The following is a 230686-nucleotide window of genomic DNA, read 5'->3' as shown; positions in this document are numbered from 1 at the left end:
GCGACTTCTGTCATTAATGGCAAAGCAATCAATGACTATGATGCAGATGGCAAGATTCATCAGCTTGATAGTCAGGCAGTACGTGCGCCTTGGAACCATGAAGTCATCGTCGGTGAAGTCGTTTATGCCAACGCTACTATCGCACAGCAAGCAATTGCGGCGGCAGTCGCTGGACAAGGCGAGTGGCAAGCTGTTTCCGCTGCTAAGCGTGCAGCGATACTGCGTAAAATGGCTGATTTGTATGAAGAAAACTATGCAGAGCTGATGGCATTATGCCAAGTTGAAGCCGGTAAAACCTTACAAGATAGCATTGATGAAATCAAAGAAGCGGTTGATTTTTGCCGTTTTTATGCTGATGAAGCAGAGCGTCTAGATGATGTGGTTTATGAGTTTATTGATTTGGCAGGCAAGCCGTCGCGTCAAGTTTATAAAGCACGTGGCACCTTTATTTGTATCAGTCCTTGGAACTTTCCATTGGCTATCTATACCGGTCAAGTGGTCGCTGCGCTGGCTGCAGGTAATACCGTGGTGGCAAAACCTGCTGAGCAAACCAGCCTGATTGCACATTTTGCCGCGCAGCTTATGTATCAAGCCGGCGTGCCAGTAGCAGCGTTGCAACTCGTGATTGGTGCTGGCGATGTTGGTGCTGCATTGACCGCAGCTGATAATATCGCTGGTGTTATCTTTACAGGCTCGACCCAAACCGCTCAGCGTATCAACCAAAGCCTAAACGCCCATGCCCAAGTCAGCGGTGAGCTGCCTGTCTTTATCGCGGAGACCGGTGGACAGAATGCTATGATTATGGACTCAACGGCATTGCCTGAGCAAGTGGTCAGAGATGCGGTATTATCTGCCTTTGGCTCAGCAGGTCAGCGCTGTTCAGCATGCCGTATATTGTGTGTACAAGAAGAGATGGCAGATGATGTGATTGAGCTGCTACAGGGCAATATGGCTGAATTAATCGTTGGCAATCCGCTATATGCGACCACAGATGTGGGTCCTGTGATTGATATCGATGCCAAGCGTGGACTTGAAGCGCATATCGAGCGTATGCGCGCTGAGCCAACTGCCACTATTTTGGCGCAGACACCGATGAGTGCTAGCTCAGAGGTCAGTCAAGATCAAGCAACGTTTGTATTGCCAACGGCGATAGAAGTAAAAAGTATCGACGTGATCGGTGGGGAGCATTTCGGTCCTATTTTGCATGTGCTGCGTTATGAAGCACGTGATTTAAATAAGCTGATTGATGCGATTAATGCGACAGGTTTTGGCTTGACCTTGGGCATCCATAGCCGTATCGAAAACACGGTGGAGCATATTGAGCGCCGTGCGTTTGTCGGCAATACTTACATCAACCGTAATCAAATCGGTGCGGTCGTAAATGTGCAGCCGTTCGGCGGCTGCGGTCTATCAGGCACTGGTCCTAAAGCAGGTGGTCCGCACTATGTCGCCCGTTTAATGACATTAACGACTGAGCAGTTAGCTCTTAAAAACAATACGACTGAAAACATTACTCAAACAACAATCGCATAAGGAGTAGCACTATGGCGACTGAATTCAAAAAAAATCATGGCCAAGTTTGTGAAACTTGGCGTTTACTCGGCGCAGTGAATCGCGCCACTTATCTGCAAGAAGCCGCACCAAGACTAGCGTTGCTGACCGGTGATGCCAATAAGGCAAAGCGTTTGTTCAACCATTTATTGAGCGCCGCACCGATGCTGGATGAAGAGCACCGTATGACTGGCGCGACGGGCGAGTCGAATGACTTGTACGTGACGGGTCGCGGTAAGACCATGGTTGTCGGCGGTGAATCTGCCCGCGCGATGGCAGTGCTCGGGCAATTGCTAGCAGCATTATTAACGGGTAATGAGGTGATATTGCATTGCCCAAGCCAAGATGAGATGTGCATTGAAGCAGCAAAAATACTCTATGAGAGTGGCATCAGTGATGATGTGCTGAGTGTGGCCAATGACTCGCAAACGGTCACGCTTTTATACATCGATCGCCTGGCGCAAGTGGCTGTCTCTGGTAATCGACAAGAGGTGCAAGCGGTCAGTCAAGAGCTTGCCAAGACCGATGGTATGTTGACGCAAGTTATTAGCGTCACCGATATGGACGGCTTATCAGAGATGCTAACGCCTGATTATCTCTACCGCTTTGTCACTGAGCGTGTAAAAACGATTAATACGACGGCAATTGGCGGAAATGCAAGCTTGTTAGAGCTTGGTACATAGTAGGCTTTGCATCTAATAATCTTATAAAATGACTTTTATTATGAAGTTTCTTAGCTGTCCAACTGAAATGATGTATTTTTTGAGTGGTAAGTTAAATAAAGATAGTGATAGTATAAGTTAACTGTTTAGTCAGCAACTGAACCGCCCCGACTATATCGGGGCGGTTCAGAAAGGTCAGCGCCTATTTATTAAGAGGTTAAAGTCTTAGTAAATAGACGCTGGTGATGCTTAATAGCCAATGTGCTGTATAGATTAATGAATAACTATGACGTTATTCAGGATAATTCAGCCACACCCAGCCATTTTCTAGCCATTCCATCACCTCGTCAGGATCAATCCCTTCCATATTATCAAGCGTCAATTGTGCGCCATCTGCTAAGCGTACCAATAGCTTGGTTGCCGTCTCATCAATATTGTCTAAGCGCTGCCCATTAACATATACAACAATGCTATTATAGGTTTTGGTATATAACAAACGATTGCTATAATCGGCTTGTAGCGTCGCGCCATTTGCCAATGCAGATATCATCTCATCAGTATTGAGCATTTCTTCCGGTACGAGTGCATCATATTGACGCTTGCTGACTACCTCTGACACTGCTTGGCGAATAATCGCGTCACCGTGCTCAGACTGTAGCATTTGCAACAATTGATTTTTGATCGCTTCGATACTGTCTGCCTTTAACTCACCTGATGCTTGCATGGCTTGTGGCAATAACATGGGTATAAATAAATCACTGTTATTGGTTGCCACATCGGCAAGGCTGTCAATAATTTGCATCAAGTTTGGACGACGACAGCCAAATGAGAAGGTCAGGCAATCATCTTGTGCCACGCCAAAATGCGCTAATTTTGGTGGTACATACAGCACATCACCGGCTTCTAGTATCTCATCAAAGATAATCTCACCCATATCATCAAATAGTCGTATCGGCTCATCGGCGACAAACGCTGTTTGTTCATCACAGAACTTACCCAACTGCCAACGTCTAGAGCCATAACCTTGCGCTAAAAATACATCATAATCATCATAATGCTTGCCAACCGAGCCGCCTTTTGGTGCATAAGAGACCATAATATCATCGCGCTGCCACTGCGGGATAAAATCAAGCGCCTGCCATAACGCGCCAAGTTCCGGCGACCATTGTTCAAGATTCTGCACCAATACCGACCATTGCTCAGGCAAGTTATCAAAATCCACTTCAGTTAGCGGGCTTTTTTTAAGGTGCCATTGCGCTTGACCCTCTTGCTTGCTGGCAGCTTGGGTCAGCAGGCGCGCTGTGGCATCTTCTTCTATGGCTAGACCAAGCATATCTTCTGGCTCAAACATGCCAATTAATTGTGGTAAACCTTGCTTAATCAGTAGCGGTTTTTTTTGCCAATAATCATTTAAAAATTGTTCAGGTGTGATGGAAGCTGGTAAACAAAGCGGTATAGAAGTCATGGATAAATCCGAATGGTTAAATGGTTAAATGGTTAAATGGGTATAAGATTAATAGCAAGGATAGCTTTATAGGCGGGGTTTATTGGTTTATGATTATTGCCTGTCTGATGACTGTTATCAGCGCCTCTAATGATTCTTAGGATATTTATGAAAAAACTGCATTTTATCGTCATTATCGCCAGCGTGTTTTTATTACAAGCTTGTGTGTACAAGCTCGTTACTGTACCTGCAAAAATCGCTTATAAAACTACTAAAGGCCTGGTCAAAGGTACGGTCGCTGTGGGTAAAGCCATCATACCGGGCGACAGTAATGATGAAGATCAAAACAGTAAAAAATAAACCTTACCCAAATTAGAGTAAGGTTTTTATCAAGGTATAAATGATTCTTCATTTATACCTTTTTTGCACTTTATAGATATGAGCTGGCTGCCAGTTAAATCTTAGCAATCCACTCTTTAATTGTGCGTGCTTGTTCAGCCGCATTACCCACATAAGTTGCTGGCGTCATTTCACGTAGGCGCACTTTATCAGTATCGCTCACCGCAGATAATTCATCACTTTCAACGAAAGTCAGCATTGCTTCACGGGTCATCGCGTTGCCACGCGTTAATGCCTTTAGCTTCTCATATGGGTTTTCAACTCGGTAACGGCGCATAACAGTTTGAATTGGTTCTGCTAAAACCTCTTGGGCGCTGTCCAAGTCATCATTTAAACGCTGCGCATTCAATTCAAGTTTGCTGACGCCTTTTAAACATGCATCAAAAGCAATCATGCTTTGCGCCAGACCAACACCGATATTACGTAATACGGTAGAGTCGGACAAATCGCGCTGCATCCGTGAAATCGGCAGCTTTTCGCCTAAATGAGCAAGCATCGCATTAGCAACGCCCAAGTTACCTTCCGAGTTTTCAAAGTCGATCGGGTTCACTTTATGCGGCATGGTAGAAGAGCCAACTTCACCCTCTTTTAGGCGCTGTTTAAAATAGCCTAAGCTAATATATTGCCAAATATCACGATTAAAATCGATTAGAATAGTGTTGAAACGTTTTACCGCATCGAACAATTCAGCGATATAATCATGCGGTTCAATTTGCGTGGTGTACGGGTTAAACGTCAATGCTAAGCTATCGTTGATAAATTGTTCAGCATGAACTTGCCAATCAACATCAGGATATGAGGCATAATGAGCGTTATAGTTACCAACTGCGCCATTGATTTTACCAAGTAGTTCAACCTGACCAACCTGCTTGATTTGACGGGCTAGACGATAAGCCACGTTTGCCATCTCTTTACCCAAAGTCGTTGGGCTAGCGGTTTGACCATGGGTACGTGATAACATCGGTTGGTCAGCATAGGTAATCGCTAAATCAACAATACTATCCGTCACTTCTTGCATTTTGGCAACGACGATTTCGCGGCTGTCTTTTAGCATTAATGCGTATGATAGGTTGTTAATATCTTCACTGGTACAAGCAAAATGAATAAATTCTAATGAATCTTCAAGCGCTGCCTGACCACGGAATTTGTCTTTAATAAAGTACTCAACTGCTTTTACATCATGATTGGTGGTTGCTTCTATGTCTTTAATCGCTTGGGCATCTGCTTCGCTAAAGTTATCAACGATAGCATTTAAAAACGCATTGGTATCGGTATCAAATGCTGCTAACTCACCAATGGCACTATTATCAGCCAATGACTGTAACCAGCGAATCTCAACGGTAACGCGCGCTTTAATCAGACCAAATTCAGATAAGTAAGGGCGCAAGCTATCGGCTTTGGACGCATAACGACCATCGATTGGGGATAGGGCGGTAAGTAAATTCATAAAGATGCCTTAAGTAGTGATAAGTAGTGACAAGTAGTGATCAGAAGGGTTAGAAATTAAAAATGACTACAAACTAACAAATAATACAATGTTTAATTTTTACAGAAAAATAGCTTTAAAACCCGCAAGGCGCATCAATTGACGCAATCACGCCGCCGCCTAAGCAAACCTCCTCAATATAAAATACCGCTGACTGACCCGGAGTAACAGCGCGTTGTGGTTCATCAAATATCACACGAACCTCACTGCCGTCAGCATTGACCGCAAATACACGGCAGGCTTGGTCGGGCTGACGATAGCGAGATTTTGCCATACAGCGTAAGCCCTCTAAGCTAAAAATATCTGTAGGTGGCAGACCATCTGTCCAATCTAGCTTATAAGCATGCAGCTCATTGCTCAGCATCATGGGGTGCTCATGACCTTGACCGACGATAAGACGATTGTTATCTAAATCTTTTGCCAATACAAACCATGGTTCTTCGGGACGATCTTTCACACCGCCAATACCGATACCACCGCGCTGACCTAATGTATAGTACATCAGACCATCATGCGTACCAATATTAATGCCATCGTCAGTGACGATATCGCCTTTTTGTGCCGGCAAGTACTGCTGTAAAAAGTCTTTAAAACGGCGCTCACCAATAAAGCAGATGCCAGTCGAGTCTTTTTTATTGGCAGTAATCAAGTCATGTTCTTCAGCGATTTGACGAACGACTGGTTTTTCAAGCTCACCAACTGGGAACAGGGTTTTGGCAAGCTTGTCACCGCCAACCGCATGTAAAAAGTAGCTTTGGTCTTTATTGTTATCGAGCCCACGTAGTAATTGCGCTACCTCAATACCGTCATTATTCTTATAGTTCACACTGCGGCGGGTATAGTGACCAGTAGCGATATAATCAGCGCCAAGGGTTAAGGCGTAATCCAAAAATGCTTTGAACTTAATTTCTTTATTGCATAGGATATCTGGATTGGGCGTGCGTCCGGCTTTGTATTCTGCTAAAAAATGCTCAAAAACGCGATCCCAGTATTCCATGGCAAAGTTTGCGGTATGCAATTTTATGCCAATTTTGTCGCACACCGCTTGCGCGTCTGCCAAATCGTCCATAGCCGTACAGTACTCAGTACCGTCGTCTTCTTCCCAATTTTTCATAAACAGCCCTTCAACTACAAAGCCTGCCTGCTGAAGCAATACGGCAGAGACAGAAGAGTCGACACCACCTGACATCCCGACAATTACATGTTTAGTACTAGGATTGTCAATATAGGTAAGCGTTAGAGGGCGATGGGCGTCAAAAGCAGCAGAAACGGATATGCTTGAGGTGTTTGGCATGGCTGACATAAAGCGGCTCAACTATTTATACTTTGTCCAAGATTTATAATGGCACTGAAGATGAATGCAATAGCTACAATAGTAAGCTGAGCAAGTTTACAGTGCCGGTTTGTCTTTTGGATTGGGTATTATGATAAAATAAGCGTCATATTATACCAGTTAATTGAAACTGGTGGCGAGCTATGGCATCTTACTGGCTATAAAACCGCTTTAAAAATTTAGATAATGGTTTTCAATTATTCTAATCACCATTAATTTACTTGGAATGATAATGATAAAAATTGGTCAAGGCATTGATGTTCATGCTTTTCATAATAATGGTCAGCAGCAGCAATATGTGGTGCTGGCGGGTGTGCCTATTGAGCATACGCACAGCTTACTTGCGCACTCTGATGGTGATGTGGTGTTGCATGCACTTGCTGACGCTTTGCTTGGCGCATTGGCACTCGGCGATATCGGGCAACACTTTCCAGATACCGATGCGGCAAATGCTGGTTTAGATTCACGCGTACTGCTTCGTTATGTGTATGGCAAAGTTTTGGCCGCAGGTTATATGTTGGGTAATGCTGATATTACCGTAATGTGTGAACGTCCAAAACTCGCAGTACATAATTTAGCCATGCGCGCTAATATCGCTAGTGATTTGCAGACCGATGTGAGTAATATCAGTGTTAAGGCAACCACCACTGAAAAATTGGGCTTTACCGGTCGGCAAGAGGGCATTATGGCCAATGCCGTGGTATTATTGGTGCCGAATACGTCAGGCGTTTAATTCTCAATAGCATATCATTGCATCTAATGACTACTGACAGCTATTAAGAGTGCTTGTAATATGGCAATGATTGCCCCATGAAGCAGCCATATGACAAATTTAATGTTACCTGTCTTTTTTATAAATAGTTTTAATTAATAGGAGTTTTTATGAGTGAGCAAACCCCAAATACTGCTGCCAACGATATTGAACAACTGATTCGTAACCAAATCAAAGACAACAAAGTTATTCTGTATATGAAAGGCTCACCGCAGTTCCCACAGTGTGGTTTTTCTGCTAAAGCGATTGAAGTATTGACGCAAATTGGTCGCCCATTTGCCTTTGTAAATATCTTAGAAAATCCAGAAATTCGTGCAACGTTACCACAAATTGCCAATTGGCCAACCTTTCCACAGCTGTGGATTGATGGCGAGTTGATGGGTGGTTCTGATATTATTTTACAAATGTATCAATCAGGCGAGCTTAAGCCTTTGGTTGAAGCAAACAGTCCAGCTGCTTAATATCGACTGCACTTTATATCGATGTTTGATGTTTGAATATCTGAGTGGCATTAAAATGTTGATATATAAGTGACGTTCGAGTCTAAGTACCCAAATCCGAGTCGCCTTATTAAAGGTTGCTCGGATTTTTATTATTCAATGTTTATTGCTCGTAAGCTTGATTGTTTTTGTCGGTTTTATCCCCATATAAGCCTTAATATCACAGCCAAATACGCTAAATCAATAATAAGAGAGTTCTATGACTAATGAATTAAAAAACAGCCAAGCCACTCAAATACAAGAAGCTGAGCAGGCAGCCATTGAAAAACGTCGCGGGCATCTGAAAAGTGAATCATTACGTATTATTGATATTGCAGCCAGCGAGCCCTATTCAGCGCTGAAATGTATTCATCAGTTGAGTGTGGCGGGCGGCGCAACTGAAGCGACGTATGTGGCGATTGAGCAGCGTATTGTCGCTGATCAAGATGCTGCCGGTGCTTATCATCTGGCGTTATTGGCTCAAAATACACCAGACTTACCTATCGATGCGCGTCAGCTTATTGAGCTGGTCGTCAATAAAGGCGATAATGCTCAGCGTTTGGCATTGCTAAAAAACTTACCCTTGCCGCCCGTTGAGACGATTAAAGCATATATATTGGCGAGCGATGATGGCGATGCGATCGGGCAGATGAATGCCTACTTACAGATTAATCCAGAAGGCTATGGCAGCCAACATATGCTAGCGAGTGGGCAGGCGGATCGTATTGTGCCGCTAAGCCCTAACAAATAAACGTTGGGAATAATCATCGGCAAATGCTATCAACGTTAATCAAAACTTCTTAATCATTAATCTCAATAGTTTTTTTGTATAACGTTTTTTAAATGACAAAAAATTGTTATAATTAATGGTTATCTGTTCAGCTAATAGCGGCGCGCGCTCTATTCTAGTCGCTATCTCTTTTTTAAATTCGACTGACACTTATCTACCCAGTTCATGTTATTGAATAATAGCCTGTCGCTAAGCATAGCGTGATCAGTCAAGTGAGGCATTACATGCAATACCCAAAAAATTACGACGTGGTAGTGATCGGTGGCGGCCATGCTGGCACAGAAGCTGCTTTGGCGGCCGCACGTATGGGCGCGCAAACCTTACTGTTGACGCATAATATTGAAACGCTGGGGCAGATGAGCTGTAACCCGGCGATTGGTGGCATTGGTAAATCACATCTGGTGCGCGAAATCGATGCGCTAGGCGGCGCGATGGCATTGGCGACGGACAAATCAGGTATTCAGTTTCGAGTACTTAACAGCCGTAAAGGCGCTGCGGTTCGAGCCACGCGTGCGCAAGCAGATCGCATTCTTTATAAAGCCGCTATTCGTCATACGTTAGAGAATCAGCCGAACCTTGATATCTTCCAACAAGCAGCCGATGACATTCTAGTTGAAAACGGTCGTGCGACGGCGGTTGTGACTGCTACTGGTATTATTTTTAATACGCAAACGGTAGTATTAACCTCAGGTACCTTTTTAGGCGGGGTTATTCATATTGGTCTTGAGAGCTCAAAAGGCGGTCGCGCAGGCGATCAGCCTTCTATTAAGCTTGCTGATCGTTTACGTGAGCTAAAACTACCTGTTGGTCGTCTAAAGACAGGTACGCCCGCGCGTATTGATGCGCGTAGTGTTGATTTTAGTGTGATGGCGGTACAGCCGGGTGATACTCCGCTACCGGTCATGAGTTATATGGGCGATGTGTCCATGCATCCTGAGCAGGTGAATTGCTACATCACCCATACCAATGCGCGCACCCATGACATTATTCGTGAAAATTTAGACCGCTCACCGATGTTCTCTGGCAAAATCGAAGGGGTCGGTCCGCGTTATTGTCCATCTATTGAAGACAAAATCCATCGCTTTGCCGATAAAGACAGCCATCAGATCTTTATTGAGCCAGAAGGCTTGACCACCCATGAGCTGTATCCGAATGGTATTTCAACCAGCTTGCCGTTTGATGTGCAGTTAGAGTTTATCCATAGTATGAAGGGTCTTGAGAATGCACACATCACCCGTCCAGGCTATGCGATTGAATATGATTATTTTGATCCGCAAAACCTAAAACCAACGCTTGAAACCAAATCGATTGATCGCTTGTACTTTGCCGGACAAATCAATGGTACGACCGGTTATGAAGAAGCCGGTGTGCAAGGTTTGCTGGCTGGCACCAATGCGGCACTGGTTACCTGTGAAAACAGTGAGTTTGACGTCTGGACGCCGCGCCGTGATGAAGCTTATCTTGGTGTGCTTGTCGATGATTTGATTACGCATGGTACGACCGAACCTTATCGCATGTTTACCAGTCGCGCCGAGTATCGTTTGCTTTTGCGTGAAGACAATGCTGACCAACGTTTGACTGAAACCGGTCGTAAGCTTGGCTTGGTTGATGATGTGCGTTGGCAAGCGTATGAAGAAAAAATGGAAGCCATTGCCTCCGAGACTTCGCGTCTCAAAGATATTTGGGCGACGCCTATCAATGCGTTAGGTGCACAAGTCACTGCGCAAACAGGAGAGGTACTGTCCAAAGAATCGACGGCTTATGATTTGCTTAAACGTCCGCAAATACATTTTAATGATATTGCAGCGATTACAGGCTCAGAGGTCGATAGTCAAGTGGGTGAACAGATTGAAATCTCTGTCAAATACGCAGGCTACATTGATCGTCAGCAAGAAGATATCGATCAGATGAAGCGTCTAGAGAATACAGCGCTACCAATGGATTTTGATTATAGTGTGGTATCTGGGCTGTCCAATGAGATTGTTCAAAAACTTGCGCAAGTCCGTCCGTCAACGTTGGCACAAGCTGGACGTATCAGTGGTGTCACACCGGCTGCTATCCAGCTACTGGCAATGACAGTCAAGAAACAGAAGAAAGTACAAGCAGCATTGAATGCGTCATAGTGTGAAAGATAAAAGCGACAAGGTAAGATGAAAAAATAACGTATCAAAAAATATCAAATTCAAGCCTAAAACGTATAAACAACCCATAATGAGAAATTATTATGGGTTTTTTTGCCAAAACATCATAGTCGTTAAAAGAAAGTGGCACACTGGCTTGTCTTGGTTGTTGTTTTTTATTTATACTGGCTCTACGAAATACAGCTCTACGAAATACAGCTCTACGAATTATCAACCCTATTGTTATTACCTACATCTGTTATTTCCTACATCGTTTTTACTAATTTACCACGCTATTGTCCATATTATGATGGGCTTGTCACCGAATTGAGCCTATTTATGATTGATGCCATTATTTTTGCTATGACCATCGTCTTGCCCAACCTTGCCTTAATGTGGTTGGGTTTTTTTATGAAAAGACGGGGTGAGGCGGATCAGGTGTTTGTCGATCAGGCCTCTAGTTTCGTTTTTAACTACTGTTTGCCATGTCTGCTATTTTTTAGTGTGGTCGATAGTGATGTTGATTATGCGAAGCAAGTGGTATTGATAGTCGCTGGTATTGTGGTGACCTTTATTTTGTTTATTGGCTCTGAGCTCTATGCCAAGCATTTTATCAGTGACCCTGCTAATCAAGGAGTTTTTGTACAAGGTATTTTTCGCAGCAATATGGCGATTATTGGACTTGCGACCGTTGCTAACGCTTATGGTACGAGCGGCTTGAGTATTGGCGCGGTATACATGGGCGTGGTCACGATACTGTTCAATATCCTAGCGGTGATTACGCTAAGCCGAGTATCTAAAAGTTCGGAAGATACTTGGCTCAGTCGTAGTACCATGATTATCAAAAAGCTATTCACAAATCCGCTTATCATTGCGCTCGTCGCAGCATTTACCTATAAAGCGTTGCCACTACCACCGCTTGCAGGTGTGATTCATATCACCGGTGGGTTATTGGCAGCAGTTGCTTTACCGCTTGCACTGATTTGTGCAGGTGCCAGTATTAATTTGAAGTCGATGTTGCATCCTTCTGGACTTTCTATGCAGGCAAGCATTGGACGCATTGTTATTGCACCATTGGTCGCTATAGCGGTTGGTTTTGCTTTTGGCTTAACGGGTGTACATATGGGCGTACTGTTTTTGATGGTTGCGTCGCCAACGGCAGCCGCAAGCTATGTGATGGCAAAAGCGATGGGTGGTAATGATATTTTAGCGGCCAATATTTTGGCATTTACCACGGTGGTTGGTATGTTTGGTATGGCGATTGGCGCCGCGATATTGCGCGCTATGGGGTTGATTTAAGAATATTATAAACGAATAAATGGGGTTCTTATAATGCAATGGTGAAATCAACAGACAGTTACTAAGAATTTATCAAACCCTGATCTAATAACCTCCCAATCTTAATAGAAGGGGAGGTTTTTCAATATTATGCAAGCGTTGCTGTTGGTTGTAAATCAAACAAATTAAGCTCAGAGACAAGCTCAAGCGAGCGCATACGTGCTGCTTGGTCATAAACGTTTGCTGTCACAATCAGCTCATCTGGCTGATAGGTAGCAAGAAACGTCGCAAGCTTTGGTTTGACGGTTTCAACAGAGCCGATAAAGGATACCGACAACGCACTATCCACCATCATTTTCTCAGCAGCGTTCCAGATACTATCCATATCATGAGTAGGCTTTGGCATTTGACCTGTTTCACCACGGCGTAAACGCACAAAACTCTGCTGGGCTGAAGTAAAGTGATACTGCGCCGTCGCATCATCATCAGCAAGCAATAAATTTGCCGCTAGCATGACATAAGGCTTATCTAAATAGGCCGATGGTCTAAATTGCTCACGATAAGCTGTAATGGCTTGTCCAAGCATTTGCGGTGCAAAGTGCGAGGCAAACACATATGGCAATCCTAAGTGCGCTGCTAAGGTCGCACCAAAAAGAGACGAACCTAATATCCAAATAGGAATGTTAGATTTTGCACCCGGAAATGCCTGTACTGGGCTATCATCTGTGCCATTCCCCAAAAAGTACATCAACTCTTGCACATCTTGTGGAAAGCGATCGGCATCTTGCATCTGACGACGTAATGCTTGAAAAGTTGCACCATCTGTACCGGGCGCACGACCCAACCCCAAATCTATGCGGTCGCCATATAATGCTTGCAAAGTACCAAACTGCTCTGCGATAACAAGCGGTGCATGATTGGGCAGCATGACGCCGCCTGCGCCAATACGTATACGCTTGGTCTGAGCACCAATATGCGACAGTAGTACCGACGTCGCTGCACTAGCGATACCGGGCATATTATGATGCTCTGCCATCCAGTAACGGTTTAAGCCAGATTTTTCAGCTTGCTGCGCGGTTTCAACCGTTTGGGCAATGCCTTCAGCAATAGTTTTACCCTCAGGAACAGGGGCTAAATCTAAGAAAGATAAGGGAATAGGGTTACTCATAAATCATCCAATAAAGTTATTAATTATTTTCTCTTGATATGCTCATTATTAATATCGATTTCAAGTCGCGTTACTGAGTAGTAATAATTCATAACAAATTAGCGTGAGCTGCTTTTAAGCACTCTAATGGATAAATAAACCGAGGTTGATTGTTGGTATTTCATAAAAAAAGCAGATGACATGGGTCGCCTGTTTTTTCGTTAAAAGTACCCCGTTTTAAAAAGCGCAACGCTTTTAAAACGAGGTAAGGTTAATAAAGCAAAAGCTAGGTATATAAACTGCTCTTATTCACTTAGCAAGCTTATAGGCCATGACATAATCACCAATGGTTGTACCCACTGAACCATGTCCACCAGCAACCAATACTACCATTTGCTCACCTTTAGAGTTCAAGTAAGTCATAGGCGTGGCTTGACCACCTGCTGGAATACGCACATTCCATAGTACATCACCATTTTTCAAATCATAAGCGCGGAAGTTGTTTTCGGTCGCCGCTGATAAGAGTGCGACGCCACCTTTAGTGATGATAGGTCCACCGATACCAGGGACACCTAACTCCAATTTTAATGGAATAGGAGATAAGTCTTGTACGGTACCATTTTTGCGTTGATAAGCAATCTCGCCTGTGGCCAAATCAGCACCTGCTATCGTGCCCCATGGTGGCTGCTGACAAGGTACGCCAAGCGGTGATAAAAACGGTCCCATTTCTACCGCATAATCTGCGCCTTCATTGGCATTCACACCTTGCTCACCTTTATTGGTTTCAACATCACCAAGTGTTTCTTTGGGAATGAGTTTTGAGGTAAAGGCAAGGTAAGTTGGCATACCAAACATCACGCCATTTTCAGGATCGACGGCGATTCCGCCCCAGTTAAAGGTACCAAAGTTACCAGGATAGACTATGCTGCCATTCGTTGATGGTGGTGTATAACGACCATCATAATTAAGCTGGTTAAATTCAATCCGGCACATCATCTGATCAATCAGGCTGGCACCCCACATGTCTTTTTCTTTCAACATTGGTGGCTCAAAACTCAAACCAGAATAAGGCTGAGTGGGTGCGGCGTGTTCACCTGCAATGAGATAGCCTTGCGGTGCATCACGTTCTTTGATTGGTACAATAGGCTCGCCTGTTGCGCGGTTCAAGACATAGACATCACCTTGTTTGGTCGGTACAACCAAAGCAGGTTGGACGCCATCAGCTGTATCTAAGTCAAGCAACGTTGGCTGAGCAGGTGTATCCATATCCCAAAGATCATGATGGACAAACTGCTGTACCCAGCGCGCTTCGCCTGTATTAATATCTAACGCGACAACAGAGGTTGCATATTTTTCTTCAGCAGCGTTTCGGTAGCTGCCCAGCTGATCTGGCGTGCGGTTACCCATAGGGAAGTAAACCAAACCAAGCTCTTCATCAGCACTAGCGATCGCCCATGAATTTGGCGAGCTGGTTTTGTACGTCTGAGTAGGATCATTGACATCAAAAGGCGCGGTGTTGTCAGGGTCGCCTGAATCCCAGTTCCACAATAGCTCACCAGTATTGACATCATAAGCACGGATAACACCAGAAGGTGAATTTACATCATAGTTGTCATTGACGGCCCCTGCCACAACAATCGTATTGCCTACCACTATCGGAGGCGACGTCGAATAGTAGTAGCCCGCCTGTGTAAATGGCATATTGTGCATCAAATCTAATGCGCCATCTTCACCAAAATCTTGACAGCGTTGCCCAGTATTTGGATCGAGTGCATATAGTTTGGCATCAGAAGTTGGGATAAATATCTTAGCATCGCATTGCTTAGATGCATTTTCAAAGGTATTACCAGCAATTTTTTGCACTATCATATCGCTGGTTGCAGCGGGTTGATTGCTGACAGCTGCATTGCTAATGGTACTGCTTGTCTCATTATTAGCCACTGGAGGAGTGCTATCCGTGCCAGACTGACCAGCATAGTAAGACACACCTCGACAGGTTTGGTGTTGGCGTTGTAGGTTTTTTTCTACTTTTGGATCAAACTTCCATAGTGTCTCACCAGAGTCAGCATCTAGTGCCATTACCCAGTTATGAGGCGTACATAAGTACAGCGCATTGCCGATTTTTAACGGCGTTGCCTGATAAGTGGTCTCGCCAACATCGTTAGGGCCTTTAACATCACCCGTTTGAATTTGCCAAGCCAGCTCTAAATCTTTGACATTATCAGTGGTGATTTGAGTCAAAGGAGAGTAGCGTTGGCCATAGTCAGTACGGCCATATGCGCTCCATTCGCCATCTGGTGTTTGTTCGCCAGTTGATAATGAATCGCCAAGATTTGTAGAGGTGTCTTTATCAGAGGCACTTAAATCAAGTTCACCTAACTTGTCCGTGGCGTTGTTTGCTAAGCTCCCAAAAGAAAGGAGTGCACCTACAACCACACTAGCGAGCAACCCCCAATAATAAAGAGGATTCTTTTTAACCGTGTTTGGAGTTATTGCACTATTAGCAGTGCTTGTCGCTACTTGAGCGCGCTGCCCGCGCATCTTATTAGATACCCACGGCAATAACATTAATAGACCAAAGATCAATGGGAAGCCAACACGAGGTGCCAGTGCCCACCAATAAAAGCCGGACTCCCAAAGAGCCCAAGCAATAGTCGCTACTATAAAAATAGCGTAGAGCCCGTAAGCACTCCAATGTTTTTTGAACAATAAAAATGCTGTCGCTAGCATGACAATGCCAGCAAAGAGATAGTATGGACTACCGCCTAAAGAGAGCAGATAAGCGCCACCGATAAGCAAGGGGGCGGCAAAAACTGCCATAATGATCGCTACGAATTTTTCCATGAGCGGTACCACCTGTTTACATAAGAGCAAATGAACATGCAGTGATCGACACCCAGTAATAATTAGATGTGTAGGCGTCCAGCAGTACATGCATTATAAAAAATAAATCAAACGTTGGATAACGTTTCAGACTCTATTCTATCACTTATGCATAATTTCGGTAAAGGTGGGGTAGGTTCAGATTAGCTGTTTGGTAGGGGTGTTTTAGTTGTTGAATTGTTTTTGACACAGCTCCATAAAGGCTCGACCATACTGACGAATTTCTGCGTCATCACGTACTGCCATCCAACTGGTAAAGCGCCCAAAATGGTCGACCGGAATGGCCGTTAGATTCTGATAATGGCTTGGCTCAAATGCCATTTCGGCAATAATGCCAATCCCCAAACCTAAGCCTACATAAGTACTAATCACATCGGCATCAAGAGCAGCCAGTACGATATCTGGCTCAAGACCGGCGTCACTAAAGGTTTTGTCAATGGCGCCGCGCCCCGTAAAGCCGCCGTGATAAGTCACAATTGGATAGCTAGCCAGGGTCGGTAAATCAATAGATTCCAGTCCTGCAAGTTCATGATCGCTTGGTACGATGACGCGATGCGTCCAGTCATAATAGCGGTAGCAGCGTAGATAGTTGTTATGTAGCAAGGACTCGGTGGCAATGCCAATATCGGCCTGCCCACGTATCACCATCTGTGCGATGGTTTCAGGATCTGCCTGTTGTAGGATGAGATTAACCTTAGGAAAGCGCTCTTTAAACTCTTTCACGACTTCTGGTAATACATAACGTGCCTGAGTATGAGTCGTGGCAATCGTCAATGTACCCACATTTGGATTGTTAAAGTCGAGGCTGAGATTTTCAATCGTACGAATTTCAGCAAAGATAGACTCAATATGCGGCATGAGCGCAGTGCCCATTGTCGTAAGTCCAGTTAATCGTTTGCCTTGGCGCACAAATACTTCAGTTTTGAGCTGATTCTCAAGCGCAGCAATATGCTTTGATAGACTTGATTGGCTGGTGTGCAGTACTGTGGCTGCCTGACTTAAGTTATAGCCGTTGATGACTGTATGCCACACTGTCTCTAACTGCTTAAGCTGAATTTGCAGATGCCGCTGATTGACCACTACGTCGATTGCCATAAGTTAATCCCATCATATAAAGAGTCAGTCGTCTTTATAAAAGTTAAAACGCCCAAAAAACATAACAAGGCTGTAGTGTAAAACAAAGCTATTATTCTTGTATATAATAAATAGGTATCTATTTATACATATATAGAATATAGATAAATCGTTCAGATAATAAGTCAAATAAAAATCTAATATGAATAAACCAAAAAAAGTAGAGGGTGGTTTATAGTTGAGAAAGGTTAAGATACATGAGATTACGAAGTTGGGATATGGGGTACAGTACCTATCTCCAATCAGGTGGTTATTGCAAAAATATCTAGTCAATTTGGGCGTTCTCAAGTACCATAATTTAATTTTGCAGCAAATGTCATTTTCTTTGTACAGAGCTAGGCGATTTTTTGTCCCTTTTTATCCTGATAGTCTCGATGGCATACTGCCAGTAGATAAGGTTTTTGGATAAAAGGTAGCGCACTGTCGTATTTTTTGTCTAAATTTTTGGTGAGTTGTTATGTCTGCTGTCCAACCTATTCCGCCCAATCCTCCCATTGCCAAGAAGTCATTTGGCGAATCTTTGCAGGCTTATCTTGATCGGCGTTCGATTATCATGCTGTTTCTAGGCTTTGTCGCCGGCATTCCTATTTTACTGATTTTCTCTAGCTTATCGTTATGGCTACGTGAGGCAGGGATTGATCGTAGCGTAGTGACGATGTTTAGCTGGGCTGCGCTTGGTTATGCCTTTAAGTTTATTTGGGCACCACTGATTGATGCGGTGCCATTGCCGATATTAACCAAGCTCTTAGGTCGGAGGCGTAGCTGGATATTGGTTTCACAGGTGATGATTATTGCGGCCATTTGTATTATGGCGAGTGTCAACCCAGCGAATGAAGGTAGCTTAGTTCTGATGGCAGTGGGTGCAGTACTGCTTGGCTTTTCATCAGCGACGCAAGATATCGTTATTGATGCGTATCGTATTGAGTTGGCACCGCCAAGTCTACAGGCGGTATTGTCTGCCATGTATGTGACCGGTTACCGCATCGGGATGATCGTCGCTGGTGCTGGGGCGTTATATTTAGCCGATTATTTTGGTTCTACCGAGAGCTTTTATAGCTATGAGGCTTGGCGCAATACTTACTGGATTATGGCAGCGGTCATGGGTATTGGGGTTATTACAACCTTAGTGATTCATGAGCCGATTAGACAACAAGTGGTCGTTGAGCGTAAAACGTCAGAATATACGCGTCTGGTATTGGTATTTGCTATATCAGTCATAGGTTTTGTATTGGTATTTGCTAATGCGGGCTTGGTCTTACCTGAGACAGAAAGTGTGTTCGCAGGCTTCTTAATCGAAGTGGTGCGTATGGTATCGAGCTTGGCAGCGGCTTTAGCTATCGGTTACGGCTTAGTAAAAGCCAACCTTGTAGAGCAAGAGTTTGCTAAGACCACATGGATTGAGCCTATTGCTGATTTTTTCCGCCGTTACGGTAAAAAGGCGTTATTATTATTAGCGCTGATTGGTCTTTACCGCATCTCCGATATTGTGGCAGGGGTTATCTCTAACGTCTTCTATCAAGACATGGCATTTACTAAAATTGACATTGCTAACGCCGTTAAACTGGTGGGCGTTGTTATGGCGATTGCCGGTGGCTTTTTAGGTGGCCTATTAGCACAAAAAATGCGTATCATGCGCGCAATGATGGTTGGAGCAGTCCTTGCTTGCGTGACCAACTTATTATTTATTCTGCTGACATACCATCCTGGGAGCTTGCCGTATATGTATTTGGCAGTAATCCTTGATAACCTTGCTGCTGGTCTTGCCAGTGCCGTATTTATTGCCTTTTTATCTGCCTTAACATCTATTCGCTTTACGGCCGTACAGTATTCGATATTTTCATCACTGATGACATTACTACCAAAAGTGGTGGGCGGTTACTCAGGCACTATCGTTGACAGCACCAGTTATCAGTTTTTCTTTATGTTCACCTTTTTGATTGGCATTCCTATTTTAGCGCTGATTTATTATGTTGATAAATATATCGTCATTGGTGACAACGATGATATTTACGATGATGGCAGTAATAGTGGCAGTAATAAAGGTGTCGAATTAACCAAAGCAAATTCTAATTTGGCCAACACTAATAAGCCACCGCGTGCGTCAGAATAGGGCGCAGGTTCTAAAAATAAAACAGATATAATTATTAAGAGTCAGTTATGACAGCGCAAAAAGCAGCAGACGTAACAGTATGGCAAATCAAACAGCAAGCGGAAAAAGCGGCTACAGATGCCGCTATTCCGCAGTTTTGGATAACTGATTGGCTGTTATATGTCATTGATAAACCCGCGCTATTTTTAATAACTGATGATAACTATCAGCTAAGTGATAGTGAGACTGAGCGATTTAATGCTGGTATGACTAAGATGCAGCAAGGTACACCATTGGCTTATTTAACGGGCACACAGGCGTTTTGGTCGCTTGATTTTACCGTTAATGAACATACCTTGATTCCCAGACCCGATACTGAAGTTTTGGTTGAAACAGTGTTAGATTGGATAAAAAGTCAACCATTTAGTACAACGCCAACGTTAAAGTCAATGCGATTGCTAGATTTGGGAACCGGTTCTGGTTGTATTGCCATTAGCCTGGCTCACGAGTTAAAGCTGGCTGATACGTTAAAACAAGTAAGCTGGCAAGTCGTTGCTGTTGATTTCTCGCTAGAGGCGCTAAAAATTGCGCAGCATAATGCTGTCAGTAATGCTGTTGAAGTGACGTTTGTCCATAGTAGCTGGTATGACGAATTGCCTACTCAAGATGAGCAGTTATTTGATGTGATTGTCTCTAACCCGCCTTACATTGATGAAGCGGATGAGCATTTAGCAGGTTTGTTAGCAGAGCCTATCAGTGCTTTGAGTGCCCCAAATCATGGCTTGGCTGATATTGAACATATTGTCTATTATGCACCACAATATCTAAAAGTAGGCGGGCTGCTAGCGATTGAGCATGGTTATGATCAAGGGCAGGCTGTGCGCCAATTATTTGCGGACAATCACTTCGATAATATACGAACGATTAAAGATTTTGGCGGAAACGATAGAATGACGCTTGGGCAGTTTAATAAACATTCGCTTTAATCTTAAGTAATGGTTATAAATATGAATGAGCTTGTAGAAACAGAGATGTTATTAGATGATGAGCTGCTGCGTTATGCAAGGCAGATATTGCTCGATGGCTGGGATATCGATGCGCAGCTACGTTTAAAATCATCACGTATCGTCATAATAGGCGCAGGGGGGCTTGGCTGTCCGGCTTCTGAAACCTTAGTGCGAGCAGGATTGGGGTACGTTCATCTGATTGATGACGATGAAATTGAAGCCAGTAACTTACAACGGCAAACACTATTTTTACCTGATGATATCGGTAAGCCTAAAGCGCTGACAGCGGCGCAAATGTTGATGCGTATCAATCCTTTGATAACGGCTCGCGGTACGGTGTCGCGTTTGAGCGAAGACAATGCTTATGAGTTACTTGATATGGCAACTGGCAAGCCTGACTTACTCTTAGACTGTACCGATAATTTTGCTACTCGTGATATTATCAATCGTATCAGTGTGCGTTATCAGATTCCATTATTATCGGCATCTGCTATTGCGATGCAAGGGCAATTGGCACTGTTTGAACCACAGCTAAGTACCGGCTGCTATCATTGTGTGTTTGGTTCAGTGGTACTTGATGCGGCGGCTGACGAGCGTACTTGTGCCAATTCGGGGGTGCTTGCCAGTACTACCGCTATTATGGGTAATCTACAAGCCAATGCCGCTCTGCAATATTTAGGTTTAACCAAAAATCCACTGAAGAATAAGCTGTTAATATGGGATGGTCGTCAGATGCAGCAGCGGCTGATGGGCTACCGAAAAGATACAGAGTGTCCTGTCTGCAATAGCCTTTCTTAATTTTATCGGTTGTCTTTTGAGCGTTATCATTACCCATCCTCACATATTCTTTATATAAGCACAGTTGTCTTTATGAAAATACATCGTCCGCATTTATTAAAGCATACCTTTAATGTCGTTAATCGTGTTCGTCAAACGGTGAGTATCGCTGGCCTGTCAGCGCTTAGAGTGGCAAAAGGCGAAAAACCTGATGCCATGCTACTAAAAGAAACATTTGAGCAATTGGGCACCACTTATATCAAAATAGGGCAGTTTATTGCCAGTACGCCGTCATTATTTCCCCGTGATTACGTGCAAGCGTTCCAGAGCTGTTTGGATCAAACCACACCGCTATCTTATGCTTATATTGAGCAAGTATTAAAAGAAGAGTTTGCGGTTAATGGTCTTACACTTGAAGAGACGTTTGCGTATATTGACTCACAGCCACTAGCGTCAGCCTCTATTGCCCAAGTCCATGCGGCGCGTTTGCATAATGGTGATGAAGTTGTGTTAAAAGTGCAGAAGCCTGATGTTGAGACCATCATGCAGACGGATTTAGGTGTATTGCATGGCGTGACTAAGTTGGTTGAGCTGTTGATGCCTTCGATGAGATTTGCCAGTATTGCGCCAATTATCGATGAGATTCGTCTGCGTATGCTTGCAGAGACAGACTTTATCGCTGAGGCGCAAAATATTCGCGATTTCCAGCAGTTTTTGGCGGTATCAGGCAATACACGCGTAGTAGCACCTAAGGTATATGAAGCGCACACTACCAAGCGTGTGTTGACCATGAGTCGCTTATACGGTGTCTCTATGGTAGATGAGTCTCTGATGCGTCAGTATTGTACTGATCCTGCGCAAGTAATGGCAGATACACTAAATACGTGGTTTGCAAGCCTTATGCTGTGTAATAGCTTCCATGCAGATTTGCATGCGGGTAATTTAATGCTATTAACCGATGGACGTATCGGATTTTTAGATTTTGGTATTGTCGGCAAATTAAAGGCTGAAAGCTGGCACGCTTGCATGGGCATGATGCAAGCGATGCAGGACAATGATTATTATGCGATGGCACGCCATATGATAGATATGGAGATGACCCATAGCAGCAATCAGGTTGATGTGGTGGCATTGGGTAATGATTTACAGCGTATGATGAAAACCATCATGGCAGAGGACAAAGCCTTTACCAGTGGTGTGCCTTTTAATACTAAAGAGCAGGCTGATGAGCTGAATACAATGATGTTAGAGATTGTTGAGGTCGGCAAGCGTCATGGTATTCATTTCCCGCGTGACTTTGCCTTATTAACCAAGCAGATGCTCTATTTTGACCGCTTTATGCGTACGCTTGCGCCTGATATGGATATGTTTAGTGATCAGCGCGTGCAGATGCTAGGAAAAGCTGAGATAAATGATCAAGAAAATCATCCAATACTCAATGTCCTATAGAATTAAATATAGTCGATTCCAAATAAAGTAGATACATCATGTTTTGACGCGGCACTGGTATAAATTTTTCTGGCGTGCTGTGCCTGCGCAGACAGAGGCTGCAAAAAATTCATTCCAGTCCCGCTGTATCGTTTTTATACTGGGCTTACTATACCAGACATAATGCTTTTTTAATCACTCGTTTATAATTACTTTTGACTGTTCTAACAAAAAGGATTTGTGTGCTTTTTGCCACAAAATGGCTCTGTCATGATGACTGCTCTCAAAAGCCGTGCTGCTATTATTATCACCAATGAAACGGCGATTGCGTTGATTGGTATGTATTGTCTGGCAGTGGTAATAGGGTTTGGGCGCTTCTTATTTACAGCCACTTTACCTGATATTATGCTGCAATTGTCGCTATCAACGACCATTGCAGGTTGGCTTGCTTCAATCAACTATATCGGCTATTTTATTGGCGCGCTTATCGCGATGTTTGTGCCGCAGCGTTTAACATGGCACATGCTAATCTTATGGACGATAGTCAGTGTCATTACTACCATGCTGTTGGTCGTGCCAAATATGTCATTAAATTTATGGTATGTTATTCGGCTGTTATCAGGTATCGCAAGTGGTGTGGCAATGATTTTAAGCTCATCTTTGGTGATTCAAAGCCTTAGTCATGAGCGCCGTTCGGTGCTATCGGCAGTACATTATGCGGGTATCGGTGTCGGTATCAGTGCCTCGGCCATACTGACGTGGTGGTTACTGACGCTTGGCTATCATTTCGATGTGATTTGGCTAGTCGCTGGAATGATTGGTTTGCCCGTTTTATGGCTGCTGTATGCCATACGCCCGTCTGCTATTAGTGCTTTGTCTGGCCCAACATCAGTAAGCTCAAAAACAGCGCAAAGCAATCAACACTCTTCACTATATCAAACCTATATTAATTTTAAGCACTCTTTATACGAGGCGCTGGCAGGTCATAGTAAGCCTATTGCCTTACTGTTGACCAGTTATGTGCTGGCAGGATTTGGTTATATCACGTCTGCGACTTTTTTGCCGGTGATGGTAGCTCAGCGCTTGACCACTCAAAATTCTGCTGGACTGTCTATTTGGTTGGTGGTAGGTATTTTTGCCATGCTCTCAAACCCGATTTGGGGCGCCCTTGCCAAGCGTATTGGTGAGGTTAAAACCTTAATGGGCTTGACATTATTGCAAGCGTTTGGCATGTATTTGCCTATAGGGATTGATGGCGCTATTGGCTTATATGGTAACGCCATGATTTTAGGATTGACCTTTGTCGGTATGGTCTCTATGACGCTGACACTTATTAAAAACATCAATCCCATTTATTCAAACCTACTCATGGGCCTGGCAACGTTGGCGTATGCGCTAGGGCAGTTCATAGGACCATTGGTGACGGTGGCGCTGGCTGGTAAAAATGATAATTTTAATGCAGGGTTATTGGCGGCGGCTATAGGACTGCTGATAGGACTGGTTTTGGTGTTCTTTTTCTGGCGTCAAACCACGCGGCTGCAACAAACAATCATTTAAGCGGATTACGTCACCATAATTACACCATACTTCGGCTAAATACTTCTCGCAGCTCAAAGCTGGTATGGACTTGTGCCACGCCTTCGATACGATTTAACCTATGTAATAAAAACTCCTCATAGTGTGCCATGTCACGTACGCGTACTTTAATTAAATAATCCTCCGTGCGACCAGTGACGATACTGCAGCTGATGACTTCATCAAAGCTTTTAACCTTCCGCTCAAACTGCTCAAAACGGTCAGCCGTGTGACGGTCCATACTGATAGCAATAAACACTGCCAAGGGATAGCCAAGTTTTTGGACATCGGTTTGGGTATGATAACCGGTGATAATACCCCTATCTTCTAAACGTTTAACACGGCGCGCGCAAGGGGTTGCCGACAGATTAACACGCTCAGCAAGCTCAGTAATACTCATACGAGCATCGGTCTGCAATAAGCGTAATAGTCGTTTATCAGTGTCATCAATATCTGCAGCTAATAGATAATTAGAATGAGTATGTTGCATAACGAGTGCTTTTATTAGTGAATTAAACCAATTATAGTGATTAATCTGGATTATTTCACTAATAATATGCAAATATACTTGTTATAAAGCCGATATTCACCTTGTAAACTTTGTTATTATAATGGCATAAGTTAGTATTATCTCGTATGATAAAGCAGGATTTTGGTATTGATTGCCTCACTATAAATATAAACCTAATGCCATCTAAGGATTGATTATGTCTGACCAAGCAACACGCCCTGTAGTGACTCCAGCTGCAAAGAGCACACCAAAAAAAGCCGCTTTCGATTTCCGTAAATATCGTCCTTTTGCGTTTGCGCCTTTGTTGCCAGATCGCACATGGCCGAGCAAAACGCTTGAGAAATCACCGATATGGGCAAGTGTGGATCTGCGTGATGGCAATCAGGCATTGATTGATCCGATGACTATCGAGCAAAAAATGCGTTTTTTTGAAACCTTAGTAGACGTGGGTTTTAAAGAGATTGAAATAGGTTTTCCCTCAGCGGCGCAAGTAGAGTTTGATTTTGCTCGTAAATTGATTGAAGAAAATCATGTGCCTGATGACGTGACTTTGCAAGTGTTAGTGCAGGCACGTGAACATTTGATTGCTCGTACTTTTGAGTCATTAAAAGGCGCAACGCGTGCCATTGTTCACATTTATAACTCAACGTGCCGCATCCAACGCGAAAAAGTATATGGCAAAGATAAAGATGAAATCAAAGAGATTGCTATTACTGGTGCTAAATTATTGGTGAAATATGCGGCAAAATATCCAGAAACAGAATGGATATTCCAGTATTCACCAGAGAGCTTTAGTCAAACTGAGACTGAATATGCAGTAGAAGTCTGTGATGCCGTTTGTGATGTTTGGCAGCCTGAAAATGGTCAAGAGGTAATATTAAACTTACCTGCGACTGTTGAAGCGTCAATGCCCAATGTATTCGCTGACCAAGTCGAGTATTTTTGTCGCAACCTTGCCAAGCGTGAGCATGTGACTATTAGCTTGCATACGCATAATGACCGTGGCTGCGCGGTTGCCGCTGCTGAGCTTGGTGTACTTGCTGGCGCAGATCGTATCGAGGGTACCTTACTTGGTAACGGCGAACGTACTGGCAATATGGATATTATGGTCATGGCGATGAACTTGTTTAGCCAAGGTATCGATCCAGAGCTTGATTTTAGTAACATGAGCGAGATTGTGCAAGTCGTTAGCGAATGTAATAACTTACCCTTACATCCACGTCATCCTTATGTGGGTGAGCTGGTGTTTACTGCCTTTAGTGGCTCACATCAAGACGCGATCAAAAAGTGCCTTGACTATAATGAGAAACATGTCGAGCAGACTGAAAACATCTGGGATGTAGCCTATTTGCCAATTGATCCGGCGCATATCGGTCGCAGTTATCAAGATGTGGTACGTATCAATAGTCAATCTGGCAAAGGTGGGGTTGCTTATATCTTGCAGCGCAATTATGGCTTTAACTTACCACGTTGGATGCAAATTGACTTTAGTGGTGTGGTACAAAAACAAGCTGAAACAGCGGCTCGTGAATTGCAAAATGATGAAATTTTACAAACCTTTGAAGATACCTATCTACAGCAAGGCAGTTTTGAGCTTTTAGATTATACGGTCAATAATAAAAGTGGCGAGGTCTACTTTGATGGTCAAGTGCAGATGAATGGCGACACCATTACTATTGAGGGTAAAGGTAATGGTCCATTATCTTCCTTTATCGATGGATTAGCGCAGCACACGGGCAAAGCAATACATGTCATCAACTACGCTGAGCACGTGATCAATCCGCAGCACAATAGTGGAAATGGTATCGACGATGATAATAATAGCGATAATAAAACCAATGCCAATGCGGCGGCTTATATCCAGCTAAATGTAGATGGTGAAGTATATTCAGGTATTGGTACTTGTAGCAGTACCGTATCAGCCATGCTGAAAGGCGCATTATCAGCTTTTGCTCAAGCAGTCAGTACCGCTGCTGCTTAATATATAAGTACTCCAGAAGTTTAAATATTTAGGCATATAAGTTTAATATTCTATAAATATAACGTCATGACTCATTGCGATAAGCAAATGAGAGCCATGGCGTTATTTTTTTAATGTTTAAAACTAAGTTGGCAATTTTACTGAAGTGTGCTTATCACTGAGGGGTTAAAGCTTAATCTTAATATAGTTGAAATACTTTAAAGTCGCTACCGTATTGCTGGTGTAAATTTTTTGCAGCCTCTGTCTGCGTAGGCACAGCAAGCAAGAAAAATTTGCACCAGTAGTAGGTGTTGTATCGATATTACTTTTCACCGACTATAGCATAATGTTACTTGTGTTTTCGGTGACTAAGACTTACGCTAATGTACATAGTATTCATTATTATTATTATAGTATAAATAACAAGGTTAATTATGGAACCTCTCTCATTTGCTTCATTTTCATTAGCTGCTATTTTGGCATCATTGCCAGTAAATGGCGAAGCAGTTAGTAAGCCGACCATTACCACACATATTAGTCCTGCGATTGCTGGACAGTGGGAGATTGATTTAAACAGTAGTATCACGATGACCAAAGAAGCTGAGGCTCGTCAAGCGGTGTTAAAAGATAAGAGTCAGGTTAAAAGTAACGAACCCAAAATAGACGCCGGTGCAGGGCTACTCACACAAAACGAAAAACGCCTCATTAATATTCAACCAGATACCAGTAAAAAACGCATTGCATCAGCAAAGAAGTCCGCTCAGTGCCGTGAGCTTTACAATTTTGCTGCTGATAATGAGATGTGGTCGGTCAGTGGTAAAGAGTGGACTTATGGACGTTATTTGATTACGCACCGTGAAGAGGGGCTACCTATCATTGCTATCAAAACCGTTTATGATAACAATGAAGTAGATTGCTCAGGCAGTCAGATAGATCAGAGCAATGAGGCGTTGATTGCATTTTTAAATCATGATGGCAATCAGATGCAGTGGTGTGCTGATCCTGATGGGACAGAGTGCTTTATGAATTTTAATAGAATCCTGCCATAGTAGTAGAATGCTCTTTAATTACCTTACTTTAGCTTTAATCGCAGTCATCATTAAAAAAACCGCTATCTGTGCAGATAGCGGTTTTTTTAATGATGACAAGCTCTGATGATAAAGGTATTTGATACCAATATTTAATCAGTTCACAAGTTAGCTTTTTCTTTATTAGCAGTTAACAGCTCTCTTTCGAGATAATGAATATTTTGTGCTTCATGGACAAAATTATCATCTGATAAAATCACATCACGATGCATAGGGATGTTAGTTTTGATACCTTCGATAACCAATTCATCAAGTGCCTGTAGCGTCTTAGAGATCGCTTGCTGACGCGTTTGACCATGACAGATAAGCTTACCAATCAAAGAATCATAGTAACTTGGAATCTCATAGCCAGGATAAAGATGCGAATCAAAGCGAACACCAGCCCCACTAGGTGAATACAGCTGAGTGACCGTACCAGGTGAAGGCATAAACGTCACTGGATCTTCAGCATTGATACGACATTCAATCGCATGACCTTGAATTTCAATCTCACTTTGACGATAAGATAAACCGTAGCCAGCTGCGATTTTTAATTGCTCAACGACCACATCAATGCCTGTAATCATCTCAGTAATGGTATGCTCAACTTGCACACGAGTGTTCATCTCAATAAAGAAATATTCATTATTTTCAAATAAAAACTCAAAAGTACCGGCACCGCGGTAGTTGACCAGCTTACATGCTTTTACGCAAGCATCTAAGATAGGTTGACGGACATCGTCAGGAATATCAGGGGCAGGTGCTTCTTCTAAAACTTTTTGATGACGGCGCTGTAATGAGCAATCTCTGTCATATAGATGAATGGCATTGCCATTACCGTCGCCGAGCACCTGTATTTCTACATGGCGTGGGTTTTGTAGATAACGTTCCATATAAACCGTGTCATCACCAAACCATAGCTCCGCTTCTTGCTTAGCCGCTTGTACTTGACCGATAATTTCTTCAAAACGCTCAACCACACGCATACCACGACCACCGCCACCCGATGCCGCTTTAATCAACAAAGGAAAGCCAATATTGCGTGCTTGCTCTTCAGCATTGTGTAGTGTCACAGCACCTACTGAACCTGGTACTGTCGGTACACCCGCTTTTTTCATGGCATTGATAGCGGAAACCTTATTGCCCATCAGACGAATATGATCTGCAGTAGGACCTACAAAGGTTAACCCAGCTTCTTCAACACGTTCAGCAAATTCAGCATTTTCAGCCAAAAAACCATAACCGGGGTGAATAGCATCAGCGCCAGTGATTTCAGCAGCGGTCAAAATAGTATTGATATTCAGGTAGCTTTGATTGGCATTGGGCTTTCCAATACAGATGGCTTCATCAACAAAGCGTAAGTGCATCAAATTGGCATCAGCCGTAGAGTAAACACCGACGGTTTCAATACCAAGGGCTTTACAGGCGCGAACGATACGTAGGGCAATCTCACCTCTATTGGCGATGAGCAGTTTTTTTATCATGGGGTCATCCTTGTTGAAGCGGCGTTTTTTAATGGAGTCGCTATATTGAGCAATATCAAACTTTATTATTAAGCCTAGTGATTATCTAACCTAGTGATTATCTAACGTTGATATCTTTAAGCTTAGATATGATCAAGTTAAGCTAAAATAGCCTAGGTAGTACTATAAAGTGATATTGCCTGATAAATAGCAGGCTCTCCATCATAACGAAGTAAAGGTTGGCAAATCTGGTTACGCTTTGTAGCGTACGATAGGCTGACCAAACTGTACAACTTCAGAATTAGTGACCAATATCTCGTCAATGACACCGCTTTGAGTCGCTTCAAGGGGGTTCATGATTTTCATTGCCTCGATGATACCAAGCGTATCACCAGCCTGTACTTTTTGTCCAACCTTTATAAATGGTGGGTCATTAGGACTAGGGGCTGAGTAATAAACGCCAACCATAGGCGACGTCTCAACACTGCCCGGTTTCATGGCAGGCTTCGCTTCAGTAGCAATAGGTGCAGCGCCAGCAGTAGGTGCCGCCATCATCGTTGGCGCCGGTGCATCATAGTGACGAGTCAAACTGATATGCTCGTCATCTGAGCTGATTTCCAAATTAACCAGTTCGCTTTCTTCCATGAGTGCAATGAGGGTGCGTATTTTTTCAATATCCATAATTGTATTTTTGCCTTGTAACAAATCCGAGAAAAATAGTGTAACTAAATATTGTGTAGATAATTGCTAATGATACCTATATTCACGGCAATGAGCAATCGATGTACAGTTGTTAACTAAATTTTTTTACATATTATGACGTAAGCACTCGTTTGAATAACCAATGCTCAAGAATTTATCATAGTCTATGTGACTTACGAGCGCCAGTTATGATTGTTAGAAGTGACATTTAGATAAACTTGTGTAAACCCAGTCCTATCGTTAGCTCCACATAGCCAATAAACGTTTTTGTTGGTAGCACAAACGTATGGTAAGTAGAATTGAAGATAAGAATAATCCGGTGATTAAAGCCATCCAAAAACCTTGCGCCCCAATATCGGTGAAGCGTACTAAATAAATACCAAGCGGTAGTGCCACTATCCAGTAGCAAAATAGGGTAACCCACATTGGTATCGTCGTGTCTTGCATGCCACGTAATATGCCAGCGACATTGACTTGCCAGCCATCAAAAAGCTGATAAGCAAGTGCAAAGATGAGCAGATGCATGGCTTGCGCTCGTACCACAGGGTTGTCAGTGAATGCCGCTGCCAATTGTGGTCTAAATAACCAAACCCCAATCATACAAGCCATGGCAATGAGCACAGTCCATATGAGACCCGTTGCTTGTACTTGACGTAGTGCCATCAGGTTTTTTTCACCAAAGTGGTTGGACACCATAATGGTCAGTGCCATAGCGACTGAGATGGGGATCATAAACAGCTGTGAGGTCACCGACAGGGCGACTTGATGCGATGCGGTTGCCAGCTCACCTAATGGACTGATGACCAGTGCGCCTAAACTAAATAAGCTGGCTTCAAAAAAGATAGAAACGCCGATCGGAATACCAAGCTTTAATAGTTTTTTTATTTGTGCCCGATTTGGACTGGCAAAGGCATAAAAAAAGCGCGTACTGGCAAATTGATGACGCTTAGTAAAGCTGGTATAAGCGGCTAATAATAAGACGTTAATCCACAAAACGATGGCAGTTGCCACCCCGCACCCTGCGCCGCCCATCTCAGGCATGCCAAACAAGCCGTGGATAAATATATAGTTGAGTGGGATATCTGCAAGCAGCCCTATAATACTAATAACGGTCACCGGCTCAGGTCGACCAAGCGCTTCACAGTAACTACGCAGCACCGCATAAACAGCAATCGCAGGGAAACCAAATGATACGCCATGCAAATACTGGGTTGCTATCGGTTGGATATTTTCAGGGACCCCCATGAGGGCGAGTACATTGGGTGCTAAATTTACAATAATAAAACCAAGGATACCAATGACAGCAGCCGTCCATAACGACTGCTGGGTGATATGCGGTACTTTATCAAGTTGTTTCTGACCGATGGCTTCACCGATCAGAGGCGTGGTCGCAATCAAAATGCCTGTTGCTAATAAAAATAAAGGCAGCCAAATACCTGAACCGACGGCGACGGCAGCCAAGTCAAGCGCCGAAACTTGACCTGCCATAATGGCATCGACAACACCAAGCGCCGCTTGACAAAACTGGGTGATTAAGATGGGAAGGGCAAGTACGCCTAAGCGTAAGCTGTAGCTTTTGAAATCTACAAAAGACAAGGGGAAAACCATAAGGAGCAACTTTTATTCTTTACGATAATTATGTTTGATAAACAGATTTTGTTAATGAAGAAATATGGTCATCAGTAAATCAATAACGAGACAGCACAACAGGAGGCGTGTGACGATAATACTCCGATAAATACTATGAGCAAGCCCATTCTTAATAACAATAGACAGGCAGAGTATAAAAGAATCCTCGAGCGCGGCTAAAAATTATAATAGTTACCCCACTCTCAACTATCATAATTTTTGGCGTAGGCTGTGGCTTTAGCCCAGCGTTTTTGGCAAATTGTTACGATTGACTGGGCTAAAAGCGCCAGCCTACGATAGCCCATATTAAGTTGAGAGTCGCGTATAGTTGGTCATTTATAACGATTTTGTATAATAATAGGGGTTTTCAGTTATTTTGCCTATGACCAAGAATGTTTAACTTGAACGTTTGTTACTGGTTTTGTTATTGATAGACTTTTCTTGAAGTTAGGCTTTTTTTTACCGTGCTTAGCCGTTATCCTAGCGGTATTTTCTGCTATTGATGGCAGTTACCTATTTATAGATAAGTCCGTTTATGTCAAATATCAAACCTAATCACCTGTTTCAGCAATCAAACCCTCTTCATGATGCTCATTCGAATGCAATAGAGGTGAAAGACATTCCATTGGCGTTATATATCCATATCCCGTGGTGTGTCAAAAAATGCCCCTATTGTGATTTTAATTCACATGAGCTACCAGTAGACGGTCAGCTGTCCATGTATGATGAGTATGTAGATGCACTGTTGCAAGATGCCGCCATGCAGCAGATATTGACCCAAGGGCGTGAGATTGGCTCTATATTTATCGGAGGTGGTACGCCGTCGTTGTTGCCCATTGCGCAGTATCAGCGATTGTTTGATGGTTTACAGAAATATTATGAATTTGCTAGTGACATCGAAATCACTATGGAGGCCAATCCAGGCACACTTGAGCATGCACCATTTGTTGAATACTTAGAGGTAGGCATCAATCGTCTATCGATTGGTGTGCAAAGCTTTTCTGCTGAGCAATTAACCACGCTTGGACGTATTCACAATCCTATACAAGCACTATCTGCGATTAAAGCCGCTCGAGCGGCTGGCTTTGAGCGCGTAAACGTGGATTTGATGCATGGATTGCCAGAGCAAACTAGGAGCGAGGCGTTAGACGATATACAAATGGCACACAATGCAGGTGCGACGCATATCTCTTGGTATCAGCTGACCATTGAGCCTAATACCGTCTTTTATCGCAGTCAGCCGGTTTTACCCGATGAGGATCGTCTGGCAGATATTGAAGAAGCAGGTCAAATATTATTACAGAATTTAGGCTATCACAATTATGAGGTATCCGCATGGTCTGGGGCAGCAGATAAACCTTGTCGTCACAATGTCAACTACTGGCAGTTTGGCGATTATCTGGCAATCGGAGCAGGGGCTCACGGCAAAGTAACGGTTAGGGAAGGGGTCATTGATAACAAAGTTAGCCATGAGATGACTGCTAACATATTGATCAATGATGAAGAGAACAAACAAGCAGGTATCTATCGCTTTAGTAAATCTCGTATGCCAAAAGACTATATGGAATATCAAGAGGCTCATCAGCCCGATAGGGCGTTAACACCAGCGCCAAAAATGATTGGCTGGCAAGCCATTGATCAGGATGAGTTGATTAGTGAGTTTATGCTCAATGCCTTACGTTTGCATGATGGTGTAACGTGGTCGTTATTTGAGACGCGTACAGGGCTAAGTTATGACAGCGTTACGATACAAGTCACTCAATTAATCGAGCAAGGTCTGCTGACGGACAGTCTTGAACAATTGCAGCCGACAGAGCTTGGAAAAAGGTACCTCAATCAAATATTAAGAGCATTTTTATAGCATGATATATTGATTAAGTGTTCAGAATTTAAGCTTAATAAAAAGGGCTTATCACATCAATGATAAACCCTTTACATAACCCAAACGTTTGACGCTTAGATTTTGTTTTGTACTTCTTGTGCAGTACCACTTACAGCACTACCAGCGCTTGATACGTCTTGACCTAGACCTTTAAAAGTATTACAACCAGTTAATACAAACATAGCAGCCAAAGATGCGATAACTAATTTTTTCATAGTATGTTCCTCAAAAAGACAGATAGAGATAAGTAGTGTAGTAACGGTGAAACCTAATATACATCCTAAATTTCACTGCCAGATGACAACAGACAATGACAATGTTTTTATATGATCCCCTTGTCCGTTACAGCCATCATAATCAAAGTTAAAATCAGTGCCCAGTATCAAAATGTAATTATTGGCAGTAAACTGTAACTTTTGATTACCTCTGATATATAAGCTTAAACAATAAACTTAGCACCAATTACGGAGAGAGTATGACCATTCATATCGTGCTGGTAGCGCCAAAAATGCCCAGTAACACGGGCAATATCATTCGTCTGTGTGCCAATAGTGGGGCGCAGCTGCATTTGGTCAAACCGTTAGGGTTTGAGCTGGATGATAAAAAATTGCGCCGTGCAGGATTGGATTATCATGAGTATGCCCATCTGCAAGTACACGATGATTGGTCGGTGGCAAAACAAGCATTGCAAGATGCTGATTGTCATACCATCACGGCATTGACGACCAAATTAAGCAAACCCTTTTATGATTATGATTTTGGCGGGCAAGAGACTGCAGAGTCGGGCAGTGAGTTTTCTGGAAATAACGTAGCCATGGTTTTTGGCTCAGAAACGGCGGGATTGGCAGATGATATTCGTGAAGATATTGGCGCTGATAACTGGCTGCGACTACCGATGCTGGCAGATTCGCGCAGTTTGAATCTCTCTAATAGCGTGGCAATATGCTTATATGAGGTGTGGCGACAACAAGGCTTTAGCGGTGATGAAGGTCGCAGTATCGGCTATGAGACACTGACTGTCTACGACCCTAAATAGTATTTCTACTATAGAAAAGTTATTGAAGGCCGATAAATAAAGTTATTTATCGGCCTTTTCATTTGAGGTTACTATCAGCAGTTAGGCGGTACTATAAGCAGTTAGGCGGTTTGGGTAAGCCAGCAAGGCGATTGACATGGCGAGCGACCAAACCGGTATTAAATAGCTGCTGCAACTTTTGATTGCTGATATCATAATCAGGCAAGGTTTGCTGCAGCCACTTAATCAGCGGACGCGTGGCCGGTGCGTGATTGAATCTTACAAAAAATGCGCGCACGTGCTGCAATACTGCTAAACGCTCAGTATCTAAATCGACATTCAGCGTATTGGCAAGCTGCTGCGCGATAGCAGGCGTCCAGATGGTGTGGTCGCATAAATGCCCATCTTGGTCTAACGCCGCATTGATTACGTTCGGCGATGATAAGGTGGAGTCAGTGGGAGTACTCATAAGGTAATCGTCACCACTTTATCAAAGCGACTGTCTTGGGTCATTGCCACCCATTCTGAATCGCTTAAAATAGCAGTGAGCTTCGCCGCCAGATTGAGTTTCGCGACTGTGTTTTCGTGCAACTGTGCCACATCATCGGCCAGGGCGTAAATACCGGCAATGGTTTCTATCTCCATGTTTTCGATATCAGCCAAATATGCATTGAGCCAATCTATATACGCGACGGTCGTACCCAATAAAAGGATACTGTCGCCCGCCTGCCACGACAATGCCATTTGTTCTGTGATGCGTCTGAGCGTATCCATGCTGCTATGTAATTGATATAAAGTTGCCATACTCGTGTCCAATCGTTTGCTAGAGTCGATTCTAAAGTGACTCAACTATATAGATATTTGAATAATAAAAAGGGATTTTACCATGGAAAGTATTGCGATTAAAAAGTCAGGATTTGCTCAAACGCTTGTAAATTCACTTCTTCTGGAATCAAGACCAGCTGTGTTGCCAAATCTGTCGGCAGCATGCCTGCTATCCAGCCACTAAACACATCATCAGGCAGCCAAGCTGGCGGTATATCATAAAGCTCAAGCGCTTGAATCATACCTTGCAAACGCGAGTTTGGCTGCATTAAAAACCCAAAAACTGGCGCATCCAAATACAGCTGCACCTCATGTCCAAAGGTCGCCAAAGTCAAAGCCAGCGCACAGCCTTCATAGCTTGCCATTTCAGTGGGCGTATGCAGCCGAATGAGTAGTTTCATGGGGTAGTCCTAGTCTTGTTTATCGCTATCTATTAGTATCAAACGGGCTATTGAGTGTAAGTTCTGGCTTTTATGACTGCTATATTTTTATTTCAATCATATTTATCAAAATTGCAATAAGTGGCAGTCGCTTTGCATCATCATAGCAAGCTCACTCAGACCCACCAGTTTAAAACCTGTCGCTAGATTCTCTGTCTCTAACTGATGGCGTGCGCTATTGTCCGCATCACTAATACCGCGACTGAGCGCTGTACTGACGCATACTGGTAGCACGAGCTGGTATTGTTCTGCAAGCACTTGCCACTCTTGGGTAATATTTGATTGATCGGCTGATTGCCACCGTAAACGGTTGGCAGTATGTGCCGCGTCTGCATAAAAAAAGATGTTTAATACAGGGTTTCCATGATGGGTGCTGTCACCAGATTTATGGTCTATAGAGGCGCTTTGTAGATAAGCGCGTGCATAGCGTAATGCCAGATGTGCCAGTGGATGGCTGGGATCGGCAGTGATGAGAAGGAGTGGCGTTAAGGTTGTCATAATCGCGGTATCACATATTATTGATAGATATTGAACAAATGAATATTGAAAAAGGACTGAGACCTTATGGCTTTATATTGTATCATCATTCAACGCTTTTTCGTTTTTTGCCAATCTGCCCGCGCTTAGCAGTGCAAATTTTTATTTATGTTACTATAAAAGCGTGATGAAAAAGCGTGATGACTGTCTTATTCATAGCAGTTGTGACCGTCCCGTAAGAAAAAACAATAAATTTATTCGCCCAGTTCACGTAGGCTTATGGCTCTATGCTGCAATGAGGTATCATCGTTATGCTATCTACCGCACCCAATGATAACGGCTATCAGCCCACATCAGAACAGCTACAAGTGCTGCAAACTGCCAGTGAGTTTGCTTATCAAATTTGGCAAAGTCGCACGGGCGCCTGCCAGACATTTTTACGTAGTTATCCTTTAGAGACAACCTTAACGCGCCAACAAATCGATGATCTTATTCAAGATTATACCTTAGATGAAAACTACCAGCTTGGTCATGAAACCAAAGTGATGAGTGGCTTACGTCATTTGCGTATGCTACTCATGATGCGTTGGGTATGGCAAGACGCCTTGGCAGTGATTGAGCTTGAACAGCTGACGGATGAATTGTCCGAATTCGCTGATGGCTGTATTTTATTTGCCAAAGACTATATTTATCAGCAGCTGATGACTCAATATGGTCAGCCAACCTTTATTAATGATAAAGGCAATGTGCAAGTCGATGATATGGCGATTATGGCGATGGGCAAGCTTGGCGCTCATGAACTGAATTTATCGAGTGATATTGATCTGGTTTTTATCCATCAAGCGCGCGGTGAAACTGATGGGGATAAAGCCAACGGCACGCGTAGTATCGACAATAAACGTTTTATGACTCGCCTCGGTCAAGGTATTATCAAGCTGCTCGATAACAATACAGCTGATGGCTTTGTATTTAGGGTGGATATGCGCTTGCGCCCATGGGGTGATGGTAGTGATTTGGCCATTCATCTGCCAGCATTACAAAAGTATTTTTCTCATCATGGACGAGCATGGGAGCGATTTGCTTGGCTAAAAGCACGCGTCGTTGGGCAGATAGAGCAGCCATTCCATGAGGACATTCAAGCACTTATTAAGCCGTTTGTCTTTCGATATTACGTCGATTATAGTGCTTTTTCGGCACTAAGAGAGATGAAGTCTCTCATTCAAAATCAAGTCGCGCAGCGTGAAGATTTGGATAATATTAAGCTTGGCGCTGGCGGTATCCGAGACATTGAGTTTATCGTCCAAGCCTTTCAGCTGATTTATGGTGGACGACATCCGCAGCTACAGGTCAAATCTTGTTTAAAGGCCCTGCAGGCGCTGTATGAGCTTAAATATCTAGAGCAGACTACCTATCAAGAACTGCAGAGTGCTTATCGATTTTTACGTCGGCTTGAGCATGGTATTCAAGCGATTAATGACCAACAGACCCAGCGTCTTCCTCATGATGCCCATTGGCAGCACAATCTTGCGCTCACGCTTGGGTTTGAAGACTGGAATGGATTGTTAAATACACTCAATCATCATCGAGATCATGTCAATGTGCCGTTTGAGCGTATAGTGACTGAACGACAAGTACCGGCTTACGATGATGATGAGCCAGAACCTGCTAACTTGGATGAGCAAGTTGCCCGTTTACATAACGTGTTGACTGAAGAGAACCGCACTCAATTGCAAAATTTTTGGCAATCGAAAATGGTTGCTAATTTAAGTGATGAAGCTCGTGAGCGCTTGGATGGGGCGTATCCAGTAATTGTGCATGCGCTACTTGCTCATCAAGATCAGCAGCAACTGGCAAATACCGCATTGCCGCGCTTGATTGCCTTGCTTGAAGCGATTTGTCGTCGTTCTATTTATCTGGTCATGATTGCAGAAAACCCAAATGCCACGGTTGAGCTGATACCGATGCTGTCCGCTAGCCCTTGGATTGCCAAAGAGTTGGCACAGTATCCGGTGTTGTTGGATACTTTTTTACAGCAGCGCTATCGGCATTTGCCAGACAAGTTTGAGTTGCGAGATATCCTGCGCCAGCAATTGTTGCGGGTGGAGCCTAATGATGAAGAAACGCTGCTCAGCGTATTACGATTATTTAAAAAGAACCAAGTATTGGCGGTCGCTGCCAGTGATGTGTTGGCTGAACGTCCAATCATGAAAGTATCGGACTCTTTAACCTATATTGCCGAGGTGGTACTAGAAGCGGCGCTTGAGCGTGCTTTTGCTGAAATCGTCAAACGTTATGGTTATCCTATCGGTCAAGATGGTGATCCAGTCACCGAAGCGGACTGCGGCTTTGCTATCATAGGCTACGGCAAGCTTGGTGGTCTTGAGTTGTCTTATTCATCAGATTTAGATTTGGTTTTTTTGCATAAAATAAAAGAGCAGGGCATGACCACCGGTGAGAAGTCGTTCAGTGGTATGAAGTTTGCGGCACGCTTAGCGCAAAAGCTGATGACCTATCTTAATACCCAAACCCGTGATGGGCGTGCTTATGAGGTGGACATGCGTCTGCGCCCCTCAGGCAATGCTGGCATGATGGTGGTTTCTTGTCATGCGTTTGAAACGTATCAGCTGCAAAAAGCATGGTCATGGGAACATCAAGCGCTGGTCAGGGCACGCGCAATTTGCGGTGACAAACGTGTTACCGCCCGTTTTTGTGATATTCGCCGTACGGTCTTAGCGTTACCGCGTACCATTGAGCAAGTTCGTATTGAAGTGACGAGTATGCGTCTCAAAATGCAAAAGCATCTGGGAACCAGTCAATGGCAACAGCAGGCAGGTAAGTTTCATCTCAAGCAAGATGCAGGTGGTATCGTGGATATCGAATTTTTGGCGCAATTTGCCGTATTGGCCTATTCGCATGAACATCCAACATTGACCAAATGGAGTGATAACGTCCGTATCTTTGAGGAGATGGCGACACTGGGTATTTGGGAGAGCGAGATCTGTCAAGATTTGACCGATGCTTATTTGCGCATACGCGCCGCGACGCATCAATTGGCGTTATCTGAGCAGGTGTTACTGGTTGATGAGTCACTTTGGACCGAAACCCGCGCACTCGTGCAAGCACAGTGGCAGCATCTGATGGGTGTGGAATCGACAGAATAATCTTACTAAAACAGCTGTATTGAAAGGACAGTGTTAAAACAGTCTGAGCACTGATATTGCACTTCATGTGTTAATCTAAGCTGTATAAATAAAAGCCATGCAGTGATAAACTAAAATATTGTATTTGCTTGGCGTGCCGGTGATATAATCATTTGCGCATTATGTTTATACCTGAAAAAATTTGTACCTGAAAAATAGACACTCAGTGTCAGTATAAAAATTTAATTTAAATATCCACTTAACACTCAACAAAAAAGTTAGACGTCAGCGCTAGCATAAGGACTATTAGATGAATATGGCAACGCAGGAAGGCAAGCTTTGGATGAATGGCACGATGATTGAACAGCCAGATGCCAAGGTTCATGTGCTTACGCATAGCATGCATTACGGTATCGCAGTCTTTGAAGGCGTCCGTGCTTATCAAACCGCTGATAACCGTACCGCGATTTTTCGCCTAAAAGAACATACCGAGCGTCTGCTAGGTTCCGCGAAGATTTTTCAGATGGATGTACCTTTTGATGCTGCCACTTTAGAGCAAGCACACAAGGATGTGGTCAAGCAAAACAACTTGGCAGAAGCTTATATTCGTCCGCTCATTTGGTTCGGTGCCGAAAAGCTAGGTCTGTCCTCACGCGATAATAGCGTCAATGCCATGGTAGCCGCTTGGCATTGGGGCGCATATCTTGGTGAAGAAGGTATTAAAAAAGGCATTCGTGTAAAAACGTCATCATATACCCATCACTTGCCAAACGTGACCATGTGTAAGGCAAAAGCCTCCAGCAATTATCCAGTATCTATCATGGCGAACCAAGAAGTGACCCGTAACGGTTATGACGAAGCCATCTTGATGGATCCACAGGGCTATGTCTGCCAGGGCGCCGGTGAAAACTTGTTCTTGGTCAAAGATGGCGTACTACATACCCCAGATTTAGCAGGCGGCGCACTTGACGGTATCACGCGTCGAACTATTGTTCAATTCGCTGAAGATTTGGGCATCAAGGTTATTGAGCGCCGTATCACTCGTGATGAGTTCTACTTGGCAGATGAAATCTTTATGACCGGTACTGCTGCGGAAGTGACGCCTATTCGTGAATACGATGATCGTACTATCGGTAATGGTGGTCGTGGTCCGTTGACTGAAAAGCTGCAAACCCTTTACTTTGATGTGGTCCATGGTCGTAATGAGAAATATATGGACTGGTTAAGCTTTATTGATTGATAGGCTATCTAGCACCGTAATATAAAATCAAAAAGCCAAGGCTATTTAATAGCCTTGGCTTTTTGATACTTGTAAGCAATACACACAAAAACTAAGCAAGGACTATCAATCGCTATTTTTCATGCTGATATTCGGTAGCGTAATATCCAATTTTAGACTTAATAGTTTATAAACTGGCCTAATAAAAAGAAGAATTGAGAAAATGAAAGACCATTGATGCTGCTTCTAGTTAAAAAGTATCACCTATCTCTATAGCTTGTGTGAAGGTAGCGCCTTGATGATCTTTTTCAGTTAATTTGAGTTCTAAACCTTCAACTGGCCAGTTAATATCTAAACTATCATCATTCCATAGAATAGTCCGTTCACTTTCTTTGTGATAATAGCTAGTGGTTTTATACAAAAACTGAGTGTTGTCTTCGAGTGCGATAAAACCATGTGCAAATCCTGCCGGTATCCAAAACTGACGATGATTGGTTGCTGTAAGCTCTATACCTACCCACTGTCCAAAAGTAGGTGAGTGCTGACGAATATCTACCGCCACATCCCAAGCCCGCCCTTGTACCACTCGCACTAGCTTGGCTTGAGCAAAAGGATTTAGCTGATAATGTAAGCCGCGCAGTGCTCCTTTTTGGGAGCTGGAATGATTATCTTGGACGAAGTTTGGTGCTTCAAACCCACGTTCGTTTAATAAAGTGGTGAAGCTTTTGTGATTAAAGCTTTCCATAAACCAGCCACGGTCATCTTCAAAAACGCGCGGCTCAAGGATTAATAGCTCTGGTATCTTGGTATCAATGATGTTCATAATGAATATACTAATGTGGTTATGAATTTAGTGTTGATGCTCTTGGTGTAGTTTTAGCAAATAATGCCCGTAACCTGTTTTTTTGAAAAAATTGGCACGTTCTAGCAATTGTGCGTCGTCAATCCAACCGTTGTGATAAGAGATTTCTTCAAGACAGGCTACTTTAAGGCCTTGACGATGCTCAATAGTTTGCACAAATTGTCCAGCCTCTAGTAATGAATCGTGAGTGCCCGTATCTAACCAAGCAAAACCACGCCCTAGAAGTTCTACATTAAGTTGCTGTTGTTCTAAGTAAGCATTGTTAATGTCAGTAATCTCTAATTCACCTCGATGGGAGGGTTGTACATTTTTAGCAATATCTACCACTTGATTGTCATAAAAATATAAACCCGTCACTGCATAATGTGACTTAGGATGATTTGGCTTCTCTTCAATACTTAGTGCTTTGCCATCTTGGTCAAACTCTACTACCCCAAAACGCTCAGGATCACTTACATAGTAACCGAATACTGTCGCTCCTGTTTCTTGTTCAGTCGCTCGAAGTAATTGCTGGCTAAAGCTTTGCCCGTAGAAGATGTTATCTCCTAATACTAAGCAAACATTATCGTCACCAATAAACTCTTCGCCCAATATGAATGCTTGAGCTAGGCCATCAGGTGAAGGCTGGACTTTATAAGATAGTTTTATCCCTAAATCATCGCCATTACCAAGTAGCTTTTCAAAGTTTGGTAAGTCTTCAGGAGTGGATATGATTAAAATTTCTCGAATACCTGCGAGCATCAGTACCGATAAAGGATAGTAAATCATGGGCTTATCATATATCGGAAGAAGCTGTTTCGATGTGCCTAGAGTGATAGGGTGCAATCGTGAACCGGAGCCCCCAGCAAGAATAATCCCTTTACGGTTAGTTTGAATCATAGCAATAGCTCTCCTAATACTTGAGCAACACCTTGTTGCCAATGTGGCAAGTGCAGTTGGAAGTGGGTTTGTAGTTTTTCAGTATTTAAACGTGAGTTGAGCGGACGTTTTGCAGGGGTAGGGTATTGTGATGTTGGAATAGGATTCAGCTGCTTTATGAGTAGTTCTGTACCGATATTTTTTTGTGCGGTCGCAAAGATAAACTCAGCATAATCAAACCATGAACATTCACCTTTTGCTGCTAAGTTATAGTGTCCATGTAGACTACTGGGTTGTTTGTTTAGTAAATAGTAACGTAGTGCTTGTGCAGTAATATCAGCAATCAAAGCGGCTCCAGTTGGCGCGCCAATTTGGTCAGCGATGATGTTAAGCTCTTCTTTGCTTTGAGCAAGCTTTAGCATGGTTTTAATAAAGTTATTACCATGGGTGCCATATACCCAACTGGTGCGAAAGTTAATAAATCTTGCACCACTTTTCTCTAAAGCCATTTCTCCATCATACTTAGTCCTGCCATAATTATTTATGGGCATTCTATCATCTGTTTCTGACCAAGGCGTGTCTAGCGTACCATCAAACACATAATCACTAGAGTAATTAATCAGCAAGCTATTAAAATGCTTAGACATATCAGCTAAATGTTTAACAGCTAAATGGTTTATTAAATCAGCCTGTTTATAATCACTTTCAGCTTTATCTACAGTGGTATAAGCGGCTGCGTTGATAACTACATCAGGCTCTATGGTAGCATAGAGCTGTTCTATAGCGGTAAAGTTGGTTATATCACCACACAACCCATTATCATTCATTTGACGATCTAGTGAAATAACGTGTCCTAACGGTTGCAGAGCACGCTGTAACTCCCAGCCAACTTGACCATTTTTACCCAGTAATACAATTTTCATAATCGTTTTGTCAGTCTTTTTATTGGTTTTATCTATTATTGATACTGCTGAGTTACCCAGTGTTGATACTCACCACTTTGCACATGCTCAACCCACTCTGAATTATTCAGATACCATAAGACAGTTTGGCGTAAACCTGAACTGAATGTTTCTTGTGGTGTCCATCCTAATGCTTGCTGAATTTTACTGGCGTCAATGGCATAACGCAAGTCATGTCCAGGGCGGTCTTTCACATAGGTAATAAGCTCAGCATAACTTGTAATACCGTGCGGTTTATTCGGTGCCAGTTCTTCTAATAACGCACAGATCGTTTGCACGACTTCAATATTGGTATGCTCGTTGTGTCCACCAATATTATAAGTTTCACCTGTTTTACCTTCGGTAGCGACCAAGTATAAGGCACGGGCATGATCTTCAACATATAACCAATCTCGAATCTGTTGCCCATTGCCGTATATAGGTAGAGGTTTACCTGCTAATGCGTTTAGAATGACTAAAGGTATTAGTTTTTCTGGGAAATGATAAGGACCGTAGTTATTAGAGCAATTGGTAATTACCACTGGTAAGCCGTAAGTTCGATCCCAAGCACGTACGAGATGGTCTGAGCTGGCCTTGCTGGCTGAGTAGGGGGAGCTTGGCGCGTAAGAGGTGGTTTCAGTAAATAAATCATCATCATTGTCTAAGTCGCCATAGACTTCATCAGTAGATATATGATGAAAACGGAAGTTGCTTTTTTTATCGCCGCTTAGCGTTTCATAGTAATGTCTAGCCACTTCTAATAAGGTATGCGTGCCAATAATATTGGTTTGCATGAAGGCAGCTGAACCAGTGATAGAACGGTCAACGTGCGATTCTGCTGCTAAGTGCATCACGATATCTGGTTGAAAGTCAGTAAAGTGTGCTTCGATAGCTGGTTGATCGCAAATATCTGTTTGGGAAAACTGATAGTGTGTGCTGTCTGATACGCTAGCCAACGACTCTAGATTGCCAGCATAGGTAAGCTTATCTATATTTAAAACGGTATCTGTGGTGTTAGTTATAATATGACGGATAACGGCTGAACCGATAAAGCCTGCGCCGCCTGTGATCAGTATGTTCATAGAAGTATCTACACTCATTGCTAAATTTTATTTGGTAATTTATTAGGGCGTGTTGAACATTGTGCATAAAATGTTGGCAAAAAAATAGCGAACGGTTAATCTTTAAGTTCTCACACCAAAAGACCTCATTCGCTATGCCTCGCACAATGCTCAAAGATGAACACTGGACCAGACTAAAACCTATCTTACTAGAACTCAATATCTATGACAAAGAAAATCTTCGATGTACGGTTGAAGGTATTCTTTATCGGATGCGGGTTGGTTGCCCTTGGCGTGACTTACCCGAGCATTTTGGTAAGACCAATAGACCCTAGTTATTGTAACATTTTAATAGCGGCCTCTAAAAAATATTGTTCATAGTAAGATAGACGGTGAGAACAAGCTATAGGTCTCTAAGCTATTTCATGGCAAGATAACCTATTAATGAAGATTAAGAAATTTGTTTCTGTTGAATTCGTAAACAGTGTTTTCTAGTGTATTAGACCTCTTTCAGAAGTACTGTTGTATTGATTTATTAACAACGAATTTTCAACAGCTAGCGCCAACTGATGTAAAAATTCTATTCTTATTTTTTAGATTAATAGCTAAAATTAATAATATTATTTATAATAACTTATTATTTAATGTTTTTAGGAAGTGATAAAAAAGTGAAAGCCTTACTATTAACTAACCATTTGATAAATTATGCCGGTTCAGAGATACAAATTCTAGAAGTTTATAATTTACTAAAAAATAAGAATTTTGATGTTCATGTGTTTGCAAATATTACTGGAGCACCAATTATTGATCAATTCTCAAAAAGCGATATTCTCTCATCACTTGACGGTATTTCACCCGCAGATTATCATCTTATTTGGTCGCAACATTCACTGTTTGCTCGTTTGTTTAAACAACCCTTCGAGGATTTTTCTACATTAATATTTTCTGTTCACTTATCACCATTCGAAATGCTTGAGCTTAGCTCCTTAGCTTACATGACATTGATTGGAGCATATTTTATCGCTAATAGTCCTGAAACTGCCGATAAGTTAAGTGAATTTGGTATCGATAGAAAATCCATTCATATTTCATACAATTGTTCCCCTTCTGATTTTTGCTGCCCATCACCTAAGGAAATACTACCACTCAAGAAAATTGTTATAGTATCTAATCACCCACCTAAAGAAGTACAGGCCGCTGCAAAATTGTTGCAAAGACGGTATAATGTTAATTTAATAGGTGATAAAAATCCCCAATTAGTTACGCCTGAAATATTACATGAGTTTGATTGTATCATTAGTATCGGAAAAACAGTGCAGTATGCTTTACTAGCTAATAAAGCAGTGTATTGCTACGATCATTTTGGGGGTCCAGGTTATCTAAATAATGATAATTATACTGATGCTCAATACAATAATTTCTCCGGACGTGGTTTTGGGAAAAAAACAGCTAAGAAAATTGTAAGAGAAGTAATATATGGTTATGAAGCCGAAAATAATTTTGTAAAGGAAATAAGAGATAAGTCTATTTACCAACTTGAGTTGTTTTTTGACAGATTGTTATTTCTACCACCTCAAATAATAGACGTAACTTTACAGAAGATAATTCATAAATCTTATCCAGTTGAAGAAAAAATAGCAGTTTTTTATAGAGGAAAACAAAAATTTTCTGCGAAGAGTATAAAATATAAGAAACAAAGAAATATTTTAACATTTCTTCTTTTACTATTGCTGTTCATTAATTTGTGGGCATTAATGAACTAATAGATATCTCGAAAAGTCATAGTGTAAATTAGAAACTTACCAAAATTGCAAATAATCTGATTCTTGAATCGCTATGCTAGCGAATATTATGAACGTCTAGTATTAATTTTTTTCTAATGCAAGATATAGTATGTTTTTATAAACCCTAGATTAACACACCAAGTGCAACGCTAAATAATATTATAGAACACCTGGTTTGGCGTTCTAAACCCTAAACGCTTTCTTGGTCGGTTGTTTATTCTATCCTCAATAGCCTGTACCTCATCATCAGATACCTGCCTAAAGTCACACCCTTTAGGCAGGTACTCTCTAATCAAGCCATTGGTATTTTCGTTTGTTCCTCGTTGCCATGAGGCATAAGTATTTAGGTCTTTTTTTCACCTGCTCTTTGATATTGCACTTCATGTGTTAATCTAAGTAATGTTAAATAGCAATATTTGCCTTTTAGGCTCGTCTATTTTCTTCTTATTTAGAATAAATCTAAAAATATTAAATTTTTCAAAAAATATGGATTTTAAGCTGCTTCTCTGAACTCTCTCATTATTGTTATAAACCAATATATCAGATCCATCATACAGTGGCTCTTTTTTAATATTAATAAATATTATTGGTTTTCATCAATACCTAACACTGAACTGTACCAAGTTTTGAATGAATATTTATTTAGTATCTTTGATGGAAGGATATAATATGGTTTATTTAAAAAATCTCTCAAAGAGTCAATGTCTATTTTTTCATTATCCCAAATATAAATATTATCTTCATGATATAGGTCATATTTAGAGACTTCAGTATTGTTAGTAATGAGTTTTTTTTGATAAAATATAGATTCAAAAATTCTAAACGATAAACCAGAATGCACATTATTCACAAAATCAATTAATATATCAGAATCTTTTACGTTATTTAGGTTTTCACTGTAATCAATGTTCTCATTAATAAAATTAATGCATTCGCTGTTATAAAGGGATTTATCGCGTATTTTTCTTTGCTTTAATCTAATTAAAAAATTTATTTGGAGGTTTAATTTATCTGCTGATTCGATGAATTTATTTATTGCAGAAACTCTTTGAGGGAGATGTGAACCTACAAAATATATTGTTTTTTTGGCTTCATTTTTTATTAAAATCGGGTTTTGATCTATATCAAAATAAAAATTGGTAGTAAGCTTTAAGTCATATTCAGGATGATTCAAAATGTCTTTTGGGTCAAAAACATAAAAATCATTAAAAACTTCAATTCTATCAAAAACATCTGGAAACCTATCAAGACCATCCCATTGATATCCAATAGTTTTGTTAACATAGCCTTTTATTTTTTTTATGAACTCAATAGAGAATGTATCGGGTCTGATAAATAAAGCATAATCAATTTTCATCTTTCTCTCCATGATATCATAATTCAGCTTCTCTAATGCTTCCTTGTCTTGTTGTCTGTTTTTATAACCTTTATCTCCAAAAATATTTTTTCTAAAGAAGTTAGCAATCTTCTCGGTGGGTCTTTTGTATTTGTATGGCTGACGACGATAGTAAATTACATCAAACCCATGATATTCAAAATTTTTTGCTATCAAGTTGCTAAGGCCAGCATCTTCAGGTAGTGCTAGAATTATCGATTTTTTATTATTCATTGATATCTATTCTATATAGTTTATAAAGTGGTTAAGGTTTGAAGTATTTTGGCAGAACTTCTAAATAATCAGATTTTCTTGAATACTTAGCTTGAATAAGACCTATGTTAATTTGAGCAACTAAACGTCTAAATTTAAATGCTAGTTTATTCGGCAGATTGTTTGGGCTGGGTTTAATATTATTGGCTGTAGAAATGCTGCTTTGACCAGCAGATTTTAGTTCTAGTTCAGGCATTCCGTAATACGTAGCCATATCCATTTGGATAGCGAGCGCGGGCACAGATTGCATACTTGTTAACCCTTTCGTATGACATAAAAGAGCGTCGGCTAAACCAGCTCCTTTCTTTGCGACACCATCAATGAGGATCTGCGCCCCATTAGGGGTTAGAAGATACGCAGCAGCACCTGTTTTATCATCTTGACATTAGGATAGTCAGTCTGCTTGCTGATTAATGCTAGGTTATCAGTAAATAAAACATAGTGTTTGTTACTATTGGGAAGTAAGTGTTTTTCAGCAGAGCGATAGAAGTACTCCCAAAAAACGGTATATCGCCCTGTGGCAATATACAGTATGGCTACAGATGGTTTGTTATCTTCCGTTATCACTTTCCCATTCCAAAATTATTATCATAATAAATTATTTGACGATTAAATATTCTATTTAAAAACTACTTCTGCTGCAAATATGGCTTTCTTAATCTTCATCCCAATCCTGTTAATTTCGCGCTTCGCTTTAAACATAGCAGGTTTTTTCTCTGACTTCATACGGCCTTGGCGATCTTTAATTAGCGCACTTGGGAGCGAGGGATTGCCTTTATTTAAAAGCATTTCTTGAATACATAGGGCAGGGGTCATTTGATAGACGGGTTCAGCGCCATGTTTGATAAAATCGTCAAACATTAACTCATCAAGCGGTCGCAGTTTGTTTTTTGAGATATAGTCCAAATATACTTGCGCACCACGCAATGACAAAATATAACCTGCGGTACCTAAATTTCTCCCTTTTAATTGGGCAATGCACCGCCTATCTGAGATAATTTTAGAGGAATTGGAAGACAAAAAGACTTTTTCAGAAAAGGCTTCTATTTTAATAATATGCCATTCAGGTTTTATCCAACTCGTGGTGGTTAATAGCGCTTCTGCATCTTCACCTAAATATACATCGTCTTCAAAAATAGCTAAATAAGGTATGTTTTGATCAATCATTTGTTGCCAAACGGAAGCATGGCTCATAAAACATGCCAATTCGCCACCAGTCAAAGCGATGTTTTCTAAATCAATGGGCAAAGTTTGAGCATAAGTATGAGCCAAGTCTGGTATTAAGGCATCAAAAAACTCAAAAGAGATGTTTTGCTTTGTAAATTCTTGAGTTATATGCTGACGACGATCAGTCGCGGTTGTTAGGCTAATGACATGGTTCTGCATTCAATCTTTTCCTTGGTTAAGCTGCCAAAGCATTATATATTTATCCATCGTGTAGCCAAGCGAGGCGAAAGCCAAAATATAACCATAAGCCCCGCCTAGTATGTCAGCGCGCATGATGTATTCACGGAAGAAAGAAAACCAAGAACGTAATAATACGCCTAAAAGTGTTATCTTTTTTCCTTTATGATGTTTTTCTCTTGCCCAATCATGACTGTAGCGCACATTTTTCATCAAAAAATGGTGTAAATTATCATTAGTGATGTGCAATAGATAACCCTGCAATACCTCACTTGGAACGCCTTTTTGATCTAACGATTCATGAACGTCTAAATCAGAGTATTTAAATAAGCCATTGGCATATAATCGTGCCAGTTTGTCTGTATACCACATACGTTTTTGTACTTCGACACCGCAAAACTGATTGACTCGAGCCACACTAAATACTTTATCAGTCTGTAGCGGCTCATTTAACAACCTGACAATAGAGTGTCTTAAATCATTCTCTAGACGCTCGTCTGCATCTAGTACTAAAACATAATCACAAGTAGCATAAGATTGTGCCAACTGTCGCTGTTTTCCAAACCCTTGCCACTCTTCATTGACATACCATTTAGCACCATACTGTCGGGCAATCGTTTCAGTGCCATCTGTGCTACCAGAATCCAAAATAATAATTTCATCGACGATATCTTGCACTGTTTTTAAACACGCTTCTAAATGCTTGGCTTCGTTCTTTACAATCATTACCAAAGACAAGCTGCTCTGCTTGTTTGATACGTTGACTGGCTGTAAGTCTTTAGATGTCTCTAAAGACTTTATAAATGCTTGTTCTGCTTGATTGTGGGTTAGATCATATAAAATGGCGTATTTATTAAAAGTATACTGGGTAAATAGCAGCGAGTATATCAGTCCATATTTGCCTTTCAAGAAGCGTCCATCTATTAGATACTGCTTAATAAATGCCCAAAGTGGATTTAAGATAACTTTATAAAAGCTAACTTTTTTACCTTTTGCATGGCGATCCTCAGCCCACGCCTTGGCATAATCTAAGCGTTTTTGTAGCCAAAACAATGGCGTCTCGGCAGTATGATGACGCATAAAGCCATCTAACGTTTCTGTATTGGCATTATTTAGCACGACAGATTCATGGACTAAATTATCATTATAAGAAAAATGACGGGGATATAAGCGCCAGTGTGCTTTTATCGCCCAATAGCTGGGATCAATTTCATGTCCAAAGATACAATCAATACGTTTGATACCGTATACTTTGTTCTCAGGTTTTTGATTGATAATTTTTAATATGCTCTCTTTAAGCTGAGGGGTGACCTCTTCATCAGCATCTAACGCAAAAATCCAATCACCGGTCGCGTACGACTGTGCCAATTGACGTTGTTTGCCAAATCCTTGCCAGTCTGTACTGACATACCATGTTCCGCCATATTGCTCTACGAGCTGACGGCTATTATCGGTGCTGCCCGAGTCTAATACAATAATTTCATCTGCCAATCCTTGCAACGAAGGTAAAGTGACGGCAAGATTTTTGGCTTCATTTTTAACTATCATTACTACTGATAAGCGGTATGACCTAATATTCTTTACATGATTCACACCTTATGCTCCTGTAGATAGTGATTTGTATTTGCATAAAAATAAGGACTAATATCCTAAAAAATAGTAGCCTATAGCTTAATTAGACAATAATAAATTTATTAACGAATGGATAAGAAAGTGTTTTAATAGATGCTAGTTCGTCATCTAAAAATAGAGGAAACTAGCATACAAATTTGCAGCCCTGCAATATCAAACAGTTTGTTTGCGACTATTACTTATACTGATTATAACAGGATATACATTACATATAGGAAGAACTGCCTACTATGACTCAGGCAATAAATAACCCTGATCAATTTATAGCGTCGTTAAATCAGTAGCTATTGCCAAAATATATAGCACAGTATTATTAGAATTCATACCCAATACTCCTTCAACCAAGGACTCGGTTTGACATGACGATACCATTTACCGCCGCCGCCATTGATAGCGTCTGGCGGATTAATCTCACCATGAAAAACGACGATTTTAGCACCATCTGGCAACGTAGGTGCCCGTACTAGATTAAATGGAATAGGCGCAATACATTGGTATTTAAAACTCACACACCAGTCTTTGTTCCAATACTCCAGATGATGATGCTCACGTAAATAATTAGACAAATACGCTTGCTCATGACGTACTTGAGTACGAATCGTCTCAAAGTTACGCTCAAAGTTTGCCAGCAAATCAGGATAAGTGCCCATGCCGATATTAAAGCGATAGACTGAGCTATTACCAATCATACGCCAAGGTTTTTTCCAATCACGAATAATAACCACGCTATCCTCGTGTTCAGCTTCATAAGTGAAAAAGCCATCGATATTGTCAACGATAACGATATCAATATCTAAAAACAAGGCGACGCCTTTGAGGTTATACAATTCAGGCTTAAAGGTTGTCAGCTTTTTCCAGCCACGTTCAGGTCCAGCAGGCAGATTGAGCTCAGGGATAGGGTGGCAGATAACGGCAGGATCGATACCAGTACTATCATCGGTTAAGCAAACCATCTGAAAATCTAAGGTCAGATGACGGCTGACCATATTATACAAGCGATTGACGTATTCAGGACCATATTTTTCGCCCCATTTCATACAAATGATATAACGCTGTTCAGCAACGTTAGCGTTGGTTTGCGTTGGGTTTATAGAGGGGAGCTTAGTTACATCAGATGTCATAATGCACTCATATTGAGGTAAATGAAGGACTAATAAAAAATAAAAGGATGCAGAATTCAGCCAATACTAGCATAACTGTGACTAATGATATGTCTAAATAGTTAAATGATAATTACTTATCATTATCGAGCTTAGCGTTATCACTGACATCGTTATCATAATTATAGCGACCAGAACCGATAGAATGGTGAGCTTGAATAAAAGCTTTTAAATCTGCTTTATCCTTTTGGTAAGGATTGCCTAAATTTGGTATATGCTTAAAACGTCGATAGCCCCACATATAATGACTATAATTATCCTCAATCATCTGTTGCATGGCTTGGTTAAGTGCCTGAGCAGCTGTTTCGGCATGGCGGTCATATAGCGCTGGGTCATCGAGTTTATAGCAATAAATATCAAAACCATGCCCGTCGTCACGGCGAATACATGCCAATCCGACCAGTGCGCATTTGGTTTTACTCGCCAGTTTTGAAGCAAGGGTGCTGGTTAACGTTTCAATGCCAAAAAAGGGCACAACCACACCGCCTGAAAGGTCAGGGACATGGTCTGGCAACACAATACTAAAGCCACCCTGTTTGAGTGTCTTGAATACCGCTTTTACACCGCTACCATCAGTAGGAACTAAAGTGGCATTGAGACGCGAACGACCTTGAAGGATAAACTCATTAGCGAACGTACCTTCAACTGGCTTATACATGATGGTTGGTGAGCCAAACTGATTGAGCCAAGCGTTCATCATCTCCCATGTACCGAGATGCGGTACGATTGCCAGCATGCCGTTAGGACTCGCCAGTCCTTCTAATAAAATGTCTTTATTATGGACGTCACGAATCTGAGCGATACTCCATTCAGGCGGCATGGCCCAGCTTTTGATTGACTCAATGCTGGTTAAGCATTGATGGTAGATAATCTCTTTGGTTAATGCTTGTTTTTGCAAATCAGATAACCTAGGCGCAATCAGCGCTATATTGATTTTGACCGTGCGCATGATACTAGCGCTTGGCATTCTTAAGATTATCCACGCAACAAAACGTGCCAGCATCTGCAAGACAGATAATGGCACGATTTTGAAAATATGATACGGATTCATGACCATTCACACAGTAATGAATCACATAACAGGCACTGTAAAAAATAGCTTCGCATGATCAGACTATTTATTCAGCAGGCTTGCTGGTGTCAGCTTGTACTTTTTCACGGACACGGATACCAAGCTCACGTAGCTGCTTAGTATTCACCTCAGCCGGTGCTTGTGTTAATGGACACTCAGCAGTTTTAGTTTTTGGGAAAGCAATCACGTCACGGATAGAGCTTGCGCCTACCATAAGCATGATTAAGCGATCCAAACCAAATGCCAAACCACCATGCGGCGGCGCGCCAAATTTTAACGCGTCAAGCAAGAAGCCAAATTTGTCTTCTGCTTCCTGATCATCGATACCCAATGCTTCAAACACGGCCGTTTGCATTTCAAGCGTATTGATACGTAAACTACCACCGCCAACTTCAGTACCGTTTAATACCATGTCATAAGCGATAGAAAGGGCAGATTCAGGATTGGTTTTTAATTCTTCAACTGAACCTTTTGGCTTAGTAAACGGATGATGCATTGATGTCCAGCGCCCATCTTCAGTTTCTTCAAACATCGGAAAGTCAGTTACCCAAAGTGGAGCCCACTCACAAGTGGTCATCTCTAGATCTAGACCAATCTTCTGACGTAATGCACCGATGGCATCATTCACCACACTGGCTTTATCCGCACCAAAGAAGATAATATCATTGCTTTCTGCACCAGTACGCTCAATCAGGCTTACCAATACATCATCAGTCATATTCTTAATGATAGGAGATTGTAGACCAGATTCTTTATCCACGCCGTTATTGATGTTGCTGGCATCGTTGACTTTAATATAAGCCAAACCACGTGCACCATAGATACCAACGAACTTGGTATAAGCATCGATTTGCTTACGACTTAATGAAGCGCCGCCTGGTATGCGTAGCGCAGCAACACGACCTTTAGGATCGTTAGCAGGACCGGCAAAGACTTTAAAATCAACGTCTTTCATCAAGTCAGCAACGTCAATCAATTTAAGCGGAATACGTAAATCAGGCTTGTCTGAGGCATAATCACGCATGGCTTCAGCATAAGTCATACGTGGGAATTTCTCAAACTCAACGTCCATCATCGTCTTAAAGACATGCTTAATCAGACCTTCGTTGATATTCATGATTTCTTCTTCATTTAAGAAAGAAGTCTCAATATCGACTTGGGTAAATTCAGGCTGACGATCAGCACGTAAATCTTCATCACGGAAGCACTTAGCGATTTGATAATAGCGGTCAAAACCTGCCACCATCAATAACTGTTTAAACAGCTGTGGCGACTGCGGTAAGGCAAAGAAGTTACCCGGACGTGTACGTGAAGGGACCAGATAATCACGCGCGCCTTCTGGCGTTGCACGAGTCAAGATAGGGGTTTCTACGTCTAAAAAGCCATGATCATCTAAATAACGACGAATCGCTGAGGTGGCTTTAGCACGGAATACCATGCGATCTTGCATTTGTGGACGGCGCATATCAAGATAGCGATATTTGAGACGCAAATCTTCTGATACCGTACTTTTCTCATCATTCAATGGGAACGGCGGAGTTTCAGACTTTGCCAGCACTTCAATTTCTTTGGCCAATAGCTCGATATGGCCACTGGTCATATTAGCGTTTTCAGTGCCTTCATAACGGCGACGAACACGACCTGTGATTTTTAGTACATATTCAGGACGTACCGCGTCAGCAGTAGCAAACGCTTCTGGGGTATCAGGATCGACAACGACCTGCAAGATACCAGCGCGGTCACGCATGTCTAAGAAAATTACGCCACCGTGATCGCGACGACGATGTACCCAGCCTACGACACTAATGGTTTGCTCAATTAAGCTCTCGGTTACGGCTCCGCAATATTCGTCTCGGTATTCGCTATGCGTCATAATATAATTATCCAGTTGTCAGCCCAATTCGAAATACAATAATGCAGCCATCGTTGCGCGATTGCAGTTATTAGCTAAATGAGTTATTAGCTAAAAGAAGCGCAAACAACGCGATTAAGACAAATAGTCATCACGTTGGCTACAGAAAATTTGCTGTAAACGCATATTATGCCTAATCCGCCTTTGTTATACAACCGAATCAGCCCAATCAAAGCTCAGTAAAGAGAGCTATAAGCCGTATTTATGCCGTAACAATTGCATTAGGTTAAATATTGTTCCTTTGCTTGAAAATATCAGCGAGCATGCACATATTAGCTTAACTTATAAAATCACACCTAGACTGTCTTAATTATTTAAGGAATCGTACTCATGCTTTTCAATCCTTCTAAAAACCCTGTCGAGTTAAGAGTTATACATCTGAATAAAAACCAAGAGCAGCGCCGTGAAGATCTGATGGAAGCGACTCAAGGTAAAGCTGCCCTCAAACAATTCAAAAAAACGCTGGCAAAGAAAGCAAAACAAGCCCTAAAAACCAAAAATAAGAAAAAAAATAGCGATAGTAAGCAACAAATTTTTGTACTCGACTTTGATGGCGATATCAAAGCAACTGCTGTCAAACATCTACGTGAAGAGATTAGCACGCTTATCAGCACGGCGAATAAAGGCGATGAAGTGGTGGTGCGTCTGGAGTCGGGCGGCGGCGTAGTACACGGTTATGGTTTAGCGGCAGCACAATTGGCTCGTTTAAAAGATGCCGGTTTGAAACTCACCGTATGCGTCGATAAGGTCGCAGCCAGTGGTGGCTATATGATGGCCTGTGTAGCGGACAATATTGTGGCGGCACCATTTGCAATTATTGGCTCTATTGGTGTGGTATCACAATTACCTAACTTCCATAAATGGCTCAAAAATCATGATGTCGACTATGAGATGTTTACCGCTGGTGATTATAAACGTACCGTGACCGTATTCGGTGAAAATGACGACAAAGATCGTGCCAAATATCAAGAAGAGCTAGAGCAAACGCACGAGTTATTTAAGCACTTCGTCAATCGTTACCGCGGTATGCTTGATGTAGATAAAGTCGCGACAGGCGAGCATTGGTATGGTGAAGATGCGCTGCATTTGAACTTGGTGGATAAATTACAAACATCAGACAGTTATCTGTTAGAGCGTATGGAAAACAGCGAAGTGTATGCATTGCATTCACGCCAAAAGCCAACACTTGCAGAAAAGCTAGGTCTGTCACAAGCGGCAGAAGCAACACTCAGTATGGCGATTGATAAACTACCAGATGCGCTAGCACGGTTTGACTTTAATAGTCGTTTAAATATTTTAAAATAGCTATATCTTGCCGCCGTTTGACGAATTTAATCATAAAGATGTTTTTAATACGCGACTCTCAACTTAATATGGGCTATCGTAGGCTGTGGCTTTAGCCCAGTCAATCGTAACAATTTGCCAAAAACGCTGGGCTAAAGCCACAGCCTACGCCAAAAATTATGATAATTGAGAGTGGGGTTTTTAATGGTAAATCTGCTTTAATAAGGTATAGTTGACTCGCTTTAAAAGTATAATAATTTATAGTGAATGACTTATTAACTTAGGCAGATAAATAGAGCGAGATAGATTTTTAATAAAATATTCACGCTATCTTGATAGCTTTATTGATACATAAAGGACCATCCATGCAAAATAAATTACTGAGCCTAATAGCAAAAACGGCTACCAAAAGTAAAAGTCAATTATTTAGTGCCATACAGCCAGCACGTTATTTAAAAGGTTTGAATAAACAGCAGGTTGGTCGCGGTAAAACGATTTTAATCACTGGTGCCAGCTCAGGATTGGGCGAGGGAATGGCGAGATTGTTTGCTAAGCTCGGATATAACCTTGCTATTTGTGCGCGTCGTATGGATCGTTTAGAGAGTCTACAAACAGAGCTGATGGCACAATATCCTGATATTCGTATCGAGTATCGAGTGCTAGATGTTAGTGATTATGATGCGATTTTTGAAGTGTTTGACGCTTTCGCTGCTGATTTCGGTCATATCGATCGTGTCGTGGTCAATGCGGGCATTGGTGAAAGTCGCCGTATTGGTAAAGGGCGTTTCGATACCAACCGCCGTACGGTTGAGATCAATTTTATCTCGGCGCTTGCGCAGTGTGAAGCAGCGATGAGTATCTTTCGTGAACAAGGTAGCGGTCATCTGGTCGTGATATCTAGTATGTCAGCGATGCGCGGATTACCTAAGCATTTGACTGCCTATGGTGCGAGTAAAGCAGGATTGGCGCATCTGGCAGAAGGTATCCGTGCTGATATGCTATTGACCAAACTGCCGATCAAAGTCTCTACTATTTATCCAGGTTATATCCGTACTGAAATCAATGAAAATGCTAAGCCTTTACCGTTTGAAGTGGATGCAGATACCGGCACCAAGGCAATTGTGGCAGCGATTGAAGCTGGCGTGGATGAAGCTTGTGTCCCAAGCTTACCCTGGTCAATTGTGGGTCAGGCAATGAAGCATTTACCATTACAAGTGGTTAATAAAGTAAGTTAGCATAAAAAACGTTGATGATATTAAGAAAAAAACGATTAAAAAAGCCCTCTGTATCAGTATATAGAGGGCTTTTTTAATCGTTGTAGCTCACTGACTATGGTTATAGAAAAAAATAGGTATTTATAAAAATACTTAAAAAGTTACTTATTATAGTCAGTGAAAAGTAATATCGATACAACACGTACTACTGGTGCAAATTTTTCTTGCTTGCTGTGCCTACGCAGACAGAGGCTGCAAAAAATTTACACCAGCAATACGGTAGCGACTTTAAAGTATTTCAACTATATGTTCTGCAATCGCTCGTTCAATGGCATCACGTAATTTTTGCGGCACACGAACAGGTCGCATGGGCGCAGTATTATTTGACGCATTATTGTCTATAGAATCTGGTGTAATTTGATTTTGTACACAGGCAACAACGATTTTGGTGCTGCTTAGTAAGACGGCTTTGGCATTGTTAGCAGTGTTATCTTGAGATTGCTGCCGATAAATGCTTTGATAAAATACAATGCTGGCAGGTTTTATCTCAACGTTATCAATGCGTACATTAATGACTTCATCTAATAAAATAGCGTGCTTATATTGCAAGTCTGCTTGAGTGACGACGAAATGCTGAATCTGACCATCATTGCTCTCCAAAAAATATCCATTTAAGCCCAACTGAGTAAACCAGTCGCGGCGGCAGTTTTCAAAGAACACTAAGTGGTTGGCATGATAGACTATACCGCCAGCATCGGTGTGATTGATATACACATTATAGTTGGTAGTAAATAACGGCGTAATTGTGTTAGGTTTTGATGTGGTCGTTGGGTTCTTGTCAGTCGCTTTTTTCATAATAATGCTCAATAGATATATTTAATAATATGGTGTGATAAGTTGATTAAATACCATTGCTCGATAAATAGTGTTTTATAAAAATAATGATAGATTGTAGTGAGGTAAATAAGCGTAGCTTGATAGCGTCATATGGTAAATAACCACTTTATATCAAGATATAAAAGGGCGCAACAGATAGCGATGTTTATGTCTGTTATCATAACCGTATTTGTTTTATTTAAAATTGGCAATATTTATTTATAGCCGCATTTGTTTATCAAAGCACTTACCCATAGCAGCAGTGTGCTTTCATTTATTAGACTAGGATAATTTATGACCCGTTTTGTTTGTTTTAATATTAATGGTATCCGTGCCCGTCAACATCAGCTAGAAGCGGTAAGAGATATCATTGATCCTGATGTCATGGGTCTGCAGGAAACCAAGGTACATGACGAGCAGTTTCCTCTTGAAAATGTAGAAGGTTTGGGCTATCACGTCGAGTACTTTGGACAAAAAGCGCATTACGGTGTGGCAATATTATCGAAAGTTGCGCCTATTTTTGTGCAAAAGGGCTTTCCTGGAGAAGATGCAGAGGCGCAAAAACGTTTTATTCATGCACGTTATGAGTTTGATGGGCGTGAGATTGATGTGCTCAACGGGTATTTTCCACAAGGCGAGAGCCAAGAACATCCGACCAAATTTCCGATGAAACGCGCTTATTATGCTGATTTAATGGCATATATCGATATTTTAAAAGCGGAAGGTCGCTCGCTGGTGGTTATGGGTGATATGAATATTGCCCCAGAAGATATCGACATTGGGATTGGTGAGGTTAATGCTAAGCGCTGGTTAAAAAATAGAAAAACATCTTTCTTACCAGAGGAGCGTGAGTGGTATAGCGCTCTTATGTCACGTGAGTTGACCGATACTTATCGTTTGCATTATCCAGAAAGCACAGAATTATACAGCTGGTTTGATTATCGCAGTCGTGGTTTTGATGATGACCCTAAGCGTGGATTGCGTATCGATCATATTTTATGTACGCCTGATTTGGTTGCGCATTGTGTTGATGCCGGCATCAGCTACGAGCTGCGTGCTATGGAAAAACCCTCTGATCATGCACCTATTTGGACAGCGTTTGATTTAAATAAAGTATAATATTTTTGTCATTATGACTCAAATTTTACAATCAAGAAAAACATACAAATATGAATAAATAAGGAGTGAGCTATGGCGGTTGGTAATGTTGCAGTACCTGAAACGATTTATCCTATTGAAGGCATTAAGTTAAGTGCTACCGCAGCAGGCGTACGCTATAAAGATCGCGATGACTTGGTAGTTATCGAGATTGCGACTGATGCAGCCACTGCAGTTGTGACGACCAAAAATGCATTTTGCGCCGCTCCTGTGCGCGTATTACGTGAGCACTTTGCTAAAGCTTCTCCGCGTTATTTGGTGACCAATACTGGTAATGCAAATGCTGGCACAGGCGCTGATGGCAAGCGTCGCGCGATAGATATTTGTGCGGCGTTGGCTGCTAAAGCTGGTGTGAATAATAATACTGTATTGCCGTTCTCGACTGGTGTTATTGGTGAGCCGCTAAACAGTGAGGCGATTATCGCTGGACTAGACAATGCACTAGCCAATCTAGCGCCTGATAACTGGCTTGCTGCCGCAAATGGTATTCGTACAACAGATACGATTCCAAAGCTCACCAGTAAAAAGGTTAATGTCGCGGGTAGCCATTATCATATTACTGGCATGTCAAAAGGCTCAGGCATGATACGTCCCAATATGGCGACCATGCTTGGCTATGTGGCAACCGATGCTAATATTGCTGCTGATTTATTGCAAGAGATGCTAAGTGCCATTAATGAGCAATCCTTTAACCGTATTACAGTCGATGGTGATACCTCGACGAATGACTGCTGCGTATTGATAGCGACAGGTGCTGCGAGCTCAGATATCATTGACAGCCCTGAGCATCCTCATTATCAGCCACTATTTGACGCGTTAGCTGAAGTCTTTATACGTTTAGCACAACTGATTGTACGTGATGGTGAAGGTGCCACTAAGTTTATGACTGTGAAAGTCACGGGTGGTAAAACCACGCAAGAATGTTGTGATGTGGCATATGCTGTTGCGCATTCACCCTTAGTCAAAACGGCATTTTTTGCCAGTGATGCCAACTGGGGGCGTATATTAGCAGCCGTCGGTTATGCAGGGGTTGAAGACCTGGATACTGAACAAGTCGATGTCTATTTGGACGAGGTTATGATTTGTCAAAACGGTGGTGTGGCGCCAACCTATACTGAAGAGGCTGGCAAGACAGTGATGAGTCGTCCTGAGATTACCATTCATATTGATCTTGCACGCGGTGAAGCCATCGACACGGTTTACACCTGCGATTTATCTTATGATTATGTCAAAATAAATGCGGACTATCGTAGCTAAATAATCTTTGTGCGTGTTGATACTAGACGCTCAGAATCTGATGATTCTGAGCGTCTTTTTCTTTAAGGCTTTAAAGTGATAAGCAAAAATAGGGCGCATTTTCCGATATTATCAAATATGCCTATTTACGATCGATTAACAACCGTTGCAAAAGCTGACGTTACGTTACAAAGCAGTTATAGAGGCGCAGTCACTTTGCGCCCTATACTGATTGAGTAGATGATAACGGGTATGGAAAAATACATCCATTCTAAAATCAATGAAGCGATTTCAAAAACACAATAACTATGAATACATTGAGGATTTTATAATGAAAAAATTAGCATTGGCAGCAGTGATGGCAACGTTTGTTTTATCAGGTTGTTCAACCATGGCGATAGATGATGAACGTATCATGGTAGTCGAAGGTCAACCGGCAATTGTAAAAGTCATCAACATTCCAAGCTTTAAAATAGAAATAGCACCGCTTAAAGCAGTCTGTGAGCTACAAGCCTCTAATGGTGCTATGATTGAATCAGAGTGCTTGCAATATCGCCAAACGTATCAGAAAAACTACACCCCTTTAAATGGTAATATTCAGGGCTTTACTTATGAGCCAAATTATCGTTATGTTTTGGACGTTCGCCAAAAAGCAATGATGGATGAAGTAACCAATGCCGTTAAACCAGTTTGGATTCTCAACGAAGTAGTGTCAAAAAAAGCGGAATAATTTCTCATTGATTGACCACTATAGTTAGTTTAAAACAAGATCTCTCATCATTAGAGGTCTTTTTTATAGCAATATTTTGTACCTTTCATTTAATTATAAAGTGCCAAATATAGTTGAAATACTTTAAAGTCGCTACCGTATTACTGGTGTAAATTTTTTGCAGCCTCTGTCTGCGTAGGCACAGCAAGCAAGAAAAATTTGCACCAGTAGTACGTGTTGTGTTGTATTGTATCGATATTACTTTTCACCGACTATAGTTAGCATTGGCTGTATTTTACGCTGACGCCATGAGTGGCAGTCGGTATACGATTATCGGCATATACTGCTAATCCACCACGAGAGGTTTCTTTATATTTATCCAGCATGTCAGCACCGGTGACTTTCATCGTTTCAATGACTTTGTCTAAAGATACAAAATGTTGACCGTTACCACGGCAGGCAAGTCGTGCTGCATTGACAGCTTTAACTGCACCCATGGCATTGCGCTCAATACAAGGCACTTGCACTAAGCCGCCAACAGGATCGCAGGTCAAACCTAAGTTATGCTCGATACCAATCTCAGCAGCATTAAGACATTTGGCAGGATCGCCGCCTAGGATTTCTGCCAGTGCAGAGGCTGCCATCGCGCAAGCTGAACCTACTTCGCCTTGACAGCCCACTTCGGCACCCGAGATTGAGGCGTTTTGTTTGATTAAGCTGCCGATCGCCGTGGCATTTAACAAAAATTTGCGTGCGCCATCAATACTGTAGTTTGATAAAAAATCACGATAATAATGCATGACTGCAGGAATGATACCTGCTGCGCCGTTGGTAGGTGCGGTGACGACATTGCCGCCATTGGCGTTTTCTTCATTGACCGCTAAAGCATATAAATCAATCCAATCCATCGCAACCAATTTGTCGTTTTGTGCAATCGGCTGGTCTTTTTCAGCACACAATTGCAAATATAGTGCTTGAGCACGGCGCTTTACATCTAAACCACCCGGTAAAATACCACTGTTTTGGCATCCACGAGTCACACAATCTTGCATCGACTCCCAAATAGAGTCTAAATACTCAAATACTTCTGCCTGCTCACGGTAATGGCATTCATTCGCCAGTATCAGCTCGCTCACGCTCAAATGGTGTTCACGGCATTGCTCTAACAGCTCTGCGGCGCTATTAAAAGGATAAGGAATCACATCGATAGTCGGTGTGGCATTATCTTCATCGGGATTAGTCGCATCTTCTTCATTGATAACAAAGCCCCCACCTACAGAATAATAAGTCTGCTGATAATGGTTGCCATCCGCCAAAGATACACGGATAGTCATGGCGTTCGGATGATAGGGTAGAACCGTTTCATCATACCAGTGAATATCACGCCCTGTATCAAAAGCAATAACGTGCTTGCCTGCGATATTGAGCTGATTGTCTGAAAAGATTGGTGCCAGATATTGACTGGTCAAACCCGTATCGATGGTGCTAGGAGCGTGACCAAGTAATCCCAGTAATATGGCGGTATCGGTTGCATGTCCTTTACCTGTCGCCGCGAGCGAGCCATATAATTCAATCTCTAAAGAATGGATGTCGCTCAGATTGGTTTGCTTTAGGAGTGACTGTACAAATAAGTTAGCTGCTATCATGGGACCGACAGTATGAGAGCTTGACGGGCCAACACCGATTTTAAATAAATCAAATACACTAATCATAATAAGTTACCAAAAAAAATAAGGGAAAGTCAGAAAAACCGCATGGCAAAGACCACCGCGCCCATATAAAATTATATATAGGCAACAATAGATAATAAGCATCGTTCATCGATAAATTTAGAGCATTGTCTATGAAAATATTTAAACGTGTTCGTTCGAGTGACGGGTGAATAATAGCTGTTGTTTATTATTAAATTCCGTTATGATGCTCGGCATCAACGCTTATGTAACATCTTGTAAGTTAGCTATCGCTATATAATACAGGCTGCGAGCAGCCAAAGCGGTGAATTTAGTAAAGCATATCTTAGTCAATAGAGCTAGCAAATACTGTTATTTATTACCTCTTTATTTATCCGATTTATTATTAGCTTAAGCCCATAGGACAATCGCGCATGATAACCCCTCCAGAAAACTCGTCTCAATCAACGCCGCACAGTCAAACAAAGCCATTAACGCCAACCGCACTAGATGCGGCAGGTATTGATATAGCAACTGATTCGGCAACCATGAGTTTACCGCACAATTCGGACTTTGAGAACGGGCGCTGGTTTCCAACATGGCGACCCTTTAAAGGGGATTTGGACCGCACACCAGTCGGCATCAATGAATATCTGCCACCATCAAAAAGCATGCTACTCGGTGTGCAGCATACCTTTGCTATGTTCGGCTCGACGGTACTTGCGCCTTTATTGATGGGGTTTGATCCAAACTTAGCTATTTTGATGTCCGGTATTTGTACGGTGATGTTCTTTATGATCACGGGCGGGCGTATGCCAAGCTATTTGGGCTCAAGCTTTGCTTTTATTGGTCCTGTGATTGCCGTGACGGCGTATGCTGGCGTAGGGTTTAATGCTAATTTGAATGTTGCTTTGGGCGGCATCATGGCTTGTGGCATCATTTATGCCTTGGTCGGTTTGCTGGTGATGAAAACCGGCACAGGCTGGATTGAGCGCTTGATGCCACCGATTGTCACCGGCGCTATCGTGATGATTATTGGTCTCAACTTAGCGCCAGTGACTATTCAAGGGGTGTCTGCCAATCAGTTTGATGCATGGATGGCGGCTTTAACCATTCTCTTAATCAGTGGTGTTGCGGTATTTACGCGTGGTATGCTGCGTCGCTTGCTATTATTGGTTGGCTTGATACTGTCTTATATCGCTTATTATGTGATGACCAATGTGTTGGGCTATGGTGTTCCCATTGATTTTAGTGGGGTGTCTACAGCTTCTTGGTTTGGCTTGCCAAGTGTTCATACACCAAAGTTTGAGATCAGTGCGATTATCTTGATTGCACCCGTTGCCTTTATTTTGATTGCCGAAAATCTAGGTCATTTTAAAGCAGTAGAAGGCATGACTAAAGCGCGCGTGACTCCTTACATGGGGCGTGCGTTCTTTGCTGATGGCTTGGCGACGACTTTTTCAGCAGGTTTTGGTGGCACAGGTGTGACCACTTATGCTGAAAATATCGGTGTCATGGCAGTAACCAAAGTATATAGCACGACTATTTTTGTCATCGCAGGTTTGGTTGCTATTATGCTAGGGTTGTCACCAAAATTTGGCGCGATTATTCAAACCATTCCACCAGCATTATTGGGCGGTGCTTCTATTGTAGTCTTTGGTTTGATTGCCATTGCTGGTGCGAAAATTTGGATAGACAGCCATATCGACTTTAGTAAAAACAGTAATCTCATCATCGCGGCGGTAACCGTTATTATGGGTACTGGTAACTTTAGCTTGCATTTAGGCGGTTTTGATTTGGGTGGTATCGGTACGGCTACCTTGACGGCAATTGTCCTCAATGCCTTGTTTAATCTGCGAAAGAATTAAAGATAAATAAGCTATATAAAAACTAAGATGCAGAATATTTTCTTAAGATTAAATATTAGCGAGATTGGACGACGATATTTGTTCTGCTTAGTACTTCTCCGTAAAATTGCAGCTTATTTAAAAAACTAATTTCCATAAGTCTACCGTTTATCTTGAAAAATATACCTCCTGTCGGATTTGCAGTTAATTAAGCAAGAATAAAGAACATTTTAGATACATATAGAGATATACTGGCAATCATTATCAATGACGAAACATAAAAGAGAGAGTTGCCAGTATGAACCATGTTTATCGTGTTGTTTTTAACCGTTCTCTAGGTGTCTATCAATGTGTATCTGAACTTGCCAAAACTTGTGGCAAATCTTCTGGGAAATCATCAAAAACCGCCGCAAAAAATGGCTTTACTTTACGTGCGTTATCAACTGCTCTATTTAGCGTACTCGGACTGAGTATAGCCAGTGTGACTCATGCCACTACCTATGACAATGGCGCAGTAAACATTGTGGATAATGGGTATACTATCGTTGACGATATCGTAAAAAATGATGGCACCATTCTGAAGAATAATGATGTGAATACCTATAATTATATGCAGATGAATGGTGATCAAGAGTTACCTTCACGTCTTCTTATTACAGACAAAGGAGCAGTGCAGACTAACCAGTTCATTATCTATAACAATGCATTAGTAGATATTGAAGCTGGAGGACGTTTAGAAGCTAACTCTATATATACGAGTAACTACTACGGCCCAAATAATCAACAAATAGCTAGTGATACTAAAATTAATGTCAATGGTTCAGGTTCATTACTGAAGGCACAAGATTGGCTCTCGATTCGTTCTCAAAATTCAGAAACCACGCTTACTGTAGAAAATGGTGGCACAGTCGAAGCCAACTATCTAAATATATATTCATATAGCTATTTTGATGAAAACAATCAATTAACACCTGCTGATACCAGTGTCAACGTTGATGGTTCAGGTTCATTACTGAAGGCACAAGGTTGGCTCTCGATTGGTTCTCGAAATTCAGAAACCACGCTTACTGTAGAAAATGGTGGCACAGTCGAAGCCAACTATCTAGATATATATTCATATAATTATTACAATCAAGATAATCAACCAATAACAACTAGCAAGACTAATGTCAACATTGATGGTTCAGGCTCATCCCTGAAGGTTCAAGAAGATGTGCGTATTTCCTCTGAAAATTCAGGAACAAGTACACTGACCGTAAAAAATGGTGGCACAGCCGAAGCAAACTCTCTAGGTATATACTCATATGGTTATTATTATCAAGATAATCAGCCAATAACAACTGGCGAGACTAGTGTCAACGTTGATGGTTTAAGTTCATCCCTAAAAATTCAAGAAGATGTGCGTATTAGCTCTCGAAATTCAGGGACGAGTACACTTACTATAGAAAATGGCGGTACGGCCGAAGCAAACAATCTATATATAGGCTCGGATGACTATAACAACTCTACCAGCACTGCTAGTAAGAGTGTCGTGAACGTCAGTGGTAATGGCTCATCACTAACTGTAAACAATCTATACGCTGGTATAGGAGGTAAAGGTCAAGTTGATGTTACCGATCAAGGCACACTAGAAGTGACTCGTCAGTTGCAGCTCGGTGGCTCTGATACTGAAGGCGCAAACGCAGTAGGTGAATTGACAGTAGATAATGCTACTTTGATTGCGCCCGCTACTGTCGTAGGTGCTTTTGGCAGCGGTACATTAAATATTGTTAATAATGGTGTCATAAAGACTCAAAGTATCGAAAGATTTGAGAACTCTGCAAAATCGGAAGTCAACTTTGATAACGGTACATTAAAATTAACAGGATCTCAGCCAGAATTATTCAGAAACTTCACGGGTGACAACCTCATTAATTTAGGTGCGGGCGGCGGTACGATTGATACTGCTGGATTTAGCGCGGGCTTATTTGAAGACACCACTCTAGCAGGTAATGGCGCAGTCATTACAGGTACTGGAGACTTCACCAAGACAGGTACTGGCTCTCTTACTATGGCCACTACTGCCAAACAGTGGACAGGTGCTACTAACGTTAAGCAAGGTACACTGCGCCTCGATGGCGACTACACCATGCGTGATGGTGAAATACTAGGTATTGGCCTAAATAGCCTTGATGACTATGGTCAGCTTGTCGTGAATGGTAGTGCTGATATCACAGAGGGTCAACTCAATGTCAATGCCTCAGAGGCTGTACAGAGGCTAAATGGTGCGACCGTTTGGAATGATATCGTAAGAACAAGCAATCTTATTGGTAATTTCGAAAGCGTTACTGATAACAGTCAGTTAGTTGGTTTTGTAGCAGACTATAGCACTCCTAATGCTGTCAACCTAATAATGGTGCGCCAAGACAAATTCGTTGACACTATTCAGAACCAAGCCAATCGTACAGGACTCAGTCTTGCTGGCGTTCTAGATCGGAGTATTGATATTCGATTAGCCAATAATACTAATGAGCTTGCCGATGCTCTCATTAGTAGTACTATAGGTTTCAATCAATCTCAGATTGCTGCTGCTGTTAATGAGCTACAACCCTTACTCATGGGTGCTAGCAATCGTATAATTACTGATGCCAACATCGTTATTAGCAATGCCATTACTGAGCATAGCTTGAGCTCTTCTAAGCGTGGACTTTGGGCACAAGCGCTTGGTAGCAACATTAATCACGAAGAAGAAAATGGTACTACAGGTTATGATGCTGATAGCTATGGTGGCATCGTTGGTATTGACACCCCGATTAACAGTAATTTAAATCTTGGTATGGCTGTCTCTTATAACGACAGTGATGTTGATAGTGATAGTCAAAACCTAAACCATAAAATGAGCGCAAAAAGTTGGCAGGTACTTGGTTATGGTAACTATGCCGTTAGTGATGCTACTCAGGTTAATTTCCATGCTGGGGCAGGTAGAAGTAATATCGAAGGCGAGCGTTACTTGAGCATTCTAACAGATGCTGTTGCTCAGTCTGATTATGATGTAGATACTCTTCAAGCGGGATTTGGTATTGGTCATCGAATTGGAACAGAAAATCGCAATATTACACCATTTGCACAAGTTAATTATGCCCAAGCAAAAAGTGATAGCTATCGTGAAACAGGTGCTGGGGTCTATAACTTCGAAGTTGATGAAAACACCTATGAATCTATGCGTTGGACAGCAGGTATAAAAATGTCGCAAGCATTAACACCGAAAATAGCGCTTACTGGTCAGCTGGCTGCCGCTATTGAGAATGGTGATCAACGCTCCGATATTACAGCAAGCTTTATCAGTATGCCAGAAGACAAGTTTACTACTGTCGGACAAGAAGTAGGTCAGGAGATAGGCATTGCTGGTATCGGTATACGTTATATGCCAACAGCTAATACAACCCTCTCAGCAGGTTATCGTGGTGAGTGGCGAGATAACTATGATGATCAAGGTGCAAACGTTGCATTGCAGATAACGTTTTAATCATTGATATAACTATCTAAAGTCTTAATAAACAAGAAAGCCTGATCTCAGAGTAACTGGGATCAGGCTTTCTTGTTTTGGTTTCATTTTGGAATGAGGATATCGGTTCAAAGTGAGGCACTATTTAAATTTCTATTTATAATCACGCTTATAAAATCGTGCAAAAAACCGATAACGGCGTAGGGCGCGTGGTTTAGGTTTTAGGGAACCTAAATAAATGGCAAACATAGTGAGTAGCGCACCACTCCACTGTAGGGTGTTGATAGGCTTATCAAGCCAAGTATAGTCAATCACCAATGCCGCAACGGGCTCGGTCAATAATAATAATCCAGTTAATGCCAAAGAGAGCTTGGGAATAGAGTAGGCGATAAGCCCCCATGCTAGGCACTGCATTACCGTACCGTAAATCAATATCCAGCCAATATCAGACCAAGTATTGGGCAGCATATTACCCATATCAAAGACAAACATCGGCACAATCATTGCCAGTACGCCCCCAATACTAATCAGCTGCATCAGCATGAATGTCGGCGTCGGCTCAGTATCATGGGTTTTACGGATAAAGGTCATTGATGCTGCGAGCATGGCCCCTGATACGATACCTGTAATAAACCCCCAAGTAGCAGCCTTGTTTTGTGCAAATTCAGGGCTACCAATCATTGCCACACCCAACATTGCCAAGACCAAGCTGACGAGCTGTAATATAGATTGGCGCTCATTAAAGTATAGAAAACCAATGGCTGCCAAAAAGAAAATCTGCAAGCTGTTGAGTAAGGTTGAAATGCCAGGCCCCACCGCATAGATACTCTCATGCCACAGCGCCAAATCCAAACCCAAAAATGCACCCGATAATAAGCCATAAAAAATGGCACGCTTTGAGCGAGGCAGCCGCTGTCCTGTCATTTTTGCTAATACCGCAAAGACCACACCTGAAATAGCCAAGCGCCAAAACGCCATCGCCCAGCCACCGATGTCAACGTGAGCGACGATTAAGCTACCCAAACCAAAGATCACACAGCCAATGAGCAAGCCAGTAGCAGCGGCGCGTGAAGAGGCAATAGCCATAAGGCGTCCTTATGTCATGATAGCATGACGATTTTCATTTCATTTATTATTTAATAAAGACGTCATCTTTACCGCAGGGTGTATTGTCGATGTTTTGAGTTAAAATTGAAATGCTTTGATATTGTTTATTTCTATTTTAGGATGATATTTTATGCGTGTATAGAATATACGCTGCACTGAAATGAATACTAAGCGGTGCTTAAAACGTGATATGAGTCTACAATATATAGTCGGTGAAAAGTAATATCGATACAACCAGTAGTACGGTAGCGACTTTAAAGTATTTCAACGATAGTAATATCCTTACAGGAATATCATTGGCGTCCTCGCTGCGATTTGTTACTCTCATTTCTGTTTTTATATTGTAATATCATCCGCTTAAAAAAACTAATATCCTTAAAGCACTTCACTTAAACCATCTCATTTAAATTGCCCTAACAGCCCTTATTACTTTTAGCTTAGGTTTGCTTATGCCCCAACGTACCTTATCAAAACGACCGCTGTCATTAACGAAATCTGAAGATCAGTCATCCATAATAAGGCACTGTGCTCTGATGATTGCCATATTAGCAACGGCGTTATTTGTCATGTCAAGTGCCCAAGCTGCCAGCTGTAAAATTCCTAAGAGCTATTATAAAAATGTCTCTTGTACTGCCAGTAGTGGTTATTTCTTAGCAGTGAAAGACTTTGGTGCACCCGTAGCACTTATCAATAAGCAAGGTAAAAGCCTCGTTGACTTATCGCGCTATCAAAAAGTGGATGCAGATAAAATATCAGCAGGTCTATTGCCTGTCATGCGTAATAGTCATGTCGGTTATCTGAATATGCAAGGTCGTGAAGTGATTCCTGTGATGTACGATGTGCTAAATGACGATCAAGGCTGGGCGCGCCCCGTATCTGAAGGTCGTATTGTGGTCAAACAGGGTGGTCATTATGGCGTCATCGACACTGCCAATAGGACTGTTGTACCATTTTCGGCAGCGATTGGTGATATTGATGATTACCGCGGCGGTATGGCTCGTGTGCGTAAAAACAAAATAATCAGCTGGCTTGATAAAGAGGGTAATACTAAGAACGCCAATACTCAAAATCATAATGCTAAAAAAGATGATGCTAAAAAAGATGATGCTAAAAAAGATGATGCTAAAAAAGATAATACTAAAAGTGATGGTGTTAAAAGCGCCGCAAACAGCCACGTAAATAATCGACCCGCTGCTAGTAAATCAGAAGCTAAGCCTAGCGCTCGCGCAAATAGCACACAGGAAAATCCCGCTTCTATAGCAGTTAATCGCTTTACTACGCTGCAGCCGCGTCAACAAGAGGGTAGATGGGGTTTCGTTGATGATAATAATGTGACTATGATTACATATTCTTTCGATGAAGTACGTCCATTCTTGGAAGGGCTGGCAGGCGTGCGTATCGATGCAGAATGGGGCTTTATTAATCTTGGCGGCGAGCTTGTGATTCCTTTTAGCTTTAATGATTTTGATGACTTTAATAATTCCGATCATAAGAGCCTCACTCTTGATAGCAGCTATAAAGACAAGCCTTCCTTTGTGTTTGTAGAGGGTAAGGCTTGGATTGGCAGCTTAGAAAATGGCAATAAGATGTGTATAGATAAAGAAGGTACGGCGGTCGCTTGTGATTAAATCCTAATAGTATGTTTTATTTTGACCAAGAAAAGAGCCTATAGCAATCATGATTGCTATAGGCTCTTTTCTTTAGGCGGAAAATTTCACAAGCTAACTTATTAAAACTATTTTTCTAATAAGTGATTGCTAATTAAATCAACCATATACGGCTGATAGTACTCAGGAATATCGTGCGCCATGCCTTCAATCAAATGAAATTTGGCATTAGGGATGGTCTTGGCAACGACTCGACCTTGTGAGGCAGGCAATAATCCATCTGCGCTACCGTGTAATACGATCGTCGGTGCTTTGACTTGCTTACTAAAGCGGCTGATAGAGCCTGAAGCCAAGATTGCATTGAGCTGTTGTACCGTACCAAGTGGATGGAAATTACGCTGATAACGTATCTTAGCAATGTCACGTACCATGCGTACATTTACATGACCTGGCGTGCCCACAGTCTTCATAAACCAAACGCTATGGCGCACGATATCGCGCTCAGAATGGCTCTCAGGGCGATTAATTAGCGTGTATAGCTGTCTAGGCTTTGGTGGTTTTAAAAAGGCACGGTTGGTTGTGGTAAACATCAACGCCATCCGCTGCACTAGGCTTGGATAACGTGCCGCTACGATTTGGGCAATCATACCACCCATAGAGGCGCCAAGCAGGTGTGTTTTGCTAAGTTGTAACGCCTTAATTAAACGTGCGGTATCTTCTGCCATATCGGTCAAATTGTAGGCAACCTGTGTGCCTTTATTAGACAGTCCCGTTTGCAATCGCATCATCATTTTAAGCTGGCTGATACGGGGTAGACCATCAATCTGTACTTTAGAGGACAAACCAATATCACGATTGTCAAAACGAATCACAAAAAAGCCGGCATCAATAAGGCGCTTAATAAAGTGGTTTGGCCAAAATATCATTTGCGAGCCAAGCCCCATAATCATAAGTAATGGTGGATTATTAGGATTACCACCAGCCTCAACACACAGCTCGATGCCGTCGCCGATATCTATCATGGCTTGATAAAGATGCTCACTAAGATCTGATGCGCCCCACTGGTGCTCACCAAATTTTTGCCATTCAGGCGTCGGGTAGCTCAAGCTGCTATCCGATGGTTCAGGCAAATTAGCAGCCTTATTAATGTCGTTTTTTTCTGTCATGAACGGTCCTATCTAAAAGGTCATCGGCTTAAAGTTCTAGCATCTCAAAATCAAGCTTGCCAACGCCGCATTCTGGGCACGTCCAATCATCGGGGATATCATCCCATTTGGTGCCCGGTGCGATACCTTCTTCGGGGCAACCGAGGGCTTCGTCATATATCCAGCCACAGACAATACATTCATAACGTTTCATAAAGAGTCCTATCGATTATTACCAGTGTTACCATACGTTTTTAAGGTGATATTAATGGCACATCAAGAATGATTACCGTCAATATTTAGACTGTAAAAACGCAGCTAGTTTAGCATATAACCGTTGTTTTCATAGTTAAGTTTACACTTGTATATTGAGATTGATCAGTGTTTATCAAGTCACTATGCCTGATTTTATTCACTCAAGCAGTGATGTCTTTCCTTATCTCAGCGCAATATTAAAGGCGATTATGCTATAGTCGGTGAAAAGTAATATCGATACAACACGTACTACTGGTGCAAATTTTTCTTGCTTGCTGTGCCTACGCAGACAGAGGCTGCAAAAAATTTACACCAGCAATACGGTAGCGACTTTAAAGTATTTCAACTATATAATAGCCGCCGCTAATTTTCCGATGCATATATTATTTGCTATGGTTACATCATTATCTAAGGTATAGACGTTAAGGGTTATTATGAGCGCAAACACCGCTGTTACGGCAGCTGATACTGCAACAGAGTCATCGAATACGCTCAATAGCGATCATCCATTTTGGCAAATCATTCGCACAGTACCAGACTTCCCCAAAATCGGCATTGATTTTTATGATATTACACCGTTACTACGCAGTCACATTAATGAAGTCATTGATGCGCTGCTTGCTGTATTACCTAAAGGCATAATGGACGAGGTAGATTGTCTGGGTGCTGTTGAAGCCCGCGGATTCGTGTTTGCAAGTTTGTTGGCAGGACGTTTGGGTAAAGGTATGATTTTACTACGCAAACCCGGCAAGCTACCGCCGCCTGTTGCCAATAAAGCCTATGTGTTAGAGTACGGTAAAGATACCCTTGAGATGCAAAACAATTTGCCACCAGAGCGCGTGCTATTGGTTGATGATATTTTGGCGACGGGCGGCACACTGACCACCGCTTATGAGCTATGTCAATCAGTCAATCATACGGTAGTGGGGGCATTGGTCTTATTGGATTTGGTGAATTTACATGGCGATTTTCCAGTGCCTGTTTATACGGTATTAAAGGCGTAAATGACCGGCAGTTTTACTTAAGTAAGGTGCGATCAAAGCCAGTTTTCTATGGCTTTGAAATGATATAGTTGAAATACTTTAAAGTCGCTACAGTACTACTGGTGTAAATTTTTTGCAGCCTCTGTCTGCGTAGGCACAGCAAGCAAGAAAAATTTGCACCAGTAGTACGTGTTGTATCGATAGTACTTTTTTAGCTTACTTGTACCTATTTTATTTGTGCTATTTGGCTTGCTCGTATTTTTTGCAAGCTTGTTCTACTAGTATACGGCTGATAGTTTTTGGAGCGGTAATTTTAAAGTCTTTGGTTGTCAGGATTGGTTTTTCTGATTGCCAAGACTTTATTACTTTGTCGTCAGCTGTATAATAAACGTATGCCCGTCTGTAATAGCTAGCATCCTTACAAGAGACAAGCCATTGCTGATCGCTATGATGAATGCCGCTTTCTTTACTGTCACTCGTTGTACTTTTTGGTGCAGGGTAGGTTCTACGAATGGAGACCGTAATATTGTCGACCTGCTTTTCATCAAGGATATTGATGTCTGAGCGTTCGATAGAATCCAAATCTAAGCGAAAAAAGGAACCGCTCTGACTTTCTGCTACTTTTGACCAGTTTACTGCATGAGCACTAATCGCAAGCGTACTGCTTGCTAATATCACTGCTAGCCGTTTCATAATTAAGCCTTGCTTCTAGTCATTTTAGGTCGCTCATAATAGCCAACTTACTATGAGCAGGCAAATCTCTTTTATTACCTGCTGCGTACACCCATGTAATATTTCCACTGTTTTATAGTGTTTTTAGTGAGTCATTTTCAAGCCAGATGGGCTTGGTCATACACTCATATTAATCATATATATAGCTTAGCTGCGCATACTTGCTAGCATATGGGCAAGCTCATCACGCGCACTGATAAAGCCGTCAATGCCTTTGGGTAATAGATCTTGAGTGATGGTATCCTGCTGATAGGCGTGACTGAATTCTTCAGCGCTCAAGCTAACTCGCGTCATATCTGTCATGTCCATCGACATACTTTCTGATAATTGACGTGTAACCTCGATATCCATTGCTGCCAGCTCATCAATTAGGTTGGGTGCAATGGTTAATAAATCACAGCCTGCCAGCGCCAATATCTGCTCAGTTGAGCGAAAACTTGCGCCCATCACCTGCGTTTTGTAGCCATGCTGCTTGTAGTATTGGTAAATGAGCTTGACCGATTGTACGCCCATGTCATCAGAGACTGGTATGTTTTGACGGTTTTGCTGGCGTTTTTGCCAATCCAAAATACGTCCAACAAAAGGTGAAATTAAGGTCACACCAGCATCGGCACAAGCGATGGCTTGATGCTGTCCAAATAGCAAGGTGAGATTGCAGTGAATGCCTTGAGTTTCGAGGTAGCGGGCAGCTTCAATACCTTGCCAGGTTGCTGCCATCTTAATCAACACGCGCTCTGAGTCGATACCGGATTTTTGATAGGCTTCCATAAACGCCAATGCCTTATCAATGGTCGCTTGTGTGTCATAGGACAAACGAGCATCGACCTCAGTTGAGACGCGCCCCTCGATTAAAGATAGAATATTGCAGCCGATTTGAATGGTCAGCTCGTCAATCACGGCGTCGATATCATTTCTATGGCGACTCATGGTTTCTGATAATACCGCTTCATTGTCAGGATGAATCAGTGCTTTGGTAATTAGGCTTGGATTGGTGGTCGCATCGATAGGTTTTAGACGCTCAATGGCGGCAAGATCGCCTGTGTCAGCGACAATGGTAGTCATAGTGCGAAGCTGTTGTAATGCGCTCATCAGATATCCTTGGTATTATTCATTAATGGTGTTATTTTTTATAGATGGTTGCGGTCTAATTATGTATGAAATCCTGTATACATTTAAACTGTAACATAGATTTGGGCACATGTTACTTGATAGTTTTAGCAGGCTGAGCTCATATATCGCCTAACTGTGCTAAGATTTATAGCGATTTGCCGCTTTACGCTCATTTACGAATGGGCACTGTCCGTAGTTTTTGTTATAGTAGAGCCGGTCAATGATTGAGCTTTGCAAATACTATGGACTTTATCATGAACATAGTAAATTCAAATTAAAAGACGATACGATACTATAATGTGCTAAAGCTATGGACTTTTAGTATAGTAATAGTAGTAGCCCGTTACTATAAATGAAGTATTTATAATTATCATTCACAAGTAGTTATACTTAACAGTAATAAAATTTAAAAAAGGATAGGCGGTAATGAGTGAGCAGTCACCAGAACAAAAAAATGATAATCTAAACCAAACCACCGCAAGCAACAGCGCTACAGCAACGGATAAAGAGTTTTTAAATACATTGCGAGGCAGTATCGATGCGGTAGACTGCGAAATTCAGACGCTGATTAACAATCGTGCCAAATTGGCTCAGCAAGTGGCGACCGTGAAAAAAAATCACATTGCCAATGATCCTGCTGCTGAAAATACCAACCCTATTTTTTATCGTCCAGAGCGTGAGGCGCAAGTTTTAAAAGCCGTCATGGAGCGTAATACCGGACCTATCGCCGATGAAAAAATGGCACGTTTGTTCCGTGAGATTATGTCGGTATGCCTTGATTTAGAAGCGCCGCAGCGCATTGCATTTTTGGGTCCAGTAGGTACTTTTACCCATGCCGCTGCATTAAAACACTTTGGCAAAGCTGCGGATACTGTACCGCTCAATACTATCACTGATGTCTTTCGTGAAGTCGAAGCGGGCACAGCAATGTATGGCGTCGTGCCCGTTGAAAACTCATCTGAGGGCGTCGTTAATCATACGTTAGATGGCTTTTTATCCTCTACTCTAAAAATAATCGGTGAAGTTGAGCTGCCGATTCATCAAAACTTTTTGGTCGCTGAGCATACCAAGATTGACGGGTTAAGCCGTATCTACTCGCACCAGCAATCGTTAGCACAGTGTCGTCACTGGCTTGATGTGAATTTCCCCAATGTCGAGCGTGTTGCGGTATCGAGTAATGGTGAAGCGGCACGTCGCTTGAAGAATGAGTGGCATTCAGCAGCGATTGCAGGTGACGTGGCGGCTGCAGAGTATGATTTGCATAAGCTGTATTCAAATATCGAAGACAATCCAAGTAATACTACTCGTTTCTTGATTATTGGTCACGAAGCGATAGAGCCATCAGGTCAAGACAAAACCTCGATTATGGTGTCAGCGCATGACAAAGCGGGTGCTCTGATCGAAATCTTAAAACCTTTATCGTATCATGGCGTGTCGATGACCAGTATTGAAACGCGTCCTGAGCGTCCTAATAAGTGGGCTTACGTTTTCTTTATCGATATTAATGGGCACATTGCAGACCCAAATGTGAGCGCCGCTATCGCTGATATCCGCCCATTGGTCAAAGATTTACGTGTATTGGGCTCTTATCCAAAAGCGGTACTATAAATTTGATGATTTCTGTTAGTCAGTGTTTTATTAGCATTAGCAGCAAACGCTTTATAAATTGCCTTATCATAAATAGCGGTCACTAGTGACAGTGATGGGCTTGGCCAATAATAGATGGGTTATCACATCCAAGGATCAATCATGCAGTCTACGCAATCGACAGAGTCAAACTTATTACCGCTCGTACCTGCTTATGACAGTATTTTGGCGTTGGCGCCGTATCAAACTGGCAAGCCTATTGAAGAATTAACGCGTGAGTATGGCGTCTCAGATGTGGTAAAACTTGCCAGTAATGAGAATCCGATAGGCTGCTCACCGCACGTCACGCTAGCGATTACTGAGCAGATAGGTCAGCTGTCACGTTATCCTGATGGCAATGGCTATTATCTAAAGCAAGCGTTGGCTGATTTTAATGACGTCAATGTTGATCAGATTACTTTGGGTAATGGCTCTGATGATTTGCTCGATATCTTGGCGCGTAGTTTTGTGGGTGCGGATGATGCAATCGTTTATAGTCAGTATGCCTTTGTGGTCTATTCGATGTTGGCAAAAATGCAAGGTGCTATGGATGTTGAAGTTCCTGCTCAGCGCTTTGGACACGACCTAAAAGCCATGAGTCAAGCGATTGAGAATAACTCCAATACCAAAATCGTCTTTATTGCCAATCCGAACAATCCAACCGGTACCCAGCTTGAACATGGTGAGCTGAGAGAGTTTGTTGCCAGTGTGCCAAGCTCGGTACTGGTGGTATTAGATGAGGCTTATATCGAATATAGTCCTGAGAGTAATAATCGGGCACTGTTAGATGAATTTGATAATGTGGTCATCGTCCGCACCTTTTCTAAAGCTTATGGGCTGGCAGGTCTGCGTGTCGGCTATGCGTTAAGCTCGGCAGCTGTGGCAGATTTACTCAATCGTATTCGTCAGCCATTTAATGTTAGTAGAGTAGCGCTCGCGGCAGCAGCAGCGGCACTTGCGGATCAAGACTTTATCGAAAAAACTCGGCTGATAAATGACGAGCAGATGCATTGGTTAGAAAAACAGTTTGATGCACTGGGATTGGGTTTCATTAAGTCACATGCCAACTTTATTATGGTCGAAATCGCAGTTGAAATGGAAGATACAAACGCTGCTGTTATTTATCAGGCCTTACTTGAGCAAGGCGTTATCGTGCGCCAGCTGGAGGTTTATGGCTTGTATAATTGGTTGCGAATTAGTGTAGGGGTCGCAGAAGACAATATGCGTTTGATTGATACTCTGCGTTCTATTTTGACCGATGATTAACGAAATTTTTGCTAAGTTTGTTTTGCTAAGTTTGTGATGAATCCGCCATTAAATTTTATAAGACTTATGTTGTTTTGATTGATTCAAACTAACATAAGTGTGTTTAACGAGATAAGCCGTGAGTAGCCAACAGAAAACCCAACAGTATAAAAATTTAGCCCTTTTAAATGCTCAGTCGCCACTATTTAATCAAGTTTGTGTGATTGGGCTTGGATTGATAGGGGCAAGTATTGCTCAAGCCATTAAAAACAATGGTTTGGCTGAACGTATCGTTGCAGTTGATAGACACGAGCCAAGTCTAAAGGAAGCTATCCAACACGGTTTGCTAGACGCTGGTAGTGTCGTCTTAAGTGAAATTGTATCTGGCAGTGACTTGATTATCATTGCGGTGCCAGCACAAGCGGTGCAAGCGGTATTTATAGATATCAAAAATGCAATGGACAGTGGTTTGCTTGCTACTGATTGCATTATTACCGATGTCTGCAGTACTAAAGTCAATATCATTGACGCTGCCAAAGCGGTGTTTGAGACATTGCCTGTAGGGCTTGTGCCTGCACATCCGATTGCCGGTGCTGAAAATTCGGGGTATCATGCACGCCGCGCCACATTGTTTGTTAATCATAGCGTTATTATCTGTGAGCTACCAACGACCAGTCATCTGGCAATTGCAAAGCTAAGCCAATTATGGGAAGCGGTAGGGGCTAGCGTCATGCCGATGGAGGCCGCGCATCACGATGCGATATTGGCACATACCAGTCATTTGCCGCATCTGTTGGCGTTCAATCTGGTTGAGCAACTGGCAAGTCATGATGATAATCTAGATATGTTCCGCTATGCCGCAGGTGGCTTTCGTGACTTTACGCGCATTGCTGCCAGCGACCCTAAAATGTGGCATGATATATTTTTTGCCAACCAAAGCGCGATTATAAGCGCCCTTGATGAGTACAGCGTTTATTTAAGCGATATACGTCAGCTTATCATTGATAAAAATTCAACCGCCCTGATGGGACTTTTGGGCCGCGCGCAAGCCGCACGGCGACATTTTGGCCATATGTTAGCCAGCACCCCTTATACGGATACTTCTGCCATGTCAGCTTCTTATAATATTACCCCAAGCAACACTGTCTCTGGCACTATTACCATTCCTGGTGATAAATCTATCTCCCATCGTAGTATTATGCTCGGTAGCCTTGCAACCGGTGTGACCCACGTCACTGGATTTTTGGAAGGGGAAGATGCTTTAGCTACTTTGCAGGCTTTTCGTGATATGGGCGTGATCATTGAAGGTCCTGACAATGGTAATTTAACCATTCATGGCGTTGGTATGAATGGCTTGAAGCCAAGCAAAACGCCACTATATATGGGCAATTCTGGTACCAGTATGCGTCTGCTAGCAGGTATTTTAGCCGCGCAAGCGTTTGATAGCGTACTGACAGGTGATACCAGCTTGAACAAACGCCCAATGGAGCGTATAGCAGCGCCATTACGTCAAATGGGTGCAGTCATTCAAAGTACGGGTCAAAAAGGCACTGCGCCGCTCAGTATCACTGGTCGAGATAGTGTAGGTACACCACTACAAGGTATAGAGTATGATATGCCGGTCGCTTCTGCACAGATTAAGTCGTGCTTGCTACTAGCAGGGTTGTGGGCTGAGGGCACGACGACTGTTACTCAACCTGAAGTTAGCCGAGACCATACTGAACGAATGTTATCGGCATTTGGCTATCCTGTGACTGTTGATGGCAATCGCATTAGTGTTGAAGGCGGCGGCACGCTAAAAGGCGGTGATATCGCGGTGCCTGCTGATATCTCTTCAGCGGCATTTTTTATGGTCGCTGCTGCAATCAGTCAAGATAGTGAATTGACTTTAAAACAGGTCGGCATCAATCCAACGCGTACCGGTATTATTGATATTCTAAAACTGATGCAAGCGGATATCAGCCTGAGTAATGAGACTCATGTTGGCGGCGAGCCAGTGGCAGATATTACCATTCGTGGCTCAAACTTGGTTGGTATTGAGATACCAGAGTATTTGGTACCGTTAGCCATTGACGAATTCCCGGTATTATTTATTGCTGCCAGCTGTGCCCAAGGTCGTACTATTTTAACCGGAGCAAAAGAGTTACGTGTCAAGGAATCAGATCGCATTGCGGTGATGGCGGAAGGCTTGCAGACATTAGGCGTTGATTGTACCGTTACTGAAGATGGTCTAATTATCGAAGGCAAAGGCACGCAAAGTCAAAATAGTGACATCAATAATAGTCAGCCGGTGTTTGGAGGCGGAGATATTGTCTCGCATCATGACCACCGTATCGCTATGAGCTTTGCCGTTGCAAGTTTACGTGCCTCGCAGCAAATTAGCATTGAAGGCATTGAAACCATCAATACCAGCTTCCCAGGATTTGCAGAGCTTGCCAATCAAATTGGTATGTCTATTGACGTTGTGAGTGCTTAAAGCGGTATCTTTATTCTATCTGTAGTAACCCTGTGTTCTTACCACCCAATTGTCATCCATGATGAGAATTGGGTGAGGGCACGCTTTGCTCTAAAAAGTTGTCCTATCTTATGACTACCCAAAATGTCATCAAAAAACCGGTTACTCCTATTAAAACGACCAGACACGGTATCGTCACCGCACTTATCGCCTTTTTTATCTGGGGCACTTTTCCTTTATACTTTAAGCAATTATCGGACTACAATGCCACCGAAATTATTGGTCACCGCATTGTTTGGACGTTTACCTGTCTACTGATTGTGCTGGTAGTGACTAAGCGTTGGCAGTGGATTGACACGCTAAAGAAAAATCCTAGATGGATTGCTTATACTTTTATCTCAGGTATTATCATTGCGATCAATTGGCTCACCTATGTATGGGCGGTCAACCATGATCAGATTTTAGAAGCCAGCTTGGGCTACTTTATTGGACCACTGGTTGGCGTGGGACTGTCAATGATTTTGTTCAAAGAGCGCCTGCGTACCTTACAATGGGTCGCCATTGGCTTTGCGCTATTATCAGTCGTCATTCAAGTAGTCATAATTGGTAGTTTGCCATGGATTTCATTGATCTTAGCATTTAGTTTTAGTACTTATGGCACCATACAACGTCAAACACCTCTGACAGCGGTCGATGCAATGTTTGTCGAAACGGCAATGTTACTGCCTATTTTTCTAGCATGGTTTTGGCAGTCTGATGTGGCGAGTAGTGATATTAGCTTTTGGTTTACGCCCTCGATTTGGTTACTCATGCTGGCAGGACCTATTACTTTGATACCGCTCTTAATGTTTAATAAATCCACCAAGCTTGTGGCTTACAGTCTCCTCAGCTTTATGAATTATCTGACACCAACCTTTATTTTCTTTTTGGCAGTGTTCTATTACAATGAGCCATTTGATTTACATCGTTTGGCAGTCTTTGGTTTAATTTGGCTGGGTCTGCTATTATTCAGTATTGATTTATGGCGTCATCGCCCAAGTAAGCAGCTAAAAGCGGCGCGACTGCGTGAAGAAGCATTATCTTCTAAATAAATCGCTAAGCTAAATCATCAAAAAAAATAGACAGTCAAAAAATACAATTATCAAGGATGCTTGCATGTTTCATACCCAGTCTGATGTCGTGTTTGTAAAAGCTTTAAAGGTAGAGGCAGTGATTGGTGTTTATGAATGGGAGCGCGCCATTACTCAGCCGTTATTGATTGATATCGTGCTTGAAACCGATATCAGCCGCGCTGCTGCTTCAGATGATGTAAACGATGCGCTAAATTATAAAGAAGTCTGTGATGATGTCAGTGCGTGGTGCCAAGATATTAAGGCGCAGTTGCTTGAATATCTGGCTGGGCAAATCGCTGATAAATTGCTCGAAAAATATCCCTGCCATAAAATTACCTTAAGTATTGCTAAGCCTACCGCTATTAAACAAGCAGATGCGGTTGGGGTGCAAATCACTCGCTATGCCCAAGCGTCATCTAACGTATCTGACAATCAAGCTGATAACAGCTTATCTGATGACGCATAAAGCCTTGGCTGATTTATTTGAGTCATTGACAAGCTGTGAGCCTGAAGGATTGCAAGCCCAGCCTATATCAGCGGTGCTACTGGCATTGGGTAGCAACCATGATGCGGACATTCACTTACCGCGTGTCCGAAAGTGTTTGGCGAATCTCGGTGATATAACGCTGTCGACAGCTTTTCAAAACCCTGACTTTACTGCCACCATGGAACTGCCAAAACCTGACTACACCAATCAGTGCGTTTATTTGTCTTTAGCGACACCCATAACCTTGCAGGAGCTGCAACAAACCTTTAAACAGTTTGAGTGTGAATGCGAGAGACAGCGTTTAACAGAACTACCGACAGGTATAAAACAAGTAACAATGGATATTGACATACTGCTTGTTAAACTGGCTAAAAAAAATAGCCTAAGCAAAAATAAAGAATTTGAATGGTCCAAATGGATAACAATGGCAGATCGCCATCCATTTAAGGCACATGAGAGAGCAGGGATAGAAGAGTTAAAAGCGGGGATAGATAGCGTATAACTGTAGAATGAACAATTTAGGCTGAGCTTAATGCTAAACCCAGCCGAAAAATAAAACCTATTGCGATTCAGCGCCTATCTCATTCATATCACTTCTGCCAATCACGTCCAAATCCTCTAAGCACAATTTGTCATATTCTTTTTTGCAAAAATTAGGATCGATTTTGCACATGGCAGTTTGTAGTTGATCTAAACGATTTTCTGATTGTTGAATGTGTTCAAGCATTTTAGCAAAGGCTTCAGCGACAGGATCTTGTGACATAGGATCAATGCCATAAGCTTGAAAAGTGGTTTCGCGCGCTGTGTGATTTGTCGGTTTTTTATCGGAAGGGTTCTCTGTAGAAGCGGCTGGCACCAATTTTTCTTGTTGTTTGGTGTCATTGACTTTGGTCGTGATAGGATTGCCTTTTTCGTCATGATGCTCTGAAATCATACGAGCGGCGCTACCGACCATAGTTGCACCTGCTGGCACCGCTTTTACCACCACCGCATTTGAGCCGATTTTAGCGCCTTTACCGACAGTGAATGGCCCTAATACTTTGGCACCGGCACCGACGATGACACCATCTTCCAAAGTAGGGTGGCGTTTGCCATTATTCCAAGACACACCGCCAAGCGTCACACCATGATAAAGGGTCACATCATTGCCAATCTCTGCCGTTTCACCAATGACGATACCCATGCCATGGTCAATAAAAAACCGACGACCGATTTTGGCAGCAGGATGAATCTCGATACCAGTGATGATGCGCGAGCCATAAGAAATCACTCGAGCAGCAAGCTTTTGCTCATTTTGCCAAAGACAATGCGCGCCGCGATGTAGAATAAGTGCGTGGATGCCAGGGTAGGTTAAGATTACCTCTAGACTGTTACGCGCGGCAGGGTCGCGATTGAATACCGCATCGATATCTTCTTTTAAGTCTTTTTTGATGCGGACAAGCGATTTGAATAAAGCAGTTGGCAATGACATAAATCGTCCTATCGTATTTTTGGTTACAATCTCTGTATTTATAGCAGCTTTGCAGCACAAAATATAGCGATGAGTGATAAATAAAAACAGACTACCTATAGATAAAACACCAATCATTGGCACTTTAATCATTGGCACTTTAATCATTGGCACTTTAATCATTGGCACTTTATCTATATTACTTATGACTTAGCTATCACTGGTAACGTATTTGAGCAGCTCAACAACCTGCTCAGGCGTTTGCGCCCATGCCCTTGCCGCCGCATCCACTTCTTTTAGCGGATGAATAATATCTTCAGCATGCAGCGTGATATACGGCTTGCCTAAGGCTGCGCAATAGCCGGCATCGAATGCGGCGTTCCACTGCTTGTATTTATCACCAAAACGAATGATAGCAATGTCACATTTTTGGATCATATTCTTAGTACGAATCGCATTAACTTTTGATGACTTATGGTCGCGCCAGAATCCATTTTCATCTTTACCAAGCACATCACCGGCGGCATCACTGGCTTCGTGCTCTGTCACTGCTGATGTAAATTTAATAGCAAGACCATGTTCTTTAGCGCCTTGCATGATTTTTTGACGCCAGTCGGTATGTATTTCTCCGGATAAGTAAACAGTCCAATTCATCGTAAATTCCTTTTTATTGTTAAATGATATAGTCGGTGAAAAGTAATATCGATACAACACGTACTACTGGTGCAAATTTTTCTTGCTTGCTGTGCCTACGCAGACAGAGGCTGCAAAAAATTTACACCAGTAGTACGGTAGCGACTTTAAAGTATTTCAACTATATAACTACTTGTACTACTAATAATGTTAATGCTGGCAAGCTTTAGTCTTTTGCGAGTTTGGCAATCAAGGCACTGATTAACTGATACTCTTTTTGATCCAGTTGAATACGTGAGCCGAGTCTAGATAGGCGTGATGGCAGCGATTTTAAGTTTTCACTGTCTGCCAGTTTGTGTTGAACCATCAATGCCGTGGTACGCTCAGTAAGCTGTTGCAATTGCTGTTGAGTAATTGCTGGCTCATCCCATTGCTGGCGCGTATAAGTATTGAGCATGGGTTGTCCAAGCGTCTCTAGGCTATCAGTCACCTCTAGTGGATTATTATTAGCTTCGCTATTAGCTTTAATATGTGTTTGTGCATAAGCAAAAATAAAGCTTGCAATCACTTGCACGGCTGAAGCGACATTGAGGACTGGATAAGCAGGATTGGCATCAATTTGGATATGATAATCTGCATAAGCCAATTCTTCATTGGTCAATCCGCGATCTTCACGACCAAATAAAATGGCGATATTGGGCGCTGTATTAACATCATTTCGCTCATTAATCGCACTTTGTTTATCAATAAAGTCCAGCATGATTTTGGCGGCCTGTGTCGGTGTGACCACAGGACGGGGCAAATGACGGCTACGACTACTGGCCGCAAATACCAACTGGCAATCAGCGATAGCAGCCTCTAGGGTAGGTGCGATGATTGCTGATGATAATAAATCGCTGCCACCAGCGGCATGAGAGACGCTGGTGGCATCAATGGGTAATTTTGGCTCAACGACCGTCAGTCTTGATAGCCCCATGGTGTGCATAGCACGTGCCGCTGAACCGATATTGGCAGGCAAGGTCGTATTAACCATCACCACTTGTATACTAGACAGGTAATCGCTCACAGTTGAAGGTTTTGTTATTACAGTTGTCGTTAAAGAGGAAGATGTGTCGTTACTCATTATTGTCCTAATCGCTGGTTGATGTCTTGTTCGGCATAATGCACTTGTTAGCCGTAGTGAAAGTGTAAATTATCTTCACTAATCATACTTTTTAGCTGCTGTAAATTGTCATCATTTGGATAAATGCGCCAATGCTCGGACAGTCCTACATTGGCAATGCCGTATTCTTCATAAATGCTGAGTCCAAGCGGCAGGCAATTATCTCTAATAGAGGCATCGGTGTTGCCCAAAGCGTTATTGGCATAGCTTTGGTTACTCATGCTTGGCTCAACACCGTTTGAATAAGCGTCTTGCGCCATATTATTCTCTAGTGCCAATAAATCATTGCCATCTTCGTCATATAAGCTGCCGCCTATTACGGCATTGTAACCGCCGAAACTATCAGTATTAGTAGTGCTGCTTTGCTCGTCCTGCTCATTGCCATAAGAAAGTTTGGGTGCTGGAATAATGCTGGCTTGTGCAGATTTTAGCAGTGGCTGCATACATGTCAGCAGATTAATATCACTGCCATGGACTTTGATGCTAATTTTTTTAAGCCAACGCAGGCGAGCATCAACCATGCTCATGGCATTATCAAGACGAGCAAACAGCCGGCCGTCACGCTCACGAATACTGCCTTTGATAATGACTACTTCATCGATTTTTAGCTGGTCTTTTACGCGGTTAAAGCGCTCAGCATAACAGCTGACCTCTAACCGTGAAGTCCCATCGTCTAAGGTAATAACGTTACGAGTGCCAAAGTTGGCTATGTCGATGATAAGACCGGCAAAATAACAGCTGCCGTTATAGCCAGTATCAGCCAATTTGTCGAGACGAGCACCTGAGGTATAACGTTTTAGCTCGTCACGATATTCATCGATAGGATGTCCGGTTAAATAAAGCCCTAAGGTGTTTTTCTCAGCTTTAAGACGATGCTTATCACCCCAAATCAGCTCTGGCGTCATGACCAGAGGAGGCGCGGCGACGACACCATCCATTTCACCAAACAAATCCATCATGCCGATTTCGCGATTTTGACGGTCTTGCTCAGCGGCTTGTACCGCACTGGGCAGCTGACTCATTAAAGCGCCGCGAATCTCATATGCTTCATCGCTTGGCAAGTCAGGTCTTAAGGTTGCAGCAAAGTCATCAAAACAGCCAGCGTTTATCAGTCCTTCAAGGGTACGCTTGTTGACCTTTTTGATATCAACGCGGCGGCAGAAGTCATATAAGTCTTTAAACGGGCCTTCACGGCGGCGTGCCTCAACGATAGATTCGACAGCACCTTCGCCAACGCCTTTAATCGCGCCCAAACCATAAATAATATTGGTCGGGGTATCAGCGACAAAGTGCCATTCACTGCGGTTTACTGATGGATTAACGACGGTTAAAGCAAAGTTTTCACGGCAATCATTGATAAAGAACACCACGTTATCCGTGTTATTCATATCTGATGTCAGTACGGCTGCCATAAACTCAGCAGGGTAGTATTGTTTTAGATAAGCGGTCTGATAAGCGAGCACGCCATAAGCCGCTGAGTGCGAGCGGTTAAAACCGTAACCGGCAAATTTTTCCATCAAATCAAAGACGCCGCCAGATGTCGCTTCATCAATGCCTTGCGCGGTTGCACCAGTCACGAAAATATCGCGCTGTTTTGCCATTTCTTCCGGTTTCTTTTTACCCATCGCACGGCGAAGCATATCCGCGCCGCCCAAGCTATATCCCGCCATGACCTGCGAAATTTGCATGACCTGTTCTTGATAAACAATAACGCCGTTGGTATTTTCTAAAATCGGTTCAAGATTGGGATGGTCATAAATCACTTCTTCACGACCATGTTTACGGTCGATATACATCTCTACCATACCAGCATCAAGCGGACCGGGACGATAGAGCGCACACATGGCGATAACGTCTTCGATATTGGTCGGTTGCAATTTTGCCAGATACTTTTTCATGCCCATACTTTCTAGCTGAAAGACGGCAGTGGTTTTGGCGTCTTGCAAGAGCTTATAGGCTTTAGCGTCATCAAGGGGCAAGTCTTCTAATACCAAAGCTTCTTTGCCTTCTTTAGCACGACGCTTATTAATATTTTCAACGGCCGCACTAATGACCGTTAAGTTACGTAGACCCAAGAAGTCAAATTTTACCAGCCCAACCGCTTCGACATCATCTTTATCAAATTGGCTGACACGATGACCTTCATCATCACAATAAATGGCGCTAAAATCAGTGATTTTGTGCGGCGCAATCAACACGCCGCCGGCATGTTTACCCACGTTGCGGCAAATGCCTTCAAGCTTAATGGCCATCTCCCATACTTCGATGGCATCTTCATAATCCATGTTATCAGGATTGGATATTAAGTCTTTGAGCTGTGGCTCTTGCTCAAGCGCTTGACTGAGTGTGATACCCGGTGTTTTGGGAATAAGTTTCGACATTTTACTGGCAAGAAAGTAGGATTTACTTTGCGCACGTGCCACATCTCGTACGACCGCTTTTGCTGCCATCGTACCAAAGGTAATGATTTGCGACACCGCTTCACGACCATAAGTTTGCGCCACATAATCAATGACCCGGTCGCGACCTTCAATACAAAAGTCAATATCGAAATCGGGCATGGACACACGCTCAGGGTTTAAAAAGCGCTCAAATAACAAATCATAATGAATAGGGTCAAGGTCGGTAATATTGAGCGCATAAGCAACGAGAGAGCCTGCCCCAGAACCACGACCAGGACCTACTGGTACGCCATTGGCTTTTGCCCAGCGGATAAAGTCCATAACGATAAGAAAGTAACCGGGGAAACCCATTGAGAGGATAACTTTGAGTTCATACTCTAAACGTTCATCGTATCTTTGGCGGATATCACTCCAATGATCACTGCGCGCGTCAACTGGGAAAAGTTTGTCTAAACGATTTTCAAGCCCGCGCTGCGATTCTAAGCGAAAAAATGATTCAGTCGTCTCACCCTCAGGCACTGGAAACTCTGGCAGGACGTTAATACCTAGCGTTAATGTCACATTACAGCGGGTTGCTAAGCGCAAAGTATTGTCAATAACCTGCGGAATATCAGCAAATAGCTGCTGCATTTGCGCTTGGGTTTTCAAGTACTGGGCATCAGAATAAGTCTGAGGACGATTTTGGTCTGCCAGTACATAAGAGCCTGCAATACAAACGCGCGCTTCATGTGCGTCAAAGTCGTCTTGCTCTAAAAACCGCACGTCATTATGGGCAATGATAGGAATATGATGTTTGGCGCCTGAGTGAATCGCTGCTTTAATAAAGGCATCTTCGCCAGTACGATTGGTGCGCTTAATCGCAAAATATAAGCGGTCGTCAAATGATGCTTGCCACTCTGTAATCAGCTCATCGGCTTTTTCTGGCATAGAGCCGACCAGCGCCTGACCAACATCAGATTTTTCAGTAAATAAAACAATGACACCTGCCCCATGTTCTAAAATATGACTGCGTTTAATGACAGGCGTACCATGGTTTACAGGATCAGCGCGACCTTCGGTAAATCCAAGCGACACGATACGGGTAATGTTTTGATAACCTTCGTTATCCATTGCTAATAGAGTGAGACGCGTGTCTTCATTCTCCATGATGACTTCACTACCGATGATGGGCTTAATACCAGCACCTAAGCAAGCACGGTAAAACTTCACGGTAGCATAAAGGTTGGATAAATCGGTCAAGGCAAGGGCACGCTGATTGTCCGCCGCCGCTGCCTTAACCAAAGGCTTGATACGCACGATAGAATCGGTAATGGAATATTCGCTGTGGATGCCAAGGTGTACAAATGCCATAGAAGACTCTTACGGATGCAAACAAAAGGAGAGGGTGCGGATGAGCGTTAAAGATAAAGGAAGCAAAAATAGGTGATAATTTATTTGATAAAATCTATTGTATCAATCGTTTGAACAATATTTTTAGTAAATTATCCTGTTAATAGCCACACTTTATACGCTGCATCTTAGCCGCTAATAATAGCATTGTTTGCTACATACAGCCACTCAACGCCGCGCAAAAATATAGATAACCACCCACACCATGCTAATTATACGGCTAATGGTTGAATGATCTTAGCTAAAACCCATAGTTATTAACTTCCTTTATTTGTTATATGCTATTCAATTATCGTAGCATTAGAAATACCCTCTACCATATATAGGGTAGAGGGCAAGAAAGTATAAGAAGCGAGTATTTGAAGGTGCTACTTGACGATTTTATTTAGATATTAAAATAGTACTATTTTAGTATCCAACCACCGCGGCATCGACAATACGCGGGTCAGAAGCCCCATAAATGCCATTTGGCGTAATCATAATTGATTGTGTCGAACCCATGGCTGACTGTGAACTGACCTTATGTCCCATGGACTCTAATTTTTTAATCGTATCTATATTTAGTGCTTTTTCGATACGAATCTCATCCGGTAGCCACTGGTCATGAATACGCGGTGCGTGTGTGGCTTCAGCAATATTCATATCATGGTCAATGACGTTTGAGATGACCTGCGTGACCGTAGTAATGATACGGCTACCACCCGGACTGCCCGTGACGATATAAGGTTTGCTGTCTTTAAATACGAGCGTTGGACTCATAGAGGACAAGGGACGCTTATTCGCCTCGATCGCATTGGCATCGCCACCGATTAAGCCATAACCATTTGGCACACCGGGCTTAGCAGAAAAATCGTCCATCTCGTTATTGAGCAGTATCCCCGTACCATCGGCGACAAGACCAGTGCCATAAGAGAAATTCAACGTATAAGTATTGGCCACCGCATTGCCATCTTTATCGACAATAGAAAAATGCGTGGTTTGATCACTCTCGTACGGTAGAGGGTTATTTGCCTTGATGGTTGCTGCTGGCGTGGCTTTATTTGGGTTGATTAAAGCGCGCAGCTTATCAGCATAAGGCTTAGCAGTTAAACCGCTAGCAGGGACGTCAATAAAATCAGAATCACCCAAATACTCAGAACGATCCGCATAAGCCAACTGCATTGCTTCAGCCATTAAATGAATGGTTTGCGCGCTGTTTTGACCATAGTCTCTTAGCGGATAACCTTCCAAGATATTTAAAATCTGCACAATATGAATACCGCCAGAAGACGGTGGTGGCATGGAGACAATCTCATAGCCACGATAATCGCCTTTAACAGGCGTACGGGCAATAGCTTGATAGTTAGCTAAGTCTTGCAAACTCATCTTTCCGCCCGCTTCATTAATCGCTTTGACAAGCTTTCGGGCAGTTTCACCCTTATAAAAACCATCAGCGCCTTTGGCGGCAATCAGCTTTAGCGAATGAGCAAGCTCCGGTTGTTTTAAGTGCTCACCCGGTTGATAAGCGCTGCCATCAGCTTTAAAGAATATCTTTTTGGTACTTGGCCATTTTTGTAAGCGATCGCTTAACGCTTCTAACGACTCTGACAACCCAGCAGTGACTTCAATACCATTTTCAGCCAGCGCAATCGCTGGTGCCATCACTTGTCCGCGGCTCATGGTGCCATGATCTTCTAATGCTTTGAGTAAGCCTGCTACCGTACCTGGCACACCAACTGCTAAACCATGATAACGAGATAAGTCACTGACGGCATTGCCATCCTTATCAAGATACATATCGCGCGAGGCGCTACTAGGGGCTTTTTCACGATAATCGAGCGCCACGGTTTTACCTTGTTTGGCATCATATACCATCATAAATCCACCACCGCCGATATTGCCTGCACGTGGTAACGTCACGGCTAGAGCAAAACCCACCGCCACAGCAGCATCAACGGCATTACCACCATCTTTCAAAATCTTTAAGCCGATATCAGAAGCAAGTGCTTCTTGGGTGGCGACCATGCCGTTTTTTGCCCAAACAGGGTGGTGGATAGCGTCCACAGAATAGATGGCTTGATCGGTTTTGGCTTGCGTGGTCTTAGGCGTGAGCGTATTGGTTTTCGCTCGTGTGATGCGCTTGGTTTCAGACAGTACGGTAGGGTTTTCTGTCATAACCGCTAGATTAATCGCACTGGTATTAATCGAGGTTGAATTAATGGTTTTTGGGGCGACAGCAGTGTTTGTGTCTACCGCATGGGCAGATACAGAGAGCAATAGCGTGCTGCTAATAACCAATGCGGCAGATTTTAAAGTTTTATAAGTGGGCGCTTGTGTCTGATGAGAATAAGAATATGGAGCTGACATCGCAAAGTCCTTTTTACGAGGATGAAAGAAATTGGGCTAAAACTACAGGATTAACCAATAAGCTTAACTGATAAGGTTAAATAGTAACGAATATTGCCAGTAGTAGAAAGGACTTTGATATTTTTTGAACCGCTCCAGTATTGTCGGAGACTCAACATTCTGAGAGAATACGACAATGAAAACACGGAACTACCCTCCCGAGATTAAAGAACTCTTTTTCGGCAGCTTGAAACAGGAGCGGGTTCACTGGCGCAATTATCGGACGCGATACGCAGCACAACAAGATGTCATAAATTACATCGGCTGGATGGAGAATAATTTACCTAAACTGTTTCATAATATGGGCTGTATCGATTTTATAAAGACTTAACTATATATAAAAAAGACAAAAAACGAACTAATGTTAGTTTATATAGAATAAATAAAATTTCTATAGGCAAATTTGAGCCAACCAGCTTGTTTTTTATGGGAAAGTTGCTAATATGCAGCATTGCATTTTATTATTGGTTTCGTATCAAACGCTTCATTGAGAAGTGGTTTGATTTTAATATGGAAGTTACTAGGAAAAAAGGTATGACATCACTGAATCATGAAGGTCGTGTACTTCACGACGGTCTAAGCAAAAAAATCATGTCTGCTGATCAAGCAGCAGCGTTCATCAAAAACGACATGAATGTCGGTATGAGTGGCTTTACCGGTGCAGGTTATCCAAAAGCGATACCAGCTGCGCTTGCCAAACATATAGAAGCGGCTCATGCTCGCGGTGAAGACTTTCAAATTGGTTTATTGACTGGTGCGTCTACTGCAACGGAATGTGATGGCGTATTGGCAGAAGCGAACGGCATCAAGTGGCGCACGCCGTATCAATCAGAGCCTGCACTACGTAAGCAAATCAATGCGGGTGAAGCGCATTATTTTGATGTGCATTTATCGCATGTGGCGCAGCAGAGCACCATTGGTTTTTATGGCAAGATGCATATGGCTGTCGTTGAGGTATCTGGTATTTTGCCAGATGGTCGCCTGATTCCATCGACCTCTATCGGTAACAACAATGCATGGCTAGAAAATGCAGACAAAATCATTTTAGAAGTGAACGCGCAGCAAAGCTTGATGTTAGAAGGTATGCATGATGTCTATAATGATATCGGTATGCCGCCAAATCGTAAGCCTATTCCACTTGTGACCCCAGGCGGACGTATTGGTGTGCCATATCTACATTGTGACTTGGATAAAGTGGTTGCCGTTGTCTTAACGAATTCGCCAGATCGCAACAGCAAGTTTGCAGACCCTGATGAATCTTCAAACAAAATCGCCAGTCATATCATTGATTTCTTCCATGATGAAGTCAAAAAAGGTCGCATGCCAGAAAGTTTATTGCCAATCCAATCTGGTGTGGGTAACGTAGCCAATGCAGTATTGGCAGGACTACAAAACAGCCCGTTTGAGAATTTGACAGGCTACACTGAAGTATTGCAAGACGGCATGTTAGACCTTATTATGTCTGGTAAAATGACCATGGCTTCGGCCACTGCACTGTCATTGAGCCCAGATGCGCTAGAACGATTTAATGCCAATATCGAAGATTTGCGTGCGCGTATCGTATTGCGCCCACAAGAAATCACCAACCATCCTGAAGTGGCGCGTCGCTTAGGCGTATTGGCAATTAATGCCATGATTGAGTGCGACTTATATGGTAACGTCAACTCAACCCACGTCATGGGCACCAATATGATGAATGGCTTGGGCGGTTCGGGTGATTTCGCTCGTAACGCTTATACTTCATTCTTTGTATCACCATCAGTGGCAAAAGATGGTGCTATCTCTTGTATCACGCCGATGGTATCGCATCATGACCATACTGAGCATGATGTGATGGTCATTGTCACAGAGCAAGGGTTGGCAGATTTGCGTGGTCTATCTCCGCGTCAACGTGCAAAAGCGATTATCGATAACTGCGCCCATCCTGACTATCGCCCAATGCTGCAAGATTATTTTGATCGTGCTTCAGACACTGCTGGTATGCAAACACCACATATCTTGGACGAAGCATTATCATGGCATCAGCGTTATGTTGAAACCGGTGATATGCGTATAAAAAAAGGCTGATTATAAACTTGCTGTTGTAAGACGATATATTGTGTAGGCGTATAAATAAGCTTCACATAAAAATGCCCCTTATTTAATACATAAGGGGCGTTTTTTTGGGCGATGTAGTGGCATACTATAGTCGGTGAAAAGTAATATCGATACAACACGTACTACTGGTGCAAATTTTTCTTGCTTGCTGTGCCTACGCAGACAGAGGCTGCAAAAAATTTACACCAGCAATACGGTAGCGACTTTAAAGTATTTCAACTATAGTTATCTTCTTTAGGTTCGTATAACCTCTGATCAGTTGTCCGAATTTATTATGCCACTACAATGCGACCATCTATGATGGAAAGTATGCACTAGCTAATGTAAAGATTGCTTTCAATACTATTCTTCATATGCAATAGACGAGGGGCTACATCTTCCTCTAATTTTGTACGGCTCAAAACGAAATTTGGCGCGCCACAATTGAAAGTCAGTAAACCCTCAGTAGGATGCATGAAAGCAGTGGCGACTGCATTGACATCTTTTTGCCATTCGCTAATTGAAAAACAATACCCATAATCTTCATAATCTTTAAAAGCTTTATCTAGCCCTCTTTTAATTTTTATCCAATCCTCTTGATACTTACTACGAATTGCATTAAGAATGAATTCTTGCTCAGCCTGCGGCATACTGGCTAAACAGGCTCTACCCATTGAACTTAAGTGAATGGGCAGGTATGAGCCGACATTACGGCGCATGGTAGTAGTGCCATCACCTTGCACAACATTCAAATATACCATCGTTAGTCGATCGCGAGTTGCCATGGCAACGGCACTATTGGCATAGTCTGCTAACTCTTCCATGTACGGTGTTACTAAGTTATTGATAGAGACGTTCGCCATCATCGTATAGCCAAATCTCAATACACCCGCAGACAGTTGATATTTACTACTGTTGGTCGATTGTTTTAAATAGCCGAGCTTGACTAAGGTATAAGTAAGACGAGTAATGGTTCCTTTAGACAAACCTGTCAGTTGACTTAAGTCTTGATTACCTAAATAAGGACGCTGCGGGGTAAAGCAGCGAAGTAACTCTAGCCCTCGAGCTAAAGCCGTAACAAACTGCCGATCATTCTTATCGCGCATCTCTGCAATCGGCTCTAACAATTCGATATGTGTTGTGTTGTTAGTGCCTTCATCTGCAAGGTTTTTAGTTGTCATATATTATTTTTATTCTCAATTAAGTTGTAGTTGGTTCAAAATAAAATCGATATGTTATTAAAGAGGTACGACTGGTATAAACTTCTCTTGCTTGCTGCTATCACAGAGGCTACGAAAAATTCATCCCAGTCGCACTGTATCGGTTTTACAGTGAATCTACTATAATACAAATATGATAGTAAACGCACTACTTACCGTACTTAACAATCAAAAAATTATTGTAAGCTAACAGTAGGTAGTATGACCTGGTCAACTGAATTTGGTCACCCTAGTTAAGTTCGTTAAGCCACTTTTTTTAACGGCCTCCCCATACGCTCAAACTCATTGGGACTTTGGTAATCAAGGTATGAATGCATTCGTTGGCTGTTGTACCACATTGTGATGTAATTCATGACATCTTGTTGTGCTGCGTATCGCGTCCGATAATTGTGCCAGTGAACCCGCTCCTGTTTCAATGAGCATGCGAACGGCGCATTCTTTAATCTCGGGAGTGTGGTTTCGTGTTTTCATTATCGTATTCTCTCAGAATGTTGAGTCTCCGACAATACCGGGGCGGTTCAATATGTCTTAACTGGGTTAGTCGTATCAATTAAACCACGTCAGTTTGCACCTCTAACAATACTATGTTAAAGGTGCATTTAAATGCTTAACACAGCTATTATAATCTATTTCGCTATGCGGTATATATTGAATAGTATTACGCCTTTTGTGGATCATACTGTTGTTCTTTGATGAACAAGGTCGGAATAAGACCACATAAGAAGTATGCTCCTGCCATCAGTAATAAACCTGCGCCGATAGAGTTTTGCATGGCCATATAACCAATGGCTACGGGTGCAATAACTGAGCCAAGTCGTCCGATATTGAATGCACCACCAATGGCAGTACCTCGAATAGCGGTCGGAAAGCTTTCGGTCAAATAGGTGGCGTTAATCGCATAAGGAATACCATATAAGAAACCAAAGGTTATCATTAACCAACCGATATTTTCTGGAGTATGCATATAGACCAGTACTGGTATAAATAGTGCGGTACCCATGGTGCCAAAGGCAAATACTATCTTACGACCTATCTTATCAGCCACGATACCTGCCACTACTTTAGCAAACATCATCGTCAAATAAGTACCCGCCATATATAGTGCCATTTCTTTGAACTTTATACCTAATTCGGTTTCCAGATAAGTAGGTAACCAGTTGCTTACGCCAAAATAACCAAATAGTAAGAGTCCCGAACTCATAGACCATAAAATAAACATGATGCGATGCTTTGGGTTTTCAAATATAGCTTTATAAGGATTTTCAGGTTTTTGAAGTGAGTTCTTTGCACCACTGAGTTTAAGGGCACGTGACTCTTTCCAAGACTGCGGCTCAGACACTAGAAAATACATCAATACTGCGAGAATAATAGGTGAAAATGATATGAAATACATTATACGCCACCCGTAGTTGGGAATAATCCAAGCAGACAGGCTAGTGATAACTAGAGATCCTAAAGTAAACCCTGTCATCAACATCGCAAGTACGGTCGTTCGATGTTTAGTAGGTACCATTTCAGACATCAAAGTATTAGTCGCAATATATAAACTACCAAGACCCAAACAAGCGGCGAACCGTAATGCTACAAAATGTTCATAGCTCTGCGCAAATCCACTAAAACCTGATAACACAGAGAAGAGGGCTGTCGCAATCACGATAACCCGTACTCGTCCAAAACGATCACATGCCCAACCGCCAAAAAATCCACCGATTGCCATACCAAATAATGACCAACTGCCCAAAGCTCCAGCTTGTACATTGGTCAATACAAATTCTTGTTTTAGACTTGAAAGCGTAAAGGCCAGAATACCAATATCAGCCCCATCACATAATAAAACTAAAAAACAAAATACAAAGGCCAGTTTCCAAGGTTGCTTCTGGATAGAGTCTAAGCTTGGATTTGAAGTTATAGCCGCACTTTTCACAATACATATCCTTATCGTTGTGAGAATAAAAAAATATCTTGATAGTGTATTTATTACGGTATTTGCGTCCTAGCAAATACCGATATTGCCTTGCTCATCAAACAAACTCTATTCACTCACTTCTTTAATCATATTGCGGGCAATAATAATTTGCTGAATCTGGGTAGTACCTTCATATAAACGATACAAGCGCACATCACGATAAAAACGCTCAATGCCATAATCCGCGATATAACCAGCACCGCCATGAATTTGCACGGCTCTGTCAGCAACTCGACCACACATTTCGGTGGCAAACATCTTGGCACAGGATGATTCGGTGACGACATCTTTACCTTCATCGCGCAAACGTGATGCATCCAATACCATAGATTTAGCCGCATATATTTCTGCTTTTGAATCAGCGAGCATCGCTTGAATAAGCTGAAAATTGGCAATTGGCTGCCCAAATTGCTTACGCTCAACGGCATAGTGCAAGGCATCATCTAACATGCGAGTAGCGGCTCCGGTACTTGCTGCAGCAATATGTAGGCGCCCTTTATCAAGTACTTTCATCGCGGTTTTGAAACCTACACCTTCGACACCACCAATCAAAGCATCAGCAGGCACGACACAATTATCAAAGATAACGTCACAGGTATGAGCGCCTTTTTGGCCCATTTTTTTATCAATTTTACCCAAAGTAATACCAGGAGTATCGCTCTCAACAATGAAAGCTGAAATACCACCCGATCTTTTATTTTGTGGGTCAGTACGTGCCATCACAGTAAATACGCCGGCTTCAGGGGCGTTGGTAATATAGCGTTTAGTACCGTTAATAATATAAGTATCACCGTCCTTGATGGCAGTGGTCTTTAATGAAGCGGCATCTGAGCCAGAATCCGGCTCGGTCAAACAAAATGAGCCGATGATTTCACCGCTGGCGAGTCTAGGTAGATATTTCTGTTTTTGTGCTTCAGTACCATCGATGACTAGACCAGATGAGCCGATACCGTTATTTGTCCCGATTAGTGAGCGAAACGCAGGAGATGTGCGCCCTAATTCAAATGCCAGTGTGACCTCTTCTTCCATCGTAACGCCAAGCCCGCCATACTCTTCGGGAATAGTTAGTCCAAATAGCCCTAACTCGCGCATTTGATTGATAATATCGTCTGGAAGACGGTCGTTTTCTGCTACCCAGTGTTCCATCGGTATTAATTGGTTATTAACAAATTGGCGGATAGTGTCGGTGATTTGGTTAAGAATGTCCTTATCTCTGATCATGTGATTCTTCCTTGTTTAATTAATATTCAAATTGAGAGCGGCTTCATGATTGCCTTGAACAAACAGCATAATTGATAGTTTATGGAATTACAATAGTTTTGGTTTAAATAACCGCAATGCGGTATTTTTAAAAAATTAAAGTTTAGATAGTTGGTTTATTTCTAAATTTAACTGATATTTATCCTTCACAAAGGAAAATAAACAGTATATATTGGTCTTAAATATCGCTATGCGGTATTAATTATCATAAATGTTAATGTGTTTTAGGGGTTGTAGTACTTTACCTAAGGACATTGCTTTAAGGACATTGCTTAAGGAACAGCATCATGGAAGAGCAAATCATTATTTGTGAGCAACAAGAAAATGGCGTTAGTGTGATAAGACTCAATCGTCCTAAAGTTCGCAATGCTTTGAATACTGAATTACGCGAACAAATGGCAGAGATTTTCAACAAATTAAACGATGACGTGAATACCAAGGCCATTGTGCTGACGGGTGGTAATAAGGTGTTCGCGGCCGGTGCTGATATTAATGATTTTTTAACCGCGAAAACAGTCGATGTGTATTTGCGTCATAGCGAACGTTATTGGGATGCCATCACCAATTGTTGTAAGCCGATTATCGCAGCAGTAAATGGCTATGCACTTGGCGGTGGCTGTGAACTCGCTATGCATGCCGACATCATTGTCGCTGGTAAGTCTGCTAAGTTTGGACAACCAGAAATCAAAATAGGACTGATGCCAGGAGCAGGGGGTACGCAGCGGCTATTTCGCGTAATTGGCAAACATAAAGCTATGAAGCTGATATTGACTGGTGACATGATAAGCGCTGATGAAGCGGATCAAATGGGGCTGGTCTCTGAAGTAGTCGAAGATGAAGCAACTATCAAACGTGCTATCGAGATTGCTGAGCAACTAGCAGGTTATTCGCCTATTGCCTTAACCCAAATTAAAGAAGTCGCCAATTTAGGGGTGGATATGCCACTACAAGCCGCATTGGCTTTAGAGCGTAAAGCCTTTCAGATTCTGTTTGATACTGAAGATCAAAAAGAAGGCGCAAAAGCCTTCTTAGAAAAACGTAGTGCTGAATACAAAGGACGATAGCTTGTCGAATTATAGAGAGGCATAGCTAATCAACTCCGAAAACGAGACTAGTTAACAAGAGCATATAAAGGATTATTATGACCGTGAACACATTGGCTATTATTGGCACCGGCATTATGGGTATGGGTATCGCCCAAATCGCCGCTCAAGCGGGCATTCAAGTGCTCTTATTTGATGCTAAGGCAGGAGCCGCTGAGCAAGGACGTCAATCTCTTCAAACCATGCTCGAAAAACTAGCAGCTAAAGGAAAATTTACGGATGAGCAGTTACAGTCAACTTTGACCAATTTGACCGTGATTGAAGATCTGACCCAAATTGTGAAGGCTGAGCTCGTAATCGAAGCAATCATAGAAAATTTAGAGATAAAACAACAGCTCTTTAAACAGTTAGAAAGCATTGTCTCTGCTGAGACGATTTTGGCAACTAATACGTCATCGCTAGCGGTGACCACGATTGCCTCTGATTGCGCGCATCCAGAGCGCGTAGCAGGATTTCACTTTTTCAATCCAGTCCCACTAATGAAAATCGTTGAAGTTATTCCGGGTATCTCTACTAGAGCTTCAGTGGTAGAGACGCTTAAGGAGTTAGCCAAGCGCATGGGACATTTGGGTGTGGTGGCGAAAGATACACCAGGGTTTATTGTGAATCATGGTGGTAGAGCTTATGGCACAGAGGCATTGAAAATATTAGGAGAGGGGGTCGCTAGTTTTGAGGATATCGATCGTATCTTACGTGAGGGTGCAGGCTTTCGAATGGGACCATTTGAGCTGCTTGATCTTACAGGTATCGATGTGTCGCATCCAGTCATGGAGTCAATCTATAACCAGTTTTATCATGAAGATCGCTATCGTCCCCATCCGTTAACTCGTCAGATGCTGATGGGGAAAAAGCTCGGTCGCAAAGTTGGTGAAGGCTTTTATCAGTATAAAGATGGTCAAAAATTGACAGCAAATACGTCTAAATCATCACTGTTTGAAGCGTCATTTTCTAAAACAAGGTCTGATGCAGCCATTACCTCAGTTTGGATTGGGGCGGATTTAGCAGAAGATAAACAACAGCTGGTTGATTATCTAAATTATAAAGACGTCACTATTGATGATAACGATAAGCCAAACCCTGACAGTCTGGTATTGCTAGCAATCTATGGCGAGGATACCACCAACGCTGCTATTCGTTATCAAGTGAATCCTAAGCAAGCGGTCGCCATTGATATGCTGACTGACTTATCTAAGCATCGTACTTTGATGCCAAGTATCGTCACGCAAGATAACTTTGTGGCACAAGCTTATGCTTTATTCGGTAAAAGCTCGGATGAGGGCTCAAATGTTGCTGTCGATGCTACGCTGATTACTGAAAGCACTGGCTTTGTGGCGCAGCGAGTCATTGCGATGGTAATTAATCTAGGGTGTGATATTGCAATGCAAGGTATTGCCTCTTCTGAAGATATAGATAATGCCGTCAAGCTGGGATTAGGCTATCCGTATGGTCCTATCTCATGGGGCAACGAGCTTGGATCTCAGCGAATTTTACTTATCTTAGAACGCATTTATGGCTTAACCGGTGATCAACGTTATCGTCCAAGCCTGTGGTTACAACGCCGCGCCAAGCTAGGTATCTCACTGTTTACTCAGCAGAGCCATTATTGATGCTAATGACCTAGCTATCTAGTAATGTTACTAAACTATATGTTTTAATAAGACAAACTCTCAAAACACAACAAGGAAAAGTTATGTTAGATGCCTATATTTATGATGGATTAAGAAGTCCTTTTGGTCGGCATGGAGGAGCATTAGCAACGGTTCGTCCTGATGACTTAATCGCCACAGTGATGAAGACTTTGGTCGAAAAACACCAATTACCCAATGATATTTTTGATGAAGTACTAATCGGTAATACCAATCAAGCTGGTGAAGACTCACGCAATATCGCCCGTAATGCCGCGTTGCTAGCAGGGTTAGATGTCAAAACGCCCGGTCAAACCGTCAATCGCCTATGCGCTTCAGGATTATCGACCATTATTGATGCCGCTCGTAGTATTACTTGTAATGAGGGGGATATTATTTTAGCGGGCGGCGTTGAGTCAATGACCCGCGCCCCCTTTGTTTTTGCCAAGACCGAGCAGCCTTTTAGCCGTGAGTTTAAAGTATTTGATACCACCATTGGCAGCCGCTTCCCCAATCCTATCATCGAAAAACAGTTTGGTAGCGATACTATGCCGCAAACGGGTGATAATGTTGCTCGCAAATACGGCATTACTCGCGAAGAAGCGGATAAATTTGCAGCGGCCTCGCAAGCTAAGTACCAAGCGGCAAAACAAGCTGGGTTCTTTGATGATGAAATAACGCCAATTATGGTATCGCAAGGTAGAAAATTACCAGAAAAAGCGATAGCAGAAGATGAGCATCCCCGCGCTAGTTCTACTGTTGAAGCATTACAAAAACTGAAACCTTTAAATAACGAAGGGGTCGTCACAGCAGGCAACGCATCAGGTATCAATGACGGCGCAGCTGCTCTTATTATTGGATCAAAGCAAGCAGAAGAAAAGTTAGGCTTTAAGCCTATCGCAAAAATTCTCTCATCCGGTGCTATGGGTGTTGAGCCGAATATTATGGGCATAGGCCCTGTTGAAGCTATTAAACTGGCATTGAAACGTGCTGATTTGACCCTTGATGATATGTCCATCATTGAGATTAATGAAGCATTTGCCTCGCAAGTACTCGGTTGCCTCAAAGGTTTAGATATTGACTTTGATGATAAGCGCGTCAACCCTAATGGCGGTGCTATTGCCATTGGACATCCGCTTGGTGCATCAGGCGCTAGAATAGCGCTAAGCACTGCGCGCGAGCTACAGCGTACGGGTGAAAAATATGCAGTGGTCAGTTTATGCATTGGCATTGGGCAAGGGCTTGCCATGGTGATTGAACGAGTTTAATTCTTTTAAGCTACCTTTACTATTACTGTTCTCGCCATACTATTTTATTATCAAGGATGACAATAATGACTACGATACTTAACCAACATGAGGACTACCAGCAAGCTCAAGAAGCTTACGGTTTTCCTTTGATTATCAAGCAGCTACTAAACCGTGCAAAAATCGCCTCTAAAGATCAAACCATTAGTTATGCGGATAAGGTTACTTATACCTATGCTGAATTTTTTAAGCGCGTTAATCGCTTGGCAAACGTACTTAAAACAATGGGCTTGCAACCGGGTGATGTGGTTGCTGTTATGGATTGGGATAGTCATCGTTATCTTGAGGCGTATTTTGCGGTGCCCATGTCTGGAATGATTTTGCAAACGGTCAATGTACGTCTGGCTGAAGACAAAGTGCTGTATACCATCAACCATTCCAAACCAAAAGCCTTGTTACTAAATGCTGAATTTGAGCCAATGGCTAAAAACTACCGTCACGAAGCTCCTTCTATTGAGAAAATAATTTGGCTGGATGACACTGAGTATGGTGAAGACAATATACAAACTCAGCAAGCTAGCATGCCAGATTATGTCGAAGGTGAATATGAATCCCTGCTAGCCGAGGTCAGTGATGAGTTTGATTTTCCAGATTTCGATGAAAATACCATCGCTACCACATTTTATACCAGTGGTACGACAGGGGACCCAAAGGGGGTTTTCTTTACCCATCGACAGATCGTATTACAGACTCTATCGAGTACGCTAGCATCTGCACTCAGTGCTGAAGGTCAAGGTGCTCGCTACAATGATGTCTACATGCCAATGACGCCATTATTCCATGTGCACGCATGGTGTTGGCCGTATGGGGCAACCATGATAGGGCTCAAACAAGTATATCCAGGGCGATACATTCCCGAAGTGCTAGTTGACTTGATTGAACAACATAAGGTTACGTTATCACATGGTGTCCCAACCATTTTACAGATGTTAATTAAAGAAATGGCAACACGAGGCCGCAAGTTTAACGGTCTTAAGTTGTCAGTAGGTGGCTCCAAATTAAACGAAGGTCTGGCTGAAGTCGCCATTGAAAGTGGCATAGAGTTTATCTCGGGGTTTGGAATGTCCGAGTCCTGTCCTGTGGTAGCTAGAGCGGTATTCGATGATAAAACAGATGTAATGTCCATGGACGAACAGATAAGTTATCGTTGTCTTTCTGGCTCACCCATTATGCTCGTTTCGATGGAGATTTGGGATGAGAATGGCAAAGCCCTACCAATGGATGGTGAGTCGACCGGTGAACTCGTTATGCGAGCGCCTTGGCTGACCCAAAGCTATTTTAAGAATCCAGATGCTGGCGATGAGTTATGGCGCGGTGGTTGGATGCATACCCAAGATATTGCCTGCATTACCGCTGATGGTACTCTAAAAATTACTGATAGGCTCAAAGATGTCATCAAGTCAGGTGGCGAATGGGTATCCTCTCTTGAAGTCGAGAATATTTTATCATTTCACCCTTGCGTTGCTGAAGTGGCCGTAATTGGAATAGCAGATGAAAAATGGGGCGAACGTCCTCTAGCGTTAGTAGTCCTAAAACCTGAGCATGTTGATATCAAAGCGGAGGATATTTTAGCCTTGGGTCATCACGCGGTTGAAAAAGGCTATTTGCCAAAGTATGGCGTTCCAAGTGAAATAAAATTCTTAAGAGAAATGCCGAAAACCAGTGTGGGTAAGCTTGATAAGAAAAAAATGCGGATGATGTACGCAGAAAAATTAATCTAATCCAAAAAACTCTATTAGTGACTGCAAAAAAAACAGTCAATTGAGCTTACTGATAATTTTGACATGTATGTTCATTGGCGTGACTAGACGAGACAAATATGAAAGCTTTAGCAAAATTACCGGAAATACAAGAGACGCTTAATAAAGACAGTAACCATCCCATGCATGGTTTTGCGGTTATTTACTCTCAACAAGTAGAGTGGGGTGATATGGATTCTTTTGGTCATGTCAATAATGTGGTCTATTACACTTATGCCCAAAACGCTCGTATTTACTATAACAGTCAATTAAATCTATTTAATGAAAAGACTTTTTCAGTCATGGCGGCATCATCCTGTCAATATTTCAAACCAGTGACTTATCCTGATACCTTATGGGTCGGTGTCCGAGTCAAGAAAATTGGCAATGCTAGCTTGATTCATGAATATACTTATTATAGTACTGCTATGAATACTATTGTCGCTAGCGGTGAGTCAGTGCTGGTGTATCTTGATAAATCCAGTGGACAAAAGAAAAATATTGATGAAACAAAAAAAGCGGCGATTACTGCTTTTGAAGGTGTTCACTAAAGTAGGAGGCAAGTTCTTTAGTACAAGGAGAGGGTACTGGTATTTATGAAGTGAAAAAATACGGTAGCGATAGTTATTTGAATGGATTTTAAAACAATACAAGGAATGTATAGATTATGCTTTATATCAAAAAGTTGTCTTTTGGTTTGGCGGTTCTTGGCGTATGTGTACAGGCACAAGCAATAGATCTTGTCACGAATGGAGATACTACTCTAAGTATCGGTGGTTATGTTAAAGCCGAGGGTATATTTTATTCTCCAGATGAAGGCGAGTCTGAGTTCAAAGGCAATGCACGGCAATCTCGGATCAATCTTAAAACCACTAAGAAGGTAGATGATAAGAAATTAACGGGTTTTATCGAAGGGGATTTTTATGGTAATGCCGCAAATGGCGGTTCAGACTTACGGCTTCGCCATGCTTATGTTCAGGTCAATGATTTGACCGTAGGTAAAACATGGAACGGTCAGTTCTTAGCGGTCTACCCACTTTTGACTGAACAGCTTGACTTTCGAGGTACGGGTTTGGGAACCATCTCTGGAGGTGGCGCTGATATTCGTCCGGATTTGACTGTGCATTATACCCATAAAGGGCTTCGTTTTACGGCTCAACAACCTGTTTATGATGACGCTAACCTGCCTGATATGGTGGTGAGCTATAAAAATAATATATCTGATCTTAGCTATAACTTAGCGGTCACTGCGCGTGAGGCTAAAAATGGAAACGATTCAGATGTAGGCGTCGGTGTCTCTTTGGCGGGTAAACTCAAACTGGGTAATGACTCATTACATGCCAGCGTATTCAACGGTGAAGGGATGGGTGCCTATTCTACAGTATGTGTCGGGAAAGTGCTTGGGGTAACTGGCGCTTTAGATTGTGATGCGGAAGACGGTAAGCTTGTATCGCAAACGGGCTTTACGGTAGGATATAGACATAAATTTACAGAAAAGCTTCTTAGTAACATGCGCTATGGTGAGATTAATGTAGATGATGCGGCTGATACTTCTGTAAATGTAAAAAGCATAAACCTTGTCTATAATTATTTACCAGATCTCGATTTTGGTATTGAATGGCGGGATCGAAGCGATAAGACCTTATCACAAGTAAAGAAAGGTCAGCAAGTTGAAATCATGGCAAAATATAGTTTCTAAGCTATTTAGCTATTTAGCTGAATTTAAATTTGAATAGTATTTTGTTTAAAGTTATAAATCATACCCCACTCTCAACTATCATAATTTTTGGCGTAGGCTGTGGCTTTAGCCCAGCGTTTTTGGCAAATTGTTACGATTGACTGGGCTAAAAGCGCCAGCCTACGATAGCCCATATTAAGTTGAGAGTCGCGTATCTCATGGTCTAAATCATGATTATGCAGTTATTGCTTGTGTCACAGGTTTCGAAAAAATGCAGACAGAGGCTGCAAAAAATTTACACCAGCAATACTGTAGCGACTTTAAAGTATTTCAACTATAACTCATAAAGCGTCTAATTTTATTATTTTAAAGACCTTTTGAAAAAGAGACTTGCGAGCGCACAAGTTATCGTCCATGCCAGTAGCATCGATACTAAGGTATGACTGAAAAAATGGTCGCCAAAAGACATCTTATATATCCCCATCGTCCATCCTAAAACTGTGACTATTACAAAAACTTTATAGCGATATTTTCGTAATGTTGGTAAAAATGCCAATCCATATAAAGAAAATCCTGCGCTGGCATGCGCTGCTGGAAAGCATTTCGCAGGCGTTTTAGCGAGTATGTTTTGCCAGAGATTGAGATAGGATAGATCGCCATTAAATAAGGATAAGTTATTTGGGCAACTAACATGGGTGAAGCTTTTGAGCGTTGCGATAACCGTAGGTACCATAATGATAGTAATTAATAGATAAGCTATTTCTCGGCTGGACAATGCGGCGATTGGTCTAATAAAAAATGCTTTAGCATTTACAGTCTTAGTAAATCGACTTTGCCAATAGCACCAAGTTAAAACAGTTATTAAATAGACGCCGAATAATATTAATAACAGTTTAGGAGAATCATAAAAGATAAACGCATAAGGCTGCGCATCTTTTTCGAGTAGCCAATGTCCATTTGCATAGAACAGCTCACTAATACGAATATCAAATTGGCTGTGCTCAAACGTCAATGTCGCAATAATGGTTAAGCACAGCAGCTTGAGCCACATCCAATCAGTTGATTTTTTTGCTAGAGTCATTGAGTCACCTTTTAAACTATATTAAGTCAAAAATATCCAAGTCTTACTCAATATAAAAGGTTCCATACAGACATTACCCATAAGATAAACAAAAGTAATAACACCAAAAATTGCGCCGCAGAACCCACATCCTTAGCTATCTTGGCGAGTGGATGCTGTTCTGTTGAGGTATAGTCAACACTGGCTTCAAGACCCGTATTAAATAGCTCAACGATAAGGGATAAGAAAGAGGTGATTATCAGCAGCATTTTTATGCTGATATCAAAAGGGATAAGTATGATTGCAATGAACAAGACAAGGTTGAGCCAAAATACTTGTCTAAAAGCCGCCTCAAACTTATAAGCGGCTTTAAAACCATCTAGAGAATAACCAGCGGCTTTCACAATACGAGAAAAACCTTTTTTACCTTTAGCAAGGCTGGCATAGCTATTAGGTGCAAGCAGCTCAGTAGCGGCTATTTGATTTTTTGGTTCAGAGTTGTCTGTATTCATATTGAATTCTTAATACTTATTAATATTGAGTAATGCTGTAGAGTTTGCCTGATTTAAAAAATAACTAAATATAGTCGGTGAAAAGTAATATCGATACAACACGTATTGCTGGTGCAAATTTTGCTTGCTTGCTGTGCCTACGCAGACAGAGGCTGCAAAAAATTTACACCAGCAATACGGTAGCGACTTTAAAGTATTTCAACTATAGAAAATTAGCAAACCGTGCTTATAAAGACAATTCTTATAAGGACAGTATAAGACAGTGCATCTTAAGAAAGCGTTAAGACAGTTAAGAGCCGTAACACAATATCGACTCGTTGATGTATAAAAGAGAGCAAAGACGCATCTATGCTACTTATTATAATAAACACTAAAGGTACTACCGCCTGTCTTATTAGCTTGGTGCGTTAACTGCCAACCCATATGAGCCGTGATACGTTGCACAATACTCAGACCCAAACCGCTACCTTCTACCTGATCGCCTGTATTGATATCATTTAGCCGCTCAAACCTCTCATACAGTAGCGGCATCATAATCTCGGGAATCCCAAGACCGGTATCAGAGACTGTGATTTTCTCACTATCGATGGTTACAATGACTTCACCATCATCAGTATACTGAAAGGCATTTTTTATTAAATTACCTAACGCCATTTTTAGCAGTTCAGGTCGCACGTATGCCACATAATCTGTATCAGCGACCACTTTACAACTTACCGGTTTATGGCGGAGCAAATATCTTAAGCGTGACACTTCGTCAAGGGCGATGGTGTTGATAGACGTTTGCGGTGTGTCCAGTTGTTCGGGCGCGCGTGATAAGAGTAATAAAGCGCTGATAGTTTCAGAGGTTTCTTTAGCGGTAGTGCTAATACGGTTGGCGAATTCGCTCAAGCGACTATTGTCTTCAAGTTGTGAAGCAAGTACTTCAGATGCACCCATGATAATGGTCAACGGTGTGCGCAATTCATGACTCACATCGCCAGTAAACAGTTGCTCGCGTTTTAGATATTGCTCTAGCTTATGGTTTTTTTCATCGATAGCTCGTGCTAATACCCCAACTTCTGAGGGTAGATGGGTCAATTCGGTTAGGTTTTGATGATCTGTTTCCACTGCTTGCTTTAAATCTAATAGAGGCTTTATGATTTGCTTAGATGATAAATGCGAGAATAGCGCTGCAATTAGCAAGCTCAAAACGACCGCAATTTTCAGTGCATCGGCAAATATATCCTCTAATCCTTCGAAGATGGCTAAAACAGGATAGTTTTCCATCACCATCACCATCTCAATATCTTCTAAGTATGTCAAAATATAATGCTGCTCATTTTGTTGATGGGAAAAAAAGTGAAGATTGGTTTTAGTGTTGCCCGCTTGGTTATTCACGGTTACACGTATCTCTTGAACAGTTCCGTTTGCTATTTTTTTTAAATTCTCAGGCGCACTATCATAACGATAAATTTTAATACCAGGATTTGCTGTATAAGCAGCCTGCTCACCATGTTGTCTTTGACTAAGTTGTAGCTGTTGTAGAAGAGGCCCTTTAACTAAGTCCTGTTCAATTCGCATCTCAGCATACATAAAAATACTGACGAAAGTGCTGCAAAGCAATAAGGCGAATAGGAAGTATGAGATTCGAAACTTATTAGCGATTGAGTCTATAGTGAACATGGCATGTGCTTATTTAGAGTCGGGCAATAGAGAGGGTAAGAAGAAATACAGGTAGGACTCCTCATTATAGCGTTTCATAATGAAGTCATATTATGGGTTTTTACACCTTGTCTGGATCAATAATTTGGTAACCAACGCCAGGCATCGTCACTATCATGGTTTTATCGAACGGCTTATCAACTTGTGCACGCACACTATGCAAATGTGTGCGAAGGGCATCACTGCTTGGCACATCCTGTTCCCATACCTTTTCCTCAAGCTCAGTTTTACTAACCACTCGTGGCGAGGCACTCATTAGAGTGTGCAGAATTTTGAATCCCGTTGGGGTTAATTTTAATGGCTTGTCGTCTCGTTTGACACTGTGTTCAGCTACGTTAAGAGACAATGAGCCTACTTGTATATTGTGCTGAAAATGTTCGTCTTGATGACGGCGTATCAGCGCTTTTATACGTGCTTCTAATTCAACCAATGAGAAAGGTTTGACCAAATAGTCATCAGCACCACTATCAAACCCTGCGACTTTATCCAAAATAGTGTCACGCGCGGTTAGCATTAATACGGGCGTCTTATCATGCAGCTCTTCTCTGAGCATTTTACACAGTTTGGTACCGTCCATACCGGGAAGCATCACATCCAGTAGTATCACGTCGTAACGATTGTTTGCTGCCAGTGCCAAGCCACTCAGACCATTATGGGCATTATCCAGCTCAAATCCTTTTGGTTCAAAAAAAGCATAGATATTTGCCACGATATCGGGATTGTCTTCAATGAGAAGAATTTTGTACATAAGCTTTTTATCCATGACTGTTTTATCTACGAATGTTTTATCTAAGAACAGTACCAACTCAAAAGATGTTAACTGGCGTAATAGATGATTTAATTACCATTCTTAAAAAAGGTAGGTTCTGATTGAACCTCTTGAGTAGTAATACCAAAAAAACTCAATAAGGTTGGGGTAATAAAATCATGTGACACCGGCTGATTGGTCATATCAGACAGACTTTTAGTATTAATACCATTGTTTTTAGGAGACCAAATGATTACTGGCACCTGTTTTTGGGCATTCGGCGCAATACCGTACGGCAGACCATGTAAATACACGTTGTTTTCACCCAAACTTTCCCCATGATCACTAATATATACCATCACCACATCATAGTCTTGTTCGTAGGGTTTTAGCGTATCTATGACGGCATTTAAAAAGTAGTCAGTATAGCGAATCGCATTGTCATAACCGTTAATTACCGACTGTTCATCACATTTGGATAACTCATTGGTCATACAGACTGGCTTGTATTCTTCAAACTCTTTAGGATAGCGTTGGTAATAAGCAGGACCATGATTGCCCATTTGATGTAATAAAATTAGTGTATCTTGTGGCTTAGCAGCTGCTTTGACCCCTGTGTCCGACTTAACTAAAGTATCAAAGCCGTCAAGCATGCCAATATCACGACACTCACTATCACAATTAGGGTTTAACTCAGAGGTTTTATAGTCTTCAAAAGTGACTCGATCTGCCACGCCTTTAGAGCTAGAATTGTTGTCTCGCCAGATGACATTGACGCCTTGTCTATTGAGCGTATCCAGCACATTCTCATTGTACTCAGCAGTATCTATGTCGTAGTCTTCTCTGTTAGCATAACTGAACATGCACGGTACTGAATAAGCGGTTGAAGTGCCGCAAGAGGTAGCATGCTTGAAGCTATAGATGTCTGGCTGGCTGGCAAGTAGCGGCAGCGTATCGCGTTTATAGCCATTTAAACCAATATGATCAGCGCGAACTGTTTCACCGACTACGAATACCATCAGCTTAGGTTTTGTTGTGCTATTGACGGCTGCTATATGTTTTGCATCTGTCGCATGCAGTATCAAGGTATCAGGGCGACGTAGCTCATCGACATAGTCGGTACCGAGTTTGATGATAGAATAAATAGGGGTAATGGGATTGGTATAACTACGCACTATTTTATGCTGGCGAAAAAAGCTGGCGTATTGATCTCCGAATGGCAATAGGCAAACTGCTATTATCGCAATAGACGTTATCAAGGTGATTGCCTTTTGCACGATTGAGCGACCTATAGATAGGCGCTTTATACGAATCTTGCTGATCACAAAAGCTGGTAGCACACCCAATAGCAGCAGTCGAATAACAAAGCTTGGTGCCATCAATCCCATCGCTTCTGCTTGATCAGTCTGCAAGCTATTAACCAACATACCACGGTCAAATATCGTCCCATAAGTATCGGTGAAGTAACTACATGCTGCCGCAATCAGCACCATAGCAATCAGTACTATTTTTGCTGTTGATCGATAACATAATAGCTGAAACAATAACCACATCAGCCCAAACAATAGCCCGCTAAGAGAAGCTATGAAACCAATGTTATCAGCAAATGGATAGATCATTAATACTTGCTTAAAGAAGCCGATATTTGCAGTAGCAACGAGATATAGTACAACGACTATAATTAGATAAGTAAGATTGACCTCACGATGATGAAATTTACTTTTATCGCGGCTTGCATCATTGGTTTCTGCAACGGCTGGATCAGCAATTAAGTGTTTTGACATACACGGACTTCTTAATAAAATGAGATAAAGTTTCATTCTCTAAGGTAGCAATTACTCTGTTAAGAAGATGTTAAGAAGTCTAGATTAAATGCATAATAGATAACGAATGTCATATTGTTCAATAATCTAATATTAATGGCAATACAATTAAGAAAAAATAAGGTATTATTAATTAGATTAACTTTATGTAAGCAGTGGATTTGTAAGACAAACGCTATCTATACCAAAACTTTAGTGATGTCCATTTATACTCAAGAAGGCTGAAAACTGGATTCTATACCATTATGAAATCTACCATTGAATTACTCGAAGATACTGATTTTCCTGCTATTAAAAGGCGAGAGCTTAAAATCCTGCAAGTGAATATGGGTTACTTATGCAATATGTCCTGTGTGCATTGTCATGTTGCAGCCAGTCCGTACCGTACGGAGATGATGTCACGTGAGCTGGTTGAGCTGATTCCACAAATTTTACAAGCGCAAAATATCGATACACTGGATTTGACTGGTGGCGCGCCTGAGATGCACGAAGACTTTAAGTACTTGGTTAAAGCGGCACGAGCGTTGGGTGTCAAAGTGATTGATCGCTGCAATCTGACGATTCTGATGGTAGAAGGTTATGAGGATATGGCGCAGTTCTTAGCGGACAATGAGGTTGAGGTAGTAGCCTCGCTTCCTTGTTACTCATTAGAAAATGTAGACAAACAACGCGGCAAAGGGGCATTTGATGACAGTATCTTAGGACTGCATAAGCTTAATGCCTTAGGTTACGGTAAATCTGGTTCGAATTTAACGTTGAATCTTGTGTATAACCCGCAGGGAGCGACGCTACCGCCCAATCAGCAGCAGCTAGAAGCTGACTATAAGCGTGAGTTGAAAGTGCATTTCGATATTGAGTTTAATCAGCTGTTTGCCTTAATCAATATGCCTATTCAGCGCTTTGGTGCGGTGCTATTGGCTAAAAAACAGTTCCATCCCTATATGGATCTACTCAAAGTCAATTACGTGGCTACTAATTTAACCGAAGTAATGTGCCGCTCGACTATCAGTGTGAATTGGCTAGGAGAATTATTTGATTGCGACTTTAATCAGCAACTAGAGATTCCGGTGCCAAACAAATCTCGTCGCCATCTACGAGATTTATTAACACAAAATCCTGCTGGTGATGATATTGCCATTGCGGACCACTGCTATGGTTGTACGGCAGGACAGGGCAGTAGCTGCGGCGGTACTTTAGAAGAGTCAGCTATTTAGCTTTATTAATATCCATGAAATGAGAATAGACGAAACTAGAATAGATAGAATCAGCATAGGCAAAAACTTATCAATATCAACGGAGTTAATACAATGTCGTTATTCAATAACTTAGTAGTCAAAACGACTATTGCCACCGCTATCTTGTTATCAAGTGCAGCGGCCTATGCTAATTTTAATCACCGCAGTTGGGACGCGTTGCTAGATAAACATGTGATCATGACCAATGCTGGCAAGGCGTCTGTAGTGGATTATGCTGGCATGCAAGCGGATAAGAGCAAGCTGTCAAGCTATCTGAATGCTACTAGTAAAGTGACTCAGTCTGAATTTAATCGTTGGAATAAAGATGAGCAATTAGCATTTCTAATTAATGTCTATAACGCAGGTACGGTAGAGTTGGTGCTCACCAAATATCCAAATATCAAGTCAATTAAAGATATTGGATCAGTATTAAGCTCACCTTGGAAGCAGAATTTCATACCACTGTTGGGTAAAACGCGCTCGCTGGATGATATTGAACACAATCTGATTCGCGGCTCTAAGCGTTACAATGACCCGCGTATTCACTTTGCGGTTAATTGCGCAAGCATTGGCTGTCCTGCACTCCTAGGCGATGCTTTTACTGGTAAGCACTTAGATAAGCAGTTAGAGCAAGTCACCAGTAAGTTTTTGGCAGATAGCAGTCGTAATCGCCTAAAAGGCAATAGGCTTGAGATATCGCCCATTTTTAAATGGTATAAAGAAGATTTTGCGATGGGCTGGCGCGGCACTAATGATGTTGAAGAATTTTTGGGACGTTATAGCCAAGCATTAGGAATGAATAGCTCTCAAGCAAAAGCATTAGCGCAGGGCAAAATAAAAGTCAGTTATACCGATTATGATTGGCGCTTGAATAAAAAATAAATTGGGTGTTAATAAAAATGACTGCTGTGCCGATTAAACTCTCTATCGTAGTACCGTTATTAAACGAAGCGGATAATTTGACGCGATTGATTGGTTATCTTGCCCATCTGAACCCACTACCGCATCAAGTCATATTGGTCGATGGCGGCTCAACGGATGGCTCGGTTGTTATCGCTAAGAAACTGATTAAAGGTTTGATAAATAGCAGTCAAGCAGATATTAACTGGCAGGTTGTTGATTGGCAAATAACAGAGTCCGCCGCTGGTCGTGCTATCCAGATGAATGTAGGTGCTGATCTAGCAACGGGTAATGTGTTGCTATTTTTACATGCTGATACACAGCTGCCGAGTCATGCTATCACTGAGATTACATCGGCCGTCATGCGAGCCGAGTGGGGACGTTTTGATGTGCGTTTGGACAGTCCTGAATGGATGCTTAGCATAGTCAGTCAGATGATGAATTGGCGTTCTAGATTAAGTGGGATTGCAACGGGTGATCAAGCGATATTTATCAAAAAAACACTTTTTGAGCAGCTGGGTGGTTACCCTCAGCAGCCACTTATGGAAGATATTGAGCTTTGCAAACGTCTTAAAGCTATTGGTAAGCCGGCTTGTCTACGAAGCAAGGTGATAACTTCAGCACGGCGCTGGCAGCAGTATGGCACGTGGCGCACAATATTATTGATGTGGCATCTGCGTTTTGATTACTGGCGCGGTGTCTCTGCTGATAATATTAAGCAGCGTTATTATAAGACTTAGGTAGTAATTAAGTCTTGATTAAAAAGCACGGAGCGTTTAATAAGCTCAAACTATCACAATTTCTGATAATAAAATGTCGAATATTCTATGCCAAAAGACACGCTCATCATTATTTTTGCCAAGTTTCCCGCTCCCGGCATGGCAAAGACCCGTTTGCAACCCGCAATCGGTCTTGATGGCGCATCACTTATGGCGAAACAGTTATTATTGCATAGCGTTGAGCAGGCACTAGCAACTGGATTTAGCGTCGAGCTGTGTGTTAGTCCAGCGCCAAAGGATCCGTGCTGGCAGACGCTTAATTTATCTAAATCATTGCAGTGGTCATCGCAAGTAAATGATGACTTAGGGTTACGCATGTTAGCTGCCAGCCAGCAAGCGCTAAGTAAGTTTGAACAGCTAGTATTGATTGGCACGGATTGTCCAAGTTTAACGTCATTACGCATTCAAGAGGCAGTGCAGCAATTGAAACAGTCTGATACGGTCATGATTCCTGCCTCGGATGGCGGTTATGTGCTCTTGGGATTTAAGCAAGCTCAGGCTAGTTTATTTTCGAATATCGAGTGGAGTACTGCCAGCGTGGCAGCGGTGACTCGACAACGTATCGCAGCATTGGGTTGGACGCTGGCATTACTAGAGCCATTGCATGACATTGATGAGCCTGCAGATTTAAAACATCTGCCCATAGGCTGGCTTGAAAAAATAGGCTGTTGATTGGCTTGTTATTCAAATATGACTAATAGCTCTTATCTTTAGGATGACACTGATAAGATTGCTTAAGCCGTTTTATTATTAATAAGGAAAGTATTATGCATGAGGTCGTTCAAGATTATTATGGCAAGCAGCTACAAAGTACCGAGGATTTAAAAACGTCAGCATGCTGTGATGTTAGCAATATGCCAAGTTGGTTGAAGCCTTTGTTGGCGAATATTCATGATGAGGTTTTAAGTCGATATTATGGTTGTGGATTGGTCTGCCCAGCGCTACTTGAAGGCTGCCGTATCCTAGATTTGGGCTGCGGTTCGGGCCGTGATGTCTATGCATTAGCACAATTGGTTGGTAGTACCGGCCATGTGGTCGGTGTCGATATGACGGATGAACAATTGGCCATTGCAAAGCAGCATCAAGATTATCATGTGGATAAATTTGGCTACGACAATGTGACTTTTCTTAAGGGTTACATCGAAAAACTAGATGAGCTAAACTTAGACCCCAATAGCTTCGATATCATTGTCTCAAATTGCGTCATTAACCTATCACCTGATAAAGCAGCGGTCATGGCCAGTGTGCAGCGTTTGCTCAAGCCTGGCGGTGAGTTTTACTTCTCTGACGTCTATGCAGACCGCCGTATCCCACAGCAATTGATCAATGATCCTGTCCTCTATGGGGAATGTTTAAGCGGTGCATTATACTGGAAGGATTTTGAGCGCCTAGCGCGACATGCTGATTTTTTAGACCCACGTCTGGTTGAAGACCGTCCGCTTGAAATCACTGATCCGCTACTTGCCGCTAAGATTGGCGATATTCAGTTTTTTTCCGCTACTTATCGATTGTTTAAGATTGCCACGCTGGAAGATGCTTGTGAAGACCATGGTCAAGCAGTCATTTATCGTGGCACCATTGACCAGCTACCGCATCATTTTAACTTAGATAAGCATCATGCGATTGAGACGGGCCGCGTCTTCCCCGTCTGCGGTAATACTTTTCGTATGCTAAAAGAATCACGCTTTGCTAAGCATTTTGACTTTATTGGAGATGATAGTCGTCATTATGGTATTTTTGCAGGCTGTGGTGACATCCTACCGTTCGGTAATCAAGCCAATATAGTGTCTGATTCAAACGTCGGGCAGTCTGTTAATTCAGGAAGCTGTTGCTAACAAGAAGATTGGTACGATTTTGAGAAAAAGGTTTGTTAAAAAAGCCATCTGTCAAAAATAAAAGAGGCCATCAAATCATTTGATGGCCTCTTTTATATGAAAAAACGTTATAAAGTCTAAGGTCTTAACCTCTACGGAAGTAACGCCGCAAGTCTTGTCTTAGTCTCTTCGCTCATCGCTTCAACAGGCGTAACTAATGCTCGGGTCAAAGCATTATGGGCAATGGATTTAGGCTGTTCGGATGCAATTAATGCCACGGCTTGCTTAATCACTTGCTGCGCGTTATCTGCATTTTTCATTAGATTCTTTATAGCGTAATCCGCACTGACGGCTTCCTCATGCGGATGCCAGCAATCAAAATCTGTCACAAGCGCTAAGGTCGCATAGGCGATGCTGGCTTCGCGAGCGAGCTTAGCTTCTGGCATATTGGTCATACCAATAATGTCTGCTTGCATCTGCCGATACCAGTGTGATTCTGCGCGAGTTGAAAACTGAGGTCCTTCGATACACACATAGGTCGCTTTTGAATGGCACTGCCCATCCGCAATATTTGCTTGATCATAAGCTCGCATTAAGATGTCTGCCACCTTAGGGCATAAAGGGTCGGCCATTGATACATGGGCGACTGCACCCTCTCCAAAGAACGTACTTACTCGCTGCTTCGTCATATCAATCATCTGATCAGGGATGACCATATCTAATGGTTTCAGCGTTTCTTGCAATGAGCCAACCGCTGATACTGAGACGATATAGCGTACGCCTAAAGTCTTTAAGGCATAGATATTGGCACGGTAAGGCACCTCAGATGGGGTTAACCTGTGCCCTTGACCATGCCGCGTCAAGAATGCGACCGTGACGCCATCAAGTTCACCAAGCACAATATCATCGGACGGATTGCCATAAGGCGTTGGAATCGTAATGCTTCGCTTATTGGTTAGAGCTTGCATTTGATACAGACCGCTACCACCGATAATAGCGATATCGGCAGTGTTTTTTACTGTATTTTCTACTGCAATTGAAGTCATGTTAGGTTCCTAATGATAATTAGTAGAAGTTGTCAAAGTTAATGCTACTAGCGTTTAGCGACTCTCTTATACATACCTTGAGCAAGCGCTTTAACGATCATCGCCTGACTTTGTACAAAGCCATTATACTTGGGCAAATCATCATCTACATCGCTGGTGCGGTGATTATAAAATAGATGCATAGTCGGTTTAGGTAGTGCAACCAATGGGCTGGTTGTTGATCGTATAAGTATTGCTATAACAGGAGCAAGAGCCTTCTTGTGGGGCAAATTCTCTGCTCATTGGTCAGTCCTTAATAATAGGGGGGTGGATATTCATTATTTCGAAATATAGCACTATCTTAGCGTACTAGTGTAGTCGCTTTCAGTATCATGATCGAATATGATCTATGCTGAAGAAGATGCAGTAAACCGCCCCAGTATTGTCGGAGACTCAACATTCTGAGAGAATACGACAATGAAAAGACAAACCTACACTCCTGAGATTAAAGAACGCGCCGTTCGCATGCTCATTGAAGCATCGGGCGATTATCCCTCCACGTGGTCAGTCATTCAAGCCTGGACTGGTTCAATAAAACCCGACTGCACAGTACGATTGGTTATGTGTCACCCTTTGAGTTTGAAAAGCGGTATTATGATAGTTTAATCCTGTCAGGCATCGCTGCTTGACTCAAGTAAATCAGCCTTCGATAAAGTCGGGGCGGTTCAAATTCGGTGTTCATGATAAATCGGACGTTAATACTAACTTAGGCGTTCATTGACAAGCTTTTTCATTCAATAATAAAAATACTAAGGATAAAATAATGGCAACACAACAGCATGTTTTAGCGTGTATTGATGGTTCGGCAGTGACAGAATCTGTGTGTGATTATGCGGCATGGTATGCCAGTCGCTTGGGCTTACCGGTTGCCCTATTAAATGTGATTGACATACCAGCGTCGACAAGACGGGATTTGTCAGGCGCGATAGGTATCAATAGTCGCCAGGTTTTATTAGAAGAATTAACCCAGTTAGATGAACAAAGAGCCAAAGTGGTTAACCGCTATAGCACCGCATTGGTCCAAGATGCAAAAAGCCATATTGAAAGTCACTTTGATGTAGACGTCGATATCTATCAACGTCGTGGCAAGCTATTACCTGCTATTGAACATTTCCACATAAAGAATCGCGCTATCGTAATGGGACGGCGTGGAGAAGATCATAAAGGCAGTCGAATTAATATTGGCAGCCAAATCGAAACAGTTGCGCGCGCGTCCAGCATACCTATCCTAATTTGTTCAGAAGCATTTACCACGCCTACCTCGTATATGATTGCCTTTGATGCCAGTAAAATAGCCATTTCCGCTACAAAAATGGTTGCTAGGAGTTATTTACTCAAAGGGTTGCAAGGGCATATCGTGATGGTCGGTCATCATGATGAATTGTCTAAACAAAGCTTAGCGGCAGCAGTTGCGGAGCTCCTGTCAGCAGGCTTTATAGTCAAGGCACATCACTTACTTGAGGCAGATGCCGTTGATGGATTATTAACGTTTCAAGCAGATAACAACATCGATATTATCGTGATTGGGGCTTATGGACGTTCTAAATGGCAGCAGCTGTTTTTAGGTAGTACGACAACAGAGATTATTGCCAGTACGTTCTCACCGGTTATTTTAGTGCGCTAGAGGGTAACGTGCATAACTATTACTATTATTAAAGGTATGACGGAAAATTAACGGAATATGATTTGGCTAAAAATGCTCATGGACGCGTTGATGGTGTTGGTCATTCAACTATTTGCTTAAACCAGATTTTTTATTTAGCAGTGCTTGCACCACTGTTTCCAACCTTTACTCTAATCAGTCATTTATTAGTCGGTACGCAGCGTAGTACTGAAGATTTAAAAGTAGCACTGGTTTAAAAGTACCGCAGATTTAAAATGTGCAATACGATTGCTTCTCGTCCACAGACAATGAATGAATAAGAACTGTCATTTTTATTCATAGCTTTACTCTTTTATAGCCATTGTGGGATTACTCAACAATTTAGACGTTGAAACTCTGTGTAAGCCTAATGTTAAGTCTTTCGTCAAACACGGTGAGTGCTACCATTAAATAATAAGCCAAATTATTAAAATTACTCTCTTTTATGATGACCTAACTCAAGCAAAGAGCTTCTAGAAAGCACCTTTTACAATAAAATTATTCACTAGGATCAGAACCTGGTGGAAAGTCATGACGGAGCTGAGCAACATTAGACGTAGTGACTGTATCGGTAAAAGTATTTAAATCGCTATGCACATACTGCGTGACCGCTGCTATTTGCTCATCACTCATCATGCTGTGAAAGGAGGGCATACCACGCAGACCGTTAATAACAACACTAATAATATAATATTTTGATTGCATCTTACTGTTATTAGTAAGCGGCGGATAGTAACCCGCACCTTGTGCGCCCTTGCCATCTTGCATATGACAGCCAGCACAAGAATCGTTATAGAGTTTTTTACCATTGGTAGTCATAAAACCATGCTTGTTTTTAGCGCTGCCTTCTATATTTCCTTCAAATTTCACTAACCACTTTTGCAGGCTAGCATCTTCTGCTATTTTTGGTAGTGAGATGACATCAACAATATTAGTTTTTGGCAACCTAAACTCTTCTTTAGTCATATAGACTGCACCCCACGCGCCATTATTACGACTGGCTTGATTATCAAAAACCATTTGTGTGGCTTGTTGCTGACTGGCAAGGGTGACAGCGTTGGCTTTAGTAGATTGACTACAGCCTGATAGCGCGACTGTGCCTCCGACACTCAACATTATTATCACAGTAAGCAGATTCGGTTTTGTCATATCCATGATTGCCTCTGAATTCATTATTGTTATCACTATTTAAGCCGTGTCACTCATTAATGCCGCTAATCAATAATCACTCCGACTAGCCCAGCTTTTTTGCCTTTTGATGTAGTCGCCGAGCAGCATCCATTCCAGATAAAATTGCGCCTTCTTGCCATGCTGGAATATGTGAGCAGTGCTCACCTGCCAACATGATACGGTGATCAATCGCGCATAGCGTATCGTAGTACTGATCACGGCTCGATTCACTCCAAATGCCATAGCAACCGAGTGACCATGGAATACGATGCCAAGCGACGGACGTCCCAGAGCGGAACTCTTTGGTATATTGCGGATGAATATGTTTGCCATACTGTAGTGCCGAATCAATACGCTCTTTTGGATTCAGCGTATTAAATCGATAAGAGGCTTCTCCAAATCCATACGCGCCGAGTAGTACCCCTGAGCCTGTGGTAAACATATCATGTGAGGGATAGGAGATTTGTGAGATGGGCATATCGGTATAGCTGATACCGCCATAAATCCATTCATCTTCTTCCCAAAAGCGGCGTTTAAACTCTAAGCCTACTTTATAAGAGGTGTCATATGGTACCGCTGCCATTGCTTGCTTCATTGGTGCTGAGACGTTAATGTCAATTTGGGTCAATACTGACAGTGGGATATTGCAGATACACCAGTCAGCGCGCACAGTTTTAGTTGCACCCTCAGGATTATTACTATCGACGTAATCGACAGTGACGCCGCTCTCATCTTGATAAATTTTAGTGACTTTGGCATTAAACGTAATCAACTCTCGGCATTCGCGAGTGAAGGCATCACCGATTTTCCCCATACCGCCGATAGGCTGAAACATCGCTGGTTGATGGTCATATGTCGTATAGTTGCTATAAATATCTGACCACATACCCGAATTTAATAGTTTGTTCATCGGTATCGGCGTCGAGGGTTTTGCATCAGGCATCAAACCGCCACCCGGATAAACGCTATAACCGCGATGCTTACTGGTTTCATGACTCTTAACATAGCGATAATTGTTATCAAGGACGCCCCAACCTTTTAAGCCTTCTAAGAGCTTCTCTTTGTCCTCTTTATTGACCGTCTTATCAAGGCTACCGGTATTAACTGCTTTAGATAATAACTCTGAGACATAACCACGTATGTCGCTTTGCACTTCACCTAAGCGCTGCGGCGCACCATTAAAATGGGTGGTACGGTGTAAATAGGCGCGGTCATTGGTTTGTATAAAGGGCTGTAATGCCACGCCAAATTTTTTACAATAATGAAATACGGCATAATGATGAACAGGCAATCGCCATGGTCCGCCGTTAAAGTAATTACCTTTTTTAAAGTCGCAGGTCACCTCGCCGCCACCAAGCTCGGTATATGTATCACCAGCGTTTAGTGTCCAACTGCGACCACCACCGCGATTTTGAAATTCAAGAATAGTTACTTTATATCCTGCCTTACGTAGCTCATAGGCAGCGGTAAGTCCGCCTAAACCTGCGCCAAGTATCACAATGCTCGCACCAGCAGGCGCACCCTTTAAATTCATCTCTTGTTTAAAGCTGGACTCAGAAGCAAATCCTAACGTAGTCATCGCCTGATACATTGCCGTGGCCCCTGCAGTCTTACCGATCATTGACAGCAGTTGCCGGCGTGTGGGCGATTGAAGCATATCGTTCATTTTATTATCCTTATTATAGAACAGTCATCTATGACATCAGGTGGTGCTAGGTGTTTGTATAGCGGGGTTACTAGTAGTTACTTTAATATGCGTTTGACGTCAGCAGCACTCACATTACTACTTGGTAGACCACCGAAATTTACCCGAACGTAATTAGTAATACTGGCAATCTGCGCATGACTTAACTCTTTGTCGAAGCCTGGCATTTTGGGTGCTGTGTTTAATGCGCCTTTTGCGCCATAAGCAATCACATTGATTAGCGCGTCTGGCTTAACCCGACGAATACTACTCAGTCCTACGATAGAGGCATAACGAGCATCAGGCTGCGCGTAACCATCTACTCCGTGACAGCTAGCACAGGCAGCAAGATACAGCGCTTTTGGTGAGTTATTAGTATTAGAACCAGCATTAGTAGCGGATTTTTCCTGCGCCAAATAGTCTTTTTGCTCAATTAAATTATAAGTAATAGAGCTGCTGAGCGGATTAGGCAACCGTGACATATCTACGGGTAACAAATAATCGTCCGTCTTGATGATAGGGACGACTTTTAGATAAGAAGCCATTGCAATTAAGTCTTCATCGCTTAGATAGCGTGTACTGTGCGCGATGGCTTCAGCCATTGGTCCACCCGCATAAGCCCGTTTATCCAGCAAACCGCTACGTAGATAAGTGACAATATCACCCTCGCTCCAGCGTCCGATACCACTGTCATTATCTGGGGTGATGTTGGGTGCATACCATTTACCAAGCGGCGCACCAGATAAATACTTTTCTTTATCAAGACCTTGCGTGAGGTTTCGCGGTGTGTGACAAGTACCGCAATGTTCTAAGTTATTAACGAGGTATTCACCGCGTTGCTGGGTTTGGGTGAGCCCTGCACGGTTTTTGGTAGAAGGTACATTAATCACATTCCAAGCCAGCATTAGCGTGCGAATATTTAATGGAAACGGTAGGTGAGTGGTCTTTTCAGGTGGCATCTCAATGGGAGGTACGGTTTGAAAATAAGCAAATAACGCACTAATATCCGCATCAGCCATACCATGATAAGACGGATATGGCATCGCAGGATACAGCTGATGCGTGGGCGCACGGCCTTTTTGCAGTGCTTTTTTGAAGTAAATTTCGGTATAGTTGCCGATACCATAACGTTGAGAGGGTGTAATGTTGGTCGAGTAAATATTACCAGTGGGTGTTTCAATCGCTATGCCGCCGCTATAGTCCTCACGATGACAAGCCATACAGTCAGCAGTACGGGCAATATAGGCACCGCGATTGGCCAAATCGCTATTCATGGGGCTTACATTGAGTAAGCTGGTAGCGGGGCTGATATTAAGCAAGCTCGTCACATGAGGTGAGCGTGCGCTATCAGCCATGACAGCGCTAGAAGCTATACTAAGTAAAGTTGCTGATAATACTATACCAGTTGGCTTCATAATATCCTCACAAAGCTGGAAAAAACTCATATTTAATCATTTTAGCTATGACTCTATTACACGCTGATTATGTATCGAATCTAAAAAACACTACTGTTCAGTAGCTTCGACCTGAATATTTAAAGTCAGATTTTTAGTCATGCCGAATAAGACATATTTTTTGATATTCCACTGAGTACGGTCAATTGTGGCGGTAAAACTGCCTCCACAGACAGTATTTTTAAGTGGTGAACTCAAGTAGCAATTAAATTTGGTCGCCAGTAAGCTAATAGGGTGGGTCTGACCATTTAAGGTTAGCTTGCCGTCCACTCGTGTGACCTTTGGGTCTTCTTTGTCAGACGTGAAATGCCATTTGGTAGATTCAAAATGAGCCAATGGAAACTGTTCCATATTAAAAAAATCGGGGCCCATCAGTTTAAGATTAAAAAATTTATTACCTGTATTTAATGATTTTATGGGAATAATAAGAGAGATATCGCCGGTTTTTGCACTCGGATCATACTGGAGTATTCCTGTCACATTATAGAATCCGCCAGTGGTGGCAGAGGTTTTGATGTGGTCGATAGCGAAGCGTACGTTAGAGGTGTCAGGCTCAATTTTATAAGTGGCTGCTTGGCTTTGGCTACTAACCGTAAAACCTGCCAGCAATAATAGCGCCCTTAATGGCTGACAGTAACGTAATACGGCTAGGTCAAATAAAAATTGACTCATAACAATATTCCTTTGTTGTGTGATCTTACTTATGACACGGTTTTTAAGATTTTACTAGCCCTGTTTTAAGCGCTGGTGACGACGGCATTTGCTGCCGCACTCTTCTTTGATACTTCTGACCATGTATTCAGCGTAGCTCATCATACTAAGTGAGGGAGGGAGGGAGGGGGGGAGCTGGGTTCTGTATTGTAGAGAACCCAGTCCTTTTGGCTTGATGAATTGCCCTGAAAACCCTAGGGCGTCTAAGTTCATGAATACTTTGTCTAGGGTGCGATCCAATCTAATAGTCTTACTTATTACCATCAGGATTCATTGTTGCAATTAAATCTGTAAATTTTTGCCCTTGAACCGATACATGTTCTTTTAGTAAGCTCTCAGCCAAAATTTCATCAGCATTTGAAATTGCATCAACGATGGCTTGGTGTTCGTCAAAAGAATGTTGCATTCTATGATGTACTCGTAGCTGAAGGCGTCTATACGGATGTAATCGATTATGTAAATTGCTTGCTTGTTCTATCAAAAAACTATTATGGCTGAGTTGATAGAGGAAAAAATGAAATTTCCTATTAGCTTCATAGTAATTTTCTGGATTATCTTCAGAGAGGTATTTTTTACATTCGTTATGTAAAAGTAATAACTCAACTTTCTCATCTTTGTTGATTCTTCTAGCAGCTAATCTACCGCACATTCCCTCAAGCTCTGCCATTACTTCAAACATCTCACACAGCGTTACAATGTTTAAAGTAGGTATTATTGCGCCCCTACGAGGTCGAATTTCCACCAAACCTTCAGACGATAAAAGCTTTAACGCTTCTCGGATCGGGGTTCTTGATACCCCGTATTTTTCACAAAGTGTTACTTCATCAAGTTTTGTACCGGGCTGAAGTCGACCATAAATAATATCATCTTCTATTTTTTTACTAATTTGCAAAGATAAGGGTAAATCATCAACTAAACTCATAAATAGGCCTTTTGTATACAAAATATATGTTTAATAAATACAATTTTATTGCGCTTTACAAACAATTGGTTTAGATTATATCAAATAAGTAGGCAGTAGCATCGCTCTAAAAGACAGAATCTCTATTTTGGACGATGTAGTAGTAAGGGATTAAAAAAGATAAGTAACGCCGAGATCCTTTACTAAATGAGGCGTTACTAAAGGGAACTTAACCAGAATCAAGGAAGGTTGTTATGATCATATATGGTACCGCTTTACTAGCAGTTAGTTACTTACTCGGGGTTTTCCTCGGTGGACTGTTAGGACAAATGTTAGGCGTTGACGCCAATATCGGTGGTGTCGCTATTGCAATGATTCTACTCATTGCTGGTAAAGAATTGCTTGCTAAAAAAGGCTATCTGCCTAAGTCAACACAGTTTGGTGTTCTATACTGGGCAGGTATGTATATCCCTATCGTTGTCGCTATGGCTGCAGGACAAAACGTGGTCGCTGCACTATCTGGCGGAATGGTAGCGGCTGTTGTCTCTGTTGTTGCGCTGATTGCAACTGTCTTTGCCGTACGCTTATTTAATAATATTGGTAATGATTACGATACATTTACTTGGGATGATACTGAAGAGCATCATGACCAATTATGAGTGTTTCATCAACAGTATTAATAACATTATAAGAAAACCAAAACTACCAATTCAATCGCGCAACGGAGTAATTAAATGGACTTAATTATAGCAACCCTCACTAAAAATGCCTTTGTGACTGCTCTTGCAATAACAGGCCTTGTGATGTTTTTTTCTCACATACTATCTAAGTATCTAACCAACAACAAGCTACAGTCATCTGCAATTGCTATCATACTTGGTCTCGTTGCCGCCTATTTTGCTGGTTTATATACTGGTGGTGAAAAAGGTATTTCCGATATAGAGCTTTTCTCTGGATTTGCTCTGTTAGGGGGATCGATGCTTCGTGATCTTGCTATCTCATCAACTGCTTTTGAAGTCGATGTAAAAGAGATAAAACGTGCTGGGAAGATTGGTATTATCGCTTTGTTCATGGGCTGCATCATACCGTTTGTGGCAGGAGCCGGTATTGCATGGATGTTAGGCTATAAAGATGCTGTTTCTATGACCACCATTGGCGCAGGTGCAATGACTTATATCGTGGGACCTATTACAGGGACAGCAATTGGAGCAACCTCTGATGTGATTGCTTTATCCATTGCCATTGGTTTGATTAAATCCGTCTTCTTTATGATTGCAACCCCTTTACTTGCGCGATTTATGCATCTAAAAAGCCCTCGTTCAGCCATGATTTTTGGTGGCTTAGTAGGTACTACCAGTGGTGTAGCCGCTGGCTTAGCAGCTACTGATGTAAGACTGGTTCCATATGGAGCACTGGTTGCGACTTTTTATACGGGTCTGGGATGCTTATTAGGACCATCTATATTTTTCTTAACAGTAAACGCAATATTTTAATAAGTAAATAAAGGAAGTCTTATGAAAGCGAATATGAATGAAAAAGTATGGGATACGCAAAAAACCAGACGGCTTACCAAATTGAATGCTGCAAAAGACAAAGGGTTAAATAAATTAGTCCCAAATGATAGAGCGATTGAATTACTTGAAACCGTAATTATCCGTGAGGATAAAGTCTGCATAGAAGGTAATAATCAAAAACAAGCCGATTTTTTATCTGAATGTCTCTCACAGTGTAATCCAAAAGTATTGAATGATTTGCATATTTTACAATCGGTATTAGCGCTGCCAAGTCATATCGATATATTTGAAAAAGGTATTGCCAGTAAAGTGGATTTCTCATTTTCTGGTCCTCAAGCATTACGATTAGCCAATCTGGTTCAACAACAAAAAATTCATATTGGCTCAATTCATACTTATCTAGAGTTATATGGTAGATATTTTATTGATTTAACGCCGAATGTCTGCTTGATCACCGCCCATTCTGCAGATGCTAACGGCAATCTATATACAGGACCAAATACAGAAGATACGCCAGCTATTGTAGAAGCGACGGCCTTTAAAAGCGGTATTGTCATCGCGCAAGTGAATGAGTTAGTAGATAACGTTCCCCGAGTTGATATCCCTGCAGATTGGGTGGATTTTTTTATTGTTGCGCCTAAGCCCAATTATATTGAGCCCCTATTTACGCGCGATCCCGCCCAGATTACTGACGTACAAATATTAATGGCTATGATGGTCATTAAAGGCATTTATGCTCCCTATCAGATCAAGCGCCTGAATCACGGTATCGGTTTTAACACTGCCGCAATTGAGCTGTTATTACCGACTTATGGAGAAGAATTAAACCTGAAAGGTAAAATATGTACGAACTGGGCTCTTAATCCTCATCCCACTATGATTCCGGCTATCGAAAGTGGGTTTGTCGAAAGCATCCATAGCTTTGGTTCAGAAGTGGGTATGGATGACTATATTCAAGAGCGCCCTGATATATTTTTTACGGGCAGTGATGGCAATATGCGCTCCAATCGGGCCTTTAGTCAAACAGCAGGATTATACGCTTGTGATTTATTTATTGGCTCAACCTTACAAATTGACTTACAAGGTAACAGCTCAACAGCAACAGTAGACCGTATTGCAGGGTTTGGTGGTGCACCAAATATGGGTTCAGATCCCCATGGACGTCGACATTCTAGTTATGGCTATTTGAAAGCAGGCCAAGAAGCGACAGATGGGCGAGTCATTAAAGGTCGTAAGTTAGTAGTACAGTTGGTAGAAACCTTTCGCGAAAATATGAACTCAGTCTTTGTTGAAGAGCTTGATGCGTGGCAGTTACAAGAAAAAATGGGCAGTGACTTTCCGCCTATTATGATATATGGCGACGATGTGACACACATTGTCACCGAAGAGGGTATCGCCAATTTATTATTGTGCCGCACTCCAGAAGAAAGGGAGCAAGCTATTCGTGGTGTGGCAGGCTATACCTCTATTGGTATGCAGCGAGATCATGAGAAGGTTGAAGAGCTCAGAGCGCGCAAGATTATCCAGCGGCCAGAAGATCTTGGCATTGATATCTCAAAAGCCAATAGAGACTTATTGGCGGCAAAGTCTGTTAAAGACTTAGTTAAATGGTCAAATGGCACTTATGCTCCCCCAAGTCGCTTCAGAAACTGGTAAAACACTGCTAAGGATATAACCATGAACATACTTAATTTTAAATTTACTTCACAGCCGGTCGATGTGACGATGAAAGAAGTCATTTGTGGAGTAGTCGGTTCGGGAAATCTAGAGATATTAGTATCTTCTATAACCGATAACGAACATAGCGAATTTATTATCAATACGTCAGTGACAGGTTTTGATCACATTTGGGAAGCAGTTATACAAGAATTTGTTAATCGTTATGCAGTAGGCGGTTTGCAGTTCGAGATTAATGATATGGGAGCCACACCTGCCGTAGTGAGTTTGCGCCTAAGCCAAGCTATCAACATTTTAGAGGGTGAAGCACATGAATAAATCATATATTCAAAATAGTTTTTACGAAAAGACTGCTCGCAATCGAATAGCCAGTATTGTGGATAAAAATAGCTTTGTGGAAATTCTTAAACCAGGCAGTATGCCCACTAGCCCGAACCTTGCCTCATTAGACATTACAGGCAGTTTTGATGATGGAGTGATTATTGGTAAGGCAACGATTAAAGATAATTTTGTCTATATTATTGCTCAAGAAGGCCAGTTTATGGGCGGCGCCGTAGGTGAAATGCATGGCGCAAAAATCGTTGGCATGTTACTCAAAGCTATTGAAGAGAAACCGAAAGCCATTGTGTTTTTTGTTGATTCAGGTGGCGTACGTTTGCATGAAGCTAATGCCGGTTTAATCGCTATTTCTGAAATTATGCGGGCAATGCTAAAGGTACGTAATGCAGGTATACCTATTATTACCGTTATTGGTGGTACAAATGGGGCATTTGGTGGTATGGGTATCAGTGCTTGCTTGAGCACGCATATTATTATGACAGAAGAAGGTCGTTTGGCGCTTTCAGGTCCTGAAGTTATTGAAACACTCAAAGGCGTGGAAGAGTTTGATTCCAAAGATAGAGCATTGGTTTGGCGAGTGACAGGTGGTAAAACTCGCTATTTACTTGGTCATGTTCAAGTTTTAGTTGAAGACGATATTGATGATATTACTCAAGAAATCATCGCTGCACTGCAGCTACCAGTCGCTAATGTAGACTTGAGTTATTTACAACAACAGCAAGACGGCTTGCAACAACAATACGATCAATGGTTTGGCAAAAAAGACAGTTTATCGATTTGGCAATCCATGAACATAAACAATCCTGACTCTATTTCTATGCTTAGCGCCGAACAGGTGAAAGCGATTAAAAAAGGATAATATCATGCAAACACAAACCGTTTTAGCAGAATTATTTCCCAACCAACTTGAGTATCACATTGATAACTGGGTCATAAGAGGCAGTGCAGAAACGAAAGTAGGTAAGGTCGAAATTATAGGTACGGTCGATTCCGCTGCTATTAATCATGCCATTGCCATGACCCTTGCTAATGAAGTGTTAAAGGTTATCGCTGAAGGTAAGAAAACGCCGATTGTTTTTATAGTTGATACTCAAGGACAGGATTCGTCTCGAGCTGATGAATTATTATGTTTGAATAGGACCTTTGCTCATTTGGCCGCTTGTGTCGACTTGCTAAGACGTAACGAGCACCCTAATTTGGCCATTATCTTAGGTGAAGCGGTGAGCGGCGGATTTTTATCTTATGGCCTTATGGCTAATCAGATATTTGCGCTCCAATCCAGCCAAGTCAAGGTTATGGATTTAAATGCCATGTCAAGGGTCACTAAGATACCGCTAGAGAAGTTGCAATCTTTATCACAGACGTCAGCGATTTTTGCCCCCGGTGTCGAGAATTTTTATAAGATGGGTGCGGTTGATGACATATGGGTACAGCTTGATGAACATCTGGTAGCAAATGCAATTGAATCACAACAAAGCCATCTTGATGATTTTCTGATAGACAAGCGTCGCCATGTCGCGAAAGAAAGAGACGGTCGTTTGCTCTGTAATGAGGTTGTAGAGGCTGTTTTAAGCGCTTAAAGCCATATTTTTATTAATATAACGCGACTCTTAACTTAATATGGGCTATCGTAGGCTGGCGCTTTTAGCCCAGTCAATCGTAACAATTTGCCAAAAACGCTGGGCTAAAGCCACAGCCTACGCCAAAAATTATGATAGTTGAGAGTGGGGTTAATATAGCTAGATCTTTTATGGATAGAGACAGATAGGTGGTTTGCATGCATCGTCATGATTTAGTCTACTTACAACCTGAAGAGGCATTTACGATGTTAAATGCTTCTCTGCCTTTAGCTGTCATTCAAGCTGTAGATAACATGATTATGGCAGAACAACCCTTCACAGTATGTCGACAAAGTACTCAGTACCTGTCTAAGGTTGCTACGAGTCATATCGAGAATAACTGTAAATATAGATTGGCATTACAGCTGTCAAATCCCCCAAAGGTTACCACTTTACCTTTAGCACTTGAGAATTTAATACCAAGTTTACCGAATGATATTCAACAAGAGACTCGTTGCTTTATCGATCAATGTCGTAATTTAGGCGCTGATATCTATGTCTACGGCTCATTTGCCAATCAGTATTTTACCAACTTGCCTTTTGTAAATCCTACTTCAGATTTAGACATTCTAATAATAGTCAATAATATGGATATGTTGGCAAGAATATTAGTAGAGATCGAGATTTTTAAGCAGTTTGTTAGGTCTAAAGTCGATTTAAGAATTGATGGGGAAGTCAGATTAAATAGCCATAATGATGTGTCGTTTAATGAGCTTATACATGCCTTAATATCTGATATACCGACCGTATTAGTCAAAACGATTTATGAGGTTGAGCTGCAAACAATAGATGTATTACTAGGATGGAATACCTATGAGTGTGAATATTTTATCAGAGCCCACCAACGAAACCTTATCCTCTAAACAAGCAATCTGGCAGCAAATCGATGATTTTGCGCTTGATGCTTTATATGATGAGTTGAACCTTGAAAACAAACCGGGATTGGTTTGTCCATCAAGCAACGGCAGCCATTCGGATATGAATCATGATACTTTTATAGCGAGTATCACATCTTTAAGAGGGTATTTTGCCACGCTAAGCGAATTCGGCTATGAAAATAGAGCGTTCGTTGATCTAAAAAACAAAGGTATTTACCAAGAAATAAAAATGCGCCAAGCCACCAATAATGTTAATACCCATAAAGGAGCTATATTTAATTTAGGGTTTGCAAGTGCCGCAATCGGTAAATGCTTACAACAGAATCAGTCATTAACCACCCAAAATATTTGTGCCCAAATTGTCAATAGCTGGCAGTATGACTTAACGCATCACCTAGAACGCAAAGCAGACAGTCATGGGCAGCAAATGTATAAAAAGTATGGGGTAACGGGTGCAATTGAGATGGTTTCTAATGGTTTTCAAATCATTCAGAACACAGCCTTGCCTTGTTTTTACGATACTTTTTATCGTACCCAAGATTTCGAAAAAGCAGCCATGCAAACTTTAATGATTTTAATATCTGCATTATCGGACACCAATCTTGTTTGGCGTGGCGGTATAAAAGATTTAATGAATGCTCAAATGATGGCAAAACAGTTTTTACAGGCGGGGGGCGTTTATCAATCAAATTGGCGTCAGGCTGTAAGTACGGTTAATCAATATTTCATTCACTGTAATCTCAGCCCTGGTGGTAGTGCGGACTTGCTGGCGGTTACGATTTTCTTTTATAAGGTTGAAAATGAATTTAATAATCCTGTTTAGTGGGCAAGGTTTGCAAAGTCAACGACACATAGATGAAGTGCTAAAGGTCACCAACGAAAATGACCAGTCACTACTGCACACCGTGATACCGGAGCTGTTTGCGAACGATTCTGATAATATTTTTGATAACGAGACGTTGTTCGATAATAGATTCGCCCAACCTTTTATTTACACTTTGCAGTATTATCGGTGGCAACAACTTCGTCAATTGCTTGAAAAGCCAAGCGCTTTTGCTGGCTATTCTTTGGGGGAGATCAATGCTTTTTGCTGTAGCAGTCAACTAGATTTTGAGGTGGGATTAACACTAATTAACCATAGAGCTAAATTTATGGAAGAGGGAGTATCAGAATCTAGTGGGTTATTGGCCATACAAGGATTGCATAATAGTGAACTCGAAAACCTACTTTTAAAAACTGATACTCATTTATCTATCAAAATTAATGAAGATCAATTTATTATAGGGGGACATAGGGACAACTTAAGTCAAGCTGATACATTGGCACAATCACTAGGAGCGCGAAATACTCAACTGCTCAAAGTGACCGTCCCCTCACATACTAAAATGATGCAAAAGGCGGCAGAAAAATTCTGTGAATATATCGATTCAATAACGTTACCGGCGATGCAAATTCCTATTATTAGTGCGACTAATGGAATGAAGTATAACGATACCAATCAAGGCTTAAATATTCTTTCGAGTCAAATTGATCATCCTTTAGACTGGTACTTTTGTATGGAAAACATTGAAGAGTATCAACCCAGCATGATTATTGAAATAGGTCCAGGCAATGCCTTATCTAAAATGATAAATAACTTGCTACCCCATGTGCCTTGCAGAAGTTGGGATGATTTTCGTCATGCAGATGGCTTACTTGAGTGGATATTAAAAAATAAATAAAAGTAAGCATAAAAAGGTAAGTTGAATGATGCTATACGTGTGGTTTGTTATTGCAGGGGCATTCGCCGGAGTTTGCGCGGGTTTATTTGGCGTGGGCGGTGGTATGATCATTGTGCCGGTCTTGGTATGGATCTTTACTGCTTACCATTTCTCACCTGAAGTGGTCACTCATTTAGCGATTGGTACCTCTCTTGCCACTATTATTGTGACTTCAATCAGCTCTTTAACCGCCCATAATAAGCGTGGCGGTGTGCGCTGGGATATCTGGCGTAATATGGCATTAGGCTTGGTCATCGGTAGTCTCATAGGTGCTGGTGTCGCTGATGCCATTGATGGTGATGTCTTGCAAGCCATCATCGGTGTGGGTGCATTATTGATTTCCTTTAGGATGCTGTTCTTTTCTAATAAAGAACAGCCTAGCAAACCGTTACCACCCATTGGTATTCAGTTTGGTGCCGGTGCCAGCATTGGTTTGGCTTCGTCTATTTTTGGTATTGGCGGTGGTAGTTTGACTGTCCCATTTTTGAACTGGGTGGGACTATCGATGAAACAGTCAATAGGCACAGCAGCGGCTTGTGGTCTACCGATTGCTTTAGCGGGAGCAGTAGGCTTTGCATGGTTTGGTAAGGACATGATGAATCTACCGGATGGTACGATAGGTTTTGTTCATATCACTGGATTCTTGTTTATTTCGGCTGCCAGCTTTATAACAGCAAAAGTGGGCGCTAAGCTTGCGCACCAACTGCCCGCCTTGATGCTCAAACGTGCCTTTGGCATATTACTATTGTTCGCTGGTGGACAGTTATTGTTGAGTGGAGTCGGGGTGTTATGACGGAAGAAATTTTTACCTATAGGTGATAATTGAACCGCCCCGGTATTGTTGGAGACTCAACATTCTGAGAGAATACGAAACTACACTCCCGAGATAAAAGAACGAGCCGTTCGCATACTGTAGGGGCATAATAAATTTGCACCAGTAGTACGTGTTGTATCGATATTACTTTTCACCGACTATATAGGTAACTCCAAAGTCGTGATTATATTTATTTGGTGAATATCGTCATTGGGTACAGGTTGAAAAAGCAAAAGAGTTTACTCAGTTAATCATTAGTTTTTTAAATAAGTAATACATAAATCGTTATAGCCAGGCTAACCATTGCAGTAAATGATACTATCAAGCTCTACTCTACCGAGAATAACATTTTGTAAGGTTTTTTTAAGGTAGGTAAGATTTCACGTACAATGGCTTGAAGCTGTTTGAGCTGGTACGGAATATTGGTTTTGAGGAGCTGTGAAAGAACGTTGGTATATATTATTAAATAAAAGGCATATATACAGAGTATTTCAACTGCATTTGATAGTCACTCTATTTTATTAATACTCTACTTCACTAAGAATGAGTCTAGTTAATGCATAATAGCCAAACTTTATAAAAACTATACTTAAGACAGCACGACTATTTGACCCAGTCATTGAATAAGGAGATCAAGGATGACAATAAATAACCACATATTACGTGAGCGCATCAGTTTATTAGGATCATTTCTAGGCGACGCTATTTCTCGCCAAACAGGCGAACAAACGCTGCATACTATTGAAATCCTGCGCAAAGGTTTTATCCAACAACGCCGTGAGCCTAATGAAGCTCATAAGCAGCAGCTCATCGACTTCATTGCTTCTTTAGACAATCAAGCCTTAAAAAACGTCATCCGCAGCTTTTCTATCTATTTTTTCTTAGCAAATTTGAGTGAAGAGAATTACCTGCGTGAGCAACGTCATACACTACGTATGCAATCAGAGCACAGCTGGGAAGGCTCATTTCGTCGCACCTTACTGGAATGTCGTGAGCGCAATATTGAGCCGGCACAAATGCAAGAGCTCATTGAGCAACTAAAATTTATCCCAGTCTTTACGGCACACCCTACAGAAGCGCGTCGCCGTACAACCATGAATCTATTACAAAGTCTATTTACGCATAGTGATGCCTTAAACAACTTTGCTAAAAACAGTTTTGCCTACGAGCAAGCGAAAGAACAAACAGCGCAAACAATTGACTTATTATGGTCGTCTGATGAAGTGCGTACGCGTAAGCCTTTAGTCTATGACGAGATAAATAATGGCTTACACTATTTTAATGCCAGTTTATTCAACGCCATTCCCAAGGTTTATCGTAATATTAAAGACGCTATTGTTGAGATTTACCCAGAGCTAATAGACTATCCCTTACCTGCGTTCATGAGTTTTGGCTCTTGGATCGGTGGCGACAGAGATGGCAATCCATTTGTCACTCATGACACCACAGAAATGGCCGTATTGATGCATGCAGATGCCGTATTGCGTCACTATCAAGTGCTGCTGAAGAAACTACGTCGCCAGCTCATTCATAGCGATACAATTGTTACTATCGAGCCTGATGTGTATGCCAAGATTGAAAGTTACATTGAGCTCGACAGACGAGTCTTTGATTATAATCTTGATGATTACGGTAATGAGCCTTATCGCAGATTACTCTCCTTAATCCTTAGTAAGGTCAAAGCCACTAACTATCTTATTCAAAGTAAAGGCAGTGATAGTGAAGCTAAAAAAGATGCTTACGCCAATCCACAAGAGCTATTAGAAGACTTACGCATCATCCGTCAAAGTGTAAATACTCATGACACAGCACATGGCGAAGGCTTATTACTCGATGTAATTCGCTTGGTAAAAACCTGTGGCTTTCATTTGGCAGCGCTCGATATTCGCCAAGAATCCTCTTATCATAGTGGGGTGATTGCTGATATTTTTGCCAATGCCGCTAATTTGCCAGACTATCAAACCCTCAATGAAACCGAGCGACAACAATGGCTGACGCGCTTGCTTGAAAAACCAGGTACACCGCTCATTTACACTGATAATTTGACAGATAAAACCCGTGAACAATTAGCCTTGATGAACTCAGTGGCCACCTTACGTAAATTGGTTGGGCAAGATACTTTTGGCAGTTATGTGATTTCAATGACCAATAACGCCAGTCAGTTGTTAGAAGTGTTGCTACTAATGCGTTTTGCAGGCTTATGCAGAGTCGATGATAAGGGACAGCTCTCTGCTGACTTGCCAGTAGCACCCTTGTTTGAGACGATCGAAGATCTTAAAAATATCGATAAAATTCTACCTGCTGTTTTAGATAATCCGCTTTATCGAGGGTTGTTGCAGCACTCAGATAACACCCAAGAAATCATGCTAGGCTATTCAGATTCATCAAAAGATGGTGGCATCATTACTTCTGCATGGCAGCTTTATAGCGCGCAGCAAACCATTAACCGTATCGCTGAAGAATACGGTATCAAAACCCGCTTATTCCATGGTCGAGGTGGCTCTGTCAGTCGTGGTGGTGGGTCAACGCATAAAGCGATTGCTGCTCAGCCCGCCGGCACACTGCATGGACAAATCAAAGTGACCGAACAAGGCGAAGTCCTCTATGCTAAATATGCCAACACTGATACGGCGGTATTTGAGCTAACCATGGGCATTACTGGCACGCTTAAAGCCTGCTCTTCAAGATTCGTGGTGCAACCGCCTGAGCTGCCACAATATGAAGCACTCTTTGCGCGCTTAGCAGATGTAGGTGAGCAGCGTTATCGCAAGCTTACTGATCATACCGAAGGGTTTTATGAGTTCTACTCACAAGCAACGCCAGTGGCAGAAATCTCTTTATTAAATATCGGCTCACGCCCCGCGCATCGTAATAAAGGTTTACCAAGTAAAACGACTTTGCGAGCGATTCCTTGGGTATTTGGTTGGTCACTAGCACGCTTTACACTGCCCGCTTGGTATGGTGTCGGCAGTGCTTTAGATAGCGTAAAAGAAGATGAAGCATTGATGAAGGAGATGAACGACTGCTGGCCGTTTTTTAACGTGTTTATTAGCAATATTGAGATGGCTTTTACCAAGTCTGATATGAGTATTGCTCATGCCTATAGCCAATTATGTGACGATGAGATGTTACGTGAACAGATTATGACAGCGGTAACGGATGAGCACGAGTTGACCTATTCAGGCTTAAACTCCTTGCTTAATCAACAATCCTTGTTGTCTAGTCAACAAAATCTTTCGGCTTCCCTTGAATGGCGGAACGCGTATTTGGATCCGACCAACTATATCCAAATAGAGCTGTTAAAGCGTGCCAGACAAAAAGAGGCGTCAGGCGATGCCAACCACGGTGACCTTGACGTTGAGGATCCATTAATCCGTAGTATTAATGCCTTAGCAGCAGGTCTACGCAATACTGGTTAATGGTTCGCGTGGCATATTCAGGTATCTAAATTATGATCTAAATACATTGACTTCCTCTAATCACTTTAGGAAAGGGGAGAATGAGTGTATCCATTACTATAGTTGAAATACTTTAAAGTCGCTACAGTATTGCTGGTGTAAATTTTTTGCAGCCTCTGTCTGCGTAGGCACAGCAAGCAAGAAAAATTTGCAGCAGTAGTGCGTGTTGTATCGATATTACTTTTCACCGACTATATATCGGCGTTTACTTATAAATAGTAAGTGCCGGTCCGATAAAAATCCTGCTAATCAAAAGCCCCCAAATTTGGGTATATGGCTTTGACAGCAGGGGTCAGTCCTAAATTAATTGACCACTACACCCACCACGCATCGATGAATGATACGAAAACCTTAACTATCAAGGGTTGGGTTTATTATATTTTTATTTTTAATAACAAATTTAACAACTTGTATGACACTCTCAACTTACCATCCGATTTATATTGGCTTTTATATCCTGAATGACCCGATTTGATAATTCTTTCTCGATGTCATGGTCGTTAATAACAGTCAAAAAATCCTCAGCAACTGATGCTACCTGATCAATAATAGCTTGTGCCTTGTTTTGTTTAATATCAGCAAGTTTAGCCAGTTTTAGTAAATGAGAGAGGGTAGGGTACCGCGCTTCACCCGCCACATCCATTTGATGGTAACCATTCATACCTGAGTTATAAGCAAGATCATAAACTGGCGATAACGACCAACTGCCAGCCTCGTTCATCATAAAAGAGAAGTTCTTGCTATGGTCGTCTTTATTGTTAAAAATGACATTAAATACCGCATGTTTAAAAGCGGATTCTACAGCAAGCTGTGATTGGGTCAACATACGCACGCAACGTAGGTACTGCAAATAATCTAAAGAAGGAATCCGAAAGTCAATATCCAATAAGCCTGCTAGCGTATGAATATGAACGCGCTGATTGCCCATGCGGTCAAAGCGCTCAACCCCAAACGCTGCATATTCGCTATCGATATCGAAATAGTGATGCATAGGCATATTGAGACCTGCTTTTTTTGCCATATCAGCATAAAGCGCTTCTAATAAACAAACGCTTTTATGCTCAGATTGAGCAGGGAACTTGATAAGCCAAGACGTTGCAGATGGGTTCTTACTTGCTGTATCAGTGGTAATAAAGTCACTTGATTCATCGTATAACACCAGCGCTTTTGGTCTAGCGCCTTGGGGGGAGCCGCCAATAACGATAAGCTCGGCTAATATGTCACTGTCTTGACCTGATAAAATGGTTTGATTGGCCGCCGCAAGCTTGGCTAAAGTCAGCTCACTCATGTCAATTACATTAGCAGATAAGTCATGCTGAGGCTCGAAACTAAGCGCCCCCATCGCAGAGTCCCCAATATAAGCTAAGCGATCTAAAATATTGACTGGCGCAGTATTAGAGATTGTTCTTCGAAAGAACCTATCCATGAGTAGCATGCCCCAACCATCAGGCAAGCTATCAGACAAAAGGCCGCATAGATAATGACTTGACGCATGACTGCCATAATAGGGCGCTGATCGTAATGGCATCTCAATTGGTGACAGCTCCAGTCCATCAGCCAGCCACGCTGCATCATAGCCAAAGGTAGGGCGTCGTCCATCCATCGTTAATTTACCGATAAGACGTTTGTCCCCGAATCCTTGGTAGTAAATATTGACAATTGATATCGGTTGATACACTGAAGTGGCTACCTTATGTCAGCTTTTATTTGAGGCACGCAAGCGTGGATTTTTCTTAGCGATAACATCTTCTATGTTGGTAGGTACCATATCAAACAATTCAGCAAAGTGATGGACCATACCAAGCGCCATAGCGAGCCTGATTATATTATCTAATGTACCGCCTTGACCTGATTCAATGCGAGCTACGGTGCTGACGCCAATACCTGCCTTCTCTGCTAAGGCGGCTTGTGTTAAGTTTAATGCCAATCGCTGCGTTTTTAAGCGTTCACCTAAAATCTTGGCAATCTCACTTGGCGTATAAAAATCAAACCTTATATTCATAATTTAATCAGTCATATAAGAGTGTTAAACCGTTATTTTAACATTTAGTCATTCAAATATGAATGCTTATTTTTCTAAAATAAATGATTAGCAAAAAATATTTGTAATCAATAATTGTTCTATACAAAGTTCTTTCACCATAAAAATGGTGAACCTATATATGCAAGTGTTTTGAGAACAGATATAGCTGGTTACATTTTAAGCCTTTTAACGGTTAGTATTATCAGCATTTGTATGGGCGTAAATGCCAATGCTATTACGCCTGAGCAGTATCAAACCCCGATATTAAGAAAGTTGCCTAAGTAATTTTAAAGATAATATAAGTAATTTTAAAGATAATAAATGTTTGGTAGGCTATAACATCAGCGGCTAGCGATGACTTTGCACTCAAGATTTTATCTCTTTATGCTGTTGAAAATATTCTATTGTTGATAATGTTGTACGCCAAAAATCTGAGACTGTGGCACCTGATAAAAGTATGATTATCAGAAAAATACTTGATTTCTTCAAGAGAGGCCATAGCGTTAGGACAATATGGTTTCTTCAGCATAGCCCAGTATTGTAGCCACGCGTATCACAAAATCATCAAGCAGCATCATTTTAGAGGCTCAATGAGTGGCAAAGGCAACTGCTTTGACAACGCACCCATAGAAAGCTTCTGGGGTGAGGAGCACTGCTCCGCAAGGAAGAATGAGCTTGTGTATCACCAGAACTATAAAACAAGGTTTACAGCGATCAACGATATCATTGGGTATATCGAGCTGTACTATATGAGGAGCGATTAGCGAAGCACTGCTTTGCAGCGACGCAAGGCAAGAGCTATGCTCGCAGTGAAACGAGAATTCAAAAGGGTTTGGGCTATAGATCGCCAAGACAGGTGTGGTCTGACTTTTACCGTCAGGCTGCGTAACTAAAATTTCCCAAGTTTGACTGTACGGATTTGACGGCAGGGGTTATTTTCAAACTACAATACAAATCCGTAAATTTACCCTGCGTAAGTAAAATATTTATTCGCTTATTTGTATCAGTACCAGTAAAATGCGCGAATGTTTTCTACACTAGTTTATGAGTAACCAATGATACGTTTAACTGAAATTAAATTGCCATTAAATCATGCACCTGAAGATCTAACGACTGCTATAACGACAAAACTTAAAATTTCTGCTGAGCAAATGGCTTCATTTGTGATGTTTAAACGTGGTTATGATGCTCGTAATAAAAGAAATATCCAATTAATTTATACGCTAGACATCACACTTACCGACTCGGATTTAACCAATGATTTACTGGTTCAATTTGAGTCAGACAACCATGTTAAAGCAACACCAGATACAAGTTATAGCTATGTTGGCCAAGCGCCAAAAGATTTAACTGAGCGCCCTGTTGTTATTGGTTTTGGTCCTTGTGGATTAATGGCTGGACTTACTCTTGCCCAGATGGGTTTTAAACCTATCATTATTGAACGCGGTAATGAAGTAAGACAACGCACCAAAGACACCTTTGGCTTTTGGCGTCAGCGTAAATTAAACACTGAATCAAACGTACAATTCGGTGAAGGTGGAGCCGGTACCTTTTCCGACGGTAAATTATATAGCCAAGTGAAAGATCCAAATCATTATGGCCGTAAAGTAATGACAGAATTTGTTAAAGCAGGCGCACCAGATGAAATTTTATTTGTTAGTAAACCGCACATAGGTACTTATAAGTTAGTCAGTATGGTAGAAAAAATGCGTGCCGAGATCATAGAACTCGGTGGTGAAGTCCGTTTTGCTACTCGCGTAGATGACTTACATATAACTGACTCAAAAGTAACTGGCGTGACACTTAATAGTGGCGAAACCTTAAAAACTAACCATGTTGTTTTTGCTGTTGGTCATAGCGCCCGAGACACTTTTGAAATGATCCATGATAAAGGCGTGTATATTGAAGCAAAACCTTTCTCAATTGGCTTTAGGATTGAACATAAACAGTCAACCATAGACCAAGCACGCTTTGGTGACAATGCTGGAAACGAAATACTTGGCGCTGCGGATTACAAACTGGTTCATCATTGTAAAAATGGTCGTTCTGTTTATAGCTTCTGCATGTGTCCAGGCGGAACCGTTGTTGCCGCAACATCAGAGGAAGGCCGTGTTGTAACTAACGGCATGAGCCAATATTCAAGAAACGAACGTAACGCCAACAGTGCTATTGTTGTAGGCATCGACCCAGAGCGAGATTACCCAAACCACCCTCTTGCTGGTATCGACTTACAAAGACAACTAGAAACCTTAGCGTTTGAATTAGGCGGCAAAGACTACAATGCACCAGCGCAAACCATTGGTGATTTCTTAAAAGGTAAACCAAATTCAGAATTAGGTGATGTTAACCCGTCTTACACACCGGGCATTACCTTAACCGACTTAAGCAAAGCCCTACCTGATTTTGCCGTGGATGCCATACGTGAAGCCATTCCAGCGTTTAATAAAAAAATCCAAGGATTTTCATCTGACGACGGTTTACTAACTGGCGTAGAAACCAGAACATCGTCACCAATAAGTATTAAACGCAATAAAGAATTCCAAAGCATTAACACCAAAGGCTTATTCCCTGCAGGCGAAGGCGCTGGCTACGCAGGTGGAATATTATCAGCAGGGATTGATGGCATTAAAGTGGCCGAAGCTGTGGCGAAATCGATGTTGAAGATAGATTAAGAGCGGCTTTAGGCAATTATTGGAGCAGATTAGGTTTCAGTCAAACATTATACTAATTCTGATAAACAATATTGCTGTCCGTTTATCAGAATTTTTAATGATCAATTTGTGTATGTGAAATAAACAAGAACTAGGTTACACCACCGAGGCACTGAGTACACAGAGAAAATAAAGCCAATTTAAAATGGCTTCATTTGCCCTTACCCGTTTTATTGTCAAATTAAGCTTGATAAGAACGTTTAGCCAAACTGAAAGGCTGATATCTGAGTGTTCATTACTTGCTGAGAATAGACCTTTTGTCCTTGATCTGTTCCTGCTGCGCCTGCGACAACCATTAAGGGTAGCAAATGCTCTTCTGCGCCTAACAAGTGAGAATCCAATGCATGAGGGGCTTTCGACCAATGAGTAAGCGCAGCAAATCGCGCATCTGAATCTGCTTCGACAGTGTTAGTCAGCCATTCATCAAATATCTCTGACGGCACGGTAAAGTTGGTATCGCCATAGCCGCGCATATTATGAAAACTCATGCCACTGCCTACGATCAATACACCTTCATCGCGTAATGATGCGATTGCCTTGCCTGCCATTAGATGTGCTTCAGGGTCGAGATCATGACGTAGCGATAACTGCACTACTGGAATATCCGCATTAGGGAACATAAGTTTTAACGGGATGAATACTCCATGATCAAATCCTCTTAAAGCATCTTGTTTATTGTTTAAACCTGCATCAGTGAGCAACTTACCTATACGTTCAGCCAATACTGGCGCGCCCGCTGCTGGATAAGGCAGCTGATAAGTATGTTCAGGGAACCCATAATAATCATAAATCAGATCAGGTTTGGTGCTGGTGGTGATACTAAACTCGGGGGTTTGCCAATGTGCGCTGACGATCAAAACAGCTTTGGGGCACTGTGGTAAGCGACTTGAGATACCTTTTAAAAAGTCGGCCATTTGATCCCAAGTATCAGCTGGCTGCCAATCCATAAAAAAACAAGGACCGGCACCGTGAGGTATAAATAATACTGGCTGTGTGGCTGAAATAGACTCGTTATTCATTAGCTTCACTCCATTATTTTTACTAAATACTGCCAAGATGCACAGGCACAATTCCATTGGAATTCAATGCTTTTAAAGAATGATCAGCCGCATCGAAGCATATTAAAGTCACAAGCAAGTGAATATCGCTTTCTTATCTTATATAGGTTACCGGCTTTTAGTCCAATTACCATTAATTCAGATGGACACTTACTATTAGCGAGTAAATGTTGATTTATTAATGATGATTATTAAACATTATCTAATTTTTCTGATAAAGCATTATCCATACTGAGATAACCGCCACCTTGTATTGCCAAAGCAATCAAAGCGACCATCAATACTAAGGCATACTCATAGCCACCATCAGCGACAAACAGCCCATTATTTATATGAACAGAAAAAATAGCAACGAGCATAGTGAATGCAGCGACTAATGCAGCTGGTCGTGTCAGTAATCCTAATACTAAGGCAAGACCACCAAAGAACTCAGCACCCCCTGCCAATATTGCCATTAGGAAACCAGGCTCTACGCCTATACTGCTCAGCCATTGCGCAGTTCCTGCTAGGCCATTACCGCCAAACCAGCCAAATAGTTTTTGAGCACCATGTGCTGCCAAAATCAAACCTACGGGTACACGAAGGATTAAAGCGGCAGCTCCCGCTTTAGATAGTAAAATTCTATTCAGTATTGACATTTTCATTGTTATTACTCCATTAGGTTTATTTTAGGAAGGATATTTAATGCCTGGAATAACCATACTTTACTATCAATACAGTAAAAGAGTAAGATAGACAATATTGAGTAATTAACAACATATCATTGATAATAGCTTTGATATTTAGTTTTGGTGTTTAATTTTGATGGTCAAATAAAAACAGGGTGAAATATGGATAGAATCGATGCGATGCGTGCCTTTGTAGCAGTGGTGACCGAAGGAAGCTTTAGCAATGCGGCAAATACCTTACAGCTATCACCTCAGTTGGTGAGCAAGTATGTCTCTAAGTTGGAGGAGCAGCTAAATATACGCCTGCTTAATCGCACCACTCGTAAAGTCAGCCTTACCGAAGCTGGTAGTCATTACTTTGGACATGCACAGCAGATTTTACTTAATATTGATGACATGGAATCACAATTAGGTGGCTTACAGCAGAATCCCAAAGGCGTCTTAAGAATCAGTGCACCAGTATCCTTTGCTTTAAAACATATGGCCAAGTTAATCACTGACTTTCAGATGCGTTATCCATTGGTCACTGTCGATCTACAATTGACTGATCGTAAAGTCGATATTGTCGAAGAGGGTTTCGATGTAGCCTTGCGCATTGGACAATTGAAAAACTCATCACTAATTGCTAAGAAGGTCGCACCCATTCGCGTGGTTTTATGCGCCGCGCCTGAGTACCTTAATAAGCATGGCACGCCTACTCAACCTAAAGACTTAGAGCATCATCGATATTTGCATTACAGCTATATGAATATGGATAGTAAGGATAATATTCACCAATTATTAAAAGCAAAATACCTCAAGCAAGGTAGCGAGTTTCGTAGTAATAATGGTGATGTATTGGTGGAAGCGGCTATTGCAGGCGCAGGACTGGTATTACAGCCGACTTTTATTATCAGTGAAGCAATTAGCAGTGGCAAACTAGTAGTAGTGTTGCCAGAAATTGAACCTGAGGCTTTGGGCTTATATGCAGTCTATGCCCATAGAAAACTGCTGCCACACAAGGTGAGGTGCTTTATTGATTTTATGGAGGGATATTATGGCACGCCACCGTATTGGGACGAGTCTATACCTTAGCTTTTATTGGGCTTAATAATAATGACTCGTTTATCAATCTAGCACTCGTAAATGCTCACGCATAGATTTATATCTTCTCACGCTTATAATCAAAACCTTCTTCATCATAAATCTGATAAGTCACGTCCAACAATGTTTTTAACAGCTCTGATTTGTCAAAATGTCTGACCATCATTAAATGCTAAGCAAGCATTCATAAACTGACCATTTCCAGTACTGCCTCTATTGTTCTGTTTCGGACTGTGTTTCAGATGCTCGCATAAATGCATAGCATACGGCAAGGCTAAGTCTTCGAGTGAAATTAAATCAGAATTCCTTTCTAAACTGACATCGATTAAACTTTTAGCAAGCGCAAATTTATAAGACGCTGTGTTCTTACCGAATAAAATAATGGCTCGCCAGTAGTTCTCTAATGTTGGCTCTACATCAATAAAATTCATAGGTTGGCTCAGTTTTTTGGTTTTATTATTTTGAAATCATATCTGCTTTTCATGATAGTACAGATTATATTTGGTTTTATAAAGGTCTAGAGTTCTAAGGCAAATATAGTTTGGGCACCACATGGGCACCGCCCTGAAAACGAAATTTTTGATTGAGTAGCTCGGTAATCATCCCAAGCATAAGACACTTAATCAATAGAATTAAGCTGCCTGGTTTAGTTTCTGTATAGGCGTAAAGCCACCACCATCAGTAAGGTTTTGAATTTTACCATTTGGTTTTGATTGACTAACTTGCGTGTTTGTTAGGGGTTTAACGATTTTTGCTATTTTTACAGTATCCTATCGGGGTCAATCCCAGTGATACTGTAATTTATACAGTATGCAATAGTTATTTAAAGTACAAGGCAGGATAATATAGGCAATAAAAAACCCTGTAAGCTATGCAAACAGGGCGGTATAGTATATTTATATGGTGCGCCAACAGGGACTCGAACCCCGATCGATCGCTTAGGAGGCAACTGCTCTATCCTGTTGAGCTATAGGCGCACAAGAGAGTGATATTGTAGAAAAAATCACTCATAAAAGCAATAAATACTGGATAAATGGAGAGTCTTGTTTTTACTTGCCGTTACTTAGTGCATCAGCGACATCTACCGGGTTATCGCCTGATGCTTTTTTTACCTGTGATGTTGGCTTGAACAAGTCATTTACGCTATTTTTATAACCATCAATATTATAATAATCATATTTCTCTAATATACTTTGCCCAGTACTTGAGAGTAAAAAGTTGCGAAAGCTAATGGCGACAGTATTGTCTGTCAAAATAACCCCTTGAAGTGCTTGTTTGTTTCTTAAAGCATAATTGAAAGAGTTCAATGTGCGTGCCTCTTTATTATCACTCTCGGCAGTTATCTTTTTATTATCACTACTTTCATTATCGTTCTTACCATCATCTATAGTAACTGCATTGGTGTTTGGCTGACTTTGGTTATTCTTGTGTTTAGCCAATGTTAGCTTTGCCTGTAAAAGTGCGAGATATTCTTCGGACAGGCCGTTATTCGCGATGATTATATCTGTATCAATAGTAGAGTCAGATCCCTTGTGAGCAGTGATATCGTTTTTTGATAATCTTAAAAGAGCATTTGAAGGCACATAGCTTGCCAGAACCTGCATATGAGGATAACGAGACTCAAAACTGACGATGATATCGTCTAAGGGTACTTGTAGGTTTTCTTCTGCGCGAATATATAGTGTGCTGCTAGAAACAGTATCTGTATCCTCGTCATTTGTGACAGTTGCAAATTCATTCTCACTTGCCATGATAGGCAGTGGATCTGTGTTTTCACGATTATTGGTCCATAACCAAGTAAAGATAGCGATAAAAATAACTAGCAGCAGTATAATTAGCACCACTAATAGCAGTTTGTAGTCTTTCATATATTACCGCGCTTTTGTTAATTGGTTCATTTCAAAATTGCATAAAACACTATATGTGACATATAGTTTGATTTAAAGCTTTTGATCCAGTACTTCATTTGCCAAATCTGCCAACATATCAGCAAAAACATCTGTGTCTGCAACGGCCGCTGTTTTTTGTTCACCACTTTTTTGCTTGATGGTACGGTCATTATTTAATGGTGCAGCTTGATAGTTTGAGGGGGAAGCCGTCTGATTGTCAAACGCTTTAGCGGCATCCATTTTAGGCACAACAACTTGGTGCGCAGCTAATGGGGATTCACCTGTTGCAAGCTTATCTTTAAGCCATTTAAAACCAAATGCTTCCCACCATGCTTCAAAACGCGGTAAGGTGCTGCCATGAATAGCCGCTGGCAAGTTCAATGTACGTAGTTTTTGTGCGAGTGTAGGGTCACTAATGGTTTGATGAATACTGAGATAGAGCCCACGACTGTCATCAGTATAGGGTTGTCTATTTTGCCATGATTGATCATCAATTTTCATCCGTGGTAATTCCCATAGCTCACCGCGATAATATACAACATACAAACGTCGTTTAGGGTGAACAAAGATGGCATCAATGGGACGCAAAGGCATAGTGTTATGTTATCTCGTCAATATAAAGAATGATTAAATAATGAAGTAAAAACAACATGAAATAGCCAAATATAGTGGCAATAATACCTTATTTTTCAGATAAATTATCTTTAATAAAAGTAACCGTTTCAATAGCACGACAATGACTGTCGTAAGGTACTGCCACCACGATGAATAAACTAGTAAATAGCAAGTATCGATGGCACACTAAGACGCACTAATATCCGCTTATTTTATAATTTCTTGGGTTTATGGGTAGTGAATTACTTATAGTTGGTCATCTTTTTTTATTTTTATAAAGCTAATTATGACATTCAAGTCATTATGTTAACAGATATACAGCGAAGTAACGATCAAGAACCATTGACTGGGCGTGCTCTTTGGCGCATGGCTTAATAGCCATCAATGTGCACTGGGCATTAAAAAGTTATCGCAAATACGGTTGTATATTAGTCAGTCATGACGTTCTACTTCACTTTATTATTCACTCTCATAACTCTATTAGAATACCCTCTATGTTTACCATTATTCAATCGCACCGCACCGAAAACCTTGTTGATCAATTACTTGTGCAATATCAGTCCAAGAATCAGCCTGTTTTTGAGCCTTTTATTGTCATTGTACCCTCAATGGTATTGGGTGATTGGTTGGATAAAACCATTGCCAGTCGCGCTGGGATTAGTACCTTGGTGCGTACTAAATTTTGGGGTCAGTATCAGTGGACATTAATGCAGGATGTGTTAACCCGCCATAACGCATATTTGTTAGAGATAGACCCTGAAGCGGCAATTTTGAATGTGCCTGAAGTTGCAGTGCTGTCACCAACCGTGATGCAGTGGCGCTTATTTGGGTATTTGACCTACTATCAAGCGTTGATTGTTAAAGATGAAACTCATCCGGTTAACCCACTGCTGGCCTCTTTGATTGATGAGCCAAAAGAAGGAGGGGAGCAAGATAAAGCGCAACAAGATGCGCGTATTTGGCAGCTGGCAAGCGATTTGGCGAGGGTGTTTAACCGCTATTTGACCCATCGTGAGGATTGGCTGGCGCTATGGTCGCATAACAAGCCGCTTAATGTGGATGAATTGATAGCAGATAAAGATGCATTGTCACTGCGTTTTGACAAGTATGCGCGCGGTACGCCTGATTGGTTGGTGGAGCATTATGTTGAGTTAGAAGTCGCGCAACGATTCTTATGGTCGCACCTATTTGCCGATGTTCATCAGCACCGTGTGACAATTGAAAACACTTTTTGGTCAGCCTTAAAAGACAACAAGGCAAATGAGCGTGCTCAGTTGCCTAAAATACTGCGTATTTTTACCATTCAGCAGTTGCCACAGACTGAGCTCGACTTTTTGCAGCGCCTATCGCAATACATGGACATCACACTGTTGCATTACAATCCATCAAAGCTATTTTGGGCGGATATCGTGGATAAGTCATGGCTACAGCGCCAGCAGATTATTAACCCTGAAAGTGTATTTTTGCGTGATTATGGGCATAGCTTGCTGTCACGTTTGGGGAAGCAGTCGCGCGATACTTTTGCCATGCTGGCTAACTTGTCGGGTAATGAGCAATACCAAGATGAGCTAGTGGAGTGGCAAGATAACTTTGAGAATAGCGATGATGGTTTAAATGATGATTTTGGTTTTAGCTTTGATGATAGCGCCTATGATGTTGATGACGCTAATAATTCTCAAATTACGCAAAATAGCCCAAGTTTATTGCGACGTTTGCAAAACGATGTGCTGATGCTTGATGAGCAATCTACTCAGCAAGTAACCGCCGCTACAGTCTCTCAAGCAGTGAGTAAGCAAATAGAGCCAAGCTTTGATAAAGAGAAACCAGAAATGGCTTGGTATGAAGATGAGGCGTTAGAAAACAAACGTTTTGAGAGAGAGCGTTTTTGGGTAAGCTCTTGGCAAGATAATAGCCTAAGCATTCATTCGTGTCACAGTTTGCAGCGTCAGCTTGAAGTGTTGCGTATTATGATTGGCCGTTGGCTAAATGAACCGATCAAACCTGGTGAAAAGAAACGCCATATATCCGATATTGTTGTTTTGCTACCTGATGTTGAGCGTCATCATGCTCTGATCAGCTCTATTTTTGTCAGTGGTAAAGGTCAAGATGGTTTGACACTGCCTGCTAAGGTAACCGGTGTTGTCGATGCAGATATTCGTCAGCTATGGGAAGCCATTATTGGTTTTTATAAGCTGTTAGGCAGTCATAGTGCCCGTTTTGAAGCGCCTGAGGTCTTAGACTGGCTGATGCTACCTCCCTTGTTTGAAAGCTTTGGGCTGACCCACGAACAAATGAGCCGTGGTTGTGATTTACTGGTAGAGGCGGGTTTTATCCGCGGTTTTGATGAGTTACATCTTAAACAAACCCTAGACAGTAACGACTTTGATTATCGATTTAGCTTTGCTCAAGCGCTAGATAGATTAACGTTAGGTCTAGTGATGCCAGAGGCCAGTTTGAGCGACTGCTTATATCCCTTAGCTCAGGATGATTGGCCAAGTACTACCTTGCCAGAAATGAGTTTGCCGCTGCCACAGGTGAGCCTAAACGATGCGATGATTGTTGAAGCCCTTTGCCGCATTTATGCGGGTTTGGTCGCACGACGTGATGATCATAGGCAAAAGATGAAAGCGGAAGATTGGCTGGATCAAATTGAGACAGAAGTCATTCATCGTTACTTTGGCGATGTTGATCAAACACGCACCATGCGCGCCATCTATAACGCTATGAACGGCTTTAAATCCAGTTTGCGAGCCAACCGTCATTATAAACAGTACTCTAGTGCTGATAGTGCCAATAAAGAAGTAGAGCAAAAGCTGGCAGGCGTTGAGCAGTTGCCGCTAAAGCTGAGCTTTATGCTAGACAGTATTGAGTCAGAGCTTGAAAGTCAGCAGGTCAGTGCTGAGCCTACTGGTGTGATTACCTTTGGTCGATTTGGTGCATTAAGAAACGTGCCTTTTGAGTTAGTAGTAATGCTTAATATGAACCTCTCTGAGTTTCCTGGGCGTGAGCGTGACAACCGATATGATTTGATGAAAGCCACCAACGCCCGTCGCGGCGACAGAGTCAGTGAAGATGATGATAATGGGGCGTTTTTGGATGCGCTGTTGTGCGCACGTAGTGCTTGTTGGATGTTCTACAACGGTCAAAGCCTGACGGACACTCATGAGCACCTGCCAGCCAACCCAATCAGTGAGCTATTACAGTTTTTGCAAGGTGAGATACAGTGGCAGGTAAACTCGTTAGAAACGTTGCCTAAGAATATTGACCCCACTACCGAGAGCCTCAAGCGCTATTTGCCTAAATTGATTAAGCAGTGGCTGGTAACTGAGCATCCAGCACTGCCTTTTCATGAGAGTCTATTCGAAACAGAAATTGAAGACGCTGATGTTTCTAAGCAAGAGTCTAACCACCTCAATCCCAATCCTAGTTTAAATGAGGGAGCTGACGATATTCAGGACAATGCTAGAGACAATAGCACTGTTGATATGACTGATGAGCTGGATGTTCTTTTAAATAAAGCCATGCGCAAGACCAAGTTGGCTCAGAAAAAGCAATTTCCGCCTGCGCCGCTTTGGCAAGCCGTGTTTGATACTTTGAAGGGACGAGTAGCAAGCGAGCATCCACAGCTGGTAGGCTTACCGACAAAAGAACAATACGAGTCAATCGCTCAGCTACTTGGTCAAGGTTTGGGTCAGATGGGACAAGTAAGCAGTCAAACCTTGTCTGCATTGATTGACATGCTGGCGCTAGATAGTACTGCTGATGTCAGTGATATGAATGAGGCGCTCATCAAAACCGTGTTTGATACTATATTTAACATTGGGGAGATAGACGTTGAAGGGGTGTTGGCTTATCAAGTGCGCCATCCTGCCAAGGCTTTTTTGCGTACTCAAAAGGTGCATGTGGTGCAAGGCGAGGAAGCGATAGCGCATCAAGAGCCACTGTTTCTAGACAGCTTGACTACCTATCAGATTAAAGAGCATTTGATAAATGAACTGGCCACCGATGCCACCGATAAGAATGGTGATGGCAAGGCTAAACAAGACAGTCAGATCTTGATGTATCAAAAAATTATGCCGGCAGGTGTGGCTCGCCAAACCACATTGCCCAATCAACAACAAAAACTGCAACAGCAATGCTTGGAGTTCAAAGAGCAGTTAATTGCTAATGGTTTTGATGAGGCTGAAGAAGATAGCACTGCTGGTTTGCCGTTACTAACGCCAACCTCTGAGTACCCCGTTCAGATAGAGCTTGCAGCTGTGCTGAATAGCATTAATAACGAGCCAAATCACCCATCAGAGCAGCAGACAGAGATTCATAAATACCCTCTTAAAAATAATGACTCACTACTCAAGCTGCTACCAAAAGCCATTAAGATAAAAGGCTCAGTACCAATATCAGTGCCTGTAGATGCTCACAACAGCCGCTCTCATCTACAGGCTGGCGTGTCCTATGCTGAGCAATCACCCAAGCAGTGGTTAAACATATTGCCCAATTCTGCCAGTCCTAGGCATTTACTCAAGTTTTGGTTGTCACATTTGTATTGGCAAGTTGCCAGACGCACCACTGCTGAGCAAGCGGCATCAAATGATGGAGTGAGCATTTGGCGCTTTAATAAGCCCAGCTCACAAATCAAAAAGTATGAAAAAGTAACTGCATTTAAGCTAAGTCCTATTGTGTATGAAGATGCAGTCGTTGAGCTGATAAAGTGGGCAGTTTTTGCCAAGCTATCGGGTCAGGTGCCCATTACGTTACTGCCAGAATATGCACTCAGTTATCTTGATAAGTGTCTACAAGCTGAAGAAAGTGGGGACGAAATCGGCAGCTATTGGCCAAAACGAGCAGATTTCTCAGATTGGTTAAGGCCTAGCTATTACTCAGACACAATATACGATACCTGCTCGCAGCACGCCATTTGGCAATACGTACTGCGTGACCAAGATGCGTTTAAAGCGCTGTCAGCAGCGTTATCCACCTTAGCGCAGCCGCTGTATGAGCCAATGTTTGCCGCACTAGACGGTCTAGATGATTAACAAATCACTGGCTTAGATGGTTAGATTTTTGCCCTTTGGTTTAATTGATAATAATAAAAAGTGTATGCCCATATGACAGACTTTACCGACACAAGCGATATAGTTGAACTTTCTACACAACCGAATTTATTCGATGAGTACATAGATGAGTCGCATCACTCATTCGATACGCCGACTCATACGCCTGAGAGTGAAGGTATAAGTGCCGCTATGAGTGAGCAGAAGGAAAATGTGATACCAGCGGTCGATGTTGCGTTGACGGGTCAGCATCTTATCGAAGCCTCAGCCGGTACTGGCAAGACCTGGACACTAACCGGCATTGTGCTGCGCCTGCTGATTGAAGCGCGGCGTGCGCCAGAGCAAATCATCGCCACTACTTTTACTCGAGCCGCTGCGGCCGAAATGCGTCAGCGTATTCACGACCGTTTGGTGGATTTTTATCAATTGCTGCAGTGGGTTAATAGCCTAAGTGCTGAACCCAATAACAAGGATGCTTTGTATCCTGATGTACTACAGGTGACTCCTGAAAGTGGCAAGGAGAAACAAGCTGCCAAAGGTTTAAGTACAGATTCAGATGCTGAAAAAGCTGCTGATGAACCAAATCAAGACCTTGCCTATGACAAGCAGATCACTGCTGAAAAACGTGCACAGGCAAAAGAAAAGCGTAAAAAATGGCTAGTAGAACAGGCTAAATACGCACGCTTAGATGGCATTATGGAAGATCCCATTAATCTGCATTTGGTCGGTTATTTGCTTGACCATGTGCACAGCTATCCAATGACCGAGGCCATTCGACGCACGGCACTGGTATTAACCACCTTGGATAAACTGTTTGTGGGTACGCTCGATAGCTTGGCGCAAAAGTGGTTGATTGAATACAGTAGCGAGACGGGTCATCAGCAAGGCATGGCGATTATTGAAGATAGCAGTATCGAGCAAGTTACTGACAGTATTATTCATGATGAGCTGCGGCAGTTTCAAAGCAGACTGTATCACGAGCAGCCCAAACTGTATGCATTGATGGATCAGCAAGGCAAGCTGACTGCGGTTAGCGATCATAAAAAATATGTGACTCGTTCGCTTAACTTTATTTCAGCGCCGATTGATGAGATAAAGCTGGAGCAAGGTTTTGATTTTGTCTCGTATGAGCGACTACTTAATGAGTTTGCTCAGTTAGATTTAGTAGATATTCAGCCGTATTTAAACCCCGATTATAGAAAGTCTCAAGGGTTTAATGGTGCTTCTAATTTATTCAAACAGTTTGATGCCATCATTGAGGTGCATCAAAAGATAGCGGAATATAAGCTAGCATTTACTAGCTATTTAAATGAACGTGAGAACAAGATTCTTACTTCATTGCAGGATTCCAGATACCCCAATGAAGATGGCAAAATTAAGAATTTTAATAAGAATAAAGAGAAAGAGCATGAAACTTTTTTCGAGTTAGAAACCATTAGTAAGTTAATGGCTCTCTTAGATATGGCTGATGGACTAAATCAGCATATTTTGTTGGTATCAGCCAATCTCAATCGTCATATCGTGCTTGCTGTGCGCGATAGATTGCCAATCATCTTAGAAGAGCGCGGTGAGACAACCTTTAGTTTACAAATGGCGCGCTTAAACCAAGCGTTAACGGGTCGGCAAGGGGAGAAGCTGGCACGTTATATTCGACATCACTATCCGGTCGCTTTGATTGATGAGTCGCAAGACATTAATGGCGAACAGGCCATTATGATTGAAAGTATCTATTTGCCAAAGAGTAAGCGTAAACAGTTGGCGAATGATAAGCCGTTATCCACTAATAAAGTCAGTCATGAGTTTTTACTGTTGGTTGGTGACCCAAAGCAGGCCATTTATGGATTTCGTGGCGGTGATGTAGCCAATTATAACTATATGAAAGCTCAGTTTGAGAAAAGTAGCCTTTGGACGCTCGATATTAACCGCCGCTCAAATGCCGGTGTGATTGATGCACTAAATTGCTGGTTTGGCATGCCAACGGTAACGACTGCTGAGAATAAATTAGCACAGTTAGGTAGCAGTATTTATTATCAGCATATCAAAGCTGATAAACCAGAAAACCAACTTTCTTGGTTTAATGACCTAACCGTTCAAAACAGTACTTTAGTGACAGAGATACTCTCTGCCCAACCAGTGAGCGTATTGCACCTACCTTATGATAAAGAGCTTGAGTATGATGAGCATGAAATCACGGCGCGTCATATTGCGACCTTGCTCGGTAGTGGTCAGACGTTAAAAGGCAAACCGATTCAGCCCAGTGATATCGGCGTGCTGGCACGTACTAAAAAAGACTTAAAACGGGTTGAGGATGAGTTGCTTAAACTCAATGTACCAACCTTGACAACCAGTGATGTTAGTATCTTTGAAACCATCATGGCCGAAGATGTGGCGGCGCTGCTGAGTGCCATGCTGTACCCATATCGTCATGATATGATTAATCGGGTGCTGACCAGTCATCTGTATGGTCTGAGTATTAAAGCCGTCAAAGCCATGATGACTGACCATGAGTCAGGAGTGACAGAGAGTGGCGATACGATAATAAGCACCCATTCAAATAGCACTAATGTGAAAGCGGTTGATAATAAAAAAAGCTATCAAGACTTTATTACCTATCTAAAACAAGCGGCTCAAAACTGGCAGCACTTTGGTATCTTGTCAGCACTGCATTACTTATTAGATAAAAATCCCGTGCAGCCGCAAGGCGTTTGGCAAGCTCTGGCGGCTCATCCAGAAGGCGCTCGTCACATCATGGATTTGCGTCATATGATGGATGTCTTGGCGCAGTATGGTATCGGCATGGGTGAGCATGAATTATTGGCTTGGTTTAGACAAAATATAGAGGCTGCTCCTAACAGCGATTGGGCTAAGCAGTACCCGCTACCCACAGAGTCTGGTGTACAACTTATGACCATTCACAAGTCCAAAGGGCTTGAGTTTCCCATTGTCTATGTATTGGGTATGGGAGATGCCAGCAGGAAGTCGGGTAATAAAGAAGACTATGGGTTGTATCTGTATAACGCCCAACAAAATCCGTCAGCTTTAGTGCAGCAATCAACAAGCAATCAGCGCCGCTTCTCACCTGTGAAAGGCTCTGCCACCACAGAGGGTTACTACACCGATATTGAGACACAAGAGGACTTTGATGAGCTACGTAGGCTTGGCTATGTGGCATTTACTCGTGCCAGTGAGCAGCTTTATGTGGTGTTACGAGATCCCAATAGCAAAACAGGTTTTGAATTAAAGCCTGTTTTCTATTGGTTTGACGCTCCCGAGGCAAAGTTTGATTTGCCTGATAGACTCAAAGGCACCATAGGTATGATCAGAGGGCATAAGGTCAATGAGTTCTATAACGATGATACTAATGCAGTAGGCTTAGCGGGTAACACAACGCTTGCCACTGCCAAGCCCATAACAGAGGCTATTGAGTATGCTGCTTTTTCAGAGGTCATGAAAACAGATTACTTTTATGGTTGGGCCAAGACCAGTTTTACGGCTTTAGCTCGTCAGCTAGATGAATCTACACAGGCGCTGGCTGTGGTAGATGAACGTATGGATGATGCCCTAGATATTGATATAACAGAGTCGATAGTATCCTTCAGTAGTAATCAGTCTCTTGAACCAGTCAGTGATTTGAGCCTCAAATCAGAGGATGATATCCGCTTTACTTTTGTGAAAGGCGCCAATGCGGGTACGTTTTTGCATGAGATATTTGAAAAAATTGATTTCAGCAATAAATCGCAGTGGTCTCAGGTGATTGATAGAGCGGTCAGTAGTTATCAGCTACCTCTGGTTTATAGTAGCGCTGAACAGCAAAGCCGACTACTACAAGCAAAGAAGAAAGAAGACAGTCGTCCAGTGGATCTAAACTCAATAGATGCTACAAAACATGAGGCATTGATTGGCTGGATTGAAGAGGTGCTACAGGCGCCTCTATTAGCGTCCAATCAACCCTTACAGTCTATTCATGCAGAACAGCGATTTGCTGAATTGGAGTTCAATATGGGGTTGTCAGAGAGCTTTAAAGCACAGGATATTAATAGACTCTTTCAGCAGTATCTCCCAAATGAGGCGGACAAACACGTCAATCTTGTTCCACAAAATAAAACACATCTGTATCGTTATTTACGTGGTGAAATCGATTTAGTGTATGAGCATGCTGGCAAGTATTACGTTGTCGATTATAAAAGTAATTATTTAGGAAATAGCCTAATTGATTATGATGAAAGTACACTCAAGCAAGCAATGTCAAAGGCAGGATATTGGCTACAGGCCGCGATTTATCAAGTCGCATTACATCGCTTCCTTGCCATGAGGATTAGTGATTATTCAGGTAATGAAGATAAGTATCTTGGGGCTGTTGAATATGTCTTTTTACGGGGCGTGTATGACTCAGACTCTCAAGCAGCCGCTGACGTATCACAAGACGTTAATAAGCCTGATAATAGCCTCTCAATGCACAATGAACGCTATGGATTAGTCACTTGGGATATTCCAATTGAGTTTATTAAGGCCTTAGATGCGTTATTTGGCCTGCCAGATTAGCGGGCTATAAATAACGAATAAAATAAAGAATCATCATGATAGCGATTAACTGGATAACAATAGAGATAAGCATACTATGAGTAACAATAACAATAAGAGCAGAGCGGCCGTTAGCTTACAAGAGAGTTGGGCTAGTAACATCAGTGATTATATTTTGCTTCGCCGTCAGCAAACGTATTTGGCGTATAACGTGACTGACGCAAAGGCTAACTTTGATAGCAAACCAATCGATCAGAGGGAACAAAATAGCTTATTTACGGCCTTATTCGTTATGTTGGCCAATCATTTGGAAGAGGGGCACACAGTCTTAACTGTTGAGGTAGCTGAGCATGAACTTTCACTCCAAGGTCAAATCAATGGCGAGCTAGTGACACTATATGCTTGGCAGCAGCAATTATTAGAGATGCTAGCAACGCCAATTCTAGCACTCATTGACACTCAGGTAGATACGCACCAAGAGGATGACTCTACAGCTGATCCATCATTATTTGGCTTGCTAGACACCATATTTGGCCAGCAAGCTCAGCTATGGGCGCAGCTGGTACTCACCAATCATGAAAAAGAGATACTCATTAAACGTTTTGATACGGTTGCTGCGCTTTATCAGCTAGTGAAAAACACGAATTTAAACTCCTTCATTCAGTCCATTCATGAGCATGCTTTATTCGTTGAGGTTAATTCTGATGTTAATAATAACGAAAATAAAAATAGCCTAAGCAAAAATAATAAACCTATTATATATCAAATAACTAACAACAAAAACACCATTAAGCCAAAAGTGTCACTGACTTTTTGGCTGCATCGCGCATGGCAAGCAGAGTTCAACTTAGCACAGCGTATCAATAATATTTTAGACCAGAAAATAAAACCTCTAGAAATATCGATACCCAAAAATCTAAATGAGCAGCAGGTAATGGCCATTAATGTGGCTAATAACAATGCATTCAGTATGATTACCGGTGGCCCAGGCACAGGTAAGACCTATACTGTTGCTCAGTTAGTGATTGCACTGCAACAAGCTGCAGAGAGCGGGGCTGATAAGCATGAAGATATTAGATTCAGTACGGACAGTGCCAGCCTAGCAATAGCAGCACCGACTGGTAAGGCTGCACAGCGAATGCAGGAGTCTTTACAAGCGGCTCTAGACGCAGCGAATGTGGAGCTACAACTACAAGAAGCCAAAACCATTCATCGTTTGCTAGGTATTGGCCGAACGGGTAGACCTCGTTACGATGCAAATAATCCACTCGGCGAAGATATTATCATCGTTGATGAGGCATCTATGCTAGGGGTTGAACTGGCTAATTACCTTGTGAGTGCAGTGAAACCAGGCGCAAGGCTTATATTGTTAGGGGATGCTAACCAGTTAGCGGCGGTAGATGCAGGGGCAGTATTAGCTGACTTGTGCCGCATTCCATTGCTACAACCCATACATGCAGAGCTAACAGAGAGTCGCCGATTTAGCGCAGAATCAGGTATTGGTAAGCTGGCCTATCAAATCAATCAGGCAGATGCAGATACTCAGGCTATTTGGCAGTTATTAAAACAGGACGTCGCGCTGAGTTTTCAGTATGTAAATGCATTGCAAGCAGAGATAACTATAGGTAATAAGATACAAAATAGCCTAAGTAATAATAAGATTATTTCAAACCTCACTCTAAACTACCAAAAATATATAAATAAAATTAAGTTGCTAATAGAAAATCCAATAGAAAAATCCGTGCCAAAAGCGGTAAAAAATACAACTGCTTCATTAATGCAAACGTTTAACCAGTTTAGAATTTTAAGTGCTGGCCATAATGGCGAGTGGGGGGATCGCTATATTAACAAACATCTGACTCAGTGGCATCTTGCTGAGCTAAAACTACCCTTAGGTCAAAACACATGGTTCCATGGTCGTCCCGTTATGGTTCTACAAAACAACTATGAGCTGGGATTGTTTAATGGTGATATCGGTTTTTGCCTACAAACAGGAGATGAAAGAAGTCGCTTAGAAGTGTTTTTTGAGAATAAAGCGCAGGGGATTGCCGTCAACCTATTAAATGAAGAGGTCATTGCCACCGCTTATGCGATGACCATTCACAAGTCTCAAGGGTCTGAGTTTGATCATGTGGCCATTACCTTTGATAATAGTCATGCCAGGTTGCTGAGTAAAGAGCTTATTTATACAGCGGTGACACGTGCTAAAAAACAGGTAAGCATATATAGCACAAGACACGCTTTCGAAAAGGCCATTCAGACACCGACTGAGCGCCATACGGGTTTGGCGCTACAGTTTTAGTCATCATTGATTAGCTTTATCGTGCTATCAACTCAAGCAAAGACTGATCAAATTTTATCTTCTTTAATAGCATAGATACCAGGCAAATGACGCAGATAACCATGGAAATCCATACCACAGCCATAAACATAGCGATCAGCAACGTTAATACCAACAAAATCTACATCAAAATCTACTACTTTGCGATCATGTTCCTTATTGAGCAGTACACAAGATTCGATAGACAAAGGATTTTCCTTACTCAACTCTTCGACAATAGATTTTAATGTGATGCCTTCATCAAAAATATCATCGATTAGCAACACGTACTCACCAGCAATACTCACATCAGGCTTAAATTTCCAATCAAGCTCATTGGTTCCTTCATTATCACGATAGCGTGATGCATGGATATAATGCATACGATGATAAAAAGTAAGGTGAGTCAGTAATTGACCGGCTGGGATAAGCCCGCCATTCATAACGACCATAACAATCGGATTTAGACCAGCATAGTGCAGATTAAGCTGTGCGGCTAAACGCTCATAAGCGGCGGCAACTTCAATGCTGCTGATTAGGCATTCTGAGTTGCGTAATGTTTTTTCAATTTCTTGATTGCTGATTTGGGTCATCGGGTGTGCCTCTGGTAAAAATTGCCGCTTATTTTAGTGAATTTTAGTGAATATGCCCAATGCCCAATGTTATATGATTTTTGGAACAAAACTAATCAAATACTGGCACTTACTCTGGCTTTTCTACAATAAAAGGGCGATAATAGTTCGCCAAACGATTCAATGAGCTGTCTGGCAAATCAGGCAATAGCTTATTAAGTGCCATATTCATTCCTTTATCGATAGCTGCTTTGGCAATGGGTACAGATTTTCGTTTAATCATACCTAGTTTTAAGTTTTCAGCAAAGCGGCTAATAAAGTGAGTCAAAGTTTCTTCGTTCATGGTTTCAAGTGCAGTTTTAAATGTCTTGGTATCCACATGTTCGGGAGTAATGGCCGCAAAACCTTTTTGAATGATGGCAGCATCTTGTTCTGTGAGCTTAAAACCCACGCGTTTTAGACCGTCATTATCAATAAACGTTGCCCGATCTCTTAGAAAATGGAAACTTGGCAATACTTCTTCGTTGTTTTCTTTACCCAGCAAAATATTAAGCAAGGCATCTGTCGCACGTTCAACGGTGACAACAACTTTACGCATGGACGCTTGGCGTTCAGGATTTGGGACAATGTCAACCAGACCAACCAATAAATTATCAATAAGATCGCGCGCTGTCTGATGCGTTAAAGCATCGCGATACGGGTAGTATGGTACTTCCTCATTCGATGCAACGATTTTCTCAGCTTCAACGATTAACTCCTTTAATTTATCTGAAGGTACAAACCCAAAATAATGCGCCATTGTGCTTCCTTTATTTGTTGTTTTTGATGTTTAACGAGCGTTACATTCGTTGTTAAATCGGTTAGTATTTAAATTTCTATAAACTGCTTAACTGCCTATGGGCGGGTGCGCTGAGTCACTAGCCGAAGACTAATCTAACATATTTTTTATATTCTAAATTAAAAAGCTTGAACTTATAAGGCTACCCATTACTTGTCTAAGGAGAGATCAAATGAATAGTGCAATTGTGCTATTGTTTGCTGTTGCCGCTATGCTTGGCGGTTATGTGTTTTACTCAAAATTTATCGCCACTAAAATTTTAGCATTAGATAATAGCATCCCCACGCCAGCACATACCATGAAAGATGGGGTAGATTATATCCCAACCAATAAATATGTGTTATGGGGACACCATTTTACTTCAGTCGCAGGGGCAGCTCCGATTATTGGTCCTGCCATTGCAGTTATTTGGGGCTGGGTACCTGCCATCATCTGGGTGGTATTGGGCACCATTTTTATGGCGGGTGTCCACGACATGTCAGCCATTTGGGCAAGTATGCGCAATCGAGGTCAGTCGATTGGCTCGATTGCCGGTACCGTCATGGGTACACGTGTACGTAGCTTAATGATGATCGTCATCTTTTTATTATTACTGATGGTGAATGCAGTATTCGGCGTCGCTATTGCGAATATGATGATAAAAACCCCCTCCGCTGTGTTGCCCGTTTGGGGTGCTTTGATAGTGGCCTTTATCATTGGTCAGTGTATTTATCGCTATAAGATGAGTCTGGTTTGGGTATCAATCATTGGGGTCACCGCTTTATATGGGCTTATCTATCTTGGTCCTATGTTCCCTATCGTGTTACCTGAGACATTCTTAGGCTTACCTGATAATGCCGTTTGGATTATTATTTTATTTGCCTATGCGGCAATCGCTTCTTTGTTACCTGTTTGGATGCTCTTGCAACCGCGAGATTACATCAATGGCTTGCAGTTATTTGTCGGTCTGATTTTATTGTACGCCGCCATCTTTATTGCTACGCCGAATATTGTCGCGCCAGCAATAAACACGGCATTGCCAATCGGCACACCATCTATGTTACCTTTATTGTTTGTGACCATTGCTTGTGGTGCAATCTCAGGCTTTCATGGTTTGGTAGCGACAGGTACGACGTCTAAGCAGATTGATAAAGAAGAAGATGTGCGATTCGTTGGTTATTTCGGTGCCATGGGTGAGGGTATGCTGGCACTTGGTGCGATACTTGCGGCAACCGCAGGCTTTGCAACCCTTGGCGACTGGCAAGCAGTTTATCAAAAATTTGGTGACGGCTCTATTGGTGCCTTTATTGATGGCGGCGCGACCATCTTGAATGCTGGCGTTGGCATTGATATGGTTTTATCACAGACGATGCTTACGGTAATGGCAGCATTGTTCGCTGGTACCACGATGGATACTGGGGTACGTCTGCAACGTTATATCTTCCAAGAGTTTGGTGAGATTTATAAACTGCCCGTACTGAATAAAAGTGTGGTAGCAACGTTGCTTGCCGTTGGCAGCTGTCTGTTATTAGCATTTGGTGCCGGTGGCATCGATGGTGCTGGTGGCATGATTATCTGGCCGCTATTTGGCACGACAAATCAGCTAATGGCAGCATTAACCTTGATGATTGTCACAGTCATCTTGTTACGTAAGGGCAGACCAGTATGGTATACTTTAGGACCCTTATCTTTCTTACTAGTCATGACTGTTTTTGCGTTATTAATTCAGCTAAAAACTTTTTTCAATGACGGTAATTGGCTACTTGTCATTATGGATATCATTATTTTGGTCGCCACGATTTTAGTGACGTTTGAGAGTCTATCAGTACTACGCAAAGAATGGTCGATACACAAGGGCAAAAGTAACCTCTAAGCCATATTGAATGCCTAGTTAAATACTTACTGAAATATGATAAAAACGCTAGCAGCAATTGCTGGCGTTTTTTGTCTCATATAGGCATGATAGATAATAAGCATACGCAACATAAGAGTCATTATGGAAAAGACAGATATAACAACACCTATAAAAAACCTTGAGCCATGGTGGCAACGGTTCGTGGCTGGGTTAAATGAGTTTTATCATGCGCCTTATCGTCAGACAATGGCACGCGCGGCGCGTGATGAGGAAGATTTATTTATGCTACTGATGTTTTCTGAAAGCTTAGGTATCGATAATCCTGCCAGCTTTTATACATTGGAATTGCAGCCGTTATTTTTAGAAAATTTCCATGAATGGCATACGAGAATGGGTATGGATAGATGTCCTTTTGACCATGTAGGTTGCTGCTAGTTTACTCTTCACTTATTAGAAACGAGATAAAAGTATGGCATTATATCCATTGCCTGCATTGGTAGAGCAATTAATGACACAGCCGATTATATTTATCGGTGGAAAGGGTGGTGTCGGTAAAACCACCACTGCCGCTGCACTTGCCAGCTATTATGCCAGTCAAGGTAAAAAGACGCTGATTGTCTCGACCGACCCAGCACACAGCTTGGGCGATGTGTTAAAAGTCCCGCTCAAAAATCAAAAAACAGTGGTGACCCCTTACCTAGATGCCATTGAGCTAAATCCCGACCTCATCGTCGACGAGCATTTTGCCCAAGTGGAACGCACCATTACATCTTATGCCAATCCAGACATGATGCCAAAAATTCGTGAGCATCTACGGTTATCAAAATCAGCACCTGGCGCACAAGAAGCTGCCATGCTTGAATCCATGTGTCAACACTTGGTTGCAGCAGCAGATGCCGGTTATGAGCATATTATTTTTGATACAGCACCGACAGGACATACACTGCGTTTATTGGTCTTACCAGAAATGATGGGGGCATGGACAGATGGGTTGCTCGCTCAGCAGCGGCGGCAAGCAAAACTGCGCTCAGTGGCAAATCATTTAGGCAGTCATGAACAAGCCAACAATAATAAAAATGACTTAGCCAATCCGTTTGTTGAAAGAAAATCTGACCGCTGGGAGCAAGCGGTATCCGTACTAGAAAAACGCAAACAGCTATTTCGTCAGGCAGGATTGCTGCTACATGATCGTAGAAAAACCGCCATTGTATTAGTAATGACGGCTGATGTATTGCCATTGGCTGAAACAAAGCGAGCGATAGAACAGTTAGAAGAAAGCAATCTTATACCAGCCGCAATTGTTATCAATCAGTTGATAACACAGACCCAGTCAGATGCGTTTTGGCATCATAGAGCTGAGCGCCAACAGCAATTAATGCAAGATATTGAGAAAAACTTTACCAATTATCCTTTATACCCAATATATCTGCAACAAACGGACGTACGCGGCACAGATGCCTTAAGTGCATTAGTAAGCCCAGTATCATAATCATAAATCCCAACATATTACTTTAAATACAGCGGTGCATCATGGTTGACGCTGATACGACGACAGCCTGCTTGCCAGCGACCATGCCATATCTGCTCGTAATAGCTGCGCTTGCTCGGACTTGCCGCTACTGAGTGACGACCATTGTGGTTTGCCTCGGGCTTTTTTGAGCTCGCTTGGCAATTTGTGCGTTGCCCATGGCGTTATGGCATGACTATTTTCATCATTATTGTCGCCAGACGCCTCGCCATTATATATCAACTGCGTGGCATCTGTTGCCGCATGACCTCGATGGCGTAGCGCATTCAACAAGTCAATCGCCCGAGTCGCCAATAAGGTTAAAGTTGCAGGGTCGATATATAACCGCTTAACCCCTGATATCTTATCAGCGATACTACCAGTATTAGATAGCAATCCACCTGCGATACCACCTATAGCAGCGCCCAATCCTAAGGTGGTACCAAGTGCTGCCGCATCAATACCTAACCCTAGTAACGCGCCAGCCGCCGCCCCAGAAGTGGTACGAATGCCATAGCTTTTTAGCAGTTCAGGGTCAAATGGATCTTGCTGATAAGCTTGTAGCTCAAGTGGCGTTGCCGCTACGGCATTATCATAAAACTTATATAAATTCAGTAAGTTGTGCTGCATAGCGCGTTCGCTCTGTCTGACCGCTTCTTGCATTTGCTGTAATACCGGCATAGGATCATCATCTTCGCCAATCTCCCGTACAAATGCTGCAACGTTTAACAAAAAATCCGCAATGATGATATTAGCCTCATCATATATCTGCGCCCAGTTTTCAGTGCGGCGCGCCATCAACTGCTCAAGCATTTCAGAGTGGGTGAGCATGGTCGCAAGATTTTGCCATAGACGCATCTCATCGTTAAATTCAAATGCAACAGAATCAAAACGAGTGGAAATATGCAAGTTACGCCGCGCCAGCATCGTTTGCCACTCATCGATATTGGCATCTTGCGCGTCTGTAAAGTTAAATACAGGCATGACGGGAATCGCAGCCCAAGACAAAATAGCCAGCTCATCTCTATATTTAGCTAGTACCGGCTCGCGTGCATCTACAACATAAATAGCCATATCACTTGCTAGCAGCTGACGGATAACTTTTGCTTCTTGACTATAATCATCGTAGTTACTATTAAGTCCACTGTTATTAGTATCACTGGAGGCGATATCTGCTGCCAAAAATTGCTGCAAGCGCTCAATACCATCACGGCGACTGGCGGTATTGTCTTCCAGCCAATCCATCAGTCCAGAGGCGTCCTCCAAACCTGGCGTGTCATATAGCGAGACCAACACTTCACCAGTTTGGCTGTCAGTCAGCTGAGCACGCTCCACATGACGGGTAGTCGCCGCTTCGTCTCTTACTTCACCAAAATAGACGTCACGTAATAGGGTACGTAGTATAGATGTCTTACCGGTATTGGTATGCCCAACAACAGCCAATTTCAGTGCTTCACCAATGGCAATGGTTTTTTTTGTTATAGAGCGGCGCTCTTCTGGCTCACTTGATGGCTGCTTGGTGGATGTAGTTGCTGGTGTGACTATTTGTTGGCTATGCAGCTGATTATTGCCCTGATTGTTATTGTCATTATTCATAATAGAATCTTATATTGGTGATTAATATCCAAAAATATCATAGCTATTTATTGTAGAACAGATTGTATGCTATTTCGGTATTAATACTGACCATCTTACTTAAGTGAATGATAAAACCTATTTATTTAGTCTACGTTAATAAATTATTCACTAGAGCAATGTTGCGGGCAGACAGGGCAGTTTGCCATTGCTGATAACGAACATGCTGTTTTTCTAAATGCGATTCTGAACCGGCATCTAAGACATCATTATCCGTATTATGGTGCTCAGTCAGGCTATGGTCCTCTAACAGTTGCACAATCAGCCCATGCTTGGCATGACTGGCGATTTGATCAAGTTTGCGCAAGGTGCCACGGTCAGGTAGCGCTTTAAAATGGATACCAAGCAGCACCTGTACTGGATGCTCATCTAAGTACGTTTTTAACCGTGCCATATCATTACGGTCATCAAGGATACCGAAATTCTCAATATTGGTATTATTAGTGGTGCCTGCATTGAGACCCGACTGCCACCAGTTATCATGCTCTGCTGGATATTCAAGTAAAGCGACCAGTTTCTTGCCAGCACTGAGCGTCGCTTTTGGAGCCATAGGTGCGGGCGCTTGTTGAAAGTCATCGGCATCCACCACATGCCGCTGCCAAAAGTTTAAAATCTTTTGATAATAGGGCTGCTTGATGTCCAAACGCATTTTTTTACGACGGAACATCAAGGCACAAAATCCCCATGCGACCGCGCGCGGGACAATACCGTACATCAACAAACTACCGACCAACAATCCTGCCCATTGCCGTGCGACAGACAAAGGCATGGCATCAGTCACCAATCTGCTCTGTACGATAGCCGTACTGTCCGGAACATCAAATCCAACCATGCTTGGTAACCAGCCAAGTACCTGCGTCAAAGTAATCAGCGCCTGATCTGATAGTAGGGTTGATTCCCAACTAAAGCTGTATTGGCGCACAATCAACAAAAAAATAATCGCAAGCAGCATGCCTGTTAAGGTTGCAAGCCATAATTGGTGGCTAAATCTGCCCAAATACCAACGCATACCGCTGTGTTGCAATTGACGCTCGTACAGAGTGACTGCCGCTTTGGTCACATCATCCTTACCACGTATCAAATAACTGGGACTGACAAAACTGGCAAACCCATTTGACGTTTGCTTGCCTTGATTGATGAGCGTCATGATCAACCAACCTGCCAGCATAATGGTATGAAAACCCAGCAAGCAGACCAACACATAAAAGAAGTTCACCACATTGGTCTGTAATAAGGTCAACAATCCCAAGAACCCCGAGAGACACCAGACCACGCTCATGACAACCATGATGCCTTTAATACGAGCGTCAATCTTACCGAGCACGCCTGCTAACGCGCCATTGCTGTCTATTCGTGACGCTCGTCGATGCAGTTTTTGCAGTGGCGTGCCTTCTTCATTTTGCAGCTTTTCAGTAATGAGTAGCGGGTCGGTAGCAAAGACATGCTGCTGCGTCTCAAGAGTACGTACCAGCTCAGTCAATTGGTCTTGGGGCGATAGCATGGTCTGATGTCCGTATAATCAATAGTGAAATGAAATATCAAAATGTGTTGAAAATAAAACCTGACCATATGATCAATAATAACTGGCAGTTATCATAAATAAGCATTATGCCAAAAACACATTAGAATCCTGATTTAAATATTTTTATCAAATATTCATACCTATTCTAATGTCAAATTCAGATTATACACAGCGCTATCTGCCACTATAAACAAAAGTAGCGTTATAACTGAAAAATAATGAAGATTGATGAATAAATGCTGCAAAAATTCATCAATCTTTATTATTTTTCAATATAAGTGACACACTTAGCCTATGGTAAATACGTTTGAATTGAATCAATATAGTAGAAGTAGTTTTAATATTGCGTCATAACCGCTATGAATAATCACATAATCACAAGGATGAACGCCTTATGAATACTAAAAATTACTTTATCATCGGCGGTACAGGCGGTATTGGCAAAGCCATGGTTGAACAACTGCTACAGACTGCGACCAATGAACACGCCAGCACCGGTATGAATAACGATACTGGCATTCGTGTCTTTGCAACATACCATAAAAGCATCCCCGATTTTGAAGCAGACAATTTGTATTGGATAGCGATGGATATCTGTGACGAGCAAAGTATCAAACACGCGGTTGATACGATCAAACAGCAAACCACGCATATAGATTGGGTGATTAATTGTGCTGGACTGCTGCACACCAAGGCGCAGCAGCCAGAAAAAGCACTACAGCAGCTTGAAAGTGAGTTTTTTTTACAGAATATGCAGGTCAATGCCTTGGCAAGTCTGCTCATTGCTAAGCATATCAAGCCGCTATTGGCAAAAGCTGAACGAAGCGCAGATAAGCCTGCGATTTTTGCGACGATATCGGCACGGGTAGGTAGTATCAGTGACAATCAGCTTGGCGGCTGGTACAGCTACCGTATGAGTAAAGCAGCGCTTAATATGGGTATGAAAAACTTGAGTATTGAGTGGAGCCGCTCGCTTAAAGACGTCTGCGTGGTAGTGATGCAGCCGGGCACCGTCAATACCCAACTTTCAGCACCGTTTCAGGGTAATGTGGCTGACGGGCAGCTATTTTCACCCACCTACAGTGCTGAATGCTTGCTTGAGGTGCTCAGTAAGATGAGTGCTGCCCAATCAGGGAGTTTTGTGGATTGGGCAGGGGAATCGATACCGTGGTAGGTCTTAAAAAGAGCCTTTAGGTCATTAGAAATTGACGAATTAAAGCGATTATTAATAGGCGACAAATAAATCCATAAATTCGTTCACCGGTGTTTTTTCTAAACGCTGTTGATCGCTACATAATGCAAAAATCTCTGTACAACGACTGTCGATAAACCGCGTCGCAAGACTGGCACGAAACTTAGCTTCTAATACCGGCAATCCTTCAGCACGGCGGCGTTTATGACCGATAGGGTATTCAATAGCCACCTTATCGGTACTACTGCCATCTTTAAAGAATACCTGTATCGCATTGGCAATCGAGCGCTTGCTTGGATTATGATAGTCTTTTGAATAACCGGCATCTTCTTCAACCACCATCTTACGGCGAAGACCGTCAATCAAAACATGATGCTCGGCATGATAGTCGTCTTCATAATTCTCCGCCATCAAATCACCGGTGAGTAAAGCCACTGCGACCATATATTGCAAGCAATGATCGCGATCAGCAGGATTGGACAGCGTCCCTTCTTTTGATATGATGCGAATGGCAGACTCATGAGTGGTGAGGATGATTTTTTCAATATCTTCCATGCGGTCATCAATACGTGGATGCAAAATAACTGCCGCCTCACAAGCAGTTTGTGCATGGAACTCAGCAGGGAAGCTTATCTTAAATAAGATATTCTCCATCACATAGCTGCCAAACTCTCGCTGGAAGGTGAATGTGCGCTCTTTCTCAGGCTTGAGAGCCAAATCTTTATTGGTATGACTAAAGAGTACATCATAAAAACCCCACTGCGGCGCTGTCAATGCAGCGGGAATACCCATCTCACCGCGGCGCGTGATATCAACCAAACGTACGGCGCGACTGGTAGCATCACCTGCAGCCCATGACTTGCGGCTACCGGCGTTGGGTGCATGACGATAGGTACGTAGCGCTTGACCATCGACAATCGCTTGTGAGATAGCCGCCATGGTACGGTCATGAGGCAAGTCATATAATTTAGCAACCACAGCAGTCGACGCCAACTTCACTAAAAAGACATGGTCAAGTCCCACGCGGTTAAAGGAGTTATCCAATGCCAGCACGCCTTGAATCTCATGTGCCATAATCATGGCCTCCAATACCGCTTTCATCATAAGCGGCGCACGACCCTGACTGACGTTTTGCTGGCTGATATAATCTGCCACTGCCAAAATAGCCCCTAGATTGTCAGAAGGGTGTCCCCATTCAGCTGCCAACCAAGTGTCATTATAATCGAGCCAGCGCACGCTGCAGCCGATATCAAAGGCGGCTTTTATAGGGTCTAGGCGGTAGGAGGTGCCAGGGACACGTGCGCCATTAGGGGTAATTTGATCAGCACAATCAGGACCTAAATGTTTGGTACATTCAGGGAAACGCAATGCCAGTAGTCCGCAGCCAAGCGTATCCATTAGGCAGTAGCGAGCGGTATTCCAAGCATCAGCGCTGTTTAGGGAGTCGTTATCTATAGAGTAGTTGAGTACATAATCAGCGATTTTTTCAATCTCACCGTCATACTCTGGTCGGACATTGCTTTCGACATTGGACATAATTGTTACCTCTTCCTTGAGTCAGATATGTAAGTGACTTATCAATCCTATTATGAATCAATAACCCTGCTATCAAAAATAGCATACTCACAATCGAACCACAGTGAAGTAGTGTAAGACCTACCTTGAGGAGATTAAACCATTAAATACAGTAAACCAATAATAAACAACAGTGCCAACATCAATAGCAAAAAGCTAAGGATGCTATTGGTAGCGCCTGAGCTCTCCTTTTTCACCTTTACCTTTTTAATAATGGGTAATACCATGATGACATGTTCAATGCCGTCTTCAAGATAATGCTCACCTTCAGCGATGAACCCAAGAGATTGATAAAAATGTAATAAATACGTCTGGGCTGAGATAATAATGGGTTTTTTACCGTATTTTTTACGGCAGTATTTGATGGCTTCTAGCATCATTTGCCGTGCGACACCATCACCACGGTGCGCTGCTAATACCAAAACTCTGCCAATCGAGGGAATAGGACCTGAAGGGGTTACGACGGATTTCTTGGTATTAAAAACAGGCGGAATGATACGGCAATAGCCAATCAGCTGCTCATTTTGATGCGCAACCAGATGTAAGCAATCAAAATCGACCTCATCCATGTCTTGATAAGGGCAATTTTGCTCAACCACAAACACTTGCGAGCGCGCTTTTAAAATATGATACAGATCAACTGAGGTCAGCTCATCAAAGGTTTTTATCGAAATTTCACAAGTCATAATCACACAGCTTCTAACGATTTAAAGAATAATCCAAAATAGGATGCATCAAAGAGTGAGCATTATAACGATTTCGTGCCGCATTAACTATTCAAGGTTTGACTGATTTTATCGAAGTTCAGGCTATCTGACATGGTGCTGAATATTTCGGCGCAGCAACTACGGCAAGTTTTTTTTAGAATATCCCAAAGCAATGCCTGCCGCTCAACTTTTTTGAGCGGCGGCTTGTTATCGAGGTGTCTTACTGAGGGTAGGTGGGTTTGGCATGTTATTAGCGTAAAGTAAACTGACCTACAAAGCTATACTAGGCATAGACTAAAGAAAACTAAAACGCATTTTCTGGTACAAAAACTTCACCAACCATAATACGACGTGCTGAGCGGCTCATCGATACTTTTTTGGCTTGCCAGCGACCGTTCACGCGTTCGGTTTTTCCGCCAACCAATAAAGTACCTGATGGATGACCAAAGCGCACTTCACCTAACTCGCCCGCACCTGCCGCTTCATTCACTAACGTTCCCTGAGTAGTTGCTGCTGCTGCTATGGCTACTGCTGCTGTACCCATCATGGCATGATGCAATTGTCCCATACTCATGGCGCGTACGACTAAATCAATATCTGCTGCATCAACTGCTTTTCCACTTGAAGCGCTGTAACTTTGCGCAGGAGCAACCCAAGCAATCTTTGGAATATGTTGGCTGGTTTGTGCCTCACTGATATCTTGGAACAATCCCATAGCGACACCGCCTTTGGCACGGATTTTTTCAAGCTTGGCAAGCAGTTCGCTATCGCTGTTGATATCAGATTGTAATTCAGTACCGGTAAAGCCCAAATCCTCTGCTTTCATAAAGATGGTTGGGATACCAGCGCTGATAAAGGTTGCTTTAACGCTATCAGTATTTAAACCACAGCCAGAGACATCGAAATCATCAATTAGGTTATTAGTGGGAAACATAGCACTAGAGGAATCTACCGGATCAATAAATTCGATTTTGACTTCCGCCGCTGGGAAAGTCACACCATCTAACTCAAAATCGCCCGTTTCTTGCACTTGTACCTTGCCTTGCTCATCAGTATAAACAGGTACATACGCGATAATGGTTTTACTGATGTTCTCTTGCCAAATACGCACCTCACAGATAGCACTTTCCGCGTTATTAGACACTTTATCTGCATCTATCAAGCCCATATTGATGGCACAAGCGCCGACCGCCGCCGTTAAATTACCGCAGTTGCCTGCCCAATCAATCATGGGCTTAGCGATATTGACCTGTCCAAACAGATAGTTGACATCGTGGTCTGCTTTATCGGATGGAGAGAGAATCACCGTCTTAGAGGTACTAGAGCTACCATTACCTAAGCCATCGATTTGCTTACCATAAGGGTCAGGGCTACCAATAACACGTAGTAGAAAGTTATCGCGCGACTCGCCAGCGACTTGGCAACGCTCAGGTAAGTCGGACAATTTAAAGAAGGTACCTTTAGACGTACCTCCGCGCATATAGGTGGCGGGGACGGAGATTTGTGGGGCAAACCTTGGTTTGTTTGTTGAAGTTGATTGGGTCATTTTTTATTCCTTATATTGGCTTATCATAATGATGGTCGTTAGTACTCTGTATTTGTGGTAAAATGCCACAAGGGTGATATTTTTGAATATGGAGAATTTTATGTCTACCGCAAGCATACGTCTTAATAAAGCATTAGTTGATAAAGCTTATGCGATCTCAAAAGCACAACATCGCACGCCCCCAAAGCAAATAGAGCATTGGGCAACCATTGGACAAATTATGGAAGACAATCCTGATTTATCTTACGAATTTGTTCGTCAGCTTTTAATTGCACAAGCGGAAGCGGATGCTGGTATGGTAGAGCCTTATGAGTTTGGATAAATGATGACTCAGCCTTTAAGTGTTATCCAGTCGCATAGCTTTAAAAAAGCTGTTAAAAAATTACATAAAAATCAAAAAGCTGATTTAGATTCTGCTGTACGTGCCATCATTGACAACCCTGATATAGGTGCGCAAAAGGCAGGTGACTTATCATCCGTACGGGTTTATAAGTTTAAAATGCTAAAGCAGTTAACATTATTGGCTTATCAAATTGATGATGGTCAACTTGTACTCACCTTATTAATGGTTGGCACACATGAGAACTTTTATCGCGATGTTAAATCAATACTTTAATGATTGTCATAAATCGCTAGTGTAATTACTTTTTCTATCTAAATATAAAAAAACCGATGCCATATAGACACTCTATACAACATCGGCTCTTTGATTATTTAAAACTCAAACGCTTACGCAATATCTAACGTGCCATCGATAAACTCTTTGGCAAAGCGCTGTAGCATCCCGCCCGCGTTATACATCTTGACCTCATCGGCAGTATCTAAGCGGCAGATGATTGGTACCTCAAGTTTGCTACCATCAGCGCGATTAATCACCAGCGCCATCATCCCGCCAGCCGAAACCTCGCCCGTGACATCAAAGACTTCCGTACCGTCGATATTAAGCGTATTGCGCGTGACACCTTTTTCAAACTGCAAAGGTAGGGCACCCATGCCAACTAAGTTTTGACGATGGATACGTTCGAAATCTTCAGCAACCACCACTTCAACGCCCGCTAAACGGACACCTTTAGCAGCCCAATCACGGCTTGAGCCTTGACCATAACCATCACCTGCGATGATGATAAGCGGCTGCTCACGGTTCATGTAAGTCTCGATTGCTTCCCACATGCGCATGACTTGACCTTCTGGCTCAACTCTAGCAAGCGAACCTTGTATTACGTCACCTTTCTCATCACGTACCATCTCATTTAATAGCTTAGGATTGGCAAAGGTGGCACGCTGGGCGGTTAAATGGTCGCCGCGATGGGTCGCATACGAGTTATAGTCCTCGCTTGGTAAACCCATAGTATCAAGGTATTCGCCCGCCGCTGAATCACCCAAAATCGCATTAGACGGAGATAAATGGTCAGTAGTAATGTTGTCACCAAGAACCGCTAACGGACGCATGCCTGTCAGCTTATTCATCGCCGCCATCTTACCTTCCCAATAAGGCGGACGGCGGATATAAGTAGTTTGATCACGCCAGTTATAGAGCGGACTTAGAGCTTTGCCCGTATCTTTTTTGGCCTCATCAAACATCGGGATATAGACCGCATTGAACTGTTCGGGCTTCACCGCTTTAGCAACAATAGCGTCAACTTCATCATCATCAAACCAGATGTCTTTTAGATAAACATCATTACCATTTTGGTCTTTACCCAATGAGTCTTTTTCAATATCAAAACGGATATTACCGGCGATAGCATAAGCAATTACCAATGGCGGTGAGGCTAAGAATGCTTGCTTGGCATACGGATGAATACGGCCATCAAAGTTACGGTTACCAGATAATACCGCAGTGGTGAACAGATCGTTATCGATGATTTCTTTTTCGATATCAGGATCAAGTGCGCCGCTCATACCATTACAAGTCGTACAAGCAAAACCGACGACATCAAAGCCGATTTCTTGTAGCTCAGGCATCAGACCTGCTTCTTCTAGGTACATTTTTACCGTTTTTGAGCCAGGTGCTAGTGATGACTTCACCCAAGGCTTACGCAATAAGCCCTTGGCATTGGCATTACGGGCGACCAGACCGGCAGCAACCATATTGCGTGGGTTAGAAGTATTGGTACAGCTGGTAATGGCGGCGATAATAACGGCGCCATCTGGCATCAGACCGTCTTTTGGCTCTGGTAATTTGTCTTCAGGAGCGTGGGCAATGCCTTTAGCAACCAAATCCGTGGTTGAAACGCGAGCATGCGGACGTGAAGGACCTGCCATATTACGGACGACTGCAGATAAATCAAACTCAAGAACACGGTCATAAACCGCATTTTCCATACCATCAGCCCATAGACCGGTCTGCTTGGCGTATTGTTCAACCAGTTTGATTTGTGCTTCGCTACGACCCGTTAGGCGTAAGTAGTCGATGGTTTGCTCATCGATATAGAACATTGCCGCGGTTGCGCCATATTCTGGTGTCATGTTTGAGATAGACGCACGGTCACCAACGCTTAGCTGGCGCGCACCTTCACCAAAGAATTCTATATAGGTTGAAACCACACCGGCATTACGTAAGAACTCGGTCATCGCGAGTACTAAATCGGTGCCGGTAATACCTTTTTGCAATTTTCCGGTTAATTTAACACCAACATAATCAGGCAGGCGCATATAAGATGGATTGCCTAGCATGACGCTTTCGGCTTCAAGCCCGCCAACACCGATTGAGATAACGCCTAAAGCATCAACCATCGGCGTATGGCTATCGGTACCAACCAAAGTATCGGCAAAAGCGACTTCTTCACCGGCTTTGTTTTTTACTACTTGCACAACCGGCGACATTTTCTCTAAGTTAATTTGGTGCATGATGCCATTACCGGGTGGTACGACGTTAACGTTATCAAAGGCGTACTGACACCAGTTGATAAAATGAAAGCGGTCATCATTACGGCGCTCTTCAATCGCGCGGTTTTTCTCAAAGGCGTTTTCTTCAAAACCTGCATGCTCAACCGCCAGTGAATGGTCAACAATCAATTGCGTTGGTACGATTGGATTGACTTTTGAAGGGTCGCCGCCTTGTTCTGCGATGGCATCACGAAGTCCTGCCAAATCAACAAAGGCGGTCTGACCTAAAATGTCATGACATACGACGCGGGCAGGGTACCAAGGAAAATCTAAATCTTGCTTACCATAGATATGCTGCTCTAACGCAGCGGTTAAGTCCTCTGGTGGGCAACGGCGTACCAAGTTTTCACACAATACTTTTGAGCAGAACGGGAGTTTGTCATACGCGCCTGCTTCGATATTTTCGATTGCTTCGCGGGTATCAAAGTAATACAAGTCTGTGCCAGGTAATGGCTTTTTAAATGGTTCATTCATCGGCTGTACTAGGGCGTTGTCCATAAGTCACCTTTGGCGGTTGGCTGGTTTAAATTCAAAAAATAGTCATTCTTTTAGCAAAATCATCAGCGGTATTAAAGAAGGCTTTGCTAAAAAAATATGGTTAAAAAGAAAGCATGGTTATTAAGAAAAGGTTTAACTGCTAAATTGTGAATATATTTAGCAGTTAAACTGGTTATCTAGCATAAACTCTTATGCTAGATAACCAGTAAAAATATTAACGCGCGCTCATATCTGGTACTGGGCGCAATTCTTCGCCAGTATATTCTGCACTTGGGCGAATGATACGGTTATTAGCACGTTGCTCAAACACGTGTGCCGCCCAGCCGGTTAAACGCGAGCATACAAAGATTGGTGTGAATAACTTAGTTGGAATACCCATGAAGTGATACGCTGATGCATGGAAGAAATCAGCATTACAGAATAGTTTCTTTTCGCGCCACATGACTTCTTCACAACGTACTGATACTGGATAAAGCACATCATCACCCACATCAGCAGCCAGCTTTTCAGCCCAACCCTTGATAACCACGTTACGTGGATCAGATTCACTATAGATGGCATGACCAAAGCCCATAATCTTATCTTTACGTGCCAGCATGGCCATCATCTCAGATTCTGCTTCATCTGGTGAGCTAAAGCCTTCAATCATATCCATAGCAGCTTCGTTCGCGCCGCCATGTAGATGACCGCGTAATGAACCAATCGCGCCAGTGATACAAGAATGGATGTCAGACAAGGTAGATGCACACACGCGAGCGGTAAAGGTTGACGCATTAAACTCATGCTCAGCGTAAAGAATGAGCGAGACATTCATCACTTTAGTATGTAGCTCGTTTGGCTTTTCACCTTTAAGCAGATGCAAGAAGTGACCACCAATGGTCTCATCATCGGTCTCGGTTTCGATACGCACATTGTCATGGCTAAAGCGGTACCAATAGTTAATGATTGATGGGAATGCCGCAAGCATACGATCCGCTTGGTCGTTTTCTTCATCAAAGCTGATTTCAGTTTCTAAGTTACCGAGCATTGAGCAACCGGTACGTAATACGTCCATTGGGTGCGCTGCGGCAGGGATACGCTCAAGCACTTCTTTTAATGACTGTGGCAAACCACGTAAGCCTTTTAGTTTGGTCTGATAAGCATCAAGCTCACTTTGGGTCGGCAAGTTACCATATAACAATAGATAAGCCACTTCTTCAAAGATGCATTTGTCCGCAAGCTCTGAGACGTCATAACCGCGATAGGTCAGACCAGAGCCTGATTTGCCAACGGTAGACAAAGCTGTCTTACCTGCCACTTGACCACGAAGACCTGCGCCTGACAATACTTTTGTTGATTGGTTTTGTGCTGCCATAATAAATTCCTTTTTTTGGTAGCTTTTGGTTGATAGGTTTGATTGGATGCAGAAAATTAATTTTAAATGCAGTATTTAAAATACTGTGCGTGCTCTGTCATAGATGATGACAGAGCACGCCTTTTTAGTGGTTAAAACTACTTTTTATCAGCAAACAGCTTATCAAGTGTCTGCTCAAACTCATGATAGTTTAAGAAATCATACAGCTCCATGCGGGTTTGCATGGTATCGACGACTTTGTCCTGTGTACCATCATCAAGCAGATGCTGATAGACATTTAATGCCGCTTTATTCATCGCACGGAATGCAGATAGCGGGTATAGCACCATATCGACACCTACCGCATATAACTGCTCAGTAGTATAAAGGTCGGTCTGACCAAACTCGGTCATATTTGCCAGTACTGGGATATTCAATACATCGGTGAACTTACGATACATCTCAATGTCCGTTAATGCTTCAGCAAAAATCATATCAGCACCCGCTTCTTGAAAGGCAACCGCACGCTCAACAGCCGCATCAAGACCTTCGACAGACAAAGCGTCCGTACGCGCCATAACCACAAAATTACTATCCACTTTGGCATCAAGCGCAGCTTTTAAGCGATCAACCATTTCTGAGATACTAACGATTTCTTTGTTTGGGCGATGACCACAGCGCTTTTGCGCGACTTGGTCTTCGATATGTACGGCTGCTACACCTGCTTTTTCCATTTTTCTAATGGTTTGGGCAATGTTAAACGCGCCGCCAAAGCCAGTATCGATATCAACCAATAATGGCGTATCGACTGCATCAGTGATACGTCGTGCATCTTCTAGGACGTTATCAAGGCTAGTCATGCCCAGATCAGGTAGACCAAATGAAGCATTGGCCACGCCAGCACCAGAGAGGTATAACGCTTGATGACCGACTTGGGTTGCCATCATCGCCGTATAAGCGTTAATCGCGCCAGCAATCTGTAATGGTTGGTTATTATCGTTTTTTTGAGTTAGAGCACTGCGAAAGCGAGCGCCAGCTGATAGGGTCATGTCGTGGTCCTTACGTGGAGGGATAGTCTTGTTTTTTTCATGCGTGATTCAATCGTTATGCTTGATTATACCCAATTATCCATGACTGAAAAGCGGTGTTTTTATCTCACTAGTAATTATTATTTAATTAACTTTTTAATAAAATTAATTATATTTGTTTTTTGAATAGTACTATCTGGTAAATTAAGGTTTATCGGTTTTAGTATTCATAACCCATAAAAAATGTTATCTCTGACACACCTATATTTACATTTAGTTACAAATATATCCGTAGGTATTTATCCTTATCTATTAAAAAACCCTCTTAGCGTGGCTAAAAGGGTTTTTACTCTATCGAGTCTATTATTATCTAGATTAGCTAACAGTTATTTTTAACCAATGATACCTGCAAGGCTGGCTAAAAATAACAAGGTAAAGCCACCTAAGAATATAAGCCCTGCAATTGAATAGGCGTTCATGCCGGCTGATAGCTTTTTATGGTTTTTCACTAGCGAGTAGTTTAACCAACCAAAGATAGGTGCGGATATAAATGCCGATATCATCGCAAACTTCAGCATAGCGCCTAATTGTCCTGCAAAGAAAGTAATAATCAAAAGACCGCCACCGATAGCATAAGTGGTCCAAAAGGCGATTTGCTTTTTGTTAATCTCGTCTTCACCTTTTAGTAAGCGCCAGCATTCGGCATTAGCGCGACCATAACCGTCCGCACAGGTAATGGTCGTGCCAAACATACACATAAAGGCGACGAAGGCGACCAGTAGTCTTGACCATTCACCGATAGTGGCAGTATACATATTGATAAGCTGATCAATATAAGCGACACCTGCGGTTTGAATCTCTTGACCTGAGCCGTATTGTACGAAAACGCCCAACGCTAAAAAGAACAAGGCTAAAATAGCAGAAACTAAGAAACCTACATTAAAATCCAGTAACCCCTGACGGTGAGTGGTATTGTCAGCTTTTCTCTTTGCCGATGTCCACATCGACGTAATGGCAGCGAACTCAAGTGGTGCTGGCATCCAACCCATGAGTGCAACAATAAATCCTAAAGTCGCCAAGTTCCAAGGAGAGGCAGGGACAAAATCAGCAACCATAACAGTCGGCTTACCAGCAGCAATCATCACCGCTAACACGGTTGCGGATACGAGAGCAATCATAATCCACTTAGTCACACCGTCAAGCAACTTATAATGACCAGCAATCAGAAAAAACCAACATATAGCAACGATGATGACAGCTAAGCTAATACTTGATAGTCCTACAGATGCGGGCAGCATAAAGCCCAATATCACTGCAGCAAGCAATGTCACTGCACCCGTACTAATTACCGCCGATAAAATGGATAGAATAAAATAAATCCAGAGATAGGCTTTTGAGCGTTTGGCATAGCCTGCGATTAAGCTCTCACCGGTGTCGTAGACATAATCGGTGGCAAAGCGGAAGAACGGGTATTTGAAGACGTTGGCTAGAATAATCATAATCGCCAGCTGCCAGCCATATAACGCGCCAGCCTGTGTCGATGAAATCAGATGCGAGCCGCCAATAGCAGCGGTCGCCATCAGAATACCGGGACCAAAGATGCGCCAGCTAAATCCTTCTTGCTGCACGGGGAGAGTATCGCCTGTGGCGCTTGGGTTATTGAGTCGTTGTGTGGTCATGCATACCTCGAAATGGTTAAAACGGCAAATCATCACTTACCTGTGTCAGTTTGACAATGATCATGAGCGCATCGCTTATTATTACTACTGTTTCTTAAAACGATTTGCCTTGTATCGACTTTAGTACACCAATCCGGTTTAGTAGAATGATTATTGATATAATAATTACTTATTTTTTGCATAGATATTCCTGATAGTTATCATAATTAAATATAAATATCAAGATTTATCAATGACTATTTTTTCGGGCTTCTTTATACCACAATTATTAATCAATATCTGATAATTTAACGCTGAGATTCAAATTTTTGGCGCCGGTAAGTGATGCCGCGCTGCTCGTAGACATGATAAGTCGCGCGCAATAAGTCAGGGATATTAGGATGCACAAAATCTTTGAGTGTATGCAGATAAATAGGCGAGGTGACGTTTTCGTGAATGAGACGCTGATAGCTGATCTGCGATGTACGCACTGTTTTTAGGCTGGCAGGTACTAAGGTGATACCTTCGCCCGCAGCCACTAAGCCGAGTGCCACTTGTAAATCGCTGACGGTGGTAGTCATAAATGGAGAGATGCCATATTGTGCAAATAAATACAGCAAAGGCTCTGTGACCTGCTCAATAGCAGATGCTTGATGATGGCTAGTATTATTTTTCTTATTTTGCTTCGCATTTTTATTACTCACTGTTGCCGGCACTGTTGATGCAGGCAAGTGGGTTTGATGATAGAGAATCAGACGATTATTTGCCAAATCGATCAAGCATTGCTCGCGCACATTGGCAAGCGGATGGGCTTTAGGTAGCGCAACGACGTAGCGCTCATGGCGTAACAGTATTTGCTGTATCCATGGGTCTTGATGGGCAAAGCGCCCAAAACCAATGTCAATATCACCAGATTTTAGCGCTTCCATTTGCTGATAGGAGCTAATATCCTTTAGATTGACTTCAATTTCTGGATTTGACTGCTTCAGTCTGGCGATAATTTCAGGTAGTAGCCCATACAGTATAGAGGGCACAAAACCGATATTTAACGCGCTGCTAGGTGCAGATAATCGCTGAGTCATACCAACAACCGTATTTACCTCTGTCAGTATGGTACTGATTTTATCGTAAAAAAACGTGCCAGCTTCTGTTAGATGTAGCGGTCGGTGATAACGATCAACCAACATCACACCCATGTCCGTCTCAAGCTGCTTGAGCAAGCGGCTCAGACTAGGCTGTGACAATCCGATTTTGGTAGCGGCTGCGCTAAAGCTCCTAAGCTCAGCAACGGCAATAAACGCATTGAGCTGCTTTAAATCCATGTTTTATGCTCATTTATCTGTAATATTATGTTGATTGATTAAGCGGATACCTACTGTATTTTATATTAATAACAGCACAACTATAAAATTATGCTTGAAGCATACGAGGCGACACTCTATATTGTTAATTAACGATAGCGTTACACTTTAGCAAACAAAAAACCTTTACCCTTAATTCTAGCAGTCATCTACGGTTGCGTGGCATAAACTGGTTTGGTATCACTTCATGAGCGACAAAAAAGACAAGCAAAGCGCCGACTTAGAGGCAAATTTAGCAAAAATCGCTAATACTAAGCCACGACTGCGTAATCGTAAACACAATATCTATGAGCGTTATATCACGCGTGTCGAAAGTGTTGAGAATACAGAAAATGAGGGCGCGCCAACTGTTAGCAATACTCACGCCTATAATGAGATTGATGCTGGTCTTAGCACAAGCTTACTGGACAGTCCTGGTCAGCAGCATACATTACAACCGCTAAAGAACGCTGACAAGCTGTCTTCGTATGAGCCAATAAGTACAACAGAGCTAGAATTATTTGCCATTCAAGAGCAAGATAGTGTGGAAAATATAGCAGGGTTGCAGATATCTGATAACACGAGTACATCGGTAAGCTTGGACTTCTCTGATGAAGAAAATGAGAGGGTTATACATCCTTTAACGATAACAGAAGCGACTGATAACGCAGCACTGGTAGATACTACTACTGACGTAGACGATAGTAGTAGTACTATTGATGATAACGTAAACAATGTGCCTTCAATAACCCCAGTAGCACCCATTAAAAAACCGCTTCTCATAGGCATGGTGCTTGGCTTACTAATGATTTCTGGTTCTGTATTAACGTTAATTGCTACTGGTTTCTTATCCACTGGTAATATGTCTACAGAACCTGCTGCCGCTGGCACGCCTGTTAGTAATAGTATCACCAAAACAAGCCTAGTAACCAAGCAAACGGCTACCGGCACTGAGCAAAATTTTGTGGTAGAAGCTAATACACCACCTTCTATTGCTGAAGGGCCCACTGATTCTGACCCTGCCAAATCATCAACGCCTAAAACGCCTAAGTCTCAAACGGACGCAATGATTAATGAAGCAGCTGTTAGTGTGCCTAAAGCAGATACTGCCATCACATACGAAGATTTTAGAGAAGAGTCACAAAACACGCTATATCGTGAAGCCAATGACTAGCGTCATGAAAATCTTTGTCTTAGACAACCTTCTCGCTTTTCTTTTTTCTTTAGGCTCTTTTTTAACCAATGGTCGAATATAAACGGACCAAACGGTAAGAACGAGCCAAGCACGCCAGCTGGGATCGCCCATATAGGCATCTTGATCTTGACGGCTGTGCCCATGAGTACAATGATATAGGCGATGAATAAGGCACCGTGTGCCATACCGATATATCTTACCCCTTCTGGGATGTCCATCATGTACTTTAGTGGCATAGCGATACAGAGCAATAGTAAGAACGAGGTACCTTCTAGATAACCTGTCATTGTGAGAGCTTTTAATGCCGTATTTTGTTCTGTCGTAAGATTAGAGGCGGTTTCAAACGTTGGCTGAGCCTGTGGCACTGTATTTTCCTTTTATGATTAAAAGTACGCTACGGGTTATTCAAAGCTTATATTCTGTAAATAACCAAGCAATAATAGTAGCCTTCGCGCGTTGCTATTATTGCTTTCTGGTAAAAACGAGTGAAATGAAAAAAAATCAGGTAACGAGAAGAGCTTGTTAACTAAGCATCAGGGGCAGGGGGCTTGCCTTCAAATTCAGCAAGCATCTTAGTAATGAGTTGATCTTTTTGCTGCCACACTTGCTCAACCCAGTCGAACATTTGCGCTTTTATCGCCTCATCTGTCTCATATCTGCCATTTTGAATACTGGCAAATAAGTCATCAGGCATCTTAATATGTCTGACATCGACGCCCAAACGCTTGATATTGCCTTTCCATAAGTCACTATACGTCGGCACACCGTCAGGGTAGACCATGGTCATGTCTAAAATACCATCAATGTCTTCGCCAAGCGCACTAATCGCCAGAGATAGACCGCCAGCTCGTGGTTTAAGCAAATGTTTATAGGGCGACTGCTGCTTATCCCTTTTTGCGGTGGTGAAACGTGTGCCTTCTAAATAATTTAACAGCGTAAAAGGCTTGTCTTTCAGCAGCGCGCAGGCGCGTTTTGCTTCTTCGATATCTTTGCCCTTCAAAGCAGGATTTTTAGCAATCGCTTCTTTAGAATGTCGACGCATCATTGGAAAATCGAGAAAATAGAAAGCTTGACCAATGACCGGTATATATATCAGCTCAAACTTAGTAAAAAATCGCGTCAATGGCAAACGCTTTTCACTAATATATTGCACGATACTGGTATCAACCCACGACTGGTGATTGCTTACTAGTAGATACTTGCCTTTAGTATAGATATCGTCAGGTAGGCTGATACGCCAGTCTTTATCCGGCAGTATGTTATCGATCATCGCATTATTGCTGTTAATCCAATAATTGGTCACATCAATGACCGCTTTATCAGCAATAGCTGCACCAGTAACGGCTTTGGCTGCACCCATAATCCATACAGGGGGACCCGCCAACATACTATTAAAAGTAATAACACCTGTGGCTGTGGTCAGCGAAGCGACCTTGCCAAGTTTAGGATTGCGTTCATGTAGTTTTTGAACGAATGATTTGAATCGCATGTTAAATCCTCTTAACCTTACATATTATAAGTTGTTAATAACGTAGTGGCATAATACTAGCAGAAATCGATAGTCGTGTTTACGTATTTGGTTTGGCTTTACATTTCGCTGTTAGGCGCAGATATACCTAATAAAGTAGATACATCATGTTTTGACGCGGCACTGGTATAAATTTTTCTGGCGTGCTGTGCCTGCGCAGACAGAGGCTGCAAAAAATTCATTCCAGTCCCGCTGTATCGTTTTTATACTGGGCTTACTATAGCAAATACAATTGAAAGTGTGACAAACCGCAAACCATAAAAAATCCAGTGCTAGATACTTAACACGGGATCAATAAAACCGATTAATTAAAGCACTAATTAGCTTTGAAGCTGGTCAATCATACTTTGGTATTTGTCTTTTTTATCAGAAATCTTACTACGTTCTTCTTCTGCATTATCTACCGATCCTTCAGATTCTGCTATTTTCTTATCAAAAGCTTCTAATTCGGCAGTTTTGGCATCGAGAAGTCTGTTAAGCATGATAGCAACCGCTTTTTCAGAAACGTCATGCGTCATATTAGAAGCTTCAGACGTAAAATTATCTTTAAGCTTAGCGGCCCATTGGTAGATATTAGCTATCGTCGTACCGTGCTTAATCTGGCATAAGCAGCGTTCTTTGGGTAAAGCGGCTACTTGGTTAAAATCGGCAGCGATTGCTCTAAACAAGTAACATGAGCACATGTTACTTGTACAATTGTTTATTGCAATTTGGAAGTAAGGTCAAGCATGCGCCTATACCTCAAATAAACTCTGTGTAATTTGTCATTATTTATGTGTGATATGCTCTGATTTGCACCACTCATGCCTTGTCATTTTAAAAATGTTCTGATAGGTTACATAACGATAATATAGTTATCTATATATAAAATATTGTTACGGAGCGCCGACTCAACACAGATTTTATCTGCCAGAAATGAAAAAACGTAAGAGGTTGTAATTATGTTAGATTTAGCAAATATGACGCCAAAAGAGGTCAGAGCGTTAATTGGTAAAAATGAAATCAACAAGCCGACTTCTGGCATGTGCAAAGGTCACATACAAGCAAACTTAGTCATAGTACCCAAAAATTTGGCCTATGATTTTTTATTGTTTGCACAAAGAAACCCAAAATCTTGTCCTATTTTAGACGTAACAGATGTTGGTAGTTCAGAACCACGGCTGATGGCGAAGGGCGCAGATTTGAAGTCTGATGTCCCAATGTATCGAATATATGAATTTGGCGAGCTGGTGGCTGAGGTGTCAGACCTAACAGACTATTGGAGAGAGGACTTGGTCTGCTTTCTTCTAGGATGTAGCTTTTCCTTTGAGTCTGCCATGCTCAATGCGTCTATTCCTGTTAGACACATTGAAGACAATCACAATGTTCCGATGTATATTACAAATATAGAAACCGAGCCTGCGGGACAGTTTCATGGAAAAATGGTGGTCAGCATGCGACCAATACCTTATCCATTAATCACAAGAGCCGTACAAGCCACCTCTCGGTTTCCACAAGTACATGGCGCGCCTATCCATATTGGAGACCCTAGTGTCATCGGCATAACAGACATTCATTCTCCCGATTTTGGTGATGCATCGCTCATAAAAGAAGGTGAAGTGCCTGTATTTTGGGCTTGCGGTGTGACGCCTCAAAGCATCGCAATGACTAGTAAACCAGAACTGATGATAACGCATTCACCAGGGTATATGTTTATCTGCGACCCAAAAGATGAAGACTTGGCAGTTCTGTAATTTTTGATGGCAACGCCATTTTAAGTTGAGTGTAAAACAATCAGTCTTACTCTGCGTCATAAAAAACGCACGAAGGAATGGAATCCAATCTGATTTTTCAACAAGCTTCAAGCTTCTCAACAAATAAAAACGTACTGCTTAGAAGTAAGGCCCTAGTTACATCGCAAGTTACATCGCAAGTTACATCGCACAAATTTTTTATAAAAAATAATTATTCACTTTTACTCTAATGAAATAGCCAATAATATGAATATTAACTTTACGGATCTAGAAAAGCTGATCAAGATCGCAGAATGCGCTGACATACAATCTTTAGAAGTGACCGATGGTGATGCGCGTATCTCTATCGTTTGTCAGCCTAATAGCAATGAAATCAGCGGCAACCACACTGGTAATAATCCTCGCTCAAAGACATCTCATTCAGAACCACAAACTGCACCCTCTGACAACAACACGTCTAATAATACCAGTGTAAACAATAACCCTATTGATGAAACTGTGACTATAAAGGTCGAAGAAAACCAAGTATTGGCTCCTATGCTCGGTACTTTTTATCTTCGCTCTGAGCCGACAGCTGAGGCGTTCTTTAAGGTGGGCGATCAGGTAGCAGCAGGGCAGACACTATGTATCATTGAAGCCATGAAAATGATGTATGAGGTAAAGGCAGAAGCTGACTGTACGATTCAAGAGATTCTGATCGATGAAGGTGACGTCGTAGAATATGCACAGCCCTTATTTATTATATCGCCAAACCGTTAAGGCCAATCAACATTGCATAGACGCTGTATTTGACGCTATATTCTTTAGGGAAACAAACATGTTCACAAAAATTTTAATTGCCAATCGTGGCGAGATTGCTCTACGTATTATCCGAGCTTGTAAGCAGCTGGGTATTCAGTCAGTCATTGCACATTCTGAATCAGACAAAGAATCGTTACCCGTACGCCTAGCCGATGAAAAAATATGTATCGGGCCTGCCAATGCCACACATAGCTACCTTAATCAACGAGCACTTGTTTCTGCTGCCAAAATCACCAACGCGCAGGCCATCCATCCAGGCTATGGCTTTTTGTCTGAAAACGCAGACTTTGCTGCCTTAGTTGAAGACTCAGGTCTCACATTTATTGGCCCAACGGCCGACAATATCAGAAATATGGGCGACAAGGTTGAAGCCAAAAAACAAATGACAATGGCTGGCGTGCCCTGTGTTCCTGGTTCCGATGGCGCTTTACCCGCTGATTCAGAGCAAGTTATCAAGATTGCTAGTGACGTTGGTTATCCGGTCATTATTAAAGCGGCAAGTGGCGGCGGCGGTCGTGGTATGCGCGTGGTCGAAAAAGAAACTGATTTACTATCTGCTATCTCTATGACGCAAACAGAGGCCAAAGCCAATTTCGGTAGCGCGATTGTTTATCTTGAAAAATACTTACAAGCACCTCGTCATATCGAAGTGCAAGTCATGTCTGACACCCACGGCAATGCCATTTATTTAGGCGAGCGTGATTGTTCTATGCAGCGCCGTCATCAAAAAGTCATTGAAGAAGCCCCAGCACCCGGTATTACCGAAGAGCAACGTCAGAAAATAGGGCAAGCATGCGTAACGGCTTGCGAGCAAATGCAGTATAGAGGCGCAGGCACGTTTGAGTTTTTATATGAAAATGGCGAGTTCTTTTTTATCGAGATGAATACCCGTGTGCAAGTCGAACACACCATTACTGAGATGGTAACAGGCGTCGATATTGTGCAAGAGCAAATAAGAGTAGCTGCAGGACTTGCGCTAGCACACAAACAGAGTGATGTCGCTATTACTGGACACGCTTTTGAGTGTCGTATTAATGCTGAAAACGCGCAGACATTTTTACCGAATGCTGGACGAATAGACTACTGCCACATGCCAGCAGGGTTTGGTATTCGAGTAGATAGCCATGCTGAGTCGAACTACACCGTGCCGCCCTCTTATGACAGTTTGATCGCCAAGATATGTGTACAAGATCGCTCAAGAGAACAAGCGATAGAAAAAATGCGTGCGGCCTTATCAGAAGCGCAAATTACGGGCATTGATACCAATATTGGTTTGCATCAACGACTCTTTGAAGATGAGGTGTTTTGTCAGGGTCAAATAAGCATTCATTATCTAGAAAAATGGATACAAGACAATATATAAATCAAGTCTTGCTTGCAAAAACGAAAACCAAAGCTGAAATTAGAGTCAGAATTAAGATAGAAAATAAAAAGTAAAGGAGTGCGTGCTGATGGAACTACAATGGCAAATATGCAGTGAAACCAATCTAGCATTGTTTTTCCCTAAACCGATCACCTTAGAAAAACAACAAAAATGCTGGGCTTTATCAGACAGCATCCAAAAAATGCCAGAAGTCATCGAAGTGGTGATTGGTATGAATACGCTCAGTGTATTCATCTTACCATTAACATGGGCTAAGCTTAATATCTTCAAAGACAAACTGTCGGCACTGCTCAATGATATCCCTTCAAAAACCATTCAGGGTAAGCATGTCGAGATACCAGTGCATTACGGTGGTAAATATGGCCCTGATCTGGCGGCCATGGCGAATGACCTAAACCTCTCAGTTGAAGCCGTTGTTGAGCTACACACTAAAGCCACTTATACCGTTTATTTTATAGGTTTTCAGCCAGGGTTTCCTTATCTTGGCGGCTTGTCTGAGTCATTGTATTTTCCAAGACATGCCATACCTAGAACCCAAGTGCCTGCAGGTTCAGTGGGTATAGGTGGCGAGCAAACGGGGATTTATCCTTTTGCTTCGCCAGGCGGTTGGCAGTTACTAGGCCAGGCGAATACTGCTTTATTTGATTCAACCAAGACCTCTCCGACGTTGCTTAACGCAGGCGATACTTTGACATTTACAGCGATTGATATTCATCAATAAGCGGTAAATAAAAGATGCATGAATCAAAAAGACAAATAAACAGGTGGTATCAATGAAAATTATAACCGCAAGTGCCCTTGCCAGTATTCAAGATTCGGGACGACTGGGTTACCGAAGCATGGGCGTGGGTAGAAATGGCGTGATGGACAGTTGGGCGCTACAAGCAGGTAATGCTTTGATGAAAAACGAGGCAAACGAACCCGCTATTGAAATAGCACTGGGCGAGTTAACCATACAGTTTGAAGAAAGCGTTTGTTTTTGCTTAACGGGCGCTTTATACGAGGCCTATTTAGACGACCAGCGTGTTCCCTGCTATTGGCGTATCAATGCGAAAGCTGGGCAAACGCTTAAACTTTTGCGCCCGCTACAAGGCATGTATACCTATTTATGTGTGCACGGCGGCTTTGAGATTGAGCCAGTATTGCAGTCGATCAGCACCAATCTCAAAGCAGGATTTGGCGGATTTGAAGGTAGATACTTAAAAGCCGATGACACCTTAACGGTAAAAACTGAATCAAGCCTGCCTGTAATTGGGGTGGCTCGACTTGCGCCAACCGATGTCATTAGAGTGATAAAAAGCAGTGAGTATGACTGCTTCACTGAATCGTCTCAACAAGCGTTTGAAACCCAACCATGGAAACTACAAAGCAATAGTAACCGTATGGGCTATCGTCTGGAAGGGACAACAGCGCTTGAATTTAGTGAGCCGGTACAAATGAGCTCACATGGCGTTGATATTGGTATGATTCAAGTGCCGCCGCAAGGGCAACCGATTGTCTTAATGGCAGACGGACAAACGACGGGCGGCTACCCTAAAATTGCGACCGTTATCAATGCAGACATAGGTCTGATGGCACAAATTAGATTTGGTAAAGCCTGTCAGTTTGTCGTTGTATCGTTAGAGCAGGCGATACATAAACAACAGAAAAGACAACATTATATTGATCAAATAAAGGAGTATGCCAATGAAAATTGATTTAAATGCTGATGTGGCTGAAGGCTGCGGGCAAGATGATAAATTATTAACGATAGTCAGCTCAGCGAATGTCTGCTGCGGCCTTCACGCTGGGTCTTATAGCGAGATGCTAGCAACGTTGCAATTGGCAAAAGAAAACAACGTGAGCGTAGGCGCGCATCCTGGTCTAAACGATAGAGAAAACTTTGGCCGTATTCATCAGCCGTTAAGTGAAGCCAACTACCGTGCTTTGTTGGTGTATCAGTTGGGGGCAACCAAAGCGCTCTGTGATTTGGTGGGTGTACCTTTAGAGTATGTTAAACCGCATGGTGCGTTGTACAACCAAGCCGCAATTGATGAAGCACTATCAGATATTTTAGTGAGTGAAATCAAACGATTTGATCCAAATCTAAAGGTCATGGGTTTGTCTGGCGGCTATTTGGTTAAGTCAGCCAAAAAGCATGGTTTAGAGGCAATATCAGAAGTGTTTGCCGATAGAAACTATGAAAAAGACGGCTCATTGGTCTCTCGTAGTAAAGACAATGCCCTGATAACCGATACAGATGATGCGATTAAGCATGTGTTGCAGATGATTACTGAAGGGACCGTCACCAGTGTTTGTGGCCAAATCGTACCCGTAGAGGCGCAAAGCATCTGCTTACATGGGGATGGTGAACACGCCATTTTGTTTGCACAAGAAATAAAGAAACAACTAGAGCTTAAAGGTATCAAGATATCAAGATATCAGCCCACTAATCATTTGATTAAATAATCCCATATAGAACAAGGATGTTTATGAGTACCCTAAAAAAACACAATACCGCCATTTTAGGCGCGGCCTTTCTGATGGCCACATCAGCAGTAGGGCCAGGGTTTTTGACCCAAACCGCCACATTCACCGAAAGCCTAATGGCAAGTTTTGGCTTTGTTATCTTAATATCTATTATTATGGACATTGGGGTCCAGCTTAACGTTTGGCGAGTAGTCGCTGTCTCCAAAAAACGTGCACAGGAAATCGCCAACTTGGTGTTCCCTGGTGTCGGTTACTTGCTCGCTTTTTTGATTATTGCGGGTGGTCTTGCTTTCAATATTGGTAATATTGGCGGTGCAGGACTTGGTATGCAGTCCATGTTTAATATGTCGCCTATCACAGGTGCGCTGATTAGTGGTGTGATTGCAGTCGCCATATTTTTGGGCCGAGAAACGGGTCCTATGATGGATAAATTCGCTCAGTTGATGGGCTTTATCCTTATTGTATTGGTCATTTATGTGGTCTTTAAATCTGACCCACCATTAGCAGAAGCCGTCAGTAAAACCATCATGCCTGACAAGATTGATGCAGTCGCTATCGTGACGCTAGTAGGTGGTACGGTTGGCGGTTATATTACCTTCTCAGGTGCGCATCGCTTATTAGAAGCAGGTGTCAGCGGAGAAGAGAACTTAAGCTCAGTGACCAGAAGCTCTGTCTCTGGTATTTTAATTGCCTCTGTGATTCGCGTGTTTTTATTCCTTGCGGTATTAGGTGTGGTGTCTCAAGGCTTTGCATTGGATCCCGCCAACCCAGCCATGTCGCCTTTTGAATATATTTTAGGAAATGCAGGTAAAGTTATCTTTGGTATGGTGATTTGGGCTGCTTCTGTGACCTCGGTTATTGGTGCTGCTTATACCTCTGTGTCTTTTATGACCAACTTTCATCCATTCATTGAAAAGCACAAACGCTACTTTATTATTGGTTTCATCGTTATCTCAACAATGGTATTTGCCACTATCGGTAAGCCTGCACAAGTACTGGTATTGGTCGGTACGTTAAATGGTTTGGTTTTACCTATCGCTATGGTCATTATTCTGATTGCCGCCTACAGAAAAAATATCGTTGGCAATTATAAGCACCCTATTTGGATTGCGGTATTTGGTTGGTTAATCGCCATCGTCATGAGTATTTTGAGCGTCATGACCATTGCTAAATACCTTGGCATGAATTAAAAAATTAAGGTAAGGAATGTATTATGGATATAGAGCAAATAGCACGTGTGGTCAAACTGATTGAAAGTAGTCAGTTGCATGAAGTCACGATTGCAGACAACGGGCAGTCTATTAAGGTGGTTAACAATCTAGGTGTGCAGAGTAGTGTCAGCTCTAATTCTATAGATGCCACGCCTACTCATGAGCCTGAACAGAAGGGTGATGATGTCTTGCAAGTATGTGCCACTTACGTGGGACAGGTCTACTTAAGTGAAGACGATGCAACAGACAACTTAGTCAAAGAAGGAGACTATATTCAAAAAGGTCAAACCATTTGCTTCATTGACGAATTGACCCGTTTGCAGCCAGTGATTAGTAATCAAGAAGCTATTGTCACGGCAGTTTTGGTTGAAAGTGGACAGAACGTTGAATATGGGCAGCCTATTTTCGCGTTAGCCCGTAGTTAAAAATGGGTATTAAATCCAACCGAATCTAAACCCTTTAAGTGCTATCATCTATCGCTTAAAGGGTTTTTTATGTGCTGAGCTTTAGTATTAGCCACATCATGTATCTCATACATTTCATATAAGCTATGCTTCAATCGATGCCACCACCTGTTATGATAAGGGTTCAATATTACTACTCTGAAATGATTGACTGTTTCAGAAAAGGTGTAATAGGCTGGCAAGCAGGGTAGTACGCTGTATTTATGTTAGGTTATTGAGTTTACAGCATCACCTCATAACTCGTACTACGCCCTGAGGCATCAGATTTTTTTAACATGCCTTTTTCTACTAAGTCATTAATGTCCCTTAATGCAGTATCAGCTGAACACTTAGTGATCGTCGCCCATTTTTTGGTCGTCAGTTTGCCATAAAAGTTCGTCAGTAAAATATTGAGCACAGTCACCTGTCTTGTATTTAGCGCTTGTTGACGATGCGTTTGCCAAAAACCTGCTTTGCTAATAATCTTATTGGTTGTTGTCTGTGCAGATAACAGTGCTTGCTCTAGTGTCTGTAAAAACCAAATTAGCCACTCAGTCACATCCGAGTCGCCTTTTTGCGTGCGCTCTAGTATTTTGTAATAGTCATTACGCTGCTTGAGTATTTGGGCCGACATACTATAGAAGCGCTGCTGACTATCATCACTTTGCGCTAGCACACGCTCGGTGATGGCACGAGTTAAGCGGCCATTGCCATCATCAAAAGGGTGTAATGTGACAAACCATAAATGAGCGATACCTGCTTTGATAACCAGATCTAAATTATCCTGCTCATCAGTTGCTGTATTGAACCATAACAAGAAACGCTCTAATTCTATAGGTAGTCTATCAGCACTTGGTGCTACGAAATGAACCTGCTCGCGTCCGTAGCCACCAGAGACTACTTGCATAGGCCCTTTGCTATCATCACGGATTCCCCCCGTGTTAATACGATACAGACCACTATATCCTGTTGGAAACAAAGCGTGATGCCACCCCAACAAGTCAGTCAGTGCCAGCGGCGATTGATAGCTATAGGTGGCTGCGAGCATCATCTCAACGATGGCATCAATCTCACGCGTCGCTGCTGGCATGTCACTAGTGTCTATACCCAAGTGACGCGCAACAGAAGAGCGCACCTGCTCATTATTCAGCGTCTCACCTTCAATCTCAGATGTTTTAACCACTTCAAGTGTCACTGCATCCAACTGTGCTTCAACGTTTAAGTCAAACCCTAATGTTGATAGCTGTCCTAGCAGATGGCCTTGTAATATCCGTACACGGCTAACCAATGGTAGCAACTGTTTATCTGACCAGCGCCACTTTGTCCAATCTGGTTTTTCATGATTGTAGGTCACATATTTCATCATTTTTCTCAGAGGATACGGTGATTAATCATGCTATTCAATGCATATTATGCGGAGATTATTACGGTTATTCAATGCATTTTAAGTGTATAGGCACATGTTTATGGAAATAGTGGTGTACGTACATTGATTTTTGTTGATAAAGAACAGCCTTGATTTAACAGCAATTAGGATAAAGTAAGGCGCCACTTAGCAAAACTGATTATGGGTGATGTGATGACTCTATATTATGAATTTGCAGACTACAATCTTGGTGCATTTGGTAAGCGTGCAGTCTGCAATATTGATCAATCCATCGCCGATAAAGATTTGATATCTTCTTTTGAGAGTATTGCATAGGATATAGGGTTAGTCTGCATATTCAATAAGATAACTTTAAGATTGGCCAATCCTATACATTATAAGTTTTGTAATTGTTCAATTAACCAGCGATGTATACCGCTGTCGCTGGTACGTGGATGCCATGCCGCGATTACCTTAAAGGTAGGCGGTAATGCTTCGACTTTAAGCTCTTTAACTTTATTGTTTGGTAATAACCGTGAAGGATAAAAGGCAATCATATCGGTAGTGTGCAGGATATCTGGCACTGCTGAGAAGCTAGGAACTGACATCACAATATGGCGTTTGAGCCCTTTTTCTGCAAACCATTGATCATGCGAGCCGCGCAAATTGGCACGCGAAGGTGATACCACCAGCTGCGGGTGTGCGGCAACTTGCGCCAGTGTGAAGATATCTGTTGCAAAGGTGTTTTTATAACCTGTCACACATAAATGTTGTTCTTCAAATAGTGTCACATAGGATAAGTTATCAGGGATAAACTCTGGAAAAGTAATCAGCAAATCAAGTTCGCCTGCCGCAATAAGCTGATTGATATTGTCTGAGGCAAAATCTCTCACTATCAGCCTTAAATCAGGCGCTTCACGGCGCGTTATATTAAACAACTGCGGCAATAATGCCTGCGTCGCATAGTCGGTTGCGCTAATCGTAAAGACGCCTTTGTATGTTTGCGGCGTAAACACCTCTGGCTCTAACAACACTTCCAACTGTTTTAATATATCGCCGATAGGTTGCTGCATCGATAGTGCTTTTGGGGTTGCCACCATGCTATTGCCTTGACGAATAAACAAACGATCATCAAGCAAATCCCGTAGCTTACGCAACTGCTCACTAATCGCTTGTTGTGTCAGTCCCATTTTGCGCGCGACTTGTGAGAGATTTTGTAGATCAAGCAGTGCGTGCAATACTCTAAGCTGCTTGATATCAAGCCGATTCATACCATTCATACCATTCATACCATTCATATTATGTACCATTAATAATTGTATCCCAAACAATAAAGGCTTGTTTCTAATTGTACCCATAAAACTCTATGCTGACCAACATTGCTTACGCAGCCATTCAACCTTAAAAAAGGATGTGGCTCAAAGAATAAGCCTATCCGTTTGCTTTAAAAGAGAGTGTTATGAAACAACCTATGCCAAATACCAGTACATTATTTTCCTCTATACAACTTGGACCTTATACTCTTAAAAACCGTATCGTGCTGCCGCCTTTGACACGCTGTCGTAGCACGCAACCTGGCAATATTCCTAATGATTTAATGGCAAGCTATTATGCACAGCGTGCCTCAGCAGGTTTTATGGTGACTGAAGGTACACAGATTGAGCCAAGAGGCCAAGGTTATGCGTGGACGCCAGGGATTCATTCACCAGCACAAATTGAAGGCTGGAAAAAAGTCACGCAGGCAGTACATGCTAAAGGTGGTATTATTTTTGCTCAGCTGTGGCACGTTGGACGCGTGTCTCATACCAACTTACAGCCAAATCAAAATCAGCCTATCGCTCCATCTGCTATCACCGCTAATAACGTCAAAGTATTTATTGAGACAGGTCCAGGCGAGGGCGCTTTAGCCGACCCAAGTGAGCCACGCGCACTGAGCACAGAAGAAGTGGGTGAACTGGTCGCTATGTACGCACAAGCCGCGCGCAACGCACTAGAAGCGGGTTTCGATGGGGTAGAGCTACACTGTGCCAATGGCTATTTGGTGAATCAATTTATCTCTGAGCATAGCAATACACGTGATGATCAATATGGTGGTTCGCTGACCAATCGTCTGCGTTTTTTAAAAGAAGTGGTTGCTGCCGTCAGTGATGTGGTTGGTGCTGATCGTTTAGGCGTACGTTTTGCGCCTTTATTTGCAAGTACTAATGAGACTCGTGTGTATCTAGGGCTGGTAGAAGCAGATCCTCATCATACCTATATTGAAGCGATTAAGGTTCTTGAACAAGCGGGCATTGCTTACTTATCCATTGCAGAGGCTGATTGGGACAATGCGCCTGATTTACCAGAGCCTTTTTATCAAGCCGTCAGAGCTGAGTTTTCACAACGTATTATTTATGCAGGTAAGTACACTGTGCAAAAGTCGGTCGATATATTATCTAAAGGTTATGGTGATTTATTTGCTTTTGGTCGTCCTTTTATTGCTAATCCCGATTTACCTGAACGCATAGCCAATAATTGGTCACTCAATGAAGTAGATCCTGCCACGATGTATGGTGGCACTGCCATTGGCTACAGTGATTACCCTCGCTATCAAGAATAATTAAAAAACGAAAATAGTGCATAAAACAAGGTCAATCACAGCCTTGTTTTCACAGCAGCAGGCGACGGCTATAAGCGGTGCGATGAAGCTTCAAACTGCACATAGTTTGAAGCTTCATCGCATATTAGTAGGATATGTCGGACTGTATCCAATGCACTAGAAACCTAATTATCTAAAACCCGTGCTATCATTAACTCTAAAACAGTTTATTGGGTTTATGTTTATGTAAAATAAGGTTCATTAATTTTACTATATACAAGCTATTGTTATATAAGATAAATACTTTATTTTTATGAATAAATAATTATTTTTAGTTCATGAAAATGAACAACTACATACATGTATTAGATTTTAGCTATAGATCACCAAGACAGGTGTAGTTTGATTTTTATCGTCATGCTGCGTAATCAAAACCTCCCAAGTTTAGTTATACGGATTTGACAGCAGGGGTCATGGAGAGTGGGATGAATTTCATAATTGTTAATACATTTACGATTGAACCTGTCCAAAATTTAATTACTGCAACTACTGCAGCACTAGGTTGTGGACTACTCATTGGTCTAGAAAGAGAGCGTAGCAAACAACGTGGAAATCAACACAGCTTTGCAGGTATTAGATCTTTTGCAATTTGCTCTCTATTAGGGGCAATTTGTTTTTCTTTCGGTTTTTTTATAGGACTCATAGGGGCATTGATAGTAGGTAGTATAAGTATCATCTCTATTAATAAACAAATTGAAGATCCAGGTGTAACAACTGAACTTGCTTTTATACTCACCTATTTTATAGGTGGACTATGTTTATGGCATATTTCTTATGCAGCTGCACTTACAGTAGTCCTTACCTTCCTTCTAATGACAAAGCATTCAATGCATGGAGTAGCGACTAAATGGATTACTGAGCTTGAATTCAAAGATGGTATCTTTTTACTTGCTTTACTTTTAATTGCACTTCCTTTAACCCCCAATAGGGCTCTTTGGGGTTCAGTACTAAATCCTTATATTATTTTAAAATTATTGACATTGGTTTTAGCAATTCAAGCACTAGCACATATGGCAAAGAGGCTTCTATCATCACGCCACGCCATGTTTTTATCTGCTTTAGCATCAGGATTTGTATCCAGTACAGCCACGATTGCAAGCCTTGGAATAGAAGTTCGTCATGGTCGTGCAGATGCAAAAGAAAATGCTGGAGCTGCCCTTATATCCTGTGTCGCAACATTGGTACAACTTCTTATTATTGTTGCAGGTGTAAGTTTTACTTGGCTTAAAATTTTATTATTCCCATCTATTATTGCAATAATAATTTTAATTATTCCTGGAATATGGTTGATGAGAAAAACTCGATCCGGAGAGAAAGTTAAGTTAACTGATACACCCATGTTTAGTTTAAAAGAGGCAGGTATCATTGTAGTTACACTTACTATTATTCAAGTAATTGTTTATGGTTTAAGTTTATGGCTGGGTGACGCTGGTCTTATTGCAGGAACCGTACTTACTTCTATCTTTGAGATACATGCAGCAATGGCTGCCGTAGTAATGCAAGGGAACCCAACTAACCATATTTTATTGCTCGCCTTATTATTAGGTTTAGCTACACATGCAATTTCTAAATCAATTAATGCGGCAATTACTGGTGGTTTTCAATACGCACTTGCTTTTGTTCCAACCCAAATTATTCACATGACTGTTTTAATTATCTTGATATATACTATGACGAATAATTAAAAAATTTCTCATAGACACTATATATCAGCAACTCTAAAACAGCCTATTTAACATAATATACATTATGCGAAAACAAACCAACGGCTTTAGAATTTGGGCACATCATATTTTGTATAATGCTATTTGCTAATCATCCCATTGATTTCTATTAGCAGTTATTTGATGTCGATATATTAATTTCCCATTAAGGACAGTTTTTAAGCAAATGCGCTCGTAAAGATGTTCCATCCTCGTCTAAGATTACATCTGCCACTTGGCACGCAGAATTATCACAGGACAATTCATAATAAACATTATGGCCATGCGCTAAGCTGACTTGAACCAAACCTCTGGTCGTCACCGAAAATTGCTTGTCTTGTGCATAATCAGGATCTTGAGAATTCCACAATACATCATAACCCACATGACAGGATGTTTGCGCTTTAGCAAAGTAATCTTGCTCACGCTGCATGGCAGCCTTTAGATCCGGATTGGCATATTGTTGTAATACCACTGGGTTATCCATTCCTTCATTACTCACATCCTGCTGGTACATCTTAGCGACAGTATCAATTTTCATGGCAAAAGCTGTCTGTAATGGCTGCGTTAGATTAGCAGTAGCCGTGATAGCAGAAAACCCTATTGTGAGTATCATTATAGAAAATATCATTTTTTGCATGGCACCCTCCATGAAATATGACGTTTTAAGTGTTATATTCATTAAATCACATACAAACTACTACTTTACTACTTTACTGCTTAATTGTGTCTATCGAGTTTATTAAAAAACACTGTTTACACAGCACCATTATAAACTTTGATGCGTTATTAGTACTATTGATTGGTAAATATACATTGAATCTAGTATGTGTTTTGGATTGACTTAAATAAGCTACGATAAGGATATTGTTATGATGCCATCTACTCGTTCTAATATTTTTCAGTCTTATCTTTATAAGCTATCAACCGCGGCGGGTTTTGGTTTAGTGCTAGCAATCACAGGGTGCCAATCTTCTGCTGAATCCAACGCCAGCACTCCAAATCAATCAACTGGCAACCCATCTGTACCTATAGTCTCAGATATGAGCCAGCAAACGCTCAAACAGCAAGCACTGCGTATTCAGCGCGCGCTTGCCAATAATGATTTTTCTAGAATCATAGATGATATTCACCCAACTCGTGGCGTACGTTTTTCGATGTATGCTTACGTAAGGACTGATACGGATAAAGTCTTTAGCCGCGAGCAGTATGCTCAGTATCTACAACAATCAAAAATTCGTTTCACTTGGGGCGAAAAAGACGGTACTGGCGAGGCATTGGTAGTACCACTACCAGAATATCTAAGAACTTGGATTGATGCTAAAAAATATAATAATAGCGCTATTAGAATCAATGAGTTCCATCAAACTGCTGGTATGATTAATAACTTAAGAGATATCTATCCGAACTCAGATGTTGTTGAATTTCATGATAAAGGGTCTGAGGAATATGATGGTATGGACTGGCGTATAATGCGCTTGGTATTTGATAACTATCAAGGTAAGCGCTATTTGGTGGCCATTATTAATGATAGATGGACAGTATAAATATATTGTAAGCATATGATTTATTAGGAATATTCTATATAAAAAGGACAATATATTGTTTGTGATGTACTGCCCTTTTCGTTTACTTCAACTATTATATATTTACTTTTTGATATACATAAATCTTACGGTCTTGGCTCAAGTGGCGTTTGCCGAAAAAATTTCACCATTATCTCGTAAATATCAGGATAAGCATCAATCAGCTTTTGCGGCGTCTCAAAAAACACTTCACTCAGTACCGCAAAAAATTCCGCAGGATTGGTCGCGCCATAACGGTCAAAACCTGATTTATGATGGCTTTGAAAATCCTCAAAATCTCGCGTCATAATCTCAGTCCAGCGCACAGGATCCATATCCGGTTGTAGCGGCGGAAAACCATTGGCGCGACCATTTAGCATATCAAGCTTATGTACAAACTCATGAATGACGACATTGTGACCATCGCGCTCACCTGAGTGTTTGGCATCCTTCCACGACAGAATAACGGGGCCGCGCAGCCACGCTTCGCCGCTGCGATGCTGACTGCCCTCATGAACGATACCCAACTCATCAACGGTGGTGGTTTCGCTTTTGTAAGAACCCGGATAAATAATAATGGCCGACCAGCCAGCGTACCACTCAAGGCTTAGGTTTAAAATAGGCAGGCAAGCTTGTAAGGCGATAGATTGCTTGACCGCATCGGTAATCTCGAAACCCTGCGCGCCAGTAATCGACTTATCCGCCAAAAACAACGTCGCCAGCTCAAACAAGCGTGTTAGCTCATCTTCGTTCAACCTACCAAGTATCACAATACGCTGAGCCGCTTGCAGCCAGTCAGCATGGGTAAACTCGCTGCTGTCCAATATGCGCTGCTCGCGCCAGTCTTTTGTCATGCTAAACATATTGAAGTTCCTTTAGTTTTTGTCGTCAGACTGTGCTTTTTATTATTAGCGTTATGCGTTTTATGGGGTTAAGTGGTGCTGATAATAAGCCTGTTTATCAAGATTCTAAAGACAGCATATTCATAATTAATTTAATCAAGGTTTCTTTTTGGTTGGGGTCAGACTCGGCAACCAACAAGGTTAATGCGGCAAGCCCCGTGTTATTAATAACCATGTCACCTTTATCATTAAGCAGTCGATTATTACGATGCAAAAAATCTACAAACAAAAAAGCGCCGCTGCGTTTATTACCATCGGTAAAAGGATGGTTTTTGACCATAAAGTACAGCCTTCATCGGTTTTCAGCTCGGGACTTTGGGCGGTTTTTCTAATTAAATTTAAAGCTTGTTATAGCTCGCTTGAATTTTTATCAAAGCGCTCTTGATTGAGCGTATAGCCTTGAACCAAGTATTCACGTAGGCGTTGGGTTGCCCATATACGGAACTGAGTACCTTTTTTGGAATTAACCCGATAACCCACAGAAATAATAGCATCTAGATTGTAAAAGCGAATGTTGCGTCGAACCTGCCGACTTCCCTCTTGACGAACTACCGAGGATTGCTCGGTAGTTGCTTCTGGGTCTAACTCACCTTCCTTATAAATATTTTTTAGATGCAATCCTATTGTATCAGAGTCTTTTTCAAACAGCGTAGCCAATTGGGCCTGCGAGAGCCATAGAGTGTCATGTTCTAAGCGTATCTCTATCTGCGCCTGTCCATCAGCGCTTTCATAAATCTCTACTTTTGCTGTTTTATCATTCGTAGCATCAGTCATCTTAGTTTTTCCTTAATATACGCAATTATGCTCAATTCGTAAATCATACAGCGACTGTATGACAGGGTACATGACAATGACTATCCTATACCTGTGTTTGGGGTGTTTCGCGGCGTATAGCCGAAATGCTGCTTATAAATGCGTGAGAAGTAACCTTGGTCGCCATAACCGACTCTATGCGCCACTTCATCGATGGTTACGTAGCTTTTGGTTTTTAAGATATGATTGGCCTGCTTTAAACGCAGCGACCATTGCTGGGGTTAAAGTAGGGTTTTCTAGGTGCAAATAGACGTAATGCTCGATGCACTTTAGGTGCACCGATTGTATGGACGAGCTGCTACTCATAATTACCTCTTTCGGAGCGCTCAATGTCAATACAATAAGGTTAAGCAGCTGCTCTAAGATTTTAACCTCTAATGAATGGGAATATCTTGCCCTTGCAAAATCATCTCAGGCAAATGATCAAACAGCGCATTACTATAGTCATGGGCTAAGTTAAAGACACTCGAACGGGCGGTTTTTTCTAAGGTGGTTGTCCTCTCACGCTGCGCCGTTTCTAGGGCGCTAGGTACGACAGACAAGGTAATAGGATCTATAGAGGGGTGAGCGTTGCTCATGAAAGACTCCTTGTCGAGAAATTTGGGTCAGAAGAAGCGCGTTTGTATAAGCTAAATAAGAATATTCCGGTCTATATGACCATTTATCCTTACCCTTCAGCACGCGCTTTATCTGGCTTATCATCTATCCTAATGATCAAGATTTTTCACTATAGCGAGGTTTTGGCAAAATAGATTGACTGTGCGTGCAGAGTTTTTGACTGTGAGTGTATAGCTGTATCAATAAGCAGCCTGTTTTAATCTTTATCATAGTGGGATATAAAGCGTTTAAAATAAAAAAAGAGCAATGCCTCATATGTGATGCACTGCTCTTTTTGTCTATTCTTACTAATTCTAATCACAGCAGCGTTTAACGAAAGAAATTCACCATAATCTCATCAATATTAGGAAGCGAATTACAAAAAATCTTTCCAAACGTGGTTAGTAGATATTAATAGGTTGCATAAGTTATTTACTACTACGCGTGAGCAGACCTCCTGCCTAGTCCTATCTTCACATTAGCCAATATCAGTCCAGATAAGATGAGCACCATTGCTAGCACCTTCCACCATGTGACCACCTCTCCTATGAGCAGCACTGAAGTCGCCATACCGAATACGGGTACCAGTAAGGCAAATGGCACAACCTTAGAGGCGATATTTTGACTAAGCAAATGCGCCCACAGTCCAAAGCCAATCAGGGTTGAGACATAGACAATAAACCCAAGCGATAGCCAAGACTTAAAGGATGCATGCGTAAATGTCGTGAGATGCCATGCTTCGGTCTCGAATAGTAGAGAAGATAACGTCAAAATCACACAAGCGATCAGACCGCCCCATACCACTAGTGATAACGCAGATAGTGCCGATGTTCTATTGTTGCTATCAACAGGCGAGGCAGTAGAAATATTACTAGTACTTTGCTGCGTTGAGGCTTGTTTTGAAGCAATATTGCCAAAGCTCCAACCTATGGCTGCAATCAATATGCAGATAAAGCCAACCAAGGGCATATCACCGCCGAGATTTAGCGCAATCACACCAAGCCCTAGCACACCAACTAACATACCGATAATCTGCATACGACTCACCGCTTCACCTAATATGACATACGCCAGCAAGACGGTGATGAAAATTTGAACTTGCAACAACAGCGCCGTCAACCCTGCCGATGCACCCAAATGCATGGCGGTGAATACAAAAGCATACTGCATGACAAAGGTACCGATCGCATAAATAAATAACGTACGGTTGAATTTAGGCGGCTTGAGAAAAAGAACAAGGGGCACAGCGGTAAAGAAAAAGCGTAGGGCAGTGAGCATTAACGGTGGAAAGCTTTCAAGCGCCCATGCAATAAAGGTAAAATTCACACCCCATATAAAGGTAACCAATACGGCTAAGGCAATGTGGATTGGGGTCATAGGATGATCCTAAATAATGATTGTTTATTGACATTAAGTTGTTGTATTCGGACGTGATGGAATTGACCAGTATAAATACAGCCTATGCCGTTATACTGCCGTCAAAGCTTGCGGTTAAGTTCATTCTGTCTACCATCCGTATGATTCTAACTATTGTTGATATACTCAACTATAGTTTAAATAGCCATAACAGACCCGATACAGTTTCACTAATGGTGAACAAAGTGTATAGTTGCTCTTAACGTTACAATTAATCATTACATTGAAGAGATAAGTACATTCATTATGGTCGAAACCTATACGCTCAATCCAAATTTAACCAAGACTGCCGCTGTCGCTGAATGGTTACAGCAGCGTATTGACTGGCATATTTACCTGCCCAATCAGCGTGTGCCCTCGGTGCGAAAGTTAGCGAAACTATTAAATATATCAAGCTTTACGGTGGTACAAGCTTATGAGCAATTGGTGGCTACCGGTGTGCTAATAGCTAAGCCCAGCTCAGGGTATTATGTCAATACGCAGTCAAAATTAGTTCAGCCGAATGATGATAAAAGAAAAGTTTTTAAGCACCCAGTAATAGATACGCGCTGGCTGGTGCAACAAGTCTTTAGTGATATCCCGCATAATCGCTCGCCAGGGGTGGGAACATTACCGAGAGACTGGGTACGTAATGATAAGATGGAATGGGCCATACGGCAGGTAACCCAGCAAGCCGATAGCTTTATCTATGATTATGGTAATGTTCAAGGCTATCTGCCGCTACGTCAGCAGCTGGTTCAACACCTGCATACACTGGGCATGCAAACCCATGCTGACCATGTGATTACTACAGCTGGGGTATCGCAAGCCGTGACCATGGTTGCGCGGCTTCTTACTCAAGCTGGGGATACGGTGGTCGTTGATGGGCCGGGCTGGTATTGGCTATCAAGCTGCCTGCAACAACAAGGATTAAACGTCGTCTCTGTAGAACGTGACCATCAAGGGCCTAATATTGAGCAGATGCAAAAGCTATTCGCTGCGCATCGCCCTAAGCTCTATTTGACCAATAGCGTGCTGCACAACCCAACATCCTATAATCTACATCCTGCCCGCGCGCACCAAGTACTCAATCTTATTCATGAGTACGATGCTTATATTTTTGAGGACGATTTATACGCTGCATTTGTACCGGGTGGTCAAGTGCTGCGTTATGCCAGCCTTGATCAGTTCGAGCGGGTGTTTTATGCGACTGGGTTTTCAAAGTCAATGGCGTCAGGCTGGCGCGTCGGCATGTTGGTCTGTCCTGATAACTATATTGATGATGTATTGCGTATTAAAACCTTAAGCAATTCAAACACGCCAGAATTTGGCGAACGGGTTTGTCATCATTTATGGACGCATGGTGAGTATCGTCGGCAGATTAAAAAAGTGCAGCAGCATTTGTATAGGGCTCATGAAAGAATGCGAAAAGCATTACCAAAGATAAGGCTTATCTACCCTGAACATACACAAGCAGGTCTTTTTGTTTGGGTAGATATGGGGCAAGATACCAGCCAGCTGGCACTAGATGCCTATAAAGAAGGCTGGCTGGTCGCACCGGGGCAATTATTTTATCCCGATGTCAGCGCCTCAACCCATCTGCGCCTAAATGTCTCAACAACAAGTGATGAATTTTTGAGGTGGTTGGGTGATTATTTGGATAAAAGCTGTCAATACTGATAAAAACTCCATCACCCCACCACCAGCCGCATCATCTGCGTACTGATGTAACCACCAAAGGTACCCACGGCATAGCCTAAAATACCCAAAAACACCCCAACTGGCGCTAGTGACGGGTGAAATGCCGTTGCGACAATGGGTGCCGATGACGCGCCGCCAGTATTGGCATTGGAGCCGACTGCCAAAAAGAAAAACGGCGCACGGATGATTCTGGCAAAAATAAATATCAATATCACATGGATGCTCATCCAAAGCAAACCAATTAGTAGCAGTCGCCATTGTGAGACGATACCTGCTAGATTAATTTGCATACCAATAGCAGCAATTAATATGAAGATAAAGACGGTACCAATTTTTGAAGCACCAACATGATCAAGGCGACGTATTTTGGTAAAGGAGAAAACTACCCCTATTAAGGTGATAATCACCACCATCCAAAAGAATGAGCTGGCAAAGCTGTATTGTACCGCCCAACTATAAGGGGCAAAGAACCCTGCAATCTGACCACCAACGAAATGTGCTACACCAACCATGGCAAAGCACAAACCAAACATCACCATCAAATCATTAAGCGTGGCAGGACGAGCATTGTCACGCTCATAACTTTCAACGGCTTTGACGACCTTATCAATGCTACTGCTATCCGCCCGTAAAAACTTGTCAATCTTTTCACTGTGTTTTGCCATGACTAAGATGGCCAGTAACCACAGTGAAGCATTGGTGGTATCGACCAATATCATCATCCCAAACAGATCATCACTGACCCCGAACAGCTCCTTCATCGCTGCTTGGTTGGCCGCGCCGCCAATCCAGCTACCAGCAACCGCTGAAAAGCCGCGCCATAGCGTGTCATCGGTAAACATCTCAGGCGACACCCATTTAGCGATACCTAAGCTAATAGGACCACTAATGACAATGGCGATACTGGCCGCGAAGAACATAGCTATCGCTTTCCAGCCTAAGCCCAGTATCTTCGGTACATCCATTGATAAGGTCATTAGCAGTAAACTGGCTGGCAACAGATAAGTAGCAGTAAAACCATAAATCTGCGAGCCAATACCGTCAGCGAAGACACCTAAGCTGTTTAGCGTCGCAGGTATAAAACAGCACAGTACGATACCCGGTAGCACCGCATAAAACCGTTGCCAAAACTTACCAGGCAATGCTTGGGTATAAAAAACCAATCCGATAATCGCCATAATGATGCCAAACGCTAATGGCAAGCTTTCAATAGCTAAATTAGAAATATCAGGCATCCAATGGCTCCGCAGCACACGATAGGAAAAAATCTGTCAGTATAGACAAGGCAAAAAAGACGCGCAAGTAGCTATCGAGTACAAAGCTTAATTTTAAAAGATTTGAATAAGCAACAGTTTTTAAATACCTGCATATACTTGGGTCATATCTCTACGTGGTGGTTAATATCAAACTATTAAACACAAAAAAGCCAGATAACAAGTATCTGGCTTTTTGCTATATCTTTAGACGATTAAGGTATGATTATTAAAATCATTAATCCTCTAAAATAAGGCTATTACGAGTTGTTACCACGGTTGCCGCCAGTTGGACGACCTTGACCACGGCTGTCTGAACGAGCTGCTGGGCGACCTTGGCTACCACTTGGACGACCACGACCCGTTGCAGCACGCTCACCACGTGGAACGCCAGTGCTATCGCCGCGGCTAGGAGCACCAGTACGCTTACCTTGGTAAGGCTTGCCACCTGAACGCTCATTTGGCTTGCCAGATGAATCACGTGGCTTACCTTGATAACCGCTGTCATTGCTTGCGCGTTGACCAGTAGCGTTGCTGCTATCACCTGATGGGCGACCACGGCCTTGACCACTAGGTTTACTAGCGCCAGAACCAGCATAACCACCCGCTGAACGACCACGACCTTGACCATTACCATTACCACCGCCGTTTGAACGACCACGGCCACGACCACGACCATTGCCTTTGTTTTCGCTAGGAACGTAAGTTTTCTTAGGCTCCATGCCTTCGATAACAGAGGCTTCCATTTTACGATCTAAATAACGGTTAATAGCGTTAAGCTGTGGACGGTCATCCATGCTACATAAGCTTATAGCAACACCAGTACGGCCTGCACGACCACAACGACCGATACGATGGACGTAATCTTCCGTTTGACGCGGTAAGTCATAGTTAATGACGTGCGATAGTGCTGGAACGTCTAGACCACGAGCCGCTACGTCGGTCGCAACTAAGATTTTGCATTTACCATTACGTAGGTCTTGAACAATGCGGTTACGCTTGCTTTGTGGCAAATCGCCATGTAGGAAGCTTGCTTTATGACCGGCTTCTTGTAGCTGTTTTGCTAATTTTTCAGTACTACGTTTAGTGGCAGCAAAGATAATGATTTGTTCCATATCTTTGTGGCAAACGATTTTGTCAAGCAAACGGTTTTTGTGATCAAAATCATCACAGTAATACACTTTTTCTTCGATGTGCGCAGATTCAACTTTGATTGATACACGCTCAGGGTTTTTGGTGAAGCTGGCAGCGATTTTGCCGACAGGACCGTCCCAAGTTGCTGAACACATAATCGTTTGACGATCAATCGGTGCTGCACGTAGTATGTCGCTGATATCGTCAGCAAAACCCATATCTAGCATACGGTCAGCTTCATCAAGTACCAAGATTTCAAGGCTTGATAAGTCAACGCGACCCGCATTGATATGGTCAAGTAAACGACCTGGGGTTGCAACGATAACTTGTACGCCTTTTTTCAAAGCAGTAATCTGACCGTTGTATGGTGCGCCGCCAACTAAAGGCACGCAGAATAGACCACGCATATCTTTAGAATACGTACGTACGCTATCATGTACTTGCTGAGCAAGTTCACGCGTTGGCGTTAGAATAAGAGCTTTGGTCAATTTGTCGAAGCTGGTTGCACGGCTCAAGCGATCAAGTACTGGGATAACGAATGCAGCTGTTTTACCACTACCCGTTTGCGCAGATAACAAAAGGTCACGACCTTGTAATGCAAAAGGAATGGCTTCTGCTTGAATAGGTGTTGGGTGAGTATAACCACTACGCTCAAGCGCGCTAAGAATTGGCTTGGCAATATTTAGGTCAGTAAAGGTAACTTTATTTTCGTCAGTAGCGTCAGTCGTAGCCGCTTCATTATTAGTATCGGTATTTGCAGTAGTGTTTGGGGTGTCAGTGCTTTCGATAATGCCGTTTTCAGCAGCGATTGCAGATAAGATGTCAGTCATGAATATCCTTGGTAAGTATAAGCTGCTGTAAATTCAGCAAACTTGATGCATACCACTGATAACCGTTCACCACGCTACCCATATAATCTGATTATCAAAATAATGATAATCAAATACCAAACCCATAAGGCTTGTCAAAATTATATAAAGGCGTTCGTGCTGTCTGACGTATTTTGGTGGTAGTGCCGAGTGTCTCATCCTTGTCTGCTAAAAACTCAATACCAATGCTTTGTCCAAAGCAGATAAAGGAAAATAACAACCAATCTAGCCCATACAAGGGTCAGTAGATAAGATATGAGTCAAAAATAATAGGATTATTTAAGTACACAAAATCATCGGCAACAATTACTTTCGGTCATCCTAGACCCAAAATCGCAGGCGATGTTATCAATCTCATAATTCACATTAGACTATGCTAACGTGGCGACGCAGTATAACACAACAAAACTGTAATCAGTAGCTGTTTTTTCGATTATTATGGAAAAGAGCTATGAAACAAGGATTGTTGAACCATACATGGTTAATAATATAGGTGTTTTTGCATTAAATAATTTTTACCGCTTGCGACTCATTTTCTCTAAAAAGTATCGAACAAACTATCATTACCGTTTTAAAAGAGAAGTCAGCAGAAATTGAGGCATTAATATTAACGTGATATCTTGACGTCAGTGACGTAAAGTGGCATCTGCCAAGCACCACCCGCTTCAATCATACGGCACAGACCAGTGTTGCTCTCATGACTTTTCTCAAAGTCCTTACCCGTCCATAACCACTCGGTTTTAGATATACAATCGCCAAGACCACGACCTTTTTGGATAGCGGTGATCTGACCCTTGTCATAATCCGTAGCATTAGTTGTGATCAGCTTTGGCTCGTATGGTTTGGTGTCATTGATGACCCAGACACCTTTACCTGCATTATAAGCACCTGTCCAGCAATTATGCTGTACCAGCAACTGCTTGCTGTTTAGACGATTGGCGTTCCATGACGATTTGTCAGATAAGCTTGGGCAGTTGCTACTGACATTTTTTATGGTGTCTTTCATCAAATCTGATAACTGGGATGAGCGCATAACGAATTTTTTCTTATTGCCAGACGTGGCCTTAGGATTGGGCATCACCATCCGTATCGCTGGTATCGACTTGGGTGATAACACACCGCTATTGGATTTGTTTGCGCCCTCTGTACGAATAAAAGCACTGGCTGTGCCCACTCGACCTTGTGCTTCATCCGCTTTTAGCATGACTGCACTCGCCCCTTTATCGGACAACCGCCAGCGCGTGTTGCGGATAACCAGCTCTATCTTGCTTGATTTGGTCAGTGCCTCTAATAGCGCTGTGACCTGCGGTGAGGTGAGCTCAGCATAACCAGCAGCACCTGAAAAAGGTTTGGCTTCGCCATAATCTTTATCGTTAATAAATAAGGATATCCGGTGACGGTTACCCAGCTGCATCAAGGCTTTGGCAGAATTTTCTCTTGCACCGCCGAGCTTGACCCGAGCATCAACCGTGGCATTGGCACCTGCACGGCGTATCAACAATAAAGACACTGGCAATTCGATATCATTATTTGCCTGATAACCAGCCAGCCGGCAAGTACGTGTATTGTCACAGACCACGTGCCAATCTTGGTTGGTAAAATCTACAGGCGTGTCAGCACTACTTGCAGCGCTGTATAACGCTGCACTGATGGCGGCAAGTATTGGTAATAAAATTCTTTTTGACATGGTTTTTGTTATCTTTTTTGTTTTTTTAGACGGCGCTTTAATATAGGGGTTGTTTGAGTATTTAGGTTTGACAACATCGCTCTGGCTACTAGAACCATTTTTACTCAATAAGAGGGTTGGTCTACTCCTAAGCATATCATTCTCCTTCATAATCATCATTCATCAATAGAAGAGGTTTAAGCGCCTACCCTTTTTGGGTGGAGGCTGCTATCTTAACGTATCCATGTTTCTATCTGTTGTACTAATGTACCATTATGTAAATAATGAAGTATAATCCTAAATAGCTATATTCATACACAGTCAGTTCAAAATAAATACGTTATTAAAGAGGTGCGACTGGTATATGTCTTTGGAATACATGAATATTTAAAGCAAAAAAAGATTAATAAGACAGGTGCTTATTAATCTTTTTATTCATTAAGATATAGAGCTATATTGGTTATTTATCTTTAATATCAAATATTTATAACTAAATAAATTAAACGTTAAAGTTAATTATTATGACAACCAGCCTAAGTAATAGGCTCAAGGACTAAGTCCACCGCTCGTTTAACTGCTGGACGTTCGGCAATTGTTTTCGCCCAGCGCTGTAAATGCGGGTACTCATCAACTTGTAAGAATTCTGCCGCCTCATAAAGCTTGCCAAGTGCCAATTGACCATACCATGCCCAAATAATCATATCGGCGATATTATAGTCAGACTCCTCATCTCCGCCCATATATGCATGGTCTTTTAGATGGCGGTCAAGGACATCAAGCTGGCGTTTGACTTCCATGGTATAGCGATTGATAGGATATTCCATAGGCTCAGGAGCGTAGGCGTAAAAATGCCCAAAACCACCACCTAAGAAAGGCGCGCTACCCATCTGCCACATCAGCCAAGACAGACACTCAACGCGTGCCTTACCTTGCTGCATCGGAATAAATTTGCCAAATTTCTCCGCTAAGTACATTAAGATAGCGCCAGACTCAAAGATAGCAATCGGCTCGCCAGCCTCGCTATTACTGTGGTCAACCAAAGCCGGTATCTTTGAGTTTGGGTTAATAGCAACGAATCCTGAGCCAAACTGATCGCCTTTCGAGATATCTATGAGGTAAGCATTGTATGCTGCTTCTTTGATACCAAGCTCAGCCAGCTCTTCTAGTAGAATGTTTACCTTAACGCCATTTGGCGTATTCAATGAATACAGCTGTAACGAAGCATCGCCTACTGGCAGCACTTTATCATGGCGCACGCCAGCAGTTGGACTATTGATACTCGAAAATTTGCCGCCGTTTTCTTTATCTTTTGTCCAAACTTTAGGCGGTGTATAGCTCTCTATCTGACCGTTCGTAGGATTATTATTCTGACTCATAATTCGACCTATTTTTTGTTGTGTTGGTTGTCATATTTTAAAAATGGTGGTGTTTACCATATACCTCCCACTATAACGGGGACTGATCCTGCTATTAAAGTCTTGTCTTGTAATTAATGTGGTAATGATTACTATGCTGCTCTTTAACTGCTCGGCAGTTGTTTTTATACTACGCATAATATAATGTCTTTGTATAAAATTTACTGTCGATTAAGGTGAGTTTCAACAAGCCACTGCTCTAAAGATATGGTGACATCAATATGGTAGCACTGACTCCAACGCAAGATAAATACCTACCTTATGTACTGGCGGTAGCGTTATTTATGCAAATTTTAGACGCTACTATTCTAAATACCTCCCTACCACAGATGGCACAAGCATTGGGCGAATCACCACTACAAATGCAATGGGCGGTTATCAGCTACGCGCTTACTTTGGCGATTTTTATTCCTATTAGCGGATTTTTAGCCGATAAATATGGCACACGCCGCGTGTTCTTGTCCGCCATTATCATATTTTGTATCGGCTCGCTATTGTGTGCCGCTTCTCCGACCTTGGATTTTTTGATCAGTTCACGTATCGTACAAGGTATCGGCGGCGCGATGATGACACCGGTTGCACGCTTGATATTGGTCAAGTCTTATCCGCGCAATAAGCTATTAACGGTGATGAACTTTGCGGTCATCCCTGCTTTGGTTGCACCATTGGTCGGACCAGTATTGGGTGGTTATATCGTACAGTACACCAGCTGGCACTGGATATTTTTAATCAATATCCCGATGGGTATTTTTGGTTTTATCATGGGCAAAAAACTGGTGCCAGCATTGTTTGAGGACTCCAAGCGTCTAGATTGGACAGGGTTTTTATTGTTTGCCGCTGCTGCGTGTGGTTTTACTCTGGCAGTAGAATTTGGCACACAAGTCGGGCGTGAATTTTATGGAATGATGCTTGGATTGCTGGCAAGTCTATTGCTCGGCGCTTATATTTGGCACGCAAAACGCCGCGCAACACCGCTATTTCCATTGAGTTTGTTTGATATACGTACCTTTCGTATCGGCATCACAGGCAATTTATTTACCCGATTGGGCATTAGCGCTGTACCATTTTTACTTCCACTACTGCTGCAGGTGGTGTTCGAGTACTCTCCATCGCAAGCGGGCTGGCTACTCGCTCCTATTGCTGTAGGGGCTATCGGCATCAAGCCTTGGGTGAGTAACATTATTCAGCGTTATAGCTATCGGACGGTATTAGTCTACAACACGACTTTGATAGGCATACTGATTATCATCTTGGCGCAGTTTAATGATGCGGCACAGTGGATGTGGTTTATCCCTATTTTGACAGTGATGGGCGCGTGTAACTCTATGCAGTTCAGTGCGATGAACACCATCACCATTGGCGACCTGCACGGCGCACAAACCAGTAGCGGCAATAGTTTGATGGCCGTCAACCAACAATTGGCAATCAGCTTTGGCATTGCCTTTGGTGCTGCACTGCTCAATCTACTACGTGAGCGCCTACAGATGGATACATTGACCGCCTTTCAAACCACCTATTGGATATTGGGTCTGTTTACCATTCTCTCAGGATTGCATTTCTTACGCTTAAAACCCGAGGATGGTCGCGGCTTATATTGAAAATGGGTGTTGAAAGCTTGTATCGAAAATATAAACAAGAATATTTGGATAAAAAATCGTAGATAAACAATAGATCAAAAAAAGCCAGCTTATGCTTGGGTTATAACCAAAACGTAAGCTGGCTTATTGTGATTCAATGAGAGTTGCTAATATTTAATCGTCATTCATCTGCGATTGGATATAGTTTTCAATACCGACATCTTTCATCAAATCTTCTTGCGTCTCAAGCCAGTCTTGATACTCTTCATTACCCTCTTTTAGAGTGACCAGTAGCTGACGCGACACATAATCCTGCTGCGTCTCACACAAAGTAATCGCATCGGTGATAATGCTAAACTTTTGCTTCTCTAAGCGTAAATTGCAGTCAATCATTTCAGGCACATCTTCAGCGATGAACATCTTGCCATAATCTTGCAAATTCGGCAAACCACCTAGCAACAAAATTCGAGCAATTAGATCATCAGACCATTTCATCTCTGCAATAGACTGTTTATAGAAACTTTCGTTTAATGACTCTAAACCCCAATGGCGAGCAATACGCGCATGCAAAAAATACTGATTGATGGCTATTAATGACTGACCCAGAACTTTATTAAGTGCGCGGATAATCTCTTTATCCCCTTTCATTTTTCTCTCTCCCTACCTAGGTATTTGTTATTTGAGCTAACTATCTATATGGTGATTGTCATCCGTTACTATCAAACAAGATTGGGAGAGACTTCAGCCATCTGACTTTGCAAATAATTTGGCAGACCAATCATATCAATAAGGCGCAACTGTTGCTCAAGCCAATGGGTATGATCTTCTTCGGTATCTTTGAGCTGCTCAACCAACATCTCGCGTGTGACATAGTCATGCACTTCTTCGCAAATTGCGATACCGTCTTTGAGATGCTTTTGTACCTGATACTCTAAATTTAAATCAAGCTGTAGCATCTCAGGTACAGTGGTACCAATATTAATGGTATCAACACTCATTTTAGGCGTGCCGCCTAACATTAAAATACGACGTATAATCGCCTGTGCATGTAAGGTCTCATCTTCCATTTCATGGCTGATACGGTCGTACAATTTACCGTAATGCCATTCAGCATACATCTCAGAGTGGATGAAATACTGGTCACGAGCTGCAAGCTCACCACCTAATAAAAAGTTTAAATAATCAATCACTTTAGGGTTGCCAATCATCACCTACACTCCTGTATGTATCATTGCTTGTTATATGTATTCATAATTTTATAGATAAAGCGCCAATATATAAACAGTTAGTTTTTAAACAGCATAAGCCAATACATCGAACTTGGCATGATGCTCCTCTAGATAGTCATTTACCATAGGCTCACAGCATCCGCAGCAGGTTGCGACATCTAAGGTGTCTTTTAGACCATCTAACGTATCGATACCAGAAGCAATGGCGGCTTTTATTTGCTTTTCTTTGACATCATTACAGATACAGACGTACATAAGCGGGTTCCTACTGTGATTGACTAACGTATTATTAGCTATATTAACGATAATTATTAGCATTTACAATAGTGTTTGGTATACTTATCCATCATCTCAATCAAAACTTTATAGTTATATTAATTTAATTAATATATGTAACTGAATATAACAATCCGTGTAACTTTACGGTACTTAAGGTAGTAAAATGGCGATGAACTGTAAATTTGGTCGTTTATTAATCGATTTTATGGATAAGTGCTGCTATATTGTGCCCCTATTAACTAAATGTATATTGGAATTGATCCATGTCTAATAATAATTCTATGATACAACCGCTTGAGTTGTTTAAAGTATTATCTGACCCTACGCGCTTGAAGATTTTCCAAATCCTATATAATAAAGAATCACGCTGCGTCGGTGAGTTAGTAGAAATACTTGATCAGCCACAACCAACGATATCGCGTCACCTTAATCACCTAAAAAAACTGGGCATCTTAAACTGTGTTCGTGATGGCACTTGGATGTGGTACGAGGTCGCAAATGACTTGCCAGAATGGTGTCAAAATATTTTGGACATTACCTACAAGCAGGTATCAAGCAAAGAAAAAGCCATACTAAAATCCGCCTAATACTAGCCTAGCACTAATAGGCGCTGTGATAGGCAGTGAAAAATTTTGCTTAAAGATCTTTGGCTTATGTTAGCCCATAAAAAAGACCTCATGATGAGGTCTTTTTTATGCGGCACTGATATAGTTGAAATACTTTAAAGTCGCTACAGTATTCTTTATTAAACACTATACCAAGTCTAAGAAATCACTGACAAAGGCATTGGCTGGGCGATTGATCAATGCTTCTGAGGTGCCTACCTGTTCAACCCGACCATGATTCATCACCACAATCTCATCAGATACCGCCCTTGCCTCTTCTTGGTCATGAGTAACCATGATGCTAGTGATGCCAAGCTCATGATGAATGTCTTTTAACCAGGTACGCAGCTCTTTACGTACTTTGGCATCCAGCGCCCCAAACGGCTCATCTAATAATAGTAGTTTTGGCTTAACCGCAAGTGCTCTTGCCAGCGCAATACGCTGACGCTGACCGCCTGATAATTGATGCGGGTAAGCAGTTGCCACTTGTGGCAACTGCACCAAATCTAATAGCTCAGCCACGCGCTTATTGATATCCGCTTTACTTGGGCGCTCATTCTTTGGTAACAACGTCAGACCAAAGCCCACATTGTCAGCAACATTTTTATGGCGAAATAATGCATAGTGCTGAAACATGAAGCCGATATGGCGCTTTTGTACCGGAGTATTGGTGACGTCTAGTTCATCAAACAGTATCTGCCCAGAGTCCGAATACTCAAGACCGGCAATGATACGCAGCAAGGTGGTTTTACCGCAGCCTGAAGGACCCAATAAAGTCGTCAATTTACCCGTAGGTACCGTGATATTGATATCATCTAAGGCGGTAAAGTTACCAAATTTCTTATTAACGTTGCGAATCTCGATGCTCATAATGGTGTCTCTTATTATTTCTTTTATCGTAGCGTAGCAGATTGTTTTAATACTATGGCAAATAGCGGAAATGGCGTCTATAGACATGAATCGCTATGCTTTGCCTGCTGATTCTGCAACAGTAGCATTAGCACTGACTGGTAGTTCAGGCGCACTTATCAAACGTTCAGACTTAGCGAATTTGCGATCTTGTAGCTTGGTCATGATTTGCTGAATGAGTAACGTTACTAAAGCGAGTGCGGCAAGTAAGCTTGATAAAGCAAACGCAGCGGTAAAGTTATAGTCATTGTAAGCAATTTCGACCAGTAGCGGCATGGTATTGGTTTCACCGCGAATATGACCTGAGACCACACTCACTGCACCAAACTCACCCATCGCTCGCGCATTGGTCAATATCAAACCATACAGCAGCGCCCATTTGATATTAGGCAGTGTCACATGCCAAAACGTCTGCCAGCCAGTAGCACCCAAAGTCAGTGCAGCTTGCTCTTCACTATCACCCTGCGTCTGCATCAGCGGTATCAACTCACGTGCCACAAAGGGAAAGGTGACAAACAAAGTCGCTAAAATAATCCCCGGTACAGCATAGATTACCTGAAATCCCATGCTCTCAAGCCAGCCACCAATGCTAGAGTTTAACCCGAATAGCAAAACAAACATCAAACCTGCGACCACGGGCGACACCGAAAACGGTAAATCAAGCAAAGTGGTCACCAGCTGTTTACCTTTAAACTGATAACGGGTCACCAGCCACGCAATAGCAATACCCATCACCATATTAATCGGTAAGACAATTGCGGCAGTAATCAAGGTTAGCTTAATCGCCTGCAAGGCTTCAGGATCGACAAGAGAGGCGATATATAACTGCCAGCCACCCTTAAAGGCTTCATAGAACACGGCTAGCAGTGGCACAACCAACATAATAACCATAAATAACACAGCGATGGTGATAAAGGCACGGCGTATCCATAGTGTATCTTTGGTTGCTGGGTTGCTCTGGTAGTCGTAGATATTAGAGATTTGCATTAGCGAGCTCCTACACGGCGCGACAGCTTCCACTGTACGATATTGATGGTCAATAAAATCACAAAGGAGATTAGTAGCATAAATAATGCAATGGCTGATGCGCCTTGGACGTCAAACTGCTCAAGCTTACTAATAATGATTAATGGTAAAATTTCAGACTGCATCGGAATATTGCCAGCGATAAAAATGACCGAACCATACTCACCAGTGGCACGCGCAAACATCATGCCTGCACCCATCAATAACGCAGGCAATAGCTCTGGCAAAATCACCTTACGAAACGTGGTAAATCGATTGGCACCCAATACCGCTGCTGCCTCCTCAAATTCAACAGATAACTCTGCGAGTACGGGCTGTACAGCGCGGACGATAAAGGGAAAGCTGACAACCACTAAAGCCAGCCAAATACCCAATGGTGTAAAAGCCACTTGAATATCAAACTTGGCAAACCACTGCCCGATAAGACCATTGGGTGCATACAAAGTCGCAAGCGAGATACCAGTGACCGCTGTTGGGAGCGCAAAGGGTAAATCCACCAAGGCATTTATCAAAGATTTGCCCCAAAACTCATAGCGTACGAGCACCCATGCGACCAGTGTGCCAAACACCATATTGGTCAGCATCGCCAAAAACGACATCCATAGGCTTAGTTTAATAGCAGCGGTCACTTGCGGCTGGCTAATAGTACCCCAAAATCCCGTCCAGCCCATTTGTGTTGTGGTATAGGCCATCATGGCAAATGGCAGTACTACCAACAGCGACAAGCTAAAGACAGTGATGCCCATACTTAGCCCAAACCCTGGTAGCACATTGCGCTGACGCAAGCGTGTTAACCAACCTTTTCTAGGAAGGGGCTTATTAGTGGGAGATGTTGTTGCACTCATAGTGGTGTCCTATTGCCTAGCTGATGGTACTTATCGTAAGCACTCGGTCGTATCGATATGAAGAAAAAAGTATGATAAAAAGAGATTATGAATATGCTCATGGTATAAAGGACATAGCGTTGTCGGCCATGTCCTTTATGAGATTGACATAATTTCATGACGTCGTGCATTACTGATTAATCATCAAATAATGCAGTAGCCGCCCTTCAAATAAGTCACGGCTATTTAAACGTCGTTACTAACATTACTACTGGTATTACTGAGGCGCATTAACCGCCAACTTATCAAACAAACCACCATCACTGAAATAGGTGCTCATGATCTCATCCCATGTGCCAAACGCATCATTCGGACGGAAAGTGTCAATCGGTGGCAATTTATCACTGTTTTTATCCAATACACTCTTCACACTTGGGCGTAAGTATAAGTCAGCTGCCAATTGCTGGGCAGCATCGCTCCATAAGAAATCAAGATATGCTTTGGCGGCATCTGTGGTGCCTTTTTTATCAGTGACTGTTTTTACGATAGCCACTGGGCTTTCAGACTTGATTGAGTATTTTGGATAAACGATCTCAACTTGACCAACCCCAAAATCTTTTGCCGCAAGATTGGCTTCATTCTCAAAGGTCACTAAGACATCACCGATACCACGCTGTACAAACGTCGTAGTCGCTGCACGCCCGCCACTTTCATAAACTTTGACGTTTTTTAGCATGTCTTTAACATATTTTTCCGCTTGTGCTTCATCTTTATTAAAAGCATGTAAGCCATAACCATAAGCACCTAAGAAAGCATAGCGACCGTTACCCGTGACTTTTGGGTTTGCCATGACAATCTCAACACCCTCTTTGGTCAAGTCTGCCCAATCATTGATACCTTTTGGATTGTCTTTGCGCACTAAGAAGACGATGGTACTGGTAAAAGGTACCGCATTGTCTGGGAATTTGCTTTCCCAATCTGACTCAACCAAACCTTTTTTCTCAAGCAGCTCAATATCAGAGCCTTGGTTCATGGTCGCGACATCTGCTTGTAGACCATTTGCCACCGACAGTGCTTGTTTACTTGAACCACCATGCGACTGATTGATAAGAATATTACTGTTTGGGTTTTCAGCTTGGTAATGATCAACAAATAATGGATTGTAGTCTTTGTAAAAATCACGGGCGACATCATAAGAGACGTTTAATAGCTCGATGTCCTGCCCTTCTGTCGCTGCTGGTTTGCCCTCTGCATTGGCAGCCGGCTCAGTCTTTTCATTGTTACTACAGCCTGCGATACCTAAAGTGAGCGCCACACCGGCGATACTTAGGACGCTAAGCGTTTTATTTTTATAACCTGTGGTATATGATGTCATGGCTGCCTCAAAAATATGTCTGATAAGTAATGTAAGTATGCTAACAGCGCTATCTTATTATGTTTAATGATGAATATGTTTATGTTATTTCCAAAATGGAATAAAGGATTTGTAAATATAATATTATCAATGACTTAAATTTATCAGCAATGAATAAGCTAAATATTTTTAACCATAACTGCACTGTCTGCTGGTCATTTAGCCGTTTGACTCAGTCTCTCATCCAAGTTAAGAATGAATATCTGAATCAAACGGCTTGTCACTGACTAATCTAGTTACCTTTACTGCACACTTGCCAGCTTATCAAAACGCCCGCCATCAACAAAAAACGTCTCCATAATCTGTGTCCAAGGACCAAAGACACTCACCGGCTCAAACCTCTCAATATCAAGCAAGGTATCTTTATGGGCAGCAAGCACTTGCTCATTACTAGGACGCATGTACCTCTGTGCCATCAGCTCCTGTGCTGGCGTGTCCCATAAGCTTTTTAGATAGGTGTTTGCCGCTTCTGTTTTGCCCGCCTTATCAGTTACCGCAGTGACTACCGCGACAGGATTGGCAATCAACACTGAATAACGTGGATAGACAATATCTACCTGTCCTTTGGCAAATTGCTTGGCAGCCAAATGCGCTTCGTTTTCGGTCGTAATGAGTACATCCCCTAAACCGCGCTGGGTAAAGCTGGTCGTTGCTGCACGCGCGCCATTGTCATAAGTGACGACGTTTGCTAGCAGCTTCTTGATAAAGGTATCTGTTTTGATAGAGGTTTCAACATTTTCTTTAAAATGATGCAGACCATAACCATAGGCACCCAAAAAGGCATAACGCGCTGTGCCACTGGTTTTTGGATTTGGTATCACTATAGCCACGTCACTACGGGCCAAATCTTGCCAGTCTTTAATACCCTTTGGATTTCCGCTACGTACCAATAGCACTATGGTGCTGGTATAAGGGACAGCGCCGTTTGGTAACGCTTTCTGCCAGTCAGCAGCAACCAAGCCTTTTTCGACCAATAGATTCATATCGCTTTCTTGGTTAAAGGTCACCACATCCGCTTGTAGACCATTGGCAACCGACAGTGCTTGCTTACTCGAGCCACCATGCGACTGATTGACGTGTACTTTGCTATTGGGATGCTCTTTTTGGTAGCCTTTAGCAAATAAGGTATTGTAGTCCTTATAAAAATCGCGTGAGACATCGTAAGAAACGTTAAGCAGATTAATATCTTGCGACGGTGCTGCTGATTTTTGTGCGCTGGTCTGTGTCTCATTTTTCGTGGCTTCAGTAGGGCTACAGCCTGTCATGAATACTGCCATCGTCAGCGCGCCACCCATTATCAAGGTACGTGGTACTTTATTTTGAATGACTTTATTTTGAATCACTTGATTGTCAGTCATTGAGATATGACGTAAAGGCTGATTCTTGGCTATATTGGTCGTTTGCATAGACGCTCTCGATAATGTCATGCTGCCACTGGTAGACCCTACTATTTTATTGATTCTATAAATAAGGATGACAAAGGCAGTAATGGTAAGAATTTTGGGAGATGCATTGGTTTTTTTGTTGATGAGAGATATGCTAGCAGCATAGAGAACAAACGCTTAGTGACGAATACGCTTATCGAGTGATGAACTTGGCATAAGCACTGTTATTATTTATTCTACAATGGCTATTTTTTAGGAGCTATTTTGCGATATATAGTCGGTGACTATCATCGGTGACTATCAAAAGCTGGCAGGTGATTTAGAGCTCAGCTAACCACGATGTTTAGCATAAAAAAAGGGTCAGACTTATCATCTGACCCTTTTTAATAGTTCACATTTAATATGAATGTCTATACTGCAGAAGCCCCGACCAATTTAACCTCAGCACGCTCATCAAATGCAATACCGGCATAATAATCACGCAAAATCTGCAAAACTTCTGGACGGCTAAAGTTGTCTGGCACGTCTTCGTCCTCTGACAATGCTTTACGCAGCTTCGTCCCTGAGACTTTGACATGCTCAGAGGCGTCATGCGGACAGGTTTTGTCTGACGCCATGGCATTACAAGCATTACACCAAAACGTCCAACCAATCTTTAACGGCTGGGTAATCAAATCGTCTTTACCAACATGATCAAAGATGGTTTGCGCATCAAAGGCACCATAATAATCCCCAACGCCCGCATGGTCACGACCAACGATCAGATGGCTACAACCATAGTTTTGGCGGAATAGCGCATGTAGCAATGCTTCACGCGGACCAGCATAACGCATATCGAGCGGATAACCGGCTTGAATCACTGTATCTTGTCTAAAGTAATTGTCAATCAAGCTCTTAATGGCTTCTTGGCGCACGTCTGCTGGGATATCGCCTGGTTTTAACGCGCCCAATAACGAGTGTATCAATACCCCATCACATATCTCGATGGCAATCTTAGCAAGATACTCATGTGAGCGGTGCATTGGATTGCGCGTTTGGAAAGCAGCGACCGTTTGCCAGCCTTTATTATCCAAAATCTCTCGCGTTTCAGCGGGTGTTTTATAAATCTCAGGATATAGTGTTGGGAATTCACCTTCACTCAGTACTTCGACACTGCCTGCAATGTTTACTTCACTTTGCTCCAAGACTTGTTGCACACCGGGATGCTCTGGATCTGTGGTAGTAAATACTTGTTGGCACTCATGCTCTTTATCGATGGTATAGGTTTCTTCTACCGTTAGGATGCCCATAATCTCGCCATCTTGCGCCACCAAGGCGACTTTATCGCCTGCATTTAAGCTATCAGCGGTCGCTTTTGGTGCTGATAAAGTAATAGGAATCGGCCAAAACAAGCCAGCATTATCGCCACTTTGCAGACGCATGTTATCAACCACGCCCTGCCAATCTGCTTGATTCATAAAACCATTCAATGGTGTAAAACCACCGATCCCAAACATGATCAAATCACCGCGCTCACGTGAGCTGAGAGTAATGGTTGGTAAGGTGCTGGCAAGCTTCAATGCTTGGTTAAGAGCATCACCATTTAATAGCAATGGCTTAAGCTCAGGGCTACCGTGCGGAGGAACGAGTTTTGATGGTTTTTGATTAGCGGTGATAGATGTCATAGTCATTTTACAGCCTTAAGAGATGAGGAAAAGATGAATAACTGTAGATAAATGGGGTAGAAAAGTAATGGGGTAAATAAAGCACTAATTTCGGTATAGTCGGTGAAAAGTAATATCGATACAACACGTACTACTGGTGCAAATTTTTCTTGCTTGCTGTGCCTACGCAGACAGAGGCTGCAAAAAATTTACACCAGTAATACTGTAGCGACTTTAAAGTATTTCAACTATACGTTGCAAAATTGCTCATTAAAATCAGGTATTAAATTCGATAAGCATAGGCTACCTAACTTTCGTTATGAAAATTTATGCTGTGTTTGGATATAGATATATCTTAAAGGAATTTATGTTTATAGACGCAAGCTTATATGATGTAAATCTGAATTGTTTACCTTGCGACTGGCAATAAAATCGAGTACACACGCAAATCATTTTCGTCGCAGCTTTTATGTTTAAAAACAAAATTGAGATTACGTCATGTATCAATATAACTACGCTGACCAAACCTTGGTAGAAGAACGAGTCGCACAGTTTCGCGACCAAACCGAACGGTTTTTGGCAGGCGAGCTGCCAGAAGAGCAATTTTTACCGCTGCGTTTGCAAAACGGTCTTTATATCCAGCGTTATGCACCGATGTTGCGTATCGCCATTCCTTATGGTCTGCTAGCCAGTTACCAATTGCGTAAATTGGCAGAAATTACCCGCAAATATGACAAAGGTTATGGGCACTTTACTACTCGTACCAATATTCAGCTGAACTGGCCAAAACTTGAAGAAGTGCCAGATATTATGGCGGAGCTGGCATCAGTACAAATGCACTCTATCCAAACATCGGGTAACTGTATTCGTAATACCACGACCGACCCTTATGCCGGTATCCATCAAGAAGAGATCGCAGACCCACGTCCTTATTGCGAGATTATTCGCCAGTGGTCAACCTTTCACCCTGAGTTTGCTTTTTTGCCGCGTAAATTCAAGATTGCCGTTATTGGTACAGCCAATGACCGTGCTGCGACACAAGTACATGATGTTGGTCTACATGTAAAAACCAATGACGCAGGCGAGCTTGGTTTTGAGGTTATTGTTGGCGGCGGACTTGGACGTACACCGGTAATTGGTAAAGTGATTAAGGAATTCTTACCACGCCAGCATCTGCTCAGCTATCTAGATGCTATTTTGCGCGTTTATAACCTGCATGGTCGCCGTGATAATAAATATAAAGCCCGTATCAAGATATTGGTTGAGAGCATGGGCGGCCCTGCCTTTGCCAAACTGGTTGATGCTGAGTGGGAAGCGCACATCAAAGACGGTCCATTGACGTTGACTGATGCAAGTTTTGACACTGCTAGTCGCTTTTTTAGCGAGCCTGACTACGTTACCTTTGATGCGCTACAAGTCCAGTCTGAGCTACAACAGCAACTCAGCGCCGATAAAGAATTTGCCAATTGGTATCAGCAAAATACCGTGGCGCATAAAGTCGCAGGCTATCGCGCTGTGGTGATTTCGCTAAAAGCGGGTTTGGTCGACGGCACCTATATACCATCAGGTGATGTGAGCGAATCGCAAATGGATGCCCTCGCTGATCTTGCGGATACATATAGCTTTAGTGAATTGCGTGGTACCTATCAGCAGAATCTAGTATTTGCAGATGTACAAACCAATCAGCTGTACGAGCTATGGCAACAGCTGTCTGAGCTACATTTAGCCCGCGCTAATATCAATACCTTAACCGACATGATTGTTTGCCCAGGCTGGGATTATTGCTCGCTTGCCAATGCGACGACTCATAATATCGCTGAACAAATCGAAAAGCAGTTTGATGATCTTGACTACCTTTATGATTTGGGTGAAATTCGCCTCAATATGTCTGGCTGTATGAACGCTTGTGCGCATCATCATACGGGTGATATCGGTATCCTTGGTGTCGATAAAAAAGGCGAGCATTGGTATCAAATCAGTCTGGGCGGCAACTCTAGTGATAATGCCAAAATTGGCAAGATACTAGGTAAAGCGGTACCGGCGGATGACGTAGCGACGACCCTACAAAAGATACTGGACGTTTATTTAGAACAGCGCGTCAGCAATGAGCATGATATAGAAGGCTTTGGTGACTTGGTCGATCGTGTGGGCATTACACCCTTTAAGGAGAAGGTCTATGGCTAATCATCATGTGTTAAACAGCAAAGGTGCTGATATCAGTCAAAACGATACGTGGTTAGCGCTTAGCACCAATGAGCTACCAGATGGCATTGCCCTTAGCCATATATCGCTGCTTGAGCTACTACATAAACAAGAAAAGCTCGATATTGTATTGCCACTCACCGATTTACTGAATGCTGAAGGCAAGCTCGCTGGCGGGCTACTGCAGCAGTTGCACCAGCTATTGACCGAACATGCCAGCCGTGTCGGCGTTTGGGTCACATCAGATAACGATACCGATACACTGGTTGGTTTGTCAGAGTTTTTATTACAGCAAAATTTGATTGTCATTCATGTACCGGCCTTTACCGACGGACGCGGCTTTAGTTATGCACAAACCCTGCGTCAAATGGGTTATGAGGGCGAGATTCGTATGGCTGGCAAGTTTGGCCGTGACCAAATTGCTTATCTGTTGCGCGCAGGTGCTGACAGTTTTGTGATAAACGAGCACGATATGCAGTCTATCTCTGATATCAGCCAAGCATTTAACGCCCTTGCCAGTAGCTATGACGGTCGCAATGCTGCTGCATTACCGATGTTTGCAGGCGCTTAATTTATCATTACATATACATACCACTATTAACCACTATTAAGGAATATACCATGAGCCAATTACACCCACATTTAGATATCGATCAAGCCAACCAAGACTTGCAAGGTAAATCGCCAGAACAGATCGTAGAATGGGCACTGAGCCAAGCGAAAAACCCAATCATCACTACTAACTTTCGCCCTTACGAATCAGCGATTTTGCATTTGGTTGCCAAACAACGCCCTGATATCACCGTATTGTGGGTAGATTCTGGCTATAACACTGACGCCACTTACCAGTTTGCCAATAAAGTCATCCGTGATTTAAATTTAAACGTTATCACCTATATTCCTAAGCAAACCGCTGCCCATCGTGACGTGACGATGGAAGGTATCCCTGGTATTGATAATCCACTACATGATGAGTTCACCGATCAAGTAAAACTTGAGCCATTCCGCCGCGCTTTAGATGAGCTAAAGCCTGACGTTTGGTTCAATGCTATTCGTAAAGATCAAACCGAATTTCGCCAAGGTCTTGATGTGCTGAGCCTATCTAAAGATGGCGTATTAAAAGTAGCGCCTTTGTTTGAAAAGAGCGATGCTGATTTAGATGTTTACTTAGATGAGCATGGTTTACCGAATGAGTTCGATTATTTTGATCCGACTAAAGTAGAAGAGCATCGCGAATGTGGTCTACATACGCAGTTGTAGTAGCCAAATACAGCCTTATGATTCAATAAATATGATATAAAAAAATTCCGCTTAACTTGAGATACATCAGTTAAGCGGAATTTTTTATGCATGATGATTTTATGCTTCTATTCCATCTCTCAGCAAAAACCATCATTAATATATCAAAAACGACTATGCTAATGCCAATACATTACGTGAGCCTGCGCATCTGATAACTCATAATAGCGGTATATATTCAATTGAATGACTGGTCATACTATGAATACCTTTCCCCTATTTTTTAAATTAGAAGATCGTAAAGTGCTGATTGTTGGCGGCGGCGATGTGGCGCTACGCAAAGCTGATTTGCTCAGCCGTGCTGGCGCGTGTATCACTGTCCTTGCGCCAAGCATTAACCACGAGATACAAGCTTTGCTAAGTAGCAGTAAGCACGAGCTGATTTATGAGCATTATAATAAAACCTATATGACAAACTCGCGCGTTATTATCGCCGCCACTGACGATGAGAGGCTCAATCATCAAATACATGCCGATGCAACGGCATTGAACATCCCTGTAAATGTCGTCGATACGCCGCACTTGTGCGATTTCATCTTCCCTGCAATTGTGGATCGTAATCCAATTGTGATTGGTATCTCATCAAATGGTAAAGCGCCGGTGCTGGCACGTTTACTGCGGGCACGGCTAGAAACGTTAATTCCACAAGGTTATGGAAAACTGGCCAAGCTTGCTGGCGAGTTTCGAGGTGACGTGAAAGCCAAAATCCCAACATTGACTGGGCGTAGGCAGTTTTGGGAACGGGCATTTGAAGGTAAAGTCAGTCAATTGATGTTTGCGGGTAATGAAAACGAAGCCCTTGCCCAACTGCAGGCTGACTTGGATAACACAGCGGCAAGTATCACTGCAAAAGACGCCACGGATGATAATGGGCTGAGTACCGCTTCAACATCTGCGCCAGCGATAGCAAATGAATTCACAGCAGCCCGAAATACCATGGGCGAAGTCTATATCGTTGGTGCCGGCCCCGGTGACCCAGAGCTGTTAACCTTTAAAGCGCTGCGTCTGATGCAGCAAGCGGATATTGTCTATTATGATGCGCTGGTTTCACCGCAAGTATTGGATTTATGCCGCCGCGATGCCGATAAAGTATTTGTTGGCAAAAAACGCAGAAATCATGCCGTTGCGCAATTAGGCATCAATGAGCTTTTGGTCAATAGCGCAAAAGAAGGTCGGCGTGTGGTGCGTCTAAAAGGCGGTGACCCATTTATCTTTGGGCGCGGCGGTGAAGAGATTGAAAGTCTGCGCGCGCACAATATCCCTTATCAAGTGGTACCGGGTATTACCGCTGCCAATGCTGCTGCTAGTTATGCTGGTATTCCCCTTACCCATCGCGACCATTCGCAATCAGTACGTTTTGTGACAGGGTTTTTGAAGGCTGGCGCACCCAACAACAACTTTAAAAACTTCTTAGATACCGATGAGACCGTGGTTTTTTATATGGGTTTGCATTCTCTACCGCGCTTAACGGAAGGCTTGATTGACGCTGGACGTAGTGCGGAGACCCCAATTGCCATTGTCTCTAATGCCAGTATGCCCAATCAGCAAGTATTAACAGGTACACTTGCCAGCATCGTTGAATTACAAGAAAAAAACCAGCTGCCAACGCCTGCTCTGCTCATCATGGGTGATGTCGTAAGCTTGCACCATGACTTGGCTTGGTATAACTTACACAATCAGCAGCATAATCAAAACACTTCAGAAACTGACAATAACTGGTTACGCGGCGGTACTGCTACAACACCAAAATCTAATGCTCAATTTAATGCTCACCAGCAAGCGCATGCGCTATCTATGATTACTAATTTGGCAACGGAAGATGGCGATCTTGAGCAGTTGATTATTGGTTAGAAAGCTTCCTAAAAGACCCCTTTGATTTAAAGCCCTGCCAATTTCGTGGTAGGGCTTTTTTCTGATTGCAACAGAGCAAACTTCTCTAATCCTTGCTAGAATAATGGCTGTCTTTTATTCACCATTAAGCCTCATTATGTCTGTATCTGCTGTTACCCCTCTCACTATCCTGCACACCTCTGACTGGCATTTGGGACGACGACTTTATGGACGTCTGCGCTATGATGAATTTGCCGCCTTTTTAAGCTGGCTACAAGACACCATTAGTGCGCAGCAAGTGGATGTACTTATTGTCGCTGGTGATATCTTTGATACTATGACGCCAAGTAATAAAGCCCAAGCGCTGTATTATGAGTTTTTAGGCACGGTTTCAAAATCATGCTGTCAGCATGTCGTCATCGTCGCTGGCAATCATGATTCACCAACATTTTTGGATGCCCCAAGTCATGTACTTAAGTTTTTAAACGTCCATGTCGTTGGTACGGCTTGCGAAGACTTGAATGATGAGGTGATGGTATTAGATGATGCAGATGGTAATCCGCATTGTATTATCACGGCTGTCCCTTATCTGCGTGACCGTGATGTGCGCAGTAGTAGTGCTGGCGAGTCAGCTCAAAGCAAAGACGCCAATGTTATCGCTGGTATCTGCGCGCACTATGATGGTGTTGCAGAGATTTCCAGAGCCAAACAAGCTGAATTAGCCAAAGTGCATAAGCGGCACGTCCCTATCATAGCTACAGGACATCTGTTTGCTGCCGGCGGCACCACTACCGATGATGATGGGGTGCGTGAGCTGTATATTGGCTCGCTTGGTAAAGTCTCCGCTGATATGTTCAGTGAAAGTTTTGATTATGTAGCGCTTGGACATTTGCATGTACCGCAGCGCGTCGGTGGGCGTGAAACCATTCGCTATTCAGGCTCGCCTATTGCGATGGGTTTTGGTGAGGCGCGCCAGCAAAAACAAGTATTGCTGGTGCAGTTTGGGTCGGTGCTAAAGAATAAAGATCTAACACTGACAAATACGTCTAAGAGAATTTGTCATCAGCAGCTGACGAATTCCATTATCAACATTGACAAGACAGTAGAAAAAACCGCTAAAGCAGTCAATCAGGCAGCGAGCTTTATGGATGACCTGTTTGCTGATGTGGAGTCTATAGAAAGCGATCAGCATAGTGAAACGAGTATTGAAGAAACCTCTAAACAAACAGAGGTTATTCTAAGTACTCATTCCACTTTAACCGCCACGCTACTGCATCATGATACCGCCCGTCAGATGCAAATCACTTCCCTACCTATTCCAACATTCCAAAAATTGGCGCAAGTATCGGGTGATTTGGATACCATCAATCAAACAGTTGATAACACTATTAAGACTCTGACTGATACAGAATCGGTCTGGTTAGAGATTATTTACACCGGTGATGAGGTGGTTAGCGAATTGCGTGAAAGTATTCAAGCGATGGTAGAGGGCTTACCCTGTGAGGTGTTAAAAATAAAAGATACGCGCACTTATAACAAAGTACTGAATCAACAACAAATTTCTGAGACGCTACAAGATTTAAATGAGCAAGAAGTATTTGAGCGCTGCTTAACCGCTCACAACGTCCCTGATGAGCAAAGACTAACCTTGCGAGAGGCTTATGGTCAAATCGTTTATGACCTGCATCATGCAGATACTCAAGCTGAATAATACCTAAAACTCATAACCCTGATACAACTAACGGTAAATTATCATTAATATCTATAAAAATAAGACCATGCCATGCGCCTAATTGAATTAAGACTAAAAAACCTCAACTCCTTAAAAGGCGAATGGCACATTGATTTTAGTGACGCCGCTTTTCTTAACGAAGGTATCTTTGCCATTACGGGGCAAACAGGCGCTGGCAAGACCACCATTTTGGACGCTATTTGTTTGGCGCTCTACAGCCAAACGCCACGACTCGGTGATATTACTGGCTCTACCAATGAGATCATGACCCAAGGTACAGGAGAGTGCTCGGCAGAAGTTATTATCGAGATTGACGCCAAGCGATATCAGTGTTCATGGTACCAACATCGTGCCCACAAAAAAGCCAAAGGCAACTTATTACCGATTAAGCACGAGATTAGCGAGGTCAAGTCTGGCAAGATTTTAGAAGAAAAAAAATCCAAAACCTCTGCTTATATCCAAGCGCTTATTGGCATGGATTTTAGCCAATTTACCCGCTCCATCATGCTGGCGCAAGGCAGTTTTGCTGCGTTTTTAAAATCTGATATCGGTGATAGAGCGGCGATTTTAGAGAAAATAACGGGTACTGCTATCTATGCCAAAATCTCACTCAATGTTCATGAGAAAAAACGCTTTGAAGAAGATGTGCTCAGTAAATTGCAGGCAGGCGTTGATGGCTTATCCTTGCTAAGTATTGAAGACGAAAATCTGCAGGCAGCCGAGCTAAAAGCATTAAATCAACAGCAAAGCACACAGCGACAAAGCTTTAAGACATTAAGTGAGCAGCTGCAATGGCTAAATAACGTACAACAGCTGCAAAATAACCTATCTATTTATCAAAGCGAGTTTGCAACCGCCCAGCAAGCGCAGCAAGCCTTTGTTCCAGAAGCCAAGCGTTTAAGCATTGCCAACAAGGCATTAGAGATTGATAGCCAGTTTCGCGAGCTTAGCTATAGTCGTGAGACGGTAAAGAAGCTAGATGTTGAACAACAGAGTTTGCTGAGCCAAATCCCTGCCCAGCAACAAGCGCTGGCACAAGCTGCATGCCATTTAGACGATGCCAACACGCTAGGAAAACAAGCCGCAGACAACCTTCAAACAAACTTGCCTGTCATCGCACAGGTGCGCGAATTAGATCATAATATCAGACAGCAGTCTCAGTCCTTAGTGGAATACAACCAGCGTAAGGACTTATTGGTAGGTAATGCACAGATATTATGCCAAGAAATACAAAACCATCAGCAAACTGCCGATCGCACCAAAACTCAGCTAAATAATATCGACCAGTACTTTAGCAGCTACCCAGAGCTGAGTGACCTTGATACCGATATGACAATCTTTGATAGTAGCTGTCAACGATTAAGGGCGCTACTAGAAGATAACTCTGATTTTTCAGCAGCTAGAATTAGCCAACATAGCCTGGCCTGCCAGCTACAAGCTGATTTTGAGATATTATCCAAACAGCAAAACACTGATCTTTCATTGATAGCGCAGCGGCGCGAGCAACTGCTAAATCTACAGCAGCAGCAAGCAGTAGTCACTCAAAACCAGCCGCTTGCTATTATGCGCGGTGAGCAAGAGCAAATCGAGCACATCAGCGCACAGATTGAGCAAGTGAGATTTAAGATTAAACAACGGTTTGAGCTGACCCGTCAAATCCATAAAATCAATCTCGCGCTACCGGTATTGAATCAGGAACTGACGGTCTTAGACGACTTAATTGCCACTCATCGCGTAGATATTCAGAGCACGAAGCTTAAAAAACACGACAAGCAGACGCACCTTGCTCTATTGCAAAAAGTCGCAAGGCTTGAAGATTACATCGTCGAGCTCAAAGATGGCACACCCTGCCCGCTGTGCGGCGCGCATGAGCACCCTTATGGTCAACATCATCCGCTATTAGATGGTCAGATTGACAATAAACAAGCGTTGTCGCTGACGCAGCAGACCCAGCAGCAAATATCTGAGCTTGAGACGCTCATTGAGCATCTCGAACAAGCATTATCTAAACATCATATCGACCATGCTACTAAGAATGAAGCCATTAACCATCAACAGCAGCAGTTAGCCCCGTTACAGCAGCAGTGTGAGATGTTGGGCAAAGACATTCAAGATAGCCTGCTTTTACTTTTTGACGCCAATAAAAATCATTCCAAAGCGATTGCAGGGAGTGTCCATCCGCTTTATCAACTGAGTGAAGATATAAATAAACCTGACATTGATAGTAATAGTGATATTGAAAGCACTTTATCTTTACTAGACAGCGCCAAACAAAAGCTACTCGAGCAAAAGCAGTCTCTTA

At 42.3% G+C, this 230686-nt stretch carries 189 protein-coding genes, 1 tRNA gene and 6 pseudogenes (2 of these 196 running past the window's edge); 97 read left to right on the top strand and 99 right to left on the bottom strand.

The genetic code is table 11. The annotated features are described in order from the left end of the window. Both putA and PSYC_RS06480 read left to right on the top strand, forming a co-directional pair. Window positions 1-1533, top strand: the 3' portion of a protein-coding gene (gene putA, locus PSYC_RS06485; RefSeq protein WP_011280521.1) for a bifunctional proline dehydrogenase/L-glutamate gamma-semialdehyde dehydrogenase PutA. It extends 1710 nt beyond the left edge of the window; the window shows 1533 of its 3243 coding nt (coding positions 1711-3243); its start codon lies off the left edge, out of view; its stop codon occupies window positions 1531-1533. A gap of 11 nt (window positions 1534-1544) precedes the next feature. Next, window positions 1545-2234, top strand: coding sequence for a 1-pyrroline-5-carboxylate dehydrogenase (locus tag PSYC_RS06480; protein ID WP_011280520.1), 690 nt, complete (start codon window positions 1545-1547; stop codon window positions 2232-2234). Window positions 2235-2505: 271 nt separating this feature from the next. Here the strand turns inward: PSYC_RS06480 and PSYC_RS06475 are convergent, their stop codons facing one another. After that, window positions 2506-3678 (bottom strand): cupin domain-containing protein, encoded by a 1173-nt coding sequence (locus PSYC_RS06475; RefSeq protein WP_011280519.1) that lies wholly within the window; start codon window positions 3676-3678, stop codon window positions 2506-2508. Window positions 3679-3825: 147 nt separating this feature from the next. On the opposite strand from PSYC_RS06475, the gene PSYC_RS06470 reads away from it, so the two are divergent. Next, window positions 3826-4017: an NF038104 family lipoprotein gene (locus PSYC_RS06470; protein WP_041757681.1), complete on the top strand. Its 192-nt coding sequence runs from the start codon at window positions 3826-3828 to the stop codon at window positions 4015-4017. Window positions 4018-4111: 94 nt separating this feature from the next. Here the strand turns inward: PSYC_RS06470 and purB are convergent, their stop codons facing one another. Both purB and mnmA read right to left on the bottom strand, forming a co-directional pair. Continuing rightward, window positions 4112-5503 carry an adenylosuccinate lyase gene (gene purB, locus PSYC_RS06465; RefSeq protein WP_011280517.1) on the bottom strand — a complete coding sequence of 464 codons (1392 nt, stop codon included), beginning with the start codon at window positions 5501-5503 and terminating at the stop codon, window positions 4112-4114. A 115-nt stretch (window positions 5504-5618) separates the two neighbouring features. Further along, window positions 5619-6845, bottom strand: coding sequence for a tRNA 2-thiouridine(34) synthase MnmA (mnmA, locus tag PSYC_RS06460; RefSeq protein WP_011280516.1), 1227 nt, complete (start codon window positions 6843-6845; stop codon window positions 5619-5621). 256 nt (window positions 6846-7101) lie between these two features. Here mnmA and ispF point away from each other — a divergent pair, with 256 nt between their 5' ends. The 5 genes from ispF to PSYC_RS06435 all read left to right on the top strand — a co-directional run bounded on the left by ispF (window position 7102) and on the right by PSYC_RS06435 (window position 12335). Next, complete coding sequence (gene ispF / locus PSYC_RS06455) at window positions 7102-7608, top strand: 2-C-methyl-D-erythritol 2,4-cyclodiphosphate synthase (protein ID WP_011280515.1); 507 nt, start codon at window positions 7102-7104, stop codon at window positions 7606-7608. A gap of 149 nt (window positions 7609-7757) precedes the next feature. Then, window positions 7758-8108: a Grx4 family monothiol glutaredoxin gene (gene grxD, locus PSYC_RS06450; protein ID WP_011280514.1), complete on the top strand. Its 351-nt coding sequence runs from the start codon at window positions 7758-7760 to the stop codon at window positions 8106-8108. Window positions 8109-8346: 238 nt separating this feature from the next. Further along, window positions 8347-8877, top strand: coding sequence for a hypothetical protein (locus PSYC_RS06445; protein WP_011280513.1), 531 nt, complete (start codon window positions 8347-8349; stop codon window positions 8875-8877). Window positions 8878-9140: 263 nt separating this feature from the next. Further along, the gene (mnmG, locus tag PSYC_RS06440) at window positions 9141-11039 is read left to right on the top strand and encodes a tRNA uridine-5-carboxymethylaminomethyl(34) synthesis enzyme MnmG (RefSeq protein ID WP_011280512.1); all 1899 of its coding nucleotides are present in this window, start codon (window positions 9141-9143) and stop codon (window positions 11037-11039) included. A gap of 336 nt (window positions 11040-11375) precedes the next feature. After that, on the top strand, window positions 11376-12335 hold the full coding sequence (locus tag PSYC_RS06435) for an AEC family transporter (protein WP_041757678.1): 960 nt from the start codon (window positions 11376-11378) through the stop codon (window positions 12333-12335). A 127-nt stretch (window positions 12336-12462) separates the two neighbouring features. Here PSYC_RS06435 and PSYC_RS06430 read toward each other — a convergent pair whose 3' ends face one another. The 3 genes from PSYC_RS06430 to PSYC_RS06420 all read right to left on the bottom strand — a co-directional run bounded on the left by PSYC_RS06430 (window position 12463) and on the right by PSYC_RS06420 (window position 17439). Next, a complete protein-coding gene (locus PSYC_RS06430) occupies window positions 12463-13482 on the bottom strand; it encodes an LLM class flavin-dependent oxidoreductase (protein ID WP_011280510.1) in 1020 nt (339 codons plus the stop codon). Window positions 13483-13770: 288 nt separating this feature from the next. Further along, window positions 13771-16305, bottom strand: coding sequence for a membrane-bound PQQ-dependent dehydrogenase, glucose/quinate/shikimate family (locus tag PSYC_RS06425; RefSeq protein ID WP_011280509.1), 2535 nt, complete (start codon window positions 16303-16305; stop codon window positions 13771-13773). Window positions 16306-16509: 204 nt separating this feature from the next. Next, window positions 16510-17439: a LysR substrate-binding domain-containing protein gene (locus PSYC_RS06420; RefSeq protein ID WP_011280508.1), complete on the bottom strand. Its 930-nt coding sequence runs from the start codon at window positions 17437-17439 to the stop codon at window positions 16510-16512. 496 nt (window positions 17440-17935) lie between these two features. Between PSYC_RS06420 and PSYC_RS06415 the strand changes: the two genes are divergently transcribed. From PSYC_RS06415 to PSYC_RS06395, 5 genes are all read left to right on the top strand, one after another. Further along, window positions 17936-19588 carry an AmpG family muropeptide MFS transporter gene (locus tag PSYC_RS06415; RefSeq protein WP_011280507.1) on the top strand — a complete coding sequence of 551 codons (1653 nt, stop codon included), beginning with the start codon at window positions 17936-17938 and terminating at the stop codon, window positions 19586-19588. A 47-nt stretch (window positions 19589-19635) separates the two neighbouring features. Further along, window positions 19636-20553 (top strand): peptide chain release factor N(5)-glutamine methyltransferase, encoded by a 918-nt coding sequence (prmC, locus tag PSYC_RS06410; RefSeq protein WP_011280506.1) that lies wholly within the window; start codon window positions 19636-19638, stop codon window positions 20551-20553. Window positions 20554-20574: 21 nt separating this feature from the next. Further along, the gene (locus tag PSYC_RS06405) at window positions 20575-21372 is read left to right on the top strand and encodes a HesA/MoeB/ThiF family protein (protein WP_041757676.1); all 798 of its coding nucleotides are present in this window, start codon (window positions 20575-20577) and stop codon (window positions 21370-21372) included. A 72-nt stretch (window positions 21373-21444) separates the two neighbouring features. Continuing rightward, window positions 21445-22800 (top strand): ABC1 kinase family protein, encoded by a 1356-nt coding sequence (locus tag PSYC_RS06400; RefSeq protein WP_011280504.1) that lies wholly within the window; start codon window positions 21445-21447, stop codon window positions 22798-22800. A 249-nt stretch (window positions 22801-23049) separates the two neighbouring features. After that, entirely contained in the window at window positions 23050-24336 is a 1287-nt protein-coding gene (locus PSYC_RS06395) for a YbfB/YjiJ family MFS transporter (RefSeq protein ID WP_011280503.1), read from the top strand. A 19-nt stretch (window positions 24337-24355) separates the two neighbouring features. On the opposite strand, the gene PSYC_RS06390 is transcribed toward PSYC_RS06395, so the two are convergent. Further along, window positions 24356-24844 carry an Lrp/AsnC family transcriptional regulator gene (locus tag PSYC_RS06390; protein WP_011280502.1) on the bottom strand — a complete coding sequence of 163 codons (489 nt, stop codon included), beginning with the start codon at window positions 24842-24844 and terminating at the stop codon, window positions 24356-24358. Window positions 24845-25061: 217 nt separating this feature from the next. Here PSYC_RS06390 and leuA point away from each other — a divergent pair, with 217 nt between their 5' ends. Continuing rightward, complete coding sequence (leuA, locus tag PSYC_RS06385) at window positions 25062-26846, top strand: 2-isopropylmalate synthase (RefSeq protein WP_011280501.1); 1785 nt, start codon at window positions 25062-25064, stop codon at window positions 26844-26846. A gap of 413 nt (window positions 26847-27259) precedes the next feature. Further along, window positions 27260-27874 (top strand): hypothetical protein, encoded by a 615-nt coding sequence (locus PSYC_RS06380; protein ID WP_011280500.1) that lies wholly within the window; start codon window positions 27260-27262, stop codon window positions 27872-27874. A 140-nt stretch (window positions 27875-28014) separates the two neighbouring features. Here PSYC_RS06380 and accC (PSYC_RS06375) read toward each other — a convergent pair whose 3' ends face one another. From accC (PSYC_RS06375) to PSYC_RS06365, 3 genes are all read right to left on the bottom strand, one after another. Continuing rightward, a complete protein-coding gene (accC, locus tag PSYC_RS06375) occupies window positions 28015-29376 on the bottom strand; it encodes an acetyl-CoA carboxylase biotin carboxylase subunit (protein WP_011280499.1) in 1362 nt (453 codons plus the stop codon). Window positions 29377-29607: 231 nt separating this feature from the next. Further along, window positions 29608-30036, bottom strand: a complete 429-nt coding sequence (accB, locus tag PSYC_RS06370) for an acetyl-CoA carboxylase biotin carboxyl carrier protein (RefSeq protein WP_011280498.1) — start codon at window positions 30034-30036, stop codon at window positions 29608-29610. A 261-nt stretch (window positions 30037-30297) separates the two neighbouring features. Beyond that, window positions 30298-31665 carry an MATE family efflux transporter gene (locus PSYC_RS06365; protein WP_011280497.1) on the bottom strand — a complete coding sequence of 456 codons (1368 nt, stop codon included), beginning with the start codon at window positions 31663-31665 and terminating at the stop codon, window positions 30298-30300. Window positions 31666-32221: 556 nt separating this feature from the next. Between PSYC_RS06365 and hemW the strand changes: the two genes are divergently transcribed. Next, on the top strand, window positions 32222-33547 hold the full coding sequence (gene hemW, locus PSYC_RS06360) for a radical SAM family heme chaperone HemW (RefSeq protein ID WP_011280496.1): 1326 nt from the start codon (window positions 32222-32224) through the stop codon (window positions 33545-33547). Between the two features lie 95 nt (window positions 33548-33642). On the opposite strand, the gene PSYC_RS06355 is transcribed toward hemW, so the two are convergent. Further along, on the bottom strand, window positions 33643-33783 hold the full coding sequence (locus PSYC_RS06355) for an entericidin A/B family lipoprotein (protein WP_011280495.1): 141 nt from the start codon (window positions 33781-33783) through the stop codon (window positions 33643-33645). 260 nt (window positions 33784-34043) lie between these two features. On the opposite strand from PSYC_RS06355, the gene PSYC_RS06350 reads away from it, so the two are divergent. Further along, complete coding sequence (locus PSYC_RS06350; RefSeq protein ID WP_011280494.1) at window positions 34044-34604, top strand: tRNA (cytidine(34)-2'-O)-methyltransferase; 561 nt, start codon at window positions 34044-34046, stop codon at window positions 34602-34604. A gap of 91 nt (window positions 34605-34695) precedes the next feature. Here PSYC_RS06350 and PSYC_RS06345 read toward each other — a convergent pair whose 3' ends face one another. The 4 genes from PSYC_RS06345 to tusD form a co-directional block, all read right to left on the bottom strand. Continuing rightward, window positions 34696-35052 carry a TusE/DsrC/DsvC family sulfur relay protein gene (locus tag PSYC_RS06345; protein WP_011280493.1) on the bottom strand — a complete coding sequence of 119 codons (357 nt, stop codon included), beginning with the start codon at window positions 35050-35052 and terminating at the stop codon, window positions 34696-34698. Then, complete coding sequence (locus PSYC_RS06340) at window positions 35049-35387, bottom strand: hypothetical protein (RefSeq protein WP_011280492.1); 339 nt, start codon at window positions 35385-35387, stop codon at window positions 35049-35051. Before PSYC_RS06340 ends, PSYC_RS06345 begins: the two co-directional genes overlap by 4 nt. Window positions 35388-35485: 98 nt before the next feature. Next, window positions 35486-35809, bottom strand: a complete 324-nt coding sequence (locus PSYC_RS06335) for a hypothetical protein (RefSeq protein WP_011280491.1) — start codon at window positions 35807-35809, stop codon at window positions 35486-35488. Window positions 35810-35914: 105 nt separating this feature from the next. Beyond that, the gene (gene tusD / locus PSYC_RS06330) at window positions 35915-36346 is read right to left on the bottom strand and encodes a sulfurtransferase complex subunit TusD (protein ID WP_011280490.1); all 432 of its coding nucleotides are present in this window, start codon (window positions 36344-36346) and stop codon (window positions 35915-35917) included. 290 nt (window positions 36347-36636) lie between these two features. Here tusD and glnE point away from each other — a divergent pair, with 290 nt between their 5' ends. Both glnE and PSYC_RS06320 read left to right on the top strand, forming a co-directional pair. Then, entirely contained in the window at window positions 36637-39486 is a 2850-nt protein-coding gene (gene glnE / locus PSYC_RS06325) for a bifunctional [glutamate--ammonia ligase]-adenylyl-L-tyrosine phosphorylase/[glutamate--ammonia-ligase] adenylyltransferase (RefSeq protein WP_011280489.1), read from the top strand. Between the two features lie 289 nt (window positions 39487-39775). Continuing rightward, window positions 39776-40705, top strand: a complete 930-nt coding sequence (locus tag PSYC_RS06320) for a branched-chain amino acid transaminase (protein WP_011280488.1) — start codon at window positions 39776-39778, stop codon at window positions 40703-40705. A gap of 229 nt (window positions 40706-40934) precedes the next feature. Here the strand turns inward: PSYC_RS06320 and rfbC are convergent, their stop codons facing one another. The 4 genes from rfbC to rfbB are packed head-to-tail and all read right to left on the bottom strand — an operon-like array spanning window position 40935 to window position 44427. After that, on the bottom strand, window positions 40935-41507 hold the full coding sequence (gene rfbC, locus PSYC_RS06315) for a dTDP-4-dehydrorhamnose 3,5-epimerase (protein WP_011280487.1): 573 nt from the start codon (window positions 41505-41507) through the stop codon (window positions 40935-40937). A 27-nt stretch (window positions 41508-41534) separates the two neighbouring features. After that, window positions 41535-42425 carry a glucose-1-phosphate thymidylyltransferase RfbA gene (rfbA, locus tag PSYC_RS06310; RefSeq protein ID WP_011280486.1) on the bottom strand — a complete coding sequence of 297 codons (891 nt, stop codon included), beginning with the start codon at window positions 42423-42425 and terminating at the stop codon, window positions 41535-41537. Next, window positions 42422-43327, bottom strand: a complete 906-nt coding sequence (gene rfbD / locus PSYC_RS06305; RefSeq protein ID WP_011280485.1) for a dTDP-4-dehydrorhamnose reductase — start codon at window positions 43325-43327, stop codon at window positions 42422-42424. Before rfbD ends, rfbA begins: the two co-directional genes overlap by 4 nt. 35 nt (window positions 43328-43362) lie before the next feature. Beyond that, entirely contained in the window at window positions 43363-44427 is a 1065-nt protein-coding gene (gene rfbB / locus PSYC_RS06300) for a dTDP-glucose 4,6-dehydratase (RefSeq protein WP_041757673.1), read from the bottom strand. 134 nt (window positions 44428-44561) lie between these two features. On the opposite strand from rfbB, the pseudogene PSYC_RS11410 reads away from it, so the two are divergent. Together PSYC_RS11410 and PSYC_RS06295 are read left to right on the top strand one after the other, a co-directional pair. Continuing rightward, window positions 44562-44732: pseudogene (locus PSYC_RS11410) on the top strand (transposase); the annotation flags it as partial. Between the two features lie 342 nt (window positions 44733-45074). Continuing rightward, window positions 45075-46169 carry a hypothetical protein gene (locus PSYC_RS06295; RefSeq protein WP_041757671.1) on the top strand — a complete coding sequence of 365 codons (1095 nt, stop codon included), beginning with the start codon at window positions 45075-45077 and terminating at the stop codon, window positions 46167-46169. Between the two features lie 170 nt (window positions 46170-46339). Here the strand turns inward: PSYC_RS06295 and PSYC_RS12015 are convergent. The 8 genes and pseudogenes from PSYC_RS12015 to aspS all read right to left on the bottom strand — a co-directional run. Further along, a pseudogene (locus PSYC_RS12015) lies at window positions 46340-46528 on the bottom strand (transposase); the annotation flags it as partial. Window positions 46529-46773: 245 nt separating this feature from the next. After that, the gene (locus PSYC_RS06290) at window positions 46774-47799 is read right to left on the bottom strand and encodes a hypothetical protein (RefSeq protein WP_011280482.1); all 1026 of its coding nucleotides are present in this window, start codon (window positions 47797-47799) and stop codon (window positions 46774-46776) included. Between the two features lie 31 nt (window positions 47800-47830). Next, a complete protein-coding gene (locus PSYC_RS06285) occupies window positions 47831-48088 on the bottom strand; it encodes a hypothetical protein (RefSeq protein ID WP_041757669.1) in 258 nt (85 codons plus the stop codon). A 368-nt stretch (window positions 48089-48456) separates the two neighbouring features. Next, the gene (locus PSYC_RS06280) at window positions 48457-49224 is read right to left on the bottom strand and encodes a glycosyltransferase family 25 protein (protein ID WP_011280480.1); all 768 of its coding nucleotides are present in this window, start codon (window positions 49222-49224) and stop codon (window positions 48457-48459) included. After that, entirely contained in the window at window positions 49225-50790 is a 1566-nt protein-coding gene (locus PSYC_RS06275) for a glycosyltransferase family 2 protein (RefSeq protein WP_011280479.1), read from the bottom strand. 404 nt (window positions 50791-51194) lie between these two features. Next, window positions 51195-51911 carry a glycosyltransferase gene (locus tag PSYC_RS06270; protein ID WP_406621537.1) on the bottom strand — a complete coding sequence of 239 codons (717 nt, stop codon included), beginning with the start codon at window positions 51909-51911 and terminating at the stop codon, window positions 51195-51197. A 196-nt stretch (window positions 51912-52107) separates the two neighbouring features. Then, a complete protein-coding gene (locus PSYC_RS06265) occupies window positions 52108-53085 on the bottom strand; it encodes a lysophospholipid acyltransferase family protein (protein ID WP_011280477.1) in 978 nt (325 codons plus the stop codon). 67 nt (window positions 53086-53152) lie between these two features. Continuing rightward, window positions 53153-54979, bottom strand: a complete 1827-nt coding sequence (gene aspS / locus PSYC_RS06260; protein ID WP_011280476.1) for an aspartate--tRNA ligase — start codon at window positions 54977-54979, stop codon at window positions 53153-53155. Between the two features lie 369 nt (window positions 54980-55348). On the opposite strand from aspS, the gene sohB reads away from it, so the two are divergent. Both sohB and PSYC_RS06250 read left to right on the top strand, forming a co-directional pair. Continuing rightward, window positions 55349-56323, top strand: coding sequence for a protease SohB (sohB, locus tag PSYC_RS06255; protein WP_011280475.1), 975 nt, complete (start codon window positions 55349-55351; stop codon window positions 56321-56323). A 344-nt stretch (window positions 56324-56667) separates the two neighbouring features. After that, window positions 56668-57537, top strand: coding sequence for an SDR family oxidoreductase (locus PSYC_RS06250; RefSeq protein WP_011280474.1), 870 nt, complete (start codon window positions 56668-56670; stop codon window positions 57535-57537). Window positions 57538-57804: 267 nt separating this feature from the next. On the opposite strand, the gene PSYC_RS06245 is transcribed toward PSYC_RS06250, so the two are convergent. Next, window positions 57805-58371: a thioesterase family protein gene (locus tag PSYC_RS06245; RefSeq protein WP_011280473.1), complete on the bottom strand. Its 567-nt coding sequence runs from the start codon at window positions 58369-58371 to the stop codon at window positions 57805-57807. Between the two features lie 315 nt (window positions 58372-58686). Between PSYC_RS06245 and xthA the strand changes: the two genes are divergently transcribed. From xthA to PSYC_RS06230, 3 genes are all read left to right on the top strand, one after another. Further along, the gene (xthA, locus tag PSYC_RS06240) at window positions 58687-59511 is read left to right on the top strand and encodes an exodeoxyribonuclease III (RefSeq protein ID WP_011280472.1); all 825 of its coding nucleotides are present in this window, start codon (window positions 58687-58689) and stop codon (window positions 59509-59511) included. Window positions 59512-59583: 72 nt separating this feature from the next. Next, window positions 59584-60807, top strand: coding sequence for a bifunctional glutamate N-acetyltransferase/amino-acid acetyltransferase ArgJ (argJ, locus tag PSYC_RS06235; RefSeq protein WP_011280471.1), 1224 nt, complete (start codon window positions 59584-59586; stop codon window positions 60805-60807). Window positions 60808-61117: 310 nt separating this feature from the next. After that, the gene (locus tag PSYC_RS06230) at window positions 61118-61516 is read left to right on the top strand and encodes a DUF4377 domain-containing protein (RefSeq protein ID WP_011280470.1); all 399 of its coding nucleotides are present in this window, start codon (window positions 61118-61120) and stop codon (window positions 61514-61516) included. Between the two features lie 257 nt (window positions 61517-61773). On the opposite strand, the gene PSYC_RS06225 is transcribed toward PSYC_RS06230, so the two are convergent. Beyond that, window positions 61774-63207 (bottom strand): L-serine ammonia-lyase, encoded by a 1434-nt coding sequence (locus PSYC_RS06225; RefSeq protein WP_011280469.1) that lies wholly within the window; start codon window positions 63205-63207, stop codon window positions 61774-61776. Window positions 63208-63599: 392 nt separating this feature from the next. Here PSYC_RS06225 and PSYC_RS06220 point away from each other — a divergent pair, with 392 nt between their 5' ends. Both PSYC_RS06220 and PSYC_RS06215 read left to right on the top strand, forming a co-directional pair. Next, window positions 63600-65033 carry a solute carrier family 23 protein gene (locus PSYC_RS06220; protein WP_011280468.1) on the top strand — a complete coding sequence of 478 codons (1434 nt, stop codon included), beginning with the start codon at window positions 63600-63602 and terminating at the stop codon, window positions 65031-65033. A gap of 277 nt (window positions 65034-65310) precedes the next feature. Then, the gene (locus PSYC_RS06215; protein WP_011280467.1) at window positions 65311-68517 is read left to right on the top strand and encodes an autotransporter domain-containing protein; all 3207 of its coding nucleotides are present in this window, start codon (window positions 65311-65313) and stop codon (window positions 68515-68517) included. Between the two features lie 132 nt (window positions 68518-68649). On the opposite strand, the gene PSYC_RS06210 is transcribed toward PSYC_RS06215, so the two are convergent. Then, window positions 68650-69582 (bottom strand): DMT family transporter, encoded by a 933-nt coding sequence (locus PSYC_RS06210; protein WP_011280466.1) that lies wholly within the window; start codon window positions 69580-69582, stop codon window positions 68650-68652. Window positions 69583-70136: 554 nt separating this feature from the next. Between PSYC_RS06210 and PSYC_RS06205 the strand changes: the two genes are divergently transcribed. Next, window positions 70137-71231 carry a WG repeat-containing protein gene (locus PSYC_RS06205; RefSeq protein WP_227500316.1) on the top strand — a complete coding sequence of 365 codons (1095 nt, stop codon included), beginning with the start codon at window positions 70137-70139 and terminating at the stop codon, window positions 71229-71231. Between the two features lie 107 nt (window positions 71232-71338). Here the strand turns inward: PSYC_RS06205 and PSYC_RS06200 are convergent, their stop codons facing one another. Next, window positions 71339-72376: an alpha/beta fold hydrolase gene (locus PSYC_RS06200; protein ID WP_011280464.1), complete on the bottom strand. Its 1038-nt coding sequence runs from the start codon at window positions 72374-72376 to the stop codon at window positions 71339-71341. 28 nt (window positions 72377-72404) lie between these two features. Further along, window positions 72405-72569, bottom strand: a complete 165-nt coding sequence (locus PSYC_RS06195; protein WP_011280463.1) for a rubredoxin — start codon at window positions 72567-72569, stop codon at window positions 72405-72407. 475 nt (window positions 72570-73044) lie between these two features. On the opposite strand from PSYC_RS06195, the gene PSYC_RS06190 reads away from it, so the two are divergent. Next, window positions 73045-73614, top strand: coding sequence for an adenine phosphoribosyltransferase (locus tag PSYC_RS06190; RefSeq protein ID WP_011280462.1), 570 nt, complete (start codon window positions 73045-73047; stop codon window positions 73612-73614). A gap of 219 nt (window positions 73615-73833) precedes the next feature. Here the strand turns inward: PSYC_RS06190 and PSYC_RS06185 are convergent, their stop codons facing one another. Further along, window positions 73834-74286 carry a hypothetical protein gene (locus PSYC_RS06185; RefSeq protein ID WP_011280461.1) on the bottom strand — a complete coding sequence of 151 codons (453 nt, stop codon included), beginning with the start codon at window positions 74284-74286 and terminating at the stop codon, window positions 73834-73836. 186 nt (window positions 74287-74472) lie between these two features. After that, a complete protein-coding gene (locus PSYC_RS06180) occupies window positions 74473-75414 on the bottom strand; it encodes a transaldolase (RefSeq protein WP_011280460.1) in 942 nt (313 codons plus the stop codon). Between the two features lie 447 nt (window positions 75415-75861). On the opposite strand from PSYC_RS06180, the gene pheA reads away from it, so the two are divergent. The 6 genes from pheA (at window position 75862) to PSYC_RS06150 (ending at window position 82862) form a co-directional block, all read left to right on the top strand. After that, entirely contained in the window at window positions 75862-77043 is a 1182-nt protein-coding gene (gene pheA / locus PSYC_RS06175; RefSeq protein WP_011280459.1) for a prephenate dehydratase, read from the top strand. A gap of 141 nt (window positions 77044-77184) precedes the next feature. After that, window positions 77185-78327, top strand: coding sequence for a histidinol-phosphate transaminase (gene hisC, locus PSYC_RS06170; protein ID WP_011280458.1), 1143 nt, complete (start codon window positions 77185-77187; stop codon window positions 78325-78327). A 118-nt stretch (window positions 78328-78445) separates the two neighbouring features. Continuing rightward, a complete protein-coding gene (locus tag PSYC_RS06165; RefSeq protein WP_011280457.1) occupies window positions 78446-80782 on the top strand; it encodes a bifunctional prephenate dehydrogenase/3-phosphoshikimate 1-carboxyvinyltransferase in 2337 nt (778 codons plus the stop codon). Window positions 80783-80892: 110 nt separating this feature from the next. Beyond that, window positions 80893-81852 (top strand): EamA family transporter RarD, encoded by a 960-nt coding sequence (rarD, locus tag PSYC_RS06160; protein WP_011280456.1) that lies wholly within the window; start codon window positions 80893-80895, stop codon window positions 81850-81852. 64 nt (window positions 81853-81916) lie between these two features. Continuing rightward, the gene (folB, locus tag PSYC_RS06155) at window positions 81917-82339 is read left to right on the top strand and encodes a dihydroneopterin aldolase (protein ID WP_011280455.1); all 423 of its coding nucleotides are present in this window, start codon (window positions 81917-81919) and stop codon (window positions 82337-82339) included. Continuing rightward, entirely contained in the window at window positions 82329-82862 is a 534-nt protein-coding gene (locus PSYC_RS06150) for a 2-amino-4-hydroxy-6-hydroxymethyldihydropteridine diphosphokinase (RefSeq protein ID WP_011280454.1), read from the top strand. Before folB ends, PSYC_RS06150 begins: the two co-directional genes overlap by 11 nt. 57 nt (window positions 82863-82919) lie before the next feature. Here PSYC_RS06150 and cysE read toward each other — a convergent pair whose 3' ends face one another. From cysE to ggt, 5 genes are all read right to left on the bottom strand, one after another. Continuing rightward, window positions 82920-83792: a serine O-acetyltransferase gene (gene cysE / locus PSYC_RS06145; RefSeq protein WP_406621536.1), complete on the bottom strand. Its 873-nt coding sequence runs from the start codon at window positions 83790-83792 to the stop codon at window positions 82920-82922. Window positions 83793-84020: 228 nt separating this feature from the next. Further along, window positions 84021-84464: a YtoQ family protein gene (locus PSYC_RS06140; protein WP_011280452.1), complete on the bottom strand. Its 444-nt coding sequence runs from the start codon at window positions 84462-84464 to the stop codon at window positions 84021-84023. Window positions 84465-84669: 205 nt separating this feature from the next. Next, complete coding sequence (locus PSYC_RS06135) at window positions 84670-85566, bottom strand: RNA methyltransferase (protein ID WP_011280451.1); 897 nt, start codon at window positions 85564-85566, stop codon at window positions 84670-84672. Between the two features lie 47 nt (window positions 85567-85613). Next, window positions 85614-89357 (bottom strand): DNA polymerase III subunit alpha, encoded by a 3744-nt coding sequence (gene dnaE / locus PSYC_RS06130; RefSeq protein WP_011280450.1) that lies wholly within the window; start codon window positions 89355-89357, stop codon window positions 85614-85616. A gap of 447 nt (window positions 89358-89804) precedes the next feature. After that, window positions 89805-91742, bottom strand: coding sequence for a gamma-glutamyltransferase (gene ggt, locus PSYC_RS06125; RefSeq protein WP_011280449.1), 1938 nt, complete (start codon window positions 91740-91742; stop codon window positions 89805-89807). 202 nt (window positions 91743-91944) lie between these two features. Between ggt and PSYC_RS11950 the strand changes: the two are divergent. After that, window positions 91945-92112: pseudogene (locus tag PSYC_RS11950) on the top strand (IS3 family transposase); the annotation flags it as partial. Between the two features lie 203 nt (window positions 92113-92315). Next, on the top strand, window positions 92316-93848 hold the full coding sequence (locus PSYC_RS06115; protein ID WP_011280448.1) for an acetyl-CoA hydrolase/transferase family protein: 1533 nt from the start codon (window positions 92316-92318) through the stop codon (window positions 93846-93848). A 344-nt stretch (window positions 93849-94192) separates the two neighbouring features. On the opposite strand, the gene PSYC_RS06110 is transcribed toward PSYC_RS06115, so the two are convergent. The 4 genes and pseudogenes from PSYC_RS06110 to PSYC_RS06100 form a co-directional block, all read right to left on the bottom strand. Next, a complete protein-coding gene (locus PSYC_RS06110) occupies window positions 94193-95038 on the bottom strand; it encodes an IclR family transcriptional regulator (protein ID WP_011280447.1) in 846 nt (281 codons plus the stop codon). A gap of 281 nt (window positions 95039-95319) precedes the next feature. Beyond that, window positions 95320-95505, bottom strand: a pseudogene (locus tag PSYC_RS11400) (IS3 family transposase); the annotation flags it as partial. A 230-nt stretch (window positions 95506-95735) separates the two neighbouring features. Further along, window positions 95736-97001: an MFS transporter gene (locus PSYC_RS06105; RefSeq protein ID WP_011280446.1), complete on the bottom strand. Its 1266-nt coding sequence runs from the start codon at window positions 96999-97001 to the stop codon at window positions 95736-95738. 108 nt (window positions 97002-97109) lie between these two features. Continuing rightward, the gene (locus PSYC_RS06100; RefSeq protein ID WP_011280445.1) at window positions 97110-98264 is read right to left on the bottom strand and encodes an acyl-CoA dehydrogenase family protein; all 1155 of its coding nucleotides are present in this window, start codon (window positions 98262-98264) and stop codon (window positions 97110-97112) included. Window positions 98265-98590: 326 nt separating this feature from the next. On the opposite strand from PSYC_RS06100, the gene PSYC_RS06095 reads away from it, so the two are divergent. The 6 genes from PSYC_RS06095 to PSYC_RS06070 all read left to right on the top strand — a co-directional run bounded on the left by PSYC_RS06095 (window position 98591) and on the right by PSYC_RS06070 (window position 105776). Further along, window positions 98591-99367 carry an enoyl-CoA hydratase gene (locus tag PSYC_RS06095; protein WP_011280444.1) on the top strand — a complete coding sequence of 259 codons (777 nt, stop codon included), beginning with the start codon at window positions 98591-98593 and terminating at the stop codon, window positions 99365-99367. 71 nt (window positions 99368-99438) lie between these two features. Then, the gene (locus PSYC_RS06090) at window positions 99439-101013 is read left to right on the top strand and encodes a 3-hydroxyacyl-CoA dehydrogenase (RefSeq protein WP_148201656.1); all 1575 of its coding nucleotides are present in this window, start codon (window positions 99439-99441) and stop codon (window positions 101011-101013) included. Window positions 101014-101096: 83 nt separating this feature from the next. After that, window positions 101097-102299 (top strand): 3-oxoadipyl-CoA thiolase, encoded by a 1203-nt coding sequence (locus tag PSYC_RS06085; protein ID WP_011280442.1) that lies wholly within the window; start codon window positions 101097-101099, stop codon window positions 102297-102299. A gap of 65 nt (window positions 102300-102364) precedes the next feature. Further along, window positions 102365-104059: a fatty acid--CoA ligase gene (locus tag PSYC_RS06080; protein WP_011280441.1), complete on the top strand. Its 1695-nt coding sequence runs from the start codon at window positions 102365-102367 to the stop codon at window positions 104057-104059. 98 nt (window positions 104060-104157) lie between these two features. Beyond that, window positions 104158-104628, top strand: coding sequence for an acyl-CoA thioesterase (locus tag PSYC_RS06075; protein WP_011280440.1), 471 nt, complete (start codon window positions 104158-104160; stop codon window positions 104626-104628). Between the two features lie 116 nt (window positions 104629-104744). Then, window positions 104745-105776 (top strand): hypothetical protein, encoded by a 1032-nt coding sequence (locus PSYC_RS06070; RefSeq protein WP_011280439.1) that lies wholly within the window; start codon window positions 104745-104747, stop codon window positions 105774-105776. A gap of 340 nt (window positions 105777-106116) precedes the next feature. Here PSYC_RS06070 and PSYC_RS06065 read toward each other — a convergent pair whose 3' ends face one another. The 5 genes from PSYC_RS06065 to PSYC_RS06045 form a co-directional block, all read right to left on the bottom strand. Beyond that, complete coding sequence (locus PSYC_RS06065; protein WP_011280438.1) at window positions 106117-106836, bottom strand: PAP2 family lipid A phosphatase; 720 nt, start codon at window positions 106834-106836, stop codon at window positions 106117-106119. A 47-nt stretch (window positions 106837-106883) separates the two neighbouring features. Next, window positions 106884-107327, bottom strand: coding sequence for a diacylglycerol kinase (locus PSYC_RS06060; protein WP_011280437.1), 444 nt, complete (start codon window positions 107325-107327; stop codon window positions 106884-106886). A 351-nt stretch (window positions 107328-107678) separates the two neighbouring features. Then, window positions 107679-108992: a sensor histidine kinase gene (locus PSYC_RS06055; protein ID WP_011280436.1), complete on the bottom strand. Its 1314-nt coding sequence runs from the start codon at window positions 108990-108992 to the stop codon at window positions 107679-107681. Window positions 108993-109092: 100 nt separating this feature from the next. Then, on the bottom strand, window positions 109093-109779 hold the full coding sequence (locus PSYC_RS06050; RefSeq protein ID WP_041757664.1) for a response regulator transcription factor: 687 nt from the start codon (window positions 109777-109779) through the stop codon (window positions 109093-109095). 89 nt (window positions 109780-109868) lie between these two features. Continuing rightward, window positions 109869-111563 (bottom strand): phosphoethanolamine transferase, encoded by a 1695-nt coding sequence (locus tag PSYC_RS06045; RefSeq protein WP_041757662.1) that lies wholly within the window; start codon window positions 111561-111563, stop codon window positions 109869-109871. Between the two features lie 284 nt (window positions 111564-111847). Here PSYC_RS06045 and arsS point away from each other — a divergent pair, with 284 nt between their 5' ends. The 5 genes from arsS to PSYC_RS06020 all read left to right on the top strand — a co-directional run bounded on the left by arsS (window position 111848) and on the right by PSYC_RS06020 (window position 116351). Beyond that, window positions 111848-112816: an arsenosugar biosynthesis radical SAM (seleno)protein ArsS gene (gene arsS, locus PSYC_RS06040; RefSeq protein ID WP_011280433.1), complete on the top strand. Its 969-nt coding sequence runs from the start codon at window positions 111848-111850 to the stop codon at window positions 112814-112816. Window positions 112817-112909: 93 nt separating this feature from the next. Then, entirely contained in the window at window positions 112910-113719 is an 810-nt protein-coding gene (locus tag PSYC_RS06035) for a DUF547 domain-containing protein (RefSeq protein ID WP_011280432.1), read from the top strand. Window positions 113720-113736: 17 nt separating this feature from the next. Beyond that, window positions 113737-114477 carry a TIGR04283 family arsenosugar biosynthesis glycosyltransferase gene (locus tag PSYC_RS06030; protein ID WP_011280431.1) on the top strand — a complete coding sequence of 247 codons (741 nt, stop codon included), beginning with the start codon at window positions 113737-113739 and terminating at the stop codon, window positions 114475-114477. A gap of 87 nt (window positions 114478-114564) precedes the next feature. Further along, complete coding sequence (locus tag PSYC_RS06025) at window positions 114565-115188, top strand: TIGR04282 family arsenosugar biosynthesis glycosyltransferase (protein ID WP_011280430.1); 624 nt, start codon at window positions 114565-114567, stop codon at window positions 115186-115188. A gap of 95 nt (window positions 115189-115283) precedes the next feature. Beyond that, window positions 115284-116351, top strand: a complete 1068-nt coding sequence (locus tag PSYC_RS06020) for a methyltransferase domain-containing protein (RefSeq protein WP_011280429.1) — start codon at window positions 115284-115286, stop codon at window positions 116349-116351. 131 nt (window positions 116352-116482) lie between these two features. Here PSYC_RS06020 and mtnP read toward each other — a convergent pair whose 3' ends face one another. Further along, on the bottom strand, window positions 116483-117376 hold the full coding sequence (gene mtnP / locus PSYC_RS06015) for an S-methyl-5'-thioadenosine phosphorylase (protein ID WP_011280428.1): 894 nt from the start codon (window positions 117374-117376) through the stop codon (window positions 116483-116485). A gap of 456 nt (window positions 117377-117832) precedes the next feature. Between mtnP and PSYC_RS12010 the strand changes: the two are divergent. The 3 genes and pseudogenes from PSYC_RS12010 to PSYC_RS06005 all read left to right on the top strand — a co-directional run. After that, window positions 117833-117934, top strand: a pseudogene (locus PSYC_RS12010) (adenylosuccinate lyase); the annotation flags it as partial. Between the two features lie 244 nt (window positions 117935-118178). Next, the gene (locus PSYC_RS06010; protein WP_011280427.1) at window positions 118179-119039 is read left to right on the top strand and encodes a universal stress protein; all 861 of its coding nucleotides are present in this window, start codon (window positions 118179-118181) and stop codon (window positions 119037-119039) included. A 62-nt stretch (window positions 119040-119101) separates the two neighbouring features. After that, window positions 119102-119275 (top strand): GlpM family protein, encoded by a 174-nt coding sequence (locus PSYC_RS06005; protein ID WP_227500314.1) that lies wholly within the window; start codon window positions 119102-119104, stop codon window positions 119273-119275. 280 nt (window positions 119276-119555) lie between these two features. Here the strand turns inward: PSYC_RS06005 and PSYC_RS06000 are convergent, their stop codons facing one another. The 5 genes from PSYC_RS06000 to PSYC_RS05975 all read right to left on the bottom strand — a co-directional run bounded on the left by PSYC_RS06000 (window position 119556) and on the right by PSYC_RS05975 (window position 124998). Beyond that, entirely contained in the window at window positions 119556-120212 is a 657-nt protein-coding gene (locus PSYC_RS06000) for a c-type cytochrome (protein WP_011280426.1), read from the bottom strand. Window positions 120213-120291: 79 nt separating this feature from the next. After that, window positions 120292-121893, bottom strand: coding sequence for a flavin monoamine oxidase family protein (locus tag PSYC_RS05995; RefSeq protein ID WP_011280425.1), 1602 nt, complete (start codon window positions 121891-121893; stop codon window positions 120292-120294). Window positions 121894-121970: 77 nt separating this feature from the next. Further along, complete coding sequence (locus PSYC_RS05990) at window positions 121971-123326, bottom strand: cytochrome c (RefSeq protein ID WP_011280424.1); 1356 nt, start codon at window positions 123324-123326, stop codon at window positions 121971-121973. A 90-nt stretch (window positions 123327-123416) separates the two neighbouring features. Next, window positions 123417-124037 (bottom strand): YceI family protein, encoded by a 621-nt coding sequence (locus tag PSYC_RS05985; RefSeq protein ID WP_011280423.1) that lies wholly within the window; start codon window positions 124035-124037, stop codon window positions 123417-123419. Window positions 124038-124326: 289 nt separating this feature from the next. Beyond that, complete coding sequence (locus tag PSYC_RS05975; RefSeq protein WP_011280422.1) at window positions 124327-124998, bottom strand: GntR family transcriptional regulator; 672 nt, start codon at window positions 124996-124998, stop codon at window positions 124327-124329. Window positions 124999-125231: 233 nt separating this feature from the next. Here PSYC_RS05975 and madL point away from each other — a divergent pair, with 233 nt between their 5' ends. The 11 genes from madL (at window position 125232) to ppc (ending at window position 136997) form a co-directional block, all read left to right on the top strand. After that, the gene (gene madL, locus PSYC_RS05970) at window positions 125232-125636 is read left to right on the top strand and encodes a malonate transporter subunit MadL (protein WP_011280421.1); all 405 of its coding nucleotides are present in this window, start codon (window positions 125232-125234) and stop codon (window positions 125634-125636) included. A 75-nt stretch (window positions 125637-125711) separates the two neighbouring features. Beyond that, the gene (gene madM, locus PSYC_RS05965; RefSeq protein ID WP_011280420.1) at window positions 125712-126470 is read left to right on the top strand and encodes a malonate transporter subunit MadM; all 759 of its coding nucleotides are present in this window, start codon (window positions 125712-125714) and stop codon (window positions 126468-126470) included. Between the two features lie 21 nt (window positions 126471-126491). After that, window positions 126492-128147, top strand: coding sequence for a malonate decarboxylase subunit alpha (gene mdcA / locus PSYC_RS05960; protein ID WP_011280419.1), 1656 nt, complete (start codon window positions 126492-126494; stop codon window positions 128145-128147). A gap of 21 nt (window positions 128148-128168) precedes the next feature. After that, the gene (gene mdcC, locus PSYC_RS05955; RefSeq protein ID WP_011280418.1) at window positions 128169-128486 is read left to right on the top strand and encodes a malonate decarboxylase acyl carrier protein; all 318 of its coding nucleotides are present in this window, start codon (window positions 128169-128171) and stop codon (window positions 128484-128486) included. Continuing rightward, window positions 128479-129366 carry a biotin-independent malonate decarboxylase subunit beta gene (locus PSYC_RS05950; protein ID WP_011280417.1) on the top strand — a complete coding sequence of 296 codons (888 nt, stop codon included), beginning with the start codon at window positions 128479-128481 and terminating at the stop codon, window positions 129364-129366. The genes mdcC and PSYC_RS05950 overlap by 8 nt, the downstream gene beginning before the upstream one ends. A gap of 4 nt (window positions 129367-129370) precedes the next feature. Next, on the top strand, window positions 129371-130087 hold the full coding sequence (mdcE, locus tag PSYC_RS05945; RefSeq protein WP_011280416.1) for a biotin-independent malonate decarboxylase subunit gamma: 717 nt from the start codon (window positions 129371-129373) through the stop codon (window positions 130085-130087). Between the two features lie 197 nt (window positions 130088-130284). Beyond that, the gene (mdcG, locus tag PSYC_RS05940; RefSeq protein ID WP_011280415.1) at window positions 130285-130989 is read left to right on the top strand and encodes a malonate decarboxylase holo-[acyl-carrier-protein] synthase; all 705 of its coding nucleotides are present in this window, start codon (window positions 130285-130287) and stop codon (window positions 130987-130989) included. Continuing rightward, window positions 130940-131827: a triphosphoribosyl-dephospho-CoA synthase MdcB gene (mdcB, locus tag PSYC_RS05935; RefSeq protein ID WP_011280414.1), complete on the top strand. Its 888-nt coding sequence runs from the start codon at window positions 130940-130942 to the stop codon at window positions 131825-131827. The genes mdcG and mdcB overlap by 50 nt, the downstream gene beginning before the upstream one ends. Then, a complete protein-coding gene (mdcH, locus tag PSYC_RS05930) occupies window positions 131805-132725 on the top strand; it encodes a malonate decarboxylase subunit epsilon (protein WP_011280413.1) in 921 nt (306 codons plus the stop codon). Before mdcB ends, mdcH begins: the two co-directional genes overlap by 23 nt. A gap of 28 nt (window positions 132726-132753) precedes the next feature. Further along, window positions 132754-133557 (top strand): sulfite exporter TauE/SafE family protein, encoded by an 804-nt coding sequence (locus PSYC_RS05925; protein ID WP_041758013.1) that lies wholly within the window; start codon window positions 132754-132756, stop codon window positions 133555-133557. 659 nt (window positions 133558-134216) lie between these two features. Next, the gene (ppc, locus tag PSYC_RS05920; protein ID WP_011280411.1) at window positions 134217-136997 is read left to right on the top strand and encodes a phosphoenolpyruvate carboxylase; all 2781 of its coding nucleotides are present in this window, start codon (window positions 134217-134219) and stop codon (window positions 136995-136997) included. 460 nt (window positions 136998-137457) lie between these two features. Here the strand turns inward: ppc and PSYC_RS05915 are convergent, their stop codons facing one another. Together PSYC_RS05915 and PSYC_RS05910 are read right to left on the bottom strand one after the other, a co-directional pair. Further along, on the bottom strand, window positions 137458-138714 hold the full coding sequence (locus PSYC_RS05915) for a type II toxin-antitoxin system HipA family toxin (RefSeq protein ID WP_011280410.1): 1257 nt from the start codon (window positions 138712-138714) through the stop codon (window positions 137458-137460). Window positions 138715-138732: 18 nt separating this feature from the next. Further along, window positions 138733-139038 (bottom strand): helix-turn-helix domain-containing protein, encoded by a 306-nt coding sequence (locus PSYC_RS05910; RefSeq protein ID WP_011280409.1) that lies wholly within the window; start codon window positions 139036-139038, stop codon window positions 138733-138735. 551 nt (window positions 139039-139589) lie between these two features. On the opposite strand from PSYC_RS05910, the pseudogene PSYC_RS11565 reads away from it, so the two are divergent. Both PSYC_RS11565 and PSYC_RS05905 read left to right on the top strand, forming a co-directional pair. Then, a pseudogene (locus PSYC_RS11565) lies at window positions 139590-139948 on the top strand (hypothetical protein); the annotation flags it as partial. A 166-nt stretch (window positions 139949-140114) separates the two neighbouring features. Next, a complete protein-coding gene (locus PSYC_RS05905) occupies window positions 140115-141731 on the top strand; it encodes an NAD(P)/FAD-dependent oxidoreductase (protein WP_011280408.1) in 1617 nt (538 codons plus the stop codon). A gap of 239 nt (window positions 141732-141970) precedes the next feature. On the opposite strand, the gene PSYC_RS05900 is transcribed toward PSYC_RS05905, so the two are convergent. Next, entirely contained in the window at window positions 141971-142789 is an 819-nt protein-coding gene (locus PSYC_RS05900; RefSeq protein ID WP_011280407.1) for a DODA-type extradiol aromatic ring-opening family dioxygenase, read from the bottom strand. 230 nt (window positions 142790-143019) lie between these two features. Continuing rightward, window positions 143020-143472 (bottom strand): DoxX family protein, encoded by a 453-nt coding sequence (locus PSYC_RS05895; protein ID WP_011280406.1) that lies wholly within the window; start codon window positions 143470-143472, stop codon window positions 143020-143022. 186 nt (window positions 143473-143658) lie between these two features. Here PSYC_RS05895 and PSYC_RS05890 point away from each other — a divergent pair, with 186 nt between their 5' ends. Beyond that, window positions 143659-144570 carry a LysR family transcriptional regulator gene (locus PSYC_RS05890; RefSeq protein ID WP_011280405.1) on the top strand — a complete coding sequence of 304 codons (912 nt, stop codon included), beginning with the start codon at window positions 143659-143661 and terminating at the stop codon, window positions 144568-144570. Between the two features lie 155 nt (window positions 144571-144725). Here the strand turns inward: PSYC_RS05890 and PSYC_RS05885 are convergent, their stop codons facing one another. The 4 genes from PSYC_RS05885 to PSYC_RS05870 all read right to left on the bottom strand — a co-directional run bounded on the left by PSYC_RS05885 (window position 144726) and on the right by PSYC_RS05870 (window position 147062). Then, window positions 144726-145010: a hypothetical protein gene (locus PSYC_RS05885; RefSeq protein WP_011280404.1), complete on the bottom strand. Its 285-nt coding sequence runs from the start codon at window positions 145008-145010 to the stop codon at window positions 144726-144728. 470 nt (window positions 145011-145480) lie between these two features. Then, window positions 145481-145556: transfer RNA gene (locus PSYC_RS05880), tRNA-Arg, on the bottom strand. Window positions 145557-145628: 72 nt separating this feature from the next. Next, window positions 145629-146447, bottom strand: a complete 819-nt coding sequence (locus tag PSYC_RS05875) for a hypothetical protein (RefSeq protein ID WP_011280403.1) — start codon at window positions 146445-146447, stop codon at window positions 145629-145631. A gap of 72 nt (window positions 146448-146519) precedes the next feature. Then, complete coding sequence (locus PSYC_RS05870) at window positions 146520-147062, bottom strand: hypothetical protein (RefSeq protein ID WP_011280402.1); 543 nt, start codon at window positions 147060-147062, stop codon at window positions 146520-146522. A 515-nt stretch (window positions 147063-147577) separates the two neighbouring features. On the opposite strand from PSYC_RS05870, the gene PSYC_RS05865 reads away from it, so the two are divergent. The 3 genes from PSYC_RS05865 to recD all read left to right on the top strand — a co-directional run bounded on the left by PSYC_RS05865 (window position 147578) and on the right by recD (window position 158957). Continuing rightward, window positions 147578-152116, top strand: coding sequence for an exodeoxyribonuclease V subunit gamma (locus PSYC_RS05865; protein ID WP_011280401.1), 4539 nt, complete (start codon window positions 147578-147580; stop codon window positions 152114-152116). Window positions 152117-152188: 72 nt separating this feature from the next. Continuing rightward, window positions 152189-156676 (top strand): UvrD-helicase domain-containing protein, encoded by a 4488-nt coding sequence (locus PSYC_RS05860; protein ID WP_011280400.1) that lies wholly within the window; start codon window positions 152189-152191, stop codon window positions 156674-156676. Between the two features lie 76 nt (window positions 156677-156752). Continuing rightward, window positions 156753-158957, top strand: a complete 2205-nt coding sequence (gene recD / locus PSYC_RS05855; RefSeq protein ID WP_011280399.1) for an exodeoxyribonuclease V subunit alpha — start codon at window positions 156753-156755, stop codon at window positions 158955-158957. 47 nt (window positions 158958-159004) lie between these two features. Here the strand turns inward: recD and PSYC_RS05850 are convergent, their stop codons facing one another. Both PSYC_RS05850 and PSYC_RS05845 read right to left on the bottom strand, forming a co-directional pair. Further along, window positions 159005-159568 carry a hypoxanthine-guanine phosphoribosyltransferase gene (locus tag PSYC_RS05850; protein WP_011280398.1) on the bottom strand — a complete coding sequence of 188 codons (564 nt, stop codon included), beginning with the start codon at window positions 159566-159568 and terminating at the stop codon, window positions 159005-159007. 109 nt (window positions 159569-159677) lie between these two features. Further along, complete coding sequence (locus PSYC_RS05845) at window positions 159678-160346, bottom strand: hypothetical protein (protein ID WP_011280397.1); 669 nt, start codon at window positions 160344-160346, stop codon at window positions 159678-159680. Between the two features lie 211 nt (window positions 160347-160557). Here PSYC_RS05845 and PSYC_RS05840 point away from each other — a divergent pair, with 211 nt between their 5' ends. The 3 genes from PSYC_RS05840 to PSYC_RS05830 all read left to right on the top strand — a co-directional run bounded on the left by PSYC_RS05840 (window position 160558) and on the right by PSYC_RS05830 (window position 163708). Then, complete coding sequence (locus tag PSYC_RS05840) at window positions 160558-162237, top strand: carbon starvation CstA family protein (RefSeq protein ID WP_011280396.1); 1680 nt, start codon at window positions 160558-160560, stop codon at window positions 162235-162237. A 123-nt stretch (window positions 162238-162360) separates the two neighbouring features. After that, entirely contained in the window at window positions 162361-162654 is a 294-nt protein-coding gene (locus tag PSYC_RS05835; RefSeq protein WP_011280395.1) for a cory-CC-star protein, read from the top strand. A gap of 34 nt (window positions 162655-162688) precedes the next feature. Next, window positions 162689-163708, top strand: a complete 1020-nt coding sequence (locus PSYC_RS05830; RefSeq protein WP_011280394.1) for an ArsA family ATPase — start codon at window positions 162689-162691, stop codon at window positions 163706-163708. 39 nt (window positions 163709-163747) lie between these two features. On the opposite strand, the gene PSYC_RS05825 is transcribed toward PSYC_RS05830, so the two are convergent. Then, window positions 163748-165322 (bottom strand): DUF3482 domain-containing protein, encoded by a 1575-nt coding sequence (locus PSYC_RS05825; RefSeq protein WP_011280393.1) that lies wholly within the window; start codon window positions 165320-165322, stop codon window positions 163748-163750. Between the two features lie 130 nt (window positions 165323-165452). Next, a complete protein-coding gene (locus PSYC_RS05820; protein ID WP_011280392.1) occupies window positions 165453-166862 on the bottom strand; it encodes a DUF2868 domain-containing protein in 1410 nt (469 codons plus the stop codon). A gap of 415 nt (window positions 166863-167277) precedes the next feature. Between PSYC_RS05820 and PSYC_RS05815 the strand changes: the two genes are divergently transcribed. Continuing rightward, on the top strand, window positions 167278-168057 hold the full coding sequence (locus PSYC_RS05815) for an SDR family oxidoreductase (protein ID WP_011280391.1): 780 nt from the start codon (window positions 167278-167280) through the stop codon (window positions 168055-168057). A gap of 51 nt (window positions 168058-168108) precedes the next feature. Here PSYC_RS05815 and PSYC_RS05810 read toward each other — a convergent pair whose 3' ends face one another. From PSYC_RS05810 to prpF, 3 genes are all read right to left on the bottom strand, one after another. Then, on the bottom strand, window positions 168109-169611 hold the full coding sequence (locus tag PSYC_RS05810) for a bifunctional 2-methylcitrate dehydratase/aconitate hydratase (protein ID WP_011280390.1): 1503 nt from the start codon (window positions 169609-169611) through the stop codon (window positions 168109-168111). Between the two features lie 134 nt (window positions 169612-169745). Beyond that, window positions 169746-170336 (bottom strand): GNAT family N-acetyltransferase, encoded by a 591-nt coding sequence (locus tag PSYC_RS05805; protein ID WP_011280389.1) that lies wholly within the window; start codon window positions 170334-170336, stop codon window positions 169746-169748. 325 nt (window positions 170337-170661) lie between these two features. Then, window positions 170662-171903, bottom strand: coding sequence for a 2-methylaconitate cis-trans isomerase PrpF (gene prpF, locus PSYC_RS05800; protein ID WP_011280388.1), 1242 nt, complete (start codon window positions 171901-171903; stop codon window positions 170662-170664). A 100-nt stretch (window positions 171904-172003) separates the two neighbouring features. Between prpF and PSYC_RS05795 the strand changes: the two genes are divergently transcribed. Together PSYC_RS05795 and PSYC_RS05790 are read left to right on the top strand one after the other, a co-directional pair. Continuing rightward, window positions 172004-172225: a TA system antitoxin ParD family protein gene (locus PSYC_RS05795; protein ID WP_041757655.1), complete on the top strand. Its 222-nt coding sequence runs from the start codon at window positions 172004-172006 to the stop codon at window positions 172223-172225. A gap of 3 nt (window positions 172226-172228) precedes the next feature. After that, window positions 172229-172519, top strand: coding sequence for a type II toxin-antitoxin system RelE/ParE family toxin (locus tag PSYC_RS05790; RefSeq protein WP_041758011.1), 291 nt, complete (start codon window positions 172229-172231; stop codon window positions 172517-172519). Between the two features lie 113 nt (window positions 172520-172632). Here PSYC_RS05790 and acnD read toward each other — a convergent pair whose 3' ends face one another. The 5 genes from acnD to PSYC_RS05765 form a co-directional block, all read right to left on the bottom strand. After that, the gene (acnD, locus tag PSYC_RS05785; RefSeq protein ID WP_041758010.1) at window positions 172633-175266 is read right to left on the bottom strand and encodes a Fe/S-dependent 2-methylisocitrate dehydratase AcnD; all 2634 of its coding nucleotides are present in this window, start codon (window positions 175264-175266) and stop codon (window positions 172633-172635) included. A 238-nt stretch (window positions 175267-175504) separates the two neighbouring features. Beyond that, on the bottom strand, window positions 175505-176644 hold the full coding sequence (gene prpC / locus PSYC_RS05780; protein ID WP_011280384.1) for a bifunctional 2-methylcitrate synthase/citrate synthase: 1140 nt from the start codon (window positions 176642-176644) through the stop codon (window positions 175505-175507). Window positions 176645-176781: 137 nt separating this feature from the next. Beyond that, on the bottom strand, window positions 176782-177672 hold the full coding sequence (gene prpB, locus PSYC_RS05775) for a methylisocitrate lyase (RefSeq protein WP_011280383.1): 891 nt from the start codon (window positions 177670-177672) through the stop codon (window positions 176782-176784). Between the two features lie 371 nt (window positions 177673-178043). Next, window positions 178044-179330 (bottom strand): NRAMP family divalent metal transporter, encoded by a 1287-nt coding sequence (locus tag PSYC_RS05770; RefSeq protein ID WP_011280382.1) that lies wholly within the window; start codon window positions 179328-179330, stop codon window positions 178044-178046. Between the two features lie 287 nt (window positions 179331-179617). After that, window positions 179618-180631, bottom strand: coding sequence for a LysR family transcriptional regulator (locus PSYC_RS05765; RefSeq protein WP_011280381.1), 1014 nt, complete (start codon window positions 180629-180631; stop codon window positions 179618-179620). Between the two features lie 226 nt (window positions 180632-180857). On the opposite strand from PSYC_RS05765, the gene PSYC_RS05760 reads away from it, so the two are divergent. Continuing rightward, window positions 180858-181823, top strand: a complete 966-nt coding sequence (locus PSYC_RS05760) for a hypothetical protein (RefSeq protein ID WP_011280380.1) — start codon at window positions 180858-180860, stop codon at window positions 181821-181823. Between the two features lie 2 nt (window positions 181824-181825). Here the strand turns inward: PSYC_RS05760 and PSYC_RS05755 are convergent, their stop codons facing one another. The 3 genes from PSYC_RS05755 to PSYC_RS05745 form a co-directional block, all read right to left on the bottom strand. Further along, window positions 181826-182131 carry a DUF3817 domain-containing protein gene (locus tag PSYC_RS05755; protein WP_406621535.1) on the bottom strand — a complete coding sequence of 102 codons (306 nt, stop codon included), beginning with the start codon at window positions 182129-182131 and terminating at the stop codon, window positions 181826-181828. Between the two features lie 239 nt (window positions 182132-182370). After that, a complete protein-coding gene (locus PSYC_RS05750; RefSeq protein WP_011280378.1) occupies window positions 182371-183333 on the bottom strand; it encodes an acyltransferase in 963 nt (320 codons plus the stop codon). A 359-nt stretch (window positions 183334-183692) separates the two neighbouring features. After that, window positions 183693-184040 carry a hypothetical protein gene (locus PSYC_RS05745; protein WP_227500364.1) on the bottom strand — a complete coding sequence of 116 codons (348 nt, stop codon included), beginning with the start codon at window positions 184038-184040 and terminating at the stop codon, window positions 183693-183695. A gap of 273 nt (window positions 184041-184313) precedes the next feature. On the opposite strand from PSYC_RS05745, the gene PSYC_RS05740 reads away from it, so the two are divergent. The 8 genes from PSYC_RS05740 (at window position 184314) to PSYC_RS05705 (ending at window position 191395) form a co-directional block, all read left to right on the top strand. After that, window positions 184314-185105 carry a putative hydro-lyase gene (locus PSYC_RS05740; RefSeq protein WP_011280376.1) on the top strand — a complete coding sequence of 264 codons (792 nt, stop codon included), beginning with the start codon at window positions 184314-184316 and terminating at the stop codon, window positions 185103-185105. Window positions 185106-185351: 246 nt separating this feature from the next. Further along, complete coding sequence (gene accB / locus PSYC_RS05735; RefSeq protein ID WP_011280375.1) at window positions 185352-185864, top strand: acetyl-CoA carboxylase biotin carboxyl carrier protein; 513 nt, start codon at window positions 185352-185354, stop codon at window positions 185862-185864. A 58-nt stretch (window positions 185865-185922) separates the two neighbouring features. Next, window positions 185923-187269 carry an acetyl-CoA carboxylase biotin carboxylase subunit gene (gene accC / locus PSYC_RS05730; RefSeq protein WP_011280374.1) on the top strand — a complete coding sequence of 449 codons (1347 nt, stop codon included), beginning with the start codon at window positions 185923-185925 and terminating at the stop codon, window positions 187267-187269. Between the two features lie 88 nt (window positions 187270-187357). After that, window positions 187358-188011 (top strand): 5-oxoprolinase subunit PxpB, encoded by a 654-nt coding sequence (gene pxpB, locus PSYC_RS05725; protein WP_011280373.1) that lies wholly within the window; start codon window positions 187358-187360, stop codon window positions 188009-188011. A 52-nt stretch (window positions 188012-188063) separates the two neighbouring features. Continuing rightward, entirely contained in the window at window positions 188064-188987 is a 924-nt protein-coding gene (locus tag PSYC_RS05720; protein WP_011280372.1) for a biotin-dependent carboxyltransferase family protein, read from the top strand. Continuing rightward, window positions 188977-189738, top strand: a complete 762-nt coding sequence (gene pxpA / locus PSYC_RS05715) for a 5-oxoprolinase subunit PxpA (protein ID WP_011280371.1) — start codon at window positions 188977-188979, stop codon at window positions 189736-189738. Before PSYC_RS05720 ends, pxpA begins: the two co-directional genes overlap by 11 nt. A 23-nt stretch (window positions 189739-189761) precedes the next feature. Next, entirely contained in the window at window positions 189762-190949 is a 1188-nt protein-coding gene (locus PSYC_RS05710; RefSeq protein WP_011280370.1) for an NRAMP family divalent metal transporter, read from the top strand. 23 nt (window positions 190950-190972) lie between these two features. Next, window positions 190973-191395, top strand: coding sequence for an acetyl-CoA carboxylase biotin carboxyl carrier protein (locus PSYC_RS05705; protein WP_011280369.1), 423 nt, complete (start codon window positions 190973-190975; stop codon window positions 191393-191395). Between the two features lie 259 nt (window positions 191396-191654). Here the strand turns inward: PSYC_RS05705 and PSYC_RS05700 are convergent, their stop codons facing one another. Beyond that, window positions 191655-192776, bottom strand: a complete 1122-nt coding sequence (locus tag PSYC_RS05700; RefSeq protein WP_041757653.1) for a Fic family protein — start codon at window positions 192774-192776, stop codon at window positions 191655-191657. 216 nt (window positions 192777-192992) lie between these two features. Between PSYC_RS05700 and PSYC_RS11945 the strand changes: the two genes are divergently transcribed. Further along, window positions 192993-193115 (top strand): hypothetical protein, encoded by a 123-nt coding sequence (locus PSYC_RS11945; protein WP_264622168.1) that lies wholly within the window; start codon window positions 192993-192995, stop codon window positions 193113-193115. 59 nt (window positions 193116-193174) lie between these two features. Here PSYC_RS11945 and PSYC_RS05695 read toward each other — a convergent pair whose 3' ends face one another. Next, window positions 193175-194137: a LysR family transcriptional regulator gene (locus tag PSYC_RS05695; protein WP_264622167.1), complete on the bottom strand. Its 963-nt coding sequence runs from the start codon at window positions 194135-194137 to the stop codon at window positions 193175-193177. A gap of 101 nt (window positions 194138-194238) precedes the next feature. Between PSYC_RS05695 and PSYC_RS05690 the strand changes: the two genes are divergently transcribed. Next, window positions 194239-195378, top strand: a complete 1140-nt coding sequence (locus PSYC_RS05690; RefSeq protein WP_041757651.1) for an alkene reductase — start codon at window positions 194239-194241, stop codon at window positions 195376-195378. A gap of 464 nt (window positions 195379-195842) precedes the next feature. Further along, window positions 195843-197102 (top strand): MgtC/SapB family protein, encoded by a 1260-nt coding sequence (locus PSYC_RS05685; protein WP_011280365.1) that lies wholly within the window; start codon window positions 195843-195845, stop codon window positions 197100-197102. A gap of 184 nt (window positions 197103-197286) precedes the next feature. On the opposite strand, the gene PSYC_RS05680 is transcribed toward PSYC_RS05685, so the two are convergent. Continuing rightward, entirely contained in the window at window positions 197287-197760 is a 474-nt protein-coding gene (locus PSYC_RS05680) for a hypothetical protein (RefSeq protein WP_011280364.1), read from the bottom strand. Between the two features lie 232 nt (window positions 197761-197992). On the opposite strand from PSYC_RS05680, the gene PSYC_RS05675 reads away from it, so the two are divergent. Further along, window positions 197993-198667, top strand: a complete 675-nt coding sequence (locus PSYC_RS05675) for a hypothetical protein (protein WP_011280363.1) — start codon at window positions 197993-197995, stop codon at window positions 198665-198667. 125 nt (window positions 198668-198792) lie between these two features. On the opposite strand, the gene PSYC_RS05670 is transcribed toward PSYC_RS05675, so the two are convergent. The 6 genes from PSYC_RS05670 to PSYC_RS05655 all read right to left on the bottom strand — a co-directional run bounded on the left by PSYC_RS05670 (window position 198793) and on the right by PSYC_RS05655 (window position 202374). After that, complete coding sequence (locus PSYC_RS05670) at window positions 198793-199548, bottom strand: zinc-dependent peptidase (RefSeq protein ID WP_011280362.1); 756 nt, start codon at window positions 199546-199548, stop codon at window positions 198793-198795. Between the two features lie 97 nt (window positions 199549-199645). Continuing rightward, window positions 199646-199867 carry a Fic family protein gene (locus tag PSYC_RS11940; RefSeq protein WP_011280361.1) on the bottom strand — a complete coding sequence of 74 codons (222 nt, stop codon included), beginning with the start codon at window positions 199865-199867 and terminating at the stop codon, window positions 199646-199648. A 68-nt stretch (window positions 199868-199935) separates the two neighbouring features. Continuing rightward, window positions 199936-200361 (bottom strand): virulence RhuM family protein, encoded by a 426-nt coding sequence (locus PSYC_RS11935; RefSeq protein ID WP_011280360.1) that lies wholly within the window; start codon window positions 200359-200361, stop codon window positions 199936-199938. A gap of 80 nt (window positions 200362-200441) precedes the next feature. After that, window positions 200442-200606 carry a helix-turn-helix domain-containing protein gene (locus tag PSYC_RS12005; RefSeq protein ID WP_083756036.1) on the bottom strand — a complete coding sequence of 55 codons (165 nt, stop codon included), beginning with the start codon at window positions 200604-200606 and terminating at the stop codon, window positions 200442-200444. Window positions 200607-200774: 168 nt separating this feature from the next. Then, window positions 200775-200978 (bottom strand): hydantoinase B/oxoprolinase family protein, encoded by a 204-nt coding sequence (locus tag PSYC_RS05660; RefSeq protein WP_041757648.1) that lies wholly within the window; start codon window positions 200976-200978, stop codon window positions 200775-200777. Window positions 200979-201435: 457 nt separating this feature from the next. Continuing rightward, entirely contained in the window at window positions 201436-202374 is a 939-nt protein-coding gene (locus PSYC_RS05655) for an EamA family transporter (RefSeq protein WP_011280359.1), read from the bottom strand. A gap of 285 nt (window positions 202375-202659) precedes the next feature. On the opposite strand from PSYC_RS05655, the gene PSYC_RS05650 reads away from it, so the two are divergent. Then, complete coding sequence (locus PSYC_RS05650) at window positions 202660-204072, top strand: PLP-dependent aminotransferase family protein (RefSeq protein WP_011280358.1); 1413 nt, start codon at window positions 202660-202662, stop codon at window positions 204070-204072. Between the two features lie 11 nt (window positions 204073-204083). Here the strand turns inward: PSYC_RS05650 and PSYC_RS05645 are convergent, their stop codons facing one another. The 4 genes from PSYC_RS05645 to yghU all read right to left on the bottom strand — a co-directional run bounded on the left by PSYC_RS05645 (window position 204084) and on the right by yghU (window position 210391). Then, window positions 204084-205328: a DUF819 domain-containing protein gene (locus tag PSYC_RS05645; RefSeq protein ID WP_011280357.1), complete on the bottom strand. Its 1245-nt coding sequence runs from the start codon at window positions 205326-205328 to the stop codon at window positions 204084-204086. Between the two features lie 278 nt (window positions 205329-205606). After that, window positions 205607-207310 carry a DEAD/DEAH box helicase gene (locus PSYC_RS05640; RefSeq protein ID WP_011280356.1) on the bottom strand — a complete coding sequence of 568 codons (1704 nt, stop codon included), beginning with the start codon at window positions 207308-207310 and terminating at the stop codon, window positions 205607-205609. A 646-nt stretch (window positions 207311-207956) separates the two neighbouring features. After that, window positions 207957-209036, bottom strand: coding sequence for a DUF1176 domain-containing protein (locus tag PSYC_RS05635; RefSeq protein ID WP_227500363.1), 1080 nt, complete (start codon window positions 209034-209036; stop codon window positions 207957-207959). Between the two features lie 512 nt (window positions 209037-209548). After that, the gene (gene yghU / locus PSYC_RS05630) at window positions 209549-210391 is read right to left on the bottom strand and encodes a glutathione-dependent disulfide-bond oxidoreductase (protein ID WP_011280354.1); all 843 of its coding nucleotides are present in this window, start codon (window positions 210389-210391) and stop codon (window positions 209549-209551) included. Between the two features lie 260 nt (window positions 210392-210651). Here yghU and PSYC_RS05625 point away from each other — a divergent pair, with 260 nt between their 5' ends. After that, complete coding sequence (locus tag PSYC_RS05625; RefSeq protein WP_011280353.1) at window positions 210652-212028, top strand: DHA2 family efflux MFS transporter permease subunit; 1377 nt, start codon at window positions 210652-210654, stop codon at window positions 212026-212028. 153 nt (window positions 212029-212181) lie between these two features. On the opposite strand, the gene bfr (PSYC_RS05620) is transcribed toward PSYC_RS05625, so the two are convergent. The 3 genes from bfr (PSYC_RS05620) to PSYC_RS05610 form a co-directional block, all read right to left on the bottom strand. Further along, window positions 212182-212655 (bottom strand): bacterioferritin, encoded by a 474-nt coding sequence (gene bfr / locus PSYC_RS05620; RefSeq protein WP_011280352.1) that lies wholly within the window; start codon window positions 212653-212655, stop codon window positions 212182-212184. Window positions 212656-212726: 71 nt separating this feature from the next. Continuing rightward, entirely contained in the window at window positions 212727-213215 is a 489-nt protein-coding gene (bfr, locus tag PSYC_RS05615) for a bacterioferritin (RefSeq protein ID WP_011280351.1), read from the bottom strand. 84 nt (window positions 213216-213299) lie between these two features. Beyond that, on the bottom strand, window positions 213300-213491 hold the full coding sequence (locus tag PSYC_RS05610) for a (2Fe-2S)-binding protein (RefSeq protein WP_041757645.1): 192 nt from the start codon (window positions 213489-213491) through the stop codon (window positions 213300-213302). A 287-nt stretch (window positions 213492-213778) separates the two neighbouring features. On the opposite strand from PSYC_RS05610, the gene PSYC_RS05605 reads away from it, so the two are divergent. Continuing rightward, window positions 213779-214102 (top strand): ArsR/SmtB family transcription factor, encoded by a 324-nt coding sequence (locus PSYC_RS05605; RefSeq protein ID WP_011280349.1) that lies wholly within the window; start codon window positions 213779-213781, stop codon window positions 214100-214102. A 165-nt stretch (window positions 214103-214267) separates the two neighbouring features. Here PSYC_RS05605 and PSYC_RS05600 read toward each other — a convergent pair whose 3' ends face one another. The 6 genes from PSYC_RS05600 to sat all read right to left on the bottom strand — a co-directional run bounded on the left by PSYC_RS05600 (window position 214268) and on the right by sat (window position 221342). Further along, entirely contained in the window at window positions 214268-214990 is a 723-nt protein-coding gene (locus PSYC_RS05600) for a sulfate/molybdate ABC transporter ATP-binding protein (RefSeq protein ID WP_083756035.1), read from the bottom strand. Window positions 214991-215083: 93 nt separating this feature from the next. Beyond that, window positions 215084-216016, bottom strand: coding sequence for a sulfate ABC transporter permease subunit CysW (gene cysW / locus PSYC_RS05595; RefSeq protein WP_011280347.1), 933 nt, complete (start codon window positions 216014-216016; stop codon window positions 215084-215086). Continuing rightward, on the bottom strand, window positions 216016-216900 hold the full coding sequence (cysT, locus tag PSYC_RS05590) for a sulfate ABC transporter permease subunit CysT (protein WP_011280346.1): 885 nt from the start codon (window positions 216898-216900) through the stop codon (window positions 216016-216018). The genes cysW and cysT overlap by 1 nt, the downstream gene beginning before the upstream one ends. A 256-nt stretch (window positions 216901-217156) precedes the next feature. Beyond that, the gene (locus PSYC_RS05585; RefSeq protein ID WP_011280345.1) at window positions 217157-218254 is read right to left on the bottom strand and encodes a sulfate ABC transporter substrate-binding protein; all 1098 of its coding nucleotides are present in this window, start codon (window positions 218252-218254) and stop codon (window positions 217157-217159) included. 281 nt (window positions 218255-218535) lie between these two features. Next, window positions 218536-219699, bottom strand: coding sequence for a sulfate ABC transporter substrate-binding protein (locus PSYC_RS05580; RefSeq protein ID WP_227500362.1), 1164 nt, complete (start codon window positions 219697-219699; stop codon window positions 218536-218538). Window positions 219700-220088: 389 nt separating this feature from the next. Continuing rightward, the gene (sat, locus tag PSYC_RS05575; protein WP_041758005.1) at window positions 220089-221342 is read right to left on the bottom strand and encodes a sulfate adenylyltransferase; all 1254 of its coding nucleotides are present in this window, start codon (window positions 221340-221342) and stop codon (window positions 220089-220091) included. 477 nt (window positions 221343-221819) lie between these two features. On the opposite strand from sat, the gene PSYC_RS05570 reads away from it, so the two are divergent. The 6 genes from PSYC_RS05570 to PSYC_RS05545 all read left to right on the top strand — a co-directional run. Further along, complete coding sequence (locus tag PSYC_RS05570; RefSeq protein ID WP_011280342.1) at window positions 221820-223505, top strand: nitrite/sulfite reductase; 1686 nt, start codon at window positions 221820-221822, stop codon at window positions 223503-223505. Continuing rightward, window positions 223498-224094: a DUF934 domain-containing protein gene (locus PSYC_RS05565; RefSeq protein WP_011280341.1), complete on the top strand. Its 597-nt coding sequence runs from the start codon at window positions 223498-223500 to the stop codon at window positions 224092-224094. Before PSYC_RS05570 ends, PSYC_RS05565 begins: the two co-directional genes overlap by 8 nt. 50 nt (window positions 224095-224144) lie before the next feature. Then, complete coding sequence (locus tag PSYC_RS05560) at window positions 224145-224783, top strand: phosphoadenosine phosphosulfate reductase family protein (protein ID WP_011280340.1); 639 nt, start codon at window positions 224145-224147, stop codon at window positions 224781-224783. Window positions 224784-225023: 240 nt separating this feature from the next. Beyond that, complete coding sequence (cysG, locus tag PSYC_RS05555; protein WP_041757642.1) at window positions 225024-226673, top strand: siroheme synthase CysG; 1650 nt, start codon at window positions 225024-225026, stop codon at window positions 226671-226673. 136 nt (window positions 226674-226809) lie between these two features. Further along, on the top strand, window positions 226810-228363 hold the full coding sequence (locus tag PSYC_RS05550; protein ID WP_041757640.1) for an exonuclease SbcCD subunit D C-terminal domain-containing protein: 1554 nt from the start codon (window positions 226810-226812) through the stop codon (window positions 228361-228363). Between the two features lie 72 nt (window positions 228364-228435). Then, window positions 228436-230686, top strand: the 5' portion of a protein-coding gene (locus tag PSYC_RS05545; RefSeq protein WP_011280337.1) for an AAA family ATPase. The gene runs 1673 nt beyond the window's last position; the window shows 2251 of its 3924 coding nt (coding positions 1-2251); it begins with the start codon at window positions 228436-228438; its stop codon lies off the right edge, out of view.

It is taken from the genome of Psychrobacter arcticus 273-4 (assembly GCF_000012305.1).
Classification (GTDB): domain Bacteria; phylum Pseudomonadota; class Gammaproteobacteria; order Pseudomonadales; family Moraxellaceae; genus Psychrobacter; species Psychrobacter arcticus.
This window is presented reverse-complemented; position numbering and strand designations above follow the sequence as displayed.

Excerpts from the sequence above, each read along its gene's own strand:
- PSYC_RS06480 (WP_011280520.1), top strand. The coding sequence starts at position 1,545 with ATGGCGACTGAATTCAAAAAAAATCATGGCCAAGTTTGTGAAACTTGG.
- PSYC_RS06475 (WP_011280519.1), bottom strand. The coding sequence starts at position 3,678 with ATGACTTCTATACCGCTTTGTTTACCAGCTTCCATCACACCTGAACAA.
- PSYC_RS06470 (WP_041757681.1), top strand. The coding sequence starts at position 3,826 with ATGAAAAAACTGCATTTTATCGTCATTATCGCCAGCGTGTTTTTATTA.
- purB (WP_011280517.1), bottom strand. The coding sequence starts at position 5,503 with ATGAATTTACTTACCGCCCTATCCCCAATCGATGGTCGTTATGCGTCC.
- mnmA (WP_011280516.1), bottom strand. The coding sequence starts at position 6,845 with ATGTCAGCCATGCCAAACACCTCAAGCATATCCGTTTCTGCTGCTTTT.
- ispF (WP_011280515.1), top strand. The coding sequence starts at position 7,102 with ATGATAATGATAAAAATTGGTCAAGGCATTGATGTTCATGCTTTTCAT.
- grxD (WP_011280514.1), top strand. The coding sequence starts at position 7,758 with ATGAGTGAGCAAACCCCAAATACTGCTGCCAACGATATTGAACAACTG.
- PSYC_RS06445 (WP_011280513.1), top strand. The coding sequence starts at position 8,347 with ATGACTAATGAATTAAAAAACAGCCAAGCCACTCAAATACAAGAAGCT.
- mnmG (WP_011280512.1), top strand. The coding sequence starts at position 9,141 with ATGCAATACCCAAAAAATTACGACGTGGTAGTGATCGGTGGCGGCCAT.
- PSYC_RS06435 (WP_041757678.1), top strand. The coding sequence starts at position 11,376 with ATGATTGATGCCATTATTTTTGCTATGACCATCGTCTTGCCCAACCTT.
- PSYC_RS06430 (WP_011280510.1), bottom strand. The coding sequence starts at position 13,482 with ATGAGTAACCCTATTCCCTTATCTTTCTTAGATTTAGCCCCTGTTCCT.
- PSYC_RS06425 (WP_011280509.1), bottom strand. The coding sequence starts at position 16,305 with ATGGAAAAATTCGTAGCGATCATTATGGCAGTTTTTGCCGCCCCCTTG.
- PSYC_RS06420 (WP_011280508.1), bottom strand. The coding sequence starts at position 17,439 with ATGGCAATCGACGTAGTGGTCAATCAGCGGCATCTGCAAATTCAGCTT.
- PSYC_RS06415 (WP_011280507.1), top strand. The coding sequence starts at position 17,936 with ATGTCTGCTGTCCAACCTATTCCGCCCAATCCTCCCATTGCCAAGAAG.
- prmC (WP_011280506.1), top strand. The coding sequence starts at position 19,636 with ATGACAGCGCAAAAAGCAGCAGACGTAACAGTATGGCAAATCAAACAG.
- PSYC_RS06405 (WP_041757676.1), top strand. The coding sequence starts at position 20,575 with ATGAATGAGCTTGTAGAAACAGAGATGTTATTAGATGATGAGCTGCTG.
- PSYC_RS06400 (WP_011280504.1), top strand. The coding sequence starts at position 21,445 with ATGAAAATACATCGTCCGCATTTATTAAAGCATACCTTTAATGTCGTT.
- PSYC_RS06395 (WP_011280503.1), top strand. The coding sequence starts at position 23,050 with ATGATGACTGCTCTCAAAAGCCGTGCTGCTATTATTATCACCAATGAA.
- PSYC_RS06390 (WP_011280502.1), bottom strand. The coding sequence starts at position 24,844 with ATGCAACATACTCATTCTAATTATCTATTAGCTGCAGATATTGATGAC.
- leuA (WP_011280501.1), top strand. The coding sequence starts at position 25,062 with ATGTCTGACCAAGCAACACGCCCTGTAGTGACTCCAGCTGCAAAGAGC.
- PSYC_RS06380 (WP_011280500.1), top strand. The coding sequence starts at position 27,260 with ATGGAACCTCTCTCATTTGCTTCATTTTCATTAGCTGCTATTTTGGCA.
- accC (WP_011280499.1), bottom strand. The coding sequence starts at position 29,376 with ATGATAAAAAAACTGCTCATCGCCAATAGAGGTGAGATTGCCCTACGT.
- accB (WP_011280498.1), bottom strand. The coding sequence starts at position 30,036 with ATGGATATTGAAAAAATACGCACCCTCATTGCACTCATGGAAGAAAGC.
- PSYC_RS06365 (WP_011280497.1), bottom strand. The coding sequence starts at position 31,665 with ATGGTTTTCCCCTTGTCTTTTGTAGATTTCAAAAGCTACAGCTTACGC.
- hemW (WP_011280496.1), top strand. The coding sequence starts at position 32,222 with ATGTCAAATATCAAACCTAATCACCTGTTTCAGCAATCAAACCCTCTT.
- PSYC_RS06355 (WP_011280495.1), bottom strand. The coding sequence starts at position 33,783 with ATGAAAAAATTAGTTATCGCATCTTTGGCTGCTATGTTTGTATTAACT.
- PSYC_RS06350 (WP_011280494.1), top strand. The coding sequence starts at position 34,044 with ATGACCATTCATATCGTGCTGGTAGCGCCAAAAATGCCCAGTAACACG.
- PSYC_RS06345 (WP_011280493.1), bottom strand. The coding sequence starts at position 35,052 with ATGAGTACTCCCACTGACTCCACCTTATCATCGCCGAACGTAATCAAT.
- PSYC_RS06340 (WP_011280492.1), bottom strand. The coding sequence starts at position 35,387 with ATGGCAACTTTATATCAATTACATAGCAGCATGGATACGCTCAGACGC.
- PSYC_RS06335 (WP_011280491.1), bottom strand. The coding sequence starts at position 35,809 with ATGAAACTACTCATTCGGCTGCATACGCCCACTGAAATGGCAAGCTAT.
- tusD (WP_011280490.1), bottom strand. The coding sequence starts at position 36,346 with ATGACAACCTTAACGCCACTCCTTCTCATCACTGCCGATCCCAGCCAT.
- glnE (WP_011280489.1), top strand. The coding sequence starts at position 36,637 with ATGCTATCTACCGCACCCAATGATAACGGCTATCAGCCCACATCAGAA.
- PSYC_RS06320 (WP_011280488.1), top strand. The coding sequence starts at position 39,776 with ATGAATATGGCAACGCAGGAAGGCAAGCTTTGGATGAATGGCACGATG.
- rfbC (WP_011280487.1), bottom strand. The coding sequence starts at position 41,507 with ATGAACATCATTGATACCAAGATACCAGAGCTATTAATCCTTGAGCCG.
- rfbA (WP_011280486.1), bottom strand. The coding sequence starts at position 42,425 with ATGATTCAAACTAACCGTAAAGGGATTATTCTTGCTGGGGGCTCCGGT.
- rfbD (WP_011280485.1), bottom strand. The coding sequence starts at position 43,327 with ATGAAAATTGTATTACTGGGTAAAAATGGTCAAGTTGGCTGGGAGTTA.
- rfbB (WP_041757673.1), bottom strand. The coding sequence starts at position 44,427 with ATGAACATACTGATCACAGGCGGCGCAGGCTTTATCGGTTCAGCCGTT.
- PSYC_RS06290 (WP_011280482.1), bottom strand. The coding sequence starts at position 47,799 with ATGAATAATAAAAAATCGATAATTCTAGCACTACCTGAAGATGCTGGC.
- PSYC_RS06285 (WP_041757669.1), bottom strand. The coding sequence starts at position 48,088 with ATGCAATCTGTGCCCGCGCTCGCTATCCAAATGGATATGGCTACGTAT.
- PSYC_RS06280 (WP_011280480.1), bottom strand. The coding sequence starts at position 49,224 with ATGCAGAACCATGTCATTAGCCTAACAACCGCGACTGATCGTCGTCAG.
- PSYC_RS06275 (WP_011280479.1), bottom strand. The coding sequence starts at position 50,790 with ATGATAGTTAAAAATGAAGCCAAAAATCTTGCCGTCACTTTACCTTCG.
- PSYC_RS06270 (WP_406621537.1), bottom strand. The coding sequence starts at position 51,911 with ATGAAATGGGGCGAAAAATATGGTCCTGAATACGTCAATCGCTTGTAT.
- PSYC_RS06265 (WP_011280477.1), bottom strand. The coding sequence starts at position 53,085 with ATGAATCCGTATCATATTTTCAAAATCGTGCCATTATCTGTCTTGCAG.
- aspS (WP_011280476.1), bottom strand. The coding sequence starts at position 54,979 with ATGACGCATAGCGAATACCGAGACGAATATTGCGGAGCCGTAACCGAG.
- sohB (WP_011280475.1), top strand. The coding sequence starts at position 55,349 with ATGCTTTTCAATCCTTCTAAAAACCCTGTCGAGTTAAGAGTTATACAT.
- PSYC_RS06250 (WP_011280474.1), top strand. The coding sequence starts at position 56,668 with ATGCAAAATAAATTACTGAGCCTAATAGCAAAAACGGCTACCAAAAGT.
- PSYC_RS06245 (WP_011280473.1), bottom strand. The coding sequence starts at position 58,371 with ATGAAAAAAGCGACTGACAAGAACCCAACGACCACATCAAAACCTAAC.
- xthA (WP_011280472.1), top strand. The coding sequence starts at position 58,687 with ATGACCCGTTTTGTTTGTTTTAATATTAATGGTATCCGTGCCCGTCAA.
- argJ (WP_011280471.1), top strand. The coding sequence starts at position 59,584 with ATGGCGGTTGGTAATGTTGCAGTACCTGAAACGATTTATCCTATTGAA.
- PSYC_RS06230 (WP_011280470.1), top strand. The coding sequence starts at position 61,118 with ATGAAAAAATTAGCATTGGCAGCAGTGATGGCAACGTTTGTTTTATCA.
- PSYC_RS06225 (WP_011280469.1), bottom strand. The coding sequence starts at position 63,207 with ATGATTAGTGTATTTGATTTATTTAAAATCGGTGTTGGCCCGTCAAGC.
- PSYC_RS06220 (WP_011280468.1), top strand. The coding sequence starts at position 63,600 with ATGATAACCCCTCCAGAAAACTCGTCTCAATCAACGCCGCACAGTCAA.
- PSYC_RS06215 (WP_011280467.1), top strand. The coding sequence starts at position 65,311 with ATGAACCATGTTTATCGTGTTGTTTTTAACCGTTCTCTAGGTGTCTAT.
- PSYC_RS06210 (WP_011280466.1), bottom strand. The coding sequence starts at position 69,582 with ATGGCTATTGCCTCTTCACGCGCCGCTGCTACTGGCTTGCTCATTGGC.
- PSYC_RS06205 (WP_227500316.1), top strand. The coding sequence starts at position 70,137 with ATGATTGCCATATTAGCAACGGCGTTATTTGTCATGTCAAGTGCCCAA.
- PSYC_RS06200 (WP_011280464.1), bottom strand. The coding sequence starts at position 72,376 with ATGACAGAAAAAAACGACATTAATAAGGCTGCTAATTTGCCTGAACCA.
- PSYC_RS06195 (WP_011280463.1), bottom strand. The coding sequence starts at position 72,569 with ATGAAACGTTATGAATGTATTGTCTGTGGCTGGATATATGACGAAGCC.
- PSYC_RS06190 (WP_011280462.1), top strand. The coding sequence starts at position 73,045 with ATGAGCGCAAACACCGCTGTTACGGCAGCTGATACTGCAACAGAGTCA.
- PSYC_RS06185 (WP_011280461.1), bottom strand. The coding sequence starts at position 74,286 with ATGAAACGGCTAGCAGTGATATTAGCAAGCAGTACGCTTGCGATTAGT.
- PSYC_RS06180 (WP_011280460.1), bottom strand. The coding sequence starts at position 75,414 with ATGAGCGCATTACAACAGCTTCGCACTATGACTACCATTGTCGCTGAC.
- pheA (WP_011280459.1), top strand. The coding sequence starts at position 75,862 with ATGAGTGAGCAGTCACCAGAACAAAAAAATGATAATCTAAACCAAACC.
- hisC (WP_011280458.1), top strand. The coding sequence starts at position 77,185 with ATGCAGTCTACGCAATCGACAGAGTCAAACTTATTACCGCTCGTACCT.
- rarD (WP_011280456.1), top strand. The coding sequence starts at position 80,893 with ATGACTACCCAAAATGTCATCAAAAAACCGGTTACTCCTATTAAAACG.
- folB (WP_011280455.1), top strand. The coding sequence starts at position 81,917 with ATGTTTCATACCCAGTCTGATGTCGTGTTTGTAAAAGCTTTAAAGGTA.
- PSYC_RS06150 (WP_011280454.1), top strand. The coding sequence starts at position 82,329 with ATGACGCATAAAGCCTTGGCTGATTTATTTGAGTCATTGACAAGCTGT.
- PSYC_RS06140 (WP_011280452.1), bottom strand. The coding sequence starts at position 84,464 with ATGAATTGGACTGTTTACTTATCCGGAGAAATACATACCGACTGGCGT.
- PSYC_RS06135 (WP_011280451.1), bottom strand. The coding sequence starts at position 85,566 with ATGAGTAACGACACATCTTCCTCTTTAACGACAACTGTAATAACAAAA.
- dnaE (WP_011280450.1), bottom strand. The coding sequence starts at position 89,357 with ATGGCATTTGTACACCTTGGCATCCACAGCGAATATTCCATTACCGAT.
- ggt (WP_011280449.1), bottom strand. The coding sequence starts at position 91,742 with ATGTCAGCTCCATATTCTTATTCTCATCAGACACAAGCGCCCACTTAT.
- PSYC_RS06115 (WP_011280448.1), top strand. The coding sequence starts at position 92,316 with ATGACATCACTGAATCATGAAGGTCGTGTACTTCACGACGGTCTAAGC.
- PSYC_RS06110 (WP_011280447.1), bottom strand. The coding sequence starts at position 95,038 with ATGACAACTAAAAACCTTGCAGATGAAGGCACTAACAACACAACACAT.
- PSYC_RS06100 (WP_011280445.1), bottom strand. The coding sequence starts at position 98,264 with ATGATCAGAGATAAGGACATTCTTAACCAAATCACCGACACTATCCGC.
- PSYC_RS06095 (WP_011280444.1), top strand. The coding sequence starts at position 98,591 with ATGGAAGAGCAAATCATTATTTGTGAGCAACAAGAAAATGGCGTTAGT.
- PSYC_RS06085 (WP_011280442.1), top strand. The coding sequence starts at position 101,097 with ATGTTAGATGCCTATATTTATGATGGATTAAGAAGTCCTTTTGGTCGG.
- PSYC_RS06080 (WP_011280441.1), top strand. The coding sequence starts at position 102,365 with ATGACTACGATACTTAACCAACATGAGGACTACCAGCAAGCTCAAGAA.
- PSYC_RS06075 (WP_011280440.1), top strand. The coding sequence starts at position 104,158 with ATGAAAGCTTTAGCAAAATTACCGGAAATACAAGAGACGCTTAATAAA.
- PSYC_RS06070 (WP_011280439.1), top strand. The coding sequence starts at position 104,745 with ATGCTTTATATCAAAAAGTTGTCTTTTGGTTTGGCGGTTCTTGGCGTA.
- PSYC_RS06065 (WP_011280438.1), bottom strand. The coding sequence starts at position 106,836 with ATGACTCTAGCAAAAAAATCAACTGATTGGATGTGGCTCAAGCTGCTG.
- PSYC_RS06060 (WP_011280437.1), bottom strand. The coding sequence starts at position 107,327 with ATGAATACAGACAACTCTGAACCAAAAAATCAAATAGCCGCTACTGAG.
- PSYC_RS06055 (WP_011280436.1), bottom strand. The coding sequence starts at position 108,992 with ATGTTCACTATAGACTCAATCGCTAATAAGTTTCGAATCTCATACTTC.
- PSYC_RS06050 (WP_041757664.1), bottom strand. The coding sequence starts at position 109,779 with ATGTACAAAATTCTTCTCATTGAAGACAATCCCGATATCGTGGCAAAT.
- PSYC_RS06045 (WP_041757662.1), bottom strand. The coding sequence starts at position 111,563 with ATGTCAAAACACTTAATTGCTGATCCAGCCGTTGCAGAAACCAATGAT.
- arsS (WP_011280433.1), top strand. The coding sequence starts at position 111,848 with ATGAAATCTACCATTGAATTACTCGAAGATACTGATTTTCCTGCTATT.
- PSYC_RS06035 (WP_011280432.1), top strand. The coding sequence starts at position 112,910 with ATGTCGTTATTCAATAACTTAGTAGTCAAAACGACTATTGCCACCGCT.
- PSYC_RS06030 (WP_011280431.1), top strand. The coding sequence starts at position 113,737 with ATGACTGCTGTGCCGATTAAACTCTCTATCGTAGTACCGTTATTAAAC.
- PSYC_RS06025 (WP_011280430.1), top strand. The coding sequence starts at position 114,565 with ATGCCAAAAGACACGCTCATCATTATTTTTGCCAAGTTTCCCGCTCCC.
- PSYC_RS06020 (WP_011280429.1), top strand. The coding sequence starts at position 115,284 with ATGCATGAGGTCGTTCAAGATTATTATGGCAAGCAGCTACAAAGTACC.
- mtnP (WP_011280428.1), bottom strand. The coding sequence starts at position 117,376 with ATGACTTCAATTGCAGTAGAAAATACAGTAAAAAACACTGCCGATATC.
- PSYC_RS06010 (WP_011280427.1), top strand. The coding sequence starts at position 118,179 with ATGGCAACACAACAGCATGTTTTAGCGTGTATTGATGGTTCGGCAGTG.
- PSYC_RS06000 (WP_011280426.1), bottom strand. The coding sequence starts at position 120,212 with ATGGATATGACAAAACCGAATCTGCTTACTGTGATAATAATGTTGAGT.
- PSYC_RS05995 (WP_011280425.1), bottom strand. The coding sequence starts at position 121,893 with ATGAACGATATGCTTCAATCGCCCACACGCCGGCAACTGCTGTCAATG.
- PSYC_RS05990 (WP_011280424.1), bottom strand. The coding sequence starts at position 123,326 with ATGAAGCCAACTGGTATAGTATTATCAGCAACTTTACTTAGTATAGCT.
- PSYC_RS05985 (WP_011280423.1), bottom strand. The coding sequence starts at position 124,037 with ATGAGTCAATTTTTATTTGACCTAGCCGTATTACGTTACTGTCAGCCA.
- PSYC_RS05975 (WP_011280422.1), bottom strand. The coding sequence starts at position 124,998 with ATGAGTTTAGTTGATGATTTACCCTTATCTTTGCAAATTAGTAAAAAA.
- madL (WP_011280421.1), top strand. The coding sequence starts at position 125,232 with ATGATCATATATGGTACCGCTTTACTAGCAGTTAGTTACTTACTCGGG.
- madM (WP_011280420.1), top strand. The coding sequence starts at position 125,712 with ATGGACTTAATTATAGCAACCCTCACTAAAAATGCCTTTGTGACTGCT.
- mdcA (WP_011280419.1), top strand. The coding sequence starts at position 126,492 with ATGAAAGCGAATATGAATGAAAAAGTATGGGATACGCAAAAAACCAGA.
- mdcC (WP_011280418.1), top strand. The coding sequence starts at position 128,169 with ATGAACATACTTAATTTTAAATTTACTTCACAGCCGGTCGATGTGACG.
- PSYC_RS05950 (WP_011280417.1), top strand. The coding sequence starts at position 128,479 with ATGAATAAATCATATATTCAAAATAGTTTTTACGAAAAGACTGCTCGC.
- mdcE (WP_011280416.1), top strand. The coding sequence starts at position 129,371 with ATGCAAACACAAACCGTTTTAGCAGAATTATTTCCCAACCAACTTGAG.
- mdcG (WP_011280415.1), top strand. The coding sequence starts at position 130,285 with ATGCATCGTCATGATTTAGTCTACTTACAACCTGAAGAGGCATTTACG.
- mdcB (WP_011280414.1), top strand. The coding sequence starts at position 130,940 with ATGAGTGTGAATATTTTATCAGAGCCCACCAACGAAACCTTATCCTCT.
- mdcH (WP_011280413.1), top strand. The coding sequence starts at position 131,805 with ATGAATTTAATAATCCTGTTTAGTGGGCAAGGTTTGCAAAGTCAACGA.
- PSYC_RS05925 (WP_041758013.1), top strand. The coding sequence starts at position 132,754 with ATGCTATACGTGTGGTTTGTTATTGCAGGGGCATTCGCCGGAGTTTGC.
- ppc (WP_011280411.1), top strand. The coding sequence starts at position 134,217 with ATGACAATAAATAACCACATATTACGTGAGCGCATCAGTTTATTAGGA.
- PSYC_RS05910 (WP_011280409.1), bottom strand. The coding sequence starts at position 139,038 with ATGAATATAAGGTTTGATTTTTATACGCCAAGTGAGATTGCCAAGATT.
- PSYC_RS05905 (WP_011280408.1), top strand. The coding sequence starts at position 140,115 with ATGATACGTTTAACTGAAATTAAATTGCCATTAAATCATGCACCTGAA.
- PSYC_RS05900 (WP_011280407.1), bottom strand. The coding sequence starts at position 142,789 with ATGAATAACGAGTCTATTTCAGCCACACAGCCAGTATTATTTATACCT.
- PSYC_RS05895 (WP_011280406.1), bottom strand. The coding sequence starts at position 143,472 with ATGAAAATGTCAATACTGAATAGAATTTTACTATCTAAAGCGGGAGCT.
- PSYC_RS05890 (WP_011280405.1), top strand. The coding sequence starts at position 143,659 with ATGGATAGAATCGATGCGATGCGTGCCTTTGTAGCAGTGGTGACCGAA.
- PSYC_RS05885 (WP_011280404.1), bottom strand. The coding sequence starts at position 145,010 with ATGAATTTTATTGATGTAGAGCCAACATTAGAGAACTACTGGCGAGCC.
- PSYC_RS05875 (WP_011280403.1), bottom strand. The coding sequence starts at position 146,447 with ATGAAAGACTACAAACTGCTATTAGTGGTGCTAATTATACTGCTGCTA.
- PSYC_RS05870 (WP_011280402.1), bottom strand. The coding sequence starts at position 147,062 with ATGCCTTTGCGTCCCATTGATGCCATCTTTGTTCACCCTAAACGACGT.
- PSYC_RS05865 (WP_011280401.1), top strand. The coding sequence starts at position 147,578 with ATGTTTACCATTATTCAATCGCACCGCACCGAAAACCTTGTTGATCAA.
- PSYC_RS05860 (WP_011280400.1), top strand. The coding sequence starts at position 152,189 with ATGACAGACTTTACCGACACAAGCGATATAGTTGAACTTTCTACACAA.
- recD (WP_011280399.1), top strand. The coding sequence starts at position 156,753 with ATGAGTAACAATAACAATAAGAGCAGAGCGGCCGTTAGCTTACAAGAG.
- PSYC_RS05850 (WP_011280398.1), bottom strand. The coding sequence starts at position 159,568 with ATGACCCAAATCAGCAATCAAGAAATTGAAAAAACATTACGCAACTCA.
- PSYC_RS05845 (WP_011280397.1), bottom strand. The coding sequence starts at position 160,346 with ATGGCGCATTATTTTGGGTTTGTACCTTCAGATAAATTAAAGGAGTTA.
- PSYC_RS05840 (WP_011280396.1), top strand. The coding sequence starts at position 160,558 with ATGAATAGTGCAATTGTGCTATTGTTTGCTGTTGCCGCTATGCTTGGC.
- PSYC_RS05835 (WP_011280395.1), top strand. The coding sequence starts at position 162,361 with ATGGAAAAGACAGATATAACAACACCTATAAAAAACCTTGAGCCATGG.
- PSYC_RS05830 (WP_011280394.1), top strand. The coding sequence starts at position 162,689 with ATGGCATTATATCCATTGCCTGCATTGGTAGAGCAATTAATGACACAG.
- PSYC_RS05825 (WP_011280393.1), bottom strand. The coding sequence starts at position 165,322 with ATGAATAATGACAATAACAATCAGGGCAATAATCAGCTGCATAGCCAA.
- PSYC_RS05820 (WP_011280392.1), bottom strand. The coding sequence starts at position 166,862 with ATGCTATCGCCCCAAGACCAATTGACTGAGCTGGTACGTACTCTTGAG.
- PSYC_RS05815 (WP_011280391.1), top strand. The coding sequence starts at position 167,278 with ATGAATACTAAAAATTACTTTATCATCGGCGGTACAGGCGGTATTGGC.
- PSYC_RS05810 (WP_011280390.1), bottom strand. The coding sequence starts at position 169,611 with ATGTCCAATGTCGAAAGCAATGTCCGACCAGAGTATGACGGTGAGATT.
- PSYC_RS05805 (WP_011280389.1), bottom strand. The coding sequence starts at position 170,336 with ATGACTTGTGAAATTTCGATAAAAACCTTTGATGAGCTGACCTCAGTT.
- prpF (WP_011280388.1), bottom strand. The coding sequence starts at position 171,903 with ATGACCCAATCAACTTCAACAAACAAACCAAGGTTTGCCCCACAAATC.
- PSYC_RS05795 (WP_041757655.1), top strand. The coding sequence starts at position 172,004 with ATGTCTACCGCAAGCATACGTCTTAATAAAGCATTAGTTGATAAAGCT.
- PSYC_RS05790 (WP_041758011.1), top strand. The coding sequence starts at position 172,229 with ATGACTCAGCCTTTAAGTGTTATCCAGTCGCATAGCTTTAAAAAAGCT.
- acnD (WP_041758010.1), bottom strand. The coding sequence starts at position 175,266 with ATGAATGAACCATTTAAAAAGCCATTACCTGGCACAGACTTGTATTAC.
- prpC (WP_011280384.1), bottom strand. The coding sequence starts at position 176,644 with ATGGCAGCACAAAACCAATCAACAAAAGTATTGTCAGGCGCAGGTCTT.
- prpB (WP_011280383.1), bottom strand. The coding sequence starts at position 177,672 with ATGACCCTATCAGCTGGCGCTCGCTTTCGCAGTGCTCTAACTCAAAAA.
- PSYC_RS05770 (WP_011280382.1), bottom strand. The coding sequence starts at position 179,330 with ATGACCACACAACGACTCAATAACCCAAGCGCCACAGGCGATACTCTC.
- PSYC_RS05765 (WP_011280381.1), bottom strand. The coding sequence starts at position 180,631 with ATGGATTTAAAGCAGCTCAATGCGTTTATTGCCGTTGCTGAGCTTAGG.
- PSYC_RS05760 (WP_011280380.1), top strand. The coding sequence starts at position 180,858 with ATGAGCGACAAAAAAGACAAGCAAAGCGCCGACTTAGAGGCAAATTTA.
- PSYC_RS05755 (WP_406621535.1), bottom strand. The coding sequence starts at position 182,131 with ATGACAGGTTATCTAGAAGGTACCTCGTTCTTACTATTGCTCTGTATC.
- PSYC_RS05750 (WP_011280378.1), bottom strand. The coding sequence starts at position 183,333 with ATGCGATTCAAATCATTCGTTCAAAAACTACATGAACGCAATCCTAAA.
- PSYC_RS05740 (WP_011280376.1), top strand. The coding sequence starts at position 184,314 with ATGTTAGATTTAGCAAATATGACGCCAAAAGAGGTCAGAGCGTTAATT.
- accB (WP_011280375.1), top strand. The coding sequence starts at position 185,352 with ATGAATATTAACTTTACGGATCTAGAAAAGCTGATCAAGATCGCAGAA.
- accC (WP_011280374.1), top strand. The coding sequence starts at position 185,923 with ATGTTCACAAAAATTTTAATTGCCAATCGTGGCGAGATTGCTCTACGT.
- pxpB (WP_011280373.1), top strand. The coding sequence starts at position 187,358 with ATGGAACTACAATGGCAAATATGCAGTGAAACCAATCTAGCATTGTTT.
- PSYC_RS05720 (WP_011280372.1), top strand. The coding sequence starts at position 188,064 with ATGAAAATTATAACCGCAAGTGCCCTTGCCAGTATTCAAGATTCGGGA.
- pxpA (WP_011280371.1), top strand. The coding sequence starts at position 188,977 with ATGAAAATTGATTTAAATGCTGATGTGGCTGAAGGCTGCGGGCAAGAT.
- PSYC_RS05710 (WP_011280370.1), top strand. The coding sequence starts at position 189,762 with ATGAGTACCCTAAAAAAACACAATACCGCCATTTTAGGCGCGGCCTTT.
- PSYC_RS05705 (WP_011280369.1), top strand. The coding sequence starts at position 190,973 with ATGGATATAGAGCAAATAGCACGTGTGGTCAAACTGATTGAAAGTAGT.
- PSYC_RS05700 (WP_041757653.1), bottom strand. The coding sequence starts at position 192,776 with ATGAAATATGTGACCTACAATCATGAAAAACCAGATTGGACAAAGTGG.
- PSYC_RS11945 (WP_264622168.1), top strand. The coding sequence starts at position 192,993 with ATGACTCTATATTATGAATTTGCAGACTACAATCTTGGTGCATTTGGT.
- PSYC_RS05695 (WP_264622167.1), bottom strand. The coding sequence starts at position 194,137 with ATGGGTACAATTAGAAACAAGCCTTTATTGTTTGGGATACAATTATTA.
- PSYC_RS05690 (WP_041757651.1), top strand. The coding sequence starts at position 194,239 with ATGAAACAACCTATGCCAAATACCAGTACATTATTTTCCTCTATACAA.
- PSYC_RS05685 (WP_011280365.1), top strand. The coding sequence starts at position 195,843 with ATGAATTTCATAATTGTTAATACATTTACGATTGAACCTGTCCAAAAT.
- PSYC_RS05680 (WP_011280364.1), bottom strand. The coding sequence starts at position 197,760 with ATGCAAAAAATGATATTTTCTATAATGATACTCACAATAGGGTTTTCT.
- PSYC_RS05675 (WP_011280363.1), top strand. The coding sequence starts at position 197,993 with ATGATGCCATCTACTCGTTCTAATATTTTTCAGTCTTATCTTTATAAG.
- PSYC_RS05670 (WP_011280362.1), bottom strand. The coding sequence starts at position 199,548 with ATGTTTAGCATGACAAAAGACTGGCGCGAGCAGCGCATATTGGACAGC.
- PSYC_RS11940 (WP_011280361.1), bottom strand. The coding sequence starts at position 199,867 with ATGGTCAAAAACCATCCTTTTACCGATGGTAATAAACGCAGCGGCGCT.
- PSYC_RS11935 (WP_011280360.1), bottom strand. The coding sequence starts at position 200,361 with ATGACTGATGCTACGAATGATAAAACAGCAAAAGTAGAGATTTATGAA.
- PSYC_RS05660 (WP_041757648.1), bottom strand. The coding sequence starts at position 200,978 with ATGAGCAACGCTCACCCCTCTATAGATCCTATTACCTTGTCTGTCGTA.
- PSYC_RS05655 (WP_011280359.1), bottom strand. The coding sequence starts at position 202,374 with ATGACCCCAATCCACATTGCCTTAGCCGTATTGGTTACCTTTATATGG.
- PSYC_RS05650 (WP_011280358.1), top strand. The coding sequence starts at position 202,660 with ATGGTCGAAACCTATACGCTCAATCCAAATTTAACCAAGACTGCCGCT.
- PSYC_RS05645 (WP_011280357.1), bottom strand. The coding sequence starts at position 205,328 with ATGCCTGATATTTCTAATTTAGCTATTGAAAGCTTGCCATTAGCGTTT.
- PSYC_RS05640 (WP_011280356.1), bottom strand. The coding sequence starts at position 207,310 with ATGACTGACATCTTATCTGCAATCGCTGCTGAAAACGGCATTATCGAA.
- PSYC_RS05635 (WP_227500363.1), bottom strand. The coding sequence starts at position 209,036 with ATGTCAAAAAGAATTTTATTACCAATACTTGCCGCCATCAGTGCAGCG.
- yghU (WP_011280354.1), bottom strand. The coding sequence starts at position 210,391 with ATGAGTCAGAATAATAATCCTACGAACGGTCAGATAGAGAGCTATACA.
- PSYC_RS05625 (WP_011280353.1), top strand. The coding sequence starts at position 210,652 with ATGGTAGCACTGACTCCAACGCAAGATAAATACCTACCTTATGTACTG.
- bfr (WP_011280352.1), bottom strand. The coding sequence starts at position 212,655 with ATGAAAGGGGATAAAGAGATTATCCGCGCACTTAATAAAGTTCTGGGT.
- bfr (WP_011280351.1), bottom strand. The coding sequence starts at position 213,215 with ATGATTGGCAACCCTAAAGTGATTGATTATTTAAACTTTTTATTAGGT.
- PSYC_RS05610 (WP_041757645.1), bottom strand. The coding sequence starts at position 213,491 with ATGTACGTCTGTATCTGTAATGATGTCAAAGAAAAGCAAATAAAAGCC.
- PSYC_RS05605 (WP_011280349.1), top strand. The coding sequence starts at position 213,779 with ATGTCTAATAATAATTCTATGATACAACCGCTTGAGTTGTTTAAAGTA.
- PSYC_RS05600 (WP_083756035.1), bottom strand. The coding sequence starts at position 214,990 with ATGAGCATCGAGATTCGCAACGTTAATAAGAAATTTGGTAACTTTACC.
- cysW (WP_011280347.1), bottom strand. The coding sequence starts at position 216,016 with ATGCAAATCTCTAATATCTACGACTACCAGAGCAACCCAGCAACCAAA.
- cysT (WP_011280346.1), bottom strand. The coding sequence starts at position 216,900 with ATGAGTGCAACAACATCTCCCACTAATAAGCCCCTTCCTAGAAAAGGT.
- PSYC_RS05585 (WP_011280345.1), bottom strand. The coding sequence starts at position 218,254 with ATGACATCATATACCACAGGTTATAAAAATAAAACGCTTAGCGTCCTA.
- PSYC_RS05580 (WP_227500362.1), bottom strand. The coding sequence starts at position 219,699 with ATGCAAACGACCAATATAGCCAAGAATCAGCCTTTACGTCATATCTCA.
- sat (WP_041758005.1), bottom strand. The coding sequence starts at position 221,342 with ATGACATCTATCACCGCTAATCAAAAACCATCAAAACTCGTTCCTCCG.
- PSYC_RS05570 (WP_011280342.1), top strand. The coding sequence starts at position 221,820 with ATGTATCAATATAACTACGCTGACCAAACCTTGGTAGAAGAACGAGTC.
- PSYC_RS05565 (WP_011280341.1), top strand. The coding sequence starts at position 223,498 with ATGGCTAATCATCATGTGTTAAACAGCAAAGGTGCTGATATCAGTCAA.
- PSYC_RS05560 (WP_011280340.1), top strand. The coding sequence starts at position 224,145 with ATGAGCCAATTACACCCACATTTAGATATCGATCAAGCCAACCAAGAC.
- cysG (WP_041757642.1), top strand. The coding sequence starts at position 225,024 with ATGAATACCTTTCCCCTATTTTTTAAATTAGAAGATCGTAAAGTGCTG.
- PSYC_RS05550 (WP_041757640.1), top strand. The coding sequence starts at position 226,810 with ATGTCTGTATCTGCTGTTACCCCTCTCACTATCCTGCACACCTCTGAC.